Origin of the sequence: Saezia sanguinis (assembly GCF_963921665.1) — a bacterium.
GTDB lineage: Bacteria > Pseudomonadota > Gammaproteobacteria > Burkholderiales > Burkholderiaceae_C > Saezia > Saezia sanguinis.
On record NZ_CAWUGC010000012.1, the window covers coordinates 115,343 to 346,028 of the forward strand.

The window sequence follows — 230,686 nt, forward strand, 5'->3', positions numbered from 1 at the left end:
GCGTCTGGATCACTTTTAACGGTAAAGCCGGGGCCGGTGCCTGCAACTGAATGGCCTGTTTGTCGCGTAGCTCCAGTGCCTGCCGGGCGCTCCATTGCGTACGCCGTTTATAGGCCGGGATCTGATATGAGGCGTGTTGATCGTCTGCTGTTGTATGAGAGCCTATGGATATGCTGTTTTCAGACGGGCGGTTAAAAGCCGTTATTGCGGTTTTGAAATAGATGATATTGCTTGCCATGTCCGATCTCCTGAAAAATCGAATGTGGCAGGATTTGAACAAAAAGCATTTGCATGCGTTTTGCTCGGGTGATGAAATTCAGAACCCGCAGGGTGCTTGCTGAAAAGAGCACGCCTGCCACCTGCCGGTTCTGTCCTGGATTGATCCAGGGAAACTGTTTGACGCCAGTTCTGTTTGAATGCCTCAATGACTGAGCTGGTTGCGGATCAGGCCTACGGCCAGCCCCTCAATGGCAAAGTCGTTGGCCGAGGTGACAATAATCGGCTTGAAATCGGGGTTTTCCGGCAACAGCTCTATGCGCGAGGCTGAGCGGTGAAAACGTTTGACGGTGACGTCTCCATCAATACGCGCAACCACGATTTGCCCCTCATGGGCCTGGGTGCTTCTTTTGACAGCCAGCAGATCACCTTCCATGATGCCGATATCGCGCATACTCATGCCGCGTACTTTCAGCAGGTAATCAGGCTTTTGGCTGAAAAGGTCTTCTTCCACGTAAAATGTATGTTCGATATGCTCTTGTGCCAGTATGGGGCTTCCGGCTGCGACGCGGCCTACCAATGGTAAAGCCAGCTTGCTGGCAGCAGAGCGTAAGGAGTCTAGTGCTGATGAGGAGGGGGAGTCCACTGACTTGAGCCTGATGCCGCGTGATGTGCCGCCAACCAGTTCAATGACGCCTTTGCGGGCCAGTGCCTGCAAATGGTCTTCTGCTGCATTGGGTGATTTAAAGCCAAATGCGGCAGCAATCTCGACCCGTGTCGGAGGTGCGCCGGTGGTGGCAATGGCTTGGCGGATCAGGTCCAGAATTTCCTGTTGCCGTGCGGTAAGTTTGGTGGATGCTGTCATACCCAGTCCTTAATTCATCTGTTTATTTATCCAGTAACTGTATTTTTATACAGATTTTAAAAAAATGCAAAAAATTCTTGTTTTGGCTACAGGGGGATCCATTGCCGGTACGGCAGGGGATCAGGGTGAAACCGTGCGTTACGTCTCGGCACAGCGCGGGGTCGATGAGTTGCTCAGCGGGCTTCCGGTTCCGGCCGGCCTGAAAATGGAAGCCCGCCAGTTGGTGCAGGTGGACAGCAAGGATATGGGTTTTGCCATATGGCGGCAGCTGGCTTTGACCATTGAGCAGGCATTGAAGCAACCTGATGTGAAAGGCGTTGTGATCACACATGGTACCGATACGCTGGAAGAGACAGCGTATTTTCTGCACCACGTGCTGCAGGCGCATAAGCCAGTGGTTCTGACGGCAGCGATGCGGCCAGCGACGGCTTTGGGGGCGGACGGGCCGGTGAATCTGGTGGATGCCATGACGCTCGCCGGGACTGACGGTGCCCATGGGGTGATGTGTGTGATGAACGGACGCATATTTGGTGCCGAGGATATCCGCAAGAGCCATACCTACCGGCTGGATGCGTTTACTGCGGGCGAGGCAGGCGCACTTGGGGCGCTTGAAGCGGGCCAGATCCGTCAATGGCGTGCCTGGCCAGAGGCTACGCGCAGAGCGGTGCAACCTGAAGATCTGTCCGAAGATGAGGGGCAATGGCCCTGGGTTGAGGTTGTTTTAAGTTGTGTCGGGGCGACCGGGGCTGCTGTGGATGCTTTGGTAAAGCAGGGGGTGCGGGGCATTGTGGTTGCCGCCACAGGCAATGGCACCGTGCACCAGGGGCTGTTGCCTTCTTTGAAAAAGGCGCAGCAGCAGGGGGTATTGGTGGTGCGTGCCGCACGCGTTGGAGACGGTGTGATTTTAGGCGATGACCCGGACGGAATTGCCAGGGCGGCCAATGTCTCGCCGGTCAAAGCGCGGGTGCAGTTGATACTGGAGCTGCTGGGCCGGCATTGATATGCTCCGGGTTATAGGGGGTAGGGGTTGCTGATGCAGCGCTAGCAGAAAAAGGCTTGATTGTGAAGTGGAAAATCAGGGTGGTTTTTGGGGTGTACCTTGAGAAATTTTGTTAAGATGTGTTGCAGAAAAATGAGACACCGGCTTTTTTGCGCATTGTGATCATGTGAAAAGAATTTGTTTTGTGTGGGTGCCGTTGGGTATCGAGAAATGATACACCAGCGGAAAATTCAACTATTAGCCTGGTTTTTCATGAAAGAGGTTGCATTCGGAGGGTTCGCATAAAATAGGCAGAACTTTCCGGAGTTGCTTAGAACCTATTGGGTTATAGGTGTTTGTCGTCTGATTCGCTGTAACCATGACTGGTACGCGTTGTATTAACATGGAGGATTCATGTCCCGTCGAATTGCTTGGATTTTATTAGGGTTTGTTTTTGTCCTATTTGCGGGAGTTGCGCGTGCAGAGATGGTCAGTGTGTCTATCAAGGAGGCCAATCTGCGCAGTGGTCCGGGCTCCAACCATCCGGTTCAATGGAAAGTGATTCAAGGTTATCCGCTGGAGGTGGTAAAACGGCAGGGTAACTGGATTCAGGTTCGCGATTTTGAAAAAGATGTTTCGTGGATTTATGCACAGTCGGTGAACAAATCACCTTATGTGATTGTGACCGGTGATACTGTCAACCTCAGAGCCACGCCTGCAACCTCAGCACGTATCGTTGACAAAGTGGAGTATGGCACGGTGATGGAAAGGCTTGGTTTGCAGGGCGGCTGGGTCAAGGTCCGTATTGGCGGTACAACCGGCTGGATTTCTGCCAACTATGTGTGGGGGTGGAAATAAGGGGAACTCAGACCAGCCAGCCTTACAGGCAGGTTGCAATGATTGTTCTAGGTCAAAAAAGAGCCATAACAGGCTCTTTTTTATGGCTGTTGAGTAGCAGAAATGATATGCTCAAGCTGGACAGGAGGACTCATGGGACATGAAAAGAACGAAAAAGCGCCATTTATTGTCAGAGGAAGCAGTCTGGGAGGTTGTGGCTACTTTCACCAACTGTGAAGGACGGGTCACATATGGCTCCGGGCAGTCCGCGATTGAAGCGGATGGCGATACGCTGCTCAATAAAAGCTGGGTGAACGGGCCTTACGGTAAGATTTACAACAATTACCGGTTTAAAAAGGTTTCCGAAAACGTTTATGAATATGAGTCTGACAACGTGTCTTTGGGAATACAGGTCGGGACCTTCCACGTGGTTCATGACTGCATATACTCGAAGTTTAAAATCAAGGACTCGATGTTGAACGGGTTTGAGCTGGTGGTTAGAAGCGGCAGTACCTGCCATGTCAACGGCGCCTTGTATGATGAGGACCGTTTGGTCAATACATGGAGTGGCACGATGAAAAAAATACCATCCGTGCCGGTGATAGAAACGCTGCAGTGATGGCATGTGCGGGCGCCCGGGTGCCCGGGCGGGTGCTGAACACAATGAGCGGCAGCCTTGAAGGACCTGCTGCGTTTTGCCATGTGCGTGATGTTTTTCAACTGGAATAACAATGTCTTTTTCAATCCGTCTGGCCGAACTTGACGATGCCTATCAACTGCCTGCAGTTGAGCGCTCTGCCGGGCAGTTGTTTCGCACTGTTGCCGAACTGGCATGGATTGCCGATGACACGGTGATGTCTGTCCAGGCGCATCAGCAAAGCATTCTCAGGCGAACCTCCTGGGTGGCAGAACTGACTGATGTGACTGGTGGGGCGATTATCGGTTTTATCAGCGCCGAGCTGTTTGATGATGCGCTGCATATCTGGGAGCTCTCGGTGCACGCGGATTACCAGAGGCAGGGAGTCGGGTGCGGCCTGGTTCATGCCGTGCTGGCCTATGCGCGTGAGCAGCAATTGAAGGCCGTGACTTTGACAACGTTTCAAGACGTGCCCTGGAATGCGCCGTGGTATCAGCATTTGGGTTTTTTGATGGTGCCCAAAGGTGAGTGGGGGCCTCGTCTGGAAGGTGTGCTGATGGCTGAGCAGGAACATGGAGTGCCGATTGAAAGGCGGTGCGCCATGCGTTATACGGTTTGATGTTTGAGCAAAGTGCTGTTGTTATTCTGCCGATCAGATGCTTCATATAAAATAAAATGCAAAGCGAAGTTTTCGATTCGGTGTCATAATCATCCAGTTAAACAACATAAACGCTCTGGGATTGGCTGCTGACCATGCTGGCTGTTGTCCTCAGGTGCGGAAGTCCTGATTCTGTCTCACAAGGATAAGGGTAAGGGCACCAATCGTTTTTCGTTAGAGAAATTCCGAAAGGTAAAAAAATGACTCATACACATGCAGACAGCAGTTCTGCGGATCAAGAGGCTGCGGCCTCTCATACAGAAGAGCTCAATGGCTCTGAAATTCTTGTCAGATGTTTACAGGAAGAGGGTGTCCAGCATGTCTGGGGTTATCCTGGCGGCGCTGTGCTGTACATCTACGACGCGCTTTACAAGCAGGACAAAGTTGAGCATTTGCTGGTACGCCATGAACAGGCTGCCGTACATGCGGCAGAAGGCTATGCGCGCTCAACCGGTAATGTCGGGGTGGCGCTGGTTACATCCGGGCCGGGCCTGACCAATGCGGTAACAGGTATTGCCACCGCGTATATGGATTCGATTCCGCTGGTGGTGATCAGCGGGCAGGTTGGAACTGCTCTGATTGGCTCTGATGCATTCCAGGAAAGTGATGCCGTGGGGATCACCCGGCCTATTGTCAAGCACAATATTCTGGTGAACGATGTGAAAGATCTGGCGATCTCCATCAAAAAAGCATTTCACATTGCCCGCACTGGGCGTCCCGGTCCCGTGGTGGTGGATATTCCCAAAGATGTGTCGGCCAAAACCACTAAATTTGCGTATCCGAAAACGCTTGAAATGCGTTCATACAACCCGGTGCGCAAAGGGCACACAGGGCAGATTAAAAAGGCGCTGCAGTTGCTGTTGTCTGCCAAACGGCCCTATATTTATACCGGCGGCGGCGTTATCCTCAGTGATGCCTGTCCGCAATTGCGGGCATTGGTGAATACTTTGGGCTTCCCGGTCACCCATACCCTGATGGGGCTGGGCGCTTACCCGGCCTCAGACCCCAAGTTTTTGGGCATGCTGGGCATGCACGGCACGCTGGAAGCCAACCATGCCATGCAGCACTGTGATGTGCTGCTGGCTGTCGGCGCCCGTTTTGACGACCGGGTGGTGGGCAATATCAAGCACTTTATGCAAAATGACCGCAAGGTGATTCACATTGATATTGACCCGTCTTCAATTTCCAAGCGCATCAAGGTGGACATTCCAATTGTGGGCGATGTGGGTGAAGTGCTGGATGAAATGCTGGCGCTGATGAAAGAGCAGAACTTCAAGGCCGACGCCGCCCAGATTGCACCCTGGTGGAAGCAGATCAACCAGTGGCGGCAAAAAGACTGCCTGGCTTATGACCGCGCCAATGAGGACGTGATCAAGCCACAGAAAGTGATTGAAACACTGTGGAACCTGACGCAGGGGGATGATGTCTATATCACGTCTGACGTTGGGCAGCACCAGATGTGGGCAGCACAGTTCTTCCGTTTTGACGAACCGCGCCGCTGGATCAATTCCGGTGGGCTGGGCACGATGGGTGTCGGGCTGCCCTATGCGCTGGGCGTGAAAAAGGCATTTCCGAATGCTGAAGTATTCTGCATTACCGGTGAAGGCTCTATCCAGATGAATATTCAGGAGCTTTCTACGGCGTTTCAGCATAAACTGCCGGTCAAAATCCTGGCGCTGAACAACCGTTATCTGGGCATGGTGCGCCAGTGGCAGGAGCTGGAATACGGCGGACGCTATTCACATACGTACATGGAGTCGCTGCCTGATTTTGTCAAACTGGCAGAGGCCTATGGCCATGTGGGAATGCGTGTAGACCGTCCGCAGGATGTGGAAGCAGCTATCCAGGAAGCACGCAAGCTCAAAGACAAAGCCGTGTTCATTGACTTCAGAACCGATCCGACAGAAAACGTATTCCCGATGGTGCAGGCCGGCAAGGGGATTACAGAGATGCTGTTGCGCAATATGGAGGGAAAGTGACATGAAACATATTGTTGCAGTATTGCTCGAGAATGAGGCCGGTGCCCTGAGCCGTGTGGTGGGGTTATTTTCTGCACGCGGCTACAACATTGAAAGCCTGACGGTTGCGCCCACTGAAGACGCATCGCTGTCGCGCATGACGATCGTGACGCACGGTTCTGATGAGGTGCTGGAGCAGATTGTCAAGCACCTGAACCGCCTGATCGAGGTGGTGAAGGTGGTGGACCTGACCGAGGGCAGCTACATCGAGCGTGAGCTGATGATTGTCAAAGTGCGCGCGGTCGGCAAAGAGCGCGAGGAAATGAAGCGCATGGCTGATATTTTCCGCGGGCACATTGTGGATGTGACCGATAAAAGCTACACCATTGAACTGACCGGCAATCAGGCCAAGAATGATGCATTCTTGCAGGCGATAGATCGGGCCGCAATTCTGGAAACGGTGCGCACTGGGGCCAGTGGCATCGGGCGCGGGGAACGTATCCTGCGGGTTTAATGAATTTTTGAATGAAAATGACTGATATATTTGAAAGGAGTCAATGTGAAGGTTTATTACGATAAAGATTGTGATTTAAGTTTAATCAAAGGTAAAAGTGTCACAATCGTAGGCTATGGCAGCCAGGGTCATGCACATGCGCAGAATCTGCACGAAAGTGGCGTTAAAGTAACGGTTGGCCTGCGTAAAGGCGGCGCTTCATGGAAAAAAGCTGAGGGCGCAGGCCTGTCGGTGAAAGAAGTTGCCGAGTCTGTTAAGGGCGCAGATGTGGTGATGATTCTGCTGCCTGATGAAAGCATTCCTGAGGTGTATGCCAAAGAGGTGGCTCCCAACATCAAGCAGGGCGCATCGCTCGTGTTTGCGCACGGCTTTGGCGTGCATTATGGCCAGGTACAGCCACGCGAAGATCTGGATGTGTGGATGGTCGCTCCTAAAGCACCCGGCCATACCGTGCGCAGCACCTACAAGGCCGGTGGCGGTGTGCCGCACCTGATTGCGGTTTACCAGGATAAAAGTGGCAAAGCGCGCGATCTGGCGTTGTCCTACGCGATGGCCAATGGTGGCGGCCGTGCCGGCATCATCGAAACCACTTTCCGTGAAGAAACTGAAACCGACCTGTTTGGTGAACAGGCTGTTTTGTGCGGTGGTGCGGTTGAGCTGATCAAAGCAGGTTTTGAAACACTGGTGGAAGCCGGTTATGCACCTGAAATGGCTTATTTTGAGTGCCTGCACGAACTGAAGCTGATTGTCGATCTGATTTATGAAGGCGGTATTGCCAACATGAATTACTCCATTTCCAACAATGCGGAGTATGGCGAGTATGTGACCGGTCCGCGTGTTGTGACCGAGCAGACCAAAAATGCCATGCGCCAGGCCCTGAAAGACATTCAGACCGGTGAATATGCCAAGAGCTTTATTCTGGAAAACAAGGCTGGCGCACCGACGCTGCAAAGCCGTCGACGCTTGACCGCTGAACACCCGATTGAGGTTGTGGGTGGCAAGCTGCGTGCGATGATGCCTTGGATTGCCCAGAACAAGCTGGTGGATAAGAGCCGTAACTGATTTGTTTGTGCACGATAAAAAAGCTGGCTGTTGCCAGCTTTTTTATTGGAAGTTGTCAAAGCTGGTTTTGCAATGATGCTGTCTGTCACGGGAATGAAAACTCATGACGGTATCTGTGTTTTGGCATAAAGCAGCAAAATGGAAATGCTGGGGTATTGCGGCATATACCTGACTTTGACTTGGGTGCCGGCGGGAAACTCCTGTTCATATTGACCGATTCTTTTGGTGCAGTCAATTTGATTACCGTTGGCTGCCGTGAACTGGTATTGCACGTAGTGGTACACAGCATATCGGGTTGCACGGGTTTGATAACCTGTGATCACCGCTTCGCTTTCAGCACCGGTTGCCAACAGGTGTCTGTTTTCTTTTTGTTGAGCCCGAAATGCCAGCATAAACGGGACAGAGTATCCAATGCCTAGTAGCGTAATTCCTGTTAAAAACCAGAGCATTGGTTTTCCCAGAGAAAATACTACGAGATATAGCAGGCTTAATGCAATGAGCCCGGCCAGTATCCAAAATATTTTTTCTGCAGTTTTCATTGTTGGCAGCAAACTATCAAACAAGTGGCAGAACGGGGCACCATAGATAAGTGAATGGCGTCATTTTTTCTGAACCGGGAAAACGATTCTGGTCAGAAACTGTTCTTCGGGAAAGCCCGGGCCGTTGTAGTAATACTCATAAGCGGGCCCGGCAATTGCATAGCCGTTATCCTCAATCCACTGCATCATTTCCTTATACACAGGCTCTACCTGTTGATAAGGGCCCAGATACATGCAAAAGGCAATTTTGCCAGCAGGGATGCTGCCGGCTTGAATGGTTTCATGTGCAGGCAGGACTTTCGCTACAGGAAAGCCGATTTCGACCTGGAGGTTCTGCATGTCCATATTGTGGTAGGCCGCAAAGGGGATATCGGTCATCCAGACATCGTGTTTTTTCAAATAGGCGGCAATGGCGCCATAACTCTGTCCGATAAGCTGCGGCAGGTCTTGTACCCGCGTGGTGGTTTTGATGACAGCCGTGGCTTGTTCGGGCACTTCAATAATGGCAATGTCTGAGATTCTGGGCATATGTCACCATGAGTTCAAAAGGGGTGTGAAAAGCTTTTACTGAATCATGCTGTAATTGACATGTTAAATCAAGGGAAATCTGGTAATACTACGGACATCCCTGACAGGGTTAGCTGTTTAGATGCATAATCAGAAACTTGCATATCAGGTTTGCCTGGTTATAACTTCAACGCCTTATTTTTATTGCTTATGAATTATCCTCATCCTCTGATTGCTAAAGAGGGTTGGCCTTTTATAGCGCTGACCTTTTTTCTGGCTGTTTTTGCTTCCTTTTTTCTGCCTGGCTGGATCGCTTTTTTAGTCTGGGTGCTGCTGGTATTTGTGGTGCAGTTTTTCCGCGACCCACCCAGACCGGTTCCGGTGCAGGAGGAGGCTATCCTGGCGCCTGCCGATGGGCGCATTGTGAAAGTAGAGCAGGTGCTGGATCCGCATACCCAGCGTGATGCGTTATTGATCAGCGTGTTCATGAATGTTTTTAATGTGCACTCCAACCGTGCCTCGGTCAACGGAACCGTGGAAAGCGTGCAGTATTTTCCGGGCTCATTTATCAATGCAGACCTGGATAAGGCATCTACGCAAAATGAGCGCAATGCGGTGGTGATCAAGGCGTCCAATGGTCAGACAGTGACCCAGGTGCAGGTTGCCGGCTTGGTGGCGCGCCGTATTCTGTGTTATGTGAAGCCTGGGGATACGCTGGAAAAAGGCGATCGCTACGGTTTTATTCGCTTTGGTTCACGGGTGGACGTGTACCTGCCGCCGGATGTCACACCTTGTGTGGCTCCTGGTGACAAGGTGTATGCAACCAGTACCATTTTGGCGACTTTTTAATGCTTGATGGATGATGAGACACACTTCAGATCAGGAACAGCCTGCGACCATGAGCCGCCGTGAGCAGTTGAGGAAAAAGGGGATTTATTTATTTCCCAACCTGTTTACGCTGGCGGCTTTGTTTGGTGGTTTTTACGCCATTGTGATGGCGATGAACAGGCAGTACGATTCTGCAGCCGTCGGTATTTTCTGTGCCATGATTCTGGACGGCTTTGATGGCCGTGTCGCCCGCATGACAGGGACTGCCAGCGAATTCGGGGAGCAGTTTGATTCCTTATCTGATATGGTGTCGTTTGGTGCTGCTCCTGCACTGGTGATGTATGAATGGGCCTTGCGCGATTTGGGTAAACTGGGCTGGATTGCTGCATTTGTGTTCTGCGCCTGTGGCGCCTTGCGTCTTGCGCGTTTTAACGCCAATATCGGAGTGGTGGATAAACGGTTTTTCCAGGGACTGCCCAGCCCGGCCGCCGCTGCCATTGTGGCCGGTTTTGTCTGGATGATGACCAACATGGAGTTCAATGGCCGTCAACTGAGCTGGCTGGCGTTTGTGCTGACGCTGTTTGCAGGCCTGACCATGGTGTCTAACATACCGTTTTACAGTTTCAAGGTCATTAATCTGCGCAAATCGGTTCCGTTTATTGTGCTGGTGGTGATTGCGCTGGCACTGGCATTGATTGCCTATAAACCGGCGCATGTGCTTTTCTTTGTATTCATGTGTTATGGCGTATCGGGCTATGTTGTCTATTTTTGGCAACGCTGCCATGGTAAAAAAGTTAGCCTGCTGAAAAAAGATGCAGGCTCTAAACAGAACGAAGACGCTGATTCTGAAAAAAACTTGCACGATTAGCCGATTCTGTGTAATATGAGCGCCATGTATCCAAATTTCTCTATTTCTTTGCTAGCGCTACTACTATGTACCATACGGGTGCAGGGAGTAGCTATGCGCACAAGCTGATTTAGTTGATCTTCCAAAAGCGGCCCGTATGCAACCAGCATCGGGCCGTTTTCTTTGGTGGTGCTGGTTTGTACAAGTTTTAAATTGATTTGTTACGCAAGAAACCAGCACAATGAAACCACATACGTTTAATTGTTTTCAAAGGACACTATCGCACACTTTCGCTCCGGGAAAGTGGGAGGCGTGTCCGATGGTCAATGCGCAACATCATGATGTTTTTTTAACAGATGCGACAGATGAACAGTCTGAAACGCAGTTGGCAGTTCAGTAACCCACTGACATGAATAACTGGAAATAAAAGGAGTTCCATGATGGCTGAGCAATTGATTATTTTTGATACCACCTTGCGCGATGGTGAACAATCTCCCGGCGCCTCCATGACCCGGGAGGAGAAAATGCGCATTGCCCGCCAGCTGGAACGCATGAAGGTGGATGTGATTGAGGCCGGATTTGCCGCTTCTTCCAATGGTGATTTTGAATGCGTGCGTGATATTGCCAATGCCATCAAGGACAGCACGGTATGTTCACTGGCACGCGCGCATGAATATGATATCAACCGTGCCGCCGAGGCGTTAAAAGGGGCGGCTTCTGCCCGTATTCATACGTTCATTGCCACCAGCCCTTTGCACATGGAGAAAAAACTGCGCATGACGCCCGATGAGGTGTTTGAGCAGGCCTGCAAATCGGTTCGCCAGGCGCGCAATCTGGTGGCGGATGTGGAGTTTTCTACCGAAGATGGTTTCCGCTCGGAGGCAGATTTTTTATGCCGGATTATTGAAGCGGTAATTAAGGAAGGGGCCACAACCATCAACGTGCCTGACACGGTGGGTTATGGTATTCCGGAGTTGTATGGCGACTTCATCCGCACGTTGCGTGAGCGGGTGCCGAATTCTGACAAAGCCATCTGGTCGGTGCATTGCCACAATGACCTGGGGATGGCGGTGGCCAACTCACTGGCTGGTGTGAAGGTTGGCGGGGCGCGCCAGGTGGAGTGTACCATCAACGGTTTGGGTGAGCGTGCCGGCAACTGTTCGCTGGAAGAGGTGGTGATGGCGGTGAAAACCCGGCGCGATTATTTTGATTTGGATGTGCGTATTGATACCACGCAGATTGTTCCTGCATCGAAACTGGTGGCACAAACAACCGGCTTTATCGTACAGCCCAACAAGGCGGTGGTGGGTGCCAATGCCTTTGCGCACGCTTCAGGCATTCACCAGGATGGCGTGCTCAAAGCGCGCGATACCTATGAAATCATGCGTGCTGAGGATGTGGGCTGGAGTGCCAACAAACTGGTGCTTGGCAAGTTATCTGGCCGCAGTGCATTCAAGCAGCGTTTGAGCGATTTGGGAATTTTGCCTGATGCGGATGATGAGTTGAACATTGCATTTGCCAAGTTCAAGGAGCTTGCCGATCGCAAGACGGAAATATTTGATGAAGACCTGATTGCGCTGGTCAATGTCAATACAACGGCCGATGCGCAGCCTGCACATTACAAGCTGATCAAGCTTTCCCAGCATTCGGCGATTGGAGAGCAGCCGCACGCGGAGGTTACCATCATTCAGGATGGTGAAGAAAAACGGGCATCTGCCTATGGTAACGGCCCGGTGGATGCCTGCCTGAAGGCGATTGAATCTGTGGTGGGCAGCGGCGCAGAAATGGTGCTGTATTCGGTGAATGCGATTACCGGCAGCACCGAGGCACAAGGTGAGGTGACTGTTCGGCTGCAACATTCTGGTCGCATTGTGAATGGTGTGGGTGCAGATCCGGATATTCTGGTGGCTTCGGCCCAGGCTTATCTGGCGGCGCTGGATAAACTGCATGTGGCGCAGCCTGCGCGTATTCCTGCGCAGGGCGAGTAACGGGGTTAAGAATTGATGGAGGTAGGAAGAATGAACCGGCATGACTTGAATCGATCGTCTTTTGCCGGTTGGAAGAGCATTCAAGGGGCTACGAGCTTACGGGTTGAATGCTGATGCAGCGAGGCTGGCTCACAAGGCGGATAGCGCATCTTCTTCTTCACTGTCCTTTTCAATGGAACTCAGAGGCTGGATAACTTCCAGCCTTTTTATGCCTTCGGCGTTAATGACCAGGCGTGCAAGCTCACTGGTGGTCTGGTTGCCAAAAATCACACGGCGAATCACGTATATATGGTAAATGCGTTCGCCCAGGGTGGTGTGGTCTTCCTCTTCAAGTAACGGCAGCTCTTCAAACACGTTATCAATGTATTTCAGAAAATCCGTGATGTTAAAGCGCGTGATATCAATGATGGAATACTGTGTTTGTTCGAACAGTTGCGGATGGTTGTGCAGCAGCACTTCTTTTTTATACAGCAGTATATCTTCGGCGCGCTGGTCGTTAAGCAGCTTGATCCAGTGCGATTGCTGCCGCATTTTGCGGACATCTTCGGGCAGAAATGCGTCTTTGATAAAGCGGAACGTTTCCTTGCAGATACCTACTGCGGTTTTGTCATCTTTATAGATCAGCAGGCGCCGGTCGGGAATCCATTTCTGGAACATGCGAAACAGTTGTTCCCGCCCGATTTCTTTGATACGGTCCTTGAATATGTACGCGATGACCATTGCCAGAAAGAGGTTGATGCTCAGCGCTCCATAGCGGCCCTGCCAGAAAAAGGCAATAAAGGTGGCAAAGATCATGGACACGGCAGCGGCAAAGCCATAAATGGAGTGCAGCAAAAGGGGCGCACCATTTTTGCGCCTGATGTCCAAGAACAGGTATCGGCTGACGTATTTTTTGATGATACTCCAGCGGTACAGCACCATTTCATTATCGCAGCCAGGCAGCGGAACACTGTCGGGGTAGTGCGCTTTGCGATACAGCATTTCCTGGCGCCAGAGCTCGTGCGATTGTTCATGCGCGGGGACATCGGGCTGTGTGAACATTTCTCTGAGGTAGTAGGTGGTGATGAAAGAAATGTATTCGTCGCAGTATGCAAATGCATTGGAATTCAGTTTTCTTTCGATGGGAGCGGCCAGCCCGCAGAGGGCCCGGTAATCTTCCAGGCTTTTCTCTACGTCTTTCAATATTGCGTCAACGGTTTCAGGCGTTCTTTTCTGGGTGTTTTTACGCACGGTTTTAACCGCCAGGCGCAGTGAGCGTTTATATGTCAGTGCGTAGCGTTTTAATGTGTTTTCGTAGGTGTCTACAGAAAGTTCTGTTTGTTGTTCAAACTGCTGCAGTTGTTCCTTGAGTTCATCGAGCACGCCCTCTTTGGCGCACAGGCTGCGCAGTTTTTTGGTGGGCGGGCGCAGCCGGACATAATTTTTCAGGCTGCGCTGGAATTCACCTGACGTGTAGGTGTAGTTATTGATTTGCAGGGCCGTGGGCAGGAAAAAATAGGTTTCGACCTGATAGCGGACTTCTTTGGCATCACGGGCAAACGACACTTTCTGTTTAACTTCAAACTGCCGTTTGCCATGAACTTTCAAAGACTCCTTGATCATTGCTTTGGTCCTGTTGTTCAAGATGGAGGCGTGAGCCTCCACCTGTCTACCACAGTTGGCTGTGGAAGCCCATGAGTGGCATTACATAGTGGGTCCACAGTATCAGCACAATCCAGATCAGTACCAACTGAATCATCCCGTACTTGAACGAGTCACCGGTCGAGTACTGGTCGGTCAGGTAGCTGATGTTGGCTGGTTTGGAGTTGAAATACAGCACATACACCTGGTTGATCATGAATGCCATGGGCAGACAGAAGCCCACCAGATCCCAGTTGTATTTCTCGGCAATGGCAATGATGATCGGGAACAGGATAATGGTACGTGCCGTTTTGCTTTCGCTGACCAGTGTGGTGATGGCAAACACACCGCTCAATACCGCAAACACGATCAGTTTGCCTGTACCGGCCGGGTCAATGTTCCAATGGTCAAACGCTTTGTGAACATACAAGCCAACGATATCGGTCTGATCCATCATGCCGCCCAGCACATAAGCCCCAAAGCTGAACATCAACATGTGCCACGGAATATCAGCGTCATTCCATTTCATGACACCAATGGCCGGCAGTCTGGAGAAAGAAGGCATCAGTACCGCACAGGCGCCAGCCAGTGCAACCACTTCAGCTCTCAGCCCGGTCCATTTGCCGGTTGACCACAAGGCCAGTACCGTCAGGAAAACGATGCCGGCTTTGATTTCGCTGATTTTGATCGGGCCCAGTTTTTTGTATTCTTCCCACAGGCGTTCCATACCGCCTTCGAGTTTGGGCTTGCGGTCTTCCTTGGAGATCGGGAATATGAGGCGGGTACCTGTCCACCAGGCAATCAGGCATTGCACGACAGCCAGCGGAAACAGGGCAATGAACCAGTCCTGGTAGGTGACCAGTGCACCGGCTTTTTCCAGCATGGCCGCTGCCAGCAGGTTAGCTGCCGACCCGGTCAGGAAGGCACTGGCTGAAACGTTATTGGCCAGCAGGTTCAGCAGCACCATGTTGCGGCCAACGTTGTTGCGTTGCGCGCCGCCGGTGGCACCGTAAATGGCTGAGATGACCATGAACAAAGGCAGCAGCAGGGCTGTTTTGGCGGATGTGGCACTGATGAAGGCACCAAAAATCAGGTTCAGTGCAACAAAACAGAGAAACAACATGGTCAGATGGTTCTTGGTGCGCAGCACCAGCACCAGCGAAATGCGCTTTGCCAGACCCGTTGTGACCAGGGCACTGGCCAAAATAAAGCTGGCAATGTTGAGAATCATCACCGGCTCGCCCATCATGGCAAATGCGGGGCGCATTTTCATGACGCCTGTGATGATGACCACCACCACGACCAGCAGCGATGTGAGGTAATTGGGGATGGCTTCTGTCAACCAAAGGATCAGCGAGGCCACAAAAATGCCCATTGCACTGTAGCAATGAGCAGCAGGGACTTTGGTCTGTGTTTCAAACAGTTCGATGGTTCCGCACCATTGCAACTCAAAAAACAGGAAAGCCAGTATCGCCAGCGGCACACCAATCAGCTTGAGGTTTTGCATGATGGGGCCGGCTTTGATCTCCTTGAACTTTTCAAGTGAGTAGTTGCGCATGTCCAGCGGATCAAATGCAGCTTTGTCTGTGGTTGACATATCCTTTCTCCTTCTTTCCGGTGCGTGATGAGCAACTTGGGTGGTTCACTGCCCATCACACCCAGATAAAACTTTATTTTCCGATGTGACCAACCTGTTACATCCCGACTACCTGCTTGGCAGCTCTCAAATAATTGGTATTGGGTAAACTGGCAATGCCCAGTGCATCGACCACTTTTTTCATACCGTCATAGTTTTCACTCTCACAACAGGCAGACTCTAGCAATGCACCGTTGAACCACACTTTGGCATATTCGCAAATAATGCCATCGGCCATAAATCCGTAACGCATTTTTTCAACGCTTACGGCACACAGGTCCGGGTGGCGACGCGCCATTTCGATGAACTCGGAGAGTTCATAGCTGTCTTTGTCCAGTTTCAGGTCAACTTTCAAATGGCTGAGAATGGTTTGTAATTCCTCCTTTTTCACCGGGAACTGAAATTTGCCCCGTGGTTGAAAGATCTCGTAGCCTTCAGGGGTTTCACCGACTTTGGTTTTAATATCTAGCAGGCCATCGCGCACCTTGACATTGGCTTCGTTGGTTTGGGTGGATAAAAAATAGGTTTCTGCAGGCATAGCACGTGCAGCATGCAAGACGGCTTTGACATCCCACATTTTCTTTTCTACCGCAGAAATAATGTCTTTTCCAAAGACACGAAACTCTGCTCGTGGCACAATCTTGCTGGCGTCTTCAGCAGAGGTGGCGACATTTTTTGCAAACGTATTCATTGCTTTTTACCTCTCTCATTTTTTCCAGGTGGTGTAAGGGTTGGCAACCAGATTGGAGTTGAAGTACCTCGGGTCCGAAGAAATTTCTTGCCCAACCCAGCCTGGTTTGTTGAAAGCCTGGTCTTCACTCTTGAGCTCAACCTCTGCAACGATCAGCCCTTGGTTCACGCCAAAGAATTCGTCCACTTCCCAGGTGATATCGCCGTCCTTGATTTTGTAACGTGATTTTTCGATGATGGGTTTTTCTGCCAGGTTTTCCAGCATGGCAACACAGTCCGCATGTGGAATTTCATATTCGTATTCCATGCGGGTGACGCCTACGGTAATGCCTTTGATGGTCAAAAAGGCTTTATCGTCAATCGTGCGGATGCGAACAGTTCTTTCTTTGGCGCTGTTCAAATATCCCTGGCGATAATGCGTGCCTTTTGCGAGCTTGCGCCATTCATCGCCAATTACCAGAAACTTTCTTTCAATTTCTTTTGCCATATTAATCACCTATTAAATTAATATAATCGTGTTTATCATGAAAATAACTATTTTCATTATGCAAATAATGTTTTTATCATTTAAATGAATTTTGGCATAAAGGGTGTTTGAATGAAAATCAGCATTTGATATTTCAACCATAAGTCAAGCTTATGGGTGAAAAACTAAGCAGAAGAGGGCAGCACAGCATGCCGGAGACAAGGCGGCACTGCCACATGCCATATGAAACTGAAAGAAAATCAACCGGTTATCGGTTGGATGGTGGCGAGCATCTGGTCAATGTCAGGGTCCTTGAGGTGCGAGCCGGAAACTTCCCTGAGCAGCATGAGAAACTGCAGCGCTGCGATCGAGAGTTTTTTGTTGGTCTGGTACGTCAGGTAGTAATCCGCATTGACCTGAAATTTTTCTACTGAAATGGGAATCAGCATGCCGCTGGCAATTTCGTCTGCAACCGCAAGGTGGGGCAAGGCCGTGGCACCAAAACCGTTGGCAACCAGCCGTTTGGCTGCTTCCAGGCTGCTGATGGTGATCAGAGGGATTGGCTGTTGCCGTCCTTCTGCATGTTTTTTGAACCAGTCTTCAATTTTGACCCGGGTACGGGTTCCTTTTTCACGCATCACAACAAATGAATGCAAAAATTCATCAATGGTCAAGGGTCTGTGCAGGTGCAGCAAGGGAGAGTTGGCGCCGACGACGGCTGAATAGGGCTCCCGGTGCAGGAATACCTGCCGGACATGGGTGGTGTTGGAAACACGGCCGGCCAGCCCGATGTCTGCTTCCTGGTTGGAAACCCAGTCGACAACCTGTTGCGAATTTCCCATTTTGATTTTGAAGCTGACCAGCGGAAAGCGCTTGTTAAAGTAACGCAGAATTTTGGTGAGGTAGTACGTACCCATAACGGCTGTGGCGGCAATGGTCAGCGAACCTGTCTGCAAATGGTTCAGATCCTGAAAAACATGGTCTATTTCGTCAAAAAGGCTGAACAGGCGCTGCGTATAGGTGTAGAGAATCTTGCCTTCGCTGGTCAGGGAGATTTTTTTACGGGAACGGTCAAATAACGAGACCCGCAGTGAATTTTCCAGCCCTTGAATCTGCAGGCTGACTGCCGGTTGGGTTAAAAATAAAATATGCGCCGCCTGGGTAAAACTTCCGCTTCTGGCAACATAGTGAAATGTTTTTAAATGCTCCAGATTCATTCGGCTGACTTTATTTTTAAATTCCATAATTAAAACGATGGTTGATTAAAATAAAATAAAACAGCCGCTGCACAGTTGAAGCGCTATTTTTAATGTTTTTATTATTGCCTTAAATGCCAAACAGATCAAATAAAACCGGATGGAGGGTCAGGGGTTGTTCTTTCTGAATGCCGTATACGGATTGATGTTGTAGAGAGGAGTGTGCTTGTCTCCTGGCGGCGGAAATTCTGTATCTGGGATGCTGGTAGCGGTGTGCCAGATGAAATCCCCCGCTTTTTGATTGGCGTAGAGCAAAATCTCTTTTGTTTTCTCCAGCGTTGTTTGTGGATCAATCCATTCGCGTGCGTGTTCAGGCGTTAACACAATGGGCCAATGGTCATCAAGATCCATGCTGTTTTGCAGGCTGGTTGTAATGAGGAAAAGGTTGCAAGAGTTCGGGGCATCAGAGAAGCTGCCGATGCCGGCCAGAAACATGGGTGTCTTTGTTTGCAGGCATATGTAACGGGGATCATTTTTTTTGCAGTTTCCTGTCCATTTAAACCAGCGGTCAGCGGGCAGGGCGCAGCAGTTTGATCGCATCAGATGGCGGCATGGTTTACGTGTGGAGATAGCACTGATGGGTCTTTGAATCGGGCTGTGTATGCCTGGCATCCAGTTTAGCTTCCATTCCCCAGTACGGCTTTCCATGGTGAATCCTTCTAGCAGGCCCTGGAAAAATGACTATGAATCTGTGGTGGGACATTATGCTGTCCAGCGGGCACGTGTATCACCTTAAAAAAGAATCTGAGGTGATGGGTTTGCATTGTCTTCCCGTTGTGCCATTATGTGTACTTATGCTGTTCATCCACATGTACGAGTTTGTATATCATATCGGGAAAAATAAATCCGTTTATTCTGTATGACTGTTTCTAGGGTGAACGCGGTAGCGTACATGACGATATGACAACCAGTAGGGTTTGCAGACAGTGAAAACGACTGATCAGGGCATACGCTGATGCAACTGCCACAACAAGTGTGGCTGTAGCGCTGTGTGATAGACTTTGATTCATGTATACATTTGTTGCCCTTCTTCGCGCCGTCAATGTCGGAGGCACTGGCAAGTTGCCGATGAATGCCTTGCGTAGCATGTGTGAGCAGGCCGGCTTCACGAATGTGCGCACGTATATCCAATCCGGTAATGTTGTGTTCGATACCGCTTTGCCGGCCAGTGCCGCGAAGCTGGAGCTGGAAGCGCGTTTGAAGGACTACTGTGGCAAGCTTGTGGGTGTGGTCTTGCGCGATGGCGAGCAGATGCGTAATATCTTGGCGCGTAATCCATTTCCCTATGCCCCTCCTGCAAAGGTTGCCGTCCTGTTTCTCGATGAAGCACCTGCGCCGGATATTGTCGCAACAGCGAAGGGGCAGGCAGACGAAGAAGTTGTGCTTGGGGCCATGGAGGTTTTCGTTCACTATCCGTCCGGCATGGGGCGATCAAAACTCAGGTTGTCCGCAGCCTCTGCTGGAACAGCGCGCAACTTGAACACGGTGGCAAAGCTCGCAGCGATGCTATCAGGTACAAACTGACCGGGCGTGTTGCGCTTTGTTGTCAGGCCGTGATGATGGCCTGTGGCAGCCACTGGCGGGCCAGCCGCTGTTGCCACCAGGCCAGTGCGGTGCCATTTTCTCCGGTACGCCAGGCCAGGTAGAACGTTTCATCAGCTTTGGGCTCGGTCACGGTCAGTTCGACCAGTTCTTTATTATGCAGCGCCTCGGCAATGCAGGCTCTGGGGATGAAACCGTGCCCAAGCCCGGCTTTTTGCAGTGCAATTTTGTCGGCAAGGCAACTGACGGTGAGTTGAGGCTGTCCATAATACAGGCCTGTTGTGCGCAAAGGCAGGTGCCGTGCACTGTCACCGATCACAATGGCGGTGTGTTGCATGAGCTGGTTTTTATGCAATGGCTGTTTTTCCTGTATCAGAGGGTGGCCTGGAGCAACACAAAAGGCAAACGATAGCGAGCCGACTGGATGCGTTTTATAGCCTCCGCCAGCCGGACCTTCGCCGGCCGCAATCACAAGATCGGCGCGGCGTTGCATTAAGGCTTCCCAGGTGCCGGTTAATACCTCATGCTGAAAATGAAGCCGGGTACGGTGTGAAGATGCATTGAACGCACGAATATCTTCGGTAAAAGCAGCCAGGGGCAGCAGTTCGTCCAGTGTGATGTACAGTTCAATCTCTTCACCTTGCGCCATTTGGTGCAGGCGCGATTCCAGATCGTTGGCGGCTGCCAGCAGGCATCGGCCTTCGTGCAGCAGTTCTTCTCCGACCGGGGTCAATGTGACACGGGGACCGTTGCGCTCAAAAAACTGAATTCCCATTTGTTCTTCCAGCTTGGTGACCGTGTAGGAGATGGTGGAAGGTACCTTATGCAGTATTTCTGCCGCAGCGGTGAATGAGCCGGCGCGGGCAATGGTATCAATGGTGTGAATGGCGTCAAGCGTTAAACGTGGCATTTGGGGCATCCTATTTTCAATATTTTCGATTATAGCAATGCAAAACACTCGCCATAGGGTCTATTGAAAACGTGAATAATAAGCACATATTAGGTTGATGATGCTTTCGGTTGATTTTCGATATTTTGAAACATATTGAATGCAGCGTCACTGAAGCATGATTTTCCCCAACGAAAGGAGTTACCAAAATGCTTGAACTACGTAAAGCCAATGAGCGAGGAGTAGCCAACCTGAGCTGGCTTTACTCGCAGCATACATTTTCATTCTCTAATTATTACGATCCTAAGCAGGTGGGGTTTTCAGACCTGCTGGTGATCAATGATGACAGGGTGAAAGCCGGGAAGGGTTTTGGCACGCATCCGCACCGGGATATGGAGATTTTCTCTTATGTACTGGAAGGTGCTCTTGAGCATCGGGATTCGATGGGAAATGGTTCTGTCATTAATCCGGGCGATGTTCAGATGATGAGCGCTGGCACCGGTATTTTGCACAGTGAAATGAACCCGCAGCAGGACCAGGATGTCCATTTTCTGCAGATCTGGATTGTGCCTGACCGCAAGGGTGTGACGCCGCGGTATCAGCAGGTGCATTTCAGCGATGAGGAAAAGCGTGGCAAACTGCGTTTGATCATTGCGCCTGATGCTGCAAATGGCGCTCTGTCGGTCTACCAGGATATCCGCGTGTATGCCGGGCTGTTTGATGGTGATGAACAGGCAACACTGAACGTGCCTGAAAACCGTTATGTTTATGTGCATGTCGCCCGTGGTGAGCTGGTGTTAAACGGGCAGCACCTCAAAGAAGGTGATGGCGTGCGCATTCGCAACGAACAGCAACTGGCTTTCAGCCACGGCAACAAGGCAGAAGTGCTGGTATTTGATATGCGCCCCAATGAGCTGCCTGATTTTTAATATTGTCTGCTAGGCTTATTGACCCGTTTTACCCCGTCTGCTGATGTATAGCAGGCGGGGTAATTTTTTTGAGTATTTTCTTTGGGCGTAGCAGTCGGTTTTATGTCTGAAGATGAACAATGGTTTTTTTCTTGTCAGCATGTCCTCTTTCATACCCGATGGTAATAGGGACCTGGGCTGCGTCGCCGGCCTGAATCAGAAATGTCACCAAAACCGGCTCTGCCTGAACAAAAAATGGAACAATGGCAATATCCAGGTCGATTAACGCTGTACCGTCTGTATGAATAGGGGTTGGAACATACATCCCGTCACTGGTGATAGAGCCGTGCTCGGCAATGCCGGAAATTGGATGGCCAGCAGAAGCAATGTTACAAATGCGTATCTGTTCTGTGGAGGGGTAAATAATGAGACTGATGTAAGTCCATCCGTTGGCGTATTTGTTTGTATTTCCCTGGTTGATGTAAGGATGGTTTCTGTTTTCGTCACGCTGGTAAAGCCGGAAAACAAGGTAGGCACATATAACGGTGGAGGCAGCAGTTATGGCGGCAAATACCATATTCATTTCTGAGAGCCTTTCTTTATTGTTTATGTTGGTGTTGTCTCAGACGTAATTACATCATGAAAGTAGGGTTAAGCCAAGCCAGAAAGGGAAATTTGGCGGGCAAAATCCTGCCCGGATGCGTTCAATTACAACACTGTTTCGGGTGCTTGTGCGTACAGATAGTGCAGTAGCTGTTTCAGCCGGGTTTTGCTGTTACTGGAATAAGAGAGCAAAGCTTTGAATTGAAGGCTATTCAAAAGTACTGATGCCTTATACTGATGAGGCAGGTTTGCAGGATGGGACTAGCCCGGGTCTGAGGTATTAGAAAAACGCCTTTTATGCTGTAGCTCAGCTAATATTTCAATGGTGTTTCAGCGAATATTGGCGGCAGGGAGTGATGTAGTGCAGATGAGCGGATGCATCACATCCTGTTTGCAGTGAGGAGTAAAAATGATTCATCAAACAGAGTTTGCCATTCACAGCCCTGGCCAGGGGTTCCATCTGGTGACCAGCGAAGTTTTACGGCATCTGCCATCTTTGCCGCAGGCCGGCTTGCTTAATTTATTTATTCAACATACTTCAGCCGCACTGGCGATCAACGAAAATGCAGACCGTGCTGTACGGGCTGATTTGCAGCAGATTTTTAATTATCTTGTACGTGAAAACGAACCTTACTATACACATACGCTGGAAGGTGCGGACGACATGCCCGCACATGCCAAATCAATTCTGGTGGGGGCTTCATTGAATATTCCTGTTACACATGGCCGTCTGAATATGGGGACATGGCAGGGTATTTATCTTTGTGAGTTCAGGCGCCATGCACAGGTGCGTAACCTGGTTGCCACTGTGATCGGTTAAGCCTGCCGGTTTTTGCTCCGCTGTCTGTGCTGTTGATCATTCGGTCAGCGGATTGGGGGAAGTAAGCTCCGGGGGGAAATGGAGCTTATAAATCACAGTTCAGTGATATTTCCTAAATCGTCCTGACTGCCTTCGTTAGAGATGTTCACATAATTCTCAGCGCCATCAGTTGAAATGAGGTAAACGGAGTTCTCGACATCAAAAGAGAAATTCGAGAGGTTCATGGAAATAGTTGCGATGGCCTGTCCATGCAAAATGGCCTTCACAATCTCATCACGTGAAACAATCATGCCGGGCGGAAGACGTATCAGGTGGTTGGCTTTCAAGACGCCGGTCATGTTTGCATTGACCAGACAGTGGATCACTGCGTAGAGGATCTTTTTCTTGTCGGCCTCATACTTGACGGCTGAAATGTAATAGATTGGATCTTTCATAGAGTTTCCTTTTGGGCTAACTTTTCCTTTAAACGGTGATGCTATTTTAGTCCATCTGGGCAAAGATTCATGTTATGGTGACTTTTGTGCGGCGCGTCTTTAGGATGTATTGGTTGAGGATGCGATCAGGGGTTTGGCGGATGAGCCCGTAGATGTATGAATCAGCCGATGGGTTTAAAAATAAACCGCCTGTTGTGGCGGTTTTCATTCAAAGTGGTTGGCGGCTGGATTTAAGCTCCTTGATTTTTGTGATGGCCTTGTGTATGTCGTCAAAGTCAATTTCACCGGAGGATAAAACTTCAAATGGCAGGTCCCACCATTTCAGAGAGAGTAGCTCTCTGATCGTATCATCATTAAAGCGGCGCTTGATCACTTTGGCAGGTACCCCGCCGACGATGGCATAGGCAGGTACATTTTTGGTGACGATGGCATGTGCGCCTATGATGGCGCCATCTCCAATGGAAACGCCGGGTTTGATCATGGCTCTGGCACCGATCCAGACATCGTTGCCGATGGTGCAGCTTAACCGGGTTTTATATTTGTAGATTTTTTTTCTTGCCGAAACGTTGGGTTCGATTTCATCAATGGTGTATTGGAACGGATGGGTTGACATCCACGTGGTCGGATGTGGTATTGGCCCCAACTGAACAGATGATGCAATGGAGCAATATTTTCCAATCGTTGAGTTTGCGCGAATATAAGTTCCCGGGCGTATATAGGTATAGTCTCCGATTCTGACATTTTTCTCAATGCTGCACCCCTCGGAAATGGATACATTTTTGCCAAGGGCTATTCCTTCAATGTTGGAATAAACAATCTTGAGATTTCTGGCCTCCAGCAATTTAATTTCGGCCTGTAATTTCTGGATGGTTTTTAAAAGCACATCATTGGCAATCTCTTTATTGCCGTTTTCTTTATTTTTTGTTGCATTTCTAAGCATGTTGAATGTCTCCTGGTCTGATAGGCTGTGAGCAGTTTGCCGGTAAAAACCTGAGAAGTCCGCTTTGCAGCATTTTCGGGTTGGCGGGGTATTGCCGCGCGATATTAGCATTTCGCCTCAAAAATGGTGGTGCGATCGTGTGGATAGGCCGGATTGCAAAATGGATTGGTTCCGATTGTGAACCGGCAGCTTTGGGCAGCGTCATTACCCGGTAACTGTTACTGCCGCCTTTCTCCTCTTTTATTTACATATTGCGGCATTTTGGGTCATTTGCATGTTGAAAATGTCCTCAGTCGCAGATAAAGGCAATAAAGTTGTGCTCAGTTCCTCTTTTTTGTCTACCCCATTAATTGAAGGTGATGCGTACTGTGGCGTATAAGAGATAGATTTTTCGAGGCAGAAGTTGGTAAGACCAGAATGCTAGTCAGCTACAAAGACGTTTGTCCCTCATTGTTCATCATCCGCATAGTATAGAGAGGTACGTGGGGCGTATGATGAAACTTGCCAAAAATTTGCTGAGCTATCTTGATAGACACAATCTGACTGTTGATTTGAATGGTTCCAGGGTGATCGTGCTTGATCCGGAAGGAAAGGCCATTTGTACAGGAGCAACGGTGCATACAGCCGTCAGGAAGGCGATGTGGCTGTGTGTGTGCCCTTGTCAGGGATCGAAAGCGAAGCAAAAACTATGACCTAAAGCGTAAAGCCTGTATGAGGGCAAGAACGCTGCTTTGCTATGAAAAAGCGTGATAACCACTCAAAGATAAACCGCCATTGAGGCGGTTTTTTATTGGGCAGTCAAAGTCGCTTTGAGCCTGGAGCGGGAATACCGTCCAGAATTAATCATTGTGATGCATTATTTCATTCTCAGGTGGTAATACCAGATTGTGGTTTATCTATTGGCATGCTGTATTTCACCTAACCTGCTTTACTGTTTAGGATAGGCATATAAAAATAACATAGCAGAGGATCGTTATGGGCATTGCAAATGAGCTGCAAAGTTACCTTGACAGAAACAGGTTAACAGTTGAGCTTAACGGCGTTAAATATGAAGTGATAGATAAGGAGAAAAAAGTTATATGCAGAGGTGTTACGTTTCAGACGGCAGTTAGAAAAGCCATCTGGCTGAGCGCGTGTCCTTGCCAGGAGTCTAAACACAATGGTCACGCGCTATGAGGCGGATAGTGTTGAGCGTAACGCCTGTTTGGTAAAAAACAGTCAGTTCTGAAAGGAAAACCGCTTTGAGGGGCGGTTTTCCTGTTGGTATATTCTCTGTTGTGGCTGCAGGCTATTGCAAATATCGCTCTATCATGAGTCCCGCCAGCAAAATAATGTATAGACATATTGCAAATGACAACACATACGCCCATAGCCAGTTGCGCCACAATTGGTAACGCAAGCCCTGTACATCCCAACGCTTTGCTGTGTAATGCAACAGTGCCGAGACCAGCAGTGCCAGTAAAGCTATCGGTAAACTGCCAATCAATGCCACACACACCAGATACGTACCGGAACGGAGTTGGTAATGGTTGGCCCAATCTATCAGATATTGCTGGGTAGCGTAAGAGCCAAACAACCACAGCAGCAATAGCATTGCTGTTATTTGCAATCCCATTTCCAGCAAACGTTGCGACCACGGCTTGACGATTTTTGGCAAGTGCGCGGTTTGCTGCGACATCCATACGGGGACTTTATTGGGGGGAACGTCTTTGGTGTGCCACTGCCAACGCGCTTGTGCGTATTGCAGCACAGGAAACATCAAGGCGATCAAACTGACCAGTATCAGATTCAAGGTCTGCTCAAAGCTCATGTCCGCATGCAGAATCAGCCAAAAGCTCAGCCCCAGTATGCACGCCACAGCCACCATGACCAGCGCCATGGTTTTGCCTAACATCACCCATTCTTGTTTTTTCATTGTGATTGCTTTTGATGATAAGTAAATTTAACGGCATGGCGCACCCAAGAAACTTGATTTTGTGAATCCAGGGGCTGCTTTCTTATTCGATACCTCAACTTGATGTGCTAGAAGCGGAATCTTGCCAAAAACGACAACTCACACAATTTGGCAAGTTTTTTGTGCAGATGCGTGTCTTTTGGGAGTTTTATTTACACCGTGTTAATATGAGCAGAATCAGATGGGTGTATAGATGATGTAACTTGTTGTTTTTACTGGCAGGGGAGGTCGGATTCGAACCGACGAAAACTGGATTCAGAATCCAGCGGCTTAGGCCTCTCGCACCACTCCCCAGCAGAAGAAATCAAGCGTATATTCTAATCAATCTGCCAGATATAAGCAAGTGCCATGGTATCTTTGAGCTGGTAGGATGCTTTGTCTCAGGGATGTGTCTTTTCCGATATCATGCAACCTGTTTGAATGATGGAATGCAAGAATGCCGGTAGATGAAAAATTGCAGCAACGTGCTGCATGGCTGCGTGAGGTGTTGCAGCAGTATGCGCACCAGTACTATGTGCTGGACGAGCCGACAGTGCCGGACGCAGAGTATGACCGTTTGTTTCAGGAGCTTGAAGCGCTGGAACAGGCGCACCCTGATCTGAGAACAGCAGATTCCCCGACGCAAAGGGTTATTGGCAGAGTGCTGGATGGTTTCGCATCGGTGCGGCATCAGGTGCCGATGCTTTCAATTCATACTGAAACGGATACCACTGCTGAGGGCGCGCGTGCCTTTGACCGGCGTGTGCGTAAGGAGTTGGGGCTGTCTGAGACAGACGCTGCAATTGAATACGAGGCCGAACTGAAGTTCGATGGCTTGGCCATGAGCCTGCGTTATGAACAGGGTGTTCTGGTGCAGGCGGCTACCCGTGGGGATGGGGAAATTGGCGAAGATGTGACGCAGAATATCCGTACCATTCGCCAGATTCCGCTGCGTTTGCAGGGCAATGCGCCGGCAGTGCTCGAAGTGCGCGGTGAAGTCTATATGCGCCATGATGCTTTTGAAAAGCTTAATCACATGCAAAGGCAGCAGGGTGCTAAAACGTTCGTGAATCCGCGCAATGCAGCGGCGGGCACGGTACGCCAGCTTGACCCGCAGATTGTGGCTAAGCGCCCGCTGAGTTTTTTTGCTTATGCCTGGGGTGAGATTGCGGGCTGGGCAGATCAGCCGTCCACACATGACGGTATGCTGAAAGCATTTGCGGCATTTGGTTTACCGGTGGACCCGCACAGAACGGTGGTGCAGGGGCCTGAAGGATTGATTGAATTTCATCAGCGTATTGAGCAGCAGCGTGGTGAGTTGCCATTTGATATTGATGGCGTTGTTTACAAGGTGAATTCACTGGCGTTACAGCAGGAACTGGGATTTCTTTCGCGTGAGCCGCGCTGGGCGGTTGCCCACAAATACCCGCCACAGGAGCAGATGACGGTGGTGCGTGCGATTGATGTGCAGGTTGGCCGTACCGGCAAGCTGACGCCTGTTGCCAAGCTGGAGCCGGTGTTCGTTGGGGGCGTTACGGTGACCAACGCAACCATGCACAACGAGGATGAAGTGCAGCGCAAAGATGTGCATGTGGGAGATACCGTGGTAGTGCGCCGTGCCGGGGATGTGATTCCGGAGGTGGTGAGCGTGGTGCTGGCGCGCCGCCCTGCCGGTATGGATATGACGCCATGGAGCCTGGTGCAGCAACTGGGCGGACGCTGCCCGGTATGCGAGAGCGCGATTGTGCGCGAAGAGGACGAGGTGGACTGGCGCTGTTCCGGCGGGCTGTTCTGTTCGGCGCAGCGGCAGCAGGCCATTCTGCATTTTGCCCAGCGCAAGGCGATGAACATTGACGGGCTGGGTGAAAAACTGGTAGACCAGTTGATTGGTATTTCCTCCAGCGAAGAAGCTGACCGTGCCGAGGATGAAGATACGGCGGCACTGACGGCAGGCGGTGAACAGCATGAACTGAATGTTGGAGAAACGCAGGCTTTGGTGCACACACTGCCGGATCTGTATGCGCTGACGCTGGACCAATTGGCCGGGCTGGATCGCATGGGGCAGCGCAGCGCGCAGAATATTCTGGATGCGCTGGAAAAATCAAAGCAGACCACGTTGCCACGGTTTTTGTTTGCACTGGGCATTCGCCATGTGGGGGAAAGTACGGCAAAGGACCTGGCCAAGCATTTTGGCTCGTTGGAGCGGATCATGGCGGCAACGCAGGAGCAACTGCTGGAGGTGGAGGACGTGGGGCCGGTTGTCGCGCAGAGCCTGCATACATTTTTGTCTCAGTCGCATAACCGTGAGGTGATCAGGCAGTTGCGGGCTGCGGGGATTCACTGGCAGGACCAGGACCCGGCAGCCGACCGCCCAAAGCCTTTAGCCGGTATGACGTTTGTGCTGACCGGGACATTACCTACACTCAGCCGTGAAGAAGCCAAGGAAAAGCTGGAAGCAGCCGGAGCTAAGGTCAGTGGCTCTGTCAGCAAAAAAACCAGTTATGTGGTGGCTGGTGCTGAAGCCGGCTCCAAGCTGGCGAAAGCGCAGGAACTGGGGGTTGCTGTGCTGGATGAGGCCGCGTTGCTAGCACTGCTGGAAAGCAACTGAAGTTTTTTTGGCGTTGGTATAGGCTTAAGCACAGAGCAGCCAGTCAATCAACTGACTGGCTGGCAGCGGCCCGGTGTGTCCGGCCTGTTGCCAGCGGTCAGCAGCGTCACCATGTTGCCATACACCGCAGGCTATGTTGTGTTGGAGTGCTTCATCAGGGAATGCGCTCCACCGTCCGGTGAGCCAACCGGCCAGTACATCGCCGGTACCGGCAGTGGCCAGTGCCGCATTGCCGCTGATATTGATCAGCGGTATTTGTCTGGATGTCGCGATGATGCTGCCGGAACCTTTGAGCACACAGATGCAGTCAAAATGCTGTGCAAGTGTTTTTGCTGTTTTTAAGCGGCTGGTTTGTACCTGGTCTACCGTTATGTTCAGCAACCGGGCCGCTTCCAGCGGGTGCGGGGTGATGACTGTCGTCATCTGCATTGGTGCGCGGGCTTTGAGTAACTGCTGCAATGCAGCGTCAGCCGCAATGGCATTGAGCGCATCGGCATCCAGCAACAGGCGGGGACATTTTCGAAGCAGCTCGGGCAGAACGTGTGCAACCTCCTGCCCGGCACCACAGCCACAGGCAATTGTTAATTTGGAGATATCCAGTTGCTGGATGGCGCGAAACATGAGTTCGGGGTGCAAGGTATCCAGCGCGGTGGCTGCGGGTGATTGTGTGAGCAGGCAGACATAGACACGGCCTGCGCCTGCGCCAATGGCTGCACGGGCGGCGAGAATAGCGGCTCCGGTCATGCTGTCAGCTCCCCCGACAACAGCGACATCGCCAAAGCTGCCTTTATGGGTGTTGTGAGCGCGTGGCGGGTGGGGCAGTACACCTGTCCAGAGCCGGGCTGTCGGTGGAAAGGGAGCACTGAGGGCCATGTCAAGTGTGTCCAGCCAGATTTTGCCACTGTAAGCGCGTCCTTCGCCTGTAAACAGGCCGGGCTTGGCGCATAAGAAGGTCAATGTGGTGTCGGCCTGCACGCAGCAGCCGGCAATGGCGCCGGTGTCTGCAATCAGCCCGGAAGGCAGGTCAACCGCCACAACCGGGGCAGGCAGCCGGTTGATGGCATCAATGATCTGTGCCATTTCCGTGCTGACGGGCCGATCCGGTGTGAGCCCTATGCCCAGCAGCCCATCAATAATGAGCTCAATGGCAGGCAGTGTTACTTCTGAACCCAGGGGGTGCAAGGTCAGCCCGGCCTGCTGCGCTGCGGCAACAGCTTCAGCCGTATCTGAACTCATTTGTGAAGGAGAGCCCAGCCAGGTGACGTGCACCTGCTTGCCGGCCTTGTGCAGCCAGCCAGCGGCAACTATCGCATCTCCACCATTGTTGCCTGCTCCTGCAAGCACCCAGATGTTTTGCGCATGGGGATAGCGTGCCATGATCAGCCGGTACAGCGCATGCCCTGCGCGCTGCATCAGCGATGTTTCGCCGGGCTGCACTGCTGCCAGTGCCTGGGTTTCAACATGACGTGTTGTGGCGGTATCTGCCAGCAGAAAGGGATCATCAAGCAGCAGAAAAGGGTCCTCATGGACGGGCAATGAGGGTGCGGGAGGACACAGGCGTTGCATGCTCATATCGTTGTACTTTAATGATTAACTGCACTCTCAAATTTTCTGCCAGGCATCAGGCCAGATCAAAGGCAGTAGTCTCCTGATGGTGAGCCTTCCAGCGCCTTGATCACCAGATCACGCGGCAGGCGGGGTGAAAGCAGTTCAGCAAAAATGTAGGTGAAGCTGCGCAAGTAGGCCCCCCGTTTAAAGGCTACCCGTGCCAGATTGAAACCAAACAGGTCTCCCACAGGCCGCGTGACAAGACCTTCTGAGCCTGCCTGGTCGATGGCCATTTCGGCAATGATGCCAATGCCCATGCCGAGTTTGACATAGGTTTGAATCACGTCAGAGTCAATGGCTTCCAGCACGATATGGGGTTGCAGGTTGCGCTGTGCAAATGCATGGTCGATACGGCTGCGGCCTGTATAGGACGGGTGATAGGTGATCAGTGGGTAGCTGGCCAGGTCTTCCAGGGTAATCCGGCTCTTTTCTGCCAGCGGGTGGTCTTTGGGCACCACCAGAGAGTGCTGCCATTCATAGCAGGGCAGTGTGATCAGTTCTTCGTAAGTGTCCAGCGACTCTGTGGCCATGCCGATTTCTGCTACTTCATCAATGAGCATTTGCGCAACCTGTGCTGGAGAGCCTTGATGCAGGCTGATATGCACCTTGGGATACGCCTGACGCAAGGCAGAGACCGGTCCGGGCAGGATATAACGCGCCTGTGTATGTGTGGTGGCAATCGACAGGGTGCCGCTGTCCTGTTTGGAAAATTCTTCTCCAATGCGGCGCAGGTTGTTGATCTCGCGCATGATGATTTCAACGCTATCGAGCACATGCTGTCCAGGTTCGGTTACGCGCTTGAGGCGTTTGCCATGGCGGGCAAAAATTTCAATGCCCAGTTCATCTTCAAGCTCGATGATGGCTTTGGAAACCCCTGGCTGCGATGTGTGCAGGGCTTTGGCTGCTTCTGTGAGGTTGAGGTTGCGCCGTGCAGCTTCCTGCACAAAACGCAGTTGATGTAGGTTCATATATCAAATTTAATATTAAAATTTGATTCATTATGCATCAATGGAAAAATATTGTGTCTATTGTGGACAACTTGTTAGAGAAAAGGTTGCTTTCAGGCAACGTGACACATTGAATATGGCCTACTGCTTTATGAGGTCTGGCCTATTGCAATGAAATTACCATGAAGCCGCTATTGCAACCCATCCAGATAAGGGATGCCATACTTTAACAATAATTGCATTTGCTGTTCGAGCACAGCCTGGTAATTGTCATCGCTGTATTGAGCAAAGTCTGGCACAGGTTCATGCAAAATCTGATCGAGGGCTTTGGGATCAGTGATGTCTATGGCCTCATCATGCACTGACGCTTGGCTGAAATGTGTTTCTGGGTTGATTCTGTGCAATCGTAACGTGGCTTCCTCGAATTTGCCTGGGTTTGAAATATCTTCTCTGGTAGAGATGAACGGCCGCACTGGCAACTCTGGGAAGCGTTTCTTTCTTGACCACCCCAGCTCAATACAAAACTGGTCGGTATATTTTGAACTGGGCGAAAAAATGATAAAAAGCGCCATGTGTTCTTTGGGCTTCCACCAGGCTTTTTCGGTGTTGAACAGATAATCGTTTTTTTCAGTGTAAGGCGCGTAATCGGGCAGATGGGTATTCATCAGTTCTGACCAGAAAGCCTTTATTTTTTTCTGTGATCCTTTTGCCATTCATTAGACCTTTTTATCTGCATTGCCTGCATCAAAAATAAACGAAGCGCCAGGGTTAACGGTTACGCACCAGCCAGGTAAACGTTGCCAGAGATGCAATCAGGTATATCAAACTGGGCGCACCGGCAGAGATGAAGGGGGGCCAATGGTTCAGTTGTCCCAGGTGGCCGAACATGCTGTTAATGACCACAAAGCTGATACCGATCATGATGCCGCCAAAGACTTTGGTGCTGATGCCACCTGATCTGAAATGCAGGTAGGCAAACGGCAATGCCAGCATGACCATGACCAGGCACGAGAACGGATACAGTATTTTTTGCCACAGCAAAAAGGAAAAAGAGTTCGCATCCTGCGCATTGTCCGTCAGATGGCCAATGTAGCGGTAGAGTGCCCATATCGACATGCCATTATCTTTTTGTGTGGCAATGGACACCACCTCGGATGCCAGGTTGTTTTTCCAGACGATGTTTTGCTCTTGCAGGTCTTCAATATGGGCTTCAGGTGTTCCCGGGTCAACCAGCGTTGAACGGGTGGCGTTTTCTAAAGTCCAGGTGCCATTGTCGTTGATCGTTCCTGTTGGGGCGCTGGTCCAGGTAACCAGTTGATTGTCGCCGTTAAAGGCATACAGGTTGATATTAACCAGCGCATTATCCGAGGTCTGGAAAACGCTGACCGCATACGAATACTGGTCGTCACGGTCTTTCAGCCAGGCTGCCCGCAAGGTTTTGATTGTGCTTTCAAAGTGCCCTTGAGACAGGTAGAACTTTTCCATGAACTGATTGGACAGCCGGTTCACCGCCGGATTGATCACGTCTCCCAGCAAAAAGGTCAGTATGGCACCAGCCAGCCCGACGCCAGCCAGCAGTTTCAGGGCTCTGCTGGGGGACAGGCCGCTGGTTCGCAGGATGGTAAATTCTGAGCTTTGCGCCATGCGTGAAAGCACAAAAATGGTACCAATGAGAACCACAATAGGCATCAGCTCGTATAAATGCCCAGGAACCAGAAAAAGGCTGCGCACGACCACATGGTGGAACTGGTAGCCTTTGCGTCCCATGTCGCCCATGTCCTCAATGAAGTCAAAAAAGAAAAAGAGTGCCAGAAAACCCAGTGCAACCAGTATGATGGCAGAAGCGATTTCTGCATAAAACAGGCGCCGCACTGTATACAGCGGCCCCCAGCCGCCTAACCGTTTTTTGGCTTTGGGCGCTGCTGATGCAGCGTCTTTATCCTTTTGCGCTGCGGAAGTGCTTTTGCCGGATTTTTGCCGCGCACGGCGTACGCTCAACCAGGGAAAGAGTACCCAGCCGTTCTGCCGCTTGAGCATAAAAAACAGGGCAATGGCAAACATGGTTCCATGGATAACCAGCATGACAGGCAGCAGGGAGTATCTGCCGCTGCTGATCCAGCTTTGCCCCAGATTGATCAGGTTGAAGTAAATGACAAATGTCAGCAGGGCATATAGCAGGTTGGTGTTGCGCCCGGTACGCGGGTTAGCGTGTCCCAGCGGAATGGCGATCAAAATCAGATTGATCGTGCCCAGAATCAGGCCCAGGCGCCACGAGAGCTCACCCATGTTGGGCGCTGTTGGGTCCATCAACAGGGTTTCAGTCGAGAGCTCTTTGGCTTTTTGATTCGGGTTGGTGATGGCTTTGCCATCGGTGATGAGCGCGGCATAGGTGTCAAATGTCAGCAGTGTGCGCATCTGGGTGGTGTTGTTGAACTCCAGTTGCTGCCCGTTTGTGAGCACCAGAAACCGGTCGCTGTCACGGGTTTCCACATGCGCAGTCTGAGCCGTGGTGATTGAGCGTTTGTTGTTTTCGATGTCGTTGGTATATAAAAAGACGTTTTTGCCCTGTGGGTATTCAACTTCGTTTTGCGCTTTGCTTTGCTGTTCAATGAAAACAACATGTTTGCCGCTGGTTGAAAGCTGGAACTGGCCCGGTTGAATGCGGCTGATTTCACTGCGTTGCTGAAACTGCAGGCCGATATTGGTGATTTGCGAATTGGTCCATGGCCAGACAAACAGCATCAAAACAACAATGCCCGCCACAATCGGCCAGCTGAACAGCATGATGGGTTTGATCAGGCGTGGCAGTCCTGCCCCTGCGCTTTGCCAGATAATCATTTCACTGTCGCGGTACATTCGCGACAGGACGAATACAATAGTGATAAACAAGGCCAAGGAGAGCAGGAAAGGCATGTATCCGAGCATCACATAACCCAGGACAATCATCACGTCCTGAGGGGATACTGAGCCTTTGGAAGCCATGGAGAGTGTGCGGATAAGCATGACCGTAATCACAATGGTCAGCAGCACGACTAAAGTAGCGGCATAGGTTCTGGCGAGCTCTTTGCGGATTGAGGAATTAAATAGCATCCGTTGATGTTTGTATAGAAAGCAAATTTATGATGAATTTAGACTTTTCAGTCGGTTCGGTTCAACAAGTGAACCAGATAAATACAGAAGCCCTTATTATCCCCATTCCAGACAATGCGCAAAGGCAATATGCCCTTAAAAGCATTTCGGTTGATGTTTATGCCCACATGGAAGCAGCACTCCAAGATGGTGATTTTAAGACAAGCGCCGGATATTGTCTCCTGTTACGTCGGCTGCCGGAACTCAAGGCCCCCAGGCTGTTGCTGGTAGGTGCCGGAGGGGCCAGTCCTAAAGAAATGGGTAAGGCCATAGCCTCAGCGGTGCAGGAGCTGAAAAAGCGTGGTGTGGCAAAAGCGGTTCTGTGCCTGGAGTGTGTGAACAGCGTGGACGCGCAGATGGTGGAAAGAATGGTGCTTGCCGCAGCAGACGCGGCCTATGAGTACCGTTTGACAAAAAGTGTGAAAGAAAAGAAACGCGCATTGACCAGCCTGCAGTTCGTTGGTGCGGATCTGGCTGTGTTAAAACAGGGCGTGTCCCAGGGGGCCTCCATGGCAGAAGGGGTGTTCTGGGCTAAAGAGTGGGGCAACCGCCCGGCTAACCACGCCACACCCACAATGCTGGCACAGGCCGCCCAGAAGCTGGCTAAATCCTCTGCGAAGATTTCAACCCAGGTTATGGGGCCTAAAGAGGTTGAGAAGCTGGGCATGGGTGCTTTGATGGCAGTAGCCCAGGGCTCCGCACAGCCGCTGCGTTTCATTGTGATGAAGTACCAGGGCGCAGCCGCCAGTGCAGCGCCGGTTGTGCTAGTAGGCAAGGGCATTACGTTTGATGCAGGCGGTATTTCATTGAAGCCTGCTGCCGGCATGGACGAAATGAAGTTTGACATGTGCGGCGCTGCCAGCGTATTGGGTGTATTTGCAGCCTTGGCGCAGCTTAAACCTAAACTGAACGTGGTCGGGCTGATTGCCAGTTGTGAAAATCTGCCCGATGGCAAGGCGGTGAAGCCCGGCGATGTGGTGACCAGCATGTCGGGCCAGACCATTGAAATCCTGAATACCGATGCCGAAGGCCGTTTGATTTTGTGTGACGCTTTGACTTTTGCAGAGCGTTTGCAGCCTCAGGCGGTTGTCGACATTGCCACGCTCACCGGTGCTTGCGTGGTTGCGCTGGGGAAAGTCAACAGCGGTTTGTTCAGCAACAATGAACACCTGCAAAATGAACTGTACAGCGCAGGTGTACAGGCAGGAGACCCGTGCTGGCCGCTGCCGATGGATGATGACTATGCCGACGCCCTGAAAAGCAACTTTGCCGATGTGGCCAATGTGGGGGGGCGCGATGGGGGTGCCATTACAGCGGCCATGTTCCTCAAGCGCTTTGCTGCGGCTTATGACTGGGCCCATCTGGATATTGCAGGAACATCCTGGAAGAGTGGTGCTCAGAAGGGAGCAACGGGACGACCGGTGCCGTTGTTAATCCATTTCCTGCTGAACCGCAGTGCACAAGCCGTGCAGCCGGAAGTGAAACCGCGTGCCAAGCGGGCCAAATCCAGATCCGGCAAAACATCTGGGCGTGTATAAAGTCTCTTTTGGTTGGTTTTTACAGGCATTTACATGAAAAATGCACGAATCCGGTGCGTGACACACGGGTGTATGTGCCTGTATGATAAGGGATGTAATGTGCTGGTTTTGAGCGTATGGTGCAGGGATACCGTCTGATATGACAAATGTGGCGTTTCATTTTAATGTGCTGGACAAAGTAGCCTATGCGTGCCGCTTGCTGCGCAAGGCGACCAAGCAGGGTGCCAAAATCACTGTCACAGGCGATGAGCATTTGCTGACGTTGCTGGATGACACTTTATGGACATTTGACCAGCTTGAGTTTTTGCCCCACTGCAGTGCTTCAGCCGCCCCGGCGATGCTGGAGCGTACGACCATTGTATTGACTCCTGATGCGCGTCAGTCGCCTCACGCTGATGTGCTGGTGAATCTGGGGTTTGGCATGCCCGATGGTTTTGAACGTTATCTGCGGCTGATTGAACTGGTTGGTACCGATATGTCTGACCGTACACCGGCCCGCCAGCGCTGGCGGCATTACAGTTCCAGAGGTTATCCTATTCAGACGTATGAGGTTAATGCATGAGTGCGGAACCAGATAGAAAAGCAGGCAAGTTCATCCCGACACTGACGGAAGTGATTTCTTCTCCCAAACAGATGGATCTGACTTTGCAGAAGGAAGAAGATCGTGAGCCCGGGCTGGAGAGCAGTCAATCTGCGCCCGCTCCGGCGATGGCAAAAGAAGAGCGCAAAGAGCCTCTGAGCAGTTTCTGGAGCCCCGGGGGAAGCCCCCGCAAGACCGGCCCCGGGGTGGTCAATGTTTTTCCCGATGCAGCATCGGCTGTGTCTCCGGCCTCTCCGCAGCCCGCAGCGCCAAGCGCTCAGACGCGGCCGGAACCCATGTTGGATGACGAGGCGCTGATGGCGGTGCCGCAGGCACAGAATGTGTTTTCGCCCTTGTCACGCAATCCAGCCGCGGCGCCGGACTCTTTGCGCCCGAGCGATCTGATGCTGGTCGCGCTGTCCGAGCGCATTTCTGCCAAAGCCAAGGCGCGTATTGAGCAGAGCATTGAGCAGCACATTCAGGAGCGGATTTTTCCGTTGCTGGATACATTTGCCGAGCATCTGATTTCGCACATTCAGGATGATCTGCTGAAGATCATGCGGGAGGGTATTGCAGAGGCCACCCGTGAGGAGCTGGAACGGTTGCGGCAGAAGAATTAAAGAGGGAAAGAGGGCACAGGAGGTTCGGTGCCGTTTCCCATCTAACATAAAAAGACATGGCGAATGGATGAAACTGCTTGGAATTATCTGTAGACGTGATAAAATTCCCGGCAGAGATCTGCGCCATGCAGTTTCTTTATTATTCATCTGAAAGGTTTGGATGTTGGAGCATGTAGTAATCAGATAACCGAAACTCGGCAACAGAGTTTTCCGGTTATCGAATGCATATGAATCAGTGGCGAGGCGCCTGGTGGCGTTACGCCTTGTTTGCATACACGATTACTACAGCAGGTTTCCAATATGAACGTATCCAAACTGGAACAACGTACCTTACATGCTTTGGCCAAAGGCGGTCGTATTGTCCATTTCCGTGATGATTCCGGTCGGGTGACAGAAGTCGAATGCTATACCCGTGAGGGCATGATACTGACCGACTGCACACTGGCGGTTTTTAAAAAACTCAGAACCAAGCGGTTAATTCGTTCTCAAGATGGTCATCCTTACCGCATATCGGCTGCCGGCCTGAAAGCTGTCAGGCCTCAGCTTGATAACCAGTAGAGCTGATGTTCCAAAAGGCAGCCACATGGCTGCCTTTTATTTTTTATGCTGGCTTTATACCGATGCTTAAAGCATGGATAAATGCTTAGAGGGGGCGCTGCTGCAATTTAATGTTGCGGGCGGGCCGCGGGGGCAGCAGGAGTCAATAAAACCGCGGTTGCAGTGGTAATGGCACAAGTATAGAATCGGGAACCAGACAGCATACCTGCATGCACGCAGTCAAAAAAATATAAAAGACATGGAGACAATGGGCTGTCCAAAGCTGAAGTACCCACGAGAAACGTTCCGTCAAATTGGAGGACGATGTCTTGAATATTTTCATGGCAGGAGTCGATTACAAAACAGCCAGCCTTTCTGTCAGGGAGAGGTTTTCTTTTTCAGATGAGGCTGTTCAAAAACATGTTCAGCAGATAGCCCGACAAGCAGGTGTGCAGGGGTGTCTGTTGCTTTCAACCTGTAACCGCACCGAGTTGTATCTGTCCTGCGGGGACGACTTTTCGCCGGATGCTGCGGCCATGCTGTGCAGTCTGGTGGATTTGCCGGTGGATGCATACCGCCCTTATTTCACCAGTTGCCAGGGGCATGATGTGCTCATGTATCTGATGCAACTGGCCAGCGGGTTGCAGTCACAGGTCAGAGGTGAAAATCAGATCCTGGGGCAGGTCAAGGCGGCTGTGGTGGTTGCACGCGAAGCCGGCGGCATGGACGCCGTTTTGGAAACGGTGTTTCGCAATGCCATCAGCGCAGGGAAAAGAACACGTACGCTGGTCGCGCTGAACCCGGTGGATGTTTCTGTAGCCCAATGCGCTGTGCAGGCATTGGCAGGCCATGCCGGCACGCTCTCAGGAAAGCAGGCCATTGTGATTGGCAATGGCGAGGTTGGCCGGACCGTGGCCGATATGCTGTTGAAGCAGGGGTGTCAGGTCACCGCGACGTTTCGTTTTCACAGGCAGGCGCAGGCCCATGTTTTGCAGGGTTGCCGGATGATTCCGTTTGAAGAACTTTACAGCGCTGTCAATGATTGCGACATTCTGGTCAGCGCAACCAGCAGCCCGCACTATGTGGTGGAAGCTGAAAAGCTGGCGGCCTGCCAAAGGAGGCCGCGTTATCTGGTGGATCTGGCGGTACCGCGCGATATTGAACCCGAAGCCGTGAATCTGCCTGGGGTTGCCCGGTACTGGAATGTGGATACCTTGCCCAAAGCTGTGGTTGATGCGCAGGACAAGCAAAAGATATCTGCGATCCGCAGTATTCATGAAGAATATCTGGCCCGTTTTCAGCAGTGGTATGTGTATCGCGAGCGGTTGCGGGCTTCTTCATAAGACGTTCCATATGTGTTGGATGTGTTCTGGCTTTCTGACGGTGACGGAAAACCAGGCATGATGATTGATGCTGAAGGAATCATGAATGAATGATGGTTTACTGAAACGCCCCAGGCGGTTGCGCAGCACACCGGCGATGCGCCGGATGGTGCGGGAAACCCGGCTCAGTCCGGACAGCCTGATCTGGCCTTTGTTTGTGAAAGAAGGGCAAGGGATTAAAACGGAAATACCTTCCATGCCGGGGCAGTACCATTACAGTGTGGATCGTTTGGGCGAGGCAGTACAGACGGCGCTGGATGCCGGTGTCGGGCGTGTGCTGCTGTTTGGTTTGCCGCAGGACAAGGACGAGCAGGGCACGGGTGCCTGGGTGGATGATGGCATTGTGCAGCGCGCCATTCGGGAGCTGCGGGCGCACTTTCCTGATGTGATGATTGTGACCGATGTGTGTCTGTGTGAATACACGTCGCATGGACACTGTGGTGTACTGCATGGGGAAACGGTGGATAACGATGAAACGCTGCCCCTGTTGGTACGTACCGCCGTATCGCATGCGCGGGCAGGCGCTGATGTGGTGGCCCCTTCCGACATGATGGATGGGCGTGTTGCAGCTATCCGGCAGGGGCTGGACCAGCAGGGCTTTAGCACAACGCCCATCATGAGCTATGCTGCCAAATATGCATCAGCCTTTTACGGGCCGTTTCGGGAGGCGGCTGATTCTGCGCCGGCCTGTGGCGACCGCAGGGGCTACCAGATGGATATGCACAATCACAAAGAAGCGCTGCAGGAGGCACTGCTGGACACGCAGGAAGGTGCCGATATTCTGATGGTGAAACCCGCGCTTGCCTATCTGGACATCATCAAGGAAGTTGCCGCACACACCCTGCTGCCGGTGGCTGCCTACAGCGTGAGCGGTGAATACGCGATGATCAAGGCCGCAGCAGCGGCAAAACTCATTGATGAATACCAGGTGATGTGCGAGAGCGCTGTCAGCATTTTCCGGGCCGGAGCGGATATCCTGATCACTTACCATGCATTGGAGCTGGCACAGGCCATGCAAAAAGGAGATATTGGCTGATGATGCAAACGACACAGTCACAGCGTTTATATGCGCAGGCCAAGCAGTTGATTCCAGGCGGTGTTAACAGTCCGGTGCGGGCATTTGGCTCTGTTGGGATGGAGCCGCTGTTCATTCGGAAAGCGAATGGCGCCATCATTGAAGATGTGGACGGGAACAGCTATCTTGATTATGTCTGCTCATGGGGGCCGATGATTCTGGGGCATGCGGTGCCTCAGGTTGTTGAGGCGGTTGCACAAGCCGCGCAGAACGGGTTGAGTTTTGGCGCCCCCAATGCGCTGGAAGTGGAAGTGGCGCAGACGGTGGTGGAGATGACCGGCATGGAGATGGTGCGCATGGTCAACTCGGGTACCGAAGCGGTCATGAGTGCACTGCGGCTTGCCAGAGGCGTGACTGGCCGCAATAAAGTCATTAAATTTGAAGGCTGTTACCACGGGCATAGCGACAGCATGCTGGTGAAGGCGGGGTCTGGTGCTTTGACCAGCGGCCAGCCCAGCAGTGCCGGCGTACCGGTGGCGGCCGTGGCTGACACGCTGACCGCTCAGTACAACGATCTGGCCAGCGTTGAGAAGATTTTTGCGCAATATCCTGGCGATGTTGCTGCGCTGATAGTGGAGCCGGTGGCTGCCAACATGGGGGTGGTGCTGCCGCAGGCCGGTTTTTTGCAGGGCTTGCGTTCTTTATGTGACCGCTATGGTGCGTTGCTCATTTTTGATGAGGTGATTACCGGCTTCCGGCTGGCACCAGGCGGGGCACAGGCATACTTTGGGGTCATGGCCGATCTGGTGACATACGGCAAAATCATTGGCGGTGGTTTGCCGGTGGGCGCCTATGGCGGCCGGCGCGATCTCATGGCGCAGGTGGCGCCCAGCGGCAAGGTGTATCAGGCCGGCACACTTTCCGGCAACCCGGTTGCGATGGCGGCCGGGCTGTGCCAGTTGAAATTGCTTCGTGCCGGGGCGGAAAGCATTTACCCTGCAATCGAAAAAACAACTGCCTATCTGGCGCAGGAAATGCGCCGGATCGCGTCCAATGCGGGTGTGGCCGCGCAGGTGAATCAGATCGGCTCATTGTGTTGTGTATTTTTTACCGAACAGCCGGTCACATCGTATGCAGGTGCCGTGTCTGCCGATACCCTGCGTTTTGCGGCTTATTTCAGAGGCATGTTGCAACGTGGAATTTATCTGGCGCCGTCGCAGTTTGAGGCAATGTTCATCAGCACGGCGTTAACGCCTGAAATGGTTGAAAAAACGCTTGTTGCATTTAAGGATACTTTGGCAGAGCTTGCCTGAGTGCGTTGTTTTGTCAGTTTCGATGGTTGTGGTTGTTCCTAATTTTTGTGTCGATGATGAGGCGCTTTCGGATTCGTGCAATTCGCGTACATCGTTGCTGGCTGAGATCCAGTTGCTCGAAACAGAAAAAAGTGAATCAACGCATGTTAAAGACGCAGTTCCTGCATCAGATGACGTAACCATGGCTCTTTGACCGCAGGTTGCTGGCCGAGCAGCGTGATGAGGTGGTTACGGTCTTCACGTGACTGGCCGCGCATAAACAGGGCATAAGCGTAACGCAGTGCGGCAATGTGTTCGTCGCTGTGTGTCGGGTGGGCCAGTTCCTCCTGTCCCCAGTGCGCCGGGCGGTAAGAAGGGGTCAGTTTGTGCTGGGTGCCTCCCAGTTCTGACCAGAAATGCCGGTCAATGGAGATGTTTTTGACGGCATCCGTTTCCAGCAGACTGGCCCATTCAGCATGCTGCTGCCAGCGCCAGGTGTTAGGGCTGTTGTGCGTGCGTAAAGTGATGCCGACAAGGCGTATACGCCGCTGCACGGCATTCCAGTCAAAGCGGATTTCTTTGCACCAGCGATGCAGCAGCATGATCAGGCGTGAAAACGTGTCGCCGGAATCAACCAAATCGACAAATGCCACAGGATAGTCTTGTGTGGCAATCTCTTGCGGGGAGAGTCCCAGACTGTGCAGGTATGCGCGCATGGCAGGAATGGCCTGAGGGTATTCTTTCTGAATGTCTGCTTCAGCCTGATAGCGCATGGAAAAGTGCAGCAGTGTCAGCCGATCTGACCAGCTTGTTTTCAGCAGCAGGCCGCTTAAATAATCGAAAAAGTTTTCCGGTGAGCGCCCAACAAATACCAGATGGCTGTCACCCGCATAGGCGATGATTTTGGCACAGGTCGGCAGCATCTCTTCATGCATTGGCACACAAGCGGGCGCTGTATCCTGAGACAACAGCTTTCCTAACTGTTCCTGGCGTGAAATGTTCCAGCGGAAGGGTTTTTCGTATGTGTGTGTCATGGTTGATGTGGTTGTGGCTTTTGCGCTTTCAAGGGGGCAGCCTGAGTGAAGCGTTAAACGGCTATTTTAAAGGCACATGATGTATCTGCCGTAAATTCTGACTGCGCTGCAAGCAGCAGAAAGGGATGGGTCTGCGGCCAGCGCCAAGGGTAAATTGCCGTAAGCTGTAAAATGGCAGGTGGGTACTGCCAATAGTCAATAGTACAACACAACAAATGCCTCGTTTGCTCTCGTCATCCTCCAATTCTCGTGCGTCCGCTTTATTGCCGCAGCAGTCACAGCAGGCGATTGACCTGTTTTTGGATGCGCTGTGGTTGGAGGATGGTTTATCAGCCAATACACTGGCCGCCTACCGCAGGGATTTGACCTTGTATGCCGATTGGCTGGCCAGTCATCATGCGCAAAAGGTTCTGGATGATACGCAGGAGGCGCATCTGCAGGCGTATGCTGCGGTTCGCCATGCCAATTCAAAAGCGACCAGTGCCAACAGGCGCCTGACGGTATTCAGGCGCTATTTTCATTGGGCAGCCAGAGAGCACCGCATTCAGGTAGACCCAACCTTGCGCCTGTTGCCTGCCAAACAGGCCATGCGGGTGCCCGGCACGCTGACGGAAGCGCAAGTGGAGTCTTTGCTGGACGCGCCCGATGTACAAAGTGAACTGGGGCTGCGTGACCGTACCATGCTGGAGCTGATGTACGCCAGCGGTTTGCGTGTGAGTGAACTGGTCAAGCTCAAGATTTTTGAGGTGGGCCTCAATGAGCATGTTTTGCGCATCACTGGTAAGGGTGACAAGGAGCGCCTGGTACCTTTCGGCCTGGAGGCGGCCACCTGGTTGCAGCGTTATATGCAGGAGGCCAGGCCTGTTTTGCTGAAAGGCCGTGCGTCTGACGCGCTGTTTGTGACCGGGCGCATTGACGGCCTGCAGGGTATGACCAGGCAGATGTTCTGGGTGATTATCCGCAAATATGCGCTTCAGGCAGGCATACGGGAGCATTTGTCTCCACATACCCTGCGTCACGCGTTTGCAACGCATTTGCTGAACCATGGGGCCGATTTACGTGCGGTGCAGATGCTGCTGGGGCATGCCGATATTTCAACCACTCAGATTTATACCCATGTGGCGCGTGAGCGGCTCAAACAATTGCACGCCCGGCACCACCCGCGCGGCTGACTTCCATTCAGGCAAAATCTGGTATATAATCAAAAGCTTCCCTTGCCACACCGGTTTGGCAGTGCGGTCTTATATGGCCAACTGTATACACAGCCAAGACGCTTGCCGGGTGGCTTTTATCCATAAGGAGTTTTACATGCGTCATTATGAAATTGTGCTCCTGATCCACCCGGATCAAAGCGAGCAAGTGCCAGCCATGGTTGAGCGCTATAAAAGCATGATCACCGCTGATGGTGGTCAGATTCACCGTTACGAAGACTGGGGCCGTCGTCAACTGGCCTATCAGATCCAGAAGCTGGCTAAAGCCCATTACATCTGCATGAACATTGAATGTTCACAGCACGTGCTTGATGAGCTGGAACACGCTTTCCGCTTTAACGATGCTGTTTTGCGCCACCTGACCGTGCGCAAGGAAACCGCTGAAACAACACCTTCTTCGATGATGAAGGTTGTGGAGCGCGAAGAAGCACGCAAAAATACCCAGCAGGAATCTGCTGCCAACTGATTTTCTGTAAGAAAGGTCAAGCGGCAGGCGTGAACGCGATTGATACCATCGGCCCAGGTCAGGGCGTCAATCAGTGTCATCTGCAGGCCCGCATTGAAAGTCTGGGATCCGACCGATATACCCCCGCAGGGATACTGGCACTGGATCTGGTTTTGGCCCATCAGTCCAGCCAAATGGAGTTGGGAAGTTCAAGACAGGTGGTACTTTCAATCAAGGCGGTGGCTTTTGGCGAAGTTGCACAGAAGCTGCGTTTGGCAGATATGCAAAGTGTTTATGTGTTTGATGGTTTTTTAGCCTCCCGGGGCCGGACACAACAGGTTATTTTGCATATTTCAGATTTTCAGTCGATTTGATATTGGGAATGCAGGGTAAACGGGTTATGCACATGGTGCAACGCTTATCTTCGCTTAGAGTCAGATTTAACATTCAGGAGTCCATTTGATTATGGCTTTCACACGTAACAACAAATTTAATAAGGACCGCAAGGTCAAACGCAATCAGCAGTCACTGCTGTTCCGCCGTAAACGTTTCTGCCGCTTTACGGTGGCTGGCGTTAAGGAAATTGATTACAAAGACATTGATACGCTGCGTGATTTCATCGGCGAAAACGGAAAAATCACCCCGGCCCGTCTGACCGGCACACGTGCCATTTATCAGCGCCAGCTTAATACGGCGATCAAACGTGCACGTTTCCTGGCACTGATGCCTTATACCGATCTGCACAAGTTCTGAGGAGTACAAGCATGCAAGTTATTTTGCTCGATAAAATTCATCACCTCGGTAACCTGGGTGACATCGTTAAGGTCAAGGACGGCTACGCCCGTAACTACCTGATTCCTCAGGGTCAGGCACGCCGTGCTACGGCTGGTGCGATCAAAGAGTTTGAAGCGCGCCGCGCAGAACTGGAAAAAGCTGCTGCCGAAAGACTGGCCGCTGCCCAGACGCTCAGCGAGAAGATTCATGGTACATCGGTGACCATCAAACAGAAAGCCGGTGTAGACGGCCGCCTGTTTGGCTCTGTGACCAATTATGACATCACTGCCGCCTTGCATGAGCAAGGGTTTGCCGATGTGCATAAATCACAGATCCGTATGCCTAACGGTCCGCTGAAGGCGATTGGTGAGTACGATGTGGTGGTTGCACTGCATGCCGATACCACGTCTGATCTGAAAGTGATCATTGTTGCTGAAACCGATTAATCTGCAACTGGTTCAAATACCAGGCAGGTGATTTCATCTGTTTCACACTGGAAAACCGGCTTTTCGTAAGCCGGTTTTTCTTTTGAGCTGGTGGCGGGTTCATGTTTACCTGTGTTTGACAAGGTTGTTTAAATTGCGTGGGGAAGGGAAAAACCTTCTCAACAATAGGCACCTGTTGCCCTACCGCTTAAATGTCATGGTAAAGTGAGCAATGCATGAGCCCCGGTGTGGGCAATGCATGTGATAATGCATTGTTTTTAAAGGTTTTTTGTTTTTATGTCTGCTGTTTATCCTGAATCAGCCTCACCTTCAATGGATATGGATGTTGCGCAATTGCGTGTGCCGCCGCATTCGATTGAGGCCGAGCAGAGTGTGTTGGGCGGTTTGCTGGTTGAAAATGATGCCTGGGACCGTTGCGGTGACCTGATCAGTGAAAATGATTTTTACCGTTATGAGCACCGGCAGATCTTTTCGGCCATTGCACAGTTGATCAACGCCAGCAAACCGGCTGATGTCATTACCGTTTTTGAGCATTTGCAGAATCTGGGCAAGGCAGAGGAATGCGGCGGACTGCCTTATTTGAATGCGCTGGCGCAAAGCGTGCCCAGTGCGGCCAATATCCGCCGTTATGCAGAGATTGTGCGCGAACGGGCGATTCTGCGCAAGCTGGTGGCTGCCAGTGATGAGATTGCCACCAATGCCATGAGCCCGCAGGGGCGGCCGGTCGCGCAGATTCTGGATGATGCAGAACAGAAGATCTTCGGTATTGGCGAAGAAGGTTCACGCATGAAAGCCGGTTTTCAGTCGATGGACAAGCTGGTGGTGGACCTGCTGGACCGTGTTACTGAAATGGCTGAAAACCCCAATGATGTCACCGGCGTGCACAGCGGGTTTTATGACTATGACCGCATGACCGCTGGCATGCAGCCGGGCGACCTGATTGTGCTGGCGGCACGTCCCTCGATGGGGAAAACGGCGCTGGCGCTCAATATTGCCGAGCATGTTGCGGTAGAGGAGCGGTTGCCGGTTGCGGTGTTTTCGATGGAAATGGGCGCTGCGCAGTTGACGCTGCGTCTGGTCGGTTCGCTGGGGCGTATTGACCAGGGCAATCTGCGCACTGGAAAGCTGCGCAATGATGAATGGGCACGCCTGTCGGAAACGGTAGAGAAAATGCGTGACATTGATATGTTCATTGATGAAACGCCCGGCCTCACACCCAGCGAGCTGCGTGCCAATGCGCGGCGGCTGGCGCGTAAATTTGGTCGGCTGGGGCTGATTGTGGTGGACTATCTGCAACTGATGAGTGGTTCGTCCGGCGGAGGTGATGAAAACCGTGCCACAGAGTTGGGTGAAATTTCCCGTGGCCTGAAATCGCTGGCCAAAGAGCTGCAATGCCCGGTGCTGGCACTGTCGCAGTTGAACCGCAGTGTGGAGCAGCGAACCGACAAGCGACCTATGATGAGCGACTTGCGTGAATCGGGCGCGATTGAGCAGGATGCCGACGTGATCATCTTCATTTACCGTGATGATTATTACCATAAAGAGCAGTCCAAAGACCCCGGCGTGGCGGAAATCATCATTGCCAAGCAGCGTAACGGCCCTACCGGTACCGTGCGTCTGGCGTTCCTGAAACCGCTGACGCGGTTTGAGAACCTGGCGGAAGATGTCTAAGGCTACTGACCAAGCCTGCAAATCGATGATGGATAGGGGCTGAAAGATGAAACTGCTGCGTGTTGGGATGTCTGGTTTTGAAAAACCCGCGTTGCTTGATGAGCAGGGCGCATTGCGGGATCTTTCCGGCGTGATCGGAGATGTTTGCGGGCAGTGGCTGCTGCCTGAGGTGCTGGAACGTTTGCAGGCGCTAAACCCGGAGATGCTGCCGGTATTGCCTGCAGATCAATTGCGCGTTGGCCCGTGTGTAGGACAGGTGGGCAAGCTGATCTGTATTGGCCTGAATTACAGTGACCATGCGGCAGAAACCGGTGCAGCCGCACCTGATGAGCCGGTGATTTTCGGTAAATGGACCAGTGCCATCACCGGGCCTTATGATGAGGTTCACATACCGCGTGGTTCCACCCATACCGACTGGGAGGTCGAACTGGGTGTGGTAATCGGCCAGCCGGGCCGTTATATCGAGGAAGAAAATGCGCTGGCGCATGTGGCTGGTTATTGTGTGGTGAATGATATTTCCGAACGGGAATATCAGATGCGCCGCGGCGACACCTGGGATAAGGGCAAAGGTTGTGATACGTTTGCACCGATTGGGCCATGGCTGGTAACGGCAGACGAGGTGCCTGACCCGCAGCAACTTTCGATCTGGCTGGAGGTGGATGGCAAGCGCTATCAGGACGACACAACAGCCAATATGATTTTTAAGGTGCCTTATCTGATCAGCTACGTCAGCCAGTTCATGAGCCTGCAGCCCGGCGATATCATTGCCACCGGCACGCCGCCCGGGGTGGGGCTGGGGCAGAAACCACCGGTGTTTTTACAGCCGGGGCAGATCATGCGACTTGGCGTCCAGGGGCTGGGCGAACAGCGGTTGACAGTGGTTTCAACGCCGCTGACCGGGGATTAAGTCGCCTCGTCTGCCGAGGTGGCCTGGCGTTTTTGCCTGAGCGTAAACCGTGCCGGCAGCAGCGCCTGCGCCAGTTGCTGAGGTAATGGCCAGGGCTCACGGCACATCATGCTGGCGAGCAGCTCTGCGCATAATGCGCCCGCGCTTAAACCTCGTGAGCCCAGTGCAGTCAATACATACAGCCCGGGTAGCACAGGGATTTCGGTATTCATGACGCGCCGGGCATCCAGCGCTGCCAAGGCGTTCCAGTCGGGTACGGCACCGACCATGGGCATGTGGTCGGCTGAGGTACAGCGTACTTCTACAAAAGCGTTCAGTTGCTGTTGTTCAAACTGGGGCTGCAGCGCATGCGCAGCCTGTGGTGAGAGGTTGCGCAGTTTTTCAAAATTTTCCTGATGGCTTGCGGGCAGTACATCCAGGGTCTGGCAGTCATGCTGGAAGGTGGAGCCCATGCTCCATGACCAGCCGGCATCGGCCCGTAGCGGCAGCAGAAAATGCCCGTTGCCGGTGCGCGCATCGGGTAATGATGCAGGGGCAGCGGCATTTTCCAGTCCCAGCGTAATCTGCCCGCGGTTGGGGGTGATGCGGTCATTTTCTAGCTTGCATAAGGGCAGGCTGCCCATGGCGGCGGCCACGACCACATGGGGAGACTGGGCACAGATCTGCCCATGCTGGTCCCGCAGTTGCCATAAGCCTGTTTGTGTGCGTTCAAGCGCTGTGACGGTGGTATTCCACTGGCACTCAATACCTGACGTGTGGGCCAGTAATGCATTGATGAGCGCCGGCCCTTCGACCCGCATGCCGTGGAGAAAGCGCCGGCACGGCTGGTTTTCATCTGTGGTTGCTGGAGAAAACAGCATTTGCCCGAGATTGCCCCAGCTTTGAGGGATGAGGGCATCTTCAGCGCGTTCAACAATCTGCTCTACCGGCGTGTCGCTCCAATAAGTGGAGGGCAGTTTACAGGCGGTAATGAGGTATTTCATCCATGCCGCACCTGCACGTGTCAGGCGTGAGAGCAGCGCATCATCGGACGAAATATGCGGCAGGCCCAGCCCTATGGGCAGGCCAGAAGCACCTTGCGCCGGTCCGGATGCCTTGTCAATCAGACGCACTTTCCAGCCACGCCGCGCCAGTGACCAGCAGGCGCTGGCACCGGCAATGCCAGCACCTATCACAATGGCTTCGCGCTGCTCGGTTGTAATGCCTGCCTGCGTGCTGGGTTTGCGGCGTGAAATGGCATGTGGTTGGTAACTGCCAAGCAGACATTCTTTTTTGGGTGGCAAACCCGGCCGGCGTTCGGTTTGAAAACCTGCGCTTGCCAGATGGCGGCGCACATGGCCGGCAACGCTCCAGGTGGCAATCCGGGTTCCGGGGTGTGCCAGCCGGGCCAGAGCTTTCATGATCTCCGGGCTCCACAGATCCGGGTTTTTGGCTGGCGAAAAACCATCCAGATAAATGGCATCGGCAGACAGGTATAGCTGTTTGAGCAGTCCCTGTGCGTTGCCGATGGCCAGTGTCAGAATGATCTGGCCTGACTCGCCCTCGTCAAATTCAATGCGATGCAAACCGGGCAAGGGCAGTGGGTATTGCTGTGCCAAACGCTGGCCTAATGCCTGGAGTTCTGGAATATGGGCCACAGACTGGATGATGTCCTGCGGCGAAACCGGATATGCTTCAACCGAGACAAAGTGCAAGCGGCGGCATTGGCCGGGGTTGTTTTTCCAGCACAGCCAGGTGGCCAGAAAATTCAGCCCCAGACCAAAGCCGGTTTCCAGAATGGTCACGACGGGTTTTTGCTGCCATTGTTCAGGCAGCCCACAGCCATTTAAAAAAACGTGCTGCGCCTGCGGCAGAGCACCGCTGACACTGTGGTAGATGTCATCAAACTGTTCTGAGTGGGGATGCCCTTGAGGTGTCCATGTGACAGGGCTGGTGTTTGGAGCGTTCATGGCCATATGGTTCGGTGTAAGCATAGCATAATGCAGGGAAGTTGCCATGCGTTTGTTGATAAAGGTTAAACAGTGATGATCGAAACGGAGAAATTGTGTTTTACCCCTTTTCAGCGGATGATGCAGGCCGGCTTTTCCCCAATCTGTTGTTTATGGCTGTTTCAGGTGATGGGCTATAAGCTGAATAGTCAGACAGGCTATGCATTCAATCTCAGTGGTGCGCAGATCTTCAGGGCATGTGTGGTGATTAAAACTCTGCCAAGGCTTCAAACTGTATGTTTTGCTGTGTGACCGGGTGCACAAAAGCCAGACGCCATGCATGTAGCATCAGGCGCGGATAAGCATAAGCGTATTCGGGCGGGGCATACAGCGTATCGCCCAGAATGGGGTGGCCAATGGCTGCAAGATGTACGCGCAACTGGTGGCTGCGTCCTGTATGCGGCATCAGTTTTAAGGTGCTGAAATGGTGGCCCGGGCTGCGTTGAATGACTTCCCAGCGGGTGAGTGACGGTTTTCCATGCGGGTGGCTGACGATTTGGCGCGGGCGGTTTGGCCAGTCTTTTTGCAGCGGGAGGTTGATTTCTCCCTGATGGTCGGCCGGGCTGCCGGCAACCCTGGCCAGATAGGTTTTTTCAACCTGACGCTCTGCAAATGCCATGCTCAGTTGTCGCTGTACTTCAGCGTTGCGTGCCATCACGACCAGGCCGGATGTGGCCTGATCCAGCCGGTGTACTGTGAGCGTATTTGGAAATATAGCCTGCACAAGGCCGGCCAGATGGGGCTGGCTTTCATCCCGCCCGGGCACGCATAACAACCCGGCAGGTTTGTGAAGGATGAGCAACTGCTCATCGGAATAAATGATCACCGGGGCAGAGGTCATATGCATGGGGGCCGAAGATGACAATGCCCTGAATGGTTGGCACGGATTCAGGGCATGTCTGTTCTGGGCACAATAAGGTAATCAGATTACTTTTTCCAGTTGTCTTTCAGTGATGTGATGCGGTTAAAGACAGGGCCGGAAGCTGAATGCTCAACCCGGTCTGCCACAAAGTAACCATGCCGTTCAAACTGCAACCGTGTATCGGAGTCGACCATGGCTGCTTCAGGCTCAATATAGGCCTGCACAGTTTGCAGGCTGTCGGGGTTCATGCAGCTCAGAAAGTCTTTACCGCCGGCATCCGGATGTTCGTCCAGGAAGAGCCGGTCATACAAGCGCACAGTGGCCTGTACACCATCGGCCTGAGAAACCCAGGTAATGGTGCCTTTGACTTTCACCGCGTCAGCACCTGGTGTGCCGCTGAGTGTATCGGGCACCATGGTGGCCAGTACTTCAATTACACGGCCCTGATCATCCTTGACACAGCCGGTGCATTCGATGATACAGCCGTATTTCAGCCGCACCCGGTTGCCGGGGAACAGACGCCGGTATCCTTTGGGCGGTACTTCCTCAAAATCGGTGCGTTCAATCCACAGTTCGCGTGTCAGCTTGAAGTGGCGTGCACCGGCTTCTGGAGAAGCGGGCAGGCGCGGCGCTTCGCAGGCGACTTCGTGGCTGTCGCTGCCGAACAGTTCGGCCCAGTTGGTCAGTGTCAGTTTGACGGGTTCGAGCACCGCCATGGCGCGCGTGGCCTTGCTTTCCAGGTCGTCGCGCAAGGCGGTTTCCAGCACGCCGTAATCAATCCAGCTGGCGGCTTTGGACACACCGACGCGGTCACAGAACAGGCGGATAGATTCAGGCGTATAGCCGCGTCGGCGCAGGCCTACGAGTGTGGGCATGCGGGGGTCGTCCCAGCCGCTGACGAGTTGGTTTTCTACCAGTTGTTTCAGTTTGCGTTTGCTGGTTACAACATAAGTGAGGTTCAGCCGGGCAAATTCATATTGCCGGGGTTGAGGCTGTGCCAGCAGACCGCCAATGGTACGTCCATCAGGCAGGGTTATGGTTTCACACAGGCGCTGGATGATCCAGTCATAAAACGGGCGCTGGTCTTCAAATTCCAGCGTGCAAAAGCTGTGGGTGATCTGCTCCAGTGCATCTTCCAGCGGGTGGGCAAATGTATACATTGGATAGATGCACCATTTGTCACCGGTACGATGATGCTCGGCATGCTTGATGCGGTAAATGGCCGGATCGCGCATGTTCAGGTTGGGAGAGGCCATATCAATCTTGGCGCGCAGCACGGCAGCGCCATCAGGCAGTTTACCCGATCGCATGTCTTCAAAGCGGGCCAGATTTTCTGCCGGGGTACGGTCACGGTACGGGCTGTTTTTGCCAGGGGTTTTAAAGTCGCCACGGTTGGCGCGCATTTCTTCTGCCGACTGTTCATCTACATAGGCATAACCGGCTTCAATGAGAAAACAGGCGGCACGGTACATGAAGTCGAAATAGTCACTGGCAAAATACAGGTGAGATGTGTTGTGGGCCTGCCAGCCAAAGCCGAGCCATTGCACCAGGTCTTTGATCGACTCGACGTATTCAATATCTTCTTTTTCCGGGTTGGTGTCGTCAAAGCGCAAGTGGCACATGCCCGCATAGTCTTGCGCCATGCCGAAATTCAGACAGATACTTTTGGCATGCCCGACATGCAGGTAGCCGTTAGGCTCCGGCGGAAAGCGGGTACGGATTTTGGCCCAGTCCGGCTCGCCTTGTTGCTGGTGCTGCGCATCTCCGGGTGTGCCGGCAAAACGGCGCGTGGCATAAGTGCCCGCAGTCAGGTCCTGCTCGACAACCTGACGCAGAAAATTGGAGGTTTTGTTTTCTGTGTTTTCCACAGAGGCTGGCTTGAGATGTGTATCACCCATAATCATGATCAAAAAATCAGGGACAATCTTTAATTCTACCTTGTAGGCATGTTGTTGTGTGAATGGCCTGAATGGATATGGTTGAAATCAGGTGCTGCTTGACGATATGTAAATTTATGTAAAAGAGGCTATTTTCTTAAAAATTCCATGTAAAATGATGTGTAAATAGGTTATTGGATTGGAATTAGCCGCTTTGGAAAGGATTTTTGCACTTGCTCACTGGCACGGTAGCGGCAAGGGGGCTGCGATGAAGCAGGGAATTCCTTGGATTGAATCTGATCAGACAGACATAGGCATGCAGTTTGAACAGGGGTAGAAAGATTGTCGTTCTAAGCACCAAAGCAGTGTAGAAGGGGGATAAGGATGAAACTGAAAAAATTAGCAACCCGGGGTGTTGGTGCTGCATTATTTGTAGCGCTGAGTGCTTTTGCTGTGTTGGCCTCAGCTCAGAGCTTTGGTGTGATGCGCGAAAGCGGCAGTTCATCTGGTGTGATGCGCGAAAGTGGCAGTTCAGGTTCATCATCTTCAAGCTATGGCAGTAGTTCCGGCAGCAGTGGCTACCAGAATTATGGAAGATATGATGATTGGTGGCCGCCGGTAAATCCAAACGATTATCCGCCTGCTTATCCAGACTCAGGTAACGGGGGAAATTGGAATAATTCTTCCGGCGGGAGTGGGGGAAGCGGGGGTGGCTCTTCCGGGCGGACGGATTTTAGAGTGTTGCCATCGCCGCATCGCTAATTGGTTGTCAGGCTATTAGTATAGCCTTGGCAAGCCTTGAGAGAGGGAATGTATATGCAGACAGGCAGTTTTTTGAAATGGACGCAAAGCGCTTTTGTGCTGCTGATGCTATGTGCTGCAGGTTCATGGGCTAATGCGCAGAGCTTTGGCGTGATACGAGATGAAAGCTCCAGCTCCAGCAGCAACCGCTCTTCATCTTACGGAAATGTTTATACAGAGAGAAGTTACGGTGGGTCTTCAGGGTCTTTTTATGTGGATTCTGACGGGCGGTTCATGATTCAGGGGGGTACGTATTACCCTGGCTATGGTTATCCGGGGTATGCCAGGCCGCCCGGCTATTATGGGCCAGGTTACCATCATGGAAGGCCACCACACAGGCCGCCGCCGCAGTCGTCACAACCCAGGCCCCGTACAGATTTCAGGGCACTTCCATCCCCTCATGGGCGGTAATTGAATGAAAGCCATATGGCATAGCGTTGAGCCGGATTTTTTGGGTGGCAGGCACGATGCCAAAAGCAGGTTAAGTGGCAGTAAAACTAAAGGAGTCTGATGGTGAAAGGCACTGGTTTGACAAAAAAGCGATGCCTGGTGCTGAGCATCATCTGCTCTGCTGTCTGGCTGGTTGCTCCTGTTTATGCCCAGCATATTGGGACGATACAAGGCTACACAGGCAATGTGCGGTCTTCACCACCTTCTTCATCTTTTTCATCAGGCAGTTCATCGTCCGGGGCGGTCTCCAGCCCGAGCTATGGCAGCAGATACAACGACTGGGATTATGACCGTTGGTATAACTCTGACTGCTGTTATAACTTCTCTTATCCTGATAACAGCTCTAACTCCAAACCATCTCAATCAGACTCACCGCGCTCGGACTACAGGCGGCTGCCTTCTCCTCATAAATGATGCTGAAATGAGCATGGAGTAAAACACTGGCTGAAAATAGTTTTTATTCGCAACGTTCGCCAGGTTCTTCGTGTGCAGATTACAGATTATTGCCTGCATCAAAGCAAAAAAATGAGAAATTGCTCATGAACAAGGTCAAACTATTCTGGATGCCGGGGGGATTATGAAGCTTCGTATCGCTGTGTTTTTATTGGTTTCGATGGTTACCTTTTCTGTACAAGCACTGCAATGTGGTTTAGGTGTAGTTGGTCAGAGCCATCATGACGATCAACCGGGTGTCGGTGAGTGGGCCATGCTTGATGCAGGAGATGGTAATGTCAGAAGTTTTTCTTCTGCAAACAATCGTTCAGTCGATAAGACTCATCGTCTGGATGAGATCGGTGCCAGAAGTCTGATTGATCTTAAGGATAATTCATGGCAGCGCCCCACTTATGGGCCAAACGGAAATTACCGTGGAACACCTTCATCCCCAGTCAGAAGAAGTTTTAACCACCTGCCCTGAGATGTTTTGAGTCGTCATATTAGAAAACAGGTGGAGTTGAGCTGATTGATTTTTACAGACAGCAGAAATGTAAACGGCCTGAGTACTCAGGCCGTTTTAAACATCTATGCGGAGTATTTGCAGGCAGTTCGAATGATTCCTTATTCTTGCGCTTTCAACTGCTTTGAAGGGACGGGTTTATCGGCGCTGATGCGTCCTTGCCCAACTCAACGGTGAACTGGTTCCCGCCGTCATAATTGAACAAAAAGAACTCATCATCTTTCATAAACGGGCTGATATTCTGGGGTTCAAGGGGATAGTTTGTCAGCAAGAATCCTTGCTCAGTCAGCAATTGCGCAGCAGATTTTTGTCCGCTGTTTGCAAGTGCCTGCCCTAATGCAGCAACCAGAAAACCGCCTGTAGTGATTGGGCCGGGGTACAACTGTAAAAATTGAAAAAAGGTAGGGCCGCGTGAGCGGTTGTATGTCACATATTCAGGGCCGAATAAAAGGATTAAAGCCCCCACAACAATGGTTAAAATGCCGATGCCGCTGATGATTGTGCCAAGGGTTGCTGTACCGCTAGAGGGATTTTCTGGAAGGTTGGCAGACAGGTAATCCTGATAGGCCTGATTGAAGCCTGGCACATTGATTTTAGTTGGCAGTGCGCTGGCATCAAATTGAATTGAACGGTTATTATTATCCATGTATGTCAGGGGGTAAATTTGCAGTACGGGCCAGTCTATCGGCAAACATGGTGTGTGACAAGTTTCATGTGCAAAAGCCTGAGATGGATGCTGTCCATCTCAGGCTTAAAGCAGGATTTTAGTGTAGAGCTAAAACTTAATGGCGGAAGTGCCTGACGCCGGTAAACACCATGACCACGCCCTGTTCGTCTGCCGCGTCAATGACTTCCTGATCACGGATGCTGCCACCGGGCTGAATGACACAACTGGCCCCGGCTTTGACGACGACGTCGAGTCCGTCGCGGAACGGGAAGAAGGCGTCACTGGCAACAGCGGAGTTTTGCAGGCTCAATCCGGCATTTTCCGCTTTGATGGATGCAATGCGTGCTGAATCCACGCGGCTCATTTGCCCGGCGCCGACTCCCAATGTCATGCCGTTGGCGCAGAATACAATGGCGTTGGATTTGGTGTATTGGGCTACCTTCCATGCAAACATCATGTCGTGCATTTGCTGGTCTGACGGCTGTGCCTTGGTCACAACCTTTAAGTCGGCTGCTTTTAACTGGTGATGGTCGGCAGACTGCACCAGTATGCCGGAGCTGACACGCTTGAGGTCGTAAGAGTTGCGGCTGCGCTCCCAGTTGGTTTTACCGTCTTGTTGCAGGCCTGATATATCAACCACCAGAACGCGGGCGTTCTTTTTGCTCTCCAGTATTTGCAGCGCTTGCGGGGTATATGAGGGGGCGATCAGCACTTCGACAAACTGTTTGGAAACCCGGTTGGCGGTTTCTTCGTCGACTTCTGTATTGAAGGCGATGATGCCGCCAAATGCAGAGGTGGAGTCGGTCTGAAATGCTTTGCTGTATGCTTCGGCCGCATTGGCTCCCAGAGCCACGCCACACGGATTGGCATGCTTGATGATGACGCAGGCCGGGATATCTCCAAAACTTTTTACACATTCCCATGCAGCATCTGCATCTGCAATGTTATTGTAAGAAAGCTCTTTGCCCTGAAGCTGCTTGGCTGTAACCAGCGAGCCGGGTAAAGGAGACTGGTCACGGTAGAAGGCGGCCTGCTGATGCGGGTTTTCTCCATAACGCAGATCCTGCAGTTTGGTGAAGTTGGTATTAAGCTGCAATGAAAATGGCGCGGAAGTACCATCTGTATTGATGGCAGACAGGTAATTGCTGATGGCTGCGTCGTAATCGGCAATCCGGTTGAAAGCGGCTACAGACAGTGCAAAGCGCGTGGCATCACTTAACGCGCCATTTTGCTGGATTTCTTCCAGTACTTTGGCGTACTGAGCTGCATCGGTGACAACACCCACACCGCGCCAGTTTTTAGCGGCAGAGCGTACCATGGCAGGGCCGCCGATGTCGATGTTTTCAATGGCATCTTCAAGGGTGCAGTCGGGTTTGGCAACGGTGGCTTCAAAAGGATAGAGGTTGACGACCAGCAGGTCAATGGTTTCGATACCGTGCTGCTTGATGGCTTGCATGTGCTCTGTCACTTCACGCCGCGCCAGCAGTCCGCCATGAATCGTGGGGTGCAATGTTTTCACGCGACCATCCAGCATTTCAGGAAAGCCGGTATGTTCGGCTACTTCCGTTACAGCAAGGCCGGACTCCTGCAACAGCTTGGCAGTACCGCCGGTTGACAGCAGTTTGATGCCCAGTTGAGCCAGTTGCGTGGCAAATGCAACAATGCCGGTTTTATCCGAAACAGAGATCAGGGCAGTTTTTACTGCTGGAGCTGTGGTATTCATAAATGTGGATCTCATTCAAAAAGAAGTTGGATTGATTAACTGGTGCTCAAGGAGTTTTTTGCGCAGGGTGTTGCGGTTAATGCCTAACCACTGTGCCGCCAGGGACTGATTTTGCCCGGCATGCTGCATGACGACTTCCAGCAGCGGTTTTTCTGCAGCGTGGATGAACATGTCGTGCAGGGAGTGCGGTTTTTCGCCCTGTAAATCATTGAAGTAGGCTTCAACACTTGCGCGCACACATTTTTCAATATCTTTTTTGCTCATGCGGCTAACCTCGAAATCATGGTTGAATCATGGCCTGTGGAACTCGTGGTGGATGGTTCCGTTGCCTTGTGGGCAGTACTGTCTGGCCATAAAGGATAAGTTTGTGCGAGTCCGGTCAGATAACTTTGTAAGGCACTGACCTGGGCTTGCGTGGATTCCAGCGGGTTTAAAGTCTGGCGGAACGCCTGTCCGCCTGGAAGTCTGTGCACCAGCCAGCCAATGTGCTTGCGGGCACTTCTGACGCCCGTATGTTCACCGTATAAGGCATAGTGTTCATGCAGGTGTTCTGTCATCCATTGGCAGATATCCAGTGTCGCAGGCGCTGGCAGTAAATGCCCTGTTTCCAGAAAATGGCTGATTTCACGGAAAACCCACGGGCGTCCCTGAGCGGCCCGGCCAACCATCAAGGCATCGGCTTTTGTTTTTTCCAGCACAAATCTGGCTTTGGCCGGGCTGTCAATGTCGCCATTGGCCACAACCGGGATGCTGACGGCTGCTTTGATCTGGGCGATGGTGTCGTACTCTGCCTGCCCATGGTAACCCTGTTCGCGTGTGCGGCCGTGCACTGTCAGCATGGCAACACCTGCGTTTTGCGCTGCCAGCGCGATAACCGGCGCATTGCGCACTTGCTGGCACCAGCCGGTGCGCATTTTTAATGTGACGGGAACATGGCGGGGGGCGCATGCTGCAACAACGGCCTCAATGATCTCCAGCGCCAGTTTTTCGTCCTGCATCAGTGCCGAGCCGGCCCATTTCTGGCAGACTTTTTTAGCCGGGCAGCCCATATTGATGTCGATGATTTGTGCGCCGCGGTCCATGTTATAGCGTGCGGCGTCAGCCATCTCGGCCGGGTCGGTTCCGGCGATCTGCACGGCGATTGGGCCGCTTTCGCCGGTATGGTCAGCCCGGCGCGATGTTTTCAGGCTGTTCCAGAGTTCACGTTTGGAGGTGACCATTTCACTGACTGCATATCCTGCGCCCAGTTTTTTGCACAGCGTACGAAAAGGTCTGTCCGTTACGCCAGCCATGGGCGCGACAAACAAATTGTTCTCAAGCGTGATGGAACCAATGTTCATGTACGAAACTGATCAGAGAAGTGGGGCGCGCGGCAAAGCTTTGTGAAAAAGCGTGACGATTCATTAAGGCCTTTATTCTATGCTTTTTAGCCAATCAGGGGCAAAACTTTGAAAATATCAGACTGCAAGCAGTTCATTTCAGAATATGGTGCAATTCAACCCCATGGAAGAGTGGATTTTCAGCCTGCTGCATGCTTTGTCATTACCGGAATATGGGCTGTCAACTGTATTCGTGGTCTGTTTTATTGCAGCAACACTGGTACCGTTGACGCCGACGCCTGCTTTGCTGGGCCTGATCAAACTGAACCCGGAGTTATTCTGGCCGGCGATTCTGGTTGCAACGCTGGGGAACACACTGGGCAGCGTGGTTGGCTGGTGGATGGGGTATGGTGCCAAGAATTTTTACCAGAAAATTAAAAAGGAAGATTCTTACAGCAAGGGTATGATGCTGTTAAAGCGTTTTGGCCCAAAGGCGTGCCTGCTGTCATGGTTTCCGGTGATTGGCGATCCTTTGTGCATCATCGCCGGATGGCTGCATATGCCATTCTGGCGATGTGTGGCTTATATTGCCATTGGCAAATTCGCACGGTTTTTGATCATGGCGGCGCTTTTGATCTGGGTCTGGCCGGGTGCGATTACTTTTGAATAGCAGATGAACGATTCAACATGCCGTGTGAAATGATACAGACGCTTTGCTTGACAGACCGGCCGGTGGTGATTGACACCAACATTTTGCTGGACTGTTTTATCTTTGAGGATGAAGGTACTTTGCACCTGCGCGAATGGCTGTTGCAGGCCCGGCTGCAATGGATTGCCACCCAGGCCATGCAGCAGGAGTTTATCCGTGTGCTGACGTACCCGACATTGCAGGACTGGCTTGCACAGAAGAACCGGCAACAGCAGATGCAGATACAGGAGCTGGGTGATATTTTCAGCCGGTATGCCGCGATTGTGCCGCCGGCACCTGAAACCCGGTTTCGCTGTAAAGACCCGGATGACCAGAAGTTCATTGATCTGGCGCTGGCGCATCAGTCTGTATTACTCAGCAAAGACAAAGCGGTATTGCGCTTGCGCTCCAGACTGCAAAAGGAAGGGGTGATCGTTTCAGCGCAAGGATCAGCGCTACTGGGGCGTGTTAATACGCTTTAGCGTGGGGCTTCAGAAAATCTTACCCGGATTCAGAATATGCAGTGGGTCGAGCGCCTGCTTGATCAGCTTCATGGTTGCCAGTTCCTGTTCAGTACGGCTGGCGCCCAGATAGGCTTTTTTATGCAGGCCAATACCGTGTTCTGCCGAGACACTGCCGCCGAAATCGGCAACTGTCTGGTAAATTAACTGTTCCACCTCTTTATCACTGCCGTCGATATGGGCGCCATCTGTGCTCAGGTGCAGGTTGCTGTCACCCACATGCCCGAAGCGGACTGTGACATGCCCAGGCCAGCGTGCTGCCAGCGCTTTGGTGCAGGCATCTGCAAAAGCGCCAATCTGGGTGATTGGCACGCTGACATCAAAGTTGATCGGGGGGTGCATGCCGGCAAAAAATTCGGCAGTGGCCTCACGAATTTTCCATAAAGCCTGTGCCTGTGTTTGCGATTGTGCAATGGTGGCGTCCTGTATCAGCCCGTTTTCAAATGCGGAGGCTAGCAGTTGTTCCAGACCGGATTGAAGCGATTGTGTATTGTTTCCACTGAGATCAATCAGCGCATAGAATGGGTGGTCTTTTTCAAAAGGGGATTTCAGGTGCTGGTGTGCAAGCGACCAGTGCCAGAAGTCCTGCCACATCAGTTCGAATGCAGCCACCCCTGCCGGGAAGTGTTGTTTGAGTTGAGAAAGCAGGGCCAGTGCCGCGGCATAATCCGGCAGCGCAATCAGCGCGGTAAGCCGGGCCTGGGGGGCCGGGAACAGCCGCAGCAGTACCCGGGTAATGATGCCCAGTGTGCCTTCGGAGCCAATGAAAAAATGTTTCAGATCATAGCCGGTATTGTTTTTGATCATCGGGCGCAGCATGGGCAGTACCGTGCCATCGGCCAGTACGACCTCCAGTCCGAGCACTTGGTCACGCATCATGCCATGTTGCAATACACCGTTGCCGCCTGCGTTGGTGGCAACCGCCCCGCCAATCTGACAACTGCCACGCGCGCCCAGATCGACACCAAACAGCAGGCCATGGGCAGCGGCGGCCTGTTGTACGGCTTCCAATGTTGTGCCTGCCTGTACCAGCATGGTATCTGCTTGGGTATCCAGTGCTTCAATGTGATGCATTCTCTCCATGGAGAGCACAATGCAGTCAGGGCGAATCACTGTGGCGCTGCCGGCCAAACCCGTGCGTCCACCCTGGGCCACTACCGTGATGCGCTGCTGGTGGCAGTATTGCAGGGTTTTCTGCACATCGGCGGTTGAACGGGGGTGTACCAGTGCAGCGGGCTGCTGGCCGGGTATTTCACTCCAGTCGGTACGGTAGTGTGGCGGAATATCTGCTTGCGGGGTGACAAGGTCATCCCCAAGAAAGGTGGTTAGTTTTTCTGCAATGGAAGACATACGTACCGGCAATCAGTCTGGTGAAAACAGTGTATTCAAGGCATAAGGTCTTTTTTCAAAGCGTTTTTACCACAGAATCACCGCTATTATAAAAACTGTATGCGCCAAATGGGCAGGGTGATATATAGGGAAGATACAGTTAGTACAGTAAGGCCGTTCTGACAGCAGGCCGGTGTCATCGTGCGCAGTGTATAACCGCAGGCCACAGCAGCATGCTTTTTAACTCTCAGTGTATGAAGCATCTGCTGTAGCGGTTGGAATGGTTTTTCAGGTGTTGCGGGCAAAGTCGAGCGCGGCTTCGAGCATGGCACGCAGGTGGGGCTGGACCTGACTGGCTTTTTCATTGTGGTAAGCAAAGGGCAATTGCTCTTCCATGTAAATGCACTGGGCCATTTCCAACTGAACCGCGTGTACCTGTTGTGCCGGCTGGCCGTAATGGCGGGTAATATAACCACCTTTGTAGCGACCGTTGAGCACACTGGTGTAGCCTGTGGCCTGCTGTGCAATCTGCTGAATGCGACTTTGCAGTTCGGTTGCACAGCTTTGGCTGCTGTTGGTGCCGATGTTAAAGTCCGGCAGTTTGCCTTCAAAAAAGCGTGGTAAAACCGAGCGGATGGAATGTGCATCCCACAAGACAACAGCAGGAAACTGCTGGCGCATGCGTGCCAGTTCAGCGGCAAGCTGGTCATGGTAAGGCTGCCAGTAATGTATGCGGCGGTGTTCGATTTCTGCCTGATCGGGTTCTTTATCTTGCTGGTAAATGGAGCCGCCTTCAAAAGTCTCCACCGGGCACAAACTGGTGGTGGCCTGCCCCGGATAGAGGCTTTCATCTCCAGGCGGACGGTTCAAGTCAGCAACATAGCGTGAATAGGTGGCCTGTATGATGGAGGCGCCCATGTTTTTGGCAAAAGCGTACAGGCGCTCAATGTGCCAGTCGGTATCGGGCACCTGTTGTGCCTGCGGGGTCATGTTTCGGGCAATTTCCGGTGGCACAAAAGTGCCGACATGTGGCATGGAAATCAGCAGCGGCTGTGTGCCCTGGTGGAAAATGAAAGGTGTGGGCGTATTCATATGGTTCAACTCAGTCGTGGATGTGGCGCAGCAGTTGCGTGCGGGCCTGTATGAATTCTTTCTGCGCTGGCTGATGCAGCAGGTGCTTTTGATCAACGCGCAATATGCCTTGCGTCCAGACGCGCCGGATGGCAGATGTGCGTGAACTGCCAAACACATGGCCAGAAAGGGCCTGATCGGGTGTCAGTTGTGCCAGTGCACGATGCTGGCAGTCCAACTCGACCAAATCAGCATTTTGTCCGACCGCAATCCCTGCGATCGGGCGGCCACTGGCCTGTGCACCACCTTGCACGGCCTGCAGGTACGTATTCTGGGCGACCGACGGGGTGGCTGTACTTGCCGCCACGTTGCGCTGGCGCCGCTGCAGGCGCTGGCTGTATTCCAGCGCAAGCAGTTCGGCTGCGGCATTGACGGTGACATGGCTGTCACTGCCGATACCCCAGCGCCCCTGATGTTGCAGCCATTGCGGCAGGTCGAAAATACCGTCACCCAGGTTGGCTTCTGTGGTTGGGCACAGGCCCGCGATGGCGCCACTGGATGCTGCTTGCTGGTATTCGCTGGCATTCATGTGAGTGGCATGTACCAGACACCAGCGTGCATCGACAGCCATATGGTCCATCAGCCATTCGACTGGTCTTTGCCCGCACCAGGCAATGCAGTCATCAACTTCTTTGGTTTGCTCGGCAATGTGGATATGAATCGGCGCGGTGGCATCCAGTTGGTTCATGCCTTCGATGATGGCATTCAGGCTTTCCGGGGGTACGGCGCGCAAGGAGTGCGGAGCAATGCCGAGCTTGGCATTTTGTGCTTGGCATTGGGGCAACAGCTTGTCCAGCAGCTTCAGCATGGCGTCAGTGGTGTGGATAAAGCGCTTTTGGCCATCCCCGGGCGGTAGCGCGCCAAAACCGCCGGTCTGGTACAGCACCGGCAGCAATGTCATGCCAATGCCGGTACGTTTGGCGGCATTGAGCAGGCATTGGCTGAGTGTGGCACTGTCGGCATAGGGCTGACCATCGGACTGATGGTGTACATAGTGAAATTCGCAGACGGAGGTATAGCCGGCCTCCAGCATTTCGGCGTACAACCAGGTCGCAATGGCTTCCAGTTGCTCTGGCGTGATGTGTGCTGCAAAGCTGTACATCAGGTTGCGCCAGCTCCAGAAGCTGTCCTGCTCGGCGTAGCGGTATTCGGTCAACCCGGCGCTGGCCCGCTGGAATGCATGGGAGTGCAGGTTCGGCATACCCGGCACCAGCAGCTCTGTGGCTGATGACTGGCCGGGCGGCTGTGCCACATGGGTTTGAACCTGGCGGATAAGTCCGGCTTTATCCCATTGAACTAAAACATTGGGTGCCCATCCTGTTGGCAGCAGTGCATGCCGGGCAAAAAGCTGTGTAGTCATTGGCACGGGTACTCCTTGTGTGCATTGACGTGGGGGGGAATGATGGCGTTCATGATGGTTTTTTTTTGTATCTGGACGTGAATCAGCAGCGCTTCCTCGGTTTGCGGGGTGGCTTGCACCTGAATGGCTTCTTCTGCCCACCACAATCCATGTTTGGGCGCAATCTGGGTTGTCAGTTCGGATGCGCGTGCTGTTTGGGTGATTGACCATATGCCCTGTGCATTCAAAAGCAGCCCGTATTCACTGGCGGGCAGGGTGAAAGCATTGCGGATGATGTGGACCTGTGCTGACCAGCCATGCCGCATGGTCATGACATTAAAGTCCTGCGTGGCGCCATCAATGAGCGTGCTGTCCAGTGCCACATCGCCGGAAAACCGGAACGGTTCAAACGGCTGCTTCATGCAGTGGTCAAAACTGCCGTCACGGGCCTGCAGGCGCACACCATTTCCGCTGAGCAGCATGATGGTGCGGTCCAGTCCCGGGTAGGCTGAGAAGGGGCCATCCTTGTCGATATTGGCCACACTGATGCGCCAGTCAAACTGGTTCATGCTGCCGTCAAGCGGCCAGCATACAATTTCCTGCGTCGTTCCGCCGCCATTTTTCCATGGCATCGGCATGCACCGGTCAAGGTCAAAAAAGTGAATAGGCATGATCCGTTGTTTTTCTGGTTGGCGTTATGAGCGGGAAATCACTGCTTGCAGAAATGTCTGTGTGCGCAGTTCTTTCGGGTTGCTGAAAATCTGCTCCGGTGCGCCGGCTTCAACAATGCCACCGCCATCCATGACCACCACTACGTCAGCCACTTCACGGGCAAACCCCATTTCATGGGTAACCACGATCATGGTCATGCCGTCCTGTGCCAGCACTTTCATGACTTGCAGCACCTCGCCGACCAGTTCTGGGTCTAGTGCCGATGTGGGTTCGTCAAACAGCATCACAGTCGGGTTCATCGCCAGCGCACGCGCAATGGCAACACGCTGTTTTTGGCCGCCGGACAGGCTGGCCGGCATGGCATGGGCCTTGTTGGACAAACCGACCTTGCCTAATAGCGACATGGCCTGTTCATGTGCCTGTTCTTTGGACATGTTCCTGAGCATGCGGGGGCCCACGCAGATGTTGCCCAGCACACTCAGATGCGGAAACAGGTTAAACGACTGGAACACCATGCCGACATCTTTGCGCAGCTCATTGAGTTCTCTTTCGGGCAGCATGACGCCATGCTTGACAATGCGCTTGCCGCAAATTTCGATATCGCCTTCTTCGGCCTGCTCCAGTCCGTTGCAGCAGCGCAGAAAGGTGCTTTTCCCGGAGCCGCTGGGGCCGATGACCACGACCACCTGGGTCGGGAGCACATCAAAATCAATGCCTTTGAGCACCACATGATCGCCAAAGCGTTTGCCCAGCTGGCGGATTTTGACGATAGGCGGCGTTGTATTCAGGTCGATATGTTTCATTGCACCATACCTCCGGCGCGTAATTTGGTTTCGAGCTTTCGCAAGGCCAGTGTTGTGATGCTGGTCAGAATCAGATAGATCAGTGCAATGCCCAGGTACACTTCCAGATCGCGGTAGGAGGTGCTGATGATTCGGGCACCTTCATGCATCACATCGTGAATGGTGATCAGGGAGATCAGGGCCGAGTTTTTGATCAGCGCAATGAATTCGTTACCCAATGGTGGAATCATGCGTACAACGGCTTGCGGCAGGATGATTTTGAGCATGGCTTGCGTGTAGGACATGCCCATGGAACGTGCCGCTTCCATTTGGCCTCTGTCAACAGACTGGATGGAGCCGCGCACGATCTCGGAGATGTAAGCGCCGGAATACAGGCCCAGGCCGATAACGCCGCAGAAAAATGCCGGCAGCATGATATCCAGCCGTGGCAGGCCGTAGTACCAGATGAACAACTGCACCAGCAGCGGCGTGCCGCGGATCAGCGTGATGTATGTTGTGCACAGGCTGTAGACGACATAGCGTTTGGGATTGAGTCGGCCAATGCCGACGAGCAGGCCTATGATGCACCCCAGTACAAGCGCACAGGCAGTGATTTCAATGGTGACCAGGGTACCGTGGAGCAGCGCTTCCCATCCCTTGAGGACAGGTGCGAAATTCAGATCGAGACTCATAACAGACGTCCGGAAATCAGACTCCCGTATGGGAGTCTGATGGATTCAACAAAATGGCGGCAAAGAAAGGCTTAGATGATGGTGGTGGGGAACCACTTCTGAACCAGCGCGTTGTATTCGCCGTTGGCTTTCAACTGCTCAATGGCGGCGTCAAACGCTTTGGTCAAATCAGGCAGGTCTTTGCGCACGGCAATGCCGTATTCTTCGGTTGTCAGTTGTTGTTCCAGAATACGTACGCCACCACGGGTGCGCGCATACTGGAATGCAGCGGGTTTGCCGGTAACGGCAGCGTCCGAGCGGCCGATGTCAACCAGGTTGAACATCTGCTGGTTTTTTTCCACTTCAATCAGTTCGGCGCTTGGAATATGTTCGCGCAGCCACTGTACTGATTTGGTGCCCACCTGTACGCTGATACGCTTGCCAGCCAGATCAGCCGGGGTTTTGATGGTGGTATTGTCGGCCCGCACCATGGCAACCAGACCGCCTGCCAGATAGGGCTTGGTGAAGTCGATGACTTCGGCGCGCTCAGGCGTGATGTAAATGGCCGATACGGCAATATCCGCGCGTTTGGAGACCAGGCTGGGAATCAGCCCCTTAAAATCAACATCGGTCCACTCGATGGGGCGGCCTAAAACCTTGCCAATGGCTTCCACCAGTTCAATGTCAAAACCGGTACGCTGGCCGTTTTCAACGAACTCCATGGGCGGGAAGGTGGCATCGGTTACAGCCTTAATCGGTTGTGTGCCCCCCTGGCTGAAAGCCAGTCCGGACAACCCCATGGCAAGCATACCACCCATAACCTGACGACGAGTAACTGACATGATTGAGTCTCCTTTTTGAAAAAAGTCAGTGAATAACAACCACCTACACTAACGATTTTGCAGTTGATAATTAATACGCGCTGCGGTGATCAGCGTCATTTGAACAAAACTGTTTTCCTTGCCTGTAGCCCGTATGGAAGGGGCCATGAGCGTCAGCGTGCCCAGCAGGTAACGGTTACGTGAAAACAATGGAACGCTCACCCCCCATACGCCGGGGTCCACTTCGCTTTCGCTGCAGGCATAACCCTGTGTGCGAATATCTTGCAGCAACTGCTTTCTGGCCAGTTGCTGCGATGCATCGGGAAAATCTGCCTGCAAAATGATGTCTTGCTGCGGCTCCGGCAGGTGTGCCAGCAGGCACTTGGCTGTAGCACCTTCGCGCAACGGCACACTGCGGCCTTTTTCAAAAGAGCAGCGCAAGGAGTGGGAACTCTCAATCATTTCAATACAGACAGCCTGCTGGTGCATGACAATGCTGATGGCCACACTTTCGTGTGACTGGTCAGCCAGTTTCTGCATGTCCTGCTTGGCATATTGTGTCAATAAGGATGCTTCGTCAAACCCCAGCGCCAACTGCAGGCTGACCGGGCCTGGCGCATACAGGTTATTGGATTCAAAAACAAAACCCCAGCGTTTCAGGATGGACAACTGGCGATACAGGGTGCTTTTTGCCAATCCGGTTTTTTTAATCAGATCGGCGGCACTGATCGGTTTGCCTGCCTGCGCCAGTGCCATCAGCACCATCAGTACGCGCTCATGGCTGCTGACCGGGACGGGTGCGTGGTTTTGTGCTTCGGGTTGAGTTGTTGGCATGATGGCGTACTTAAAAAGGGTCAAAATAATCTGTAAGTGGTTAATATAGCTTGAAGCGCTGCATTTTTCATACCATTCAATGAGAATAATTTCTCGCAAAATGGGAATATTTGCTGTTTTATCACATTACAGTACCTATGCAGCAAGCAGGCCTTTCATGTTGAATGGGGCTTGTTTGCAGGTATCAGAATACTGAGTGTGGTAAAACTGTAAATGACAATGATCAAATGCTTGAAAAAGAAACATGAAATGCACCAACTGCGCTCATATGCACTGAATTGGTGCGTTAGAAGGATAGCGATATGCCTCAAAATGTGTTTTAAATTCGCAGCGCTGTACAGAATTTGCGCAGGGCGTGCCAGGGACGTATGATCTCATTTATCATGGCACCGGTTAAACGAATGATTCAGGCCCGGCTTTTTCATGCCCGGGAACATCTGAGGAGACATGTCACATGAGTTTGCGTCGCCGTTCGCTGTTGCTGTCCACGGGGGCACTGGCAATAGCAGGTATTTCTCCGCTGGTACAGGCACAGAGCCCCAGAGGGCTGCGGCTGGGTATCACACTGGAGCCGCCAGGTCTCGACCCGACGGCCAGTGCATCTTCATCCATTGCCGAAATTGCACTGTATAACGTGTATGAAACGCTGACCAAAATCCAGCCGGATGGCAGCGTGACGCCACTGCTGGCAGAGTCCTGGGAGGTTTCTGACGATGTGCGCGCTTTTACGTTCCGCCTCAGGCCTGGCGTGACATTTCATAATGGCGCGGCTTTTGATGCGAAAACGGTTCAGTTTTCCCTGCAGCGTGCCGGGGCCCAGGACAGCACCAATAAAGACCGGCAAATATTTGCCAATATCCAGCAGATTGTGCCCGTAGATGCGCATACGGTACGGCTGGAGCTTAAAAATGCAGATTCCGACCTGCTGTTCAAACTGGGAATGGCCACAGCCATTATGGTGGAGGCCGGCAGTGTGGCCCAGAACCGTACCCAGCCGGTGGGCACCGGGCCTTACCAACTGGAAAGCTGGCGTAAAGGGGCTAGCCTGACACTCAGGAAATGGGCCGGTTACCGGCAGGCCAATCAGATTTCCATTGAGCGTGCCACTTTTCAATTTATCAGCGATGCGGCAGCGCAGGCGGCAGCCTTGCTGGCCGGCGATGTGGATGTATTTGCCCGTGCCGCAGTGGCACGCAGCCTAAGCGCATTCAAGCAGCAGCCGGCACGGTTTCAGGTTCTGGTCAGCAATTCACGTGCTAAAACCATTCTGGCGATCAATAACCGCCAAAAACCGCTGGATGATGCGCGTGTGCGGCGGGCAATCACAGCGGCAATTGACCGCAAGGCCATCATTGAAGCCGCTGCGGACGGTTACGGCGTTCCCATCGGCAGCCACTATGTGCCGGGTATGCCGGGGTATATTGATACCACCGCAACGGTGCCTTATGATGTGGCTGCGGCAAAACAACTGCTGGCGCAGGCTGGCGTGACCACGCCGTTATCCTTGCGCCTGATTTTGCCGCCGGCTCCTTATGCCAGGCAGGGCGGAGAGCTTGTTGCAGCGATGCTGTCACAGGTGGGCATTCAGGCCCGGATTCAGAATGTGGAGTGGGCGCAGTGGCTTTCAGGTGTTTACACCAACCGCGACTATGACTTGTCCATTATTTCGCATGTGGAGCCGCTGGACCTGGATAATTACACCAAGCCCGGTTATTACTGGGGCTACCAGTCAGATGCGTTTAACGCACTGTATACCCAAATACAGCAGACGGTTGACGGGCCTGCGCGCAATCAGCTGCTGGCGCAGGCACAACAGATGCTGGCCGATGATGCGGTGAATGTGTGGCTGTATCAGCCGCAGTGGCTGACGGTGGCAAACTCCCGTATCAGGGGCTTATGGGCTGATATGCCGATTTTTGTGAATGACTTATCATCCATGTCCAGGGCTTCTAGCTGATAGGAAGCGTAGGAAAAAAATCAAGCGTGCAGGAGTGGAGTAACGCATGAATATTTTGTTGACTGGCGGTACGGGGTTGATCGGACGTGCGCTGTGCGAGCACTGGCTGGCACAGAATAAGGTATTGAAGAAACAGAAAAACACAAAGGACCAGCACCAGTTGTGGGTGCTGAGCCGTACGCCGGAAAAGGTGGAAAAACTGTGTGGCAAAGGGGTGGTTGGGCTGCGCAGTGTCAAAGAGCTGGACGCGCAGGATATTCACATTCATGCAGTCATCAATCTGGCTGGGGCGCCGATTGCCGACAAAAGCTGGAGCGAGGCACGCAAAAAAGAGATCACCAAAAGCCGTGTCAGTTTTACGCACCAACTGGTGGGATGGATTGCCAGCCGTTCCAAGCAGCCGCATACGCTGATATCCGGTTCTGCCGTAGGTTATTACGGGGATTGCGGTGACCGGATACTGGATGATTACATCAGCGAGCCGCAACGGGATTTTGCCAGCCAGATGTGCCATCAATGGGAGGTTGAGGCCTTTCAGGCGATATTGTCCGAGGTGAGGGTGGTTTGTCTGCGTACCGGGCTGGTGCTCAGTGATGAAGGCGGTTTTCTGGCACGGTTGCTGCCGTTGTTCCGTGTCGGCCTGGGCGGCCCGCTAGGAACGGGCAAGCAATGGATGCCGTGGATTCATATACAGGATACGGTGCGGATGATTGAATTCTTCCTGAACACGTGGAATACCGCCGGTTCGTTCAATGTTTGTGCTCCCAATCCGGTAACTGGTAAACAGTTCGCTTCAGAGCTGGGCAAAGCACTGCACCGCCCGGCATTGGTGCCCACACCGGTATGGGCCTTGCAAAAAAGGTTTGGCGAAGAATTGACCGCCATGATTCTATCCAGCCAGCGGGCGATTCCCAAAAGGGCGATAGAGGCCGGCTTCCGGTTTACGTTTACCGATCTGGATCAGGCGCTGGATGACCTGTTTGACCGTTAGTTGTTTTTGCTGTCGCAGGTACTGGGGAGAGGCGATACATCCCGGAATGTGCCCCAGGGCCAATATTAAGAGCCAACTGTTTCACGAAAAGGTGCCATATGACATTGCTGGTGATTCCCGATGACTACCAAAAGGCAACCGACGGGCTTGATTTTCTGCATGCGCACAGCGGCTTTACTGTCCGTGCTTTGGGGGACTTATCCCGTGATCCGGCCGCAGACGAGCTTTTGTCTGAAGCACAGGGGCTGATTCTGATCCGTGAACGCACCCGAATTGATCGCCATTTTCTGCAAAAAACACCCCGCTTAAAGCTGATCAGCCAGACCAGTAAAGTGGCGCGTCATATTGATTTGCAGGCCTGCACTGATGCGGGGGTTGCCGTTGTTGAGGGTTTTGGCAGTGCGGTGGCCCCGGCTGAGTTGACATGGCTGCTGATCATGGCGGCCCGCCGTCAACTGGTTGTCGCCGTGAATGCGATGAAGCAAGGCCTTTGGCAGGTGAATATCGGTGAAGCGCTGGCTGGGCAAACTTTAGGCATTTTGGGGTTTGGAAACATCGGCAAACGCATGGCGCATTTTGCGCAGGCGTTTGATATGAAGCCGTTGATTTGGGGAACTGCACGTGCGCAGCAGGAGGCGCGCAGCCTGGGGCTGCGTGTGGCGGAAAACCGGGAGGCGTTTTTTGCCGAGGCGGATATTATCACGGTGCACCAGCGGCTGGTTGCGGAAAATACCGGCAATATCACGCTGGCGGATTTGTCGCTGATGAAATCTTCGGCCTTGTTTGTCAATACCAGCCGGGCTGAGCTGGTTGCGCCGGATGCGCTGGAGCAGGCGTTACGGCAGGGGCGTCCGGGTTTTGCGGCATTGGATGTTTTTATGCGCGAGCCTGTGTATGACAAAAATGCGCCGTTGTTGCAAATGCCCAATGTGCTGTGCACGCCTCATCTGGGGTATGTGGAAAAAGCCGGGTATGAGCTTTATTTCAAAACCGCTTTTGAGAATGCGGTGCGTTTTTTTCAGGGTGATACTTCCGGTGTGTTGAATCCTGAGGCGCTGAAAAAATAAAATTCCCAGGCAGTCTAAGTTACGTGTTTACCGCTGGAGAAAATACCTGCTCCGGCGTAATCCACATCCACGCTCCCGGTTTCAGGTGCGGCGGTAATTCAAAGTGTCCGACGGCAGGGCGGTGCAGTTCTGTAACGCGGTTACCGGCTGCGGCAATCATGCGTTTGACCTGATGGTATTTGCCGGTGGTGATGGTCAGCAGCAGTTGGTGCTCATGCTGTAACTCGCAGGCAGCGGCAGCAATGGGCGCGGGTTCGTCATCGAGCTGCACACCACGGAGCAGTTGCTGGCATATCGTATCGCTGACAGAATGTTTGGTCGTGACCAGGTAGGTTTTGGGCAGATGCCGTTTGCCTGAAATGGCTTTGTGAATAAACTGGCCATCATCTGACAGCAGCAGCAGCCCGGTGGTGTCAGCATCCAGCCGGCCGGCAGCCTGCACACCGCGCCGTCTCAGTGGGGCGGGCAGCAGGGTATAAATGCTGGGATGGTGTGACGGTTTTTGTGAACACTCGTAACCCGCAGGTTTATGCAGCGCAATATAGGCCTGGGCGTGGTACGGCCATGGCTGCTCATCCACATGGAACAGCAGGCCTTCGTGCGGCTCCAGCAGCATTTCAGGGTCGGTGATGGTCTGCTGTTCAAGCGCGACACGTCCCTGTAAACACAGGCCCCGGCATTCGTGGCGGGAGCCAAATCCCTGACTGAAGAGCATGCGCTCTAAAGTCAGGTGCCGTTGAGGTGCGCGCTTGTGTTTGGACACGTACCGTGAAAGTGGGAATCAGGATGCGCTGGCTTGCGGATCGAGTCCGGCGACCACTTCGCTGAAGCCGCCATCCACATAGACGATGTTGGCGGTGATGCCGGCGGCCAGGTCAGACAGCATGAATGCGGCAGAATTGCCGACATCCTCAATGGTGACATTGCGGCGGATCGGTGCAGCAGCAGCGAAGGCGCCCAGCAGCTTGCCGAAATCCTTGATGCCGCTGGCCGCCAGCGTTTTGATCGGGCCGGCTGAAATGCCGTTGACACGTATGCCTTTGGGCCCCAAAGAAGCCGCCAGATAGCGTACCGTGGCTTCCAGAGATGCTTTTGCTACGCCCATGGTGTTGTAGTTGGGCACCACTTTCATCGCACCCAGGTAGCTCAATGTCAGCAAAGCGGCATCGGTGTTCAGGTAAGGCAGCGCGGCCTTGGCCAGTGCCGGAAAGCTGTAGGCTGAAATATCGTGTGCAATGCGGAAGCTTTCGCGCGACAGGCCATCGAGAAAATCACCAGCAATGGCTTCACGCGGTGCAAAGCCGATGGCATGCACAAAGCCGTCGAATTTGGGCCAGGTTTTTGACAGTTCGGCGAAAACGGCGTCAATCTGTTCGTCAGAGGCGACATCACAGGGAAATACCAGTTTGGAGTCGAATTCAGCGGCAAATTCGGTAATGCGGTCTTTGAAGCGGTCGCCAACATAGGTAAATGCCAGTTCTGCGCCTTCACGATGGCATGCCTTGGCAATGCCGTAGGCAATGGAACGGTTAGACAATACGCCTGTGATCAACAGTTTTTTTCCAGCTAAAAAGCCCATTGTGAGTTTTCCTTTATCCTGTTTGTCGGGGAACAGATGCATGGGAGCCATGCAGTTCAATCAAATGATTATAGCGGTTCTCAATCCAATGTTTAGTCAGATTGGCTGTCTACCCTGTATACTTTACGGCTTGAGCAGATCATTAAAATACGGATTTTCATTACGAGGCAGAGGCAAAATTTTGGTGCGCAGCATTGCAAGGTGTTTTTCCGGGTTCTGTGGCGTTGTGGGCGCTGCTGTGTTCCTGCTGTGGCAGCCGGCATGGGCTGCGCATGGCTATGCACAGTGGGGTGATTTGAAATACCCGGCAGGGTTTTCGCATTTTGATTATGTCAACCCGCAGGCGCCCAAAGGCGGTGAGCTGGTTCTGGTGTCCAACCTGCGCGTTTCCACATTCGATAAATACAATCCGTTTTCGCTGAAAGGTACAGCACCGGCCTATATGAGCCAGCTGGTTTTTGAAAGTCTGCTGACCAGTTCGCTGGATGAGCCGGGCAGCGCTTACGGACTGCTGGCCGATGATGTGGAAGTGGCGCCGGATAAAACCTGGGTGCGTTTTCATATCAACCCCCAAGCGCGTTTTTCCAATGGCGACCCGGTGCTGGCGCAGGATGTGATCCATTCGTACAACATGCTGATCAGCAACGATGCCTCTCCTGCTTACCGTACGATGCTGGAGCAGGTGGCAGGGGTGCGCAGTACCGATGAGCGTACTGTTTATTTTGACCTCAAGGAGTTCAACCGTGAACTGCCGATCACGATTGGTTCGCTGCCGGTTTTTTCGCATAAGTGGGGCGAAGGTGTGGCGTTTGGCGATATACGCTTGCAGGAGCCGATTGCCAGTGGCCCCTACAAAATTGGTTCTGTGGTGTACGGCAAAGATATCACTTATGTGCGTGACCCCAACTACTGGGGCTGGGGCCTGAACGTACAGGTCGGGCAGTATAACTTTGACCGCATTACGGTACGCATTTATAAAGACAGCACCGTCAAGCTGGAGGCGTTCAAAGCCGGTGAGTTTGATTTCATGCAGGAGTTTTCTGCCGGCAACTGGGCCAAGCTCTACCATGGCAGGCGCTTTGATTCGGGAGATGTGGTGAAACGCGAATTTGAAAACCGGCTGCCGTATGGTTTTCAGGGCTATATTCTCAATAGCCGCAAGCCGCAGTACAGCGATGTACGGGTACGGCAGGCGCTGAATCTGGCGTACGATTTTGAATGGATGAACCAGGCGCTGTTTTTCGGCAACTATAAGCGGATCAGCAGTTATTTCGGCAACAGCGATTTTGAGGCTAAAGGGATGCCTTCTGCAGATGAACTGGCGCTGTTGCAGTCCTTGCAGGCTGAATATGGCAAAGAGCAGCTTCCTGATGCGGTTCTGTATGAGCCTGCTCCTGTGCAGCCGGTGACTGCGCCACCACCGCATTCGCTGCGGGAGAACCTGAAGCGTGCGCGCGATCTGCTGGCGCAAGCCGGCTGGACCTACCGCGATGGTGCATTGCGCAATGCGCAGGGTGAGCCTTTTGTGATGGAATACCTTGATAGCCAGGAAGGCGGGGGGCGGGTGCATGCCGCATGGGCACGTGCGCTAGAGAAGCTGGGCATTCAGTTTAAGCTGCGTACGGTGGACTTTTCGTTGTACCAGATGCGTCTGGATCAATTCAACTTTGACGTCACCACCATCCGTATGGGGGGCTCCACCGTGCCGGGTAAAGAGCTGTATGAATTGTATGGCAGCAAAGCGGCGGATATGCCGCACAGTGCCAACTGGTGGGGTATCCGCAATCCGGTGATTGATGAACTGATTAACCGCTTGGTTAATGCGCAAGATAAGGCTGAAGCCGTTGCTGCCGGGCGCGCGCTGGATAGAATGCTGCTGCATGGGGCTTACTCGGTATTGCAGTTTTATTCGAGCAATTACCGTGTGGCGTATGATGCGTCCAAACTGGCGCTGCCTGATACCATTCCCGGGTATTATCAGGTTGAGGGCTGGGTCATGGGGACCTGGTGGGCCAAATCCTCAGAGGGCGTGCAGACAGCCGGGCCGGAAAACTGAACGATTGCATAGACCATGTGGCTATATTTTATTAAACGCATTCTGCTGATGATTCCTACGCTGTTTGGCGTGTTGCTGATCACTTTCATCATTACGCAGTTTGTGCCCGGCGGCCCGGTGGAAAACTACCTGCTGGCTGCGCGCGGCGCTGGCGGTGGCAGCGATGGGGCGGGCATGTCGATTGAACGGCTCAGCTCACAGGGTATTGACGAGCAGCGGCTGGAGGAGATTAAGGCGCTGTATGGGTTTGACAAGCCCGCACCTGAACGTTTTGTGCAGATGGTTGGGCAATACCTGCGGTTTGACCTGGGTACCAGTTTTTACCATCACCGCTCGGTTTTGGAACTGATTATCGAAAAACTGCCGGTATCCATTTCACTGGGGTTGTGGACGTTTATGCTGAGTTACCTGGTGGCAGTACCGCTGGGGGTTGCCAAGGCGGTGCGCCATGGCACCCGGTTTGATTTTTTCACCACGCTGATTGTGCTGGCTGGTTATGCAATGCCGGGGTTTGTGCTGGGGCTGGTGTTGCTGGTGCTGTTTGGCGGCGGCGGGTTCTGGCCGCTGTTTCCGCTCAGAGGGCTGACATCGCCCAACTGGGATGAGTTGTCGATGATGAGCAAGGCCGCAGATTATCTGTGGCATATCATTCTGCCGGTGACGGCCATGGTTTCGGGTGGCTTTGCCTCGCTGGCGATGCTGACCAAAAATTCATTTCTGGAAGAGATTCGAAAACAGTATGTGACTACGGCACGCGCCAAAGGGCTGTCGAATAAGAAAGTGTTGTGGAAACATGTGTTCCGCAATGCACTGGTGCCTATTGTGACGGGGTTTCCGGCGGCGTTTGTGACGGCATTTTTTACCGGGGCACTGTTGATTGAAACGCTGTTTTCTCTGGATGGGTTGGGACTGCTGGGGTATGAGTCGGTGCTGCGGCGCGATTTTCCGGTGGTGCTGGGCACGCTGTATCTGTTTACGCTGATTGCGCTGCTGACCAAGTTGATCACAGATTTCTGTTATGTGTGGGTTGACCCGCGCGTGAAGTTTGACCGGTGAGGCATGATGACCGATTCAGTTTCTTCCGTTGATATCCAGAGTGCGGCAGTGCCGCAGAAAAAGGCGCTGCAGTCTCCGGCGCGGCTGTTCTGGCAGCGTTTTCGCTCCAATCGGCTGGGGTTTGCTAGCCTGTGCATTTTGATCATGATGGTGGTGGTGAGCCTGGGGGCGGAAATGATCAGCAACGACCGCCCACTGCTGCTGCGCTATGACGGGCACTGGTATGTGCCGGTATTCCAGGATTTGCCGGAAACGCTGTTTGGCGGCGATTTTGAGTCGCCTGCAGATTATACGGAGCCGCTGGTGATTGAGCAGATCAACCAGCCGGGCAATTTTGCACTGTATCCGCCAAATCATTACGGTTTTAAGACCATCAACTACCAGTTACTGGCGTCTATTCCGGCACCGCCTTCGGCGCAGAATCTGCTGGGAACGGATACCCGCGGGCGGGATATGGTGGCGCAGTTGCTGTACGGGTTTCGGGTATCGATCTTTTTTGGCATTGCCTTGACCATTGTGGGGGTGCTGCTGGGGGTGCTGTTTGGTGCGGTGCAGGGGTACTTTGCCGGTAAGGTGGACTTGATCACGCAGCGCTTTCTGGAAGTGTGGGGCGCCATGCCGGAACTGTTCCTGCTGATTATTTTTTCGGCCATTTTCCAGCCCAGTCTGTTATTGCTTTTGCTGCTGCTGAGTCTGTTTGGCTGGATTGGCCTGTCTGACTATGTGCGGGCCGAGTTTCTGCGCAACCGGCAGTTGGATTATGTGCGGGCTGCGCGGGCATTGGGGTTGTCTCACTGGCAGATTATCAAACGCCATGTGTTGCCTAACAGCCTGACGCCGGTGATTACATTTTTGCCGTTCCGCCTGAGTGCAGCGATTCTGGCACTGACCAGTCTGGATTTTCTGGGGCTGGGCGTGCCGCCCGATACACCCAGCCTAGGTGAGCTGCTGTCTCAGGGGAAAAGCCGGCTGGATGCCTGGTGGATTATTCTGCCGACGTTTGCGGTGCTGTTTACGACCATGCTGCTGCTGACGTTTACCGGCGATGCACTGCGCAATGCGCTGGACCCGCGCTATCTGGTCAAAGGCGGCAAGGGGCGCAAAAAATGAAAGATAAAGAACAGGATATGCAGAATATTTCGTTGCCCAAAGAGGGGCGGCCTTTGCTCAGCGTACGTGATCTGACGGTGCGCTGGGGGGCGCGTGCAGCAGTGGAGCAGGTCTGCCTTGATATTGCTGCTGGCGAAAAAGTGGCGCTGGTCGGAGAGTCAGGGTCGGGCAAAAGTGTGACGGCCATGTCTTTTCTGGGCTTGTTGTCCGGTGCGCAGGTCAGCGGTACTTCTGTGTTCACGTTGAAAAATGGTCAGCAGCTTGACCTGAATCAGGCCACAGAACGCCAGTTGGAGCGGATACGGGGAAAAGAGATCGCGATGATTTTCCAGGAGCCGATGACGGCACTGGACCCTCTGTTTACCGTAGGCGACCAGATTGTGGAGGGGCTGCAACTGCACGAGGGGCTTTCAAGGCAGGTCGCCTGGAAAAGAGCGATTGAGCTGTTGGATCGCACCGGTATTACTGAGCCACAGGAGCGGGCATTTTCCTACCCGCACCAGCTTTCGGGCGGGCAGCGTCAGCGGGCCATGATTGCCATGGCACTGGCATGCGGACCGCGGCTGCTGCTGGCGGATGAACCTACAACCGCGCTGGATGTGACGCTGCGGGTGCAGATCATGGATCTGCTGAACCGTTTGCAGCAGGAAGATGGCATGGCGGTGTTGCTGATTTCGCATGACTTGGGTATTGTGCGCCATTTTGCCGACCGCATGGCGGTGATGGAGAAAGGTGCCATTGTTGAAACCGGCGAAACGCAAAAGGTATTCAGCCAGCCGAAACACCCCTATACGCAGCGCTTGCTGGATAGCCGTCCGCAACGGCTGGTAGGGGATGAGGATGCTCACAGTTCGTCAGGCACAACGCCTGTGGTGCAGGCCGAGCAGGTTAAGGTGTTTTATCCGGGAAACAAACCCGCCAAGGGCAAGGGGCTGGCTCGGCTGGCGTTCTGGCGCAGGCAACCGTTTGAGGCGGTGGATGGCGTGACGCTGTCGCTGGCTCCCGGGCGCACGCTGGGGATTATCGGCGAGTCGGGTTCAGGCAAGTCGACGCTGGCGATGGCGTTGCTGGGGTTGCTGCCGCACGGGCAGGTTCAGGGCGATATTGCCATCAACGGGAAAGCATGGGGCAGCAGCCTGGCACAGGAGCGGCCGATGCGGGCCCATATTCAGGTGGTGTTTCAGGATCCATTTTCTTCCCTGTCGCCACGCATGACGGTGCGTGACATTGTGGCCGAGGGGCTGCTGGTACACCAGCCGCAATGCACGCGTGCGCAGCGGGACGAAAAGGTGGCGCAGGCGCTGGCCGATGTGGGGCTGTCGGCAGACATCATGTCCAGATACCCGCATGAATTTTCGGGCGGGCAAAGGCAGCGTATTGCCATTGCCCGGGCGTTGATTGTGGGGCCGTCAATCCTGGTGCTGGATGAGCCGACCAGCGCACTGGATGTTTCAATTCAGAAACAGGTGCTGGAATTATTGGCGCAGTTGCAGCAGGATAAACAACTGAGTTATATCCTGATCACGCACGATGTGGGAGTGGTGCGGGCGCTGGCACACGAGGTGATCGTGATGAAAAGCGGCAAGATTGTTGAAGCCGGTACGGTTGAGCAGATCATGACAACCCCTGCCATGCCTTACACGCAGGCCCTGATCAGTGCTGCAATGAATGTGGAATGAGCATTGAAATAATGCATGAAACCATCAGCCCGATTCTTGCAGAATTTGTGAGGCGCCAAATGAGCATTTATGGTTGCTTTTTGGCAGCAGCTTCTTGCGAGCTTTTGAGAAGCGTATTATAATAATGCATTCGCTGTAGAAACACCCGAAAGGGGCGGACACGCAACCGCCCCTTTTTTGTTGGCGGGTTTTTTATCGAAACCGGGTGTTGCTTTTTGGCAAAATGCCAAAAGCTGAGGCGAGCGGACAAAGGGAATAAAGGGTACATACTGGATGAGTTGGCAAGCCGAAGTTGAGCAGGCTGTAACAGGCCTGGGATATGAAATGGTTGAGGCAGAGCGCCCGACCGGTGGTTTGCTGCGTGTGTTTATTGAGAATCCGAATGGTGTACCGGCAATTACTGTGGATGACTGCGAGCGCGTGACACGCCAGTTGCAGTATGTGCTGGAAGTGCAGCAGGTGGATTATCAGCGCCTGGAGGTTTCCTCCCCCGGGTTAGACCGTCCTTTGAAAAAAGCGCAGGATTATGAGCGTTTTCTGGGCGAGCGGGCTGAAATAACCTTTAAAACCCCGGTTGTCGTGAATGGTCCGGACGGTAAATCAGCATACAAACAGAAAAAGTTTGCTGGCCGGCTGGAAGCTGCGCCACAGGGGCAGGACGGATGGGTTCTGGTGCTGGAAGCCGAGGAACAGAAAAAAACCGGGAAGGTTGGCGCGCGTAAAAAAGCGGCTGTTGAAGAGCCTGCCATGGCGCTGGGCTTTACGCTGGATGAAGTGCGTGAGGCACGTTTGGTGCCTGTAGTGGATTTCAAGGGTAAAAAAGTTCATGCAACCCCAACGACGCAAGCTGAGAATGCTGAGTCTGCGTTGGATGAACCTGAAGACAAATCATTTAATGACAACGGAGATCGTAACCGATGAACCGCGAGCTGTTAATGCTGGTAGATGCCATATCACGTGAAAAGAATGTGGAGCGTGACATTGTGTTTGGCGCTGTTGAAGCTGCTTTGGCTTCAGCAAGTAAGAAACTGTACGATGGTGATGTTGATATTCGCGTGGCGGTTGACCGGGAAACGGGCGATTACGACACGTTCCGCCGCTGGCTGGTGGTGCCTGACGAGGCTGGTTTACAGCAGCCTGATGCTGAAATCCTGCATTTTGAGGCGGTAGAGCAGTTGCCTGATGTTGAGATTGGCGATTACATTGAAGAGCCGGTGGAGTCTGTCGCAATTGGCCGTATCGGTGCACAGGCTGCCAAGCAGGTGATTCTGCAGAAAATTCGCGATGCAGAACGCGAGCAGTTGCTCAATGAGTTTTTGGCCCGGGGCGAAAAGATTTTTGTCGGCACCGTCAAACGCATGGATAAGGGCGATGCCGTTATTGAGTCTGGCCGCGTGGAAGGGCGTTTGCGCCGCAGTGAAATGATTCCGCGTGAAAATCTGCGCTCCGGTGACCGCGTGCGTGCTTTCATCAAGAGTGTTGATCATACACAGCGCATCCCGATTGAATTGACGCGCAGCGCACCAGAGTTCATGATGGAACTGTTTCATCTGGAAGTGCCTGAAATTGAGCAGGGCTTGCTGGAAATTAAATCCTGTGCGCGTGATCCCGGATCCCGTGCGAAAATAGCCGTGATTGCCCACGATCAGCGCATTGATCCGGTAGGGACCTGTGTTGGTGTGCGTGGATCGCGGGTCAATGCGGTAACCAATGAGCTGGCTGGTGAGCGTGTGGATATTGTGCTGTGGTCAGAGGATCCGGCTCAGTTTGCCATTGGCGCTTTGGCTCCGGCAACGGTTGATTCGATTGTGGTGGACGAAGATCTGCACGCGATGGATGTGGTGGTGAATGAGAGCAATCTGGCGGTGGCGATTGGCCGTGGTGGTCAGAATGTGCGCCTGGCTTCAGATCTGACCGGCTGGCGTATCAACATCATGAGCGCTGAAGAATCGGCCCAGAAGCAGGAACAGGAAACCACCGAGATTCGCGATCTGTTCATGTCCAAGCTGGATGTGGATGAAGAGGTTGCCAATATTCTGATTGCTGAAGGGTTTACTTCTTTGGAAGAGGTTGCCTATGTTCCATTGCAGGAAATGCAGGAGATCGACGCTTTTGATGAAGAAATGATCGAAGAACTGCGCAGCCGTGCCAAGGATGCTTTGCTGACAATGGAAATTGCCCGGGAAGAAACTCTGGACAAAACAGCAAAAGACCTGCGTTCCCTGGAGGGCTTGACCGCTGAGCAGTTGACCAAGCTGACCGATGCGGATATCCGTACGCTGGATGATTTCGCTGATCTGGCAGTGGACGAGTTGATTGAGATTACTGGAATGACTGATGAGGAGCAGGCAAAGCAACTCATCATGAAAGCACGTGAGCACTGGTTCGATGAAGACCAGTAATGTGTATATAAATTAAGCGGCTTGTCAGATATGTGAGTGCACATGAAAGCGAGCTGTGTTGGAAGTGCCAAGGTGATGAACATGCATTGCATGGACCTGGCGGATAGATAAAGGATTTTAAACGCATGGCCGTTACGACTGTTTCACAACTGGCTGCAGAATTCAAACGCAGTACCCAAACGCTGCTGGAGCAACTTGCTGCTGCAGGTGTTGCCAAATCGTCTGCTGACGATGAGGTTACCGAGGCGGACAAGGGGCGTTTGCTGGAGCATTTGCGCAGCGTGCATGGGACACCGACTGAACGTAAAAAGATCACGTTGATGAAAAAGTCAACAACGGAGATCAAGCAGTCTGATGCCAGCGGAAAAGCACGCACGATCCAGGTCGAAGTACGTAAAAAACGGACTTTTGTCAAACGGGATGAAGTGGTTGCCCAGGCACCAGAACAAGCTGCTCCGGTAGCAGATACAGCACTGGCTAAACCTGTGATTGATGAAGCTGAAAAAGCACGCCGTCAGGCTGAAGCTGAGCGGCAGGCGGAGTTATTGCGCCGGCAGCAGGAAGAAGCGGAAGAAAAACGCCGCCAGCGTGAACTGCAGGAACAGCAAGAGCAGGCTTCTGAGGCGCCGGAAACCGTCGAGGCTTCTGCGGCTGAAGTGGTTGCAGAACAGGCGGCAGAGCAGCAGCCTGCTGTGTCGGAAGAGCTGGTGAAGCAGGATGTTGCAGAAGTGCCTGAATCGGCACCGAAGGCGAAAAAGGCCAAAGCGGCAACTAAAAAACCAGCAGCCGAGACAGATTCAGCGGTTGCTGCGCAACCAGCAGATCAGCAGACAGCTCAGCCTGAAGCTGTGCCAGCCGCGCCAGAAGTAGCTGCGGCTGCGACCGATGGCGCAGGCGAAGAGAAACGCCGCAAGGCAGAAGCAGAGGCGCAGGCCATTCGCGATATGATGAATGCACCTCGCAAGGTGCTGGTGGCGAAAAAACCTGTCAAACCTGAAGCCGAGAAAGTGAAAACCGGTAAAGGTAAAACTGCCGATGTGATGCGTAAAGAGGCGGCCACTTCGGGTGAGCGCAATAAATCGATCAAATCTGAAAAGCTGTCGTCGCAGTGGGCTGATGACTCACCTAAAAAAGGTGCCCGCACAGCCACGCCTGCAGCGAACGAATGGAAAGCCAAAGGTGGCCGGGGCGGTCGACGCGATCGGCATCAGGTTGAACAGAAAGCTGCGCCCAAAGAGGTGGAATTTGTTGTTAAAGAGATTCATGTGCCGGAAACCATCAGCGTGGCTGACCTGGCGCATAAAATGTCTGTGAAGGCCTCTGAAGTGATCAAGGCGCTGATGAAAATGGGCCAGATGGTCACCATTAACCAGCAGCTGGATCAGGATACCGCCATGATTGTGGTGGAAGAACTGGGGCATCAGGCAGTGGCGGCTAAGCTGGATGATCCTGAAGCATTCCTGACAGATGATGACGAGCAGGCAGAGCGTGATGCTCAGGCTGAAGCCCGGGCACCTGTTGTGACGGTGATGGGACACGTTGACCATGGTAAAACGTCGCTGCTGGACTACATTCGGCGGGCCAAGGTTGCAGCCGGTGAAGCGGGCGGTATTACACAACACATTGGTGCGTACCATGTGGAAACACCGCGCGGCGTGATTACATTCCTGGATACTCCGGGGCACGAGGCGTTTACCGCCATGCGTGCCCGTGGTGCTCAGGCAACGGATATCGTGATTCTGGTGGTGGCCGCAGATGATGGTGTGATGCCACAGACCAAAGAGGCTATTGCCCACGCCAAGGCAGCGCAGGTGCCTTTGGTGGTTGCGATCAATAAAATTGACAAACCGGGAGCCAACCCTGACCGCGTGAAGCAGGAGCTGATTGCAGAAGGCGTGGTGCCTGAAGAGTACGGCGGTGATTCACCGTTCGTGCCGGTATCGGCCAAGACTGGTCAGGGCATTGATGACCTGCTGGAAAATGTGCTGTTGCAGGCTGAGGTGCTGGAGTTGAAGGCACCAGTCGATGTATCAGCCAAGGGGATTGTGATTGAAGCCCGGTTGGATAAGGGCCGTGGTCCGGTGGCTTCTGTGCTGGTGCAGTCTGGCACCTTGCATAAAGGCGACGTGGTGTTGGCCGGGGCCAGTTTTGGCCGTGTACGCGCAATGCTGGATGAAAATGGCAGGCCGATTCAGGATGCAGGCCCGTCGATCCCGGTTGAAATTCAGGGGTTGACCGATGTGCCACAGGCTGGTGATGAGTTTATGGTATTGGCTGATGAGCGCCGTGCACGTGAAATTGCAACGTTCAGACAGGGCAAGTACCGTGACGTGAAGCTTGCACGCCAGCAGGCCGCCAAGCTGGAAAACATGTTTGAAAATATGGAAAGCGGTGATACCAAGGTATTGTCGCTGATCATCAAGGCAGATGTGCAAGGCTCACAGGAAGCATTGTCGACTTCACTGCAAAAACTCTCGACCGATGAGGTACGGGTGCAGGTTGTTCACGCTGCAGTGGGGGGCATTTCCGAGTCGGATGTGAATCTGGCGATTGCTTCGCAGGCGGTGATCATCGGCTTTAATGTACGGGCGGATGCCAATGCACGTAAATCGGCCGAAACCAACGGTATCCAGATTCGCTACTACAACATCATTTATGATGCTGTGGATGATGTGAAGGCGGCCATGAGCGGTATGCTTTCGCCTGAGGAGAAAGAAGAAGTTATCGGTACTGCCGAGATTCGCAATGTGTTTGTGGCCACAAAGATTGGTACGATTGCCGGTTGTATGGTGACTTCGGGCATGGTGCATCGCAATGCCAAATTCCATTTGCTGCGTGATAACGTGGTGATGTATACCGGAGAGGTTGATTCCATCCGCCGTCATAAAGACGATGTGCGTGAAGTCAATGAAGGCTTTGAATGCGGTATCAAACTGAAGAACTACACAGATATCAAAGAAGGCGATACGCTGGAGTTCTTTGATGTGAAGGAAATTGCCCGTACGCTGTAATGCGGGTATGAAGAGATAAGATGCCTAGAAAATCATCCACACCCCATCGGGCCTATCGGGTCGCTGATCAGATTCAGAGAGATCTCTCTGAAATGATCGCGCGCGAACTGAAGGACCCCCGCATTGGCATGATCACGATCAGCCATGTGGAGGTCACGCCCGATTATGCGCATGCACGTGTTGGTTTTACGGTGCTGGTGGGAGATCCGCAGGTTAATGAAGAGGCATTGAACGAGGCGGCGGGGTTTTTAAGGAATCTGCTGTTTAAACGCCTGCATATTCATACGGTGCCAACTTTGCATTTTTATTTTGACCGCACCACTGAACATGCTGCTGATCTGAATGATCTGATTGCCAAAGCAGTTGCTTCAAGATCAAAGGATGCCGACGAATAATTATGGTCAAGACGGCGTCTCATGCACGGGTTGCAAGGCGCCCCGTGCATGGGGTGTTGTTGCTGGATAAACCGCTCGGGCTTTCAAGTAACCAGGCTTTGCAAAAGGCCAAGTGGCTGTTGTGTGCTGTAAAAGGTGGGCATACCGGAACGCTGGACCCTTTGGCCACAGGTGTGTTGCCGCTGTGTTTTGGTGCAGCAACCAAGTTTGCCCAGGTACAGCTGGATGCTGATAAAAGCTATCGAGCAACGGTGCGGCTTGGTATCAGCACATCCACAGGCGATAGCGAGGGCGAAGTCATTCGGCAAAGTGACGCGCATGTGACTTTGGAGCAGTTGTTGTCGGTATTGCCCCGGTTTCAAGGAAAAATCCGGCAGATTCCCCCGATGCATTCTGCGTTGAAACATGAGGGAAAAGCTTTGTATGAATATGCACGTTCCGGTGTGGAGATTGAGCGTCAGCCGCGTGAGGTGACTATCTACGGGTTGGATGTGACAATGCTGGATCCGCAGACTTTTGAGATGGATGTGCGGTGCAGCAAAGGCACGTATATCCGCACACTGGCAAGCGATATCGGGGATGCACTGGGGTGTGGTGCGCATTTGCTTGCGCTGAGGCGTACAGCCACAGGTGGTTTTTTGCAGGATGAATGCATTACGCTGGATGAGCTGGCAGCCATGGATGAAAAGGCCAGGCTAGCACAACTGAAGACGGCAGATACGTTGTTGGGAGATGCTCCTGAAGTTTTTCTGGATTCAGCGGATGCAGGCCGTTTTCTGACCGGAATGCGCCGTAACACGGACATGGCTGATGCGCCCATGGTCAAGGTGATGGGGCGTCGTCCCGATGCTTTTTTGGGCATGGCCCATGTACGGTCAGGGGAGTTAATCCCGCAGCGGCTGTTGTCGCCGATAGAAATACAACAATCGATTGAGCAAACACAAGTTTTAACAGGTGAGAATTGATGAGTAATCAGAAACAAATTCGTAACATTGCGATTATTGCCCACGTGGACCATGGCAAGACGACCATGGTGGACCAGTTGCTGCGCCAAAGCGGTACCTTCCGCAGCAATGAAAAAGTGGATGAGCGGGTCATGGACAACAATGACCTTGAAAAAGAACGCGGTATTACAATTCTGGCGAAAAACTGCGCAGTTTCATGGGAAGGCACACACATCAACATTGTCGATACGCCCGGACACGCCGATTTTGGCGGTGAAGTGGAGCGTGCGCTGTCGATGGTGGATTCGGTTCTGCTGTTGATTGACGCGGTGGAAGGCCCAATGCCGCAAACACGGTTTGTAACGAAAAAAGCGTTGGCCTTGGGGCTGCACCCGATTGTTGTGGTGAACAAGGTGGACCGGCCAGGCGCGCGCCCGGATTATGTGATCAATGCTGCATTTGATCTGTTTGACAAGCTGGGTGCGACTGAAGAGCAACTGGATTTTCCGGTGGTATATGCTTCAGGTCTGAATGGCTGGGCCACGTTGAATGAAGGTGAGCAGGGAACTGATCTGCGCCCACTGTTTGAAACCATTATCAAGCATGTGAAACCGCATGACGGTGATCCGGATGCCCCGCTGCAATTGCAGATCAGCTCTTTGGATTACTCTTCTTATGTGGGGCGTATTGGTGTGGGGCGCATTAACGCCGGGCGTATCAAACCGTTGCAGGATGTGCTGGTATGGAGCGGTCCGGAAAGCAAACCGTTTAAAGCGCGTGTGAACCAGGTGCTTAAGTTTGAAGGCCTGGAACGCGTGCAGTATAACGAGGCACAGGCAGGAGATATTGTGCTGATCAACGGGATTGACAATATCGGCATTGGCATGACGCTAACTGAGCAGGAAAACGCTAATCCGCTGCCAATGCTGCATGTGGACGAACCTACGCTGACGATGAATTTCTGTGTCAATACGTCTCCGTTGGCTGGGCGTGAGGGTAAATTCGTGACGAGCCGCCAGATTCGTGACCGCCTGGAACGTGAGTTGCAAAGCAATGTGGCATTGCGCGTACGTGATACGGATGAAGATGGTATTTACGAAGTTTCCGGGCGCGGTGAATTGCACCTGACGATCCTGCTTGAAAATATGCGCCGGGAAGGCTATGAGCTGGCGGTTTCCCGCCCTCGCGTTGTGTTTCGTGGGCAGGGGGAAAGCCGTCAGGAGCCTTTTGAGCTGCTGACGGTTGATATTGAAGACAGCCATCAGGGCGGAGTCATGCAGGCGCTTGGCGAACGGCGCGCTGAATTGCTGAATATGGAGTCAGATGGCCAGGGGCGTGTGCGCCTGGAATACCGCATTCCGGCACGTGGTCTGATTGGCTTTCAGAATGAGTTTTTGAATCTGACGCGTGGCACCGGGTTGGTCAGCAATATTTTTGATGCCTATGAGCCTTATGCAGGCGAATTGCCCGGGCGTAAGAATGGTGTGCTGATCAGTCAGGATGATGGCGAAATCGTGACGTATGCGCTGGGCAAGCTGGATGACCGCGGCCGCATGTTTGTCAAACCGGGCGATTCTGTTTACGAAGGTATGATTGTGGGGATTCACAACCGTGATAACGATATTGTTGTGAATCCGGTACGCAGCAAACAGCTGACAAATTTCCGTGTTTCGGGCAAAGAAGATGCGATCAAGGTGACATCTCCCATTGAGCTTTCACTGGAATATGCAGTGGAGTTTATTGAAGATGACGAGCTGGTGGAAATTACGCCTAAATCCATTCGGCTGCGTAAACGCCACTTGAAAGAGCATGAGCGCCGCAAGGCCAATCGGGAATAATGGCGATTGGCTGTACGTAAAATCATTTATGTGATTTATGCAGAGTATTTAATTTGCATCAATGGATGTAAAAATTACTCTGATAAGGGTAATAGCTGTTATAGAATAACTGCAAAAAGCGGGGGCAGGCATAATTTATATGCCTGAAGCCATACGGTCTGAAGGCACATTGGGCAATTATTGGGTAACGACATATGATATTTTTGCTGGCTGGTATCGCCATGTTGATTATGAAAGCGCTGGATGTGAGTTTCATGGTCGATCTGTCCTGGTGGTGGTGTGGAACTCCCTTTGTCATGGCTTTTCTTTATTGGGAGTTTGTGGTTCCTGCTTTTCAGTTGGATGCCAAGAGGGAAGCGCGCGACGAGAGAAAAAGGGTCAAAGCGCGCAGGCAGCAGCAAATGGATGACCTGTGGTCTGATGATGAAAAACCAAAAGGTTTTTTCAGACGCAAAAAGAAGCGCTGAAATAAGAAACGGCATCTGGAATAGATGCCGTTTTTATATGGATGTTTTGAAAATCAATCAAATTTATCCAGTACGGCACCGGTACTTGCACTGGAAGCGCAATGTGCGAATTTGGCTAATACACCACGCTGGTAGCGTGGCGCAGGTGCTTTCCAGAGGCTGCGGCGTTTTGCCAGCACTTCGTCGCTGACGTTGAGCTGCAGCAGCAACTGGTGCGCATCAATGGTAATGGAGTCGCCTTCTTCAATCAGGGCGATATTGCCGCCCACAGCAGCTTCCGGCGCTACGTGGCCGACCACCATGCCCCAGGTGCCGCCGGAAAAACGACCGTCAGTGATCAGGCCGACAGATTCACCAAGTCCCTGTCCGATTAATGCACCTGTAGGTGCCAGCATTTCTGGCATACCGGGGCCGCCTTTGGGACCCAGATAACGCAACACCATCACATCTCCGGCCTTGATCTTGCCATCCATAATGGCTTGCAGGGCAGACTGTTCATCATCAAAGACCCTGGCTGGCCCGGTGATGACCGGATTTTTCAGCCCGGTAATTTTGGCCACAGAACCTTCGGGAGAGAGGTTGCCTTTCAGGATGGCGAGATGGCCTTCCTTGTAGAGCGGGTTGTCAATGGTATGGATGACATCCTGCTCTGCGGAGGGTACATCGGGAACATTGGCCAGATTTTCTGCCACAGTTTTTCCGTTGATGGTGATGCAGTCACCATGCAGCAATCCGGCGTTGAGCAGCAGTTTCATGACCTGCGGAATGCCGCCAGCCCGGTGCAGGTCGATCGCCATGTAGCGGCCGGATGGTTTCAGGTCGCATATCACCGGGATTTTTTTACGCATGCGTTCAAAATCGTCAATGGTCCAGTCAACACCGGCAGCATGTGTGATGGCCAGGAAGTGCAGCACGGCGTTGGTTGAGCCGCCAACTGCCATGATCACGGCAACCGCATTTTCAATGGCTTTTTTGGTGACAATGTCACGCGGTTTAAGGTCGTTTTTAATGGCTTCCAGCAGTACACGGGCCGATTCTGCGGATGAGGTTGATTTTTCGTCATCCGGGTTGGCCATGGTGGACGAATAGGGCAGGCTCATGCCCAGCGCTTCAAAGGCCGAACTCATGGTATTGGCGGTGTACATGCCGCCGCATGAACCGGTACCTGGGATGGCCTTGTGCTCAATGGCGGAAAAATCCTCTTCACTCATTTTGCCGGCACTGTATTGGCCCACGGCTTCAAATACGCTGACGATGTTGAGATCCTGACCTTTATAGTGCCCTGGCTTGATGGTGCCGCCATAAACGTAGATGGCCGGCACATTGGAGCGCAGGATACCCATCATGCCGCCCGGCATGTTTTTGTCGCAACCGCCAATCACCATCACGCCGTCCATCCACTGGCCCTGTACGCAGGTTTCAATACAGTCGGATATCACTTCACGCGATACCAGAGAGTATTTCATGCCTTCCGTGCCCATGGACATGCCGTCAGAAATGGTGGGCACACCAAATGTCTGCGGGTTACCGCCAGCAGCCCTGATCGCATCAACGGCAACATCGGCCAGTTTCTGAAGTCCTGCGTTGCATGGGGTGATGGTGGAGTGCCCATTGGCAATACCGACCATGGGTTTGGCAAAATCTTCGTCCTTGTAGCCCAAACCATAGTACATGGAGCGGTTGGGTGCGCGGGCAGGCCCTTCAGTGATATTTTTTGAGCGGCGGTTAGAACTCATGGCAGTTTTGATCTCAATCGTGGTTGAATAAATGCATTTAAAGAGTGCGAATCTTCTATGATAATGCAGGACTGCCCCGGTTGGCAAAGAAGTACAGATATAAATGACCAGAATTCTGTATCTATTGCTGTTGTTTGCCCTGTTGGTATCAGCAATGGCCGGCAATACGTTATTTAAAGCGGGGGCGCTGTTTTCTTTAACGGGCGGTGACCGAGACCCACCAGGCTTTCAATGGGCTGAGCATGATGTGCTGATGCAGTATCTGGTAATCCATCTTTGGCAGCATGTCCAACCATGCCATATCCAGACGGGCCTGAACAATCAGAGGGCGGAGAGCAGGCTTTTCACCAGCGGGAATGTTTTCCAGTGCGGTTTTAAATTGCGCCAATGCGCGTTCACGCTGAAATTCGATTAAAGCGCTGAAACGGTCACTGTAACCCCACGGCGCTTCATTTTGCCTGATTTCACTGATAGTTACGCCGAATTGTGTGAGTTCATCCTGCGGAATTTCGACACGCCCCAGGCGGGCACGGTAACCCAGGCGGCTGATGCTGTTTTTCAGTGCCATGGCCACGCCTAAAGACTGCATGGCTTCATGGGTAGTGGCCGATGCACCGAGCAAGGCCGCTGTTTGCTGTATCAGGCTGCCCTGAATCTGTGTGGCCTGATGTTTCAGGCTGGGAAAGTCCAGATAGCGTGTCTGCATGCGCATATCCTGTATGCCGTGCAGGAACTGTTGAAAATAAGCCGGTACCAGTTTTTCGAATGGGGTATCGGCCTGTAGCAATTGGGTTGCGGGGTGCGTTGCGTTACGGGCGAACAGGCGTTCTATTTCGGCAAGCCACCAGCCGATTTTGGCCTGTACAACCGTGTTGTCAGAGACCTCATGTACCGTCGTCATCAGACTGTCTGCAATATCGTTGAGCGCAGACACCCAACTGCGTTGGGGTTCCGGCATGAGACCCAGCGCGTACCGCTGTGCAATATCCTGCGGCAAAGCGGATTTTTGAGGCGGAGCGGCAGATGAGAGGGGGTGTTCCTTCATAGGCATGATTTTGACAGTAAGCTCAGGCAGTCAGGGGGCAGAGCATGCAATTGCAGCAAATTGAGTAGGGCAATGCTTGAGAACGGTGATGCCAGGTGTTAAAGCGGGTATAGCGGCAGAATAAGCAGAATAGGAATAGGCAAACATGCAAAATGCAATCAGAGGGAGGATGGTTGTACAGTCTGTAGTGCTTATTGCATACATGCTTTCATAAGATGGGCTGGCACACTATCATCAGTACCTTGCGCTGGAGGTGTTTTGCCCGAAGCTCACAGAATTCAAAATGAACAAGCTGTTAACCATGAATGAATATACCCAGTTGACTACCCTTGAACAATGGCTCGCGTTTTGTGAGCAACTGCATGCCCAGAACATTGAGCTGGGGCTGGAGCGTGTGCAGAAAGTACGCCAGGCACTGGGGCTGGATTTTGAATGCCCGGTTTTTGTGGTGGCGGGCACCAATGGCAAAGGTTCTACCTGCGCCATGCTGGAGTCGATTCTGATGGAGGCCGGCTACAGAGTGGGTGTGTACAACTCGCCCCATCTGATTCATTTTGAAGAGCGTTGTCGCATCAATGGGCAAATGATTCAGGGTGAAAGCTTGATTCCCCACTTCGTGCAGGTGGAGCAGGCGCGCCGTGCTGCCGGGGATATCAGTCTGACTTATTTTGAGTTCACGACGCTGGCTATTTTGCATTACCTCAGTGAGCAGGAACTGGACGCTGCGGTGCTGGAGATTGGCCTGGGTGGTCGGCTGGATGCTGTCAATATCATCGACAATGACTGCGCCATCATCACCAGCATTGATATTGACCACACCGAGTTTTTAGGACCCGACCGCGAGAGCATCGGATTTGAAAAGGCCGGGATCATGCGTGCGCACAAACCGGTGATTGTCAGTGATCCGATGCCGCCGGACAGTGTGCTGGCACATGCGCGTGAAACGCAAGCCGATTTATGGCGGTTTGGGCAGGATTTTAATTATGTTGGTAATGCGCAACAGTGGAGCTGGTCCGGTCGCGGTCGCCGCTATAACGGTCTGGCGTACCCGGCGTTGCGTGGCGCCAACCAGTTGCTGAATGCTTCCGGTGTGCTGGCGGCATTGACGGCGCTCAGGGAGAGTCTGCCCGTATCGGCTCAGGATGTGCGAATGGGGCTGGCGCAGGTGACATTGCCGGGGCGTTTCGAGATTGTGCCCGGGCAACCGGTTGTGGTGCTTGATGTGGCGCACAACCCGCATGCCGTTGCTGTGCTGGCTGAAAACCTGGATCAGATGGGGTTTTACCCGCAAACGCATGCGGTTTTTGGCGCCATGCACGATAAGGATCTGCGCGGGGTGATGCTGCGCATGCAGCCATTGGTGGACCACTGGTATTTTACCGATCTGCCCACGGCACGGGCCGTATCTGCAACGGCTTTGGAAGCACTGTGGCATGCTCTGCCACCCCTGAAAGGTAAGGATGTCAGCGTACAGTGTTGCGCCGATCCGCATACCGCTTTGCTGCAGGCGCTGGAAAAGGCTGATCCTGCTGATAGAATTGTTGTGTTTGGATCGTTTTATACTGTGGGTGGGGTACTGGAGCACGGAATTCCACGCAATCCCGTACAGCGGTAAAATACTTGCTGCATATTCAACCTTCTGCAAGGGAACCTGACAGTGCCAGTGCTCAAGCAACCACCTTCAGCGCAAACCATAGAACAGATACGGATCAGGGCGCGTCGCCGTGTGATCGGGGCCATCATTTTGGTGGTGTTGGCTGTGGCTATTCTGCCATGGATATTTAACTCGCAGCCACGCCCAACGGTTGTGGATGTGCCGATCGAAGTTGCCGGCCAGTCGGTGCTTGAGGGGGAGCAGGTTTCCTCAGCGTCTCCCCAGATGGTGTCGCCTCCAGTCATGCAACCCTTAGACGGGGGAGTGGTTGATAGTGCATCTGCCCCTGTTGCCATAACAGCGCCGGAAACCGTTGCTCCTGTGACTTCGGGCAGTATCATGGCGGATCCGACGCAGCCAATGGATTCGGCGGCCAGTACAGACCAGCACCAGGAAGCTCAAGGGGGAACGGATTTAACGCTGAGTGATGGCTATGCCACCCGGCCCGCCAACCGTCCGACACTGTCTTCCAAAGTACCTGCGGATGCGGTTGTTGCCAGTGCCTCTCAGAGTGGTAGTACGGCAGCACCTTCAGCCGATGCGGCCAGAGCGGCAAACATTTTAGGCGACCCGGCCATAGCTGTGACCGGTCGCACACCATCGGCACCTGCCACGTCTTCCAGCACATCTTCGGCATCATCTGCCTCCACAACGCTCAAACCCAATGATCTTTCCCGCAGTTTTGTGGTGCAGGTCGGGGCCTATGCTGACGAAGCCAAAGTCAGTGAGGTTCGGGCACGCCTGACGATGGCGGGCTATACCTCTTTTGCGCAGGAAGTGCAAACAGATGCCGGCAAACGTATTCGTGTACGCGTAGGGCCTTTCAACGGGCGGGCGGCTGCGGATGCGGTGGCCGAAAAAATACGGGCCATGGGCCTGCCTGCCGCTGTACTTTCAATGTGAGCAGAGCACCAGTCAATGTGTGATTTTCATTTTTTGAGGGCATGATCTAGCATGGGTGGATTGGATCTGCTGATTATCGCGGTGGTGCTTGTTTCTGTGCTGATTGGCTGTATGCGTGGCTTCATGTACGAGGCCGCCATGTTGTTTGGCTGGGTATTGGCTTTTTTTGTCGCACGCTGGCTGGCGCCAGACCTGTCGGCGTTGCTGGTCAAGGCCATTGCGAACGAAAACTGGCGCATGGGTATTTCTTTTGTTTTGGTGTTTATTGCCGTATTGTTTACCAATGGCATTTTGGCATTTGCGCTCAAGGCATTGTTTTCCAAACCTGCATTGCGCCCGATGGACCGCTGCCTGGGCGGGGTGTTTGGGATAGTGCGCGCAGGGCTCGTGATGCTGGTGATGACGCTGGTGGTACATATTCTGCATTTGCAGGAGGAGGAGTGGTGGACCCAGTCACGTTCAGCGCCCTGGCTCAATGAGGCGATGGAAGTGTCCAAGCCGTTTTTGCGCTCGGTCCTGAATCTGGATGAAGCCGAGCCTTCTTCGATCACACTGCCAGTGCTGCCGGACGCGGAGCCGGTCTGACAGGCGGCAGCAATTTTTTGGTTTTTCTTTTATTTTGGAATCTGAATTATGTGTGGAATTTGTGGTGTTGTTTCCAATCAGCCTGTCAATCAGTTAATTTATGATTCGTTGCTGCTGTTACAGCACCGGGGGCAGGATGCTGCGGGCATTGTGACCGGGCTGGGGCAGAAAATTTTCATGCATAAGGCCAAAGGCATGGTGCGTGATGTGTTTCGCACGCGAAACATGCGTGCGCTGCCTGGCAATTACGGTATCGGGCATGTGCGCTATCCCACAGCCGGCAATGCGCACAGCGAAGAGGAGTCGCAGCCGTTTTATGTGAATGCGCCTTTTGGCATTGTGCTGGCACATAATGGCAACCTGACCAATGTGGACGAATTAAAGCGCCAGTTGTTCAACCTGGATCACCGCCACATCAATACCGAAAGCGATACCGAGGTTTTGCTCAATGTGTTAGCGCATGAGCTGGAGGTGGCTACACGCGGCCTGACGTTGAAGCCTTCCGAAATTTTTTCTGCTGTGCGTGGCACCATGAAGCGCCTGCGTGGCGCTTATGCGGTGGTGGCGTTGATTGCAGGTTATGGCTTGCTGGCGTTTCGCGACCCGAATGGCATCCGGCCGTTATGCTATGGTGTGAATGATCAGGGCGAAGTGATTGTCGCCAGCGAATCGGTTGCAGTGGAGGGAACCGGCCATCAACTGGTACGTGACATTGCTCCGGGAGAAGCTGTTTTTGTAGAGCTGGATGGTACGATGCACACCGAGCAGTGCACGATGTCATCCAAATTGCATCCCTGCATTTTTGAATATGTATATCTGGCGCGTCCGGATTCCGTCATTGACGGTATTTCAGTCTATCAGGCCCGTGTCAACATGGGCGATACGCTGGCGCAGCGGGTCATCTCGACAGTGGCTCCCACAGAGATTGATGTGGTGATTCCGGTGCCGGAATCCAGCCGTCCGAGCGCGATGCAGGTTGCTTATCGCATTGGCAAACCTTATCGTGACGGGTTTGTGAAAAACCGTTACGTCGGGCGTACATTCATCATGCCGGGGCAGGGTGAGCGGCGCAGGTCTGTACGCCAGAAACTCAATGCCATGAAGCAGGAGTTTATGGGGCGTAATGTGCTGCTGGTGGACGATTCGATTGTGCGTGGAACCACCAGCCGCGAGATCGTGCAGATGGCCCGTGAAGCCGGTGCCAGCAAGGTGTACCTGGCTTCTGCCGCACCTCCGGTACGTTATCCGAATGTGTATGGCATTGATATGCCCACGCGCGGTGAGCTGGTTGCTTCAGGCCGCACTGTGCAGGAGATCCAGGATTACATTGGTTGCGATGCGCTGATTTATCAGGATGTTGATGCAATGAAGCGTGTCATCGGAGAGTTGAATCCGAAAGTGAAGGGTTTTGAGGCTTCATGTTTTGATGGTCAATACATTACAGGCGATATCAACGAGACCACATTTGCACAGCTTGAGAAAGCCCGCCAGGGCAAGCATGAGGATGAGATAGAAGAGGGCTCACGCAGCCGCTTGTCTTTGCAAGGAACGCAGGACTGATTGAATATTTATCTGAAAGAAAACAGGAAAAGATTGTGAATTCAGCATCAAAGTCATGGAAACAGGCAACGCTGGCAGTACGGGAAGCGGTTGAAAAAAGTGCATATGGCGAAAACTCTGAAGCCTTGTATCTGACCAGCAGCTTTGTCCAGCCTGACTCGGCCACCACAGCCAGGCGTTTTTTGGGCGAAGAAGCCGGTTATACCTATTCACGTTACAGCAACCCGACAGTTGCCAGTATGGAAAAACGCCTGGCAGCGCTGGAGGGCACTGAGGCCGCCATTGGTACAGGCAGCGGCATGGGCGCTATTCTGATGCTGTGCATGGGGCTGCTCAAGGCGGGTGACCACGTGGTATGTTCGCGCAGCGTGTTTGGCTCTACGCTCAAGCTGATCGGCTCTGAATTTGGCAAGTTTGGCGTTGAGTCCACTTTTGTATCACAAACTAATCTGGATGAATGGAAGCAGGCTATCAGGCCTAATACCAAACTGCTGTTTGCTGAAACGCCATCCAACCCGTTGACTGAGGTTTGCGATATTGCTGCACTGGCGCATCTGGCGCATCAGCATGGTGCCTTGCTGACAGTGGATAACACTTTCTGTACGCCTGTTTTGCAGCAGCCGGTCAAACTGGGGGCCGATATTGTGATGCATTCCGGCACCAAGTATCTGGACGGGCAGGGGCGTGTGGTAGCCGGTGCATTGTGCTGTTCGCAGGAGCTGGTAGATACCGTATTTGAACCCGTATTGCGGTGCGCAGGCATGGCGATTTCACCTTTTAATGCCTGGGTGGTGCTCAAAGGGCTGGAGACGCTTTCCGTTCGCATGAAAGCGCAAAGCGCACAGGCGCTTGAAATGGCGCGCTGGCTGGAAGCGCACCCGAAAATTGAACGGGTTTATTATCCGGGGCTGCCTTCGCATCCGCAGCATCAGCTTGCCATGCAGCAGCAAAACGGTATTGGTGGTGCTGTAGTCAGCTTTGTGGTGAAGGGAACAACACTTGAGCAACAGCGCGATAATGCCTGGATGGTTGCCGACCATACCGAGCTGTGCTCCATTACTGCTAATGTGGGGGATGTGAAAACCATCATTACCCACCCGGCCAGTACATCGCATGGCCGCCTGAGTGAAGAGCAGCGCCAGGCGGCTGGTATTGTTCAGGGGCTGCTGCGCCTGGCGGTCGGGCTGGAGGATGTGGAAGACATCAAGGCCGATCTGGCCCGCGGGCTGGCACACGTGGTTTAGTGGTTTAAGCCACAAAAGGCAATTGATAATAACGGTGGCTTTTGGGTTTGCCGGATAAGTTATTTGATGATAATTAACAAAGTAGACATATGAGTATTGTACGCACACGTTTTGCACCTTCTCCTACCGGTTTTATCCATTTGGGGAACATCCGTTCCGCGTTGTATCCATGGGCTTTTGCCAAAGCAAATAACGGCGTATTTGTCCTTCGCATTGAGGATACCGATTTGGAGCGTTCATCGCAGGAGGCAGTCGATGTCATTCTGCAAAGTATGGATTGGCTGGGGATGCAACCCGATGAAGGGCCGTTCTACCAGATGCAGCGCATGGACCGCTACAAGGAAGTGCTGGCGCAAATGCGGGAAAAAGGGCTGGTCTACCCCTGTTACATGAGCCAGGAAGAATTGAATGCTTTGCGTGAGCGTCAGATGGCGGCCAAACAAAAGCCGCGTTATGACGGCACCTGGCGGCCTGAGCCGGGTAAAACGTTGCCACCGGTTCCGGCCGATGTGAAACCTGTGTGGCGCTTTAAAAACCCGCTGAGTGGCACAGTTGTGTGGGAGGATAAGGTCAAGGGCCGTATTGAGATTTCCAACGAAGAGCTTGATGACCTGGTGATTGCCCGCACGGATATGACGCCCACCTACAACTTCTGTGTGGTGGTGGACGATATTGATATGGGCATTACCCATGTGATCCGGGGTGATGACCACGTCAACAATACGCCGCGCCAGATCAATATTTTTCACGCGCTGGGCAAAGAGCCGCCGGTGTTTGCGCACCTGCCGACTGTGCTCAATGAAAATGGTGAAAAAATGAGTAAACGCAACGGTGCCAAACCGGTCATCCAGTACCGCGAAGAAGGCTTCCTGGCCGATGCGGTGGTGAACTACTTGGCCCGTTTAGGCTGGAGCCATGGCAATGATGAAATTTTCACGCGTGAGCAGTTGATTGAATGGTTTGATCTGGACCATCTGGGCAAAAGTGCCGGGCATTACGATGAAACCAAGCTGCGCTGGGTGAATGCGCAGCATATGAAAATGACCGATGACGCTGTGCTTGCGGAGCTGGTGAATGAACACCTGAGCAAACAGGGCGTTCAGGGGGACGAGCGCTTAGGCAAAATTTGTGCGTTGTTCAAAACCCGTTGTGAAACAACAGTTGATCTGGCCAAGTGCGCGTTGCCGTATTATCAGGAGCCTGCTATAGACGCCACGCTGCTTGGTGAATACGTGACGGATGCCTTGAAACCGGCTATCGCGGATCTGGCGGATGCGCTGGAAGCTGCTGCGTGGGAGAAAGAAGCCATTTTTGAAGCATTTAAGCAGACGATGAAAAAACACGGTCTGAAAATGCCTCAGATTGGCGCGCCGGCACGGGCGCTGGTACTGGGGCAACCCAACTCGCCATCGATTGATGAAGTTTTTGCACTGATGGGTAAAGAAGTAGTATTAGGGCGCTTGCGTAAGGTATAAATTTTTGCCATAATCACACTCTTGATTGATTGGCCGGTTTTGCAAAAGAAGGTCGGCCAAGCATTGATCAAACGGGGGTATAGCTCAGCTGGGAGAGCGCTTGCATGGCATGCAAGAGGTCAGCGGTTCGATCCCGCTTACCTCCACCAAGTTTGTTAAAAGGCCTGTTTTATTTTTAACAGGGCTTTTTCTAGGTCCCCATCGTCTAGAGGCCTAGGACACCGCCCTTTCACGGCGATAACCGGGGTTCGACTCCCCGTGGGGACGCCACCATATGATGGTGGCAAGGCTGCTTAAGCAGCATGGCATACAGGGTAACTGGAGCGGTAGCTCAGTTGGTTAGAGTATCGGCCTGTCACGCCGAGGGTCGCGGGTTCGAGCCCCGTCCGCTCCGCCAGTTATAGCCCCAAGCAATTTAATTGTTTGGGGCTTTGTTCTGTCTGAAAACTGCATTGATGCGTTTTGATGAAATAGACGGATCTCTCATCTGCGCCAAATTGACAGGGCTATTGTCACAATAACAGCGTTGGAAATTGGATGCCTGCGTTTTGTGGCGCAGTTTTTTCAAATATGGTGTGCAGCCTGGATATAAAAAGCTGGTAATCGGCTTGATTTTTCAGCAACAGTTTCAGATTGCGCTGAATCGTGAGTAAATTGGTTCTGGCGTTGTAAGCTTCAGAAAATATCAGCCAGATGGATTCAGGCAAGTCAGGCGTTTGGCTGCGCAGTTTTTGATCCCACGGCTCTTGTGATGCAAGAAAACCTTCTTTAATGCTCAGAAGGTCGTCGGTCCAGTCTTGGCTGTCATACTCGTAAGCGGCATCCAGCAGCAATGCATCCTGCGCCGGGTAGGCAAAGGCGTTGCGGTATGTACTGTCAAACCTCAGACGGGTCATTAATTCAATGACATGGTTGGCATTGTATTGTTCCTCCTTAGGAGAGGCAATTTGCCTGCACAGTGCCTGAATCGCTTTCCATATGTCATCTGACAGGCCAGAGAGTCTGCTTTGAAACAGTTGCCATGACTTTAATGCGGTAGCTTCATCGAAGCTGATGAGCCAGTACATGGTTTCTCCGTACATGGCATAGTCAACGCTTTGCCTTGCCGCATTTTGTATGCTATCGGTTTCTTTTTGCTCCCAATCCATTGGGATAAACGTTTTCCAATACGTCAGAAAGAATTCGCTGGACATAAACCGCAAGGGATAATATGTCTGGTCGTTTTTCGCCATCAAGGCAACAAAATCAGGTTTCATGGTGAAGGTCACTCAACTGATGAGCCTACATGCTACATCATTTGTTTTAAGCAAAAAGGATTTTGGCTTGCTTATCTGCCAGCAATGACCTGCCATCAAATTAAGTTCAGGCCAGAAAACGGGGCTGAGGGTTGTACAAAGGGTAATCTAAGAGCGCGGCTGTGCAGGGATATAGCTCTGCTTTGTCATGTCTGATGGCATACCTGTGGTATTTCTGTCGAATGTCTGGCCGGTCTCTGAACAAAACACAGGTGATTTACGTCTGTTCAGCATCTGTTTTTGCGAACGCTGTCACAATAAGAGGCTGTGATTTCATCGCCTGTAAAAGGGGATGATTTTTTTAAGACCAGAATTCATCTTGTATGTCGCGGCTTGAGCTTATTCATATCAGCAAACAGTATCCGGCGGTTAAGGCCAATGATGATGTTTGCCTGAGAGTTGCGCCGGGTGAAATTCATGCCATTCTGGGCGAAAATGGTGCCGGCAAGTCAACGCTGATGAAAATTATCTATGGTGTGGTGCAGCCCGATGCCGGTGAAATGTTCTGGAATGGGCAGCCGGTGACGGTCACATCACCCGCTCAGGCCCGGACACTGGGCATCAGCATGGTGTTTCAGCATTTTTCTTTGTTTGATACGCTGACCACGGCGGAAAATGTCTGGCTGGGGCTGGATAAGAAAATGCGCCTGCCGCAGGTGATTGAGCGGATTCATTCTGTATCGCAAAATTATGGTTTGCAGATTGACCCCTTGCGCCCTGTGCACACGCTTTCCGTGGGAGAGCGGCAGCGGGTGGAGATTGTGCGTGCGCTGCTGACCAACCCCAGGTTGTTGATTCTGGATGAACCTACATCGGTGCTGACGCCGCAGGCAGTCCAAAGTCTGTTTGACACGCTGAGACAACTTTCCGAGGAGGGTTGTTCCATTCTGTATATCAGCCATAAACTGCATGAAATTCGTGAATTGTGTACGGCCTGTACCGTGATGCGAGCCGGTAAGGTGACCGGGCAGGTTGACCCGCGGCAGGAGACCAATGCGTCATTGAGCAAGATGATGATTGGCGATGAGCCACCGCGTTTGGAGCGGCACCGGCATCAGGCCGGAGATATTCGCCTGAAGGTGCGTTCTTTGTCGGCATCGGCGCCAGACCAGTTTGGCACTGCTTTGCGTGATATTCAACTGGATGTGCACAGCGGGGAGATTGTCGGCATTGCCGGTGTATCGGGCAACGGGCAGCAGGAACTGCTCAGGCTGCTTTCGGGGGAGGATATCAGAACCCCTGCTGATCAGGGCGGTTCTATCTGTCTGGATGAGGTGAATATTTCCCGGTTTTCGGCCCGTAAACGGCGCGCACTGGGGCTGCATTTTGTGCCGGAAGAGCGGTTGGGGCGTGGTGCTGTGCCCATGCATACACTGGCGCAGAATTTGTTGCTGACGCGTACAGAGGCCGTTGCCAGAAACACGGGGCTGATTCACAAAAGCCAGCTCAGGCAGCAGGCGGCGCAGGTGATTGCTGACTTTAATGTCAAAGCAGGTGGCCCTGCGGCCTTGGCTAAAAGCCTTTCGGGTGGCAATCTGCAAAAGTACATCATGGGGCGCGAAATCAGTGCGCAACCCGGGGTGTTGATTGTGTCGCAACCGACCTGGGGTGTGGATGTGGGCGCCTCGGCACAGATCCGCGGCGCGCTGCTGGCGTTGCGCGATGCGGGTTGTGCCGTGCTGGTGGTGTCTGAGGAGCTGGACGAGCTGTTTGAAATTTGTGACCGTCTGTATGTAATGGCGGGCGGCCGGCTTTCTCCGAGTTTGCCGACTGAGCAAGCCAGCGTGGAGCAGGTCGGCGTCTGGATGAGCGGCCTGTGGCCCGGTCACGGGGAGGCGGTGCAGGAGAATGATCATGCTGCGCCTTGAAGCCAGAGACAAGCCTTCACGCTGGATGGTCTGGTGCTCTCCGGTGCTGGCCATCGCCATCACATTTGCTATTGTGGCGTTGCTGTTCATGCTGATGGGCAAGGATGTGGGGCGCGGGCTGGAGGTGTTTTTGCTGGAGCCTTTTAAAGGCCAGCGTGCGCTGACGGAACTGGCATTGAAAGCCACACCGCTGATTTTGTGTTCGCTGGGGCTGGCGTTGTGTTTCCGTGCCAATATTTTTAATATTGGTGCTGAGGGGCAGTTCCTCTGGGGGGCGATTGCCGGTGGCGGGCTGGCGTTGTGGTTCACCAGTAACCAGGTCAGCGTGCACCCCTGGCTGTTTTTACCGCTGGGGATGGTGGCCGGTGCGTTGGGCGGTATGTTCTGGGCGGCGATTGTGGCGTTGCTTAAAGATAAATTCAATGCCAATGAGATTCTGGTCAGCCTGATGCTGGTGTATGTGGCCAATCTGTTTTTGAGCTATCTGGTGTTTGGCCCATGGAAGGACCCGCAGGGTTTTAATTTCCCGCAGACGATGATGTTCGCCAGAGAAACGGCGGTACCGCGCCTGATTCCTGGTATGCGTTTGCACTGGGGTTTTGTGGTGTCGTTGCTGATTGCGCTGCTGATGTGGGTTTTCATGTTCCGTACCTTCAAAGGATATCAACTGCAGGTGGGCGGACTGGCACCGGACGCTGCGCGTTATGCCGGTTTTTCGGCGCGTTTCAGCCTGTGGTGTTCTCTGCTGGTTTCGGGTGCGCTGGCAGGCATGGCTGGTTCTTTTGAAGTGCTTGGCCCGACCGGACAGCTCACGGCGCATGTGGCGGTAGGCTATGGCTTTACGGCCATCATTGTGGCGTTTGTGGCGCGCTTGCATCCTATTGGCTGTGTGTTGGGAAGTTTCCTGCTGTCGGTCATGCTGATTGGCGGGCAACTGGCGCAAACGCGTATTGGCGTACCGGCTTCTTTTGCGCAGGTGTTACAGGGGGTGTTGCTGTTTTCGTTGCTGGCGTGCGATACGTTTATTCTTTACCGGTTGCGCTGGGGGAGATACGCTGCAAAAGCCGCCCGGGTGGAGGCTGCCCATGGCTGAGTTGGTTTTATTGCTGGCTTCTATGCTGGCCGCAGGTACACCACTGGCAATTGCCGGGCTGGGGCTGCTGATCAATGAAAAGGTCGGGGTGCTGAACCTGGGGGCCGAGGGCATTATGCTGGTTGGGGCTGTGGCCGGGTTTGCCGGTGCATTCTGGAGCGGCAATGCCTGGGCCGGGCTGGCTGCCGGTGCGCTGGCGGGCGCTGTGCTGACGGCATTTTTTGCCATTCTGGTAATTTTCCTGATGACCAATCAATACGCTACAGGTTTGGCGGTGGCTTTGTTCGGCACTGGTTTCTCGGCTTTTGTGGGCACCGGGTTTGTCAAGGAGAAGCTGGATGTGGTGATGTCGTCTGCTGTGCCCTGGCTGGCGGATGCGCCGGTGGTTGGGCCGCTTTTTAAGCTGCATCCGATGGTTTATCTGACGGTGTTGCTGACCTTGGCGATTGGCTGGCTGTTTTACCGTACCCGTACCGGATTGATCTTGCGTGCAGTGGGTGAGTCGCCGGAGTCGGCGCATGCGCTGGGTTATCCGGTACGTACCATCCGCACGCTGGCCGTTGTGGCCGGCGGCGCACTGTGCGGGCTGGCCGGGGCTTATATTTCGATCATTTATGCTTCTTTATGGAATGAAGGCATGATTGCCGGCAAGGGCTGGATTGCATTGGCGCTGACGTCTTTTGCCACCTGGCGGCCAACGCGTATCCTGATGGGTGCCTATCTGTTTGGGGGGGTAACCATGTTGCAGTTGTACCTGCAGACCAAAGGGGTGCAGATTCCCAGCCAATTTATGAGCATGTTGCCGTACCTGGCGACCATTGTGGTTCTGGTGCTGATTTCCCGCCGGCCCGAATGGATTCGTGTCAACATGCCTGCGTCTTTAGGCAAACCGTTTTACCCTGGAGGGTAATTCTCATTTTTTAATCTGAATGGAGTCAATAGTCATGACCGATATGAAAAAACGTGCGTTCATCAAACTGGCCACATTTTCAGCCGTGGCCGGTGCTGCCGGTATGCTGGTGGGGTGTGGAGATTCTGACAAGCCGGCTGCATCCGGCTCTGGCGCCGCATCGGCTTCTAATCCGCAACCGACTCCGGCACCTGGCAATGAACCACTGAAGGTCGGCTTTGTGTATATTGGCCCGGTGGGTGATGGTGGCTGGACGTATTCGCACGATCTGGGGCGCAAGCATATTGTGGATGTGTTTGGCGATAGGATCAGCACAACGTATGTTGAAAGCGTGCCGGAAGGCCCGGATGCAGAACGTGTGATCCGTGACCTGGTAGACCAGAAATGCAAGCTGATTTATGCAACGTCATTCGGTTATATGGAGCCGATGGTGCGGGTGGCGGCGGATCACCCTGAGGTTTATTTTGAACATTGCACCGGTTATAAAACATCGGCCAATATGCGCGTATACGACCATCGCCTGTATGAGACAGCGTATCAGGCCGGTGTGGTGGCGGCTTACATGACCAAAACCAAGGTGCTGGGGTTTGTCGGCACGTTCCCGATTCCTGAAGTGCTGCGCAACATCAATGCATTCACACTGGGGGCACGCAGTGTTGATCCGGAAATTCAGGTCAAGGTGGTGTGGGTGAACAGTTGGTACGATCCATCTAAGGAGGGCGAAGCTGCCAACGCGCTGTTCAATGGCGGTGCGGATATTCTGCTGCAAAATACCGATTCGTCTGCAGTTCTGCAGGCCGCAGCCAAGGCCGGGCGTTTTGGCTTTGGCTGGGACAGTGACATGACCAGTTACGCGCCGGAAGCGCATCTGGGATCCTGTGCATTGAACTGGGGTGTGTATTATGAAAAATCGGTCAATGATGTGTTGAACAACACCTGGCAGAGCGGCAGTTTCCGCTGGGGTGCCAAAGAAGGCCTGGTGCAGTTTGTCAGTGTATCTGACAAGGTTGGTGAAGAAGCCAGGCAACGCCTGCAGCAGGTGCAGGGCGGCTTGAAAGACGGTTCCTACAGCGTGTTCAAAGGCCCGATTGTTGATAACACTGGAACAGAACGTTTGCCGGCCGGGCAGATTGCCGACGATGAGTGGAACAGCAAGGTCGACTTTTTGGTGCAGGGTGTGGAAGGTAAGGTACCCTCAGCCAGTTGATTTCTGACGATGCAGGGTACAGGTGGCGGACAAGTATCTGTACCCAACTGAATTGAAGCATGGACGAAGAGAGCAGGTTTCTCTGATGCCATGCTTTTTTCATAGGACGTTAGCGCCTGCACAGCCAATAAGGCGGTGCACCTCAGTTGTTATTGCACCTTCCTTTCACATTTGCATCACGTGCCATTGAATGTGTCCTGCCTTTGGTCTAATCATGGTTCGGTTGTGAACGGTCGGTTTTTTGTGAGGCAAAGGCGTTATGTCTTTTGCTGTCGGGTTGGTGTTTATGGCGGCAGAAACAGGACAGGCAAAGCACCAGTATTGCGAGGATTGAACTGTAAGTGATAACCGGCCAGGCAGTAGAGCCTGGCAGAAGTGTGATGACAAGCGTTCCCACCCCGCCCAGCACCAGACCGCCCAAACAGAAATAGACCGCGGTAACGGTTCCGGCGATATGATCGAAACCCCGGAGTGCCCCGTTGGGGGCAACTGAGACGGCAGTGGCTATACCGGCACCGATCACCCACATGGGGGCTATGAAGCCAAATGTGGATTCAGGAGCGAGCACCTCTCCAAGTGCCAGCAGTAATGCTCCGGCGATCAGGCCACACATTCCCGCTCGCAAGGTGTTCAGATTTCCCCAGTGAGAAATCATCTTCCCCGTAAATCGTGACGTTGCCATCATCGCTATGGCGACGGTTGCAAATAACAAACTGAAATTCAGTTGAGACACACCTTGCCGTTTCATCATGAGCCATGGCGCCGTAGAGAAAAAAACAAAAAAACTGCCCATGCCTGCGCTGTAGCAGAGCGTGTATAAGCAGAAGTTCAGATTTTTCACAGGAAGCAGCAGTTGTGTCCATTGCAGTCCGGCGACCTGTTGCCGCTGGGTTTCAGGCCAGAGTCGCCAGGCGATGATCACAATGGTGAGCATTGCGGCTCCCAGCGTACCAAATATCGCGCGCCAGCCCAGCCAACTGTCAACCAGCGTCCCTAACAGCGGGCCTGCCGCGGGCACTATCGCCAGCATGGATGCCAGCAAGCCATAGATGATGTTGCTTTCGTTACGACCTGAATAGATATCGCGCACAGTCGCGAAAGTGGCAACGAGGCATGCTGAGGCACCACAGGCCTGGATAACCCGCAAGCTCAGAAACACCGCTGGAGACGAAGTTGTCGCCAGACCGAATGACGCTATCGCATAGCAGATTCCACCACCCAATAACACAGGGCGACGGCCGAGCCGGTCTGACAAAGGGCCGAATAGAAGCTGACCGGCTCCCAGCAGAATCAGGTATAGCGTCAGGGTGAGCTGAATCGTACCGGCACTGGCACCGAGTGCATCGGTCATGAGCGGCACCACGGGCAGGTACATGTCCATACCCAGCGATGCCAGCAAATCAAACGGGGATAACAATAACAAAGTGGCAGCAAGAGAATACTGCCAGGAATTTTCTTTTGAGCACATAAAACCATCTCCTTAAATCAAGGATCTGGCGGCGCTCTCATAGAGCAGGTGAGTTTTGAAAACGCCGCAACAACCGAAAAACGTGGTTGATGCGGCTTATTTGTCTGCTTTTTTGGCTGTGCTCATGTTCAGGTTATTTTGCGGATGGATTTGTATCGTAACCGCTTTTGATGTGAAGCGGTATGCAAATTTTAGCCTTTGACATAATTATATTTTTATATATAATATAAATAAACATAATGTATTTTGATGGAGTGTTGATGTCAAAAGCTGAAACAAATTTATCCGTTTTATCCGACAGTACTAACCGCACTGACGTGTCTAAAGAAATGCGTGCCCACGCACAAGAGGCGTGCGCCTTGCTGAAAACGCTGGCCAATGAAGACCGGCTGATGCTGCTTTGCCAGTTGGTTGCCGGCACTTACCATGTGGGCGAGCTGGAAGCGCTGCTGGGAATCCGGCAGCCTACGTTATCGCAACAGCTGGGCATATTGCGTAAAGAAGGGCTGGTGCAGACGGAGCGCAAAGGGAAGTTCATGTATTACAGCATTGCCGAAGGTCATGCATTGCGTGTGATGCAGACCTTGTGGGAAATTTTCTGTGCCAAAACGGAATGATTCAGGCAAAAAATATTCCACGGACCTGTGTTGTTGTGTGATTTTAAAAAAGGTGTAGAAGCACCTATCAGTTTAAATAAAAGGATGATTTATGAGTAGGAATGTGTGCGGAATTGATCGCATCTGGCGTATTGTTTTAGGGGGGCTGCTGGTTGTGTTGACGCTGACTGGCGTTATCGGCTGGTGGGGCTGGATTGGGGTTGTGCCGATTGTGACGGGCAGCATTGGCTGGTGTCCTTTTTATATGCCTTTCCGCTTCAGTACCTGTAAAGGCCGAAGAGGCTGAGGCGTTTTGAATATTGAAAGCAGTGGTTCAATAAGCAAGGAATTAACATGGATAATTATTTTCAGAATCTGACACGGGATATCAATAAAAATCTGGAAGCTTTTCGCAAGGGCCAGCCTGATGTCATGAAAGGGTTTGGCGCGCTGGCACAGGCTGCGACAGCCGATGGCGCACTGGATGCGAAAACCAAGGAGCTGATTGCCCTGGCCTTAGGAGTGGGGGCGCGCTGCGATGGCTGTCTGGGCTTTCACAGCAAGGCACTGGTAAAGCTGGGAGCCACGATGGAAGAGGTTCAGGAAACATTGGCAATGGCGGTGTACATGGGCGGAGGGCCGTCCCTGATGTATGCGAGCAATGCGCTGGCGGCGTTCAAGGAGTTTTCTGCCTTGCAGCAGGCTAAATAACGGTTGATTTTTGACTGTGGCTTCATCAGCATGGCATTGCGTTTCAACATATCGTTGTGCCTGAAAATTGCGGATAGCAGAGTTTTCAAGAAGCCGGCGGGCCCACACTGCAGCTTGATAATGCAGAGGGGGGCCTTTTGTGTTTTCAGGTAATATACAATGATTTGGTTGGCTGACTTTAAAGTGGATATTTCATGAGCACTGATCTTGCACCTGTGTCGCAGGCGGTTAAAAACTTCGGTTTAATCCTCATTGGCGATGAGCTGCTTTCAGGGCGGCGCGCTGACAAGCATTTTCCGAAAGTGATTGAGTTATTGGCCGAAAGGGGGCTTCAGCTAAGCTGGATGCACTGTGTCGGGGATGAGTCGCAGCGTATCATCGAAGAGCTTCGATGGGCTTTTGAGAGTGGCGATATTGTGTTCAGTTGCGGCGGTATCGGGGCGACGCCGGATGACCATACCCGCCAATGCGCAGCACAGGCGCTGGGTGTGCCGCTGCGCCTGCATCCGGATGCCAAGCCTTTGATTCTGGAGCGTGCGCGTGAAATGGCACAGGAGCGGGGTTATGCATTCGATGAAAATGCGCCTGATACATTGCAGCGGCTGAACATGGGGGTGTTTCCTGAAGGGGCAAGCATTATTCCCAACCCTTATAACAAGATTCCCGGTTTCAGCGTACGCGATGTGCATTTCATGCCGGGGTTTCCTGTCATGGCCTGGCCGATGATTGAATGGGTACTGGATCATTATTATGCAGGCCAGTTGCAGCCCATAGCGCATGCGGAACGTTCCATCATTGTCTACGGTATGGGCGAGGCTACGCTGACGCCACTGATGGTGCATCTGGAAAATGTATTTCCCGGTGTCAAGATATTCAGCCTGCCCAGTGTCAACCATCCGGTGCATGGTGCGCACATTGAATTGGGCGTTAAAGGTGCGCCGGAACTAGTGAACCAGGCTTTTATGACGATGTTGTCTGAATTGAAGGCCTTACCTGTGCGGTTAGGCCCTGAATTGGTTCAAAAGCACAATACAGGTGCGTAAAATCAATATTGCACCAATATGGTGCGAAAATGTGCTGCAAGTAGATGTCTTTCGTTATGCTTTGGCCTGAATGCCCCGTGTGACATTACCGACAAAAGGGATAATGCCATGGTGGCATGGTTTCTGCTTTGCTTAAAGGTATTGATAGCGTGATGGACACGCAATATTTTATTTTTCCAGTCAAGGAGAGGTTGAAATGGCCAAGACAGTCGCAGACGTGATGAAGCTCATCAAAGAAAATGAGGTTAAATTTGTAGACTTTCGCTTTGCGGATACACGGGGCAAGGAGCAGCACGTCAGCGTGCCGATTTCGCACTTTGACGAGGATAAGTTCGTATCGGGCCATGCTTTTGACGGTTCGTCCATTGCGGGCTGGAAAGGCATTGAAGCATCAGACATGCTGCTGATGCCCGACCCTAATACCGCCAATATTGATCCCTTTTACGAAGAAACCACATTGTTCATGTCGTGTGATGTGCACGAGCCGGGCGATGGCAAGGCTTATGACCGCGACCCGCGCTCACTGGCACGGCGCGCAGAGGCTTATCTGAAAGCGTCCGGCTTTGGCGATACGGCATTTTTCGGACCGGAACCTGAATATTTTATTTTTGACAATGTGCGCTGGGGTGCGGACATGTCTGGCGCATTCTTCAAGATTGAAGAGTATGAAGCGCCCTGGAATACCGGTGCACAGTTTGACGGCGGCAACAAAGGACACCGTCCAACCGTGAAGGGCGGGTATTTCCCGGTTGCGCCAGTGGATACCACGCAGGATTTGCGTGCTGAAATCTCGCTGATTCTAGAGTCCTTGGGTATTCCGGTTGAGGTGTTCCACCATGAAGTGGCTGGTGCTGGGCAGAATGAACACGGCACCAAGTTCTCCACCCTGGTAGAACGTGCCGACTGGACCATTTTGCAGAAGTATGTGACTTTCAATGTGGCTGCTGCCTATGGCAAAACAGCGACGTTCATGCCTAAGCCTCTGGTTGGCGATAACGGCTCAGGTATGCATGTGCACCAGTCGATCTGGAAAGATGGCAAGAATCTGTTTGCCGGCAACGGTTATGCAGGCTTGTCTGATACCGCGTTGTACTACATTGGCGGTGTGATCAAGCATGCACGTGCACTGAACGCCATTACCAACCCGACCACCAATTCGTACAAGCGTCTGGTGCCTGGGTTTGAGGCCCCGGTTAAACTGGCCTACAGCGCACGTAACCGTTCGGCGGCGATCCGTATTCCTTATGTGGCCAGCGAAAAAGGCCGCCGTGTAGAGGTTCGCTTCCCGGATCCGATGGCTAACCCCTATCTGGCATTCTCTGCGTTGCTGATGGCCGGTCTGGATGGCATTGAGAACAAGATCCATCCCGGAGAGGCTGCAACCAAAGATTTGTACCACCTGCCGCCGGAAGAGGATGCCAAGATCCCGACAGTGTGCCACAGCCTGGATGAAGCCTTGGGCTATCTGGACAAGGACCGTGCTTTCCTGACCAAGGGTGGTGTGTTTACAGATACCATGCTGGATGCCTTCATTGAGCTCAAGATGGGTGAAGTTACACGCATGCGCATGGCAACGCATCCGGTTGAGTTTGACATGTATTACTCGCTGTGATGATGAACAAGCGTTTATGCTGCTGATGAAATGCAGCACGAAAGCAGCCCTTCAGGGGCTGCTTTTTTTATATATGGCACAAGGCGGGCACGGGATAAAACACCACGAAACGGCATATCGTATTAGAATGAAACATTGATATTGTCTCTGAAATGGGGTGATCAGTTATGCGTAAGATTTTCTGTTACCTGGTGTTATCCAGTGCCTTGATGATGGCTTCACATAGCTGGGCCCAGCAAACCTGGCGCTGCCCGGGCAATGTCTATACCAACGATTCAACGGAAGCCCAAAAAATCGGGGATTGTAAGCCGCTGAACAGCGATACGGTGACGGTGATTCCCGGACCGGAGCCTTCCCAGACCCAGAATGGGAGTTCCAATGCTGATGCGGATGCGGAACGCCAGCAGAATGCAGGTCAAGAAGATGCACTGAAGAGCCAGATGCGCGCAGCGCTGGAAGCGCAACTGGAGCAGAAAAGGCAAGAGCTGGATAAGCTGCAGGCGGAGTATAACAATGGTGAGCCTCAGCGTATGGGGCCAGAATTCCGCAATTATCAGCTTTATCTGAACCGGGTCGAGCGTTTAAAGAATGAGATCACCCAAAAACAGCAGGAAATGCAGCAGATTCAGGAGCAGTTGTCCACGCTCTGATTGAGGGGGCGCTTTTAGAAAAAGCGCCATTGGGCACAGCAACGAGAATGCGGGAAGTGTGCACATTTTGGCACCGATTTATCCCTGTGGTTTTGATGAATCAGCTTACAATGAAAGTCTATTGTTGACATAACATCTTTTCCGACATGAAAAAAGTTTTTATTTTGGGCGTTATTTGCCTTGCTATTCAAGCCGGTTCTGTCAGTTGGGCGCAAAGCAGGGCTTGGCGCTGCCCCGGAAACTATTACACCAACAGTTCTGAGGAGGCGCGCAAGATTGGCGGCTGCACCCAGTTGGACGATAGCAAGATTACCATCATCAATCAGGGTGGCAGCAGCGGTGGCGCCAGCAGGCCGTCCACCGGGGGTGGCTCTACCGGGACTTCTTCTGGTGGTGCATTGCGGGTGGATTCATCAAGCAACACGTCAACAACTCCAGCACCCAGGCTGGTGACGCCGGGCGAGCAGCAAAGCCGTGATGGTGATGCACGCCGGCTGCTGGAACTGGAGTTGAGTAACAAACAAAATGAGCTGGCGATGCTGCAGCGTGAATATAACGATGGCAAGCCAGAGCGTTTGCTCAGCGAGGCGCAGGATGATACGCAATACCAGAACCGGGTGGAGCGTTTGAGCAGAGAGATTGAGAGCAAGGTGGCAGATATCAATGCCATTCAAAATGAGCTGAATCGCCTGAGATAATTTAAATCAATTGACGCGGCTGCAAAATGCAGATGGTTTGGTAGCCGCGATTTTCGCAGCACTATGCCACCACCTTACGACTGTTTCGATTTGCTGGCAACGATGGTGATGGTCATTCAACCGGATGGCAACGTGCTGCATGTCAATGCCGCATTTGAAGATGCCTACGGGCTTTCGGCCCGTGTTATGCCGCAGCTTAACGTGACTGATTTGCTGCACGATACGACTTTGCAGCAGGTGTTGCAGGCGGTGGCACAAAACAAGGTCAGCAGCAGCCAGTTTGAAGATGAGTTGAAACGGCCTTTGGGGCAGTCAAACCTTCCGGTTCAGGTGATCATCGGACATTCGGGGCATGAAAACGAGCTGGTTGTGGAGATGCTGGCCATTGAGCAGCAGACCCGTTTGGAGCGTGAGGCCAGGCTGCTGGAGCAGTCTCAAGTTAATAAAGAGCTGATCCGCAATCTGGCGCATGAAATTAAAAATCCGCTTGGCGGTATCCGTGGTGCAGCCCAGTTGCTGCAAATGGAGATGAATTCGCGTGAATTGATCGAATATACGCGGGTGATTATTCACGAGGCTGACCGTTTGCAGGCACTGGTTGATCGCTTGCTGGAGCCGCACCGTAAAGCCCAGGTGCTGGAGGCGGTAAATGTCCATGAGGTTTGCGAGCGGGTTTGTGCGCTGATTCTGGCTGAGTTTCCGAACGGGCTGAAAATTGTGCGCGATTATGACATTTCAATTCCTGAATTGCAGGCGGATAAGTCGCAGTTGATTCAGGCGGTGCTGAATATTGCCCACAATGCGGCACAGGCATTGTCTGAGAAAATAGAGGCAGGTGATGCGGTCATGGAATTCCGCACCCGTGTGGCGCGCCAGGTGACTTATGACAAGCGTCGCCATAAGCTGGCATTAGAATTGCATATCATTGATAACGGTCCAGGCATTCCAGACGACATCCGCGACCGGATCTTCTATCCACTTGTTTCCGGTAGGGATGGCGGATCTGGTTTAGGATTGACACTGGCGCAGACATTTATTCAGCAGCACCAAGGCTTTATTGAATGTCATAGCGTTCCTGGACAGACTGACTTTACGATTTATATTCCGTTATCAACCTGAAATAGAGTTTGTGCTTTGAAGCTGCAGAGGTGCCGTGGATTGTGACCGGCAGCCTGTTATCAGCGGCAACAGGCGCAGCTTCTCAGGGCATGTGAGATACGCCATGAAACCGATCTGGATAGTTGACGACGACCAATCAATCCGCTTTGTGCTGGAGAAGGCGCTGGCGCGGGAGAGTTTTCCTACCCGCAGCTTTGTCAATATCCGGGATGCGTTGCAGGCGCTGGAAGCCGCAGCAGCGCCCGAGATACCGCAGGTGCTGGTGAGCGATATCCGGATGCCGGGCGGATCGGGGATTGATCTGCTATCGACGATTAAAAAACGCTATCCTGAAATTCCGGTCATTATCATGACAGCATATTCTGACCTGGACAGCGCGGTTGCCGCTTTTCAGGGCGGCGCGTTTGAGTATCTTTCCAAACCGTTTGACCTGATGACCGTGGTGGAGCTGATACGCCGGGCCATGAATGAAAATCAGGAAACCGCAGCCAAGGATGGTGAAAACAACGCTGAGCCTGGAACGGAAATCATCGGGCAGGCGCCAGCCATGCAGGATGTGTTTCGTGCCATTGGCCGTTTGAGTCAAAGCCATGTCACGGTGCTGATTACCGGGGAGTCGGGGGCAGGCAAGGAGCTGGTGGCACAGGCGCTGCATAAACACAGCCCAAGAGCGAACGGGCCTTTTATCGCCATTAACACGGCAGCCATTCCGAAAGATTTGCTCGAAAGTGAGTTGTTCGGACATGAGCGGGGTGCGTTTACCGGTGCGCAAAACCTGCATCGGGGGCGCTTTGAGCAGGCTGAGGGCGGTACTTTGTTTCTGGACGAAATCGGGGATATGCCATTTGATTTGCAGACCCGTTTATTGCGTGTGCTGTCTGATGGTAATTTTTACCGTGTGGGTGGTCATATTGCCATCAAGGCCAATGTGCGTGTCATTGCGGCAACGCACCAGAATCTGGAGGACCGGGTTAAACAGGGATTGTTCCGGGAGGATTTGTTTCACCGTCTGAACGTGATCCGTCTGCGTCTGCCCAGCCTGAGTGAACGGCGTGAAGATATTCCGCTGCTGGCCAAACATTTTCTAAAGAACAGTGTGAAGCAGCTGGGTGGGGAGGTTAAAAAAATATCGGATGATGCGCTGCAGGTGTTATCCCGCTTTTCCTATCCCGGTAACGTCCGTCAGTTGGAGAATATCTGTCATTGGCTGACCGTCATGGCGCCTGCGCAGGTGATTCAGGTGGGGGATCTGCCTGCTGAGGTGCTGCAGGAGGTGCTGGGCGAGGCAGCGCCTGTGTCTTCTTCTTCCATTGTCAATGGCAAAGCGGGGTTTTCGCATATTTCGCATGTGGATGAAAATCATACGTCTGAACCGGTTGCCGGCTTGGCTCCACCTGTCAGGGAAAAGCCGGGGTATGATCAGCACATGTTACGGCCCGATTTGCACCAAAATGGTGCGATGTGGGAATCCTTGTTGGAGGCAGAGATTTTGAAAATGCTGGCAGCCGGAACGCCCAATGTGTGGGATGAGCTCACCAAGCGTGTTGAGACCTGTCTGATTAATTCTGCGCTCCACGTGACGCGTGGCCGGCGGATTGAAGCTGCCCAAAAACTGGGGATTGGCCGCAATACCATCACACGCAAAATCCAGGATTTGCATCTGGATGATTGAAAGTGCTGCCGGCGCCAATACGACCAGCGCAGTTTGAATTGTCAGTATGATCAGCGGTTGAGGTTTTTCAGTGCTTCAACTTCCCAGCCGCGCATGGCCATGACAATGGTGTAACCCTTACGGTCCCGCTCTGGCAGTTTATGATCGGCCTGATGCTGCTGGGCAAAGTCACGTGCCACTTTCCGCAGCCGCTCCAGCAGGGCCGGGGCCGCTGTCGGGCTGATGCTGCCAAACACAAGCGTGATGAGTTCGTCTTCCCGGGCGAAGTTACCTGAAAAATAATCCAGCAGGGCATGGTCGCGGAAAAAGTTCATCACCGGGCCGTTAGGCTGCCAGCGAAATGTTTTGCCCAGTTTGAGCCGGTAGCGGTTTTGCGGCCTGAGTTCAATGATGCCAAGGCGGTCCAGTTGGGCAAAATATTTGACGCATTCGGGTTCGGAAATCCGGTAGCGTGACACGATCTGCTCAAACGTCCATTGACTCAAAACGCAAATGGCTGCTACCAGCAGTTTTTTGTCTGAGACCACTGCTTTTTCCTGCTCCGGCGTCAACTGGGAGAGTTCCGGCTGGGCTTCGGCAATGCGCCGGGCCAGATCGGCGAAATCAACCTGCAAGACCTTGCAGATGTCATCAATGCGCGATAGTGTCATGTCTCCTTTGCTGAACATGCGTTTGACGCTGGATTCTGCCATTCCGAGCATTTGGGCCAGTTGCGCATAGGTGACCTGAGCGGATTTGAGCTCCTGTTTCAGTGCCGTGATCAGTTCGTGCGTGGTACTCATGGGTATTATTTGCTGATACTAAAAGTAGCATTTTCTGCTATTTTGAAGAAAAAGGAATACTCAATTAATCCTATAGGATAAAACTGGCGTCATTCTTCATTTTATTTGACGCATTTTTACCATGAATACCAAATCAGTTTCCCATCAGCCAGTTGCATCTTCTCTGAATTTTACGGCCAGAGAGTGGGGTCTACTGCTGCTTGCCGGTGTTTTGTGTGTGCTTGCTGTTGCAGGCCCGCATATCACGCAATATGAGCATTATCATGCATTTGCCGATCAGCGGACCATGTTGGGTATTCCATGTGCGCTGGATGTTTTGTCTAACGTGCCATTTGCTTTGATGGGGCTGATCGGTTTGGTGGTATTGCGGCGGTCTGTGCTGGGGTATGAAGCCTCTGTATTCAAGAATATGAGCAGCCTGTTTTTTTACGGCCTGATCATAACCAGTGTATGTTCTTCCGCTTATCATTTACATGCGGAAAATCATTCTTTGTGGTTGGATCGCATGGGGATGTCGGTTGCTTTTGCTGGCATTTTAGGTATGGCGGTATGTAACCGCGTCAGCGAGCGCGCAGCCCAAGTGACGGCTTATACTGTTTTGATTGCAGCGCCCATGTGTTTATGGAACTGGCAGGCAACCGGCAACCTGCTGCCATGGAGCGTTTTACAGGGAGGCGGTATGCTGATCGTTCTGACGCTGGCATGTCTGGCACCTGTCGATGGACAGCAGCGTATGCCTTTGGTTGCCGTGATTGTGTGGTATGCCGTCGCCAAATTACTGGAGCTTGGTGACGCGCAGGTTTATGCCTGGAGTGGTGAGCTGGTTTCGGGGCACAGTCTCAAGCACGTTGCAGCAGCAATGGCTGCCTGGCCGGTAATTGCGATGTTTTGCCGGATGAAGGCCGTATGCAAAGCATCAGCGGGCTTGTCTTGACCTTAATAACGACTTAATAACGACGTCGAAGAACCAGGCGGTCATGCGTGCGGTTCATGTCAAAGCGGTTGAGAAAGGAGTTCCCCAGCAGAATATAGGGCATGGGGACTTCCGATATGGTGGCTTCGACGTCAAAGACTTCAACATCCTGAATACGCACCGAATTGAGCCGGACCTGATAGCCACGCACCATGCCATTGGCGGTGCTCATGGCAACCGGTCTACCGCCTTCCAGGCTGATGCCTAGCCGGTTGGCCTCGTCACTGCCCATGGCAATACTGGTTGCGCCGGTGTCCAGCATGAAGTTGGTCTGTTTGCTGTTGATGTAGCCTGTTGTATAGTAATGTCCGCCACGGCCGGCCGTGAGCACAATTTCCTGTACTGTAGGGATGCTGCCTCCTGAAGAGGATTCCAGGTGGATGGGGGTTTGCCCAATGCGCAAGGTCAGCCGCCGTGTACCGTTGTTGTCAGCCGTGGGTACCTGAAAAGTAGCCTGGTTGCCCTGCATGGACAGAAGCTTGATGCCTTGGTATTCCTGCCCGACAGCCATGGTGCGGGGCGCTTCATTGTTGATTACCACCAGTGCTTTTCCACCCAATGAGCCTGCCAGTGCTATTGACGGGCCTGATTGTGCAGCGGCACGTGCCTGGTTTGCGCTTTGTGCGTAGCTGTTTGGCGGTGCCAAGAGTATGGCGCTGATGAGCACCAAAGAGGCTGATAGCAGTGTGATTTTGAGCATACGATGATGAAGGCAGATCAAACTGAAATATGTGTTGTGATGTTTCATTATAGATGAGCCTAATAAATGTCATTTGAACAATTGAGTCACAAGCGCCGGCGCAAAATCAAGCGTTCACGCGTGCGCTGTATGTCAAAATGGTTCAGAAACGAGTTGCCTAACAGAAGGTAAGGTTTGTCGACATATCCTTCACTGACATTTGCTGTGACATCCAAAATTTCCACCCCCTGGATGATGACTGAACGCAACTGCACGTTGTAAGCGCTGATGACGCCATTGGCTGTGCTCATTTGGACAGGGCGCCCACTTTTATAGTCAATCCCAAGCCGTTCGGCATCTGCATATCCCATGGAAATATAGGACGCGCCGGTGTCCACCATGAAATTAAATTGTCTGTCATTGATATAGCCAGTTGTGAAATAATGTCCGCCCCGGCCTGCAGGTAGGATAATTTCCTGTACCACAGGGGTTGCGCCGCCTTGCGACGATGCGAGATGAATGGGTGTTTGCCCAATGCGCAATGTGACCTGTCGGGTGCCCTGATCTGAGGTGGGGACCAAAAAGGTGGCACGCTCGCCCTGTAGGGATAAAAGTTTGATGCCCTGGTATTCCTGGCCGACAGCCATGGTCCGGGGCGCTTCATTGTTGATCACCACCAGCGCTTTTCCACCCAAAGAGCCTGCCAGGGCAATTGAAGCGGCCAGTGTGGTGCGGAGCGGCTGGTCAGTGGTTTGTGCGTTGCTGTATGCAGGTATCAGAGGGATTGACCCGATCATGACGAAAGAGGCTGTCAGTACCATGGTTTTGAGCATATGGTGATAATGCGCAATTGGACTGACATATTTTTTTTGTAAGGCAGTCTGGTTCGTCATAAAGTCAAATGAGTTGCTGAATGATGAATGGCGGTTGACGAAAAGCCGGGCAGAATTGCCATTAGATGTTCAGTTCTTATTTTAATGTAATCAGGGGCGAAAAATCATCGCATGTATATGTTATTCATCGGCTTTTAAAAAATCAGTGGTTGGATACTTTTCGGCAGATAAGCAAATTGAACTCCAGATGCTAGATTTTAGTTGAGATATGTGGGGCAACAGCTTGTGTTATATAAGGCAAACAGCGAAAAAAGTGTATTCCCTTTAAAATCAGCCCTGTCAATGATGTGTTGAGTGAAATCGGGTGGATTCACCGTATCCTGCTGTTGTTGTTAAGCAAGATGATGTACTTGGGGTATTGCTGAAAAAACCGTTAAGATTGAACAAATTGCTGCGGCCAGGGTCATTGCTGGTATCTGGCCGTTCATAAATGGTTTTCTGGCTATGGAGGAATAAAAGTCGTGTATCGCCGTCAATTTTTTGCCTGGTCTGCTGCGGCCACAACCGGGGTGCTGGCATCCTGGCCTACACAAGCTCAACTGAATGTGGATGTAACAGGAGTGGGGCTGACTGAAATTCCCGTGATGATTGTTCCCTTTAGAGGCGAGCAGTTGCTGGATGTGGCTGTTTCAGCGGTTGTCCGCTCCGATCTGAAACGCTCCGGCATGTTTCACATGATGTCTGTGGATGTGACCATGGACGAAAACACCCAGGTCAATTATTCTGAATGGAAGCAACTGGGTGCGGATGCCTTGGTGGGTGGCAGTGTCAGCCAGTTGGCTGATGGGCGCTACGAAATTCGGGTGCGCTTGTGGGATATTGCCACGGGCCGTGAACTGGCTTATCAGGTATACACTGTGGCAGGTGCCGATCTGCGTTTGGCGGCGCACCATATTGCAGACCTGATTTTTGAAAAGCTGACCGGGCACAAGGGCGCTTTCGCTTCCCGGATTGCTTATGTTACCCAGAGTGGTTCGCGCTACAGCCTGCTGATTGCCGATTCGGACGGGGAACGCGCCAAAGTGGCGTTGAACAGCAATGAGGCGATTATTTCTCCTGCTTGGTCGCCTGATGGCACGCAGTTGGCGTATGTGTCATTTGAACTGCAAAAACCGGTGATTTATGTGCACAACCTGTCTACAGGCCAGCGTCAGGCAGTTGCCAATTTCAAGGGTTCCAACAGCGCACCGGCCTGGTCTCCCCAGGGTGGACAACTGGCGGCTGTGTTGACTTTGTCCGGCCTGTCGCAGATTTATCTGCTGAGCAGTGGCGGAGGTACGCCCAAGCGGCTGACCAATTCTTATGGAATTGATACACAGCCCAAGTTTTCTCCGGATGGTAAATATATTTATTTTGTCAGTGACCGTGGCGGTAGCCCGCAGATTTACCGCATGCCGGCAGCCGGAGGCAGTGCAGAGCGCGTGACATTCAAGACCAGTTACAGCGTGGACCCGGCTTTGAGCCCGGATGGGAAGTGGCTGGCTTACATCAGCCGTGAAAGTGGCGGTTTCCGCCTGCAGTTAATGAGCCTGCAGACCGGTGCGACCCAGAATTTGACCGATACGGCGGGAGACTCCAACCCGAGTTTTGCGCCTAATTCGCTGATGATCATGTATGCAACCCGCATTGGGGGCAGGGATGCGCTGATGACGACCACATTGGATGGCCGGGTGAAGACCCGCTTGTCCAGCAACAATGCCAATGTGAAGGAACCGGTCTGGGGACCTTATCTGCGCTGAGTGTTTGATTTTGTTGGGAGTTTCAATCCGGATATGGGGTGTTTGTTGCCTGTATCCGGACGTTGTGTGAGTAGAGATATATCTATATTTAATTTTTATTTTCAGGAGTTTCAAAATGTCCAAAAAACTATGGTTTTCTGCAATTGCCACTGCGGTGGCTTTGGTCGGGTGTGGTGGCGGTGTTGATCTGAATCAGTATTCGGATGACGGCATCAACGGCAGTTCGGGCAATTCAGGGGTAACCACGGTCGATACGGGCAGTGTCGGCTCACATGCCGGCCCCAGTTCAGAAGTGTCGCGCGTTGTTTATTTTGATTATGACAGCTATGTGGTGCAGGATGGTTACCGCTCTGTGATTACTGCCAATGCGCAGTACCTGCGTGCCAATCCGGCTGCCAGAGTTGTTCTGGAGGGTAATACCGACGAACGTGGCAGCACCGAGTACAATCTGGCACTGGGCCAAAAGCGTGCAGAAGCTGTACGTCAGGCGCTGTTGTTACTGGGCGTTTCTGAAATGCAGATGGAAGCCGTCAGCTATGGTAAAGAACGTCCGGCAGTGATGGGATCCGGTGAAGAAGCATGGTCGAAAAACCGGCGCGTTGACTTCTCCTATCGCTGATCATCAGATATAAGGAAGGATGAACGCCGTGCACACCACTTTTTCTTTACGTTTACGGATCTGTCTGGTACTGGCCTTGATGCTGGGGCCTTTGGGTGCTGCACAGGCATTCAGCGATGACGAGGCCCGTAAGGCCATTCTGGAGTTGCGTCAGCGCATGGATACCCAGCGTGCAACATCGGAAAACCAGGCCAACAGTATTCTTGCGCTTTCCAGCCAGATACAGGAATTGCGCAGTGAGATTGCTGTATTGCGTGGACGTATTGAAGAACTGGAGCGCTCGGCGCGCACGCAGTCAGAACAGACCCAGCCGCGCGATGTGGCTGTGGATGGTAAATCGTTTACTGCACAGCCGCAGGAAATCAGCGATTATGAAGCCGGTATGGAAAAACTGCGGCAGGCTGATTATGCCGGTGCAGTCACGCTGTTCCAAAGCTTTATTCTGCGCTGGCCCAAGAGCGGTTATCTGGACTCGGTGAATTTCTGGCTGGGCAATGCGCAATATGGCACCAAGCAGTATGCCGATGCGGTGAAGTCGTTTACCGCACTGGTGGATGCGTCTCCTAACCATGTCCGCACACCTGATGCGCTGCTGGCCATTGCCAACTGCCAGGTTGAGCTGAAAAACACCCGTGCGGCACGTGCGGCACTGGAGCGTTTGGTGCAGAGTTATCCTCAGACCGAGGCGGCGAACGAAGCCAGAAAACGGCTGGCGCAAATCCGTTGATGTTTTGCCCTGATGTGCATGCACCTGTTGTATGGTGCATGCCTGACATTTAAATTGACCAAAGCTGTGGATCAAGAGCGACGTTTTGGCGGACTCTCTCGCCTTTATTCAACCGAAGGGGCTGCCCGTATCCGCGCGGCACACGTTGCAGTGGTCGGTGTGGGCGGGGTAGGCTCCTGGGCGGCAGAAGCGCTGGTGCGAAGTGGCATTGGCGCCATTACGCTGATTGATTTTGATCAGGTGGCCGAGTCTAATATCAATCGCCAGATTCATGCATTGGATGCGACTGTGGGCATGGCCAAGGTACATGCCTTGCAGCAACGCTTTGCACAGATTAATCCGGATTGTGTTATCCATGCGGTGGAAGAGTTTGTTGAACCGGCTTCTGCTTCTGATGACAACAGCAACTGGCCGGTGATTTTACCGGCTCCTGTGGATGCCATTATCGATGCCTGTGATCAGGTCAGAGCCAAAGCATTGCTGGCGTCGTGGGCTGCGCAGCACAGGCTGCACTTTATCAGCGTGGGTGCGGCAGGCGGAAAAGAATTGGCACAGTTTGTCGAAGTGGGTGATCTGGCCGATGTGACACATGATCCGCTGCTGGCACAGATGCGTTACCGTTTGCGCAGAGAATATGGCTTTGCGCGTAAAGGCCGGATGAAGGTCTGCTGCGTATTCTCACGTGAAAATGTGAAGCAGCCTGATGCAGCCTGCCAGACAGAGAGCGGTGCTGTGGATGGTTCGCTGAACTGCCATGGTTATGGCTCCGTGGTGGCGGTAACCGCAACCTTTGGTATGGTGGCTGCTGGTCAGATTCTGCATGATCTGGCACATGGGCACTGAAGCCCCATTTTTGAATAAACGCGTATAAGGTTTTAGCCTGCCAGCGAAATGCGTTGTAGCTTCTGGCCTGCCTGCCAGCGCAATACTTGGGCACGTGGGTTGGTTTCGTTATCCAAATCCCAGTCGGTCAGCACAATACGCTGTTTCCCATCGGGTAGTGAGTGATCTGCCGGACGATGTGTATGGCCATGAATCATTAAAGAGGTTTGTGCCGTATCAAGCCAGCGTTTGACTTCATCGGTGTTCACATCCATGATGCTTGGGCGGTTGCTTTTTTTAGTGGCTTCGCTTTTGTGGCGTATTTTTTGGGCAGCAGCCATTCTGGTTTTCAATGGCAGCAGCAGCGCCACACGCTGGAAAATACGGTTGTGTACGACGCGGCGGTATTTCTGGTAGTTCACATCGTCAATGCACAATAGGTCCCCATGTGTCAGGATAGCGTTTTGCCCCTGCCAGCGCAGCAGGGTGGGGTCTGCAAGTTTTTGCATATGTGCCAGGCTGGCAGCATAGCTACTGAGCGCAAAATCCCGGTTGCCATGCATGAAATAAATGTGCCTGCCATGTGCTGCTTGGGCAATGACAGTCATGCACTGGCGCTCAAAATCGCCTGACGGGTAGGGTGCTTTCAGTATGTCGTCACCGACCCAGGTTTCAAACAGGTCACCCAGCATGAAAATGGCATCTGCCGGGCTGTCCTGCATGTAATGCCGCCAGGCCGCAAAGGTATGCGGATGGCTGGCATCCAGGTGCATGTCTGCAATGAAATCCAGCGTCTGGTATGACGCTGGGAGTTCAAGCTGGCGAAAAGACAGATGCTTTGACACTGTGGGGGGAAATGTGTAAAGAATCAGCCACCGATGACGGTTGCTTTTTCAATCACAACATCTTCTACCGGCACATCTTGGTGAAAGCCATGGTTGCCAGTGCGTACGCCTTTGATGGCATCAACCACATCGGTGCCGGAAATGACTTTGCCAAAGACCGCATAGCCCCAGCCTTGTGCGGTTGGGCTGGTGTGGTTGAGGAAGTCATTGTCAGCCACGTTGATGAAAAACTGGGCTGATGCGGAGTGCGGGTCAGAGGTACGTGCCATAGCAATGGTGTATTTGTCATTTTTCAGGCCGTTTTGAGCTTCATTCTGAATGGGCTTCTGTGTGTTCTTTTCTTTCATGCCTGCACCAAAGCCGCCGCCCTGGATCATGAAGCCATTGATGACCCGGTGAAAAACCGTACCATCATAATGGCCGGACTTCACATAACTCAGAAAGTTTTCAGTGGTTACTGGTGCTTTTTCAGCATTTAGTTCCAGACGAATGGTGCCCTTATTGGTTTGAAGTTCGACTTGCGGGTTGCTCATACTCATGATCCTTGTTTCAATGAATAAATGGGTAAATGGAAAATTTTACTCTTGAGTTACTGTGGCTTTTTCAATGACCACGGCTGTAACCGGCACATTCTGGTGCGGGCCGACTGACTGGGTTTGCACAGCGCGGATTTTGTCAGCCACGTCCATACCTGATACCACGCGACCAAAAACGGCGTAGCCATAGCCATCAGGATTGGGCGCATCCAGATTGGGGTTGTCTTTGACATTGATGAAAAACTGGGCCGTTGCTGAGTTTGGATTGGAGGTACGGGCCATTGCGACGGTACCACGAGTATTGCGCAGCTGAGGCGAGGTTTCCAGTTGAATCGGGGAGCGGGTCGGTTTGGGTCGCATGTCAGGGGTCATGCCGCCGCCCTGGATCATAAAATTGCTGATGACCCGGTGAAAAACGGTGCCATCATAAAAGCCTTCGCGCACGTATTGCAGAAAATTGGCTGCTGTGACAGGGGCATTTTGTGTGTCAATTTCAAGCACGATATTGCCCAGACTTGTTTTCAGGGTTACCTGCGGTAATGACTGGGCATAAGCGGCCGTTGTCAGTGTTGTTGCGCAAACGGCACCCAGGGTGCCCATGACCAGCATCTGGCGGCGAGTTGTCATATGGAGTTCCTTGCTTGGTTCAAACGGAAGGCAATCTGTATAAACTGGATAAAGAGAAGCTGAATTCGCAGAAATATGAGCATATTCTCAGTGAGCCGTTTATACTAATACACCTTTCTGATGAGAAAGCATTGTAGTGGCTTGCATGTAAAGGTGCATGGTTTTTCCGAATTGCCATACCCGGCTTACCTTATGCAGCACCCGATTCGCAATGCAACCAATGTATCGTTTCTTAAAGAGTTGAATGCTTTGGGCAGATGTTTGAGATAACTGTCTACAAATTAATTCAGTAAAAATACAGATATTCATTTCATGGCGCTCCATATTTTTAATACCATGGGACGGCAGTTGGAGCCGTTTACACCACAAGATGATAATCATGTTCGCATGTATGTCTGCGGGATGACGGTTTACGATCTGTGTCATCTTGGGCATGCACGTGTCATGGTGGTGTTTGATATCATTCAGCGCTGGCTGAAAGCGTGTGGCTACCAGGTGACTTATGTACGCAATATCACGGATATTGATGACAAGATCATCAAACGTGCGCTGGAAAATGGCGAGTCTATCAGATCATTGACGGACCGCATGATTGCGGCATTGCATGAAGACGCAGACCGGCTTTTCATTGAACGCCCGACACATGAGCCGCGTGCAACAGAGTATGTGCCGCAAATGCTGGATATCATCGAACGCCTGCAGGCAAAAGGGCTGGCATACCAGGCGGATGGGGGAGATATGGATTATTCCGTCCGCAAATTTCCCGCATACGGCAAATTGTCTGGTAAATCCATTGATGAGTTGCGTGCCGGCGAAAGGGTTGCAGTGCTGGACGGCAAGCAGGACCCGCTGGATTTTGTGTTGTGGAAAAGTGCCAAAGCCAATGAACCGGATGAGGCCAAGTGGCCGTCGGCTTACGGGCTGGGCCGGCCGGGCTGGCACATTGAGTGCTCGGCGATGAGCCACGCACTGCTTGGCGAGTCGTTTGATATCCATGGCGGCGGGGCTGATTTGCAGTTCCCACACCATGAAAATGAAATAGCCCAAAGTGAAGGCGCATTTGGCAAAACCATGGCACGGTTTTGGATTCACAACGGGTTTGTGCGTGTCGACAATGAAAAAATGAGCAAATCACTGGGTAATTTTTTTACCATTCGTGAAGTGCTTGAACGTTATGACCCGGAAACTGTACGGTTCTTTATCATTCGCGCGCATTACCGCAGTCCATTAAATTACAGCGATACACATCTGGACGATGCGCATGCAGCGTTGCTGCGTTTATATACCGCGCTGGATCTGGTGAGCCCTGAAGGTGTGCAGCCCGATATGCAGCACCCGCTGGCTGAGCGCTTTGCTGCCGCCATGAATGATGACTTTAATACCCCGGAGGCGATTGCCGTGCTGTTTGAGCTGGCTGCCGAGGTGAACCGCAGCCAGTCACGTGAGCTGGCCGCATTGCTGCGGCAACTGGGTGGTATATTGGGCTTGCTGCAGCGTCAACCACAGGATTTTATGCATGCTGGCAGTACCGCAGAAGACGAGGCCTGGATCAATACAATGATTGAAGAACGTGCTGCAGCTAAAAAAGCGAAGGATTTTGCCCGTGCGGATGCCATACGCGCAGAGCTGGCTGACAAAGGTATTGAACTTAAGGACAGTGCTGCCGGAACAACCTGGCAGAAAAAGAGCTGAGCCCCGGAACCTGTGATGACCCCTGTAAAAAAGAAAACGCATCAGGTTATCTTACCCGACTATTGGGTTGAGGCCTGTGCACATCTGTCCAAACGGGATCGTATCATGCGCCGTTTGATTGCACAGTACCCTGAAGGGTGTCTGGAGTCCAGAGGCAATGCATTTGTCACGCTGGCGCGTTCGATCGTTGGGCAGCAAATTTCGGTCAAGGCAGCTCAATCTGTCTGGGACAGGTTCGTGCAGTTGATCCCGATGGATCAGTGGCGTTTGAAGCCGGAAAGCGTGTTATCCTTATCGGTTGAGCAGATGCGTTCAGCAGGACTGTCTACCCGTAAAGTAGAATACATACGTGATTTGGCGGCCCATTTTGCCGACGGTAAAATCCGCCCTGCAGAATGGCAGCAGATGGACGATGAGGCCATTATTGCCGAGTTGGTTGCTGTGCGCGGCATTGGTCGCTGGACGGCTGAGATGTTTCTGATATTTCACATGTTCAGGCCCGATGTGTTTCCACTGGATGATGTCGGTTTAATTAAAGGAATCAGTCAAGTTTATTTTTCGGGAGAGCCCGTCTCCAGAGCCGAAGCCAGAGAGCTTGGCGAGGCCTGGACCCCTTATAGGACAGTGGCGACCTGGTATATCTGGCGCAGTCTGGATCCACTACCGGTAGCTTATTAAACGGACCGACCACAAAGTGCGCTAAAATGCCATGTGCGTTGAGGAGAAGCAGCGTTGAGTAACAAAAGAAATTTTCTCGATTTTGAGCAGCCCATTGCAGAGCTCGAAAGCAAAATAGAAGAATTGCGGCATGTGCAAAACGAATCGGCCGTTGATATTTCTGAAGAAATACGACGGTTAACGAAAAAAAGCCAGCAATTAACCAAAGACATTTATGCCAAACTGACGCCCTGGCAGATCAACAAAGTTGCCCGCCATCCTGACCGTCCGTACACGATGGACTATGTCCGTGCCATGTTCACTGATTTTCAGGAGCTGCATGGCGACCGCCATTACGCCGATGACCAGTCTATTGTGGGCGGTTTGGCCCGCTTTAATGGGTATGCGTGTATGGTGATCGGGCATCAAAAAGGCCGCGATACCAAAGAGCGCACCAAACGTAATTTTGGTATGAGTAAGCCTGAAGGGTATCGTAAAGCGCTTCGCTTGATGAAGACTGCAGAAAAATTCGGCCTGCCTGTATTCACCTTTGTTGATACGCCTGGGGCTTATCCGGGAATTGGCGCAGAGGAAAGAGGGCAGAGTGAAGCGATCGGGCGCAATATTTATGAAATGGCCCAGCTTGAAGTGCCCATCATCACAACCATTATTGGCGAAGGCGGGTCTGGCGGCGCTTTGGCTATCAGCGTATGTGATCAACTGCTGATGTTACAGTATTCTGTCTATTCCGTTATTTCACCAGAAGGTTGTGCTTCCATTCTGTGGAAGACGGCAGACAATGCACCGCAGGCGGCTGAAGCCCTGGGCATTACCGCCGCACGGCTGAAGCCTTTGGGCATTGTCGATAAAATCGTTCATGAACCTTCTGGCGGTGCGCATCGCGATTCACAGGCAATGGCAGAGGCATTGAAGCAGGAGTTGGCGGAGGCTTTGCGCCAACTTCAAGACCTGAAGGTTGAGGACTTGCTGGCCAAACGGTATGAACGCCTGATGAGTTATGGGCGTTTCAAGGATGCCGGTAAAAAATAATCCGCTATTTGCCGCCATTCCGGCAGGACCAGCCGATACAGCGCTGTCCTGCTTTTTGACTGAAAATAAAAAACAATTTTCTGATGTTGGCAGCATTGCTGTTGCCTACAGCGGCGGAGCAGATTCAACGGCGCTATTGCTGGCTGCTGCGCGACACTGGCCTGACAAAGTGATTGCTCTGCATGTGCACCATGGGTTGCAGGATGCTGCAGATGCGTTTTGGCAGCATTGCCAGCAGCAATGCGAGGCGTGGCATATTCCGTTATTTGAACAACATGTGGATGCGCGTCATTTGCCTGGTGAAAGCCCCGAAGATGCGGCACGTGTTCACCGCTATTGTGCGCTGGCCGATATGGCACATCAGCAACATGTGGACTGTGTTCTGCTGGCTCAACATGCAGATGACCAGGTGGAAACGCTGATACTGGCGCTGTCGCGTGGTGCCGGGTTGCCCGGACTTGCCTGTATGCCGGCGGTATTCGAGCGGCATGGTGTGTGTTTTGCCCGCCCTTTATTGTCTGTGGGAGGTGAGGCTTTACGCAACTGGCTCAGTGAGCAAAACATTATCTGGACGGAAGACCCTACCAACCAGGACAGGCGCTATATCCGCAACCGCATTCGGCTCGATGTGCTTCCTGCCATAGCAAAGGCATTTCCGGAATACCGGCAAACGTTTGCACGCAGTGCCACCCATGCGGCGCATGCACAAGCCCTTTTAAGTGAACTGGCAGAACAGGATTTGCAGATGACAGGCAATCCGCCCGACATCAAAGCTTTACAAAACCTTCCAACTGCGAGACAGGCTAATGCGCTGCGCTATTGGCTGAAACTATTTCACCATACAGCAGCCAGCACCAGGCAGCTTGAGGAACTGCTCAGGCAAATTGCTGCTTGCCAAACGCGCGGGCACAGCATTCATCTCAAGATCGGCCATGGTGTGGTTGTACGGAATAACGCTGTTTTGCAATACCGGCCGCAATGAGAAGGCTCGCTCAGCCCGGTTGTTGTAAGTATCCTGCATTGTTCTAGTGTTTTAACCTGTCTTGTGTAAATAAATGTTTACACGTGCTTGAGGCCTATTAAAATAAACTGTTCTGCGCTCATGTTTTGAGTGCATGTGGTCTCAATATTGTAGGTTTATCGACAATGGCTTTAATTGTTCATAAATATGGCGGAACCTCCATGGGTTCGGTTGAACGCATCAGCAATGTTGCCAAACGCGTAGCCAAATGGGCGCGTGCAGGGCACAAAATGGTGGTGGTTCCATCGGCCATGAGTGGAGAAACCAACCGTCTGCTGGGGTTGGCCAATGAGCTAACGCCAGAAGTTCCCAATGAGCGTGTCTTGCGCGAGATGGATGCTATTGCGGCAACAGGCGAGCAGGTGTCTGTGGGATTGTTATCGCTTGCATTGCAAGCGGAGGGCATGGATGCAGTCAGCTATGCCGGCTGGCAGGTGCCTGTTTATACGGATAACGCCTATACCAAAGCACGTATTCTCAGTATTGATGGCACCAAGGTATTGAAAGACCTGGATGCAGGGCGTGTGGTCATCATCACGGGTTTTCAGGGGATAGATCCCCAAGGCAATGTCACCACGCTGGGGCGGGGGGGCTCTGATACATCTGCCGTTGCTGTGGCTGCAGCGCTTAAAGCCGATGAGTGCCTGATTTTTACCGATGTGGATGGTATTTATACAACGGATCCGCGCATTGTTCCCGAAGCCAGGCGCTTGAATAGCATCAGCTTTGAAGAAATACTGGAAATGGCGAGCCTGGGTTCCAAGGTATTGCAGATTCGCTCTGTGGAATTTGCCGGCAAATACCATGTACCTACGCGCGTTCTCTCCAGCTTTACGCCTTGGGACATTGACATCAACGAAGAAGCCAACTCAGGCACCTTGATTACTTTTGAGGAAGATGAAAATATGATGGAACAAGCAGTCATTTCCGGAATTGCTTTCAGCCGCAATGAAGCCAAAGTTTCTGTGCTGGGCGTGCCTGACAAGCCCGGTATTGCGTACCAGATTCTGGGTGCGGTGGCTGCGGCCAATATTGAGGTGGATGTCATTATCCAGAATACCTCCAAGGAAGGGTTTACCGATTTCAGCTTTACCGTGCAGCGCGGTGATTATGCCCACACAATGGAAGTGCTGAAAGATCAGGTTGTGCCTCACTTGGGCCAAGGTGTATCTTTGGAGGGGGATACTAAAATCTGTAAAGTATCCATCGTTGGTATCGGCATGCGCAGCCATGTGGGGGTTGCCAGTGATATGTTCCGCGCCTTGAGCGAAGAAGGTATCAATATTCAGATGATTTCTACCAGCGAAATTAAAACCTCTGTGGTGCTTGACGAAAAGTACATGGAACTGGCTGTCCGAGCTCTGCATAAGGCCTTTAACTTGGAAGAAGTCAAAAAATAGGGCATAATAGCCAATCTTTACGGAGACGTGGCCGAGAGGTTGAAGGTACTCCCCTGCTAAGGGAGCATGTGGTGATGAGCTGCATCGAGGGTTCGAATCCCTCCGTCTCCGCCAAAATATGAGCCTAGTTAATTAATTTAACTAGGCTTTTTTATTTTGAAATGTATATGCCCATATTTATACCCATGATTAAGCTTTGGATTTGATGAGCATGTGAAGAAAGTCATTAACTGCGAAGACCTCATCCTGGATATTTGGTGATTAGAACGTCGAATTTTTCTGTTCTAATCCTAATCGCACTCTGGTGGATAAAAAATTCCGCCAGGGGATGGATACGGAGGCGGGATTAAAGATGAATCACGTATTAAGCATAGGAGCTGAGCAAAGCGTAGTAAAGTAACTTAGTACGCGGGCGGATACCCGGGTTTAATGTATTAAACCCGGAGTCTGATGATTAATGAACAACAGGTTGCCCGTTCACATTATCTGCCGTAACGAGTTTATCGGGCGTAGCGGTCAGCGTATCAATGCTGCTTTGTTGTAAGCCTGTAGGATCAGCATCCTCAGATGTGACGCTCTGATCAGGTTGTATCAGGCTTTCTTGCTTCTGAATATAAGGCTTGTACACGCCTGTGAGGCTGTTAAGGAAGGCTACAATGTCGTCAATATCCTTGTTGGGCAGGCTGCGACCTACCTGATGGCGTAACATCAATTGGACAGCTTCGTGTAGTGTGGTGACATCACCGCGGTGGAAGTAAGGCCCTGTGATGGCGACGTTTCTAAGCCCAGGGACTTTCTGGCGTAGCCGGTCTCTTTGTTCTTCGGTGACATTCATTCTGCCAATATCAGCAGCGGTGACTTCTCCAAAATTGAAATCTTCTTTCAGGCCAAGTGGCTCAAAGGAACGACCTCCCATAATGATGCCGCCATGGCATGTGGCGCATTTGTTCGCAACGAAGAGTTCGTAGCCGCGCTTTTCTTGTGCGGTCAGGGCATTTTCATCGCCACGTAACCATTGGTCAAAAGGAGCATCTGGAGTAAGCAATGTTTTCTCGAACTCTGCAATCGCATCGGTAATGGTTGCCCCGGTAAAGCCTTCAGGATAAACGGCTTGGAAATCTCTTGTCAGCACGGGGTCAAGCGAGAGCTTGCTGATGATTTCATCCCAGGATTTTGATGCCATCTCAATCGGATTCAAAGGCGGGCCGCCTGCCTGTTCCTGCAGTGTTGCGGCTCTGCCATCCCAGAACTGTTCAATATTGAATACGGAGTTAAATACCGTAGGCGCATTGATCGGGCCAACGGCTCCGCCAACACCAATAGATGTTTGCCGCCCATCTACACCTCCTGCATTGAGCGCATGACAGTGCGCACAGGAAATGGTACTGTCTCCTGAAAGACGCGGGTCGTGGTAAAGCCTGAATCCCAAAGCGACTTTGGATTCATCTACCGGCAGGTGTCTGGGAATAGGCTGAACAGGCTCGTTACGGCGCTCGGGTGCCATATCATTGCTGGCATAGTATTCAGCCCGTTGTTTAGCAATCCAATTGAGAATCGTTACACGTTCCTGTTCACTGAGGTGACCGGCCCAGTGAAGCGCAATGTAGCGGGTGGGGGGCATTGTGCCATTGACCATTGTCCACTCGATTTTATTGAGGTCACTTTGGGAAACGGGTTGATCGTTGAGCAATGCCTCATAAACCTGTTGCAGGCTGAATGAGGAATACCCCAGTTTTACGTCATAGCTCATCAATTGGCTGGCGATTGGCCAGGATGAGTAAAATGGCAGTTCCGTAGATGGAACATGACAATAATCACATCCTTTTTGCGCAAACAAGGTCAGGATTTCTTTATTTGACTCAGGAGCTAAAGCCAGTTCTGGCATATTGACACTTCTTTGTTTGTCATATTGCCAAGCGTAAAGTGATAGTGCCAGATAGCCAATCACAAATACGACTGCGCATACTGCCACAATAGAGATTACTTTTTTCATGAGTCTTTTCTCCATAAAGTATACAGGTATATTCTCGATATACTTTTTGTGCCCTAAATGAGGGTTAAATCATTGCCCACAGTAATTGAACTGCTGGTCACAGCTCGCATACTGAAATCAGGGTGGTTGGAAGATGAGCCATTTACTGTCACAGGACCTGACATAAATTGCAGCTGCGCGCCATTGGATGCTCCAATGATGTTGATGGTATTAGGTAAAAGATCGTAGTTGTTTGCAGCACTGGCGCGGTACATGCCTAAAGCAATTTCTGGTACGGGTGCTTGCGTTGTTGAAACGCCTGAAATGAAAAAAAGAAGTGCCCCGGGAATCAAAGTTCGATTTATTGTCATCATCGTTTGTTGTCTCCATTTATTGTTTTAATACAAACTGCGGATCTTGTTACGTTAATTGCATCAGCATTTTTTTGTAGTTCTCATTTGATGAGCTTGTAGGTGATTGTTGAAGCCTATTCTCCAGTTGCAGAGATTGAAATGTGTACCGGGTATACCCTGTTGACGTTCCAGGGCGAAGCGGATATTTTCTAGGCGCTCTTATTGAACGCGAACGCATATAGGACAGGTCCAGAGCAAGTAGCTATAAGGATACTATGGTCAACGCATGAATAGCAGTGGAGATGCGTCTGTTGTTGTCAATGCCTGATTGGAGATCAATTAACCATGAGAGCACCAATGATTTGAACGCAAGGGGGTGAAAACGGAGAGTGCATAACTAGATGTATGCCAATCTGGCCTTAGAAAAAACAGCGATCAAAAGCGTTCCATCCCAAAAGAAGGAACAGCATTGTGGCAAAACGATAAGTGGCAGGCACTTTTCACCAGCAGTTTTTCTATGTAGCCGTGTCCAGTGTCTTTGGCGATGTTGGCTAGATGTCGGCATGGCTGAATGTATGGATGTCGAATGTGTCGCTGTTTAAGGGGGTCTTGATACTCAAGCGGAGGATCCCTCTATCAGTGCATTACTGGTATGGAAAGCAGTTTTGCTTACTTTACATCCCCCATATGCGATTTATGTAGATGGCAGATGATTTTGGGTACAGGAGTTTATAGCAATGGAGATCATCTAAAATTAGCGAGTCAGAGATCAGATCTGTACTAACTGTTGTGGAACTGAGTCAATAGGTCCTATAGCATTTCAGGACGGAATTGCGAACTCAAGTCAATTGTTTTACCTGACACCATGAACAATCCATCACCTTTGTAGTGTAGTGTTTGAGGAGCAGTTTGGGTAGCGCTAACATGCGCTTTTACGACTTCGAATACAAAAAAATTTCTTCGTTTGACCAATGTTTTATCAAACAGTTTGCATTCAAAGCTGGCATATGCTTCACGAATTAATGGCGCCTTTACCTTCTGTGCAGTATCAGCTGTGAGTTTGAATATCTTGAATTTATCAATCTCTGCTCCTGTACTATTTCCAATACCAACTACCTTTTCTGCCATATCTGCCGTTGGTATGTTGATGACACATTCGCCACTACTTCGAATCAAGTAATGACTGTAATTGCCTTCTGAAATCATGCAGCCAATCAGAGAAGGGGTAAACTCCATTACGCAATGCCAGCCCAAAGTCATGATATTCATTTGACCTTGCCAATAGGATGAGACTAAAACAACAGGACCTGGCTCAAGGTAGCGGCGTACTAAATGTACTGGGAAATCCTCTTTTATCTGCTGCTTACGCATAATAGTCTCCTAAATAAATATCTGCATACAGAAATATCAGACTTTAATGTTCTTTCAGCTTCAGTATTTGAGTATGGTGCAAAAGTGTACTACCTGTGATGATTGTTAATCTCTGAGACCTTGCTCAAAGTTGAACTTCGTTTCCTTTATGTGCCAAAGCATGCTCAATGGATTTCTCTTGGGCAGCGTGTTACCTCACCAACCCAATTAAAAGAAGCCAATATGTTGTGATCAAGCACGCTATATGAATTCTGAATAATGTTACATATTTGTATCTCAAACTTCAAACTGGTGTAGCGGCGATACCTATGCATTGCACTTCACACAACTGCAAGTTACATATCTAAGCGTAGCTGGCCCTTCATAGCCAAATGCTTTAGCGCTTTCCAGCGCCGTTTAGGTATGCATATTTGTGCGTGCTTGTCAGATAGCATTTACTCAAACATTGAGTCAGAAGGCATAAAAAGACTAGATGCAAGCCTGTGAGCGATTTTATGAAGGTTCACATAAAAATGTCATCCCCATTTACGCTATGGCCACCTTTGGGAAAAGGTGGTTTTTTATTGGAGGAATGATGAGTGATAACACAGATGTGATGCAGTTGTTTGTGGTGATGACGACTTCGATTTTTGGGCCTTCGGTTGCGATGGTCATCGGTCCTTATCTGTTGATTATGTTTGCGGCTGCAACCGGGGCAGCATGGTCGCTGGGCAGGCGTACAACCGAGAGCAAGAGCAGCAGTATTTTTTATTTTGTGCGGGTGGTTTTTACGGCGATTTTGTTGACGACAGTGATTGCCAAGCTGACGGCCGGTTTTATGCCAGAGCTGGAAGTGGATTTTCTGATTGCACCAGTGGCATTGATTATTGGTTTGATTGGAGATGACTGGTATCAGGTAATCGACTGGATGCTAAATGCCGGAAAAAAAATCGCCAATCGCATTTTTAACAAAAAAATGGGAGAGTAATCAGATGTCTCATACTTATTATGCATTGGCCTTTCTGATTCTGATATTTGGGTTGGCAGTGATTTTTATTTCCATCGTCAAACTGAATTGCTGTTGTTGCAAGCGCTCGAGATTGATCTATACCTTGGTGTTGGTGGCCGCCATGGTGGCAGTGTTCCAGCCTTATTTTGTCAAGAGTATGCCTGGCATTGCCGATCTGGCTCTCATGCTGAGCGTACTGGGCTTGTTGTGGCATGGGCATACCAATGCTTGAGTCGTAACTGGAGAGGCAGGGCCACTGCTTCCTACAGATGATGGTTTAGTTCAAATGGTGTAGCAGAGGTGTGTGATGAAAATGATACGAGTAAAGCCTAGAAATATATGGAGCAAGTTGCTTAAGGCAGGTATATTGCTGTTGGTGGTGATTTGCTTTTTGTTGGAAAGCATAGTTGCTGTATTGGGGAGATGATGAATAAATCTGGCATGCGTATAGACACGATGACGCTATGCGCTGTAACTGCCATGATGTGTAATGGACATCAGACCTTGCTCTGATGCGTTTTTCCTGGTTTGAATACTGCTTGCCTGTCTGGAAGACAGTGTGTTTCTCTGTTCCCAAAATATATAAAAGAAGGACAAATGGCAATGCAGGCGTTCACATAACTTGAATTTGTATTTTTACACTTTGCACAACTGGCTGATAAGTGCGGTGTGCAACTTGGCACATGTGTTAGTCGGGATCAATGGGCAGTGTGTGCATGAGGGGAATCGTTGGTGCTATCGCATGAATGGATGGAAAGCAAAATGAATATGTATCAAAAATGGGGTGTAAACAAGTGTGGACCGTGGTTGCTTTGGGCGCTTGCGGTTTTGTTATGGTTAATTCCTGCGGGGCAGCAGGTCTGGGCTCAAAACAGCGCGGTTTGCGCAGAAGTGAAGATTGTTATTGAGCAGAAGCTTTCCCTGGAGCGCCAGGCTTTTGATGCCAAGATGGTGATCCGCAACGGGTTGACTGATTCTGCCATTGAAAATGTTGAGGTACAGCTTTTGTTCATGGATGCCAATGAAGAATTGGTTGTGGGCACACAGGACCCTAATGCAACAGCGGCTCAGTTTTTTTACAGGGTGGATTCTTTGGAAGGCATTAATGCGATAGATGGCACAGAATCCATTGCTGCTGATTCTTCTGCAGAGATGCACTGGCTAATTATTCCTTCTGCAGGCACGGCAACCGGTTCCGGTACTTTGTATTATGTGGGCGCGAAGGTGACGTATACGCTGAATGGTGTAGTGACAACGGTTGAAGTCGCGCCGGACTTTATTGTGGTGAAACCGATGCCTATGCTGGTGCTGGATTATTTTTTGCCGGACGATGTGTATGCCGATGATCCTTTTACGGAAGAGGTAGAGCCGCAGATACCATTTACGCTGGGTGTGAGAATTCAGAATACGGGGGAAGGTGTTTCTTCCAAGACGACGATTGAGTCGGCACAACCCAAGATTGTGGAAAACCGTTTGAACCTGCTGATTGGTTTTGAGATTTTAGGCGGGTATGTTTCGGACCAGTTGGCCGGGAAAAGTCTGTTGCTTGATTTTGGTGATATTGCCGCAGGGGCAGCCAAGGTGGGGCGCTGGAATATGGTGACCACATTGATGGGCCGGTTTGTTGAGTTCGACGCCAGCTTTACGCATGACGATAGCCTGGGCGGAGATTTGACATCGTTGATTGACAGTGTGCATACGCATACGCTGGTGCATGATGTGCTGGTGGATTTGCCGGGACGCGATGGTATTCGCGATTTTCTGGCAAGAGACGTTGATGTGCTGCGGGTGTATGAGTCGGACAATGTGGATACGCTGGTCAGTGACCAGTCGTCAACTTCTCAGTTGAGTGTTTCCGGGGCACAAGCACAATTGACATTTTCTGCTGCGCCGGGGTTTGTTTATGCGAAGGTGGGTGACCCGTTTCACGGTGAAGCCGATGGAATTTCTGTAACCCGTTCTGATGGCAAAGTGCTGGCACCGGAAAACGCCTGGCTTTCTCAAACGCGTAACAGTGATTTGACCTGGTCTTATTTTTTGAATGTGTTTGACGTAAATTCAACAGGTATTTATTCAATTGCTTTTGTCAGAGGGGATTATTCGACTCTCAGCGGTCATGTTTACCAGCTTGTGAGCGGACAAAATCAGCCTTTGCCAGTAGCGCCTGTTACTTTGCACGGGCTCACGGACAGTAGCGACGATGTATCTTTAACCGCTCATACCAACCAGGCAGGAGAATTCTGTTTCACGCGTTTACAGCCAGGAACATATTCACTGGAGGCGGGTTCAGTCAGCGGTCTTGAAGATGTAGCAGCTTACGCAGGAAGTGCTGGCGGGCAGGTGCAAACAGGACTGATTACCCAGATTGCATTAGGGCGCCAGGTTGATGCCACAGGGTATGACTTTGTCAAGCAGACGACTGTACTGCCAACGCAGGCTTCTTTGTCGGGGGTGGTGTATGCGGACATGAACGGCAATGGTGTGCAGGACGCTGGCGAGTCCGGCATCATGAATGTGGCGGTGATATTGAGTGAACAAAATATTCAGGGCGGCTCTGTTCCAATGACAGTTCAGACGAATGAGCTCGGTTTTTATCAGTTTACTGGATTGGCTGCGGGGACTTATATCTTACAGGTATCCGATGTCGATGGTATGGAAGACATTCGGGCCCAGGCAGGAACCTCCGGTGGTACGTCTCAACCAGGGAAAGTAACGGATATTACATTGTTTTCTGGAGACGGTGCAACAGGCTATAACTTTATGAAGCAGGCTTTTGGAACGACTTCGTTATCTGGTCAGGCTGTGTGTAACACGGGGTGTGATGTTGAAGGTATCAAAGTGGTATTAACAACCTATATTGGCGGTAGGTACTGGGAGAAATTTACCTATACCGATGCTGAGGGTAACTTTGTTTTCCACAATATCAAAGGAAACGTTTACTACACATTAACCTTATTACATAAAGAAGGGCTGTTTCTCTCTACCAGTAAAGTTGGTAATGCAGGAGGAAATGCTATTCCTATCTTAGGAGGGACTTTCTTTAATGTATGGCCTAAAGAAGGACAACCTGCTGAAGGATATACCATTACTTATCGTGAGGTTCCCGGGACAGGCTCAATATCGGGCAAACTTTTCCATGACCTCAATGGAAATGGTGTTCAGGATGAAGGGGAACCAGGTTTAGCTGGGCGAAGAGCCACAATTGGTGCAACTGGTATTGCAGTGACCCATACCGATGAATCAGGAAACTTCATTTTTAGCGGCTTGCCTGCTGGCACGTATGAACTAGCTATTGATTTTGATGAACGGTTTGATGGTGTCATTACTCCTGGTTCAGTCGGAGGCATGAACGTTGCCCCAAATCTGTATGTGACCGGAATTGTTCTGGCAAACGGGACTCACGCAAGAGATTACCTATTTGCAAGCAATACAGACCCGAAAGGCAGTTCTTTGTCCGGTATTGTCTATGAAGATGAAAATGGGAATGGTGTCTTTGATGAAGCTGAAAACGGTATCGAAGGTGTTCCTGTCAGATTAAGAAATTCTAGAATCCGTGCAGGCATGACTCTGGAGGATAGCATTGTCTATACCGATGCCAATGGACGCTTTACCTTCTACGAATTGAATAATAATCTTTTCCAACCCCACAGCTACAGCTTAGATGTTGGGGACATAGAGGGTATGGTCGATGGCAGTGCGACTATTGGAGATGCTGGCGGCACAGCAAACCCATCTGGTGGTATTGCAAATATTAGATTCGGGACGCAGATGCAGGCACAAGGCTACTTCTTTGCAAAACGTTCACAGTAATAATACCTGCCAATGAGTTAATAGAAAGCGAGCAAAAACATGGAAGCTAATGAGCATATTCACTAAAAAAGCATAGCTTTTAAGTCTCAGTTAATTAATTTCAAAAAGGAACGATTATGAAAAGTGGGAAACCTATCCCATGGAGAAGTATTGCCGGGCAAGGGAGTGCGCAGGAACTGGCACCAGATTATGAAGTTCCACGATGCTCCAACCCTGGCGGCAGCAACAATTCCGTGACGGTAGCTGTGCCGGCAAACTGAGGAGCATCAAATGAATCACATGCAACTTGTTTTGCTGGTCAGTCTGCTGGCCGGGGTGTTCAGTGTTTACGGGAGGGCTGATGAGGTGGCCGGCTGCCTTGAGAGCAGCCAGCCATCCCAGGCTGAGCAGCACCGGTGGCCGCGGATTGAACACAAGCAACCGTTACATGCCGAATGCTGGCTTGGCTGGAATGAGCTGATGCAACCGGTATATCAGCAGGATGGGGTGTTATGGCTGGATGTACGGCCCTCACCGGATTGGCAGGCATCCCCTTTAAATAATGTCATGCAGGTCGGTCTTCATGAAATTGAGGACAGGTCGTTCTTACGTGGTCGTTCTTTGCTGCTTGTTGGAACGGGTACTGATCAGTTGATGCTGGATACGGCCTGCATGCAGTTAAGGCAGGCAGGGTTTGATGTGCATGCGCTGAATGGCGGAGTTTGGGCATTGCCCAAGCATCTGTCAGGGCAGGGAAATGGTGTAGGCAATGTACGACAAATAGAAACGGATCAGTTTTTGGCTGGCAGTCAGACAGTTCCCTGGCATGTTGTGACTTTAGGGCTGAGTGAGCAGGATATTGCGTATTTGCCTGAGCCACCATGGATGCAGTTTGGCTTGGATGATGTTGCAGCAGCACAAGCTGCGATAACCACATTGCTTGGCCAGGGAGGTATTTCTGCACCGGAAAACTCGTATCCGGTTCAGGTGGTGTTGATTGCGCCGGATGATGGATCGTTAAGGGTATTACAGGCTTTACTGCACCATGCTGCTGCTGATGGGCGGGTTGTTTGGTTGCAAGGAGGCTTTCAGGCGTATGAGGCTTATATCAATGAGCAAAACCGCATGAAAGCGTATGCCGGAGCGGTGTTGAGGCGGCCATGCGGTGCAGTTTGATGGTGGTATGGATTTTGGTCAGAGTTGATGGGTGATGGAGGATAGAGTGATGGGTATTGATAATTTTCAGAAAGCTGGGGCCGGGGGCCTGCTGTTAATGCAGATATGGCACATGTGGCAAATGGCATGTCGGCGGTTGTTTGAACTGAATTTGCAGAAACTGGTTTGTTTTCTGGTTACAGCCACGGCGCTGCTGATGCCATGGAGCAAAAGCTGGGCTCAAACAGGAGATGAGTGGGATTGGGCTTATGAGCCGCAAGAGGTGGAGTTGGGGTTTGACTTTGAGTTTTACGGGCAGTCTTTTAATAAGGTGTATATCACAGAAAACGGAACGATCCAGTTTTCAAACCCGCAGGCGATCAAGACACCAACATGCCTGCCTGCCAGTCAGAATAATGCTTTGTATGTGTTTTGGGATGATTTCAGGGCTGATTATGAAAATGGGGGATATTTTTCACCTTTGATGTATGAGGTGCAAGGAGAGGCACCTAACCGCAGGTTCATTGCGGAGTGGGCTTATGGCAGGTTTGTGGGCTCAACAGAGGTGACGGGCATTATTCATGCAATTCTGTATGAAGGAAGTAATCAGATTCAGTTGCAATATCGTGACTTGAGCGGCGATCGCAGCCAGGCAAGCCAGGCAACCATCGGTATCCAGGGGCCCGCAGGTCAGTATGAACAGATCGGGTGTGCGCAGCTGGGTGCAATTCGCGATGGGCAGGCAATTTTGTTCACTCCTGATGTTCAGGGTGCATCTTATGCAGTCAACCTTCAGGCCGAATATGAAGATATTTTGTACATCAATCCAGATCCGATCCGGCTGTATTACACATCGAATTTTTATATCAACAAGTCAGAGAATATGGTGTTTGGATGGGATCTTTATCCTTCCGATGCCTTTAATCTGATTGTCTGGGATGCAGATGACAATGTGTTGCTGAATAAGGTTTTGCATGCTTCCAGCGATGAGGGATCTGTTGGGGAAAATCAATTTTATTGCGGTGGCTACTTTTGCAGTTACAACTTGCCGGCCGGACTGGAGCTCGTGCATAACCAGTCGTATCATGCACAGTTACGGGGCAGTCTCAATGGCGGGGTATCGTGGCATGTATTTTCAGAAATGACAACGGCTGTGACTGCTGACCTTGTAGCACCCTCCGTTGAGTTGAAGTCTTTAGAGATTGTGGATGCTACTTCTATAAAGATTATCTACTCAGCAACAGATGACGGGACTGGCATGCAACATGTGGCGATGCAGGTTGCAACGGATGCTGACTTTACTGATATTGTTTATGAGTACCAAGGTTTTGCCTCCGATGAAGGCGATGATTTGTCTGCATGGATGAATTATGCTTATCGCGAGCCTGTGGCATATATCAGAATTGCAGGTGTTGATTATGCAGGCAATGTTTCAGCATACACAACACCTATCAGGCTGGAAACAGGGGCTGCTGTCATTAATTATCCAACGGATGATTTGATTGTCAGCCACCAAGCAATGACTGTGACAGGAACAGCCAATCCACAAGATGCTCTTGCACTGTACGTTAACGGAGCTATCAGGGGGGGGACATTTACAGCCAATGCACAAGGAGAGTTCAGTACCACTTTCAACCATAATGCTGAAGGAGAGTACCGTGTTTATGTACGCTCTACGCATCAGGATTCAACGATAACCTACAGTGCACAAAAAGTTTACCGATATCAGCAAACAACACCAGAGATTGCTCTGGTTAAACCCACTGAAGGCCAGACAATTACAGATGGCATTCTTGAAATTGAGGCACAGGCCAGCGACATGGCAGGTGTTTCATATGTAGGATTTTATCTGGATGAAGAAAGTATTGGGAGCGCCTCTGAGGAGCCTTATGCCATTACATATAGCCGATCCTCGGTTGCCAATGGGCCTCATGCATTGAGTGCTGTTGTGATGAATGTGAATGGAAATATCAATCGTGATGCCCGTTCAATAGAGTTCATGGTACCTCCACAGATTTTTGAGCCGTTTTATTCGGAGGTTATCCGTCCTGAAGTTTCTGTACAGGGAACGGCCCGTCTGCCTGCTGCTGCACAGGTACAGTTGTATTTGAATGATGAGGCGGTTGGTACCCCCATCGTGACGCAGAGCAATGGTACTTTCAGCACAACCCTGGTCCTGCCTGAGGAGAGTGAATATACGCTGAGCGCGGATGCAACGTATGAGTTTGGCACTACACCCAAGAGTACACCTCGTGCATTCGGACTGCATTTCACAACGCCTGTAGTGCATTGGATACGACCGGCAACCAATGCCACGCTGACCGAAGCAACACTGCTAGAAGTGCGTGTGTCTGACCAGGTGGATGTGACACAAATTGAATTGTTTATAGACGATCAGCTTTTGACGACATGGACGCAGCAGTCTGAAACCGATTATTACACCTATTTGTGGGATATTGCAGGCTTGGACAATGGCCGGCATGAACTCAAAGTGCGTGCAACCAACGAATATGGCAAGGTAGCAGAGCTAACAAGCTCGGTGGTGGTACAGGCGTTTGTGCCACAGATTACCGCCCCGGTAAATGGTGCTTTAACAAACCAGGCTCAAATTACTGTTGAAGGGCTGGCATATCAGGGTGTTGCTGTGCAGGTGTATGCCAACGGTATTGCGCAAGGTGAGCGTGTGGTTGCTAATGCACAGGGGCATTTCAGCGTGCCTGTGGTCTTGCCCGCTGAAGGAAACTACAGCATTACTGCTGATGCGCAAACACCCAATGGCACCAGCGATTTGAGTGTGCCTGTAGCGGTGCGGTTTGCACTGCCGGTGCCACGTGCCGCGTTTGTAACGCCCGCGAATAATGCCGTTTTGTCGGCATCCACCATGATTGAAGTTAGCGCTGCTGATGTACTGGGCATTGACCGCGTCGAGTTTTATGTCGACGAGCATTTGCTGGGCACGGTGACACAGGCACCTTATGCGTATGCATGGCCTGTGGAGCTGGATGACAATGGTACGCACACACTGATGGCACGCGTATATAACACCAGTGGCAAGCAGGTAAGCGTGGTGCGCCAGATACAGGTGGATGTACCCGAGCCTGTGCCACCCGTACCACCTACGCCTTACACCGGTGTGGTGCAGTCGGTAACGCCGGCGGTTTCTTATGGCGATGTGCCGGTGGAGATTGCAGGGCACGCGGTTAACCGTTCCAGTGGCCAGTCTGCAGCGCATACACCTTTGAAGCTGGTGCTTACAGTGAAAGGGTTTGAGCGCCAGATTAACGTGGTGACTGATGTACAGGGGAATTTTACTTACCAGTTTGTACCGCAAGAGTCCGATGCAGGTGTTTATGGTGTAACGGCCGTGCATCCTGATGAGAGTGGTGTTAATTCGCAGGGCAGTTTTGATATTCGCCGTGTTCGCTTTGCATATAGTGGTTATAGTCTGACGGCTGCACGCAACTATGCCTCGCAGGTCAATGTGCGCGCAACAGTGTCTTCGGATACCACGGGCTTGCGCTGGGTAATTCGCGCGGAAGATCAGCCGAGTGGCAGTCTGCCAAACGGTATTCGCATTGACACGGGCAGCGGTATTGACATTGCTGCTGGCGGGGCTGCAGATGTTGGCTTTACTTTTACAGCAGACGATAGCGCAGGTGAGAGTGGTACGGTGATTCTGGCTGCCTTGGCCGATGATTCAGGCACACGTGTGCGTGCCCGCCTGCAATTGAATTACCGCCTGATTGCTGCTGCATCAGGCCTATATCCTGAGCAAACTTACATTGAAACGGGGGTACAGCAGGATAGCAGCGTTACCGAGCAACTTGTTATTGGCAACCGCGGTCTGGTGAGTGCGACCAATGTGCAGGTGGCTTTAGTGGACGAGCAGGGCAATCCGGCGCCGCAGTGGCTGTTTGTTGCCGGCTCAACAGCACTGGGCGATGTGGCTGTAGGCGAATATGCTACCGTGGAAATTGTGGCACAGCCTGACGCCACCATAACCGATGGCATGTACCGCTTTAATTTGCTGATCAGCTCCGATAACGATGCCGGCGGCACAGTGCCGGTTGCCGTAGCTGTTGTGCAAAGCGGGCAGGGTGGTATACGTTTTCAGGTGGAGGATATTTATACCGGCACTTTGGGTGAAGGCGGTCAGCCGGTTGCAGGCGTAGGCGGAGTGAGGATCAAGCTGCAAAACGAAGTGGTTCTCTCCGAGCAGTATACGCTGGTAACCGATGATACTGGCATGGCGCTTATTGAAGAGCTGCCGCCAGGTGTTTACACCTACCGTGCCAGTGTGGCCAACCATATGGACGTTAGCGGACGCCTGCGTATACGCCCGGGTGTCACGGGCAGCCAGTACATCTTTATGGACTACCAGTTGGTGAGTATCGAGTTCAGTGTGACTGAGACCACTATTCAGGATATATACGATGTCATACTCGAAGCCACTTTCAATACCCAGGTGCCCGCACCGGTCGTGTTGCTGGAACCATTGTCCATCAATATTGCCGGTATGCAGGCAGGTGAGGTACGCACGGGCGAGCTGACGCTGACCAACTATGGTTTGATAGAAGCACAGGAGGTGAACTTTCAGCCGGCGCAGTCTGATGCGCAGTTTCGGTACGAGTTCTTTGCCGACATTCCCGATACGTTGCCGCCTAAAACACGCATTGTGATTCCTTACCGGGTAACAGCGCTGGGTGGCAGTGTGCAGGGACGTTCTGCGGCTGTTCAAGCGCAGGGAACTACGACCTTGGGTCTTCAGAGCTTTGCGGCTGCCAGCACGGCTGAAGCAGCAAGCGCTGCCGATTGCACCTCATATACGTATCCCTTTTATGTGGACTATCAGTATGAGTGCATTAACGGGCAATGGGTCAAAAGCGGAAACGGCGGCTACTTCATTTACCTGCAAGGGCAAAGCTGCAAGCCCACTTCTGTGAACTGGAGCACCTCTGGCTCTGGCGGTGGTGGGGGCGGCTGGATCAATGGTGGCTGGAGCGGCGCTACCGCCACTCCCATGGCTCCGGCATGTACGCCCAATGCACAGCAGGGTGTTTGTACCCCAGGCGGCGGCTCATTGCCTCCAGGGCTTGGCGGCAGTGGCAGCAGTATGGGTGGTGCAGGCAGCTTGGGCACGCCGCGCTGATAAAAAAGAGCTAATAAAGGTTGATAAGGGTACAGGCGAGCGGTACGACCTGTCCCTATGCCAACCCTTATATCAGCCCGGCAGCTTGCAAGCTACCAGACAGTAACAGACAGTGAATGGAACGTGGCAGATCAAGAGTGAGGATTATCCGAATGAAACAGATTGCAAAACAGATGATGAATCAAAAATTCAACAAACAGACTCCAGCCTGCTTGGGCAGGGGCAGAAAAGCTGTTCCGCACCGGCTTAAAAAAGTAGTGCGTACCCTGGCCGCAGGGCTGGTAATGAGTGCGGCGCTGGTGGGCGCAGGTACAGCACAGGCACAGTTTGCACGCAGCGACTTTACCGCAACCGTCAAGCTGCCCAATGCCGAGTACATCGAAAGCACGGTAGACATGCGAGTGAAAGTGCTGGGCGGTGAAGTGGCGCTGGAGCGCACCTGGCGCAACAGCCGCTGGTATTTAAACTCCAGCTGGGCCAACCTGCGCTTTATTGCCGACCCGCTGGGCAGCGGTGTGCAGACCATTGACCGCGCCGGCACCCTGTATACCCGCAGCGGCACGACCGATGTGTACGCATTCAGCGACATGCAGGCTTATATCAGCAAAACAGATACCGGCTGGCGCTGGTATGACCGTGACGGCAACTGGATTACCTATGACAGCGCTGGCCGTATGACGGGCTATGGCGACCGCAATGGTGTGCAGGTGAGTTTTGAGCTGGACGGTGAGGGCCGCCGCGTAGGCGTAAAAGACCACCATGGCCAGACCATTTACACATTAACCTATGATGCCAATGAACGCCTTGTGCAGGCACAGGATGCCAATGGCCGTACCGTACTCTACACTTGGCAGGGTGACAGGCTGTTGGCCGTAACCGATGTGCTGGGCCATGATTGGCACTATGGCTACGACGGCAATGGCCAGCTCAACCAGCGTACCGAGCCTGATGGCGGCGTAATCCGCATCGGTTATGCGAGCAGTGTGCCTGCGGCTGACACGGCTATGGTCAGTGGTAAAAATGCAGCCGGTTTGCAGCAAAGCGCTGTGGCAAGCACTGGCACACAAACGCAAGGTGAGCAGATTGCACGTGTAGGCACCTATACAGATAAAACCGGTGCAGTGACGCTGTGGAACACTGACTATAACCGTGTGGTACGTGAATACGCCATTACCATGGAAGACCCGCTGGGAGTGCAGACCACGTCGCGCTATAACATCGAAGGCAAGCTCATTTCACGCAGTGTGAATGGTGAGCTTCAGGTCACCATGGAGCGCGATGGTGACTACCAGACCAAAACCATAGACGCGCGCGGGCTGACCACCACCGTGCAGTACAACCGGGCCAACAACCCGCTTAAAATCATTCGGCCTGATGGTGCGGTGGAAACCTTTGAATACGACGACAACCTGAACAAACCCACGCGCTACACCGACGCACTGGGGCAGGTTACCACCTTTGCTTATGACAGCAACGGCAACCTGCTGCAAAGTGTGGAGGCCGCAGGTACGCCCGAGCAGCGTACCGGCGCCTGGGTGTATGACAGCTACGGCCAGCCCACACAGTTTACGCTGAGGCAGGGGGATGACGCCATTGAATTGTATTTGGCCTATGACCAAAACGGCAACGTCAGCACGCTAACAGACGGCAAAGGCTATGACTACCGTTTTGGCTACAATACGCTGGGGCAGCTTATTAGCGCCACTAACCCGCTTAACCACAGTTGGACGTATACCTACAACGCTGCGGGGCATCCGCTAAGCAGCACAGACCCGCTGGGGCATACCATACGCTACGAAACGGATGCGCTTGGACGCGTTACCCAGGCTACAGATGCACTGGGTAACACCAGTAGCTACACTTACGCGTTTAATGCTACCGGCACCACCATTACCCAGACCAACGCGCTGGGCCAAAGCGTGAGCTACCAATATGATATAACAGGCAAGTTGGTGAGTACGACGCTGCCTTCCGGTCTGACCAGCCGGGTTGCTTATGACAACCAGGGCCGCTTGCACCGCATGACTGATGCGGCAGGCAATGAAACAGCCATTGAATACGGCGCAACTGGCAGCGGGCTGGACGGCATGGTGGTGGGGGCCGTATACCCCACTTACCGCGAAACCTACAAATACAATGCATTAGGTCTGCCCACACAGGTCAGCCAGGTACTGGGCACAGAACCCGGTACAGGCAGCAATGTCACCGTACTTACCTACCATACCGGTTATGATGCCATGGGGCAGACGGTGAGTATGACAGATGCCATGGGCCGTACCGCACAAACCGAATATGATGCTTTGGGCAACCCGATTACATACACAGATGTATTGGGCGGACAGACCCTGCAGGCCTGGAACCTGACGGGGCAGGTGACCCGGGTGACAGATGCCAACGGCAACACACACCAGTTTGAGTACGACGCTAACGGCAACCTGACCCAGGAAACCACCCCCATGGGGCAGGCTACCCGCTATAGCTACGATGCGGCCAACCAGCTTACCCAGGTGGTGGATGCGGCAGGCAATACCGCTGGATATGCTTATGATGCTGCAGGCAGAATGATGCAGGTGAGTTACACTGCGCCTGGCGAAACACAGCCGCAGCAGACCATCAGCTACCAGTACAACGAAGCAGACCAGTTGATCGAAGTGGTTCAAAGCGGCAGCACAAATAGCCACCATGTATATGCCCGTGACGAACTGGGGCGCATCACACAGGAGCAAATCACTTATGGGCAAGGCAGCGATGCTTTCACCCTGGCGTTGGGCTATAGCTACACAGCAGATGGTGAGCTGCAAAGCCTTACTTACCCGGATGGTAGCGTACAAAGCTACGCCTATCAAAACGGGCAGTTGCAGACCGTCACCTTGCCTAACGGGCAGGCCATTAACTGGAGTGGCTACCAGTGGCAGTTGTCTACACAAATGAACGTCCCCGGTACTGAGCAGACCCTGAGCTACGACCCGCTGCAAAGAATGCAGGGCATAGACATCATAACCGGCCAGAATACACTGATGAGCCGTGCTTATACCTATGATGCTGCGGGCAACATCATACAAAGACAAACAGAAGAAGGGGACTTTACTTATGGTTATGATTTACTCGACCGGCTCACCCAGGCGGTGCCACCGCAAAACCTTCAAAATGAATTACCGGTAGAAAGCTATGCATACGATGCAGTCCACAACCGTATCGGCAGCAGTCAGCAAGCCGGAACGTGGACGTATAACGCTAACAACCAGTTAACACAGTATGGCAGTGGGTCGGCACAGGTTAGCTACACCTATACAGAAACAGGACACATCGCCACAACAACCCAGGCCGGGCAGACCACCGTATACCACTACGACGCCAGCGACAGACTGGCAAGCATCAGCAAAAACGGTGTGGAAATAGCCAGCTACCAGTATGACCCGTTTGGCAGGAGAATCAGCAAAACCGTCAATGGACAGACAACATACTATTTGTATACAGACGAAGGACTGATTGCAGAGATTGATGATCAGGGCAATATGGTTGTGGCTTATGGCTGGCAGCCTGACAGTATGTACGGAATAGCGCCGCTGTGGCAGGCCAACCTCAGCAGCAACAACCTGCGAGGAGCAGAGTTCTACTATCTGCACACCGACCACCTGGGTACGGTGCAGATGGCGACCAATGGAAATGGCGAAATTAACTGGAAAGCTCAAAGCGAAGTATTTGGGGAAACCATTCCAAATCCACAAAACCAGATCACAATGAACCTGCGGTTCCCGGGGCAGTATTATGACCGGGAAACAGGCACACATTACAACTATTTCAGGGATTACAGCCCGCAAACGGGTAGATACATTCAGAGGGATCCGATTGGGCTCAATGCTGGTATCAATGTTTATGGGTATGTTTCTGGTAAGCCAATTATCGATTTTGACGTTTATGGATTACAGAGAGGTCCTATAATCAGACTACCTGTTAGGGGAGCAACAAGTACCACTACTTCGTCTCAATCAAGATCTGTTGTTTCAGTAAGCCAATATCAACTGAGTCTAAATATGTCTGCTACAACATTAATTCAGCAGATAAGAGAATATAGGCCTAACTTTACATATCATTTTGTGTCGACTCCTAATGGTGGATACTCGCTTCGTAACGTGCAGCAATTGCAACAAATACTTGCGACAACAAGGGCTCAGACAACAAGCCCTCCGGATTTTATTGTTTCTTCTGGTAACGGCGTATGCTATCCAGTACCTCAAGGTAGTGTTGTTGTTCCTACGCTGAACCATAATGGCACAATTACAGGGGCAGGTTTTACTAATGGATCTGGGGGGGGTATTGGTTTACATCCTAGCGTAACCCAATTTAGAATAATGAATCCAAATGCAACTTATCCTAGTGGATATGGTGTGTATATGAATAATTTCAATCAAGGTGTGAACCCTCGTACCGGGGAAACGCTTTCAAGACAAGATCCCATGAGGCACATAGATTTTGGAAAATGAATATGAAAAATGATAGTGTGTTTAAAGATCTCGAAACAGAAAAATTGAATTCTGTTAATTTTGTGCAAGACTATTTCCAGTTAGTTATTGGTACATATATTTTATCAATATTCTCTAAAATAACATTGCATACTCAAGATGGGGATGTTGTATGTGGACAAAATAATTTTAGGGATACATTATGTAAAACGATTGGAAAAACTGTTTTGGAGTGTTCTGAAGATAAAAAAGGATTAATAATCAAGTTTTCAGGAAACATTTCATTTGAAATATCTTTTTTAGAAAAAGATACTGATATACCTGAGTTTTTAGAAATGATGGATAAAAATGGATTTATTATAACAGTCTAATTTTTCATGAGATTTTATAGTGTAATAATATTGTATTTCATCGTAGAATAAGGTCAAATATATAATTTCAATTTATTAGCTGTTTCACCTATAATTTTACGAGCAATATACTACAAAGACAAATATATGAAGGTGGCTACAGTTACAGTTATGCCTGACTGTACCACCGCAATCTCTTCAAAATGAGTTATCAATAGATATGATGCAGTCCACAACTGCATCCGTAGCAGCCAGCAACCTGGCGCATGGGAATATAACGCCAACAACCAGTTAACGCAATACGGCAGTGGCTCGGCACAGGTTAGCTACACCTATATAGAAACAGGGCACATCGCTACAGCAACCCAGGCCGGGCAGACCACCGTATACCACTACGATGCCAGCGACAGACTGGTGAGCATCAGCAAAAACGGTGTGGAGATAGCCAGCTACCAATATGACCCGTTTGGCAGGAGAATCAGCAAAACCGTCAATGGGCAGACAACATACTATTTGTATACAGACGAAGGGCTGATTGCGGAGATTGATGATCAAGGTAATATGCTTGTGGCTTATGGCTGGCAGCCAGGCAGCATGTACGGTACAGCACCGCTGTGGCAGGTTAACCTCAGTAGCAACAATCTGCAAACGGCGGAGTTCCATTACTTGCATACTGACCATTTGGGAACGGTGCAAATGGCGACCAATGGAAATGGCGAAATTACATGGAAAGCTCAAAGTGAAGCATTTGGCAGAACACTTCTAAATGAGCAAAATCAGATCACAATGAACCTGAGGTTCCCGGGGCAATATTTTGACCAGGAGACAGGCATACACTATAACTATTTCAGGGATTACAGCCCGCAAATAGGCCGGTATATTCAGAGGGATCCTATTGGACTTAATGCAGGCGTGAATGTTTATTCTTACGTTTTAAATACACCTTTGAAATTTTATGATCCTGAAGGTAAACTTAATCCCGCAGCAGTAGTTGGGTGGGGTATTTCGGGGATATCTGGAGGCTATGCAGGTTATGTTGCAGGGCAAATGAATAATTCTGTAAACAGTAGCGTTGTTCCGACATATCCAGGTTTAGTTGCGTTGCCACGTGATAGAGAAGAAGCACAAAGATGGCAAGATAGAGAATATGCGCAGGGATGTCGAGATAGGACGGGAGCACTTGTCAATAGAAATACGTTGAGAGAAGCAAATAGAGTAACAGATATTGCTAGAGTAGTAGAAGGACAAATGGAAGCAATAGAAGATCAGAGAAGATATCATGATGAGTGCGATCAAAAAAATCCGTATCAACCAAAGACATGCGAGTGGGCTGTATTCAATTTAGCAAAGGCTGAAGCATGTTTTGAAGCTAGAAAGAGTTGAGTGGATAAATGGGTTGATTTCGATATTAGAAGAAAGGGGCATTTAAATTATCTTGAACAATTAAGGAGACAGATAAATAATGCCAGCAATCAAGTTCAGCAATTATGTAAATAAAGTTAATTATATTATGGAAAATGATTTGATTTTTAATCTAATTTATAATGAAGATATTTCTGGAATTGAATTATGGAGTAAATCAAATAATATAAATATTTATTCAGAAGATTATTTTGAAAGGACTCCTCTAATTTATGCAGTTAACATGGAAAAAAGTTTAATTGTTGAGTGGCTTTTGGAGCATGGAGCTGATATGTATTCAAGAAATATATTTGACGATACAGCTTTTCATTTAGCAGCAAAGAAGGGTTTAATTTTTATAGTGAAAAAATTTTGTAGATTTGGTTATGAAATAGATACTCTTGGCCAGGATGATATGACAGGGCTTAATTATGCAATTCAATGGGATCATGATGAGGTAGCTGCATATTTAATTGGTCAGGGTGCTTCATTAAGTATCCCAGATTCAGTATTTAAATTAAATGCAAAGGATAGGATAATTAAAAAAAATAAAATTTTTTTATTAGATTTTAAAAAATAAAAATGATGAAATACTAAATTTAAAGGAGATATTGCCAAGGAGGAGGCTAAAGTGGATTTTCAAGTTGGATACCGTGTAAAAGTGCTTATTCTTCCAGAATGGTTGTTACAGGATTTACCGTTGAATGAACAAAAGGAACTGAGATCAGTTTAGTTTTAAATTTAAGAATAAATGATAGGCTCTATGTTTTAAACATAGAGCTATTTTTAATGTAGATTTACTAAAAATTTTATTGATTGAAGGAAATTAAATATGCGTTTTTTTATATTGATTTTTTTATTTTTATGTTCTATTTGTAATGCAGAAAACAGTGGTGATTATTATTATAATCGTATTTCTAGAGATGGTAATTTTATTATAATTTCTCCTAAAACTAACGGATTTGGCGTAAAAGATTTTATTTCTGATGCTGAATTTTGTAATGCCGATAGTAATTTTCATTGTTTTTCATCTGGGGTTATGAAATTTGCTGTGCCACAGGGAAATATAGAGGTTAAAGAATGGGAATATAATGGGGAATTATATAAAATAGTTAACTATTACCATATAAATCATGGTTATGATTTATGGGTTATTGAAAAAACAACAAATTATAAAATGTGGTTTGTTTGGTCATCTTATTATGGATTAACGATGCTAGGTGAAGGAGATGCCGATAATCAGATTGGAGGTGTTTATGTATTAGATGGTTTTTGTGGATTTGGTGCAAGTGGTGTTTGCGAATTTAATTAATAAATTGAAAAAATTTATGTTAATTAAAGCATATGAGAGTTAATATAAAATTGCAGTTTCACTAAAAATTAATTTGATAGATGTTTATGTAAAAAGAAGGTTTGATATTTAGGAGCCAGCTAAGAAAATCATTTCTAAAAGAGTACAATCCGCTTTATTATTTTTGTTATCGGATTTTTTGAGGTGCTTTCCATTTTTTGCTAATCATAATAATTTGTACACTACTTTATTTCTTGCTTTAAATTTATTTAAATTGAAAAATTATTGAAATAAAAATAGATAAAAATTAATAAGCAATGTCATTTTAAGATTAACGTGCTGTGTTGATTACTGTGAGAGGCAAATTGACGGCACGTTATTTTCAATCTAGATAAACAATAAAATTAGTTATATCATACAGGCGACGGCAGACCGTTACCTTGCCTAACGGGCAGGCCATTAACTGGAGTGGCTACCAGTGGCAGTTGCCCACACAGACCAGCACACCTGGTACTCAGCAGACATCAAGTTACGACCCGCTGCAAAGAATGCAGAACATAGACATCCAAGCCGGTCAGAATACACTGATGAGCCGTGGTTATACCTATGATGGGGTAGGCTACATCATACAAAGACAAACAGAAGAAGGTGAGTTTACTTATGGTTATGATTTACTTGACCGGCTCACCCAGGCTGTACCACCGCAAACCCTTCAAAATGAATTACCGGTAGAAAGCTATGCATACGATGCAGTACACAACCGCATCGGCAGCAGTCAGCAAGCTGGGGCATGGGCGTATAACGCCAACAACCAGTTAACACAATACGGCAGCGGGTCGGCACAGGTCAACTACACCTATACAGAAACAGGGCATATTGCCACAGCAACCCAGGCTGGACAAACCACCATATACCACTACGACGCTAGCGACAGGCTGGTGAGTATCAGCAAAAACGGTGTGGAGATAGCCAACTACCAGTATGACCCGTTTGGCAGGAGAATCAGCAAAACCGTCAATGGGCAGGCTATCTACTACCTGTATACAGATGAAGGGCTGATTGCCGAAACAGATGCACAGGTGAACATTCAAACAGCCTACGGCTGGCAACCCGACAGCATGTACGGCACAGCACCGCTATGGCAGGCTAATACAAACAGCAGTAACCTGCAAGGAGCGGAGTTCCATTACCTGCATACTGATCACCTGGGTATGGTGCAGATGGTAACCGATGGAAATGGAGAGATTACCAGGAAAGCTCAGAGTGAAGTGTTTGGAAAAACTATTTCAAATGCACAGAACCAGATCACAATGAATCTGAAGTGCCTGAGACAGCACTATAGTGATGAGTTGATGAAGGAAAGGCAGGGGGATAAATTGTTGTTCTGGTTTTGGAACAAAGTACGATGAAAATCTAAACTCAAAGTGGTTCAGCGCTATTTATAAGAAAACATGAACTATCGGGCGTGAACGAGTGGATTCAAAGGCGTTGCTTACATATCTATCTGCGATTGGGTACAGGCGCTGCCATTGCCCAGTGTTTACCTAAATAAACAAAAAACCATACTTGACAAGTTTGCTGCTTCTGTTATTATTTCAACAATAGTTGAAATATAAGAATGTTAAAAATGAATACGATTGAAGCTGCAAAATACTTTGAATGTATCTCTTCGCCTGTGCGACTGAGTGTTTTCATCCTGTTGATCCGTCACGGATCGGAAGGGCTGGTTGCCGGTGAAATTGCCAGTACATTAGACATTCCGGCTTCTAATCTGTCGTTTCACCTTAAAGCCCTGACACACTGCCAACTGATCTCGGTTGAACAGGAGGGCCGCTTTTTACGGTACAGGGCAAATTTACCTTTGATGAAGGAGTTGGCAGGCTTTCTGACTGAACAATGCTGCATCGACCAGAGCAGCAAAAATACTTCTTGCAAAAAGGGTAAAAAGTAATGCGACATATCCTTTTTTTATGTACAGGCAATTCATGCCGCTCAATTCTGGCAGAGGCAGTTTTTAACCACATGGCACCGCAAAACTGGAGGGCGCTCAGTGCAGGCAGTTATCCTGCAGGTTATGTACACCCAAGTACCATTGCTGTACTGCAACGGCATCACATTGATATAAAAGGCTTAAGCAGCAAATCATGGGATGAATTGGAAACGCCTCCGGACATTGTCATTACGGTTTGCGCTTCTGCTGCGGGAGAAACCTGTCCGGCTTTTCTAGGTAAAGCTCTTAGGGGACATTGGGGGTTGAATGATCCGGCGAAAGCAACAGGCAGCGAAGAAGAGGTTATCGCTGTGTTTGAAGAGACTTTCAGCCAGCTTGATCAAGGAATCACTTTTTTCCTGCAACATCCTATTAACGAACTGTCAGATGAAGAATTGCAGCATCTGATAGGTATTACGGGGCAGCGTTTTTTTAAACTTTAAAATTTCAATAGTTAAAGGAGTAATGAAATGATAAAAGTCCAGGTATTTGACCCTGCCTTGTGTTGCAGTACAGGCGTTTGCGGTACCGAAGTCGATCCGGCGCTGGTGAATTTTGCCGCTAACGTGGATTGGGCTAAAAAGCAGGGGCTGACCATTGAACGCTTCAACCTTTCGCAACAGCCAATGGCTTTTGCCCAGAATGAACTGGTGAAGAAGTTTCTTGAAAGGTCAGGTGCTGATTCATTGCCTTTAATTCTCATTGATGGTGAAGTGGCACTGGCCGGGCGTTACCCGTCACGAAAAGAACTGGCGCAGTGGGCAAAAATTGAATTCTCTGAACCTGAAACAGCGAAAAGCTGTTGCGGAGGTAAAAGATCAGGCTGCTGCTAATTTGGTTGGAGGCGGTTTAACGCCAGCAACGCTCAAAAACTAACGTATTAAATCAAGGTGCTTACGATGAAATTCCTGGCGCATATCTCTCCTTTTGTTTTTTTTACCGGAAAAGGCGGTGTCGGTAAAACCTCTCTGGCCTGTGCCACAGCAATTGAGTTTGCCAACCAGGGTAAACGCACATTGTTGGTCAGCACCGACCCCGCTTCCAATGTCGGGCAGGTGTTTGAACAATCCATTGGCCCGGTTATTCGGCCCATTGATGCGGTTGCCAACCTTTCCGCGATTGAGCTTGATCCTCAAGCGGCGGCTGAGCAATACAGAAAACGCATTGTCGATCCTGTCAAAGGTATTCTGCCTGATGATGTGGTCGCTGGTATCGAGGAACAGCTTTCAGGCGCCTGTACAACCGAAATTGCGGCTTTCGACGAATTCACCGGTTTGCTGACCAATCAGGAATTATTAGCGCAATTTGACCATATTGTTTTTGACACGGCTCCTACAGGCCATACCATTCGTATGCTGCAATTGCCGGGCGCATGGAGTGAATTCATTTCGCAAAACCCGGAAGGCAGTTCCTGCCTGGGGCCGTTGGCCGGGCTGGAAAAGCAAAAAGAACAATACCAGAATGCTGTCAATGCCTTGGCCGATGGCAAACAAACCCGGCTGGTACTGGTTGCCAGAGCACAGAAAAGCGCTTTGCTTGAAGTCGCCCGCACCTATGAAGAACTGGCTGCACTCGGCATACATAACCAGTATCTGGTGATCAATGGTGTGCTGGATGAACAGGATGTTGCCGATGATGCGCTGGCTCAGGCTATTTATAGCCGTGAGCAGGTTGCCATTAAATCGATGCCCGACCAGCTTAAACAGCTTCCGACAGACCGGTTGCCGCTGAAGCCTTTTAATCTGGTTGGTGTGGAAGCGTTGAGCCATTTGTTTGACAGCACAACAACGTTACAGACAAAAGCCAATCCGGAAGGTGCCTCCATGCCTGATGTACCTACACTGGCACAGCTTCTTAAAGCACTGGAAACCCAGCCACACGGGCTGGTTATGCTGATGGGCAAGGGCGGCGTCGGCAAAACCACCTTGGCTGCTGCTATTGCTGTCCATCTCGCGCAGAGAGGGTTGGATGTTCATTTATCCACCTCCGATCCGGCGGCACATCTGGCCAATACCCTTGACCGGCAATTACCGAACCTGACAGTCAGCCGTATTGACCCCAAAGAGGAAACCGAGCGTTATCGCCAGCATGTTCTGGAAACCACTGGCAAGAACATGAGCGAGCAGGATCGGCTGGTGCTGGAAGAGGATTTGAGGTCTCCTTGTACCGAGGAAATCGCGGTGTTTCAGGCGTTCTCCCGCATCATCCGCGAAGCGGGCAGGAAAATCGTCGTCATGGATACCGCCCCTACAGGGCACACCTTGCTGCTGCTGGATGCAACAGGCGCTTATCACCGTGAAGTCTCCCGGCAGATGGCGAAAAGCCAGACACACTTCACAACCCCGATGATGCGTCTGCAAGACCCGGATTACACCAAAGTCATCATCACAACGCTGGCTGAAACCACGCCGGTTCTGGAAGCTGCCCATTTGCAGGACGACCTGCGGCGCGCTGGCATTGAGCCATGGGCATGGGTGATCAACAACAGCGTGGCGGCGGCGCATACACAATCGCCTTTATTACAGTTGCGGGCACAAAGTGAACTGCCGCAAATACGAAAAGTTATTTCCGAATGCGCCCGGCGTTTTGCAGTGGTTCCATTGCAGGCACAGGAACCCGTTGGCGTAGAAGCACTGGCCCGATTAGCCAATGCATAAAGCAAAGTATGAGCTGAAAAACAGCCTTTGCATGAAGGTAAAATAACCATGAGTTGCCCTACAAACACACCCGCCAAACGGCTTTCATTTCTGGACAGATACCTGACGCTGTGGATTTTTGCAGCCATGGCGCTGGGCATTATGTTGGGAACGGTTTTTACCTCGTTGCCTGAAAAGCTCAATTCACTTTCTGTGGGCTCCACCAACATCCCGATTGCGATTGGCCTGATTCTCATGATGTACCCGCCGTTAGCCAAGGTACGCTATGAGGAGCTGCCCAGGGTGTTTGCTGACAAAAAGATTCTGACCCTTTCGCTGATACAGAACTGGATCATTGGGCCGGCACTGATGTTTATGTTGGCGGTGATTTTTTTAAGAGACTATCCCGAATACATGACCGGTGTTATCCTGATCGGGCTGGCCCGCTGTATTGCGATGGTGCTGGTGTGGAACCAGTTGGCTGATGGTGACAACCAGTATGTTGCAGCACTGGTTGCCTTTAACTCTATTTTTCAGATTCTTTTTTTTAGCGTCTTTGCGTGGTTCTACCTGTCTTATCTGCCGCCCTTATTCGGGCTGGCAGGAAGTGTCATCAATATCAGCTTTGGCACGGTGGCCGAAGCGGTTCTTATTTATCTGGGCATCCCCTTTGTGGCAGGTTTCTTGACCCGTTTCTTTTTGCGTAAAGCCAAGGGCGATGAGTGGTACCAAAACCGCTTTCTGCCCAAAATCAGCCCGATCACGCTCATTGCCTTGTTATTTACGATTGTGGCAATGTTCAGCCTGAAGGGTAATGAGGTGGTGAGGTTACCGTTGGATGCCTTGCGCATTGCTGTGCCACTGGTGATTTACTTCGTCATCATGTTTGCACTGAGTTTTTTGATGGGCAGAATGGCTAAGGAAAACTATCCCAAAACCACTGCGATGGCTTTTACCGCTGCCAGCAATAATTTTGAACTGGCAATTGCTGTAGCCATTGTGGCATTCGGGCTGGCATCTCCAGTTGCTTTTGCTGCGGTGATTGGTCCGCTGGTGGAAGTGCCTGTATTAATCCTGTTGGTGAACGTGGCTTTATGGATCAGGGAAAATATTTTTAACCTGACTAAACAAAAAGGCTGAACCGTAAGTTATGGGTTCATTCTTTTATACTGAAAAATTAACTATCCGGTTTTTGCGGATACAGTACAAAGCCGCGCGTAAATGTTACATGATAATCTGAATGATCTCATTGCCTTTATGGTTGTTGCGCAAGAGCGTAGTTTTACGCGCGCAGCAGCCAAAATGGGCGTATCGCCTTCTGCGCTAAGCCATACGATGCGTAATCTGGAAGAGCGTATGAAGCTGCGGCTGCTTACGCGGACCACTCGCAGTGTATCGGCAACCGAAGCTGGCGAATATGTATTGGAAAATATCCAGCCATTGATTGAAGAGATGCAAAACAGGCTCGCGGTTCTGAGCGAGTTTAAAAATGTACCATCCGGCACGATTCGAATCAATGCGGCCGAGCATGCAGTGAATACCATTCTGCTGCCAAAGCTGACCAAGTTTTTGCCTCAGTATCCTGACATCAGGGTGGAGGTTGCAATCAATTATGGCCTCATTGATATCGTAGAACAAAAATTTGATGCCGGGGTTCGTCTTGGAGAGAATCTGGACAATGACATGATTGCGGTGCGCATCGGCCCCGATATGCGTATGGCTGTGGTGGCAACGCCTGCATACTTTCAACAATATGCCCAGCCTGAAATCCCGCAGGATTTGGCCCGGCACAACTGCATTAACCTGCGCTTGCCCCGATACGATAACCTGTATGCCTGGGAGTTTGAAAAAGAAGGGCGCCAACTGAAAGTGCAGGTTCAAGGGCAGCTTATTTTTAACCAGACCAGCCAGCGCCTTGATGCTGCATTGGCAGGTGCGGGCATTGCTTATGTGCCGGAAGACCTGGTGCTTGGTCATATCAAACATGGCAGGCTGGTTCGTGTGCTTGAAGATTGGTGCGAGCCGTTTACCGGCTACCATCTGTATTATCCCAATCGCAGGCAGCCTTCTAAAGCTTTCAGCCTGTTGCTCGATGCATTGAGGTATGCGCCTGGAAAAGAGGGCTGAACTGCTGATGTTCAGGAGCGGAAATGCTCAATAAAATGAAGGCTTGTCCCAGTCTGTATCCGGTTCGCTAACACCAACGCTGGCACGGATGAACCGGTCGCTATCATCTTGAATGATGTCAACAATCAGTTGAGCAACAGCCTGCCTGGTGACTTGCGCGCCGACAAAAGGCTCCCCTTTGAAGGTAAGCATATACCTGTCGTTGTCATTCTGGTTGTATAACCAGGTCAGACGCAGCAGGGTGTAGGCCAACGAAGATTGTTCTAAGACTGAGGCAGATTCTTTTTGCTTTTGAATGCCACGTTTGCCAACCATTTTTTCATTCCATTGCCCAAATGCGCCTGGTACCTCATCATGAATACCCAGAATGGATGCGGCAATAACTCTTTTGACTCCGCTGCGCTCCATGGCACTTGCAATGGCTGAGGTGGCTGTTTTATCGCCCATGTCGTTGATATAAACCAGGTCAACGCCCTGCATGGCTTTGATCAGTGCTTCTGTGTCATGAAAGTCACCGTCCACCAGCTTTTCTCTGGCCGGGGCCAATACTTTCAGCCTGCGGTGCGCGTTGCGGGCATATAACACCAGGTAGGCGTCTGTTTGCTTGAGCAGCTTTGCTTCCAGCAGTCTGGCAACCTGGCCTGCTGCGCCAAGTATCAGAATATTCATATGCATGGTCTTTATCGATACTGGTTAGAGGGTAGGGAGAAGCAGCGCTTCACGCTTGCCGGTATCTGCCGGCATGCCGTGGCTGCTTTTCCATTGCATTAATGCATTACAGATTTTCACCGAAGAACTGAGTCAGTTTGGTTACGGCCTGGTCAACATATTCTGGTACCCAATAGGTTTCAATATGGGTGGCATTCGGGATGAGGAACAGTTCCTTGTTCTGTGTGCCTGTTGCGCCGTTAAATGCTTTTTCGGTCATGTACAGTGAATCGGCTTTGCTGCCAGCCATCATCAACAAGGGCTGGTTGATCAGATCCATGTGGCTTGTGGCATCAAAGCGCATCAATTCCAGCAGGCTGCTCATGGTGTACCTGAAGGTTGAGTTGGGGTGCGCATGCGTTTTGCCGTAGTATTCAAACCCCTGGCGGTACAGGTCATACGGCAGCGCGGCGATTTGCGCATCCGTCAGTTGTGCATCGCCTGTATAGATGGTTTCTCCACCGGCAGCTTCCTGTGCTCTGGCTTCGGTCGCCTGTGCCAAGCGTTCCTGTATGGTGGAGAGTTGCGAATCCATATAGCCGTTGCGTCTGACCAGGCCTGAATCAAACATGCTTAATGTGGCTACCGACTGGAAGCGCTTGTCTGTCTGAGCTGCTTTCAAGGCATAACCACCACCACCGCAAATACCAAGCAAGCCAAGGCGGCCGGTATCGACGCCTGGGTAATGCGTGATATAGTCTGCCATGGCATGTATATCCTCAATCCGGTTGGCAGGTTTATCTACATTGCGTGGCTCGCCTCCACTGGTGCCCTGATAAGCAGCATCCGCCGTAATGGTGATATATCCACGCTCTGCCAACTGCTGGGCATACAACCCGGCGACCTGTTCTTTCACGCCACCATTCGGGTGTGCAATGACGATTGCAGGGTACTGCTGGCTTGGGTCATAGTGTGCCGGCGTGTAAACATTGGCAGCAATAGTCAATCCATTCAGCCGATAAGTTACAGGGTGAATGTTGACCTGGCCGGCTATATTTTGGGTAATTGCCCCTTCGTAGGCCAATGTGAACGGGTTTTGCCTGTAGTCAGCGGCCATAGCGCCACTTGCCAATACCGTTGTTATCAAGGCTGCTAGACAGGTTTTTTTGATCATTCTTCATTCCTTTCATTCGGAGACGCATCAACACATTGCCCGCTGATGCTGTTATTCGGTTTTACTTACGTATTGAATTTCATTTCCTTTTTAATCCAGGCCTTTTTCACGCAGCCATTTGGAGAGCAGGTCGGCTATTTCAACATTATTCAAATCGGAGAACGGAAAATGTGTATTGCCTGTGATACCTATCTCCGGTAGATGCACGACAGTGGCATCACCCCCATGTCGGTTAATGGTGTCAGCCCACAGCCTTGCCATCGCCAGCCGTGTGCGCCATTGGTCCTGGCCAGGCACGTTGGATGGCTGATCTGGAATGTAGTCTCCGTAATAAATGACAATGGGAATCCGGGTCAACTTCATAAAGTCGGATAGCGGGATGCCAATAGCTTCCAGCGTATCAGCAGAACTGGTCATGGGTGGCGGAACTTCTCCGAGAGGAAAGACAAAATTGCTTCCAGGTTCATATGCAACCACAGCGCGGACATTGGAGTTCTTGATGGCGGTATACCATCCCGGCCCACCGCCTTGAGAATGGGTCACCAGAATTCCCGGGCCGGCTTTGTCAAACAGTGCTGACAGGGCATCGGAGATGACATCAAGGTCAAAAGGGCCGGTGTTTGGGGTCATCTGGCGAAAATACTGGTTCAGGCTTTCAGCATCCTGCGGAAACTGCACACCGGGAAAATAATCTGGCCATGTGCCTACTCTGAAGTTGCCATACCAGTACTGGTCATCAGGTGTAGCCTGTACTGTCAATGTTTGTGTGCTGCGCCCTGCATTGCCTCTGCGGGGTTGGTCAACCAGATAAACACCAAAACCACGCCTGAGGAAAATATTTTGAAACCCTTCCCGGCCATCGGGTGTGCTTTCCCACGTTTTGGAGAACTGCCCGGCACCATGCAGAAAGATCAGGGGGTATGGACGTGCATCCACAGGCAACTGGTAAAAAACATAGGCATGGTCTCCATGCAGCGTTTGTCCGGCAGGTGATGGTTGAAGCGGATTATATGTGCCCGGGTTTTGTATCATGGTTCCGCCAACGGCAAAACTGCCTTGCGCTTGTATTATGAGCGGGGCGGCATGAAGGCTTTGTGCGTGAACACTGACTGTTGCCAACAGGGCGGTTGACAACAGCAGAGAAAGGAGTGATTTTGGAGCATGGTATTTCATCAGATGTTTTTCCTCTCAGGTGTTTAACAGCTTGTTACACAGAGGTTTGCAGTAAAGAGTCAGTTAATATTTTGAATGTAACAAATAAGGGCATGCCTGATTAGTGGCCTGAATGCGAATGGACTCGTGAAAATAATTCATCAGTGACAGCGTGTACTGTGAAAATTTGAAACACAATTAAAAGCATGCATCATTGACGCAATATCACTGGAGTCACCATGTTTTTATTTGACAATACAATAAATTGACTTAAGCCAGAGGAGAGAAAAATGTTTGAGTTGACGCGTCAGGTAGCCCTGGTGACAGGAGGCGCTAACGGTATTGGTAAAGGAATTGCAGAGGTTCTTGCACAAGCAGGGGCTCAGGTGGTGATCGCAGATATTGACCAGGTTAATGGACAGAAAGCAGCCAAAGAGCTTAATGGGGTGTTTCTGAAAATGGATGTCACTGACCACGACAATGTGCAGTCCGTGATGAATGAAGTGGAAAAACAGTTTGGGCGTTTGGATATTTTGTGTTCCAACACAGGCATTTTTCCACAGGCCATGCTTGAAAACATGACAGAGGCCGACTGGGATCAAATGCATACCATCAATTTGAAGGGCATGTTTTTTGTGGTTCAGGCAGGGTTGAAGCTGATGAAAAAACAAAAATACGGCAGGGTGATCATCACGTCTTCCATTACCGGACCGGTTACCGGTTTTCCCGGCTGGAGCCATTATGGCGCCACGAAGGCCGGGCAGCTCGGGTTTATGCGCTCTGTTGCATTGGAATACGCTCGCCACGGGATCACGGTCAATGCGGTTCAGCCAGGCAATATTCTGACCGAAGGTTTAAAGGCGCAGGGCGAAACCTATCTGAACCAGCAGCGGGCGATTATTCCGACGCATACTTTAGGCGAGCCAAAAGATATTGGCTATGCCGTATGTTTTCTGGCCTCCAGGGAGGCGAGCTTTGTCACCGGGCAGACAATCATCATCGACGGCGGGCAGATTCTGCCCGAATCGCCTGAGGCTTTGCTGTAATCGTCATCCTGTGCACTGAATTCTGATGCACCTCCTGCAGGGGGTGTATAGGAGGTAAGGGCAGTGGGTAGTACAGTACGTATGAGTATGCGATCTGTGACGCATATGTGGGGCTGCTGTTGCATAAACCTGACGGGTTGAAATATCTCAATTTGCCCCTAATTTCAGTATCAATGTGCACTTTTCATTTACCCGGATGGCCTGTTTTCCAGTTTCGTTTTGTGCCATATTAAAAAGTATATAAATTACTTAATTGTTTTGTCATTTTGAAACAGGAGTGGCAGAATACCCCAAAAACTGTGAAATATTTCACGATTTATATCAAGACAAACAAAGAGTCAGACAGATAAAATTGGACGCCTAAACAATACCCACACTATAAATCAACTGATTGTTTAGTCTTTTCTTGCTTTGTGTTGTTTCGAAGAGCCCAAGTAGAGAATCATCAAAATAGTTTTTCATTTCCGCCCATATTTTGGGGCCGGGTAGTCAAAATTTTCATTCAGCGCACACATTGTGAGGACCAGTCATATGAAAAGCGATCAGCGGGCATCTTCTATCCGTCGCCGTCGTAATCGTGGTTTTAATTACCCGATGAAATCTTTATGTAAAGAGATTAAAAATGCATTGCCGTTGCTTGCACTGGTTGTGGCAATACCTGCATATGCACAAATCGATGTACCCAGCGGAGATTTGGGCAGCATTTTAAATGGTGGCAGCTACAACCTGCGTTTGACTGGTGATGTAACCTGGAGCAGCACCAACCCCTTTTATGTCAATAATGCGACCAAAACAAACATTGTCATTGACGGCAATGGGCAGACAATTGATATCTCTGGCGCTGGCAATCTTTTTATAGGCAATACAACTGGCACTTCAACGCCTTTTTCTCTGGCAATTACAAATGCCATCATCACCCAAACGGCTTTGAGCACTGCGCGCAGCGCTATGTTCTGGATATCTGTCAGCGGTGTGACCGGTAACCTGAATCTGGAAGGTACGACTTTTCAAAATATCAGGCCCACAGGCAATGGCGGTGTAGGTGATTATGGTCCGATTATCAATCTGCGATCTGGCAACTCGACCTGGAATGTTGATGGTGGAACGGCTGGTGTGACATTTCAAGGTAACAAGGGCAATGCGGATCAGCCGGGTGTTGTGGGTGTTTATGCAGGCTCAGTGAATTTCAATGGCAAGGTCACGTTTGATTCTAACTGGACCGGGAACTATGGTGGCGCTGTATCGGTGTATGAGGCAGCCAATAGCACAATGACGTTCAATGGCCAGACGCTGTTTAAGAATAACCGCGCAGCAACTTTTGGCGGTGCCGTTGACCTGTGGAGTGGTTATTCAACGCTGATATTTAACGGCATCACCACATTTGATGGTAATTATGTTTATGGACAAGGGGCCTTAAATTTTGATTTCCCCTGGAGTATCAACGATCAGCATGCCGCAGGCGGCGCGATCCATATGGGCTATCTTGCCGGGACGGGTGGAGGCATCACATTCAATGATAGTGTTGTGTTCAACAATAATTTTATTGTCAACACTAAGTCCGGTGCCACAATTAGCGATGCATTGGGTGGTGCAGTTTCGCTAAATGCCAAAGGCGGTTCGGGCAGTAGCTATACCTACAACCTGAGTCTGAAAGGGCCTTCCACTTTTACGGACAATTACGTTTATTCTAGCAGTGGCCATGGATATGGCGGCGCTATTTATACCGATTCCAGTGGCACAGTTTTTGTAGGTGGTGGTAGCAGCTTCACCAATAACGTAGCAAGCACAGCCGGTGGGGCTATTTATGTGCGGCGCGGAACTATCAGCTTGTCAGCAGACAGGGGTAATATTACTTTTCAGGGCAATCGCCAGGGAGCAACTTTTTCATCCTACAGCAAAACGCTGGAATCGGGCAGTTCTTATACGTTTTACCAGCCAAATGCTGGCACAGGTACGCCCAATGCGATTTACTGGACCAATAATCAGACAGCATCACATGCCCTGAACCTGGATGCTGCTGCCGGTAATGCCATCAACTTTTATGATCCTTTGCTGGCGGATTCCGGTGTGACATTAACCGTGACTAAAACCGGAGATGGTGAAGTTGCGTTCTATGGCGACAATGGTGCGTCCACCAATTACAACTCGCTCTCTTCATCAACGACCAATACCACGGTCAATGGCGGCACTTTTACAGTGGGTAACAGCGCTGCATATGGCAATGCGGCTGCAGGCACGTTTACGCTCAGCTCTGGTGCTACGCTTAAAGGCAGTAACAATGGTACATTGAGAGCGGCAGCAATCCGGCTGAATAATGGCAGTGGTTTAACTGTCAGCGGTGGCACTTTGGCGCTGGATTCAGCTTCCATTGCGTTGGGCAGTGCAGCCAATGGCATCATTAACCTCACAGGCTATGGTACGCTGAATGCCTCATCGAATCTGAATGCAGCTTACAGCGGTACATCTGTTGCGGCCAATATCGGCACGGATGGCAGTTCCAATCCATACACGCTGACACTGAATGCGGCTTTTTCGGGGGCAACCAATATCACCAAAACCGGTGATGGGATTCTGGAGTTGTCTGTAGCCCAGTCATATACCGGGGGAACTTATGTCAACGCGGGTACCGTGCTGGTCAACAATGCCGGCACACTGGGCAGCGGTGTTGTCAATATTGCCTCAGCGGGGACGGTGAACATTGCCAGCCCCAGCAGCGGCAACTACACATTTGGCAATGTATTGACTGGTGCGGGTCTGTTACAGGTCGGGCTGGCGAATACAGGCAATACATTTGATTTTGGTGCATCCACAGGTCCCGCTTTTGCGGGAACGGCTGAGCTGGGTAACAGCAGTTTCAGTCTTGCCGGTAATAATACGGTGGCACTGACAAACGCCACGCTGAAACTCGATAGCGGTAATACAACCATAGTGGGCAGTGGAACCCAGGCGATTGGCAACCTGAATATCAATGGCGGCACATTGCGTTTCAGCAATATGCCCACAGGTGTTATCAGCACAGGTGTTTTGAGCCTGAACTCAGGTATCATTCAGGCCGATAACGATATCTCCGGTGTTTTGGCAGAGCCATTGCTGCATCAGGATGAAGGCTCCAGCCAGCAACTCATCGCTGCATCTTCGGTAGCGGGTCAGGCCGCTAACCTGAGCCTGCAGGATACGTCAGGCGTGGCGTACAGTACGGCAACCTCCAACATTGTCCAGGATTCGGGAGCGGTGGTTGCCATAGGGACATATACAACAAGTTTGACTTCTGACAGTGCCGGGCTGTATCTCAACCATGTGCTGACCAGGCTGGATCTGCAACCAGGGCAAAGATTATCGCTTGATTCCGCAGCAGCCGGCATTGAAGACATGAAGGCACAGATTACGGGTAGCGGTAGTCTGTGGCTCAGTACCGTAGATACGATTATTCTCAACAACGCCACCAATGATTACACAGGCACAACAGAGGCTGCCGAAGGGCTCATCATACTGGGCAGCGACAACGCACTGGGACAGACCAGTCTGCTCAATATCAGCAATGCTTTTGGCCCGACCACTGTTGATGTCAACGGCAAAACCCAGACGGTAGGTGGACTAAGTGGCGTAGGTAATCTGGATATCAACGCAGGCAACCTGAGCATCAGCAATGGCGGCACATTCAGCGGTATCATCTCAGGCACCAGCGGCCAGTTGAACCTTACCGGCGGCACATTGACGCTCACGGGTGCCAACAGCTACACCGGCAACACCAGTGTAGCTTCGGGCAGCACCATGGCCATTGGCGATGGTGGCAGCACAGGCAGCTACGCCGGCAACATTGTCAACAATGGCAGCGTCAATTTCAGCCGCAGCGACAGTACGACTTATGCAGGCGTGATCATCGGCAATGGCAACATGAGCCAAAGCGGCGGTGGCACGCTGACCCTGACCGGCAACAACACTTACACAGGCGGCACCACAGTGGCAGCGGGCAGCACCTTGCAACTGGGCAATGGTGGCACCAGTGGCATGGTGGCAGGCGACATCACAGACAACGGCAGTGTTGTATTCAACCGCAGTGATGCGCTGACCTACGCAGGTGTGATCAGCGGCTCTGGCAGCATGAGCCAGAACGGCACTGGCACGCTGATATTGACAGCTGACCATACTTATACGGGCGGTACCACCGTGGCAGCCGGCAGCACTTTGCAGCTAGGTAATGGCGGTACTACGGGCAGTGTTACAGGCAATATTACAGACAATGGCACACTGATTTTTAACCGCAGTGACAATCAAACATACGCAGACGTAATCAGTGGCAGCGGCAATCTGATCAAACAAGGCAGTAATACGCTGACATTGACCGGTGCCAATGCCTATGCCGGCACAACAGATGTGGATGCCGGCACGCTGGTGGTCAGTGGTAGCGGAACAATAGGTGCCGGTGCGGTAGACATTGCCTCAGGGGCCACATTGCAAATTGCAACGCCAGCCAGCGGCAGCTACACTTTTGGCAACGTACTCACCGGCAGCGGTTTGCTGCAGGCTGGTTTAACCGATGCTGCCGATTCATTTGATTTTGGTGCATCCACAGGTTCTGCTTTTACAGGAACGGTTGAACTGGGTAACAGCACTTTCAGCCTTGCCGGTAATAACACAAGCGCACTGACAAATGCGACGCTGAAAATCAATGCTGGCAATACGACGACAGTAGGCAGCGGCACACAGACGGTGGGCAACCTGCATATCAATGGCGGTATTTTGAGTTTTGCTAATCTGCTCAGCGGCACCATTGCGACCAATGCGCTGACATTGAGCAGCGGTGAAATCCGCATTGACCCGACCGATGTGGTCGATCTCACAGGGTCGTTACTGGTGCAGGATGAGGGGGTTAACAACCGCCTGATCAGCGCCAGCAGTGTCACAGGATCAGCAGGGAGCTTTTCGCTGAACAATTTGGCAGGTGCAGCACTGAGCAGTGGGCAGGTTGCTATTGTTCAGGCTTCTGACACCGTGGCACAGGGCACATATGGCTATTCACTGAATACAGGCAACTCAGATGGCCTGTATGTGAATTATCGTTTGAGCCAGGTCGACATATTGTCGGGCAAAACACTGACTTTATCTGGTGATGCTGCAACACCCACAGGAGCCGCAGACCTGACCGCACAAATCACCGGCAGCGGTAATCTGCTGGTTAATGCGACCAACAGCATTACGCTGAATAATGTCACCAACAACTACACCGGCAGCACGACAGTCAGTGGTGGCACACTGGTGCTGGGCAGCAATAACGCGCTGGGGCAGACCAGCCTGCTGAGCATCGATGCCGGTGCAGCAGCCAACATCAATGGCCAGAGCCAGACCGTTGGCAGCCTTGGCGGTGCAGGTGGGCTGAACGTCAATGCAGGCAATCTGAGCATCAGTAATGGCGGCACATTCAACGGTATTATCTCGGGCACCAGCGGCCAGTTGAACCTCACCGGCGGTACACTGACGCTCACGGGGGCTAATACCTACACCGGCAACACCAGTGTAGCTTCGAGCAGTACCATGACCATCGGTAATGGTGGCACCACAGGCAGCTATGCAGGCAATATTGCCAACAGTGGCAGCGTCAACTTCAGCCGCAGCAACAGTACGACCTATGCGGGTGTGATCAGCGGCAGTGGCAACATGAGCCAAAGCGGTGGCGGTACGTTGATCCTGACCGGCAACAACACCTATACAGGCGGTACCACCGTGGCAGCCGGCAGTACCTTGCAACTGGGCAATGGTGGAACCAGTGGCAGCGTTACAGGCAACATCACAGACAATGGCAGCGTTGTGTTCAACCGCAGTGATGCGCTGACCTATGCAGGTGTAATCAGTGGTTCCGGCAATCTGGTCAAACAAAACAGCAATACTTTGACACTCAGTAGTGCCAACAGCTACAGCGGCGGTACAACGGTGAGTGGGGGAACGCTGGTTCTGACAAATGCAAATGCGGCAGGCACCGGCACAGTGGCGCTGAGCGCGAATACGCTGATGGATCTGGACTTTAATGGCTCTTTTGCCAATGCGGTTACCGGCAACTCCAATACAACCGCCAGCATTCAGAATGGGAACACTGTAACGCTCACGGGTACAAATACCGGGTTCAGCGGTTTATGGGAAATTGACGGCACCGCCAATGTAGGGGCCGCAGACAATCTGGGAAGCGGCAGCGTTGCCTTGGCAGGTACATTGAATGTTGTGCCAGTCAGCGGTACTTATACATTTGCCAACGCATTGAACGGTGACGGGTTGTTGAATGTCAGCATGGGCAGTGCTACCGATGCCTTTAATTTTGCGGCTTCAGCCGGAAATGCATTTACCGGCACCGTAGCGCTGAACAACAGCGTATTTGCGCTTGCAGGAGATAATACAGCGGCGCTGACAAATGCAACTTTAAGGCTGAATAGCGGCAATGTGACAACCGTTGGCGCCGGGGCTCAGAACATCGGCAACCTGGAGTTCAATGGCGGCAGCCTGGCTTTTGGTGGTGCGTTGCCACCCGGTACCGCAGCTACAGGCATTGTCAATACAACGGACCTGACGCTGACAAGCGGCCAGGTGCGGGTAACGTTGCCGACGACCGGCATTCCTAACCCGTCATCTCCTGGTTTGAATCTGCTGGCGCAGGATGACGCCAATATCATGGCACAACTGGTGGCAGCCAGTGGTGCGATCAGTGGCAATATCAGCAATATCGTGTTGGCAGATGCCAATGGTAATCCGATAAATTCTGCACAGGTACTGGCCATTACAGAAGGTGGCACCGCGGTTGCCAATGCCAGCTATGATTTTCGGCTGACTACTGGCACCGGCAATGACGGTATTTATTTCAACTACGGATTGACACAACTGGATCTGCTTTCCGGCCAGACATTGCATCTGGCTGCAGATAGCGGCGCATCAGGCAATGCAGCAACCATGTCGGCCAAGCTGACCGGGGTTGGCAATCTGGACGTGGATGCTTCTGCCGCAAGTGGACAGGCTGTGACACTGGCCAATGCCGGCAACGATTACACCGGCAGCACGGCAGTGAGTGGTGGCACACTGGTGCTGGGCAGCAATAACGCGCTGGGGCAGACCAGCCTGCTGAGCATCAATGCCGGTGCCGCAGCCAACATCAATGGCCAGAGCCAGACCGTTGGCAGCCTTGGCGGTGCAGGTGGGCTGAACGTCAATGCAGGCAACCTGAGTATCAGCAATGGCGGCACATTCAGTGGCATCATCTCAGGCACCAGTGGCCAGTTGAACCTTACCGGCGGCACACTGACGCTCACGGGTGCCAATACCTACACTGGCAACACCAGTGTAGCTTCAGGCAGCACGATGTCCATCGGCAATGGTGGCACCACAGGCAGCTACGCAGGCAACATTGCCAACAGCGGCAGTGTCAACTTCAGCCGCAGCAACAATACGACCTACGCGGGTGTGATCAGCGGCAGTGGCAGCATGAGCCAAGGCGGTGGCGGTACGCTGGTTCTGACCGGCAACAACACCTATACAGGCGGTACCACCGTGGCAGCAGGCAGCACCTTGCAACTGGGTAATGGTGGCACCACAGGCAGCGTTACAGGCGACATCACAGACAACGGCAGTGTTGTATTCAACCGCAGTGATGCGCTGACCTACGCAGGTGTGATCAGCGGCTCCGGCAGCATGAGCCAGAACGGCGCTGGCACACTGATACTGACAGGTAACCATACCTATGCGGGTGGCACCACAGTGGCAGCCGGCAGCACTTTGCAGCTAGGCAATGGCGGCACCACAGGCAGCGTTACAGGCAACATCACAGACAATGGCACACTGATTTTTAACCGCAGTGATGCATCCACTTTTGGCGGTGTGATCAGCGGCAGTGGGCAGTTGCAGCATGATGGCAGCGGCACCACGACATTGACGGCTGTCAATATCTATACCGGAGCAACCACGGTAAATGGCGGAACGTTGCGTCTGACCGGGGGCGGCGCCATTGGCGGGGGCAATGTGGTGCTGGGCTCGGCAGGTACCTTGTTGATTGATGCGCCTGCAAGTGGCAATTACAGCTTTGCCAATGCGCTCAGCGGCAGCGGTAATCTGGTGGCAGCATTGGGTGCAAATACCAATACATTTGATTTTGCCTCCACTGTGGGCAATGCTTTTTCCGGCACATTCAAGCTGAATCAGGGCTCAATGGCGCTGGCAGGAGATAACCTGACCGCGCTGAGCAATGCAACGCTCGAACTCGGGGCCAATGGCCTTGCTTCTCTGAATGCCAACAACAGCATCGGCAATCTGACATTCAATGGCGGTCAGTTGGATGTTGCTATGGTCAATGCCAACACGGCATATGTGCTGACCGTCGATCATCTGGAAGTGGATGTTCCGGGAGGGGCAACTATTCCCGGCACTGTGAACCTGGACGTAGCCTCATTGCCTGGAGGAATTGCTCCAACTGGCAATCTGCTGCAGCAAGACGAGGTCAGTACCAATACGGGCATCAAAATCGTGGCCTCCAATACAGTGAGTTCGGTAGGCAAGCAATTGACCTTGTTGCTTGATGGCGTCGCTCCTACAGATACCACCCTCACCATTCATGACGGTTTTGGAAATAACGATGTGAGCGCCACCTATGGTTACATGGCGGTGACAACACAGTCCAACACACCTGGAGAAACAGGCCTGTATGCTGGTTATGTGCTCAAGGAGCTTCAGAGCAACAGCAATGTTGTGCTGGATTCTACAGGCGCAGCCAATGAATCGATGGGTGCCAAACTTACCGGTACAGGTAATTTTGAATACCGAGCCAACAGCGACAGCATCACACTGCTCAATTCTGCCAATGACTATACAGGCCAGACCACAGTCAGCAGTGGCACCTTGATTCTGGGCGATAACCATACACTGGGCAATACCAGTGCGGTCAATCTTGCCAATGGTGCTGCCCTGAACGTGAATGGCGCAACACAAAGCGTTGGTGCTTTGAACGGCAGTGCAGGTTCTGTGCTGAACCTCAACGGTGGGGACCTGACCATTACCAATGGAGGTACCAGCGCCGGAACCCTGGCAGGTAGCGGCCAACTGACCTTATCCGGCGGGACCCTGACAGTTCAGAACGCCAATACAGGCCTGACAGCCTCAACCACCATTGACAGCGGAGCAACGGCTGTGTTGCACCATGCAGCAGGTCTGGGCAGTGGTGCCATGGCGCTGGACGGTACACTCGCGTTCGACAACGCCAGCGGTACTTTTGCCAGCAGTACCAGTGGTGCCGGTGTGATGCAGTTGAACAATAGCAGTCATGTCAGCCTGGCTGGTGACAACAGCGGCTATAACGGCAATGTCAACATCACAGCCGGCAGCAGCCTGACCGGCAGTTCTGCTGAAAACCTGGGGAGCAGCACCATCGGTAATGATGGGCAGTTGATTCTTGCAGGCAATGGCGACTGGACTTTCAGCAATGCCATGAGCGGTAGCGGGGAAGTGGTCAAACAGGGCAGCGGCATGGTGCGCATTGGCTCCGATTATGGTCATACAGGCGGCACAACGGTCCAGGCCGGGACGCTGGCGCTGGAAAACAGCAGCGCAGCGTTGTCAGGTGGCGGTGCGGTCAATATCGCCAGCGGCTCGACACTGGGTGGATACGGCAACATTTACGGTACCGTAACCAACCAGGGCAATCTGGCTGCAGGGGACGCCATCAATGCCCTGACCGGCGGGGCTGGCGAACTGATGGTGCATGGCGACCTGATCAACCATGGTGCGGTCGTTCTGGCCGGGCGTACAGTCGGTAACAGGTTGACCGTGACCGGTAATTACAGCGCAGCCAGCGACCTGGTGATCAACAGTGCGCTGGGAGATGACTCCTCCCCAACCGACAAACTGGTGGTGCAGGGCAACACCAGCGGCCATACTTCGGTAACTGTCTATAACGTGGGCGGTGTCGGGGCTCAGACAAGCAATGGCATTCAAATCGTTGAAGTTGGTGGCGCCTCCAATGGTACCTTTGCGTTGAGCGGGCGTGTGGTTGCCGGTGCCTATGATTATTACCTGCATCAAGGCAGTGTAAACAATCCGAATGACGGCAACTGGTATCTGCGCACACCGGATCCTTATGTGCCGACACCAACGCCAACGCCTGTCATTCCTATCCGTCCCGAGGTGGGTGCCTATATGGCCAACCAGGATGCAGCGCTAGACATGTTCATGCACGGTATGCATGACCGTTTTGGCGACAGCCAGTTCATTGCCGGTAATGTAACCGACAAGTCCGTCCCCAGCTTCTGGGCCCGTACGAGCGGTTACTACATGGATAGCCGGGCGGCAGGGCAGATTGACCAGAACCGCTGGGGCAGTGCGCTTCAGATGGGGGGTGATCTGGCGCGCGGCACTTCCGAGCAGGGCAACTGGCGTGTGGGTGTGATGGCCGGCTATGGTTCAGCCAAGAGCAGAAACCAGACCGATGGCCAGACACCGATGGCACGCAGCGATGTCAACGGCTATAGCGTAGGCATATATGGCACCTGGTTTGCCGATGGAGAAACCGGCAGCGAAGGGCCTTACCTGGATACCTGGGCACAGTATGGCTGGTATGACAACAAAGTGCACGGCGATGAGCTGGCGCAGGAAAGCTATCACAGCCGCACCATGGCAGGCTCGGTTGAAGGAGGCTGGACCTTCAAGGTGCATGAAGACGATACGACCCGCATTTTTGTACAGCCGCAGGCACAGTTGACTTATGCACACTATAAAGGTACTGATGTATATGAAAACAACGGTACCCTGGTGCAAAGCCGTAACAACAGTGGCCTGATCAGCCGCCTGGGGGTTCGTGTATTCGGTTCGCAGCAAAGCGGGCATGACCAACAGTGGCAGCCGTTTGTTGAAGCCAACTGGATCTATAACGATGTTGGCGCAGGCGTTGCCATGAACGGGCAGGGCTTTGATACCAGCATGCCCAGGAGCCGGTTTGAACTGAAAACCGGTGTCGAGGTACGGATCAATGACCGCTGGAATGTATGGGGCCATATTGGTGCCCAGCAGGGGCACGAAGGCTATATGCGCCTTGAAGGCTTGGCGGGGGTCAAGTATTCGTGGTAAGTGGTGTTCGGATTCGGATATCTCATCAAAAAAGGCGACCTGAAAAGGCCGCTTTTTTTATCCATAACCTAGAACAAAGTGTGTTTGCATTCACACATGCAGTTTATTGTTATAGTTGAAAACATTGACTGATAATGATTCTCATTTATAATTGCGTATTCTGTTTTATTATTCGCTGTTCCTGTGCAATGGGTGCATCAGATTCCATAAGCAGCAAATAGGGTTACGCTTTAATTGAATGTCTTTAACTGCACGCAACGCTGCCATTGTGATTTTTGTCGCCTTATGCCATGCCGGATTTCTTTGGATGCTGGCTGCGGCAAGGTCTAACATAGAACCACCCAAAATCATATCCGTTGCTTTGCTGGGATCACTGGTTGCCCCGCCAGCAGCAGCCCAGACACCTGCGGCATCCAGTCCGGAACCAGCAGCCCCGCCCGCACCTCCACCACCTGTGCCGCAACCTGTGGAGCCGCAGCGCCAAAGGCCTGTGCAGCCAACGCCGCCGCCTCCAAAACCGACACCCAGTCCAACGCCCAGGCCGGTGGAGCAGCCTGTAACACCACCTCCGCAGCCAGTACAGGAACCTGCTCCGGCTGTCAGTGAGACAACATCGGCCGTTGCTGAGTCTGCTGCTGCCAGTACACAAACTGCTGCCAGCAATAACTCTTCGGAAACCGGTTCGTCAGCCGGAGGTGCCGCACGCGGCGACCCATCGGGTGCTGAAAACGCAGTGACAGAGCCATCGTCCAGCGCATCGTATCTCAATAATCCAAAACCGCCTTATCCACAGGCATCACGGCGCATGATGGAAGAGGGCACCGTGATTCTTCGCGTGCTGGTCAGTGCGCAGGGCAAAGCCAACCGTGTGGAGATCAAGGTTTCCAGCGGATTTGCCAGGCTGGATCAGTCGGCCCGGCAAACCGTACAGAACTGGCGGTTTGTACCGGCCAAGCGGGGCAATACGCCTATTGATATGTGGTATGACGTCCCGGTCAATTTTTCACTTCGCAATCCATAAAAACAGGAATTACGCTCATGAATGAATCTTTTGGTTTGGCTGGCTTATGGCAGCAGGGTGATTGGGTGACACGCAGTGTTGCCGTCTTCTTATTGCTGATGTCCATTGCAACCTGGGTGGTGATCGTCATCAAGCTGATGAACTTATGGCAGCTTAAAAAGCAGGCCAAGGCTGCGGAAGCGTTCTGGCACGGCAGTGATTTTGATTCCGCCTTGCCGAGTCTGGGGAAAAACAACTGCTCTCCCTGGCGCATGCTGGCAGTCGAAGGACGCGAAGCGGTGCGCCATCACCAGAACAGCAAGCAGCAGCTGCATGACAGCCTGGACATCTCAGACTGGGTGACGCGTATTTTGCGCAATGCTCTGGATACGCTGTCCGCACGCATGAGTTCCGGGCTGGCAATTCTGGCGTCTATCGGCTCTACGGCACCATTTGTCGGCCTGTTTGGAACCGTCTGGGGCATTTACCATGCGCTGATCAGTCTGAGCAGCGGCGGGCCAGCCACCATTGATAAGGTTGCAGCGCCAATTGGTGAAGCATTGATCATGACAGCGTTTGGTCTGGCGGTGGCGATTCCTGCGGTATTGGGGTACAACGCACTGGTGCGCGCCAATAAAACTGTCAGCAGGCAGTTGCATCGTTTTGCCAATGACCTGCATGCGTATCTGATTACCGGCACACGCATGGCGTCCGCTGAGGAAATGGACAAGGTGATTCAGCTTAAAAGGGCTCAGAAAAAAGGCTGAAATGTGAGCATGAGCGTAACGAATAAAGGAACCTGATATGGCTTTTGGCACACTCGATGAGCAGGATGATGATGCCGTCATGAATGAAATCAACATGACGCCGCTGGTGGATGTTATGCTGGTTTTGCTGATTGTTTTTATCATCACAGCGCCCGTGATGCACCACGCTTTTCAGTTAAATCTGCCGCAGGAATCAAGCCAGCAGCAGGATATCAAGCCCGATACCATCCAGGTGGCCGTGCATGCAGATGGTAGTTACCAGTTGGATGAGGAGAAAGTGACTGTGGAGGAACTGGCGGCCCGCCTTGCTGTGGCGGCACAGCTTGATCCGCAGCCCGAACTGCATATCAGTGCAGATAAGGACGCACGCTACGAGTTTGTCGTGCATGTGATGGGAGTAGCCCAACAGGCTTCGCTGACCAAAATCGGGTTCGTCACCAATCCGGCTCCATAATCCGGAGGGAGATTCCAATGCAAAATGCGCATGAAAGCAATACCGCCAATACTCCGACAATGGATGTGGCATCCCTGATCGACAAGCAGCGGATTTCGCCTGTGCAGATCCTGATCATGCTGATCTGTTTTGGCATCATGGCAGTGGATGGGTTTGATACCTTTATCATCAGTTACATTGCATCGGCACTGAAAGATGAATGGGGTATTGCCTCAGAACAACTGGCGCCGCTCCTGAGTGCCGGGCTTGCCGGGCTGATGGTGGGCGCATTTGTTTTTGGGCCGCTGGCAGACCGTTTCGGGCGTAAAAAAGTGCTGGTATGTAGCATGGCTTTTTTTGGCGTCACCACGGTATTGTCCGCGCTGTCAGGCAGTCTGACCGAATTGACCGTTTTGCGTTTTCTGACCGGGCTTGGCTTGGGTGGTGCCATGCCGGCCGCATTGGCGCTGACCTCGGAGTATTGTCCGAACCGGCGCCGCTCGTTCATGGTGATGGTGATGTTTTGCGGCTTTACATTGGGGTCGTCGCTGGGCGGGCTGGCATCGGCATACCTGATTGACATGTTCGACTGGCGCGCTGTGCTGTGGCTTGGCGGTGGCCTGCCATTAATTCTGCTGCCGGTGACGATCTGGCTGTTGCCGGAGTCGGCCCGGTATCTGGCCATGAAGCAGCAAAAACCGGAACTGGTCAAACGCATCATGCAGCGCATTGCTCCGCAGGAAGACCTGTCCAAGGTGCATTTTGTTGTTTTTGAAAACAGCAAGGACATGCCTGCCCGCGCTTTGTTCCGTCCGGCATTGCTGAATGGCACCTTGCTGTTGTGGCTGGGGTTTTTCATGAGCCTGCTGGCGATGTTTTTGCTGGCTAACTGGCTGCCGACCCTGCTCAAAATCATGGGCCTGTCACAGAAAACAGCCTCTCTGGTTTCCATGATGTTCACTGCGGGCGGCACGACGGGGGCGATTATCCTGGGGTTGCTGATGGACAGAATCTCGCAGTCCAAGGTTTTATGTGTGAGTTTTACCCTGGCTGGCGGATTCATTGCTTTACTGGGCAATTTGCCTGCGGTACCGTGGCTGTTGGCGTTGGTGGTTTTCTTCGCCGGCATCTGCTTGAGCGGTTCCCAGGTGGGCATTAATGCGCTGGCGGCTTCTTACTACCCGACGGACTGCCGTGCCACCGGCGTGAGCTGGGCCAACAGTGTAGGGCGGCTGGGATCGGTACTGGGGTCGATGGCCGGCGGGCTGATGATGTCCATGCATCTTTCCAATCCGGTAGTGTTTCTGCTGACAGGTATTCCTGCGGTGATTACAGGGCTTGCCATGTTTACCTTCACGATTTTTCACCAGCAGCGGAACTATAAGGATGCTAGCGCGGTTTCTGTGATGACCTGATTGTCATGAGCGGTCAGAGCTCATGATGGTCTACTTGGTCTATTGTCCAGCCTGAACTTTTGAGGCTGGTTTCATCACATGAATACAGCAAAAAATACCTGCCTGTTTTAAAACCTCCGCTGGCGTATGGTTCATCACCACGAAGGCATGTGTGCTTGAAAAATAGCAGATAATATGAGAATGAGAATTGTTATCATAATTGTTTTATGATGACTTGAATGCATTTGTGCTGTTATCCGGTTGCATGGCGACATCAATCTACCAGGCAGTGTAAAGACATGCGTTTGCGGCAGTCAAATGCTGCATCAAGTGATGTGAAGCGGCCCAAATGCATAAAGCATCATTGCCCTGGTAAGAAATTTTGGAAGTAAAGGATAAGACACCAGGGCGTGTTAACACAAAATATAGGAGAGCGAAAGCATGTTCAGGCAGATGACCAGCAAGGCAAACCGAGTGCCGTGTAGTGCATCTACACAAACGAGGGCTAACACCGCTGGGCGCTGCTTGGGCGTCTTTCCCTTCGGGCTGCCATCAGGCATAGCGTATGCTTTGTCGCACCCCGCAATCAATAGCACCGCTATTCATTTTGGTTGCTTCGCGCATCCATCTATGCCTGATGAGCAGCGCACTTCCTATATTTAGTGTTAACACGCTCTAACATGATGACCACAACAAGCATGCAGCAAGCATTGACCCAGCCCCCGCTGAAAGCGCATTACCGCCGCGTGATCGGCAGGCAGTCGGTTGGATTGTGCCTGCTGGTTGTTCTGATTGCTTTGTCTTTATTGTTGGATGTGGTTTTAGGCTCTTCGCGCATGGAACTGGATCAACTGCTTGCGGCGTTATTCATGCGCACAGGCGACGCCGGCAATATGGCAGAGTTTATTGTGTGGCAGATCCGTTTACCCGAAGCGCTGATGGCTGTGGCTGTGGGCTTAAGCCTGGGGCTAGCAGGTGCGGAGATGCAGACCATTTTAAATAACCCGCTGGCAAGCCCGTTTACGCTGGGTGTTTCTTCAGCCGCAGCTTTTGGCGCTGCACTGGCAATGATTTTGCAGGTCAGCATTCCAGGCGTGCCTTCGCATTGGGTGGTATCCGCCAATGCATTTATTTTTGCTCTGGGTTCGGCCATGTTGCTGGATCTGGTAGCCCGCTGGGGCGGCATGAATACGTCAGGGATTGTGTTGTTTGGCATTGCGCTGGTATTTACATTCAATGCGCTGGTGTCTTTGATGCAGTACGTAGCGAGTGCAGACGCATTGCAGGCGCTGGTTTTCTGGACCATGGGCAGCCTGACCGGGCTGTCTGACGATGCCTGGATGAAGCTGGGCATTTTGTTTGTGGCATTTGCCATGATCCAGCCCTGGTCGCTTATGAATGCATGGCGCATGACTGCGATGCGGCTGGGGGAAGACCGGGCCAGCAGCTTTGGTGTCAATGTAAAGCGGTTGCGTCTGGGATCCTTGTTGCGCATCAGTATTCTGTCTGCGCTGGCGGTGGCGTTTGTCGGCACCATCAGTTTTATCGGGCTAGTGGCACCACACATTGCGCGCCGCCTGTTTGGTGAAGATCACCGCTTTTATCTGCCGGCATCGGCATTGATCGGGGCGCTGATTCTGTCGCTGGCATCTATTGCGTCGAAAAACCTGGTGTCCGGGGCGATTGTGCCGGTAGGTATTGTCACGGCACTGGTCGGGGTGCCTTTCTTCCTGCTGATTGTGCTGCGCCAAAGAGGTTTATCATGACGCAGTCAACCAGTCACAATGTACAGTCAGTGCCGGAAACAGCATCAGCAAAGGTGCTGAGCGGGCTGGAGTTGGGTGCTCTGGATATAGGCTACCGGCACAAAAAGATTTTTGAACAGTTCTCAACGCAGGCGCCTGTCAGGCACAACCAGGTAACCGCGCTGCTGGGGCCGAATGGCTGTGGCAAGTCCACCTTGATGAAAGCATTGGCCGGGCTGGTGCATATGCATGGCAGTGTACGGCTGGACGGGCACGAGATAGCGCACATTTCTTTTGCCGAGCGGGCCCGCAAAATTGTGTACATGCCGCAGACCCTGCCGCCTGCCGTGCACCTGCGTGTATTTGAAACCGTGTTGGTGGCTGCCAATGCGAGTGCACTTGGCTCAGGCAGTCAGACACAACAGGCGGTGCTGGATGATGTGTATGCTTTGCTGGAACAGTTGGGGATAACTCACCTGGCGATGCATTATCTGGACCAGCTTTCCGGCGGGCAAAAACAGATGGTGGCATTGGCACAGGCGTTGATCCGCAACCCGCAGGTGTTGCTGCTGGATGAGCCATTGTCTGCGCTGGATCTGAATTTTCAGGTGCATGTCATGCAGTTGATACGCCAGGTGACGCAGCAGCGGCAGATGGTGACGCTGGTGGTGCTTCATGATATCAACATTGCATTACGCGATACCGATGTGGTGCTGCTGTTAAAACCGGGGCAGCTTTATGCACAGGGCTTGCCGCAAGAGGTCATCACCGACAAGGCTTTGGCCGAAGTGTATGGCGTATCGGCACGGGTGGAGGTCTGTTCCATGGGCAGGCCGCAGGTATTTGTTGATGGTCTGGTATCTCATGCCATCTGAGGTCGATTTGAGAGAAAGCAGGGCAGGTTTTGTGAAAAGAGTTGTTCAGATTGTGATGCTGGTATGTGCATTTGCCGGATTCAACCTTAGCTACGCGGGCCAGTCAGATGCCCAGAATACTGCTGCACAACCGATTGTGATTACCGATATTGCAGGCCGCACAGTGACATTGCCAAAACCGGCCTCGCGTGTGGTGCTGACCCAGGCCCGGTATTTTCCGGTGCTGGGCATGATTCATCCTGATCCGGTCAGTATTCTGGCCGGCTGGTCGGATGAGTTTAAAAATTCTTATGCAGAGGAGTACGCCGAGTACCAGAGGCGTTTTCCGGCTATTGAGCGTATTCCTGTAGTCGGGCAGCACACTGCAGCCAGTTTTTCAGTGGAAAGGGCGCTGGCGGTAAAGCCTGATGTGGTGATCATGACCGCGGCGTTTGCGGGTATCCGGCCCAATACAGGCAATGCCGCTGCCAGCAGCTCTCCTTTGATTCGCAGGTTTGAGGCCGCCGGTGTGCCGGTGGTGGTGGTTGATTTTTTCATAGACCCGCTGAACAACACGGTTCCCAGTATGCGTATCCTGGGGCAGGTGTTGGGCTACCCGGAAAGGGCGCAGGCGTTTATCAGCTACTACGAAGCACATATGCAGCGCATTGCGCAGGGGGTTGCGACACTGAAGCACCGGCCCGACGTGCTGGTGCATGCCCATGCAGGGGCAACCGGGTGCTGTAATTCTCCCGGAGTGGGTACTTTCAATGAGATGATCCAGTATGCCGGCGGGCATAACATTGGGGAGGATGTGCTTCAGACACCTACTGGCCAGCTCGGGCTGGAATACATTATCCGCCGTAACCCCGCAGTGTACGTGGCAACGGGCACCGGAAGCAACCGCCTGAAAGGATTGGTGGTAGGGGCTGACGTTGCGTTGGCTGATGCGCAGCAGAGTTTGCGCCGGGTCGTGCAGCAGTCGCGCTTGCAGCCGATTATGGCGGTTCAGAGCGCTAATGCACATGGCATTTGGCATGGGTTTAATGATTCGCCGCTGAATGTGGTGTTTATTGAGGCTTTGGCCACCTGGATCAATCCGGATGCATTCAGTGACGTTTCAGCCCAAAAGACACTGGATGAAATCAGTGAGCGTTTTCTGCTGGTGCCGATGCACGGCACTTATCTGATTGACTGGGAAAAGCCGTGACAGCCCTTGCGTTCAGGAAAGTTGCAGAAGGGCATACCGGCATGGGGTTTGATGCCATTGAAGAATGCCTGCTGTTTTCTGCCGATGGTTTGCGGCGTTACCGGGTGCAGGTTGGTATCCCAGCTGGCATAGCGCCTGAGGCCGGTTTTCCGGTGTTGTTCATGCTGGATGGCAATGCGGTTTTTGAGCGTTTGCGCCATTCTGAACAGCAGCCTGCTGGCCCGGTATTGGTCGTGGGGATCGGGTACGACACAGAGGTTACTTTTGTTGCCGATGGTCGTGCTTTTGACTATACGCCCCCTATTGCCAATATGGCCGACCTGCGCGACCCGCGGGTACCGACGCGCAAAGCAGGCGGGGCGGATGCGTTCATCCGGTTGCTGTCTGATACCATCATGCCTGCCGTTTTTAAACGCTATCATGTTCGCCAGAACGCAACAGCTCTTTATGGGCACTCCTATGGTGCCTTGTGCGTTCTGCATACTCTGTTTACGCATACCGAACTGTTTCAGCACTGGATTGCGGTTAGCCCCTCTTTGTGGTGGCATGACCGCCATATCGAAAAAGAAACGGCTGCTTATGTGGCTCAGGCACAGCATCTGCCTGCATCGGTCACCCTGATGGCAGGAACCGATGAACAACTGCGCCAGCAACCCATTGGTGTTTGCGGTATCACTGAGGCCAACAGACCCGCTGGCATTCCCACATTGCCCTGGGTAGAGTCTTTGGCAGATCAGCTGGCGGCTGTGTCTGAACTGGATGTGACGTTTTTAACCCTGCCCGGAGCAGATCACCGGGGGGCGTTGCACATGTCGATTTTCAAGGCCATGGAAGTCGTATCTTCGCGGTTTAATGCGGGTTGATTGCAGCAGGCTTTGGGATGCTGTTGTCAATGTCCAAAAGACATCCTACAAATCGTAGGGGTTTATCTCAAATATATAGACGATGCATTTAAAATGCAAATGATTATTATTATCGTTTATAGAACAACTAACCACGTCTATTTCTGCATGACAGGCAGCGGGCTTGCGCATTAGCAGGTTCGCTTGCTGGAATAAATCTGTAGTACTACCCCAATATGCAGGCACAGCAGGTTAGCCAAATGAATGGCGTGAACAATCGAGTGACAGAATTTTCACATGATTTGTGCTCTGAACAGACACATCAAAACAAAAAAGTGGATGTATGGCTTTGCCGTACAGATGCTTTTTCAATGGTGGAAGATCTGCTGCCGTTCTTGAGCACGCCAGAGCAGATGTGGGCGCAAGCGCTCCGGCGGCAATCTGCACAACTGTCTTATGTTGTTGCGCATGCATTGCTGCGCTATCTGCTCAGCCATGTCTGGGGTTGTCAGCTGCCGGAAGCTTTTGAGCAGGGGCTTTATGGCAAGCCGTCCATCAAAGGAGTGCCTCTGCATTTCAGTTTGTCTCATACCGACGGGCTGGTTGCTGTTGCGATAGGCCATGTGCCAGTGGGGGTGGATGTGGAGTCACGCCTGGTTGATAACCCTCTGACTCTGGCGCAAGCGTGTTTTGCTGAACCGGAGTTGCTGGCGCTCAGGCAGGCAGATGACCCGGCACAGATGTTCCGGCATTACTGGTGCATGAAAGAAGCTGTTGTCAAAGCCACTGGTGCGGGCATGAGCCAGCCATTGAACGCATTTTCTGTATCTTCTGATGCAGCCTCGGAAAATGCATGGTGCTCAGTGCAACTGCTTTCAGGTCAGCATGTCAACGTCAGGCCTGTGGCAGTTCCGGCCATGTGGAATGCTGCAGTGGCCGTTATGCAGGCGAGTTCAGAACCGTTGGACAGCGTGACTTTCAGGACACACTGGATTGAAGGCAAAGCGCTTGCTGATGATTTGAAATGCGATGCCACGTTAACGCACAACATATAGATAGCATCACAAAAGCAAAGGTGAAAACAATATGATTCCAGCAGAACAGAAATGGCCTGCAGAGTTTGTAGAAAAGTACCGGGCCAAAGGCTACTGGCGGGGTGAAACGTTCGGGCAGATTCTGCGCGACAGGGCTCAGCAGTATGGCGACAAGGTTGCTGTGATAGACGAATATGGCCAGCAGTTAACGTATGCGCAACTGGATGAACAGGCTGATGCGCTGGCACGGGGTTTTCTGGAGATGGGTCTGAAAAAAGGGGACCGGGTTGTGGTGCATATGCCGAACAAGGCACAGTTCTTCCCGATCATCTTTGCGTTGTTCCGTGCCGGTATGTTGCCGGTATATGCGCTGGCAGCACACCGCATTACAGAGGTGGAGCATTTTGCGAAAACCGCACAGGCCTGTGCCTATGTGATTGCAGACCAGGTTGACCAGTTTGATTACCGGCAACTGGCTGCTGAGCTGCAGCAAAAAGTGCCCGAGGTGCAGAAAGTGATTGTGGTGGGCCATGCCGGGCCGGAATTTACATCGTACGATCAGGTGATGGCTTTGGGCAGGGCGTCAAAGCGCCAGCCGCAGGAGCCGCACCCGCAGGAGGTGGCTTTTTTGCAGATTTCCGGTGGCAGCACCGGGCTTTCCAAACTGATTCCGCGCACGCATGATGATTACATTTACACCCTGCGTGAAAGCAATCGCATTTGCAATGTCACGCAGGACAGTGTTTTCCTGGTGGTGATACCTGTTTCACACAACTATTCAATGAGTTCTCCGGGTAGTCTGGGCGCGTTGTATGCCGGGGCCAAAGTGGTGCTGGCAGCCTCTCCCAGCCCGGAACGGGCATTTGCGCTGATTGAGCGCGAAAAGGTGACCATTACCGCGCTGGTGCCGCCGCTGCTGCTGGTGTGGCTGCAGGCTGCAGCGCATAATCAGCATGATATTTCCAGCCTGGAAGTGGTGCTGGTTGGCGGAGCCAAGCTGACGGCAGAAGTGGCCAAACGGGTACGCCCGGTGCTGAACACGCAGTTGCAACAGGTGTTTGGCATGGCTGAGGGGCTGGTGAACTATACGCGGCTGGATGATCCTGACGAGGTGGTGATTCATACGCAGGGCCGGCCAATCAGCCCGGATGATGAGATTCTGCTGCTGGACGACCAGGGCAATCCGGTTCCGCAAGGCGAGCCAGGTTACCTGTATACACGCGGGCCGTATACCATTCGTGCCTATCACAATAATCCGTCAGCCAATGCACGCTCGTTTACCGATGATGGTTATTACATCACGGGTGACGTGGCCGTGATGACGCCTGAAGGCAACCTGGAAGTACGTGGCCGCGCCAATGACCACATCAACCGGGCCGGGGAAAAAATATCGGCCGAAGAGATTGAAGACCATCTGCTGGCGCATCCGCAGGTGTTTGATGCGGCGGTTGTATCAATACCTGATGAATACCTGGGCGAGCGTTCCTGTGCGTTCATTATTCCCAATGGCAAAAAGCCGCGTGCCGTGGAAATCAAACAGTGGATTCGCTCGCGTGGGCTGGCCGATTTTAAAGTGCCGGACCAGGTTGTGTTTGTAGAGCACTTTATTGAAACGGCAGTTGGCAAAACCAGCCGCAAGGAATTGCGCGCCGCGCTGCGTGAGCAGTTGCAGGCGCAGGAGCAGTCTGCTGCCAAAGTCTGAGTGCGCAGAATGTGCTGAGCGTGAATTATGAGTAGAAAGAGTAAACAATGACAACAACCCCATCACCCATACTGACCCTGGAGCGTATGCGGGAGGATATTGCCAAGGTTTTGCATGAGGATACCTCTGAAATTCGGGACGATGACAACCTGATTGATCTGGGGCTGGACTCCATCAGGGCGATGACGTTGCTGACACGCTGGCGCGAGGCGGGTGCGCATATTGATTTTGCCGATATGGCGCAGCGCCCTGAGCTGGGGTACTGGTGGCGGTTGGTGAGAGATGGGTTGCCGCAAAATTGAATGACAGGATCGAATGATAAAAGGGCTGATGGGCAGGATGCGCAAAATTTCTGACAATATGGGATCGGCTCCCGGACACAATGCTGTCAACGGCTCTGCTGGTACGACAGCTCACATCGGCGCCAGGCAGATGATGCGGCTGACGCAGGCGCAGGAAGGCTTGTGGTACGGTCAGAGCCTTGACCCGCAAAATCCGATATACAACACCGGGGAGTATATTGAGATTCGCGGACCGCTGGATGTGGCGCGGTTTACGGCGGCCGTTAATCAGGTCATGACGGAAGCAGATGCTGTGGCGTTGCAGGTACAGGATTCACCCCAAGGGCCGGTGCAATGGATCAATGAAAAACAGCGTCCGCAATTACAGTGGATTGATTTGCGCGGTGAAGTTGATCCTGCGGCAACGGCAAAAGCGCGCATGGATGCAGATATGAATACGCCGCTGGATCTGGCGCGTGATGCGCTGACAGCGCAGCGTCTGTACCAACTGGCAGATGACCATTTCTACTGGTATGAGCGTATTCATCACCTGCTGACCGATGCGTGGGGGCAGTCGCTGATCAACACCCATGTTGCCGCCTTGTACCGGGGCGATGTCGACCGTCAGCCGCTGACGCCTTATGATGTCTGGCTGAGTGACGATGCCGCTTATCGCGATTCTGCAAAAGAGAAGGACGATGCCGATTACTGGCGCCAGGTGTTTGAACAAACGCCCATGGTGGCTGACCTGACATTCGGGCATGGCGAGGTTGCCATTACGGCAGATACAGCCATTCGCATTCAGGACGCCATGCCAGATGCATTTGAGCAGCATCTGGCCCAGTTGTGTGAGCGGGATAATCTGGCCTGGCCCGATGTTCTGACGGCACTCGCGGCGGCGTATATCTGCCGCCATACGGCCAACAGTGAAACGGTTATTGGTGTACCGCACATGGGGCGCATGGGGCAGGCCTGCGCACGCATACCGGCTACGGTCATGAATGTGTTGCCTTTGCGTGTGGTGGTTCAGGAAAAAAAGCCACTGACAGCGTTTTTGCTGGATGTGACCAGGCAGTTGCGCCAGGTACGCCGCCATGGGCGTTACCGCAGCGAACAGTTGCGTCGCGATCTGGGGCTGCTGGGTGGGCATAAACGTTTATATGGTCCATCGGTCAATATTCTGCCGTTTGATTGTGCGCAACTTGACCTGCCTGGGCTTCAAACCATTCGCCATACACTGGGTAATGGGCCGGTAGAGGATCTGACCATTACTTTCCGTGCCGATGCGCTGGGGCGCGGCATCCGGATTGAGCTGGATGCAAACCCACAGCGCTACAGCCAGATGGATGTGCGCACGCATATGCAGCGTTTGATGCATTTTTTAAATGCAGCGCTTAATGTGCAAACACTGGCACAGGTGCCTATACTGACGCCGGTGGAAGCAAAGCACTGGGTTTGCACCTGCAACAACACAGCGCATGATGTGCCACAGACCACGCTGGTGCATCTGATGGCACAGCGTTGGGAGCAAACACCCCAGGCGGTGGCGCTGTCGTATGAAGGCACACAACTGACCTATGCGCAACTGGAGGCCATAACCCGACAACTGGCGCAGCGCATGCGCCAGGCAGGGGTAGGGCCGGGCGATCTGGTTGCTGTGGCAATTCCGCGTTCGCTTGAACTGGTGCTGGCGTTGGTTGCTGTATTGCGTGCCGGTGCAGCCTATCTGCCGCTGGATGTTGAATACCCGGCCGAACGTATTGCAACCATAGTACACGCGGCAAGTCCCCGGCTGGCGTTAAGCCATGCGTCAACCTGGGATATTGTTCCGGATGACCTGCCTGTCTGGCCGCTGAGCTGGCCGTTTGATGCCGCAGATTATGCATGTTCTGCAAATACGGCAGATATCGCAAATATCGCAGCTGGCCAGATAGACGCAACACAGCCGCACGATGCCGCGTATGTGATTTATACCTCAGGCTCTACCGGAACGCCTAAAGGGGTGGTCATTGAGCATGATGCCATTGTCAACCGGTTGCTGTGGATGCAGCAGCATTACGGCATTGGTGCCGATGAGCGCATTTTGCAGAAGACACCTGCAACGTTTGATGTCTCGGTATGGGAGTTTTTCCTACCGCTGATTTCTGGCGCGACACTGGTTATTGCACCACCGCTGGCGCATAAAGACCCGCAGCAACTGGCACGCCTGATGCAGGAAGGGCAGATTACCGCCCTGCATTTTGTGCCGTCTATGCTTTCCATATTTCTGGCGCAGCTTCAAATGCTTTCGCCACAAAGCCAGCCTGATTTCAGCAGGCTGCGCCGGGTTTTCTGCAGCGGGGAGGCTTTGCCGGCAGAACTGCGTGACCGTTTTCATGCCACGCTCGGCGGCCCTGACGGGGCGCAACTGCATAACCTGTACGGCCCCACCGAAGCAGCGGTTGATGTGTCTTACTGGGATGCGTCTTTTCATGACCATTCCCCGGTGGTTCCAATTGGTTTTCCGGTCTGGAATACACAGCTTTATGTGCTGGATAAATACCTGCGTCCGGTTCCGCCGGATGTGGTGGGGCATCTGTATCTGGGTGGGCGGCAGTTGGCACGTGGCTACCTGGGGCGCGACGATCTGACGCAGGAGCGGTTCATAGCCAATCCGTTTATACCTTCAGAGCGTATGTATGCGACTGGTGACCTGGCGCGCTGGCGCGAAGATGGTGCGGTGATCTTTTTAGGACGCTCTGATTTTCAGATCAAAATCCGCGGACAGCGGGTGGAACTGGAAGAGATTGAAACGCAGCTTGGCAGGGTGGATGGTGTCAGCCAGGTGGCGGTCATTGTCCGCGAGGATCAGCCGGGAGATCAGCGCATTGTGGCGTATGTGGCCTGCCGCAAGGGTGCTGCATTGAGTGAGGATGTATTGCGCCAGACGACACTGGCACACCTGCCTGACTATATGGTACCGAGCGCTTTTGTCATATTACCGGAGCTACCTGTTACGGCTAACGGCAAGCTCGACAGAAATGCCCTGCCGGCACCGGTATGGGCGCAGCATGGCGGAAAAACGCCTGTCAAGGGAACCGAACAGACTGTGGCAGCGCTGTTTGCGGAGATTCTGGGGTTGCACGAGCCGGTGTATGCCGATGATGATTTTTTTGTATTGGGTGGGCACTCGTTGTTGGCTGCGCAGTTGATGCTCAATATCCGTTCCCGCTGGGGGCATGCCATTGGCCTGGGGGCGTTGTTTGAGCATCCGACGGTGGCACAGTTGGCATCTTATCTTGATGAGTTGAATCAGCAGCAACGCAGCGCGGGGCAGGAAGGTTTTGGAGAGGTACTGTATCTGCACAAGGTGCCCAATGAGTCCAATGGGCAGGCACAACGCCGGGCACTGTTCTGCATTCATCCTGCGGGTGGCCTTGGCTGGTGTTATGGCACGCTGGCACGCCAGATCAACCCGGAAAGAAACGTCATTGGCCTGCAGTCTCCTGCATTGGATATGAAAAAAACATTTCCGGGCACACTGACCGAAATGGCCCGGCGCTATGTGGATACCATGATCAACCTGCAGCCGCAAGGGCCATACCATCTGCTGGGTTGGTCGGTGGGCGGCATCATTGCGCAGGCCATGGCCGCAGAGCTGCAAAGCCGGGGCTTGCCGGTGGGCGTGGTGGCGATGCTGGATGCCTACCCGAGTGATTGCTGGCGCAGTGAGGAGGAGATGCCTGAAGATGCAGCCCTGAAAGCATTGCTGCATATTGCCGGGCATGACCCCAGGCAGATGAGCGGTGTGCAGATGACGCGCGAATCTGTGGTTGGATTTCTGCGCCGCAGCGGGCATCCGTTGGGGTATTTGAGCGACGCGATGCTGGAAGGCATTATCCGCGTGGTTGATGGTAACAACCGGCTGGTGAGAGGACACCAGCACCGGCGTTACGACGGCACCGTGCTGCATTTTCGCGCGGCACTGGATCATCAGGGCAAAAACCTCTATCCCAAACACTGGGCACCTTATGTCGGCACGCTGGATGTACACGACGTGCCTGCGCTGCACGGGCATCTGGTTGCGCCTGAGAGCGTGGAGATTATTGCGCCGGTCTTGAATAAGGCCTTGTTGAAAATGGATGAATTGAAAGAATGAAAGCGTAAAAAAACCATTGCAGTTTAGCCGCCGCCATAACTGCCCAAAGCGACCATGGTCTGGTCGTTAACATGCCCGATTGTGTGCGATAGACGTACCGAGAACGGCAATTGATTTGTAGACACTCAAAGGAAGTTTATGGAAATGATGAATCAAGCAGGCTGGGTGCGTAAAGCCGCCGCTGCCTTCGTATTGCTGGGGGCAGCATCGTTGGCACAGGCAGACAATGCTTTCACCCAACCCGATGGCGCATTTACAGGCAATGTGCGTTTGAGCCAGCAACAGCCGGTTTATGCAGGAACTCAGGCTGCTGTTGCAGGCAGTAACTTCAAACCGGGGCAGCAGATTACGCTGGAGCGCGGCCGCACCGTTTTAAATGCACAGCCATATGTGGCAGATGCAGAGGGTAAATTCAGCGGGAATATTGCCATTCCGCAGAATGCCGTTGTGGGCATGCAGCCTGTTGTGGTGAAAGTGTCCGGCCCCGATGCAGCACTGGTATTCAACCTGAAGGTGTCACCGCAGGTTGCTCTCTCGGGGCAGAACCTGTTTGAAATTGAGAAGACACAACCGGCCAGCGGACTGTACCAGTCTGCTTACAGTGAAGCCAACAAGGCCTTGTTTGTCACTGCATCGGTGGGGCGTCCCCCGGTGCGCGATGCGCATATACTGCGCCTCAACCCGCAAACTTTGGCTGTAGAAGCTTCTGTTGTGCCTGATGAGGCGGATGAGCGCTCGGGACTTTATGCCGTTTATGGCGTTGCAGTGGACGATAAGCACGGCACCGTCTGGGTTACCAACACACGCCAGGGTACAGTCACTGTTTACAGCCAGAAAGACCTCTCGCTGATCAAACGCTTTGAAAACGGCTCTATTCCGGCTGGTCGTGACGTTGTCATTGATGCCGCAAATAACAAGGCTTATATTTCTTCGCCTGGCAGCGGCAATATTTATGTGGCCGATACCGATAAGCTGGAGCTGATTGGTGAAATTGCAGTTTCCTCCAAAGTGCCGCGAGGCTCGTTCAAGCCCATGAGCCTGTCGCTGGATGCTGCTGCACACAAGCTCTATACCGTGAGCATGGGCACTGCCGAAGCAGCCGTTATCAACACGACAACAGGCACTGTGGAGCAGGTGTATGCAATACCCGGCCTGGCTGGGGGTGCAGGTGTCAGCATCAATAGCAAGGACAACCTGCTTTTGGTGACCGGACAGAACAGCGATGGCGTGTTCATTGTCGATACCCAAACAGGCAATGTGTTGCACCAGGTTGCAACCGGCGCCGGTGCGCTGAATGTAGCTTACAACCCGCATGATGGCCTGGCTTACGTAGCCAACCGCGGTGCAGGCACTGTAACTGCTGTGGACAGCAAGGGACAGGTTGTTGCCAACCTGGATATTGGCCCGAATGTCAACCACATCAGCGTGGATAAACGAGGCAACCTTTATGTTGCCAACAAAGCGCAAGGGGAGAATAACCCGCGCAATGACCAACTGACCCGCCTTACGCCGGTGAAATAATGTTAGATAGATCATCAACCTGCCCAATGAGGGGTTGATGATGTTTCTTTGCATCACGGCAGTTGTATGATAAAAGCCGTGCCATGCCAAAAAGCATGGTGCGGTTTTGTTTGTGTGATGTCCGTGGTTTTGAAAATCTCTGCACCAAGCAAACGGGATATCGGGTTTAAGGTACACTATGGCTGTATATATAAACAGTATTTGAGTGTATATATTGCCTGCTGCAACCGTTGCCCCCTTTTATTATCTGCATAATTTCCAGCGTGTTCTGGCATGGCTGGAACAACGCTACAGCGACCTGTTGAATGCGCATGAACTGGCGTTTATTCGTCAATTTGAAAAGCTTCCCCAGTCTTCGCAGGCGCTGCTGGTGCGCATGGTCATGCGCAAAGGCTGTTATTTCCGGCTGAGCAAACTGCACTATGAAGAAATAGGCTCCACGCAAACAGCGGTTGCGCCTTTGCTGTCAGCAGGCTGGGTAACAGATACCCCGATGCTGGAAATAGAACAACTGTTTGTGCTGTTGAGCAAACAGGAGCTGCAGCAGTTTTTTCCTGAGCAAATTGGGCATGTACCGCGCAAGGCGGATATGCTGGCGATACTGAAAGCCGAGTTTACCCAGGCACGTGATCTGGCCGACTGGCTTCCCGGTTTTTCAGAGCCTGTCTATGCACTGCAATGCATGGATATCTGTGACCGCTTGCGCCTGATGTATTTTGGCAATCTGCATCAGGACTGGTCCGAATTTATATTGGCAGACCTGGGCATTTATCAGTATGAGCAGGTACCGTTTTCACCGGATTCTCGTGCATTTCAGCAGTGTGCAGAGGTAGATGCTTATTTGCATCTGCAGGCATGCAGAGAGCGGTTTGAAGCCGGCGATGCATTTGAGCAGGTGCTCGGTGAGGTGCCTGCACAACCTTACAGCAACCCGTGGTTGGAAGCGCGACGCGGTAAGCTGCTGTTTCAGATGGCGCACTCTTGCGAGTCTGAGCAGGACTTTTCTCAGGCGCTGCAGCTTTATCGCCAGTCCAGCCACCCGCAGGCACGCTACAGGGGTATTCGGGTGCTTGAACGCAGCCGAAATTTTGCTGAAGCCTGTACGCTGGCTGAGCAGGCCATGCAGCAGCCTATCAGCGAGACAGAGCAGCAAAGCCTGCAGCGGATGCTGCCGCGTTTGCAGCGCAGGCTGAATCTACCGGTTACTGCATCCCCCAAAAAAGCGCATGCGGCAGACCGGATAGATCTGACATTGCCGCAGCCCGAGCCGTATTATGGCGTTGAGCTTGCTGTCTGTGACGATCTTTCGCAGCACACGGACACGTATTATGTGGAAAATGGTCTGGTCAATTCATTATTTGGCCTGCTGTGCTGGGATGCTGTTTTTGCCGCTGTACCGGGCGCTTTTTTTCATCCGTTTCAAACCGGCCCGGCCGATTTGTTTGATGCAGACTTTTTGCCGCGGCGTTCGGCGCTGTTTGCCGGTTGTCTGGATCAATTGAAAACGGGCGCATATAAATCCTCTATCTGGCATGCGTTTGAACAGAAACAGGGGCTGCAGTCTCCTTTTGTTTATTGGGATCTGTTGAGCGAAAAGCTGTTGCAGCAGGCATTGAGCTGCTTGCCTGCGGATCATCTGCATGCATGGTTTTACCGCATGCTGCATGATATGAAAAATAACCGGGCCGGGTGGCCCGACCTGATTCAGTTCTGGCCGCAGGAGCAGCGCTACCGGATGGTTGAAGTCAAAGGGCCGGGGGACCACCTGCAGGATAATCAGTTGCGCTGGCTGTCTTTTTTTCAGCAGCATGGCATGCCTGCAGCGGTGTGTTATGTACGGTGGCAAGAGCATGACTGAAACTCCGCCACCGCTGCCACAGCCTTACCGCGTTGCGGTACGCGCCTTGTGCGAATTTACCGCTAAAACCGGGGATCTTGACCTGCGCTTTACACCGTCACCCACAGCGCAGGAGGGCATTGCCGGGCATGCGCTGGTCGCGTCGCGCCGCTCGGCAACATACCAGAAAGAAGTGCCGCTGTCAGGAAGCCACCGTAATCTGACCGTTCATGGTCGGGCTGACGGGTTTGATCCGCAACAGCAGCGCCTGGAGGAATTTAAAACATACCGTGGTGATCTGCAACGGCAACCATCGAATCACCGTGATTTGCATTGGGCGCAATTGAAAATATATGGCTGGCTGTTGTGCCAGCAGCTAAAGCTGGACAGTATCCAACTGGCCCTGGTTTATCTGGATATCGGCAGCCAGAAAGAAACGGTGTTTGAACAACACTGCCAGGCCGCAGAGTTGCAGTTGTTTTTTAAGCAACAGTGTGAGCAGTTCCTGAGCTGGGCGCAGCAGGAGATGGCACACCGGCATGCACGGGATAAAACTTTGCAGGCGCTGGTTTTTCCTTACCAGGGCTTTCGCACAGGGCAGCGGCAACTGGCCGAGGCTACTTACCGGGCGGCTTGTTCGGGGAGCTGTTTAATGCTTCAGGCACCTACTGGTATTGGGAAAACCATCGGCACCTTATTTCCTTTGCTGAAAGCCATACCGGGGCAGGCACTGGACCGAGTGTTTTTTCTGACAGCAAAAACGCCCGGACGGGCTTTAGCATTGGGCGCACTTCAAACGCTTGGGTCAGACGGGTTGCGGCACAACCTGCGCATTTTGGAAATGGTGGCACGGGATAAAGCATGTGAACACCCTGACAAAGCCTGCCATGGGGAATCCTGTCCGCTGGCGCAGGGGTTTTATGACCGTTTATCTGTTGCACGGGATGAGGCTGTCAAAAACGGCTGGATGGACCAAAATAGCATACGTACCGTGGCCCGAAATCATCAGATATGTCCGTACTACCTGAGTCAGGAACTGGCACGCTGGAGTGATGTGGTGGTTGCTGATTACAATTATTATTTTGATGTATCGGCCTTGTTGTTCAGTCTGGCGCAAAGCAGCCAATGGCAGGTTGCCATCCTGGTTGACGAAGCGCATAACCTGATAGAGCGTGGCCGGAAAATGTATTCGGCAACACTGGACCAGGCAGATTTTCAGAATGTACGCAAAACAGCGCCTGTAACGGTCAAAAGAAGCCTGGATCAATTGAACCGCACGTGGAACAAGCTGAGCCAGGCGCAGCCTGATGCTTATCAGGCTTATGATCAGTTGCCTGAGCCATTTTTGGCTGCCTTGCAAAAAACCGTATCGAAAATCGGCGATGATCTGGTCGAGCATCCGGAAGGCCTATCAGGAGATTTGCAGCGCTTTTATTTTGACGCACTGCATTTTATGCGCATGGCCGAAATGTATGGTGAGCATTCGCTGTTTGATATCAGCAAACAGTCGGTATACCGGGGAAGCCTGCGCAACCATGCCAGCCTGTGTCTGCGTAATATACAGCCTGGCGCTTTTCTGTCAGAGCGGTTTGCCGCAAGCCATTCCAGTATCCTTTTTTCGGCAACGTTGACGCCGCAAAAGTTTTACCAGGACCTGCTGGGGCTGCCTGACAAGGTGCGCTGGCTGGAAATTGATTCTCCTTTCGACGCCAGCCAACTGACCGTGCATCTGGTGGATCAAATATCCACCCGCTACCAGCACCGGGCGGCTTCACAACAGCCGATTGTGGACATACTGGCCCGGCAGTTCTACCAGCAGCCAGGTAACTATCTGATGTTTTGCAGCAGCTTTGATTATCTGCAGCAGATTGATACCTTGCTGCAACAATGCCACCCTGACATTCCGCGCTGGAGCCAGACCCGGCGTATGGATGAGGCTGAGCGGCAGACATTCATTGACCGCTTTGCAGCAGGCGGGCAGGGCATTGGTTTTGCCGTACTGGGTGGCGCGTTTGGAGAGGGCATTGATTTGCCGGGGCAGCGGCTGATTGGTGCGTTCATTGCCACACTGGGTTTACCGCAGTTAAATCCTGTGAATGAGCAGATAAAACGCCGGCTTGATGAACTGTTTGATCACAGGGGATATGACTATGCTTATCTGTACCCCGGTATTCAAAAGGTGATACAGGCCGCAGGGCGGGTCATCCGCACACCACAGGATCGTGGCGTTGTCTATCTGATTGACGACCGTTTTGCTTCAAACCAGGTTAAAAAACTTCTGCCTTCATGGTGGCACATCCCATAAAACCGGATAAAATAAAAAGATTGCTGCTTGTGACAGGCAGCAATGCAATTTGAATGCCGTGGTGACCTGTTTGGTCAGGTAGCATTGTGATGGGTGTTATGCCGCCTGTTTCAGCATGGCGACTTTTTCGCATTCCTGCGCACATTGTTCACATGCCCTCATGCAGTGCCGATAATAAGCATGGGTATTATGTTTTGCACACTCCTGAGCGCACTGCTGGCAGGCTTTAATGCACATTTCGCATAATCTTTGGGCATGTGTGCTTTGATGCAGCATCAGGGAAACGGCAGTTTTGCACATGTCTGCGCATTGGCGTTCGAGCTGGATGCTGGCAGCCATTTCTTTGGCATCTTTACTTTGCAGGCTGGTTGTTAAGCAGGCTTCGCAGGCGATAAAGCATTCAATGCATGATTTGATGCAATCTTTGTATGGGTTCATCATTTTCAGAGGCTCCTTTGGCGCATCAGATAATTGGATGTGTTAACACGCACTGGTACTTACTTTGTGCAATTTGAATTTATGCTATAAATTAATACATCTGAGGCACAGCGTAAATGCGGGAATTCTCTTACATGTTTCTACCTATATGAGCATTCATAGTTGAGTCTGACGGCAGAAGGTATTGAATTAAGGGTTTACCCGTTCAATAACCCTTCTGTCGGAATGTATAAGGGGCTTCATTTTTTGCAACTTTATGGGTTGGGCACAGTCTAAAATTTTTTATTGTCATTTTTTTGATGATAAAACGGTGCTGATGTTTACGGACCAGAATATGCTTTTGTACTGGGGGCCAGCATGTATCGCGGTGAACGTTTTAATGCGTACAGTCATTTAATCGGGGCTATTTTGTCACTGGCAGGCATGGTCTGGCTGATCGTCTATTCCAGCCTGCATAACGACGCCTGGAAAATTGTCAGTGCGGCCATTTATGGCACCACCATGGTGCTGGTGTATACCACATCCACGATTTACCACAGCGTACGCGGGCGGGCCAAAGCCATATTCCAACGGTTGGACCACTGTGCCATATACCTGTTGATTGCCGGCAGCTATACGCCTTTTACGCTGGTGACGCTGCGCGGACCATGGGGCTGGTCATTGTTCGGAGTTTCATGGGGACTGGCCGTCATTGGCATTATTCAGGAGGTCTGGATCGGCAAGCGCACACAGTTGTTTTCCATGATCATTTATGTGGTGATGGGCTGGCTGGCCCTGGTTGCCATCAAACCGCTGATGGCACTGCTTTCAACTGCCGGGCTGGTATGGCTGGCTGCCGGCGGGGTGGTTTATACGCTGGGTATCATCTTTTTTCTGCTGGATGAAAAGGTCAGACATTTTCATGGCGTGTGGCACCTGTTTGTGCTGGGCGGTAGCATTTGCCAGTTTGTCAGCATACTGCTTTATGTGAATTGAGCAGCGATATGCTTTAATAAAAAAGCCGCATTTAGCGGCTTTTTTAATGGCTGAGGCGTTTTTATAACCAGGTTTTACGGTCGCGGCCGATAGCATCGGCTGCCTTCATGGCATTGAACACGGTTTCAGGTGTAACGGTGCCGGCTTCATTGTGAATGGTTTCACCAGTAGCCGTTGCCGCCTGGGCGGCCTTCATCAGATCGGCATCGCTGACTTTATCCAGGCCAATTTCCGCCAGAGTGGTGGGCAGGCCCACAGATTCGCAGAACGCGAACACCGTATCAATCACATCGGGTGCCTTATCTGTCAGCACCAGAGAGGTTAATGTACCAAATGCGACTTTTTCGCCATGCCAGTAGGCATGTGTGGCTTCAAGAACCGTAAGGCCGTTGTGTATGGCATGCGCTGCGGCAAGGCCAGCACTTTCAAACCCCAGGCCGGAAAGCAGCGTATTGGCTTCAATCACGCGTTCCAGCGCAGCAGAGGTGATCTGTGCTTCGCACGCGACTTTGGCCTGCGGGCCATATTCCAGCAGCGTTTCAAAGCACATTCTTGCCAGCCCCAGTGCTGTGGCAGACCCCAGTCTGCCGGTCATGTTGCTTGCATGCGTTACGCTGCAGGATTGTGCTTCAAACCAGGTAGCCAATGCATCTCCCATGCCGGACACCAGAAAGCGCGCCGGCGCTTTGGCGATGATGGCACTGTCAACCAGCACCAGATTGGGGTTCTGCGGCAATACCAGATAACGGCTGAATTCTCCTGACTTGGTGTATATGACAGACAGGGCGCTGCAGGGCGCATCTGTTGAAGCCAGCGTAGGAATGATGGCAACCGGAACATTTAGCTTGTGTGCAACAGCTTTGGCGGTATCAAGCGCTTTTCCACCGCCAATGCCGGCAACCACATCAATGCCCTGGGTGGCAGACAGGCGATCGATTTCCTCGTCGCAGCATTCGCCTTCAAACACTTCAATATGGCATTGCAGCTTGCCGCCAAGCCCTTTTTCAATATCCTGCTTGAGTGCTTTCGCGGCAAACGGGTCTTCCAGCAGCAGTGCTTTTTTACCCAGGCGGGCGAGTTCCTCACCCAGCAGTTGAATGGCATTGGGACCCTGGACGTAACGTCCGGGGAAAATGGTTGTGGTGATCATGACGTGTTTCCTTCAGTTTATTATTTAAAACGATGCGAATTCATCCGCAATCGGAAAACACTATGGCATCAAACAAACGGCATGGGTTTGACCAGACACAAACTCCACGGATTCACCCCGAACGGGTATCCGATAATGAGAAATTGTGCCGTTTATCGAAAGTAATTGGCAGCGGATGGATTACAACGTTTTCTTCTGTTGCAGCAAAGGCCGTATGAGCAGAACCGCCAGCGCGATGAGGCAGAAAACGGCACCGGCATGGAAAGTGACCGATGCATCAAACTGCATCCACAGGAAACCGGCCAGCGCACTGGCCGGCAGCATGGCAAGGCCGCAAATCAGGTTAAAAAAGCCGAAAGCCGTGCCTCTGAGGTCTGCCGGTGCTGTATTGGCAACCATGGTAGCCAGCAGGCCTTGTGTCATTCCCATATGGACACCCCACAAGGCAATTCCGGCCATCGTCACAGCCCAGTGGCTGCTGCTGGCCAGCACAACATCGGCAAGAATCAGTACCAGCAGCCCTCCGGCCAGCAGGTGCTGGTGGTTGACGCGGTCTGACAATTTACCAAACGGATAGGCAGAGGCGCAAAAAACCATATTCATCACGACCATGACCAGCGGTATAAGTGCCAGTGCCATGCCGCTTTGCTGGGCCCGCAGTACCAGAAATGCCTCACTGAAGCGCGCGAGCGTGAATACGGCACCAATCACAACCACCCACCAGTAGGCGTGGCTCAGCTTTTTCAGGTTGGCCCATTTGAGCGGATTGGTTCTTTTTTCTTTAGGGATCGGCGTTGCCGGCTCTTTCAGCCCGAAAATCAGCAGGGCAACGGCAATGAAGGCCGGAATGACGGCTATCCAGAATACTGCGCGGAAATCACTGGCAAATAAAAGCATCAGCGCCATGGCAAGCAGGGGGCCGAGAAATGCGCCTGCGGTATCCAGTGTCTGGCGCAGCCCGAAGGCTGCCCCCCGTATTTCTGGCGTGACGGCATCTGCGACCAGCGCATCGCGCGGAGCGCCTCTGATACCTTTGCCCAAGCGGTCCAGCAGCCGGGCCGTGGTGACCATGCCGATGCCCGAAGCCATGGCAAAAAGCGGCTTGGTTAACGCTGCCAGCCCATAGCCGAAAACAGCCAGCCCTTTGCGTTTGCCCAGGTAGTCACTCAAAGCTCCGGAGAAAATTTTGACGATCAAAGCCGTGGCTTCAGCCAGCCCTTCAATGATACCAACTGTCAGGGCGCTGGTTCCGAGCACTGTCACCATAAAAAGCGGCATCAGGCTATGGATCATTTCAGATGAAATATCCATCAGCATGCTGACAAATCCCAGTATCCAGACCGTTGCCGGAATTTTGCTAGATGTACTCGTCTGAGGTGCTGTGGGCATGGCAGAAGAAAACTAGATTTTAGACAGGGAGGGCTGTGCAGCGTCTGTTGAAACAATCGGCTCCAGATGCGTGGAGACGTTGGCTCCGCCGAGCAGCTGGCTGATTTTAGCCTCAATCTCATCCAGCAGATCGTGTGACTTGCCCACCTGCCAGTCAGCCGGAACCAGAATATTGACTAAAACAAACCGCTGGCTGCCCGAAACCCGGGTTTTCAGGTGGGTATACAACACATGGCGCGGTGCATAGGTTTGTAACAGTTGTTCAATTTTTTGAATTTCCGCTTCAGACAGGGAACGGTCCATCAAGCCATTGACAGATTCTTTCATCAGCTTATAGCCTTCAGACAGAATATGAAATGCCACGCCAATGGCAAGCAGGGCATCCAGCCACAGCCAGCCGGTCAAAAGCACCGCAATCAGTCCGATCACAATACCTGCCGTTGTCCACACGTCAGTCATCAGATGGCGTCCATCTGCTCTCAGCGCAATGGAATTCAGGCGCTTGCCGGCGCGTATCAAAACCTGTGCAACGGCAAAATTCAATGCGGTACTGACCACAGAGAAAATCAAACCGATATTCAGCGCTTCTAAAGGCGCCGGTTGAAAAAGCCGTGGAATGGCTGTGTACAGAATCAGCCCGGCAGCGATAAAGATCATGGCGCCTTCCAGCCCACTGGCAAAGTATTCGGCTTTGCTGTGCCCGAAAGGGTGCTGCTCATCAGGCGGCGTATAGGCAATGCGCAGCATGACCAAGGCAAAGAGTGCGCTGAACAGGTTGACGAAAGACTCCATCGCATCAGAAAGCAAACCGACAGAGCCGCTGATACGCCACGCAATCATTTTAAGCGTGATCGTCACGAGTGCCGCAACGATAGACAGCCAGATATAGCGTTTAACCTGTTGGGCGCCAGCCGCCGTGTTTTGCCCTGACTGGTTTTCTGCAATGTGATCGACTGCACTCATTTCAGAACTCTAAAACCACTGGGGCATGATCACTGGGGCGCTCGTTTTTACGCGGCTGTTTGTCAATGCTGCACACGCAGACAGTGCTCTTCAAGGCATCGCTGACCAGAATGTGGTCAATGCGCAGCCCCTGGTTTTTGCGAAATGCCAGGTTGCGGTAATCCCACCAGCTCCAGCTTTTAGGTGGCTGTTCAAACAGGCGGAATGCGTCATGAAGCCCCAGCGCGATCAGGTTCTGAAAGTGTGTGCGCTCTTGCGGCGTGCACAGAATCTGGTCTTTCCAGGCAACCGGGTCATAAACATCATCATCGGTTGGCGCAATGTTGAAGTCGCCAGCCAGAATCAGTTTGGGATGGTTTTCCAGATGCTCTTTGACCCAGCGCTCCAGTGCTTGAAGCCATGACATTTTGTATTCAAACTTATCGGTGCCAGGGGCTTGGCCGTTGGGGAAGTAGGCACCAATCATGCGCACATCGCCTGCTGTTGCGGCAATGATACGTGCCTGGTGGTCGTCAAAGCCGGGGATGTTATGAGAAATATCGGTGACGGCTTCGCGCGAAATAATGGCCACGCCGTTATACGTTTTCTGGCCAAAGCAGGCCGATTGGTATCCAACTTGGGCAAAGGCATCGTGCGGAAATTTGTCGTCAGTGAGCTTGGTTTCCTGCAGTACCAGCGTATCAGTGCCGGTATCGGCCAGCCACTGCAAAACCTGCGGCAGGCGGACAGAAAGAGAGTTCACATTCCAAGTGGCGAATTTCATAAAAGCAATCAAAGAAGAGTAAGGTTAGCAACCAATGATTATGCTACAGAAAATAAAATAACCCGTTTTGCGTGGGACGTTGCTGTGCCAGCGGTGGGTGTGTTCGTATTGAGAACTTTTACCAATGGCACAGAAAGCGGTCCGCCCTTAACTGCTGAGATTTAAGCAGGAATATAAAATACTTTCAGAGGCACTAGACGCTTTGTTTCTGTATCTGTGTTGGAATAGTACTCTAATAAAGTGCGGGCTAAATTGTCTAGCGTCCATAAGACTAACGGTATTTTGGCGCGATCAGCTTCGTAATATGCATCTTTTGTGAAGCCCCCGGTACTAACGTATAGACCTCTATCGTCGTTGTGGCGCCCTCCTAGGAAACTGCGGATATCTTGACTTCCCATTCTGCCATTGCGATGTTTGACCTCGACAATAATGCGCGGTGACTGAAAACCAAATCCATCAGGAGAGGCAAGAATATCTTTTCCTCGGTCAGCACCTTCTGGTGAAATTTGTGTTTTGTAGCCCATGGCTCGTAAGATGCCTGCAACCAACTCTTGCATTTCATACCATTCCAACTCATTAATCATATCCTTAATGCGTTCAAGAGCGATACTTTCAATACCTGCAAGAGGATCTTCCTCCGGAGTGTCTGAGGGAATGTCTATTTTAGTCGTTGTATCAGTCAGTGTTCCATCAGCTATTGAAAGCAGTTCATTTTGAGCCGTTAAAGAAACCTGAAAAATAGTAAGTACTGAGCCAAGATGATATCTTGTTGACTCATTTAAACTGTCACGTTTAACTTCTTGCGACCTCCACTTCACCTTTCGCTGCAGAGGCATGCCTTTGTCTGAATGCTCAGCACTGTAGTAACACTCGCTGATAATTTCTCCGATCATATAAGTTCGAGCTGACGGAGAGTATGTCACGACTTTGTCACCGATTTTTAGCTCGTGGATAAAACGCCATATTTGAGATGTAGAAGCTGATATGGAACCCTTTTTCATATTAGGATACGCTTCTTTGTACAAAGCAAATAGCGCTTCATATGTCTTGCTTTGCAACGCTTTTTCTGCGACTTCTATCCATCCAATTGCAGCAATACCAAGCTCTTTGAAATCATCGTAAAGAGTACCAGATTCGCATCGTACCATCCACATTGCACTCATATGTCTATCTCTCTTATCTTTTGCTTTTATTCCCACTCAATCGTTGCCGGTGGTTTGCTGCTGACATCGTAAGTTACGCGGTTGATGCCGCTTACTTCGTTGATGATGCGGCCTGAAACTTTTTTGAGCAAGTCATAGGGCAGTGGCGCCCAGTCGGCGGTCATGAAGTCGCTGGTTTGTACGGCGCGCAGTGCCACCACGTATTCATAGGTACGGCCATCGCCCATCACGCCCACACTTTTGACCGGCAGGAATACGGTGAATGCCTGACTGGTAAGGTCATACCAGTTTTTACCACTGGCCGGGTCTTTGAAGTTACGCAGTTCTTCAATAAATATGGCATCGGCCTGGCGCAGCAGGTCGGCATATTCTTTCTTGACTTCGCCCAAGATACGTACCCCAAGCCCCGGGCCGGGAAAGGGGTGGCGGTAAACCATTTCAGGTGGCAGCCCCAGTGCAATGCCGAGTTCACGCACTTCATCTTTGAACAGGTCTCTGAGCGGCTCCAGCAGTTTAAGCCCCAGTTGCTCGGGCAGGCCGCCTACATTGTGGTGGCTTTTGATGGTGACAGCCTTCTTACTTTTGGCTCCGCCGGATTCGATCACATCCGGGTAAATGGTGCCTTGTGCCAGGAATGTGGCACCTTTGCTGCCAGCATGTGCCTGTTTGAGTTTGCTGGCTTCTGCCTTGAATACTTCAACAAATTCGCGCCCGATGATTTTGCGTTTTTTTTCAGGGTCTGTGACACCTTTGAGGTGATTTAAAAACTGTTCACTGGCATCCACATGCACAACTTTGGCGTGCAACTTGCCTTTAAACATATCCATGACCATGGCACCTTCATTCAGGCGCAACAGGCCATGGTCGACAAACACGCAGGTCAGTTGATCACCAATGGCACGATGGATTAAAGCGGCTGCAACAGATGAGTCAACACCACCGGATAGGCCGAGAATGACTTCTTCGTTGCCCACCTGCTCTTTGATTTTGGCAACGGCTTCGCTGATGTAGTCGCCCATCACCCAGTCGGGGCTGGCCTTGCAGATGTCCAGCGCAAAGCGTTCCAGAATCGCTTTGCCTTGTTTGGTGTGTGTTACTTCGGGGTGGAACTGTACGCCGTAAAAATGGCGTGTATCGTCTGCCATGCCGGCAATCGGGCAGGTTGGGGTGCTGGCCATCAGTTTAAAACCGGGGGGCAGGGTGACCACTTTGTCACCGTGGCTCATCCACACGTCAAGCAGCCCATGGCCTTGTTCGTTGGTGCTGTCCTGAATGTTTTCAAGCAACTGTGTGTGACCATGTGCGCGGATCTGTGCAAATCCGAATTCGCGCTTATGTCCGCCTTCAACCTGGCCGCCAAGCTGATAAGCCATGGCTTGCATACCATAGCAGATGCCCAGCACAGGGACGCCCAGTTCAAAAACACTTTGCGGTGCTTTGTCGGTGCTTTCTTCATATATGCTGGCATGGCTGCCGGAAAGGATGATGCCTTTCAACTGTCCGTCGCTGGCGTATTGTTTGATCCATTCGTTACTGACATCGCAGGGATGTACTTCGCAATACACGTGGGCCTCACGGATGCGGCGTGCAATCAGTTGTGTGACCTGAGAACCAAAATCAAGGATGAGAATTTTCTGATGCATGGAGAATAGCTTTTCAATGACGCAAAGGGTTTTGTAAAACAGGTTCGAAAGGTGAATGTCAAAGCAATATAAAAAACCACTGCCTGCAAAGCACAAACAGTGGCATTATACGGCCGTGCCGCAGATACGCTGTGATCAGACCAGCAACATCACCAAGCGTACATGGCAACACGGCGGCATTCAGCCAGCCTAGGCTGACTGGTTGTAGTTGGGCGCTTCCTTGGTGATCTGCACGTCGTGCACATGGCTTTCGCGGATACCGGCGGAAGTGATCTGAACAAACTCAGCCTTATTGCCCATTTCTTCAATGGACTTGCAGCCACAATATCCCATGGATGCACGCAAACCACCAGCCATCTGATAAACGATCTGGACCACAGACCCTTTGTAGGGTACGCGGCCTTCGATGCCTTCGGGCACCAGTTTATCGGCGTCCGGGCTGTTGGCGCTGGATTCCTGGAAGTAGCGGTCTGCGCTGCCGGCCTTCATGGCACCAATGGAACCCATGCCGCGGTAGCTCTTGTAGCTGCGGCCCTGGAACAGTACCACTTCGCCGGGGGCTTCTTCAGTACCTGCAAAGATACCGCCCATCATGACGGTAGAGGCACCAGCCGCAATGGCCTTGGCAATATCGCCTGAGTAGCGCACGCCACCGTCTGCAACCAATGGCACGCCAGTGCCTTGCAGGGCTTTGGCCACGTTGGAGATGGCGGTGATTTGCGGTACGCCAACTCCGGCAACCACACGGGTGGTACAGATGGAGCCAGGACCAATCCCGACTTTGACACCATCGGCACCAGCATCAACCAGTGCCAAAGCGGCGTCACCTGTGGCGATGTTGCCGCCAATGACCTGTACCTGGGGATAGTTCTTTTTTACCCATTTGACACGGTCCAGCACGCCTTTGCTGTGCCCGTGTGCGGTATCAACCACCAGCACGTCCACACCGGCAGTAACCAGCGCTTCCACACGTTCTTCAGTGCCGGCGGCTACACCAACGGCAGCCCCCACACGCAGCTTGCCATGGCTATCGCGGGCAGCTTGCGGGAATGAGGTCTGTTTGGTGATGTCTTTTACGGTAATGACGCCTTTAAGTTCAAATTTGTCATTTACGACCAGCAGCCGCTCGAGCCGGTGCTTGTTGAGCATGGCCTTGGCGTCTTGCAGCGAGGTGCCTTCCGGGACGGTAATGAGCTTTTCCCTGGGGGTCATAATCTGGCTGACGGGCAGGTCATAGCGGTTTTCGAACCGCAGGTCACGCCCGGTGACAATGCCGACCACTTTGCCGTTTTCGCAGACGGGAAAACCGGATATATTGGTTTCGTCAGACAGCTCCATCACTTGCCGCACTGTATGCTGTGGCGTAATGGTGACAGGGTCGGTCAGAACACCTGACTCATAACGTTTGACTTTGGCAACCTCTCTGGCCTGTTCCTGGGCTGTGAGGTTTTTATGGATAATCCCGATGCCGCCTTCCTGTGCCATGGCAATGGCCAGACGGGCTTCAGTGACCGTGTCCATGGCTGCAGAAACCAGTGGCAGGTTCAGTTGAATTTGGCGGGTGAGCTGGGTGGTGAGGACCGTGTCTTTGGGAAGAACTTCAGAATATGCTGGTACCAACAATACATCATCGAAGGTAAGCGCTAAACCTTGGAGGCGCATGTAACTAGCTCCTGTGCAAAATAAGATTATAGCGAAAAATTGTATTATTTTGTACTGTCTGTGATTATCTGTCGAGCACCTGGGAATGTCATTGGGGCTTGGGGTATAAGCGTTTTCGCTCTAAAACAAGACATAATGGTATATTCTCTCTAAAATGGCGTCATTGGTGAACAAGATAAAACAGGGGGCTTTTGATATGTTCAGTAGCAGTAAATCACGCACAAACCACCGCGTATGGGCTTCGCTTATTGGTGCTGTGGCGCTGTCGTTCAGTGCTGCAACATTTGCGCAGTGGAAATGGATTGATTCCAATGGTGTCACACAATATACCGATGCGCCACCACCGGCGTCTACTCCGGCCCAGAATATCCTGACCAGGCCTTCCAACGCTCCGAAGCCTTTGCCTGCTGCAACCACGCCACAGCCTGCTCAACCGGAAGTGGATGATCAAACGCGCCGTCTGGAAGAGCGTTTGCAGGAGCAAGAGCGCCAGAACGCTGAGCGCCAGGCTCTCATTGATCAGGCCAATGCCGCTGAGAAAGCTCGTGCCTGTGCTGCTGCCCGCCAATCGCTTGATACATTGTCCACTGGCATGCGCATCCGCGAGACCAATGAAAAGGGCGAATATGTGTATCTGGATGAAGCTCAGATTGCCGCCAAGCGCCAGGATGCCCAGAACAGGGTCAATGAATACTGCAATTAAGGGCATTACATTCATTGCATAATTAAATTCCTCTTGGAAACTGCAAAGGACTGCTCATGATAGATGTATACACCTGGCCTACGCCAAATGGACACAAGATTCATATCATGTTGGAAGAGTGTGGGTTGCCCTACAAGGTGCTCCCGGTAGATATCCGTAAAGATGAGCAGTTCAAACCGGATTTTTTGGCAATCAGCCCCAACAATAAAATTCCGGCCATTGTGGATCAGGATGGCCCGGATGGAAAGCCCATATCGGTGTTTGAATCGGGCGCCATTCTGATTTATCTGGCAGAAAAAACCGGCAAGTTCCTGCCGAAAGATGTTCGTGGACGTACTTCCGTGCTGGAATGGCTGATGTTTCAGATGGCCAGTGTCGGCCCGATGCTTGGGCAGGCTCACCATTTTCGGGTTTTTGCGCCGGAAAAAGTACCCTATGCCATCGAGCGTTACACGCAGGAGGCCAAGCGGCTTTATCGTGTCATGGATAAACGCCTGATGACATGCGCTTATATGGCCGGGGCGCAATACTCCATTGCCGATATTGCCATCTTTCCTTGGCTGCGCTCATGGGAAAAGCAGGGCGTTGACTGGAGCAAGTACCCGTATGTGAAAAACTGGTATGACACGATTGGCGCCCGCCCGGCAGTACAACGCGGTGTTCAGGTGCTTGCCAATTTGTAATTTTTGTTGCAGATGCCCCTGGTTTTTGGCTGAATACGGGTTTGATGCGTTTGTGAAAGCCCATGGATTTTCATATGAAATGACAACATCATGGCTGGCTCCGCTGTAATACCACCTTTGTATGCAGTCAGCAGCGGACTGCGGCCAATGACGTTTCCGCCTGTGGAACGGGCCTGGCCCCATGATTCTCCGGCCCCAGGGTTATTGGCCTGGGGTGGGGACTTAAGCCTGGAGCGCCTGAAGCTGGCATATGCGGAAGGCATTTTCCCCTGGTTTTCTGCAGAGGATCCGATTCTCTGGTGGTCTCCTGATCCGCGCATGGTGCTGTATCCAGGGCAATTCAAGCTTTCCCGCTCGCTGCGCAAAACATTGAGACGATTTTTGCATACAGAGGGATGTGAAATCCGCATGAACACTGCATTTCGCAAAGTGATGACGGCATGTGCAAGCGTTGAACGTCCGGGGCAGGATGGTACCTGGATTGTGCCCGATATCATTGATGCTTATACCCGTTTTCATGAGCATGGATATGCGCACAGTTTCGAAACCTGGATAAATGGCACATTGGCCGGCGGGCTCTACGGTGTGGCGCTGGGGGGGATGTTTTATGGAGAATCAATGTTTGCACACCAGACGGATGCTTCCAAACTGGCGTTATGCGGCCTGATTGCTTACGCCCGCTTCCATGGGATCAGACTGATTGACTGCCAGCAAAAAACGGCGCATTTGGCCTCTTTGGGGGGTGGGAGTATACCCAGGGCACAGTTTGTACAGGAGATGAAACAGGCACAGCAGCAACCCTGTGCGCCATGGGGTTCTGGTGTGTGCGATGGCGCAATCTGGCATACACTGTTGCCATGAGTTTTGCGCAAGAGCCACACCTGTTTCGGCTGCAGTTTTATACAACGGCGCCTTATCCGTGCAGTTATCTGGACAAGCAGATCGCCTGTTCCCAGGTGGCGGTTCCGGCACACCTGGTCAATACACCGGTCTATTCCCGGCTGATCCGGCAGGGGTTCAGACGCAGCGGTATGTTTGTTTACCGCCCACATTGCGAAAACTGTCAGGCATGTGTGTCATTGCGTATCCCTGTCACGCATTTTTGTCCCAGCCGCAGCCAGAGACGTACAATGCAAAAGCTTGGGCACCTGCAGGTCCGGACGCTGAATTTGCATTATTCCGAGGAACATTACAACCTGTACCAGCGTTACCAGCAAAAGCGCCATCCCGGTGGCGGAATGGATGAAGACAGTTGCGAGCAGTATCAGCAGTTTTTATTGCGCAGCCCTGTATCAAGCTACCTGATTGAATACAGGGAGCCGGCCGGGGATTCTGCCCAGTCTGGCATATTGCGCATGGTGTCCATCATTGATGTGCTGGACGATGGGTTGTCTGCGGTATATACGTTTTACGATCCTGATCAGCCGCAGGCGGGTTACGGCACTTATGGCGTTTTGTGGCAGATAGAGTATGCCAAGCGGTTGTCGCTCTCGCATGTGTATCTTGGGTATTGGATTCACGGCAGCCCCAAAATGGCATATAAAGTGAATTTTGAACCGTTTGAAGCCCTGAGTCTACAGGGCTGGCAGCGTTTTTGCCGTGAAACGCCCGGTAACAGTCAGGCAGAAGGTGTACATCGGTAGGTCACGGTACAATGCATACTGTCTGTGTTTGAAGTTCAAATTGTGACGGCTGATTTTTCCACTGCTCCTTCCAAGATTCTGGTTATCCGCTCATCAGCCATTGGTGATATCGTATTCGCCTCGCCATTTGCTGCTGCGTTGCGGCGTACCTATCCGCAGGCGCACATTGCCTGGCTGGTGGAGCCAGGGATCGATGAACTGCTGCGCGCCAACCCTCATATTGATGAATTGATTCTGTGGCCTAAAAAAGAGTGGCAGACCTTATGGAAGCAACGTCGCTATGGTACGTTGTTTAAAACGGTCCGTGCATTTGGCAAAATGCTGAAATCACACCGGTTCAACTGGGTGATTGATTTGCAGAGCCTGCTCAAAAGCGGTGTGCTGGCGTGGATGACCAGAGCACCGCGCCGCATTGGCCTGGGCTCCATTGAAGGCAGCCAGTACCTGATGACGGAAGTGATTCCTAAAGGCGGGGATATTGAGCGCATCAGTTCCGAATATCTGTATGCCGCCCAGCAACTGGGGCTGGATACAAAAGACTTTATTCCTGAACTTTATTTACCGCAGGCTGCGCAACAGCGTGCGCAGGAGCTGTTGCATGCATATGGGCTGGAACCAGGTAAATATGCGGTCATGGCACCTTTCACGACGCGTCCTCAAAAGCATTGGTTTGAAGATGCCTGGCAGGAGTTGATTATGCTGTTGAAACAGCAGCATGGTATTACATCCGTGATATTAGGAGGCCCGGATAACCAGGAGGCTGCGGAGCGCCTGATCAGTCAGACACCAGGCACTATCAGCCTGGCCGGAAAAACCAGCATCACAGAAACTGCCGCGCTGGTACAGTCGGCAGGCCTGCTGGTGGGGGTGGATACCGGCGTAACGCATATGGCCATTGCTTTTAATACACCGGCAGTGATTCTGTTTGGTTCCACACGCCCTTACCGCAACACCTGCCGCGACAATGCGCACGTCATCTGGCTGGGGCTGTCATGCTCTCCCTGTAAACGCAGGCCTACATGCAATGGCGCCTACACCTGCATGCGGGATATTTCTGCTGAAATGGTGCTGTGGGAAGTTGAACAGGTTATCCGTCATACACCGTTATGGAATGAACATGAAAATTCTCCACGTTGAAGCAGGGCGTTTTTTATACGGCGGCGCTAGGCAGGTGCTCTACATCATGGAAGGGCTTCAGCAGTTGGGTATCAGCAATGTACTGGCATGTCCGCCAGGCTCTGATATAGCGCAGGCGGCGCGACATGTGGCGCAAGTGCATGAGATTTCGATGAAGGGTGATGTGGATATTGGTTTGGTTCGGCGTTTAAAAAACGTGATCAGGCAAACGCATCCGGATTTAGTGCATTTGCACAGCCGCCGAGGTGCTGATCTGTGGGGAGGCGTTGCGGCACTCAAAATGCAGGTACCCAGTGTGTTATCCCGCCGGGTGGACAACCCTGAAAACGCGTGGTGGGCGCAGTGTAAATACCGGCTTTATGACCATGTGATTGCTATTTCGGAAGGCATACGGCAGGTGCTGCTTTCTGAGGGTATAGAAGCTGAGCATGTCACCTGCGTACGTAGCGCAGTTGATGCTGCACCTTACCTGCATGCAGTGGAGCGGGATGCTTTTGCCAAAGAGTTCGACATTCCACAGGATTCATTGGTGATTGGCGTGGTAGCGCAGTTGATTGAACGCAAGGGACACCGCTATCTGCTTGAAGCCATGCCTGCCATTTTGGCGCGTTTTCCAAATGTTCAGGTGCTGTTTTTTGGCAAAGGGCCGCTTCATGATGAGTTGTTGCAGTTAATTGAGCAGCAGGGGTTGACTGCACAGGTGCACCTGGCGGGTTTTCGAACCGATTTGCCGCAGTGGCTGGGAGGGCTGGACTTGCTGGTGCATCCGGCAGATATGGAAGGCCTGGGTGTTTCCCTGTTGCAGGCCGCCGCCGCCGCGGTACCGGTGATTGCCAGCGCAGCAGGAGGGTTGCCGGAAGCCGTCGCCGACAAGAAAACCGGTATTTTAATACCTCCGGGAGATATTCCTGCATTGACTGCGGCTATTATTGAATTACTTGCCAACCCGGCGCTCAGGCATCAATACGGGCAGGCCGGCCGGGCCAGGGTATTGGCCGAGTTTTCAGTCAGTGCCATGGTTCAGGGAAATTTGAATGTTTACCGACAGATCCTGAACCGTGGCTGAGCAGTCATGGTGTGAAAAGTGAAAGTACGCCCAAAATTGTTTAATCGGCGGGATTTTCCTGCGGCTCGTCTTCTGCTTGCTGTGGAGCAGGAGCTGTCCGTTCGTAAATAACGAAGCGGTATTTCAGTCCGTTGGCTGACTTGAGTTCGTCAGAAGAAGAGGTCTCCTGCCATTGATCCGGTGCGAGTTCAGGCGCGTAAGCGTCACCTTCGTACGTTTCGTCAATTTCTGTCACAAACACGCGGCTTGCCAAGGGTAGCGACAGTTCATAAATCTGTGCGCCCCCTATGACCCAGACGTCATGCGCTTCGGGCACCAGTGTCAGCGCATCTTCAATGCTGGCAGCGCGCAATGCGCCCTCAGCTTCCCATTGTTCATAACGTGTCACGATGATATTGGTGCGGCCAGGTAAAGGACGGAATTTTGCCGGTAGAGATTCCCAGGTTTTGCGCCCCATGATGACAGGCGCTCCTGTGGTGCATTCTCTGAAATGAGCCATATCCTCCGGGAGGTGCCAGGGCAGGGCGTTGTCACGTCCGATGACGCCATTGCGTGAACAGGCATAAATGAGGTTGATGCGTGGTTCAGACATGGAGGTATTCCTTTCAATGGGCAACACAGTGTATTTTCAAGGGATTATCTGTGTTGCATATCAGGCGATGCTATTGTGCGAATCAATCGTTGAGGGAGTTATGTACATAGCCAGTCCCTTTTGCAAATTTTCACATACATACACATAGCCCGAAGCGCCAATGCCAATTCAGTGTACAAAAAAATGACAGGTCAGAATTGCTGACAGCGGATGTTCATTCTATCTGATTCAATGGGCTTCTTCTTGTCTTGGAACGGTTTGCGTGTCCGGTCAGAGATAAAAAGTTAAACTTTATTTGAATTCAATAACTTAAAGCCTGAAATCATTGCTGCACTGCCCATACTTTTCTGCGCTGCTTACCGTAGCAAAATGAAGGTTATTGACCGATGGGCACATGCTCGCAGGTTTGAAAACTGCGACAAAAAGTTTATTTGACGGCGGGCAAACAAAAAGCCTGCGAATGCAGGCTTAAAGTGAAACGAAAAACCAGCTCCTGTGTTTGGAAGCTGGTAGGCGCGATTGGATTCGAACCAACGACCCCCACCATGTCAAGGTGATGCTCTAACCAACTGAGCTACGCGCCTATATTTCCGTAAAGAAAAGCATTATATGCGATATTTTTTCTTTCGTGCAAGTGTCTTTCGCGATGCGACGGGCAAATTCTCTTTAATGCGCGCGAGTTCTTTACGCCAGCGCTGATGTGGTCAAAGCCTAGCGCCGGTTGGCAGACCTGACCCCGGATACCGCTGAAACCTGGTTGAGCGCGCGTTTCAAACGCTCTGTATCAGCCACTTCAACGGTGAATGTCATCCATGCGCTGTCACCGTGCAGGCGATGCCGCAGCGACTGGGTGTTCACACCAATGACGTTGATGTGCTCTTTACTGAGCACCTCCGATATATCGCGCAGCAAACCTTGCCGGTCAACTGCCCAGACTTCAATATCCACTGGATACACAGGTAAATGCCCATTTTCTGAGGCCTGCGGCGCTTCCCATTGAACTTCAATCACGCGTTCAGGTTCCCGTTGTTCGAGCTCTTTGATGTTGGTGCAGTCAGACCGGTGTATCGAGACGCCTTTTCCACGGGTCACATACCCCACAATGGCGTCAGGCGGGGCCGGCTTGCAGCATTTGGCCAATTGGGTCAGCAGGGAATCCATCCCGACGACCAGAACGCCCCCTTTATGAGAGGATGCCGGCTGGGGTTTGCGCGAAGCGGATAACAGGGCTTCCTGCGGTGATTCCTGTACTGCAGGTTTAAAAATCTGCTCAATATTGCGCAGTGAATACTCATCTTTGCCAATGACTTCAAACAGGCTGTCGGCATTTTTAAAACCGAGTTTGGCGGCCAGATCGTCCAGCTTGAGTGCAGTTTTTCCTTCGCGTTGCAGCAGTTTTTCAACCTGCTCGCGGCCACGGGCAATGGTTTGCTGAGTTACCTGGGCATTAAACCAGGCACGCACTTTGGCTTTGGCGCGCGGGCTGGCCAGATAATGCTCATCCGAGTTAAGCCAGTCGCGTGAGGGGCCGCCTTCCTTTGCCGATACAATTTCAACCGTCTGCCCGTTTTGCAACGGTGTATCCAGCGGTACCATCATGCCATCGACCTTGGCACCCCGGCATTTGTGCCCCAGGTCGGTGTGTACTGCATAGGCAAAGTCCAGCGGTGTTGACCCTTGGGGCAATTCAATGAATGTTGCCATGGGGGTGAGCACATAGATGCGGTCATCAAAAAGGGATGCACCTTCTTCAGTCGCATGGTGGGACAAATCTCTTTCCCAGGCCAGCAACTGGCGCAGCATGGCAATGCGCGCATCATAGTCCGAGTTGGCCACCACACCCGAATAACCCTTGGAGCCAGCCTCCTTGTAAGCCCAATGGGCTGCAACGCCATTTTCAGCGCGGTCGTGCATATCCTGGGTACGGATTTGAATTTCAAGGCATTTGCCACGCCCGGCTTCTGAAGTATCTTTGACCACAGTGTGCAATGACTGATAGCCGTTCACTTTGGGCTTGGCGATGTAGTCGTCAAATTCGGAAGGAATCTGCTCAAAATGGGCATTGATCCAGGCCAGTACGGTATAACAATCCTGGACGGACGGCACAATGATTCTGAATGCCCGCAGATCATAGACCTGGTCAAAATCCAGCGATTTTCCATGCATCTTTTTCCAGATGCTGTAAATATGCTTGGGACGTCCGGTGACTTTGGCGTCGATTCCCAGTTCCTTCAAACTGTCAATCAGATATTTTTCAACATGGGTGATGTAGTTTTCCCGCTCAATGCGGGGCTCATCCAGCAGTTTGGCAATTTGCTGGTATGTCTCAGGCTGAATGAAGCGGAAAGCCAGGTCCTCCAGCTCCCATTTGATTTGCCAGATGCCCAGCCGGCTGGCCAGCGGGGCAAACACATTCAGTGTTTCTTCGGCCATGCTCTTGGGCAGCTCAACGCGATGAGTGGCGCAGTAGCGCATTGTCTGCAGGCGTGAAGCCAGCCGCAGCATAACACCACGCAGGTCTCGCGAAAAAGCCAGCAGCATTTTGCGTGCGCGCTCGGTCTGCGCCATGGCGTCATTGTCATTCACAACGGCGTTCTGACGTGCCGAATGCTGAACCTGAATCAGGCGGTGTGTGTCAATGACCAGGTTGGCCATTGAAGAACCGAAAGCTTTTTCAATCACCTCTTTCGGGCGTTGAATATGCTCTATGGCATATACCAGGTAAGCGGCGGTTTGCAGCGACTCGCTGCCGTCCAGTTCTTTGAGTATCTGCACCACGGCATCGGCATGGGCCAGCGTATCTTCACCGGTCGACAGGGCAAACCCGTTGATCAGCGGCTCGACAAAGGCACGTGCGCGTGCGACATCGGGCCTGTCAACGGCATCTGCAAGTGTTTCACGTACATTTTCACCATCTTTCAGTTGAATGAGAGAGACAGCATCACTCGAAATGGTATTTGTCTTCATTTGTCTTGTATATCAACCTACTCACAGATTATGTAGATTTCTTTTAGCCTGACTATATCCCATAACCACTTATGGTGACTTGTTTGCTATCAAAGTTTTTAAAAGGAGCATGGTTCAACAGGTTTGTGCATAGCAAAAATATGCTTATGATTTCAAACGATAAAACATTTTTTACCTTTTCCAACAGCCTTGCACAGGAATCACCATGCATTGCAAAACGCATTTTGCCAAAATGGTGATTTCTGCATCCAAACCAATGTTGCATGAAAGGGTTTCCAGGTGTTATGGAACAGGAGCAATTTCTGTTTCACAGGAAATAAGGCATTTACCTGCCGCGCATGAACAGGTTATCCAATTCGCGCACGCTGATCTGGCGCCACGTCGGGCGGCCATGGTTGCATTGATCAGAACGTTCGGTTTCCTCCATTTGCCGCAGCAGGGCATTCATTTCTTCCAGAGTCAATTGCCGGTTGGCCCTGACGGAGCCATGGCAAGCCATGGTTGAGAGCACATCATTATGAAGCTGTTCCATGACATGTGTTGTATCGTGCTGTACCAGTTCGGCCAGTACGCTGCGTGCCAGCTCAACCGGGTCAGAAACTTTGAGTACGGCGGGAACACTGCGGATGGCCAGGACTTTTTCAGACAAAACAGAGATCTCAAGCCCCAGTGTTTGCAGTGTGGCATGGTGCATTTCAACTGCGGCTATTTCCAGGGCAGTCGCGGAAAATGTCGCAGGAATCAACAAGGGCTGCGATTCGATCAGGCGTGAAGCCAGTTGCATTTTCAGCTTCTCATAGGTAATACGCTCGTGTGCTGCGTGCATATCAACAATGACCAGGCCCTCATCATTTTCGGCCAGTATATAAATACCTGCCAGTTGAGCCAGCGCTTTGCCTAAAGGCCATACCTGGGGAGAAGCGGGCGCCGCAAAAGTGTCCTGCGGATTTTCTGAAAAGGCGCTTTTCGGTGCCATAGGTGCCGTTTCAGCAGGGGCCTGCCATAGCGCTTTCATCTCTTCTACACGCAGCGGGTTCCCCAGACCCAGCCCGCCTTGCCTGGGAGGTGTATGCAGAGCAGGCCAGGAACCTGATGGTTTGGGCGATGGATGTTGCGGGGCTGGGTAAGCAGTCCCTGGTACCGTGGTTTTTTCGGCACTCAGCGTGGCAGGCGCATCATGACGGTGCTCGGCCAATGCATTTTGCAGCGTTTTCACAATGGCTTGGTGCACGCTGCCTGAATCACGGAAACGGACTTCAATTTTGGTCGGGTGCACGTTCACATCGACCAGCGCCGGATCAATTTCAATGAACAGGACGTAAACCGGTTGTTTATGTCCATGCAGCACATCGGCATAGGCGGTACGCACCGCGTGTGAAATCAGCTTGTCGCGCACATACCGGCCATTGACATAACAGAACTGCATGTCTGCCCGTGTACGCGCTGCATCCGGTAAGCCAATGCGGCCGCTGATGCGCATCGGGCCGATGGTTTCTCCTGCATCATCACTATGGCCAATGCTTCGGCTGCCGGAAATAAACTCTTCTCCCAGTACATCGCGGATACGCTGTTGCTGGGCATCGGCAAAAAGCTGGCCTGGTGTGGCCCGCCATTGCTGTGCCAGTTTACCGTTATGCCATACAGTAAAACTCACGTCAGGCCTGGCCAGCGCATGGCGCCGTACAGCTTCAATGCAGTGCGCCAGCTCTGTCGTTTCACTTTTTAAAAATTTACGCCGCGCCGGGGTGTTGAAAAACACTTCATGAACTTCAATGCTTGTACCAGTGGAGCGCGCAGCCGGAGATAGTTCGCCAGAACGGGCATCAAGCCGCATGGCGTGGTCTTGCAGTTCCGGGCGGCTGGTGATGGTCACCGATGCCACGGATGCAATCGCTGCCAGTGCCTCACCCCGAAATCCCATGGTATTGACGTGCTCAAGGTCATTCAGGCTGCGAATTTTACTGGTTGCATGGCGCTGCAATGCCAGCGGAAGCTCGCTGGCGATGATTCCGATACCATCATCTTCCAGCACAATCTGCCGGATACCTCCAGCAGTCAGGCGCAAAGTGATCTGGCTCGCGCCTGCATCCAGTGCATTGTCAATCAACTCACGTACCACGGAAGCAGGGCGTTCCACAACTTCGCCAGCAGCAATCTGGCTGATCAGTTCATCTGGAAGTTCCTGAATGAGTAAACGTTGAGCAGTAGTCATGGACGGATGAATTTATGAGAAAAATGTGTATTATCAATATGTTGCGGTTCTGTGACAGCACACTAAATGATGCAAGCGAGCGATTTTGGCAAATATATCGGCACCGTTGACATTATAAGTTTTTGAGAAAAGGGTGTTGTTTCAAGGCGTATCTGGGTTGAATTCGGGTTGATAAAACAGCCGCTTGGCAGGCATTGCAGGGTATAAATTGCAATGCTGCCTGAAGTGCACCGTGAATAGCATGCTTGGGTTAAAATACCTGCTTGTGTTTCAAATTACTGACCAGCCTGCCTGTTGAGAAAAGGTATCAAACAAATAATAAACGGCAAATAGACGGCAGCGCATCTTTGACAAAACTATTTTTATTTAAGACACCAAGTGCGATTTACTGATTTTGATTTTAAACGTTTTTTAAAGGCAGTTGCCCCGCACCAGATCGGGTTGTGGGCAGCATTTGCATGTTCCATTGTTTCTGCGGCGATTGAAACCAGTATCCCGGCCTTGCTGCGGCCCTTACTGGATAACGCAGTGCCCAGCGAGGGCGATCTGGTCACCCGCTTAGCGTGGTGGGTGGTGCCGCTGGTGATTGTGGCGCTGTTTTCTTTGCGCGCGTTCACCAACTACACATCCACGTATGTGATGACCTGGTCCATTTCGCGCATTGTGCTGGACATTCGCAATGCGCTTTTCAGACGTATTGTGTATGCCGACCCGAAGGTGTTTGAAGAGCAGCCGGCCAGTAAACTGATTAATACGGTATCGCTTGAAACGCAGAACGCTGTTGGCGCTCTGGTAGGTTCGGTACAGACGTTTGTCAAGGAAGGGCTGACGTTGCTGGGGCTGCTGTGTTACCTATTCTGGTCCAACTGGAAGCTGACGCTGATTGTTTTCATTGTGCTGCCTGCGGTTGCGGTTGCCGTGAAGTTTACCCGTAAAAAACTGGATCAGATTGTGCTTTCATCCCAAAAAGGGATGGATGACATGACGTATACGGTAGAGGAAAATGTGCTGGCCTATCGGATTGTGCGGCTTTACGGCGTTCAGGATAACCAGAGTGAACGTTTTTTGGCAGACAATAAATACCTGCGCCGGATGTTGATGAAAATGACCTCGGTCGGCAGTCTGCTGACGCCGGTAACCCAGGTCATTGCATCAATTGCCATTGCGATTATCGTAACCATTGCATTGGCTCAGACCAGTGGCGGGCAGTTGTCTTTGGGCGGGTTTGCTGCCTATATTGCCACCATGCTGTTGACGGTACCCAGGGCCAAGGCACTCAGCGACGTCTACCCGGGTATTCAGCGCGGTATCATGGCAATGAACCGTATTTACAAATTGCTGGATGAGCCACTGGAAAAAGATGATGGAACGTACACCGCAGAGCGTACGCCCGGTGCCATCGAGTTCCGCTATCTGACCAAACAATATCCATCTTCTGACCGTCCTGCGCTGGATCGGGTCTCTTTTTCCGTTGCTGCCGGTGAAACTGTGGCGCTGGTCGGGCATTCCGGCTCTGGGAAAACGACACTTGTTAACATGTTGCCGCGTTTTATTGAACCAACTTCCGGTGATATCCTGCTGGACGGCGTACCTTTGCCTGAATGGAAACTGGCTTCGCTGAGAAACCAGATGGCCATGGTGAGCCAGGATGTTGTGCTGTTTAACAACAGCATTGCCGCTAATATCGCTTTGGGGGTGGAAGAAAAAGACATCGACCGTGAACGCGTGCGTAAAGCATTATCGATGGCGCACTTGCTGAAGTTTGTTGAATCTCTGCCCAATGGCATGGATACCGTGACCGGGCATAACGGATATACACTCTCAGGCGGCCAGCGCCAGCGCCTTGCCATTGCACGTGCGCTTTATCGCGATGCGCCTATTCTGATTCTGGATGAAGCCACTTCTGCACTGGACGCTGAGTCTGAACGGCTGGTGCAACTGGCGCTAGACTCGCTGACACATGAACGTACCACGCTGATCGTGGCACACCGGCTTTCAACCATTCGCAATGCCAACCGCATTGTGGTACTGGATGAGGGCAAGGTCATTGAGATTGGCTCTTATCAGGAGTTGATGGAGCGTGATGGGGCATTTGCCCGCCTGGTTGAAGCCCAATCGGCCATGCAAAATAATACGGACCCTGGGGCTGCCCCTGCTGAAGTGGTGCTGTAACCCAGCGCTTAGAACGGCGTTAGGCTTTTGTGCGCAGGCTACTGGGTGTTACTGGGTATCAGAATGTTTGATGGGAACCGGTGTTTTTCTCAGAACCGCGCTGGCAATGGCAACCATGACACAGCCAGCGGCAATGATGTCTGCAACATGGGGTGTTTCGTTGACCAGCAAAGCAGCCGAAAACGTGCCCACCAGCGGAACAGCCATAATTGAAAATGCACTGGCAGATGGTGGCAGCGAGCTGGCCAGGTTAAACCAGATCAATTGTGCGGCACCAAAGTTGATGAACATGCTGTAAAACAGGGCTGCCCACATCGGGATGCTGAAATGCCAGGATGGTGCGGGTTCCAGCATGGATGCAATCACCCAGAAAATGACAGAACCAATGCCCAACATCCAGACAGTAGTGGCCTGAATCGGAATCTGGGGTTTGATGCGCCCGAACAGCAGCGTGCCTACAGCCCAGCAGACCGCCCCCAGTTGCATCCAGAAAATACCGATAGGTCGCCCAGTCATGTGTGTTAGTTCGTTGTAGGACAGCAATCCTACAGCAGCGCTGGCTGCAACAATGCTGATCCATATACGGGCATTCAGGCGCTGCCCCATCAGCAAGGCGCCCAGCAGTGCCGTCCAGATCGGCATGGTAAAGCCTAAAATAGCGGCCCGACCAGATGCGAGCTCTCCCACCCCCAGGATGGAAAACATGTGCCAGCCAACCACATTGGGCAGCGCCAGCCAGACAATTTTAAAAAAATCCTGCCAGGTGATTTTTAAAGAAATGTGCTGAAACTGGAGCCATAACAGCAGAAACAGGCATCCGCCCGTCATGGTCAGTGCCCGGAAATGCAACGGCGTCAGTTCGCGCAAAGAGAACTTCATGACCGGCCAGTTGACCCCCCACATCAAGGTCAGCAAAATCAGCAGGATGATCTGGCGACGGGTCAGCAACATATCAGCAGGCGTTTGAAGACAAAGCCGTCAGGCTTTTTGGTTAAACAGCAACCGGGGCTTTGATTGCCGGATGGCACTGGTAATCCAGCACTTCAAAATCCTCAAATTCGTAGTCGAAAATGGAATCCGGGCGGCGCTTGATATGCAGTGTCGGGTAAGGGTAGGGTGTGCGTGCCAGTTGTGTCTGAACCTGTTCAAAGTGGTTGTTATAAAGATGACAATCACCACCGGTCCAGATAAAGTCACCAACATCCAGATCGCATTGCTGGGCCAGCATATGGGTGAGCAGTGCATAGCTGGCAATGTTGAACGGAACACCCAGGAAAATATCGGCACTGCGCTGATACAACTGGCAACTGAGCTGCCCGTTGGCCACGTAAAACTGGAACATCGCATGGCAAGGCATTAAAGCCATTTTCGAGAGTTCACTGACGTTCCAGGCGCTGACCAGAATCCGGCGTGAATCCGGGTTGGTTTTGATCTGCTTCACCACTTCGGCGATCTGGTCAATATGGCCCCCATCCGGCGTTGGCCAACTGCGCCACTGTACTCCATATACAGGGCCCAGGTCGCCGTCCGGGCGTGCCCATTCATTCCAGATGGTTACGCCACGCTCTTGCAGCCAGCGGGCATTGGAGTCGCCACGCAAAAACCACAGCAATTCATAAATAATGGATTTCAGGTGCACTTTTTTGGTCGTAACCAGAGGAAAGCCTTCTTTGAGGTTGAACCGCATCTGGTGGGCAAAAATGCTGCGTGTGCCTGTTCCGGTACGATCCTGCTTGGATACGCCATTTTCAAATACATGGCGCATAAAATCTTCATATTGGGAACGAACGGGACGCTGCTGATTCATGGCGGATTCCAAAGTAAACAATCTGAAAACACAAAGTGGTAATCATAACGTGATATGCATAGGCATGCACGAATGTGGTCGGCCATTTCAGGTGCTTATTTGATGATAGACAAAGGGCCAGCCGATCAGGAACGGGCTGATGGCGGATTTTGTACCAGATAGGCTTTGATGGCCCGCATCATGGCTTGTGCCAGTTGCTTTTGATAGGCTGCGCTACGCAAAAGCTTCTCTTCTTCCGGGTTGGAGATAAATGCCGTTTCCACCAATATGCTTGGGATATCCGGGGCCTTAAGCACGGCAAACCCGGCTTGTTCAACGGTGTTTTTATGCATATGGGCAAAACTGGATAGCTCTTTAACGACCAGTTTACCGAGTTTCAGGCTGTCTTTGATCTGTGCTGCCGTACTCATGGACAGCAGAATGCCTGCCGTCTGCCTGTCCCGGGCTCTAACCCCCACACCGCCAATCAGGTCAGACTGGTTTTGTGTGTTGGCCAGCCAACTGGCTGTTGTACTCGAAGCGCCACGCTCGCTGAGCGCAAATACAGATGCGCCTTTGGCACTGCGGTTCGTGAACGCATCGGCATGAATGGATATGAACAGATCGGCCTTGACACTGCGCGCTTTTTGCACGCGCTCTGCCAGAGGAACAAAAAAATCGGAGTCCCGTGTCATAAAGGCACGCATATCGGCCTGCGCATTGATCTGGTCACGCAGCAGCTTGCCAATGGACAGAACCACATCCTTTTCCCGCGTACCGGATGGCCCGACGGCACCAGGATCTTCTCCACCATGCCCAGGGTCCAGCGCAATGATGTATAAGCGGCCAGAGCGAACGGGCGCTGTCGTTGTTGCCGATGGTTGAGAGGCAGGTGGCGCTGCTTCACCAGGAATTTTAGAAGGCGTGGGGCGGCGATTCGATGCCGTGGTGGAGGGCACCGGGGTATCAGAAGCGGTTGCTGCGGGTGCCGGCAGGCTGGAAGAGCCTGGATTTTGCTGCTGCGCCAGCCAGTCGCCTAAAATATCAGCCTCAGAGTGGTTGCCTTGATTCAATGCACTTGTGCGTTCAGAGGAAATCTCGCTGATCAGTTGATTCAGCGGGTCTGGTGCGTCTACAGGGGTAAAGTCAAAAACCAGCCGGTCTTTGTATTCGGCAAATGGATTGAGGGTGAATACATTTGGGGAAATGCGCTGCTTCAGGTCAAAAACAATGCGAACCACATCCGGCTGATACTGGCCTACCCGAATGGCGCTGACATAAGGATCAGACTCCTGCACCAGGGCAGAGAGTTCCTTGACCTGCTCATTGAGCTGCATGCCTTCAATGTCGACCACGAACCGCTCCGGGTCCGACAGCATATGGTGCTTGGTGGTCAACGGCACATCGGATTCGATGGTGACGCGGGTATAGTCATTGGAAGGCCACATCCGCACGGCCAACAGGCTCGCGCCCCGGGCCAGGTGGGGCAAACCCAGCAGCAAGGCCAAAGAACCGGTTTGTACAAGAAGTGTGCGGCGTTTCATCGTAAATTATTGTCTATGTATTTCTGGTTTGTTGCAGATTTTGCATCCAGTTTTGCAGGATGGACTGCCCCAAAGCTGTCATTGTATGCAGTTGTACCAGGCGTTGCTGTTGCAGCGGGTCTGATGTGATGAACAGTTTCAAATCAGGAGTAGGCAATAAGCCTTCTGCCTGCTCAGGCCACTCCACCAGCTTCAGCCCCTGGGTTGCAAAAATATCACGAAAACCTGCATCTTCCCATTCCAGAGGGTCATTGAACCGGTAAAAATCAAAATGCCATACAGGAAAAGCTGCTGTTTCATAAGACTCTGCAATGGCATAAGTCGGGCTTTTGATGTGTCCTGTAACTCCCAGAGCCTGCAGCAGGTAGCGTACAAAGGTGGTTTTTCCAGCCCCCAGTCCCCCATGCAGTTCAATCAGTGCCTGACCAATAGATGCGACTTGTGCCAAAGCCTGGGCTGCATGCTGAGTCGCCTGCTGGTTGGCCCATGTCATCTGGACAGGAGGAGCGGAAAAAGTAGGTGCATTCACAAAACTGGCCTTAAATGATGTTTGATGAAGGGCGCTTCTTTCAAACAACATCGTCACTCTTAACTTTAATAATATCTCTTAACTGATTGTTTAATATGAGTATATTATACTATTTTAATAAAATATGCAGCGCTTCAGCCAGGCAGGCAGCGATTCATATCCATCAGGAGTGTGGTTTTGTTGCATTTCTGCCAGTGCGCCGAGCATGTGGAGGGTGAGGGGAATATTATATTTTGCGGATGATTTTTTTGAACTCATCCACATTTTCAAAGCTGTGGTACACCGAAGCAAAACGCACATAGGCCACTTTGTCGAGCTTGGCGAGCTCATTCATCACATATTCGCCAATCGTTCCGCTGGGCACTTCTTTCAGGCCGCTGGTCAGTAGCTGCTGTTCAACGTGGCGGATTGCCTGATCCACCTGTTCTGCGCTGACAGGGCGTTTTCTTAAGGCCAAAGTGAAGGAGGAATGCAGTTTTTCTGGGTTGAACTCGACCCGGTTGCCATTTTTTTTGACCACCATCGGCATGCTGACTTCTGCATGCTCATAAGTGGTAAAGCGCTGATCACATTTGGTACAGCGCCGTCTGCGCCGCACCGCTGCGCCATCATCTGAAACACGTGTTTCGACAACTTGTGTATCCGGGTTATGGCAGAACGGGCAGCGCATAGGGTTTCCAGATGAAAAATCAGTTTCGGTAAACCGGGAAACGTTTGGTCAATTCAACCACCTGTTCCCGAACTTTGGCAATATTGGCTTCGTCATGCGGATTGTCCAGCACATCGGCCACCAGGTTGGCAACCTGCACCGCCTCTGCTGAACCAAATCCCCGTGTGGTCATTGCCGGGCTGCCTAAACGGATACCGCTTGTGACAAAAGGTTTTTCCGGGTCGTTGGGGATTGCATTTTTGTTGCAGGTGATATGGGCCTGTTCCAGAATACGCTCGGCATCCTTGCCGGTAATCTTTTTGGCCCTCAGGTCCACCAGCATCACATGGCTTTCTGTACGGCCCGAAACAATGCGCAGGCCACGTTTGACCAGAGTTTCAGCCATCAGGGCAGCGTTTTGAACAACCTGTTGCTGGTAAGCCTTGAATTCCGGTTGTGCGGCTTCTTTGAAGGCGACGGCTTTACCGGCAATCACATGCATCAGCGGGCCACCCTGGAGGCCGGGGAATATGGCACTGTTAATGGCCTTGGCATGTTCTTCTTTACACAGAATCACACCACCACGGGGGCCGCGCAGGCTTTTATGGGTGGTGGTGGTGACAAAGTCGGCATGCGGTACCGGGTTAGGGTATACGCCAGCGGCAATCAGGCCGGCATAGTGCGCCATGTCCACCATGAAATAAGCGCCTACGGCTTTAGCTACTTTGGCAAAGCGTTCAAAATCAATCCGCAGCGCGAATGCAGAAGCGCCGGCAATGATCAGCTTGGGTTTATGCTGATGCGCCAGTTTTTCCATGGTTTCGTAATCAATGTCTTCCTGGGCATTCAGGCCGTAGCTGACAACATTGAACCATTTGCCGCTCATATTCAGCGCCATACCATGGGTCAGGTGGCCGCCTTCAGCCAGGCTCATCCCCATGATGGTGTCGCCGGGCTTGAGCATGGCGAAAAACACGCCCTGATTGGCTTGTGAGCCTGAGTTGGGCTGGACATTCGCATGATCGGCACCAAAAAGTGCCTTGACACGGTCGATTGCCAGTTGTTCCACAATATCAACGTATTCACAGCCGCCGTAATAACGTTTGCCGGGATAGCCTTCGGCATATTTGTTGGTGAGCTGTGTGCCTTGAGCCTGCATGACAGCAGGTGAGGTGTAGTTTTCCGAGGCGATCAGTTCAATATGGTCTTCCTGGCGCTTGTTTTCTTTTTCAATGGCACTCCAGATTTCGGGATCGACTTGGGCAATGGTCTTTGAGCGGTCAAACATGAATGATTCTCCGTTTTCATTAACATGAAGAGCCTGTCACCCATGCTCGGCGTGAGCACAGACCAATCTCTTGTGTTTTCATCGACAGGGGAAAGTCAGAAAACAGCAGGGATTTGATAGACAGGCTGCCCAGGCGAACGGCATAAAACAATGCGCTTCCCGATGGTTCACCACCTCGACCGATATGCTGCAGTTTAATGCGTTTTGTCTGAGCACATCAATCTATCGCCAGTTGCGCAATCCGCATTCTAGCGCGTTTATGTGCGTGTGCGTGCAGACTTTTGACAAATTCCTTCAAAATGGAAAGCCTGAACACACTCTGTGCAAATGCAAAGAGGTGAACAGGCTTGAAGGTTTTTATCGAAGAGAAGAAAGATCGCTCGGTTGCGCGGAAACCTGGCGCAGGGAAGCTTGCTGGATACCCGGCGTTGCCGTATTGATGTTCTGCGCAGCCATCAGAATGCGGTCAAGATCAGGCGTTGTGCTGCCAAACATCACGCGGCGGATACGGTCACGTTCTGCCAGTACCTTGGAAGCGTAGCCATAGTCATCAGGCCCTACGGCACCTACGTATTGTTTGAGGCCACCTTCCAAAGACCCGGCGCGTTGAATATGTTCCTGCAATACCAGTACGCCAACCCGCAGGTTGGTGACAGGGTCGTAAGCCATCATGCTACCACCTGTGCGCTCAAACTTTTCTGAGTGAACGCTGGTCATGACCTGCATCAGGCCCGATGCGCCCACAGAGCTCTGTGCATAGGGGTTAAAACGTGACTCGATGGCAATAATGGCTAGCAGCAGTGTGGGATCAATGCCGGTGCGCTCGCCAATATTCCATGATTCGTGCACCAGGCGGGCGACCAGTTCAGGAGCAACGCGGTAGCGGTTGGCAATCCAGTTCGCCACTTTCAGTTGCTGTACAGAAAGCTCCTGAGGGTCCAGAACGGCCATATGCGAATTGGCCTGGACCGGGTGCTTGCTGGCCCCGACAGGAATGATATTCGCATCCTCACTGTAGCTTTCAAGATCGAAGGGGGCTGCGACAAAGCTTGCACTTTCACTGGAACCTATTCCGGCCCATTGCAGCAGCTTTTGCCCTGTGCTGTTGCGCATGGATGCACTGCTGGCCAGAATGGCCATAAATACAATCGCGCTTAATCCAATACCCATCAATCCATGTTTAATCATTTTGAATGACATGGCGGATTTGTGGGGAGATGGACATCTCTTTGTAGTGGATGTCATCAGTCATTAACCCTTTCTTTGATGTATCCGGCAAAACAGCCTGTTTACTTCATGCGGCGGTCTTGCCATACTGCATACATGTATTTATAGAGATGATTGACTGCGTAAATTTCAGTGAACAGTCAAGGCTTGTCCATATATATTCAAGCCAAAGTTCGAAGTCTCCTATAAACTCCTTTGTTAAAAGGGAGCTTCTTTCTTGCCATTTAGTTCCCCTGTTAGCGGAACCAAGCAACTAAAACGCATCAATCCGCAGCTTCAAAGAACTGTTGGAAATATACTTTTCGAATTTTAAAATTTATTTATGCAAGGTCAACAATATAAAAACGGTTTGTTATAACTAATAGATATGAAATACCATGATTTACGTGACTTCATCAACCAGTTAGCATCGCAAAAAGAACTGGTTTTTATCCCTGAAAACGTTTCACCGGTCTATGAAATGACCGCTGTGTGCGAAAAGCTGATACGCCGGCAGGGTCCGGCTGTCGTTTTTCAACAACCGACAGGCCATGCCATCCCGGTTCTCGGGAATCTGTTTGGAACCACCGGGCGAGTGGCTGCAGCCATGGGAGCCAATGATCTTTCTGACTTAAGGGAAATTGGGCGCACACTGGCTTCGTTAAAAGAGCCGGAGCCGCCGCGCGGGCTCAAAGACGCAGGCAAGCTGTGGCAACTGGCCAAAGCGGTATGGCATATGAAACCCGGAATTGATAAGCACCCGGTATGCCAGGAAGTGATTTTTGATGGCCCAGATGTCGATCTGAACCGGTTACCCATTCAATGGTGCTGGCCTGGCGATGTGGCGCCGCTCCTGACGTGGGGGCTGGTGGTGACCCGTGGCCCGCAGAATGTTGCCAAGCCACGTTCGCGCCAGAACCTGGGCGTTTACCGGCAGCAGTTACTGGGGCGCAACCGGCTCATCATGCGCTGGCTGGCACATCGGGGCGGGGCGCTGGATTTCCGCGAGTTTGCTCTGGCCAATCCCGGGCAGCCATTCCCGATTGCGGTGGCGTTGGGTGCCGATCCGGCGAGTATTCTGGGCGCTGTCACGCCAGTTCCAGACGCGCTGAGTGAATACCAGTTTGCCGGGCTTTTGCGCGGCAGCCAGACAACGTTGGCCAATTGCAGTGTGGGAGAAGGTAACAGCCGGCTTCAGGTGCCGGCATCTTCTGAAATGGTACTTGAGGGCCATATTCCGATAGCAGAAAAAGGCTACGAAGGGCAGACTGAAAACGGCGTCAGGCTCAAAGAGATCAATGGCTACCTGCATGCGCTGGAAGGACCTTACGGCGACCATACCGGCTATTACAACGAGCAGGACTGGTTTCCGGTGTTTGAGGTGAGCCGCCTGACACACCGCAAGGACCCGATTTACCATTCCACCTATACCGGCAAACCCATTGATGAACCTGCCGTTCTGGGGGTTGCGCTCAACGAAGTGTTTGTTCCCATTCTGCAAAAACAGTTTCCTGAAATTACCGACTTTTATCTGCCGCCGGAAGGATGCAGCTACCGACTGGCGATTGTCAGCATTCGCAAAAGCTACCCCGGGCATGCCAAACGCATCATGATGGGGTTGTGGAGCTTTTTGCGACAGTTCATGTACACCAAATTCATCATCGTGGTGGATGAGGATGTGGATATTCGCGACTGGAAAGAAGTGGTCTGGGCCATGACCACGCGCATGGATCCAGTCAGGGATACCACACTGGTTGACCACACCCCGATTGATTATCTGGACTTTGCCTCTCCGGTCAGCGGACTGGGTGGCAAGATGGGCATGGATGCAACCAACAAGTGGCCGGGTGAAACGCAGCGTGAATGGGGCAAACCGATTGCGATGCAGGCTGAAGCAGAGGAAAAGGCCGCCAGGCTGCTGCAATCTCTGGGGTTGCTGTGAAAAAGTACGGGCTTTTATATATATGCAAATGGTGTGTGATTACATCAATATAACGGCAAGGTATCGGACAGGGAACGCAACATGTGCATCCGGTATGGATAAAATGACGGCAGTATCTGGTAGCAGACATATTTTTACTCAGCGAGGACAAAGAAATATGGGACAGGTGAATGTCGTCAATCATCCTTTGGTACAACACAAACTAACGCTGATGCGCAGCGAAGAGACTACAACCGATAACTTCCGTCGCTTGGTCAGAGAAATTGCTGCCATGCTGACTTATGAGGCAACCCGGCATCTGCCTGTAGAGCACATTTCAGTAAAAACACCGGTGGCAACCTGCCAATCCGCAGTGATTTCCGGGAAAAAACTCTGCCTGGTTTCGATTTTGCGTGCCGGTAACGGCATGATCGACGGCATGATCGACCTGCTGCCCGGCGCCCGGGTGGGGCATATCGGCCTATACCGCGACCCGGATACGCTGGAGCCGGTTGAATATTACTTTAAAGTGCCTGATGACATTGCCGAGCGGGAAGTGCTGGTGGTTGACCCCATGCTGGCGACGGGGAACTCTGCTGTGGCTGCCATTGCCCGCCTGAAAAAAGAGGGGGTCAGCAGCATCCATCTGGTCTGTATATTAGGAGCGCCTGAAGGTGTCAAGAATATGACCGATGCGCATCCGGATGTACCCATTACATTGGCCGCGATTGACCAGGGGTTGAATGATCATGGTTACATTGTGCCCGGACTGGGCGATGCGGGTGACCGCATTTTTGGCACCAAATGATGATGTGGTCATTCTGATTTTAAATGCACACAAACAAACAATAACAGACTCAAACAGGTCTGAGTCTGAGACGCTGGCGGGACGGACAGCCAGTATCTCTACATCACAACCCTAACAGCAATGTGAGAGCAGATGGATATTTTATTTGTCGCAGACCCGATTGATACCTTTAAAACCTATAAAGACTCCACGTTTGCAATGATGCGTGAGGCGGCTGGTAGGGGGCATGCCATCTATGCCTGCGTTCCTTCGCAGATGTCGTGGATTCAGGGTGGGCAGGTTAGAGCGCAGTGCCTGAAACTGGAGCTGACCGGACGCGTTGGAACCGCAGAGCAGGAACTGCATGACTGGTACAACGTACTGTCATCACAAACGATGACGCTGTCTGCGTTTGATGCCATCGTCATGCGCAAAGACCCGCCGTTTGACAGCGAGTATTTCTATGCCACACACCTGCTGGAACAAGCACAGCGTGAAGGCACCCGGGTATTTAACCAGCCTGCAGCGCTGAGGAATCATCCGGAAAAAATGGCACTGATGGAATTTCCCCAGTATGCACCGCCGACCTTGATTTCGCGTGATCCGGTACAGATCAGAGGATTTCATGCGGCTTATAACGATATCATCTTAAAACCGCTGGACGGCATGGGGGGGGCGGGTATTTTCCGTATCAGAGAAGATGGTATGAATTTAGGCAGTGCGATTGAAGCACTGAACCGCTTCGGGCAGCAGACCATCATGGTGCAGCAGTACCAGCCAGCCATTGCACAGGGTGACAAACGGATATTGATTATCGACGGTGAGCCCGCCCCTTATGTCCTGGCACGCATTCCGCAGGGCAGTGAAGTGCGGGGCAATCTGGCCGCAGGCGGCAGGGGGGTGGCACAGCCATTGTCAGACGCCAACCGGGCTGTAGCCAAAGCCATCGGGGAAAAGCTGGCGCCACGTGGTTTACTGCTGATTGGTCTGGATATGATTGGCGACCATGTCACGGAAATCAATGTAACCAGCCCGACCTGTTTTCAGGAAATTGAGCAGCAAACCGGTTTTAATGTGGCTGGTATGTTTGTGGATGCCGTTGAGCGGCATGTCCTGTAGATTGCTTTTTGTCCAATAAAAACGGCATCTTTATAGATGCCGTTTTTTTAGAAACTCAATGTATCAGCTCTTTTTCTGAGCATTGATAATGGCCATCGCGGAGCCGATCAGGCCGGAAATTTCGCTGACGCTGTTAGGCACAATCAGGGTGTTATTCTCCTGGGCCAGTTTGCTGTAAGCATCCACCGCGCGTTCAGCCACTTTCAACTGAACAGCCTGTTCACCGCCTGGGTGCTGGATCGCTGTAGCGATACGTTCAATGGCTGTTGCAGTAGCTTCTGCCACCGCCAGAATGGCCTGTGCTTCACCTTGTGCCTGGTTAATGGCAGCCTGTTTTTCACCTTCAGACTTGGCAATGAACGCGGCACGCTGACCATTGGCAATATTGACCTGCTCCTGCTGGCGACCTTCAGAAGCTGCGATCAGCGCGCGTTTTTCACGCTCAGCAGTAATCTGTGCCTGCATCGCGTGCAGAATGACTTGAGGCGGTGTCAAATCCTTGATTTCATAACGCAGCACTTTTACCCCCCAGGTCAGGGCGCTTTCATCAATGGCGCTGACGACGCTGTGGTTGATGACATCACGCTCTTCAAAGGTACGGTCGAGTTCGAGTTTACCGATGACAGAACGCAAGGTGGTTTGTGCCAGTTGGGTAATAGCGACAATATAATTGCTTGAGCCGTAGCTGGCGTTGTAAGGATCGGTAACCTGAAAGTACAGAATGCCGTCAACCTGCAATTGGGTGTTATCACGGGTGATACACACCTGGCTGGGCACGTCCAGCGGGATTTCTTTCAGGGAATGGCGGTATGCCACCCGTTCAATGAATGGAACCACGAATTTCAATCCGGGGGTCAGGGTGCGGTCATACTTGCCCAAACGTTCAACCACCCAGGCATTTTGCTGGGGCACAATTTTGAACGTCATGGCGACAAAAATGACGGCAATGATACAGACCGCGATTACAAAGTAAAAAGAAAGCGAGAGCATTTCCATAGTGTTTGACCCTGATAAATGGTTTGTTATGTAGAAGAACCGGCTGAAAACGAAATTATCTTACTTATATATTACATGCATGTTTATTTTTTGGCATCCAACTGCAATTGAGAGCCTTTAATGGCGCTGATCGTGCAGCGACCTGTCTGCGGCTCTCCTTCTCCAATCCAGAGGGCAGACCATTCTGCACCGCGATAACGTACCTTGGTGGTCTGATCGGGGTTCCAGTGAACCACTTCCACCGTTTCTCCAATGTCGATCAACGCATTTTTATTTTCGAAATAAATTTTAGAGCGCGGATTTTTATAGCGCTTGAAATGCCACAGTCCGGTGGCAACAGCAGCAGTCAGCGCCGCGCACACAATCTGCCAGTTGAAATTCAGGCCAATCAGATAAGCAACTGCACCTACAATCGTGCCCAGCGCGAGCATCAGCAGGTAAAAGGTTCCTGTGACCAACTCCAGGCCGATTAAAACCGCTGCAGCAATACCCCACCAGTATGCAGGATTCATAGTGTATTCCTTATATATTCAAGAAGTTGCCAAATTTCTAGCAGTCGATGTTTTCGGTTCACATATCATACATGTTTAATGTATACATGTAAACAATTTTGTCTAAGGAAGCCGTTAAAATAACGTGACTGCCTAGTGTATGCATTTCCAGCCAATAAATCCAATTTTTTGTACACGCGCAAGGATATTGTCCTACACTATCAAACTCGCGCATGGGTGATGGTTGATTTTCTCCACCATCATTCTTTTTGTATGTACTTTCGAAATTTTGCCGAATCATGAAATTCCGCTTTCCCATTGTCATCATTGATGAAGATTACCGCTCCGAAAATACATCCGGCCTGGGTATCCGCGCATTGGCGCAAGCCATTGAGCAGGAGGGCATGGAAGTGCTGGGGGTAACCAGTTATGGCGATCTGAGCCAGTTTGCTCAGCAGCAAAGCCGCGCTTCGGCATTTATTCTGTCGATTGATGATGAAGAGGTGGCGCCGGCGGACAACGGCGAAGATGAGGCCGATGCCATTACCAATCTGCGTACCTTCATCAACGAGATTCGCAAAAAGAACGAAGACATACCTATTTACCTGTATGGCGAAACGCGCACGTCCAGGCATGTCCCTAACGACATTCTGCGAGAGTTGCATGGCTTTATCCATATGTTTGAGGATACGCCGGAGTTTGTTGCACGGCACATCATCCGTGAAGCCAAAAGTTATAT

196 protein-coding genes, 5 tRNA genes, 1 pseudogene and 1 riboswitch (2 of these 203 cut by a window edge) are annotated in these 230,686 nt (G+C 51.9%); of the genes and pseudogenes, 128 read left to right on the plus strand and 74 right to left on the minus strand.

All coding sequences use genetic code 11. The features are described 5' to 3' along the window. A protein-coding gene (locus AACY98_RS07300; protein ID WP_339803456.1) for a hypothetical protein crosses the window boundary here: on the minus strand, positions 1-238 show its 5' portion. It extends 104 nt beyond the left edge of the window; 238 of the gene's 342 nt are visible here — the first part of the coding sequence; it begins with the start codon at positions 236-238; the stop codon falls past the left edge of the window. A gap of 183 nt (positions 239-421) precedes the next feature. Next, on the minus strand, positions 422-1,081 hold the full coding sequence (lexA, locus tag AACY98_RS07305) for a transcriptional repressor LexA (RefSeq protein ID WP_339803458.1): 660 nt from the start codon (positions 1,079-1,081) through the stop codon (positions 422-424). A gap of 64 nt (positions 1,082-1,145) precedes the next feature. Between lexA and AACY98_RS07310 the strand changes: the two genes are divergently transcribed. The 7 genes from AACY98_RS07310 (at position 1,146) to ilvC (ending at position 7,726) form a co-directional block, all read left to right on the plus strand. After that, entirely contained in the window at positions 1,146-2,081 is a 936-nt protein-coding gene (locus AACY98_RS07310) for an asparaginase (RefSeq protein ID WP_339803461.1), read from the plus strand. A gap of 393 nt (positions 2,082-2,474) precedes the next feature. Next, positions 2,475-2,918 (plus strand): SH3 domain-containing protein, encoded by a 444-nt coding sequence (locus AACY98_RS07315; protein ID WP_126977187.1) that lies wholly within the window; start codon positions 2,475-2,477, stop codon positions 2,916-2,918. A 139-nt stretch (positions 2,919-3,057) separates the two neighbouring features. Continuing rightward, the gene (locus tag AACY98_RS07320) at positions 3,058-3,516 is read left to right on the plus strand and encodes a hypothetical protein (RefSeq protein WP_126977189.1); all 459 of its coding nucleotides are present in this window, start codon (positions 3,058-3,060) and stop codon (positions 3,514-3,516) included. Between the two features lie 112 nt (positions 3,517-3,628). Beyond that, complete coding sequence (locus tag AACY98_RS07325; RefSeq protein WP_339803464.1) at positions 3,629-4,153, plus strand: GNAT family N-acetyltransferase; 525 nt, start codon at positions 3,629-3,631, stop codon at positions 4,151-4,153. 239 nt (positions 4,154-4,392) lie between these two features. Beyond that, positions 4,393-6,171, plus strand: coding sequence for an acetolactate synthase 3 catalytic subunit (locus tag AACY98_RS07330; protein ID WP_339803468.1), 1,779 nt, complete (start codon positions 4,393-4,395; stop codon positions 6,169-6,171). A gap of 1 nt (position 6,172) precedes the next feature. Next, entirely contained in the window at positions 6,173-6,664 is a 492-nt protein-coding gene (ilvN, locus tag AACY98_RS07335; protein WP_126977195.1) for an acetolactate synthase small subunit, read from the plus strand. A gap of 45 nt (positions 6,665-6,709) precedes the next feature. Continuing rightward, entirely contained in the window at positions 6,710-7,726 is a 1,017-nt protein-coding gene (ilvC, locus tag AACY98_RS07340) for a ketol-acid reductoisomerase (protein WP_126977197.1), read from the plus strand. A 101-nt stretch (positions 7,727-7,827) separates the two neighbouring features. Here ilvC and AACY98_RS07345 read toward each other — a convergent pair whose 3' ends face one another. Together AACY98_RS07345 and AACY98_RS07350 are read right to left on the minus strand one after the other, a co-directional pair. Next, positions 7,828-8,265, minus strand: a complete 438-nt coding sequence (locus AACY98_RS07345) for a DUF3592 domain-containing protein (RefSeq protein ID WP_339803473.1) — start codon at positions 8,263-8,265, stop codon at positions 7,828-7,830. A gap of 60 nt (positions 8,266-8,325) precedes the next feature. Continuing rightward, entirely contained in the window at positions 8,326-8,793 is a 468-nt protein-coding gene (locus AACY98_RS07350) for a GyrI-like domain-containing protein (protein ID WP_339803476.1), read from the minus strand. A 189-nt stretch (positions 8,794-8,982) separates the two neighbouring features. Here AACY98_RS07350 and AACY98_RS07355 point away from each other — a divergent pair, with 189 nt between their 5' ends. The 3 genes from AACY98_RS07355 (at position 8,983) to AACY98_RS07365 (ending at position 12,435) form a co-directional block, all read left to right on the plus strand. After that, a complete protein-coding gene (locus AACY98_RS07355; RefSeq protein ID WP_339803479.1) occupies positions 8,983-9,621 on the plus strand; it encodes a phosphatidylserine decarboxylase in 639 nt (212 codons plus the stop codon). 10 nt (positions 9,622-9,631) lie between these two features. Next, complete coding sequence (pssA, locus tag AACY98_RS07360) at positions 9,632-10,468, plus strand: CDP-diacylglycerol--serine O-phosphatidyltransferase (RefSeq protein WP_204250792.1); 837 nt, start codon at positions 9,632-9,634, stop codon at positions 10,466-10,468. A gap of 419 nt (positions 10,469-10,887) precedes the next feature. Beyond that, positions 10,888-12,435, plus strand: coding sequence for a 2-isopropylmalate synthase (locus AACY98_RS07365; RefSeq protein WP_339803957.1), 1,548 nt, complete (start codon positions 10,888-10,890; stop codon positions 12,433-12,435). Between the two features lie 129 nt (positions 12,436-12,564). Here the strand turns inward: AACY98_RS07365 and AACY98_RS07370 are convergent, their stop codons facing one another. The 6 genes from AACY98_RS07370 to AACY98_RS07395 form a co-directional block, all read right to left on the minus strand. Beyond that, the gene (locus AACY98_RS07370; RefSeq protein WP_339803482.1) at positions 12,565-14,037 is read right to left on the minus strand and encodes a hypothetical protein; all 1,473 of its coding nucleotides are present in this window, start codon (positions 14,035-14,037) and stop codon (positions 12,565-12,567) included. 46 nt (positions 14,038-14,083) lie between these two features. Then, complete coding sequence (locus AACY98_RS07375) at positions 14,084-15,652, minus strand: SLC13 family permease (protein ID WP_339803485.1); 1,569 nt, start codon at positions 15,650-15,652, stop codon at positions 14,084-14,086. A gap of 97 nt (positions 15,653-15,749) precedes the next feature. Beyond that, on the minus strand, positions 15,750-16,382 hold the full coding sequence (locus AACY98_RS07380) for a hypothetical protein (protein WP_339803488.1): 633 nt from the start codon (positions 16,380-16,382) through the stop codon (positions 15,750-15,752). A gap of 15 nt (positions 16,383-16,397) precedes the next feature. Then, positions 16,398-16,868: a CYTH domain-containing protein gene (locus AACY98_RS07385; RefSeq protein ID WP_339803491.1), complete on the minus strand. Its 471-nt coding sequence runs from the start codon at positions 16,866-16,868 to the stop codon at positions 16,398-16,400. Between the two features lie 239 nt (positions 16,869-17,107). Then, entirely contained in the window at positions 17,108-18,091 is a 984-nt protein-coding gene (locus AACY98_RS07390) for a LysR family transcriptional regulator (RefSeq protein WP_339803494.1), read from the minus strand. Positions 18,092-18,211: 120 nt separating this feature from the next. Continuing rightward, the gene (locus tag AACY98_RS07395) at positions 18,212-18,751 is read right to left on the minus strand and encodes an SOS response-associated peptidase family protein (RefSeq protein ID WP_339803496.1); all 540 of its coding nucleotides are present in this window, start codon (positions 18,749-18,751) and stop codon (positions 18,212-18,214) included. A gap of 360 nt (positions 18,752-19,111) precedes the next feature. Here AACY98_RS07395 and AACY98_RS07400 point away from each other — a divergent pair, with 360 nt between their 5' ends. Then, positions 19,112-19,627 carry a DUF1697 domain-containing protein gene (locus tag AACY98_RS07400; protein ID WP_339803498.1) on the plus strand — a complete coding sequence of 172 codons (516 nt, stop codon included), beginning with the start codon at positions 19,112-19,114 and terminating at the stop codon, positions 19,625-19,627. A 22-nt stretch (positions 19,628-19,649) separates the two neighbouring features. Here the strand turns inward: AACY98_RS07400 and AACY98_RS07405 are convergent, their stop codons facing one another. Beyond that, on the minus strand, positions 19,650-20,555 hold the full coding sequence (locus AACY98_RS07405) for a LysR family transcriptional regulator (RefSeq protein ID WP_339803501.1): 906 nt from the start codon (positions 20,553-20,555) through the stop codon (positions 19,650-19,652). A 188-nt stretch (positions 20,556-20,743) separates the two neighbouring features. On the opposite strand from AACY98_RS07405, the gene AACY98_RS07410 reads away from it, so the two are divergent. Beyond that, a complete protein-coding gene (locus AACY98_RS07410) occupies positions 20,744-21,463 on the plus strand; it encodes a pirin family protein (RefSeq protein ID WP_339803504.1) in 720 nt (239 codons plus the stop codon). A gap of 100 nt (positions 21,464-21,563) precedes the next feature. Here the strand turns inward: AACY98_RS07410 and AACY98_RS07415 are convergent, their stop codons facing one another. After that, entirely contained in the window at positions 21,564-22,025 is a 462-nt protein-coding gene (locus AACY98_RS07415) for a hypothetical protein (RefSeq protein WP_126977223.1), read from the minus strand. Positions 22,026-22,454: 429 nt separating this feature from the next. Between AACY98_RS07415 and AACY98_RS07420 the strand changes: the two genes are divergently transcribed. Then, positions 22,455-22,865, plus strand: a complete 411-nt coding sequence (locus AACY98_RS07420; protein WP_339803507.1) for a secondary thiamine-phosphate synthase enzyme YjbQ — start codon at positions 22,455-22,457, stop codon at positions 22,863-22,865. Positions 22,866-22,957: 92 nt separating this feature from the next. Here AACY98_RS07420 and AACY98_RS07425 read toward each other — a convergent pair whose 3' ends face one another. The 3 genes from AACY98_RS07425 to AACY98_RS15035 all read right to left on the minus strand — a co-directional run bounded on the left by AACY98_RS07425 (position 22,958) and on the right by AACY98_RS15035 (position 24,331). Next, entirely contained in the window at positions 22,958-23,299 is a 342-nt protein-coding gene (locus tag AACY98_RS07425) for a hypothetical protein (RefSeq protein WP_339803510.1), read from the minus strand. A 208-nt stretch (positions 23,300-23,507) separates the two neighbouring features. After that, on the minus strand, positions 23,508-24,239 hold the full coding sequence (locus tag AACY98_RS07430; RefSeq protein ID WP_339803513.1) for a CatB-related O-acetyltransferase: 732 nt from the start codon (positions 24,237-24,239) through the stop codon (positions 23,508-23,510). Next, the gene (locus tag AACY98_RS15035; RefSeq protein ID WP_369126754.1) at positions 24,173-24,331 is read right to left on the minus strand and encodes a FaeA/PapI family transcriptional regulator; all 159 of its coding nucleotides are present in this window, start codon (positions 24,329-24,331) and stop codon (positions 24,173-24,175) included. The genes AACY98_RS07430 and AACY98_RS15035 overlap by 67 nt, the downstream gene beginning before the upstream one ends. 399 nt (positions 24,332-24,730) lie before the next feature. Between AACY98_RS15035 and AACY98_RS07435 the strand changes: the two genes are divergently transcribed. Continuing rightward, entirely contained in the window at positions 24,731-24,931 is a 201-nt protein-coding gene (locus AACY98_RS07435) for a hypothetical protein (protein ID WP_126977231.1), read from the plus strand. A 596-nt stretch (positions 24,932-25,527) separates the two neighbouring features. On the opposite strand, the gene AACY98_RS07440 is transcribed toward AACY98_RS07435, so the two are convergent. Beyond that, complete coding sequence (locus AACY98_RS07440; protein WP_339803515.1) at positions 25,528-26,154, minus strand: hypothetical protein; 627 nt, start codon at positions 26,152-26,154, stop codon at positions 25,528-25,530. Positions 26,155-26,629: 475 nt separating this feature from the next. On the opposite strand from AACY98_RS07440, the gene ligA reads away from it, so the two are divergent. Beyond that, positions 26,630-28,780 carry an NAD-dependent DNA ligase LigA gene (gene ligA, locus AACY98_RS07445; RefSeq protein WP_339803518.1) on the plus strand — a complete coding sequence of 717 codons (2,151 nt, stop codon included), beginning with the start codon at positions 26,630-26,632 and terminating at the stop codon, positions 28,778-28,780. Positions 28,781-28,804: 24 nt separating this feature from the next. Here ligA and AACY98_RS07450 read toward each other — a convergent pair whose 3' ends face one another. From AACY98_RS07450 to lptF, 4 genes are all read right to left on the minus strand, one after another. Then, a complete protein-coding gene (locus tag AACY98_RS07450) occupies positions 28,805-30,352 on the minus strand; it encodes an NAD(P)H-hydrate dehydratase (protein WP_339803521.1) in 1,548 nt (515 codons plus the stop codon). A 59-nt stretch (positions 30,353-30,411) separates the two neighbouring features. Beyond that, positions 30,412-31,356: a CysB family HTH-type transcriptional regulator gene (locus AACY98_RS07455; RefSeq protein WP_339803524.1), complete on the minus strand. Its 945-nt coding sequence runs from the start codon at positions 31,354-31,356 to the stop codon at positions 30,412-30,414. 170 nt (positions 31,357-31,526) lie between these two features. Further along, entirely contained in the window at positions 31,527-32,048 is a 522-nt protein-coding gene (locus tag AACY98_RS07460) for a hypothetical protein (RefSeq protein ID WP_339803527.1), read from the minus strand. A 55-nt stretch (positions 32,049-32,103) separates the two neighbouring features. After that, the gene (gene lptF, locus AACY98_RS07465; RefSeq protein ID WP_339803531.1) at positions 32,104-34,425 is read right to left on the minus strand and encodes an LPS export ABC transporter permease LptF; all 2,322 of its coding nucleotides are present in this window, start codon (positions 34,423-34,425) and stop codon (positions 32,104-32,106) included. 32 nt (positions 34,426-34,457) lie between these two features. On the opposite strand from lptF, the gene AACY98_RS07470 reads away from it, so the two are divergent. From AACY98_RS07470 to hemL, 7 genes are all read left to right on the plus strand, one after another. Beyond that, complete coding sequence (locus tag AACY98_RS07470) at positions 34,458-36,002, plus strand: leucyl aminopeptidase (RefSeq protein ID WP_423817552.1); 1,545 nt, start codon at positions 34,458-34,460, stop codon at positions 36,000-36,002. 139 nt (positions 36,003-36,141) lie between these two features. Then, the gene (locus AACY98_RS07475) at positions 36,142-36,564 is read left to right on the plus strand and encodes a DNA polymerase III subunit chi (protein WP_339803536.1); all 423 of its coding nucleotides are present in this window, start codon (positions 36,142-36,144) and stop codon (positions 36,562-36,564) included. Continuing rightward, positions 36,561-37,202: a hypothetical protein gene (locus AACY98_RS07480; RefSeq protein ID WP_339803540.1), complete on the plus strand. Its 642-nt coding sequence runs from the start codon at positions 36,561-36,563 to the stop codon at positions 37,200-37,202. The genes AACY98_RS07475 and AACY98_RS07480 overlap by 4 nt, the downstream gene beginning before the upstream one ends. Positions 37,203-37,502: 300 nt before the next feature. Continuing rightward, complete coding sequence (locus AACY98_RS07485) at positions 37,503-37,760, plus strand: YjhX family toxin (RefSeq protein ID WP_126977247.1); 258 nt, start codon at positions 37,503-37,505, stop codon at positions 37,758-37,760. Positions 37,761-38,080: 320 nt separating this feature from the next. Continuing rightward, the gene (gene hemA / locus AACY98_RS07490) at positions 38,081-39,082 is read left to right on the plus strand and encodes a glutamyl-tRNA reductase (RefSeq protein ID WP_339803543.1); all 1,002 of its coding nucleotides are present in this window, start codon (positions 38,081-38,083) and stop codon (positions 39,080-39,082) included. A gap of 85 nt (positions 39,083-39,167) precedes the next feature. Then, the gene (gene hemB, locus AACY98_RS07495) at positions 39,168-40,157 is read left to right on the plus strand and encodes a porphobilinogen synthase (protein WP_339803546.1); all 990 of its coding nucleotides are present in this window, start codon (positions 39,168-39,170) and stop codon (positions 40,155-40,157) included. After that, positions 40,157-41,449, plus strand: coding sequence for a glutamate-1-semialdehyde 2,1-aminomutase (gene hemL, locus AACY98_RS07500; protein ID WP_339803548.1), 1,293 nt, complete (start codon positions 40,157-40,159; stop codon positions 41,447-41,449). The genes hemB and hemL overlap by 1 nt, the downstream gene beginning before the upstream one ends. Before the next feature lie 146 nt (positions 41,450-41,595). Here hemL and AACY98_RS07505 read toward each other — a convergent pair whose 3' ends face one another. Beyond that, on the minus strand, positions 41,596-42,462 hold the full coding sequence (locus AACY98_RS07505; RefSeq protein WP_339803551.1) for a hypothetical protein: 867 nt from the start codon (positions 42,460-42,462) through the stop codon (positions 41,596-41,598). Between the two features lie 215 nt (positions 42,463-42,677). Between AACY98_RS07505 and xerD the strand changes: the two genes are divergently transcribed. The 7 genes from xerD (at position 42,678) to AACY98_RS07540 (ending at position 47,916) form a co-directional block, all read left to right on the plus strand. Then, complete coding sequence (xerD, locus tag AACY98_RS07510) at positions 42,678-43,634, plus strand: site-specific tyrosine recombinase XerD (RefSeq protein WP_339803554.1); 957 nt, start codon at positions 42,678-42,680, stop codon at positions 43,632-43,634. 136 nt (positions 43,635-43,770) lie between these two features. Beyond that, positions 43,771-44,139 (plus strand): 30S ribosomal protein S6, encoded by a 369-nt coding sequence (gene rpsF / locus AACY98_RS07515; protein WP_126977257.1) that lies wholly within the window; start codon positions 43,771-43,773, stop codon positions 44,137-44,139. Between the two features lie 29 nt (positions 44,140-44,168). Continuing rightward, complete coding sequence (priB, locus tag AACY98_RS07520; protein WP_339803557.1) at positions 44,169-44,492, plus strand: primosomal replication protein N; 324 nt, start codon at positions 44,169-44,171, stop codon at positions 44,490-44,492. Between the two features lie 91 nt (positions 44,493-44,583). After that, positions 44,584-44,871 (plus strand): 30S ribosomal protein S18, encoded by a 288-nt coding sequence (gene rpsR, locus AACY98_RS07525; protein ID WP_126977259.1) that lies wholly within the window; start codon positions 44,584-44,586, stop codon positions 44,869-44,871. A gap of 11 nt (positions 44,872-44,882) precedes the next feature. Then, entirely contained in the window at positions 44,883-45,338 is a 456-nt protein-coding gene (gene rplI, locus AACY98_RS07530) for a 50S ribosomal protein L9 (RefSeq protein ID WP_339803560.1), read from the plus strand. Positions 45,339-45,614: 276 nt separating this feature from the next. Further along, positions 45,615-47,009, plus strand: a complete 1,395-nt coding sequence (dnaB, locus tag AACY98_RS07535) for a replicative DNA helicase (protein ID WP_126977263.1) — start codon at positions 45,615-45,617, stop codon at positions 47,007-47,009. Positions 47,010-47,055: 46 nt separating this feature from the next. Beyond that, positions 47,056-47,916 carry a fumarylacetoacetate hydrolase family protein gene (locus AACY98_RS07540; protein WP_339803565.1) on the plus strand — a complete coding sequence of 287 codons (861 nt, stop codon included), beginning with the start codon at positions 47,056-47,058 and terminating at the stop codon, positions 47,914-47,916. On the opposite strand, the gene mnmC is transcribed toward AACY98_RS07540, so the two are convergent. The 3 genes from mnmC to AACY98_RS07555 form a co-directional block, all read right to left on the minus strand. Continuing rightward, a complete protein-coding gene (gene mnmC, locus AACY98_RS07545; protein WP_339803568.1) occupies positions 47,913-49,865 on the minus strand; it encodes an FAD-dependent 5-carboxymethylaminomethyl-2-thiouridine(34) oxidoreductase MnmC in 1,953 nt (650 codons plus the stop codon). The genes AACY98_RS07540 and mnmC overlap by 4 nt on opposite strands. 247 nt (positions 49,866-50,112) lie before the next feature. Further along, a complete protein-coding gene (locus AACY98_RS07550) occupies positions 50,113-50,751 on the minus strand; it encodes an RluA family pseudouridine synthase (RefSeq protein ID WP_339803571.1) in 639 nt (212 codons plus the stop codon). A gap of 80 nt (positions 50,752-50,831) precedes the next feature. Continuing rightward, on the minus strand, positions 50,832-52,664 hold the full coding sequence (locus AACY98_RS07555) for a glutamine--tRNA ligase/YqeY domain fusion protein (protein WP_339803574.1): 1,833 nt from the start codon (positions 52,662-52,664) through the stop codon (positions 50,832-50,834). A gap of 363 nt (positions 52,665-53,027) precedes the next feature. Here AACY98_RS07555 and AACY98_RS07560 point away from each other — a divergent pair, with 363 nt between their 5' ends. The 3 genes from AACY98_RS07560 (at position 53,028) to AACY98_RS07570 (ending at position 54,810) form a co-directional block, all read left to right on the plus strand. Then, the gene (locus AACY98_RS07560; protein ID WP_339803576.1) at positions 53,028-53,405 is read left to right on the plus strand and encodes a hypothetical protein; all 378 of its coding nucleotides are present in this window, start codon (positions 53,028-53,030) and stop codon (positions 53,403-53,405) included. Between the two features lie 567 nt (positions 53,406-53,972). Then, positions 53,973-54,308: a hypothetical protein gene (locus AACY98_RS07565; protein WP_339803579.1), complete on the plus strand. Its 336-nt coding sequence runs from the start codon at positions 53,973-53,975 to the stop codon at positions 54,306-54,308. Between the two features lie 163 nt (positions 54,309-54,471). Further along, positions 54,472-54,810 (plus strand): hypothetical protein, encoded by a 339-nt coding sequence (locus tag AACY98_RS07570; RefSeq protein WP_339803582.1) that lies wholly within the window; start codon positions 54,472-54,474, stop codon positions 54,808-54,810. A gap of 154 nt (positions 54,811-54,964) precedes the next feature. Here the strand turns inward: AACY98_RS07570 and AACY98_RS07575 are convergent, their stop codons facing one another. The 4 genes from AACY98_RS07575 to dusB all read right to left on the minus strand — a co-directional run bounded on the left by AACY98_RS07575 (position 54,965) and on the right by dusB (position 58,579). Continuing rightward, positions 54,965-55,495 (minus strand): hypothetical protein, encoded by a 531-nt coding sequence (locus tag AACY98_RS07575; RefSeq protein WP_339803584.1) that lies wholly within the window; start codon positions 55,493-55,495, stop codon positions 54,965-54,967. A 136-nt stretch (positions 55,496-55,631) separates the two neighbouring features. Then, positions 55,632-57,239 carry a bifunctional phosphoribosylaminoimidazolecarboxamide formyltransferase/IMP cyclohydrolase gene (gene purH / locus AACY98_RS07580; protein ID WP_339803587.1) on the minus strand — a complete coding sequence of 536 codons (1,608 nt, stop codon included), beginning with the start codon at positions 57,237-57,239 and terminating at the stop codon, positions 55,632-55,634. Positions 57,240-57,254: 15 nt separating this feature from the next. Beyond that, the gene (locus AACY98_RS07585) at positions 57,255-57,503 is read right to left on the minus strand and encodes a helix-turn-helix domain-containing protein (protein WP_126977277.1); all 249 of its coding nucleotides are present in this window, start codon (positions 57,501-57,503) and stop codon (positions 57,255-57,257) included. Beyond that, positions 57,500-58,579 (minus strand): tRNA dihydrouridine synthase DusB, encoded by a 1,080-nt coding sequence (gene dusB, locus AACY98_RS07590; protein ID WP_339803590.1) that lies wholly within the window; start codon positions 58,577-58,579, stop codon positions 57,500-57,502. The genes AACY98_RS07585 and dusB overlap by 4 nt, the downstream gene beginning before the upstream one ends. A gap of 163 nt (positions 58,580-58,742) precedes the next feature. Here dusB and AACY98_RS07595 point away from each other — a divergent pair, with 163 nt between their 5' ends. Together AACY98_RS07595 and AACY98_RS07600 are read left to right on the plus strand one after the other, a co-directional pair. Continuing rightward, the gene (locus AACY98_RS07595; protein WP_126977281.1) at positions 58,743-59,228 is read left to right on the plus strand and encodes a YqaA family protein; all 486 of its coding nucleotides are present in this window, start codon (positions 58,743-58,745) and stop codon (positions 59,226-59,228) included. 29 nt (positions 59,229-59,257) lie between these two features. After that, a complete protein-coding gene (locus tag AACY98_RS07600; RefSeq protein WP_339803593.1) occupies positions 59,258-59,728 on the plus strand; it encodes a putative toxin-antitoxin system toxin component, PIN family in 471 nt (156 codons plus the stop codon). A 9-nt stretch (positions 59,729-59,737) separates the two neighbouring features. Here the strand turns inward: AACY98_RS07600 and AACY98_RS07605 are convergent, their stop codons facing one another. The 8 genes from AACY98_RS07605 to AACY98_RS07640 all read right to left on the minus strand — a co-directional run bounded on the left by AACY98_RS07605 (position 59,738) and on the right by AACY98_RS07640 (position 67,346). Next, positions 59,738-61,117 (minus strand): FAD-binding oxidoreductase, encoded by a 1,380-nt coding sequence (locus AACY98_RS07605; protein WP_339803596.1) that lies wholly within the window; start codon positions 61,115-61,117, stop codon positions 59,738-59,740. 267 nt (positions 61,118-61,384) lie between these two features. Next, positions 61,385-62,188, minus strand: a complete 804-nt coding sequence (gene hutG, locus AACY98_RS07610; RefSeq protein WP_339803599.1) for an N-formylglutamate deformylase — start codon at positions 62,186-62,188, stop codon at positions 61,385-61,387. A 10-nt stretch (positions 62,189-62,198) separates the two neighbouring features. After that, positions 62,199-63,587, minus strand: a complete 1,389-nt coding sequence (locus AACY98_RS07615; protein WP_339803601.1) for a formimidoylglutamate deiminase — start codon at positions 63,585-63,587, stop codon at positions 62,199-62,201. Continuing rightward, a complete protein-coding gene (locus tag AACY98_RS07620) occupies positions 63,584-64,237 on the minus strand; it encodes a HutD/Ves family protein (protein WP_339803603.1) in 654 nt (217 codons plus the stop codon). Before AACY98_RS07620 ends, AACY98_RS07615 begins: the two co-directional genes overlap by 4 nt. A 24-nt stretch (positions 64,238-64,261) precedes the next feature. Then, positions 64,262-65,041 carry an amino acid ABC transporter ATP-binding protein gene (locus tag AACY98_RS07625; protein WP_126977293.1) on the minus strand — a complete coding sequence of 260 codons (780 nt, stop codon included), beginning with the start codon at positions 65,039-65,041 and terminating at the stop codon, positions 64,262-64,264. Beyond that, on the minus strand, positions 65,038-65,712 hold the full coding sequence (locus AACY98_RS07630) for an amino acid ABC transporter permease (RefSeq protein WP_126977295.1): 675 nt from the start codon (positions 65,710-65,712) through the stop codon (positions 65,038-65,040). Before AACY98_RS07630 ends, AACY98_RS07625 begins: the two co-directional genes overlap by 4 nt. 71 nt (positions 65,713-65,783) lie before the next feature. Beyond that, positions 65,784-66,533, minus strand: a complete 750-nt coding sequence (locus AACY98_RS07635) for a transporter substrate-binding domain-containing protein (RefSeq protein WP_126977297.1) — start codon at positions 66,531-66,533, stop codon at positions 65,784-65,786. Between the two features lie 48 nt (positions 66,534-66,581). Beyond that, on the minus strand, positions 66,582-67,346 hold the full coding sequence (locus AACY98_RS07640; RefSeq protein ID WP_126977299.1) for an IclR family transcriptional regulator: 765 nt from the start codon (positions 67,344-67,346) through the stop codon (positions 66,582-66,584). Between the two features lie 454 nt (positions 67,347-67,800). Here AACY98_RS07640 and AACY98_RS07645 point away from each other — a divergent pair, with 454 nt between their 5' ends. The 3 genes from AACY98_RS07645 (at position 67,801) to AACY98_RS07655 (ending at position 71,361) form a co-directional block, all read left to right on the plus strand. After that, on the plus strand, positions 67,801-69,303 hold the full coding sequence (locus tag AACY98_RS07645; RefSeq protein ID WP_339803606.1) for an ABC transporter substrate-binding protein: 1,503 nt from the start codon (positions 67,801-67,803) through the stop codon (positions 69,301-69,303). A 46-nt stretch (positions 69,304-69,349) separates the two neighbouring features. Further along, positions 69,350-70,294 carry a TIGR01777 family oxidoreductase gene (locus AACY98_RS07650; RefSeq protein WP_126977302.1) on the plus strand — a complete coding sequence of 315 codons (945 nt, stop codon included), beginning with the start codon at positions 69,350-69,352 and terminating at the stop codon, positions 70,292-70,294. 98 nt (positions 70,295-70,392) lie between these two features. Next, complete coding sequence (locus AACY98_RS07655) at positions 70,393-71,361, plus strand: D-2-hydroxyacid dehydrogenase family protein (RefSeq protein WP_339803611.1); 969 nt, start codon at positions 70,393-70,395, stop codon at positions 71,359-71,361. Positions 71,362-71,380: 19 nt separating this feature from the next. Here the strand turns inward: AACY98_RS07655 and AACY98_RS07660 are convergent, their stop codons facing one another. Both AACY98_RS07660 and fabI read right to left on the minus strand, forming a co-directional pair. Further along, positions 71,381-72,091: a 16S rRNA pseudouridine(516) synthase gene (locus AACY98_RS07660; protein ID WP_339803960.1), complete on the minus strand. Its 711-nt coding sequence runs from the start codon at positions 72,089-72,091 to the stop codon at positions 71,381-71,383. A gap of 51 nt (positions 72,092-72,142) precedes the next feature. Further along, complete coding sequence (gene fabI, locus AACY98_RS07665; protein WP_339803962.1) at positions 72,143-72,940, minus strand: enoyl-ACP reductase FabI; 798 nt, start codon at positions 72,938-72,940, stop codon at positions 72,143-72,145. A gap of 184 nt (positions 72,941-73,124) precedes the next feature. Between fabI and AACY98_RS07670 the strand changes: the two genes are divergently transcribed. The 11 genes from AACY98_RS07670 to AACY98_RS07720 all read left to right on the plus strand — a co-directional run bounded on the left by AACY98_RS07670 (position 73,125) and on the right by AACY98_RS07720 (position 87,898). Then, a complete protein-coding gene (locus AACY98_RS07670; RefSeq protein WP_339803614.1) occupies positions 73,125-74,996 on the plus strand; it encodes an extracellular solute-binding protein in 1,872 nt (623 codons plus the stop codon). A 15-nt stretch (positions 74,997-75,011) separates the two neighbouring features. After that, positions 75,012-76,052: an ABC transporter permease subunit gene (locus AACY98_RS07675; RefSeq protein ID WP_339803618.1), complete on the plus strand. Its 1,041-nt coding sequence runs from the start codon at positions 75,012-75,014 to the stop codon at positions 76,050-76,052. 6 nt (positions 76,053-76,058) lie between these two features. Continuing rightward, on the plus strand, positions 76,059-77,162 hold the full coding sequence (locus AACY98_RS07680; protein ID WP_339803965.1) for an ABC transporter permease: 1,104 nt from the start codon (positions 76,059-76,061) through the stop codon (positions 77,160-77,162). Then, positions 77,159-78,841, plus strand: coding sequence for an ABC transporter ATP-binding protein (locus AACY98_RS07685; protein ID WP_339803621.1), 1,683 nt, complete (start codon positions 77,159-77,161; stop codon positions 78,839-78,841). Before AACY98_RS07680 ends, AACY98_RS07685 begins: the two co-directional genes overlap by 4 nt. Positions 78,842-79,114: 273 nt before the next feature. Then, positions 79,115-79,762 carry a ribosome maturation factor RimP gene (gene rimP, locus AACY98_RS07690; RefSeq protein ID WP_339803624.1) on the plus strand — a complete coding sequence of 216 codons (648 nt, stop codon included), beginning with the start codon at positions 79,115-79,117 and terminating at the stop codon, positions 79,760-79,762. After that, on the plus strand, positions 79,759-81,243 hold the full coding sequence (gene nusA, locus AACY98_RS07695; protein ID WP_339803627.1) for a transcription termination factor NusA: 1,485 nt from the start codon (positions 79,759-79,761) through the stop codon (positions 81,241-81,243). The genes rimP and nusA overlap by 4 nt, the downstream gene beginning before the upstream one ends. Before the next feature lie 125 nt (positions 81,244-81,368). Beyond that, entirely contained in the window at positions 81,369-84,254 is a 2,886-nt protein-coding gene (gene infB / locus AACY98_RS07700; protein WP_339803629.1) for a translation initiation factor IF-2, read from the plus strand. Positions 84,255-84,274: 20 nt separating this feature from the next. Further along, entirely contained in the window at positions 84,275-84,649 is a 375-nt protein-coding gene (gene rbfA / locus AACY98_RS07705) for a 30S ribosome-binding factor RbfA (RefSeq protein ID WP_126977321.1), read from the plus strand. A gap of 2 nt (positions 84,650-84,651) precedes the next feature. Beyond that, positions 84,652-85,614, plus strand: coding sequence for a tRNA pseudouridine(55) synthase TruB (gene truB, locus AACY98_RS07710; RefSeq protein WP_339803632.1), 963 nt, complete (start codon positions 84,652-84,654; stop codon positions 85,612-85,614). Beyond that, a complete protein-coding gene (typA, locus tag AACY98_RS07715) occupies positions 85,614-87,431 on the plus strand; it encodes a translational GTPase TypA (RefSeq protein WP_126977325.1) in 1,818 nt (605 codons plus the stop codon). Before truB ends, typA begins: the two co-directional genes overlap by 1 nt. A gap of 194 nt (positions 87,432-87,625) precedes the next feature. Next, positions 87,626-87,898 (plus strand): TIGR04438 family Trp-rich protein, encoded by a 273-nt coding sequence (locus AACY98_RS07720; protein ID WP_126977327.1) that lies wholly within the window; start codon positions 87,626-87,628, stop codon positions 87,896-87,898. Positions 87,899-87,951: 53 nt separating this feature from the next. On the opposite strand, the gene ilvD is transcribed toward AACY98_RS07720, so the two are convergent. Beyond that, complete coding sequence (gene ilvD / locus AACY98_RS07725) at positions 87,952-89,634, minus strand: dihydroxy-acid dehydratase (RefSeq protein ID WP_339803637.1); 1,683 nt, start codon at positions 89,632-89,634, stop codon at positions 87,952-87,954. Positions 89,635-89,830: 196 nt separating this feature from the next. Then, entirely contained in the window at positions 89,831-90,679 is an 849-nt protein-coding gene (locus AACY98_RS07730; RefSeq protein WP_339803640.1) for a squalene/phytoene synthase family protein, read from the minus strand. 283 nt (positions 90,680-90,962) lie between these two features. On the opposite strand from AACY98_RS07730, the gene folC reads away from it, so the two are divergent. From folC to AACY98_RS07775, 9 genes are all read left to right on the plus strand, one after another. Continuing rightward, positions 90,963-92,294 carry a bifunctional tetrahydrofolate synthase/dihydrofolate synthase gene (folC, locus tag AACY98_RS07735; protein WP_239441932.1) on the plus strand — a complete coding sequence of 444 codons (1,332 nt, stop codon included), beginning with the start codon at positions 90,963-90,965 and terminating at the stop codon, positions 92,292-92,294. A 48-nt stretch (positions 92,295-92,342) separates the two neighbouring features. Continuing rightward, complete coding sequence (locus AACY98_RS07740; protein ID WP_339803644.1) at positions 92,343-93,236, plus strand: SPOR domain-containing protein; 894 nt, start codon at positions 92,343-92,345, stop codon at positions 93,234-93,236. 51 nt (positions 93,237-93,287) lie between these two features. Continuing rightward, complete coding sequence (locus tag AACY98_RS07745; protein ID WP_339803646.1) at positions 93,288-93,821, plus strand: CvpA family protein; 534 nt, start codon at positions 93,288-93,290, stop codon at positions 93,819-93,821. A 48-nt stretch (positions 93,822-93,869) separates the two neighbouring features. Further along, on the plus strand, positions 93,870-95,381 hold the full coding sequence (purF, locus tag AACY98_RS07750) for an amidophosphoribosyltransferase (RefSeq protein ID WP_339803649.1): 1,512 nt from the start codon (positions 93,870-93,872) through the stop codon (positions 95,379-95,381). A 35-nt stretch (positions 95,382-95,416) separates the two neighbouring features. Continuing rightward, positions 95,417-96,625: an O-succinylhomoserine sulfhydrylase gene (locus tag AACY98_RS07755; protein WP_239441933.1), complete on the plus strand. Its 1,209-nt coding sequence runs from the start codon at positions 95,417-95,419 to the stop codon at positions 96,623-96,625. Between the two features lie 89 nt (positions 96,626-96,714). Then, on the plus strand, positions 96,715-98,100 hold the full coding sequence (gene gltX / locus AACY98_RS07760) for a glutamate--tRNA ligase (protein ID WP_339803652.1): 1,386 nt from the start codon (positions 96,715-96,717) through the stop codon (positions 98,098-98,100). Between the two features lie 73 nt (positions 98,101-98,173). Then, positions 98,174-98,249: transfer RNA gene (locus AACY98_RS07765), tRNA-Ala, on the plus strand. 45 nt (positions 98,250-98,294) lie between these two features. Then, positions 98,295-98,370 (plus strand) — tRNA-Glu (locus AACY98_RS07770). A 50-nt stretch (positions 98,371-98,420) separates the two neighbouring features. Further along, positions 98,421-98,497, plus strand: a tRNA-Asp gene (locus tag AACY98_RS07775). 115 nt (positions 98,498-98,612) lie between these two features. Here AACY98_RS07775 and AACY98_RS07780 read toward each other — a convergent pair. Next, positions 98,613-99,356, minus strand: a complete 744-nt coding sequence (locus tag AACY98_RS07780) for a hypothetical protein (protein ID WP_339803655.1) — start codon at positions 99,354-99,356, stop codon at positions 98,613-98,615. A gap of 362 nt (positions 99,357-99,718) precedes the next feature. On the opposite strand from AACY98_RS07780, the gene AACY98_RS07785 reads away from it, so the two are divergent. Genes AACY98_RS07785 through AACY98_RS07800 form a run of 4 tightly spaced genes read left to right on the plus strand, consistent with a single transcriptional unit; the run spans position 99,719 to position 104,473 of the window. Continuing rightward, positions 99,719-101,263, plus strand: coding sequence for an ABC transporter ATP-binding protein (locus AACY98_RS07785; RefSeq protein ID WP_339803659.1), 1,545 nt, complete (start codon positions 99,719-99,721; stop codon positions 101,261-101,263). Beyond that, complete coding sequence (locus AACY98_RS07790) at positions 101,250-102,356, plus strand: ABC transporter permease (protein WP_339803662.1); 1,107 nt, start codon at positions 101,250-101,252, stop codon at positions 102,354-102,356. The genes AACY98_RS07785 and AACY98_RS07790 overlap by 14 nt, the downstream gene beginning before the upstream one ends. Beyond that, on the plus strand, positions 102,349-103,266 hold the full coding sequence (locus tag AACY98_RS07795; protein WP_339803664.1) for an ABC transporter permease: 918 nt from the start codon (positions 102,349-102,351) through the stop codon (positions 103,264-103,266). Before AACY98_RS07790 ends, AACY98_RS07795 begins: the two co-directional genes overlap by 8 nt. 34 nt (positions 103,267-103,300) lie before the next feature. Then, positions 103,301-104,473 carry a BMP family ABC transporter substrate-binding protein gene (locus tag AACY98_RS07800; protein ID WP_339803667.1) on the plus strand — a complete coding sequence of 391 codons (1,173 nt, stop codon included), beginning with the start codon at positions 103,301-103,303 and terminating at the stop codon, positions 104,471-104,473. Between the two features lie 208 nt (positions 104,474-104,681). Here AACY98_RS07800 and cml read toward each other — a convergent pair whose 3' ends face one another. Then, positions 104,682-105,941 carry a CmlA/FloR family chloramphenicol efflux MFS transporter gene (cml, locus tag AACY98_RS07805; RefSeq protein WP_339803670.1) on the minus strand — a complete coding sequence of 420 codons (1,260 nt, stop codon included), beginning with the start codon at positions 105,939-105,941 and terminating at the stop codon, positions 104,682-104,684. A 329-nt stretch (positions 105,942-106,270) separates the two neighbouring features. Between cml and AACY98_RS07810 the strand changes: the two genes are divergently transcribed. The 9 genes from AACY98_RS07810 to ntrC all read left to right on the plus strand — a co-directional run bounded on the left by AACY98_RS07810 (position 106,271) and on the right by ntrC (position 114,042). After that, a complete protein-coding gene (locus tag AACY98_RS07810; protein WP_239442013.1) occupies positions 106,271-106,558 on the plus strand; it encodes an ArsR/SmtB family transcription factor in 288 nt (95 codons plus the stop codon). A 91-nt stretch (positions 106,559-106,649) separates the two neighbouring features. Then, positions 106,650-106,844: a YgaP family membrane protein gene (locus AACY98_RS07815; protein WP_339803673.1), complete on the plus strand. Its 195-nt coding sequence runs from the start codon at positions 106,650-106,652 to the stop codon at positions 106,842-106,844. A 47-nt stretch (positions 106,845-106,891) separates the two neighbouring features. Continuing rightward, positions 106,892-107,248, plus strand: a complete 357-nt coding sequence (locus tag AACY98_RS07820; RefSeq protein WP_126977492.1) for a carboxymuconolactone decarboxylase family protein — start codon at positions 106,892-106,894, stop codon at positions 107,246-107,248. Positions 107,249-107,442: 194 nt separating this feature from the next. After that, positions 107,443-108,291: a competence/damage-inducible protein A gene (locus AACY98_RS07825; protein WP_339803678.1), complete on the plus strand. Its 849-nt coding sequence runs from the start codon at positions 107,443-107,445 to the stop codon at positions 108,289-108,291. A gap of 196 nt (positions 108,292-108,487) precedes the next feature. Continuing rightward, positions 108,488-109,903: a type I glutamate--ammonia ligase gene (gene glnA / locus AACY98_RS07830; RefSeq protein WP_126977496.1), complete on the plus strand. Its 1,416-nt coding sequence runs from the start codon at positions 108,488-108,490 to the stop codon at positions 109,901-109,903. Between the two features lie 167 nt (positions 109,904-110,070). Continuing rightward, entirely contained in the window at positions 110,071-110,553 is a 483-nt protein-coding gene (locus AACY98_RS07835) for a hypothetical protein (protein WP_339803686.1), read from the plus strand. A gap of 146 nt (positions 110,554-110,699) precedes the next feature. Then, entirely contained in the window at positions 110,700-111,251 is a 552-nt protein-coding gene (locus AACY98_RS07840) for a hypothetical protein (protein WP_339803687.1), read from the plus strand. A 63-nt stretch (positions 111,252-111,314) separates the two neighbouring features. Next, complete coding sequence (gene glnL / locus AACY98_RS07845; RefSeq protein WP_126977502.1) at positions 111,315-112,370, plus strand: nitrogen regulation protein NR(II); 1,056 nt, start codon at positions 111,315-111,317, stop codon at positions 112,368-112,370. A gap of 103 nt (positions 112,371-112,473) precedes the next feature. After that, a complete protein-coding gene (gene ntrC / locus AACY98_RS07850; RefSeq protein ID WP_339803692.1) occupies positions 112,474-114,042 on the plus strand; it encodes a nitrogen regulation protein NR(I) in 1,569 nt (522 codons plus the stop codon). Between the two features lie 50 nt (positions 114,043-114,092). Here the strand turns inward: ntrC and AACY98_RS07855 are convergent, their stop codons facing one another. Then, positions 114,093-114,824 (minus strand): helix-turn-helix domain-containing protein, encoded by a 732-nt coding sequence (locus tag AACY98_RS07855; RefSeq protein WP_339803695.1) that lies wholly within the window; start codon positions 114,822-114,824, stop codon positions 114,093-114,095. A 121-nt stretch (positions 114,825-114,945) separates the two neighbouring features. Between AACY98_RS07855 and AACY98_RS07860 the strand changes: the two genes are divergently transcribed. Next, on the plus strand, positions 114,946-115,758 hold the full coding sequence (locus tag AACY98_RS07860; RefSeq protein ID WP_339803698.1) for a hypothetical protein: 813 nt from the start codon (positions 114,946-114,948) through the stop codon (positions 115,756-115,758). A 13-nt stretch (positions 115,759-115,771) separates the two neighbouring features. Here AACY98_RS07860 and AACY98_RS07865 read toward each other — a convergent pair whose 3' ends face one another. After that, entirely contained in the window at positions 115,772-116,497 is a 726-nt protein-coding gene (locus AACY98_RS07865) for a retropepsin-like aspartic protease family protein (protein ID WP_339803701.1), read from the minus strand. Between the two features lie 86 nt (positions 116,498-116,583). Further along, entirely contained in the window at positions 116,584-117,369 is a 786-nt protein-coding gene (locus tag AACY98_RS07870; protein ID WP_339803703.1) for a retropepsin-like aspartic protease family protein, read from the minus strand. 461 nt (positions 117,370-117,830) lie between these two features. Here AACY98_RS07870 and tolB point away from each other — a divergent pair, with 461 nt between their 5' ends. The 4 genes from tolB to AACY98_RS07890 all read left to right on the plus strand — a co-directional run bounded on the left by tolB (position 117,831) and on the right by AACY98_RS07890 (position 121,297). Further along, positions 117,831-119,108, plus strand: a complete 1,278-nt coding sequence (gene tolB / locus AACY98_RS07875; protein WP_339803705.1) for a Tol-Pal system beta propeller repeat protein TolB — start codon at positions 117,831-117,833, stop codon at positions 119,106-119,108. 115 nt (positions 119,109-119,223) lie between these two features. After that, positions 119,224-119,727: a peptidoglycan-associated lipoprotein Pal gene (pal, locus tag AACY98_RS07880; RefSeq protein ID WP_339803707.1), complete on the plus strand. Its 504-nt coding sequence runs from the start codon at positions 119,224-119,226 to the stop codon at positions 119,725-119,727. Positions 119,728-119,755: 28 nt separating this feature from the next. After that, positions 119,756-120,454 carry a tol-pal system protein YbgF gene (gene ybgF / locus AACY98_RS07885; RefSeq protein ID WP_339803710.1) on the plus strand — a complete coding sequence of 233 codons (699 nt, stop codon included), beginning with the start codon at positions 119,756-119,758 and terminating at the stop codon, positions 120,452-120,454. 18 nt (positions 120,455-120,472) lie between these two features. Continuing rightward, complete coding sequence (locus AACY98_RS07890; RefSeq protein WP_339803713.1) at positions 120,473-121,297, plus strand: tRNA threonylcarbamoyladenosine dehydratase; 825 nt, start codon at positions 120,473-120,475, stop codon at positions 121,295-121,297. Between the two features lie 32 nt (positions 121,298-121,329). Here AACY98_RS07890 and AACY98_RS07895 read toward each other — a convergent pair whose 3' ends face one another. From AACY98_RS07895 to AACY98_RS07905, 3 genes are read right to left on the minus strand one after another with little or no spacing between them, the layout of a single operon-like run. After that, positions 121,330-122,121, minus strand: coding sequence for a UDP-2,3-diacylglucosamine diphosphatase (locus AACY98_RS07895; RefSeq protein WP_339803716.1), 792 nt, complete (start codon positions 122,119-122,121; stop codon positions 121,330-121,332). A gap of 23 nt (positions 122,122-122,144) precedes the next feature. Further along, on the minus strand, positions 122,145-122,654 hold the full coding sequence (locus AACY98_RS07900; protein ID WP_339803719.1) for a peptidylprolyl isomerase: 510 nt from the start codon (positions 122,652-122,654) through the stop codon (positions 122,145-122,147). A 45-nt stretch (positions 122,655-122,699) separates the two neighbouring features. Then, positions 122,700-123,284 (minus strand): peptidylprolyl isomerase, encoded by a 585-nt coding sequence (locus AACY98_RS07905; RefSeq protein ID WP_423817547.1) that lies wholly within the window; start codon positions 123,282-123,284, stop codon positions 122,700-122,702. Positions 123,285-123,596: 312 nt separating this feature from the next. Here AACY98_RS07905 and cysS point away from each other — a divergent pair, with 312 nt between their 5' ends. The 6 genes from cysS (at position 123,597) to AACY98_RS07935 (ending at position 129,218) form a co-directional block, all read left to right on the plus strand. Next, the gene (cysS, locus tag AACY98_RS07910) at positions 123,597-124,976 is read left to right on the plus strand and encodes a cysteine--tRNA ligase (protein WP_339803722.1); all 1,380 of its coding nucleotides are present in this window, start codon (positions 123,597-123,599) and stop codon (positions 124,974-124,976) included. A 15-nt stretch (positions 124,977-124,991) separates the two neighbouring features. Next, a complete protein-coding gene (locus tag AACY98_RS07915; RefSeq protein ID WP_339803725.1) occupies positions 124,992-125,654 on the plus strand; it encodes a DNA-3-methyladenine glycosylase family protein in 663 nt (220 codons plus the stop codon). Between the two features lie 54 nt (positions 125,655-125,708). Beyond that, the gene (locus AACY98_RS07920) at positions 125,709-126,683 is read left to right on the plus strand and encodes an acetyl-CoA carboxylase carboxyltransferase subunit alpha (RefSeq protein ID WP_339803727.1); all 975 of its coding nucleotides are present in this window, start codon (positions 125,709-125,711) and stop codon (positions 126,681-126,683) included. Continuing rightward, entirely contained in the window at positions 126,667-127,665 is a 999-nt protein-coding gene (gene tilS, locus AACY98_RS07925; RefSeq protein WP_339803730.1) for a tRNA lysidine(34) synthetase TilS, read from the plus strand. Before AACY98_RS07920 ends, tilS begins: the two co-directional genes overlap by 17 nt. Before the next feature lie 164 nt (positions 127,666-127,829). Further along, complete coding sequence (locus AACY98_RS07930; protein WP_126977534.1) at positions 127,830-129,104, plus strand: aspartate kinase; 1,275 nt, start codon at positions 127,830-127,832, stop codon at positions 129,102-129,104. Between the two features lie 21 nt (positions 129,105-129,125). Beyond that, positions 129,126-129,218, plus strand: a tRNA-Ser gene (locus tag AACY98_RS07935). Between the two features lie 340 nt (positions 129,219-129,558). On the opposite strand, the gene AACY98_RS07940 is transcribed toward AACY98_RS07935, so the two are convergent. From AACY98_RS07940 to AACY98_RS07950, 3 genes are all read right to left on the minus strand, one after another. Further along, the gene (locus tag AACY98_RS07940) at positions 129,559-131,052 is read right to left on the minus strand and encodes a cytochrome c peroxidase (protein WP_339803732.1); all 1,494 of its coding nucleotides are present in this window, start codon (positions 131,050-131,052) and stop codon (positions 129,559-129,561) included. Between the two features lie 98 nt (positions 131,053-131,150). Further along, on the minus strand, positions 131,151-131,450 hold the full coding sequence (locus tag AACY98_RS07945) for a hypothetical protein (RefSeq protein WP_339803735.1): 300 nt from the start codon (positions 131,448-131,450) through the stop codon (positions 131,151-131,153). A 789-nt stretch (positions 131,451-132,239) separates the two neighbouring features. Beyond that, on the minus strand, positions 132,240-132,800 hold the full coding sequence (locus AACY98_RS07950; protein WP_339803738.1) for a flavin reductase family protein: 561 nt from the start codon (positions 132,798-132,800) through the stop codon (positions 132,240-132,242). Between the two features lie 574 nt (positions 132,801-133,374). Here AACY98_RS07950 and AACY98_RS07955 point away from each other — a divergent pair. The 18 genes from AACY98_RS07955 to AACY98_RS08040 all read left to right on the plus strand — a co-directional run bounded on the left by AACY98_RS07955 (position 133,375) and on the right by AACY98_RS08040 (position 158,139). Beyond that, the gene (locus AACY98_RS07955) at positions 133,375-133,767 is read left to right on the plus strand and encodes a hypothetical protein (protein ID WP_339803741.1); all 393 of its coding nucleotides are present in this window, start codon (positions 133,375-133,377) and stop codon (positions 133,765-133,767) included. A gap of 4 nt (positions 133,768-133,771) precedes the next feature. After that, positions 133,772-134,020, plus strand: coding sequence for a hypothetical protein (locus AACY98_RS07960; RefSeq protein WP_339803743.1), 249 nt, complete (start codon positions 133,772-133,774; stop codon positions 134,018-134,020). Between the two features lie 530 nt (positions 134,021-134,550). After that, positions 134,551-137,598, plus strand: coding sequence for an SdrD B-like domain-containing protein (locus AACY98_RS07965; RefSeq protein WP_339803745.1), 3,048 nt, complete (start codon positions 134,551-134,553; stop codon positions 137,596-137,598). Positions 137,599-137,714: 116 nt separating this feature from the next. Then, positions 137,715-137,858, plus strand: a complete 144-nt coding sequence (locus AACY98_RS07970; protein WP_339803747.1) for a hypothetical protein — start codon at positions 137,715-137,717, stop codon at positions 137,856-137,858. Positions 137,859-137,868: 10 nt separating this feature from the next. Beyond that, a complete protein-coding gene (locus AACY98_RS07975) occupies positions 137,869-138,753 on the plus strand; it encodes a hypothetical protein (RefSeq protein WP_339803750.1) in 885 nt (294 codons plus the stop codon). A 49-nt stretch (positions 138,754-138,802) separates the two neighbouring features. Then, positions 138,803-143,881, plus strand: a complete 5,079-nt coding sequence (locus AACY98_RS07980; RefSeq protein WP_339803753.1) for an Ig-like domain-containing protein — start codon at positions 138,803-138,805, stop codon at positions 143,879-143,881. 152 nt (positions 143,882-144,033) lie between these two features. Next, positions 144,034-148,365, plus strand: coding sequence for an RHS repeat-associated core domain-containing protein (locus tag AACY98_RS07985; protein WP_339803755.1), 4,332 nt, complete (start codon positions 144,034-144,036; stop codon positions 148,363-148,365). A 2-nt stretch (positions 148,366-148,367) separates the two neighbouring features. Next, complete coding sequence (locus AACY98_RS07990; RefSeq protein WP_339803758.1) at positions 148,368-148,715, plus strand: hypothetical protein; 348 nt, start codon at positions 148,368-148,370, stop codon at positions 148,713-148,715. A gap of 393 nt (positions 148,716-149,108) precedes the next feature. Continuing rightward, complete coding sequence (locus tag AACY98_RS07995; RefSeq protein WP_423817549.1) at positions 149,109-150,077, plus strand: RHS repeat domain-containing protein; 969 nt, start codon at positions 149,109-149,111, stop codon at positions 150,075-150,077. A gap of 79 nt (positions 150,078-150,156) precedes the next feature. After that, the gene (locus AACY98_RS08000) at positions 150,157-150,675 is read left to right on the plus strand and encodes an ankyrin repeat domain-containing protein (RefSeq protein ID WP_339803761.1); all 519 of its coding nucleotides are present in this window, start codon (positions 150,157-150,159) and stop codon (positions 150,673-150,675) included. A gap of 252 nt (positions 150,676-150,927) precedes the next feature. Further along, a complete protein-coding gene (locus AACY98_RS08005) occupies positions 150,928-151,407 on the plus strand; it encodes a hypothetical protein (protein WP_339803763.1) in 480 nt (159 codons plus the stop codon). A gap of 419 nt (positions 151,408-151,826) precedes the next feature. After that, entirely contained in the window at positions 151,827-152,795 is a 969-nt protein-coding gene (locus AACY98_RS08010; RefSeq protein WP_339803765.1) for an RHS repeat domain-containing protein, read from the plus strand. Positions 152,796-153,013: 218 nt separating this feature from the next. Further along, positions 153,014-153,337 carry an ArsR/SmtB family transcription factor gene (locus AACY98_RS08015; RefSeq protein ID WP_339803768.1) on the plus strand — a complete coding sequence of 108 codons (324 nt, stop codon included), beginning with the start codon at positions 153,014-153,016 and terminating at the stop codon, positions 153,335-153,337. Further along, on the plus strand, positions 153,337-153,819 hold the full coding sequence (locus AACY98_RS08020; RefSeq protein ID WP_339803771.1) for an arsenate reductase ArsC: 483 nt from the start codon (positions 153,337-153,339) through the stop codon (positions 153,817-153,819). Before AACY98_RS08015 ends, AACY98_RS08020 begins: the two co-directional genes overlap by 1 nt. A 27-nt stretch (positions 153,820-153,846) precedes the next feature. Further along, positions 153,847-154,209 (plus strand): arsenite efflux transporter metallochaperone ArsD, encoded by a 363-nt coding sequence (arsD, locus tag AACY98_RS08025; RefSeq protein WP_339803774.1) that lies wholly within the window; start codon positions 153,847-153,849, stop codon positions 154,207-154,209. Positions 154,210-154,275: 66 nt separating this feature from the next. Beyond that, positions 154,276-156,033, plus strand: coding sequence for an arsenical pump-driving ATPase (gene arsA / locus AACY98_RS08030; RefSeq protein WP_339803777.1), 1,758 nt, complete (start codon positions 154,276-154,278; stop codon positions 156,031-156,033). Positions 156,034-156,081: 48 nt separating this feature from the next. After that, entirely contained in the window at positions 156,082-157,152 is a 1,071-nt protein-coding gene (gene arsB, locus AACY98_RS08035) for an ACR3 family arsenite efflux transporter (RefSeq protein ID WP_339803779.1), read from the plus strand. Between the two features lie 81 nt (positions 157,153-157,233). Continuing rightward, positions 157,234-158,139 (plus strand): LysR family transcriptional regulator, encoded by a 906-nt coding sequence (locus AACY98_RS08040; protein WP_339803781.1) that lies wholly within the window; start codon positions 157,234-157,236, stop codon positions 158,137-158,139. 27 nt (positions 158,140-158,166) lie between these two features. Here the strand turns inward: AACY98_RS08040 and AACY98_RS08045 are convergent, their stop codons facing one another. The 3 genes from AACY98_RS08045 to AACY98_RS08055 all read right to left on the minus strand — a co-directional run bounded on the left by AACY98_RS08045 (position 158,167) and on the right by AACY98_RS08055 (position 160,993). After that, positions 158,167-158,808 carry an NAD(P)H-binding protein gene (locus AACY98_RS08045; protein WP_339803783.1) on the minus strand — a complete coding sequence of 214 codons (642 nt, stop codon included), beginning with the start codon at positions 158,806-158,808 and terminating at the stop codon, positions 158,167-158,169. Positions 158,809-158,914: 106 nt separating this feature from the next. Further along, positions 158,915-159,961, minus strand: coding sequence for an alpha/beta hydrolase (locus AACY98_RS08050; protein ID WP_339803785.1), 1,047 nt, complete (start codon positions 159,959-159,961; stop codon positions 158,915-158,917). A 90-nt stretch (positions 159,962-160,051) separates the two neighbouring features. Next, on the minus strand, positions 160,052-160,993 hold the full coding sequence (locus AACY98_RS08055; RefSeq protein ID WP_339803787.1) for an alpha/beta hydrolase: 942 nt from the start codon (positions 160,991-160,993) through the stop codon (positions 160,052-160,054). A gap of 410 nt (positions 160,994-161,403) precedes the next feature. Between AACY98_RS08055 and fabG the strand changes: the two genes are divergently transcribed. From fabG to trhA, 18 genes are all read left to right on the plus strand, one after another. Continuing rightward, positions 161,404-162,159, plus strand: a complete 756-nt coding sequence (fabG, locus tag AACY98_RS08060) for a 3-oxoacyl-ACP reductase FabG (protein WP_339803789.1) — start codon at positions 161,404-161,406, stop codon at positions 162,157-162,159. A 531-nt stretch (positions 162,160-162,690) separates the two neighbouring features. Continuing rightward, a complete protein-coding gene (locus tag AACY98_RS08065; RefSeq protein WP_339803793.1) occupies positions 162,691-173,247 on the plus strand; it encodes an autotransporter outer membrane beta-barrel domain-containing protein in 10,557 nt (3,518 codons plus the stop codon). Positions 173,248-173,485: 238 nt separating this feature from the next. Further along, entirely contained in the window at positions 173,486-174,268 is a 783-nt protein-coding gene (locus tag AACY98_RS08070) for an energy transducer TonB (RefSeq protein ID WP_339803795.1), read from the plus strand. 17 nt (positions 174,269-174,285) lie between these two features. Next, a complete protein-coding gene (locus AACY98_RS08075) occupies positions 174,286-175,014 on the plus strand; it encodes a MotA/TolQ/ExbB proton channel family protein (RefSeq protein WP_126977590.1) in 729 nt (242 codons plus the stop codon). 37 nt (positions 175,015-175,051) lie between these two features. Beyond that, on the plus strand, positions 175,052-175,468 hold the full coding sequence (locus AACY98_RS08080; RefSeq protein ID WP_339803798.1) for an ExbD/TolR family protein: 417 nt from the start codon (positions 175,052-175,054) through the stop codon (positions 175,466-175,468). Between the two features lie 17 nt (positions 175,469-175,485). Then, positions 175,486-176,862: an MFS transporter gene (locus tag AACY98_RS08085; protein ID WP_339803801.1), complete on the plus strand. Its 1,377-nt coding sequence runs from the start codon at positions 175,486-175,488 to the stop codon at positions 176,860-176,862. Between the two features lie 659 nt (positions 176,863-177,521). Next, the gene (locus AACY98_RS08090; RefSeq protein ID WP_339803803.1) at positions 177,522-178,607 is read left to right on the plus strand and encodes a FecCD family ABC transporter permease; all 1,086 of its coding nucleotides are present in this window, start codon (positions 177,522-177,524) and stop codon (positions 178,605-178,607) included. Beyond that, entirely contained in the window at positions 178,604-179,461 is an 858-nt protein-coding gene (locus AACY98_RS08095; protein WP_339803806.1) for an ABC transporter ATP-binding protein, read from the plus strand. The genes AACY98_RS08090 and AACY98_RS08095 overlap by 4 nt, the downstream gene beginning before the upstream one ends. Positions 179,462-179,492: 31 nt before the next feature. Further along, positions 179,493-180,650: an ABC transporter substrate-binding protein gene (locus AACY98_RS08100; protein WP_339803809.1), complete on the plus strand. Its 1,158-nt coding sequence runs from the start codon at positions 179,493-179,495 to the stop codon at positions 180,648-180,650. Beyond that, positions 180,647-181,513 carry an alpha/beta hydrolase gene (locus tag AACY98_RS08105; RefSeq protein WP_339803812.1) on the plus strand — a complete coding sequence of 289 codons (867 nt, stop codon included), beginning with the start codon at positions 180,647-180,649 and terminating at the stop codon, positions 181,511-181,513. The genes AACY98_RS08100 and AACY98_RS08105 overlap by 4 nt, the downstream gene beginning before the upstream one ends. Positions 181,514-181,752: 239 nt before the next feature. Beyond that, positions 181,753-182,547, plus strand: coding sequence for a 4'-phosphopantetheinyl transferase family protein (locus AACY98_RS08110; protein ID WP_339803815.1), 795 nt, complete (start codon positions 181,753-181,755; stop codon positions 182,545-182,547). A gap of 31 nt (positions 182,548-182,578) precedes the next feature. Continuing rightward, positions 182,579-184,228, plus strand: a complete 1,650-nt coding sequence (locus tag AACY98_RS08115; RefSeq protein WP_339803818.1) for a (2,3-dihydroxybenzoyl)adenylate synthase — start codon at positions 182,579-182,581, stop codon at positions 184,226-184,228. Between the two features lie 47 nt (positions 184,229-184,275). After that, entirely contained in the window at positions 184,276-184,530 is a 255-nt protein-coding gene (locus AACY98_RS08120; protein ID WP_339803821.1) for a phosphopantetheine-binding protein, read from the plus strand. Positions 184,531-184,567: 37 nt separating this feature from the next. Continuing rightward, positions 184,568-188,647, plus strand: coding sequence for an amino acid adenylation domain-containing protein (locus AACY98_RS08125; protein ID WP_339803823.1), 4,080 nt, complete (start codon positions 184,568-184,570; stop codon positions 188,645-188,647). 144 nt (positions 188,648-188,791) lie between these two features. Continuing rightward, positions 188,792-190,168, plus strand: coding sequence for a YncE family protein (locus AACY98_RS08130; RefSeq protein WP_339803826.1), 1,377 nt, complete (start codon positions 188,792-188,794; stop codon positions 190,166-190,168). A gap of 205 nt (positions 190,169-190,373) precedes the next feature. Continuing rightward, entirely contained in the window at positions 190,374-192,026 is a 1,653-nt protein-coding gene (locus AACY98_RS08135) for a VRR-NUC domain-containing protein (protein WP_339803829.1), read from the plus strand. Beyond that, positions 192,019-194,310, plus strand: coding sequence for an ATP-dependent DNA helicase (locus tag AACY98_RS08140; protein ID WP_339803832.1), 2,292 nt, complete (start codon positions 192,019-192,021; stop codon positions 194,308-194,310). The genes AACY98_RS08135 and AACY98_RS08140 overlap by 8 nt, the downstream gene beginning before the upstream one ends. A 795-nt stretch (positions 194,311-195,105) precedes the next feature. Next, positions 195,106-195,723: a PAQR family membrane homeostasis protein TrhA gene (gene trhA, locus AACY98_RS08145; protein ID WP_339803835.1), complete on the plus strand. Its 618-nt coding sequence runs from the start codon at positions 195,106-195,108 to the stop codon at positions 195,721-195,723. Positions 195,724-195,784: 61 nt separating this feature from the next. On the opposite strand, the gene AACY98_RS08150 is transcribed toward trhA, so the two are convergent. From AACY98_RS08150 to guaB, 7 genes are all read right to left on the minus strand, one after another. Then, a complete protein-coding gene (locus tag AACY98_RS08150; protein ID WP_339803838.1) occupies positions 195,785-196,873 on the minus strand; it encodes a glycerol dehydrogenase in 1,089 nt (362 codons plus the stop codon). A gap of 180 nt (positions 196,874-197,053) precedes the next feature. Then, positions 197,054-198,262 carry an MFS transporter gene (locus tag AACY98_RS08155; RefSeq protein ID WP_339803841.1) on the minus strand — a complete coding sequence of 403 codons (1,209 nt, stop codon included), beginning with the start codon at positions 198,260-198,262 and terminating at the stop codon, positions 197,054-197,056. Between the two features lie 12 nt (positions 198,263-198,274). Next, entirely contained in the window at positions 198,275-199,225 is a 951-nt protein-coding gene (locus AACY98_RS08160; RefSeq protein WP_126977618.1) for a cation diffusion facilitator family transporter, read from the minus strand. Between the two features lies 1 nt (position 199,226). After that, positions 199,227-199,988, minus strand: a complete 762-nt coding sequence (gene xth, locus AACY98_RS08165; protein ID WP_339803845.1) for an exodeoxyribonuclease III — start codon at positions 199,986-199,988, stop codon at positions 199,227-199,229. Between the two features lie 161 nt (positions 199,989-200,149). Further along, positions 200,150-201,151, minus strand: a complete 1,002-nt coding sequence (locus tag AACY98_RS08170) for a restriction endonuclease (protein ID WP_339803848.1) — start codon at positions 201,149-201,151, stop codon at positions 200,150-200,152. A 26-nt stretch (positions 201,152-201,177) separates the two neighbouring features. Then, positions 201,178-202,794, minus strand: a complete 1,617-nt coding sequence (gene guaA / locus AACY98_RS08175) for a glutamine-hydrolyzing GMP synthase (RefSeq protein ID WP_339803851.1) — start codon at positions 202,792-202,794, stop codon at positions 201,178-201,180. Between the two features lie 189 nt (positions 202,795-202,983). Continuing rightward, positions 202,984-204,456: an IMP dehydrogenase gene (guaB, locus tag AACY98_RS08180; protein ID WP_126977626.1), complete on the minus strand. Its 1,473-nt coding sequence runs from the start codon at positions 204,454-204,456 to the stop codon at positions 202,984-202,986. Positions 204,457-204,622: 166 nt separating this feature from the next. Between guaB and AACY98_RS08185 the strand changes: the two genes are divergently transcribed. The 6 genes and pseudogenes from AACY98_RS08185 to AACY98_RS08210 all read left to right on the plus strand — a co-directional run bounded on the left by AACY98_RS08185 (position 204,623) and on the right by AACY98_RS08210 (position 209,688). Further along, a complete protein-coding gene (locus AACY98_RS08185; protein ID WP_339803854.1) occupies positions 204,623-205,159 on the plus strand; it encodes a DUF4124 domain-containing protein in 537 nt (178 codons plus the stop codon). Between the two features lie 56 nt (positions 205,160-205,215). Beyond that, positions 205,216-205,833 (plus strand): annotated as a pseudogene (locus tag AACY98_RS08190) (glutathione S-transferase N-terminal domain-containing protein); the annotation flags it as partial. A 99-nt stretch (positions 205,834-205,932) separates the two neighbouring features. Further along, positions 205,933-206,703, plus strand: coding sequence for a leucyl/phenylalanyl-tRNA--protein transferase (gene aat, locus AACY98_RS08195; RefSeq protein WP_339803857.1), 771 nt, complete (start codon positions 205,933-205,935; stop codon positions 206,701-206,703). After that, a complete protein-coding gene (locus AACY98_RS08200) occupies positions 206,700-207,485 on the plus strand; it encodes an arginyltransferase (RefSeq protein ID WP_339803860.1) in 786 nt (261 codons plus the stop codon). Before aat ends, AACY98_RS08200 begins: the two co-directional genes overlap by 4 nt. A gap of 24 nt (positions 207,486-207,509) precedes the next feature. Then, a complete protein-coding gene (locus tag AACY98_RS08205) occupies positions 207,510-208,622 on the plus strand; it encodes a glycosyltransferase family 9 protein (RefSeq protein ID WP_339803862.1) in 1,113 nt (370 codons plus the stop codon). Continuing rightward, positions 208,603-209,688, plus strand: a complete 1,086-nt coding sequence (locus tag AACY98_RS08210) for a glycosyltransferase family 4 protein (RefSeq protein ID WP_339803865.1) — start codon at positions 208,603-208,605, stop codon at positions 209,686-209,688. The genes AACY98_RS08205 and AACY98_RS08210 overlap by 20 nt, the downstream gene beginning before the upstream one ends. Before the next feature lie 40 nt (positions 209,689-209,728). On the opposite strand, the gene AACY98_RS08215 is transcribed toward AACY98_RS08210, so the two are convergent. The 4 genes from AACY98_RS08215 to mutL form a co-directional block, all read right to left on the minus strand. Further along, positions 209,729-210,280, minus strand: a complete 552-nt coding sequence (locus AACY98_RS08215) for a dihydrofolate reductase (protein ID WP_339803868.1) — start codon at positions 210,278-210,280, stop codon at positions 209,729-209,731. 507 nt (positions 210,281-210,787) lie between these two features. Further along, a tRNA-Val gene (locus tag AACY98_RS08220) sits at positions 210,788-210,864 on the minus strand. Positions 210,865-210,991: 127 nt separating this feature from the next. After that, positions 210,992-213,247, minus strand: coding sequence for a RelA/SpoT family protein (locus AACY98_RS08225; protein ID WP_339803871.1), 2,256 nt, complete (start codon positions 213,245-213,247; stop codon positions 210,992-210,994). A gap of 325 nt (positions 213,248-213,572) precedes the next feature. Further along, positions 213,573-215,459, minus strand: coding sequence for a DNA mismatch repair endonuclease MutL (mutL, locus tag AACY98_RS08230; RefSeq protein ID WP_339803874.1), 1,887 nt, complete (start codon positions 215,457-215,459; stop codon positions 213,573-213,575). 378 nt (positions 215,460-215,837) lie between these two features. Between mutL and msbA the strand changes: the two genes are divergently transcribed. Beyond that, on the plus strand, positions 215,838-217,631 hold the full coding sequence (msbA, locus tag AACY98_RS08235; protein WP_339803877.1) for a lipid A export permease/ATP-binding protein MsbA: 1,794 nt from the start codon (positions 215,838-215,840) through the stop codon (positions 217,629-217,631). Between the two features lie 48 nt (positions 217,632-217,679). Here msbA and AACY98_RS08240 read toward each other — a convergent pair whose 3' ends face one another. From AACY98_RS08240 to AACY98_RS08270, 7 genes are all read right to left on the minus strand, one after another. After that, on the minus strand, positions 217,680-218,582 hold the full coding sequence (locus tag AACY98_RS08240; protein WP_339803880.1) for a DMT family transporter: 903 nt from the start codon (positions 218,580-218,582) through the stop codon (positions 217,680-217,682). Positions 218,583-218,622: 40 nt separating this feature from the next. Continuing rightward, positions 218,623-219,438, minus strand: a complete 816-nt coding sequence (locus AACY98_RS08245) for a thymidylate synthase (RefSeq protein WP_339803883.1) — start codon at positions 219,436-219,438, stop codon at positions 218,623-218,625. A 125-nt stretch (positions 219,439-219,563) separates the two neighbouring features. Continuing rightward, positions 219,564-220,961, minus strand: coding sequence for an N-acetylmuramoyl-L-alanine amidase (locus tag AACY98_RS08250; protein ID WP_339803886.1), 1,398 nt, complete (start codon positions 220,959-220,961; stop codon positions 219,564-219,566). 13 nt (positions 220,962-220,974) lie between these two features. Continuing rightward, positions 220,975-221,490, minus strand: coding sequence for a tRNA (adenosine(37)-N6)-threonylcarbamoyltransferase complex ATPase subunit type 1 TsaE (gene tsaE / locus AACY98_RS08255; RefSeq protein ID WP_423817550.1), 516 nt, complete (start codon positions 221,488-221,490; stop codon positions 220,975-220,977). Between the two features lie 226 nt (positions 221,491-221,716). Further along, entirely contained in the window at positions 221,717-222,160 is a 444-nt protein-coding gene (nrdR, locus tag AACY98_RS08260) for a transcriptional regulator NrdR (RefSeq protein WP_126977650.1), read from the minus strand. Positions 222,161-222,179: 19 nt separating this feature from the next. Then, on the minus strand, positions 222,180-223,427 hold the full coding sequence (glyA, locus tag AACY98_RS08265) for a serine hydroxymethyltransferase (protein WP_126977652.1): 1,248 nt from the start codon (positions 223,425-223,427) through the stop codon (positions 222,180-222,182). A gap of 120 nt (positions 223,428-223,547) precedes the next feature. Next, a riboswitch (ZMP/ZTP riboswitch) is annotated at positions 223,548-223,673 on the minus strand. A gap of 111 nt (positions 223,674-223,784) precedes the next feature. After that, positions 223,785-224,597, minus strand: a complete 813-nt coding sequence (locus AACY98_RS08270; protein ID WP_339803891.1) for a transglycosylase SLT domain-containing protein — start codon at positions 224,595-224,597, stop codon at positions 223,785-223,787. 424 nt (positions 224,598-225,021) lie between these two features. Here AACY98_RS08270 and AACY98_RS08275 point away from each other — a divergent pair, with 424 nt between their 5' ends. The 3 genes from AACY98_RS08275 to gshB all read left to right on the plus strand — a co-directional run bounded on the left by AACY98_RS08275 (position 225,022) and on the right by gshB (position 228,460). Continuing rightward, positions 225,022-226,575: a UbiD family decarboxylase gene (locus tag AACY98_RS08275; RefSeq protein WP_339803894.1), complete on the plus strand. Its 1,554-nt coding sequence runs from the start codon at positions 225,022-225,024 to the stop codon at positions 226,573-226,575. A 157-nt stretch (positions 226,576-226,732) separates the two neighbouring features. Then, entirely contained in the window at positions 226,733-227,362 is a 630-nt protein-coding gene (upp, locus tag AACY98_RS08280; protein ID WP_126977658.1) for a uracil phosphoribosyltransferase, read from the plus strand. A 132-nt stretch (positions 227,363-227,494) separates the two neighbouring features. Next, on the plus strand, positions 227,495-228,460 hold the full coding sequence (gshB, locus tag AACY98_RS08285; RefSeq protein ID WP_339803896.1) for a glutathione synthase: 966 nt from the start codon (positions 227,495-227,497) through the stop codon (positions 228,458-228,460). 63 nt (positions 228,461-228,523) lie between these two features. Here the strand turns inward: gshB and AACY98_RS08290 are convergent, their stop codons facing one another. Both AACY98_RS08290 and AACY98_RS08295 read right to left on the minus strand, forming a co-directional pair. Further along, positions 228,524-229,456, minus strand: a complete 933-nt coding sequence (locus tag AACY98_RS08290) for an SPFH domain-containing protein (RefSeq protein WP_339803899.1) — start codon at positions 229,454-229,456, stop codon at positions 228,524-228,526. Between the two features lie 83 nt (positions 229,457-229,539). Further along, a complete protein-coding gene (locus AACY98_RS08295) occupies positions 229,540-229,968 on the minus strand; it encodes an NfeD family protein (protein WP_339803902.1) in 429 nt (142 codons plus the stop codon). Positions 229,969-230,246: 278 nt separating this feature from the next. Here AACY98_RS08295 and AACY98_RS08300 point away from each other — a divergent pair, with 278 nt between their 5' ends. After that, on the plus strand, positions 230,247-230,686 hold the beginning of the coding sequence (locus AACY98_RS08300; RefSeq protein WP_339803905.1) for an arginine/lysine/ornithine decarboxylase. 1,837 nt of this gene lie beyond the right edge of the window; the window shows 440 of its 2,277 coding nt (coding positions 1-440); it begins with the start codon at positions 230,247-230,249; its stop codon lies beyond the right edge, outside the window.

Excerpts from the sequence above, each read along its gene's own strand:
- lexA (WP_339803458.1), bottom strand. The coding sequence starts at position 1,081 with ATGACAGCATCCACCAAACTTACCGCACGGCAACAGGAAATTCTGGAC.
- AACY98_RS07310 (WP_339803461.1), top strand. The coding sequence starts at position 1,146 with ATGCAAAAAATTCTTGTTTTGGCTACAGGGGGATCCATTGCCGGTACG.
- AACY98_RS07315 (WP_126977187.1), top strand. The coding sequence starts at position 2,475 with ATGTCCCGTCGAATTGCTTGGATTTTATTAGGGTTTGTTTTTGTCCTA.
- AACY98_RS07320 (WP_126977189.1), top strand. The coding sequence starts at position 3,058 with ATGAAAAGAACGAAAAAGCGCCATTTATTGTCAGAGGAAGCAGTCTGG.
- AACY98_RS07325 (WP_339803464.1), top strand. The coding sequence starts at position 3,629 with ATGTCTTTTTCAATCCGTCTGGCCGAACTTGACGATGCCTATCAACTG.
- AACY98_RS07330 (WP_339803468.1), top strand. The coding sequence starts at position 4,393 with ATGACTCATACACATGCAGACAGCAGTTCTGCGGATCAAGAGGCTGCG.
- ilvN (WP_126977195.1), top strand. The coding sequence starts at position 6,173 with ATGAAACATATTGTTGCAGTATTGCTCGAGAATGAGGCCGGTGCCCTG.
- AACY98_RS07345 (WP_339803473.1), bottom strand. The coding sequence starts at position 8,265 with ATGAAAACTGCAGAAAAAATATTTTGGATACTGGCCGGGCTCATTGCA.
- AACY98_RS07350 (WP_339803476.1), bottom strand. The coding sequence starts at position 8,793 with ATGCCCAGAATCTCAGACATTGCCATTATTGAAGTGCCCGAACAAGCC.
- AACY98_RS07355 (WP_339803479.1), top strand. The coding sequence starts at position 8,983 with ATGAATTATCCTCATCCTCTGATTGCTAAAGAGGGTTGGCCTTTTATA.
- pssA (WP_204250792.1), top strand. The coding sequence starts at position 9,632 with ATGATGAGACACACTTCAGATCAGGAACAGCCTGCGACCATGAGCCGC.
- AACY98_RS07365 (WP_339803957.1), top strand. The coding sequence starts at position 10,888 with ATGGCTGAGCAATTGATTATTTTTGATACCACCTTGCGCGATGGTGAA.
- AACY98_RS07370 (WP_339803482.1), bottom strand. The coding sequence starts at position 14,037 with ATGATCAAGGAGTCTTTGAAAGTTCATGGCAAACGGCAGTTTGAAGTT.
- AACY98_RS07375 (WP_339803485.1), bottom strand. The coding sequence starts at position 15,652 with ATGTCAACCACAGACAAAGCTGCATTTGATCCGCTGGACATGCGCAAC.
- AACY98_RS07380 (WP_339803488.1), bottom strand. The coding sequence starts at position 16,382 with ATGAATACGTTTGCAAAAAATGTCGCCACCTCTGCTGAAGACGCCAGC.
- AACY98_RS07385 (WP_339803491.1), bottom strand. The coding sequence starts at position 16,868 with ATGGCAAAAGAAATTGAAAGAAAGTTTCTGGTAATTGGCGATGAATGG.
- AACY98_RS07390 (WP_339803494.1), bottom strand. The coding sequence starts at position 18,091 with ATGGAATTTAAAAATAAAGTCAGCCGAATGAATCTGGAGCATTTAAAA.
- AACY98_RS07395 (WP_339803496.1), bottom strand. The coding sequence starts at position 18,751 with ATGGAAAGCCGTACTGGGGAATGGAAGCTAAACTGGATGCCAGGCATA.
- AACY98_RS07400 (WP_339803498.1), top strand. The coding sequence starts at position 19,112 with ATGTATACATTTGTTGCCCTTCTTCGCGCCGTCAATGTCGGAGGCACT.
- AACY98_RS07405 (WP_339803501.1), bottom strand. The coding sequence starts at position 20,555 with ATGCCACGTTTAACGCTTGACGCCATTCACACCATTGATACCATTGCC.
- AACY98_RS07410 (WP_339803504.1), top strand. The coding sequence starts at position 20,744 with ATGCTTGAACTACGTAAAGCCAATGAGCGAGGAGTAGCCAACCTGAGC.
- AACY98_RS07415 (WP_126977223.1), bottom strand. The coding sequence starts at position 22,025 with ATGAATATGGTATTTGCCGCCATAACTGCTGCCTCCACCGTTATATGT.
- AACY98_RS07420 (WP_339803507.1), top strand. The coding sequence starts at position 22,455 with ATGATTCATCAAACAGAGTTTGCCATTCACAGCCCTGGCCAGGGGTTC.
- AACY98_RS07425 (WP_339803510.1), bottom strand. The coding sequence starts at position 23,299 with ATGAAAGATCCAATCTATTACATTTCAGCCGTCAAGTATGAGGCCGAC.
- AACY98_RS07430 (WP_339803513.1), bottom strand. The coding sequence starts at position 24,239 with ATGCTTAGAAATGCAACAAAAAATAAAGAAAACGGCAATAAAGAGATT.
- AACY98_RS07435 (WP_126977231.1), top strand. The coding sequence starts at position 24,731 with ATGATGAAACTTGCCAAAAATTTGCTGAGCTATCTTGATAGACACAAT.
- AACY98_RS07440 (WP_339803515.1), bottom strand. The coding sequence starts at position 26,154 with ATGAAAAAACAAGAATGGGTGATGTTAGGCAAAACCATGGCGCTGGTC.
- ligA (WP_339803518.1), top strand. The coding sequence starts at position 26,630 with ATGCCGGTAGATGAAAAATTGCAGCAACGTGCTGCATGGCTGCGTGAG.
- AACY98_RS07450 (WP_339803521.1), bottom strand. The coding sequence starts at position 30,352 with ATGAGCATGCAACGCCTGTGTCCTCCCGCACCCTCATTGCCCGTCCAT.
- AACY98_RS07455 (WP_339803524.1), bottom strand. The coding sequence starts at position 31,356 with ATGAACCTACATCAACTGCGTTTTGTGCAGGAAGCTGCACGGCGCAAC.
- AACY98_RS07460 (WP_339803527.1), bottom strand. The coding sequence starts at position 32,048 with ATGGCAAAAGGATCACAGAAAAAAATAAAGGCTTTCTGGTCAGAACTG.
- lptF (WP_339803531.1), bottom strand. The coding sequence starts at position 34,425 with ATGCTATTTAATTCCTCAATCCGCAAAGAGCTCGCCAGAACCTATGCC.
- AACY98_RS07470 (WP_423817552.1), top strand. The coding sequence starts at position 34,458 with ATGAATTTAGACTTTTCAGTCGGTTCGGTTCAACAAGTGAACCAGATA.
- AACY98_RS07475 (WP_339803536.1), top strand. The coding sequence starts at position 36,142 with ATGACAAATGTGGCGTTTCATTTTAATGTGCTGGACAAAGTAGCCTAT.
- AACY98_RS07480 (WP_339803540.1), top strand. The coding sequence starts at position 36,561 with ATGAGTGCGGAACCAGATAGAAAAGCAGGCAAGTTCATCCCGACACTG.
- AACY98_RS07485 (WP_126977247.1), top strand. The coding sequence starts at position 37,503 with ATGAACGTATCCAAACTGGAACAACGTACCTTACATGCTTTGGCCAAA.
- hemA (WP_339803543.1), top strand. The coding sequence starts at position 38,081 with ATGGCAGGAGTCGATTACAAAACAGCCAGCCTTTCTGTCAGGGAGAGG.
- hemB (WP_339803546.1), top strand. The coding sequence starts at position 39,168 with ATGAATGATGGTTTACTGAAACGCCCCAGGCGGTTGCGCAGCACACCG.
- hemL (WP_339803548.1), top strand. The coding sequence starts at position 40,157 with ATGATGCAAACGACACAGTCACAGCGTTTATATGCGCAGGCCAAGCAG.
- AACY98_RS07505 (WP_339803551.1), bottom strand. The coding sequence starts at position 42,462 with ATGACACACACATACGAAAAACCCTTCCGCTGGAACATTTCACGCCAG.
- xerD (WP_339803554.1), top strand. The coding sequence starts at position 42,678 with ATGCCTCGTTTGCTCTCGTCATCCTCCAATTCTCGTGCGTCCGCTTTA.
- rpsF (WP_126977257.1), top strand. The coding sequence starts at position 43,771 with ATGCGTCATTATGAAATTGTGCTCCTGATCCACCCGGATCAAAGCGAG.
- rpsR (WP_126977259.1), top strand. The coding sequence starts at position 44,584 with ATGGCTTTCACACGTAACAACAAATTTAATAAGGACCGCAAGGTCAAA.
- rplI (WP_339803560.1), top strand. The coding sequence starts at position 44,883 with ATGCAAGTTATTTTGCTCGATAAAATTCATCACCTCGGTAACCTGGGT.
- dnaB (WP_126977263.1), top strand. The coding sequence starts at position 45,615 with ATGTCTGCTGTTTATCCTGAATCAGCCTCACCTTCAATGGATATGGAT.
- AACY98_RS07540 (WP_339803565.1), top strand. The coding sequence starts at position 47,056 with ATGAAACTGCTGCGTGTTGGGATGTCTGGTTTTGAAAAACCCGCGTTG.
- mnmC (WP_339803568.1), bottom strand. The coding sequence starts at position 49,865 with ATGAACGCTCCAAACACCAGCCCTGTCACATGGACACCTCAAGGGCAT.
- AACY98_RS07550 (WP_339803571.1), bottom strand. The coding sequence starts at position 50,751 with ATGCATATGACCTCTGCCCCGGTGATCATTTATTCCGATGAGCAGTTG.
- AACY98_RS07555 (WP_339803574.1), bottom strand. The coding sequence starts at position 52,664 with ATGGGTGATACACATCTCAAGCCAGCCTCTGTGGAAAACACAGAAAAC.
- AACY98_RS07560 (WP_339803576.1), top strand. The coding sequence starts at position 53,028 with ATGAAACTGAAAAAATTAGCAACCCGGGGTGTTGGTGCTGCATTATTT.
- AACY98_RS07570 (WP_339803582.1), top strand. The coding sequence starts at position 54,472 with ATGAAGCTTCGTATCGCTGTGTTTTTATTGGTTTCGATGGTTACCTTT.
- AACY98_RS07575 (WP_339803584.1), bottom strand. The coding sequence starts at position 55,495 with ATGGATAATAATAACCGTTCAATTCAATTTGATGCCAGCGCACTGCCA.
- purH (WP_339803587.1), bottom strand. The coding sequence starts at position 57,239 with ATGAATACCACAGCTCCAGCAGTAAAAACTGCCCTGATCTCTGTTTCG.
- AACY98_RS07585 (WP_126977277.1), bottom strand. The coding sequence starts at position 57,503 with ATGAGCAAAAAAGATATTGAAAAATGTGTGCGCGCAAGTGTTGAAGCC.
- dusB (WP_339803590.1), bottom strand. The coding sequence starts at position 58,579 with ATGAACATTGGTTCCATCACGCTTGAGAACAATTTGTTTGTCGCGCCC.
- AACY98_RS07595 (WP_126977281.1), top strand. The coding sequence starts at position 58,743 with ATGGAAGAGTGGATTTTCAGCCTGCTGCATGCTTTGTCATTACCGGAA.
- AACY98_RS07600 (WP_339803593.1), top strand. The coding sequence starts at position 59,258 with ATGATACAGACGCTTTGCTTGACAGACCGGCCGGTGGTGATTGACACC.
- AACY98_RS07605 (WP_339803596.1), bottom strand. The coding sequence starts at position 61,117 with ATGTCTTCCATTGCAGAAAAACTAACCACCTTTCTTGGGGATGACCTT.
- hutG (WP_339803599.1), bottom strand. The coding sequence starts at position 62,188 with ATGAATACGCCCACACCTTTCATTTTCCACCAGGGCACACAGCCGCTG.
- AACY98_RS07615 (WP_339803601.1), bottom strand. The coding sequence starts at position 63,587 with ATGACTACACAGCTTTTTGCCCGGCATGCACTGCTGCCAACAGGATGG.
- AACY98_RS07620 (WP_339803603.1), bottom strand. The coding sequence starts at position 64,237 with ATGCCTATTCACTTTTTTGACCTTGACCGGTGCATGCCGATGCCATGG.
- AACY98_RS07625 (WP_126977293.1), bottom strand. The coding sequence starts at position 65,041 with ATGAAACATATCGACCTGAATACAACGCCGCCTATCGTCAAAATCCGC.
- AACY98_RS07630 (WP_126977295.1), bottom strand. The coding sequence starts at position 65,712 with ATGAGTCTCGATCTGAATTTCGCACCTGTCCTCAAGGGATGGGAAGCG.
- AACY98_RS07635 (WP_126977297.1), bottom strand. The coding sequence starts at position 66,533 with ATGTCAGTTACTCGTCGTCAGGTTATGGGTGGTATGCTTGCCATGGGG.
- AACY98_RS07640 (WP_126977299.1), bottom strand. The coding sequence starts at position 67,346 with ATGCCAACAACTCAACCCGAAGCACAAAACCACGCACCCGTCCCGGTC.
- AACY98_RS07645 (WP_339803606.1), top strand. The coding sequence starts at position 67,801 with ATGAGTTTGCGTCGCCGTTCGCTGTTGCTGTCCACGGGGGCACTGGCA.
- AACY98_RS07650 (WP_126977302.1), top strand. The coding sequence starts at position 69,350 with ATGAATATTTTGTTGACTGGCGGTACGGGGTTGATCGGACGTGCGCTG.
- AACY98_RS07655 (WP_339803611.1), top strand. The coding sequence starts at position 70,393 with ATGACATTGCTGGTGATTCCCGATGACTACCAAAAGGCAACCGACGGG.
- fabI (WP_339803962.1), bottom strand. The coding sequence starts at position 72,940 with ATGGGCTTTTTAGCTGGAAAAAAACTGTTGATCACAGGCGTATTGTCT.
- AACY98_RS07675 (WP_339803618.1), top strand. The coding sequence starts at position 75,012 with ATGTGGCTATATTTTATTAAACGCATTCTGCTGATGATTCCTACGCTG.
- AACY98_RS07680 (WP_339803965.1), top strand. The coding sequence starts at position 76,059 with ATGACCGATTCAGTTTCTTCCGTTGATATCCAGAGTGCGGCAGTGCCG.
- AACY98_RS07685 (WP_339803621.1), top strand. The coding sequence starts at position 77,159 with ATGAAAGATAAAGAACAGGATATGCAGAATATTTCGTTGCCCAAAGAG.
- rimP (WP_339803624.1), top strand. The coding sequence starts at position 79,115 with ATGAGTTGGCAAGCCGAAGTTGAGCAGGCTGTAACAGGCCTGGGATAT.
- nusA (WP_339803627.1), top strand. The coding sequence starts at position 79,759 with ATGAACCGCGAGCTGTTAATGCTGGTAGATGCCATATCACGTGAAAAG.
- infB (WP_339803629.1), top strand. The coding sequence starts at position 81,369 with ATGGCCGTTACGACTGTTTCACAACTGGCTGCAGAATTCAAACGCAGT.
- rbfA (WP_126977321.1), top strand. The coding sequence starts at position 84,275 with ATGCCTAGAAAATCATCCACACCCCATCGGGCCTATCGGGTCGCTGAT.
- truB (WP_339803632.1), top strand. The coding sequence starts at position 84,652 with ATGGTCAAGACGGCGTCTCATGCACGGGTTGCAAGGCGCCCCGTGCAT.
- typA (WP_126977325.1), top strand. The coding sequence starts at position 85,614 with ATGAGTAATCAGAAACAAATTCGTAACATTGCGATTATTGCCCACGTG.
- AACY98_RS07720 (WP_126977327.1), top strand. The coding sequence starts at position 87,626 with ATGATATTTTTGCTGGCTGGTATCGCCATGTTGATTATGAAAGCGCTG.
- ilvD (WP_339803637.1), bottom strand. The coding sequence starts at position 89,634 with ATGAGTTCTAACCGCCGCTCAAAAAATATCACTGAAGGGCCTGCCCGC.
- AACY98_RS07730 (WP_339803640.1), bottom strand. The coding sequence starts at position 90,679 with ATGAAGGAACACCCCCTCTCATCTGCCGCTCCGCCTCAAAAATCCGCT.
- folC (WP_239441932.1), top strand. The coding sequence starts at position 90,963 with ATGAACAAGCTGTTAACCATGAATGAATATACCCAGTTGACTACCCTT.
- AACY98_RS07745 (WP_339803646.1), top strand. The coding sequence starts at position 93,288 with ATGGGTGGATTGGATCTGCTGATTATCGCGGTGGTGCTTGTTTCTGTG.
- purF (WP_339803649.1), top strand. The coding sequence starts at position 93,870 with ATGTGTGGAATTTGTGGTGTTGTTTCCAATCAGCCTGTCAATCAGTTA.
- gltX (WP_339803652.1), top strand. The coding sequence starts at position 96,715 with ATGAGTATTGTACGCACACGTTTTGCACCTTCTCCTACCGGTTTTATC.
- AACY98_RS07780 (WP_339803655.1), bottom strand. The coding sequence starts at position 99,356 with ATGAAACCTGATTTTGTTGCCTTGATGGCGAAAAACGACCAGACATAT.
- AACY98_RS07785 (WP_339803659.1), top strand. The coding sequence starts at position 99,719 with ATGTCGCGGCTTGAGCTTATTCATATCAGCAAACAGTATCCGGCGGTT.
- AACY98_RS07790 (WP_339803662.1), top strand. The coding sequence starts at position 101,250 with ATGCTGCGCCTTGAAGCCAGAGACAAGCCTTCACGCTGGATGGTCTGG.
- AACY98_RS07795 (WP_339803664.1), top strand. The coding sequence starts at position 102,349 with ATGGCTGAGTTGGTTTTATTGCTGGCTTCTATGCTGGCCGCAGGTACA.
- AACY98_RS07800 (WP_339803667.1), top strand. The coding sequence starts at position 103,301 with ATGACCGATATGAAAAAACGTGCGTTCATCAAACTGGCCACATTTTCA.
- cml (WP_339803670.1), bottom strand. The coding sequence starts at position 105,941 with ATGTGCTCAAAAGAAAATTCCTGGCAGTATTCTCTTGCTGCCACTTTG.
- AACY98_RS07810 (WP_239442013.1), top strand. The coding sequence starts at position 106,271 with ATGCGTGCCCACGCACAAGAGGCGTGCGCCTTGCTGAAAACGCTGGCC.
- AACY98_RS07815 (WP_339803673.1), top strand. The coding sequence starts at position 106,650 with ATGAGTAGGAATGTGTGCGGAATTGATCGCATCTGGCGTATTGTTTTA.
- AACY98_RS07820 (WP_126977492.1), top strand. The coding sequence starts at position 106,892 with ATGGATAATTATTTTCAGAATCTGACACGGGATATCAATAAAAATCTG.
- AACY98_RS07825 (WP_339803678.1), top strand. The coding sequence starts at position 107,443 with ATGAGCACTGATCTTGCACCTGTGTCGCAGGCGGTTAAAAACTTCGGT.
- glnA (WP_126977496.1), top strand. The coding sequence starts at position 108,488 with ATGGCCAAGACAGTCGCAGACGTGATGAAGCTCATCAAAGAAAATGAG.
- AACY98_RS07835 (WP_339803686.1), top strand. The coding sequence starts at position 110,071 with ATGCGTAAGATTTTCTGTTACCTGGTGTTATCCAGTGCCTTGATGATG.
- AACY98_RS07840 (WP_339803687.1), top strand. The coding sequence starts at position 110,700 with ATGAAAAAAGTTTTTATTTTGGGCGTTATTTGCCTTGCTATTCAAGCC.
- glnL (WP_126977502.1), top strand. The coding sequence starts at position 111,315 with ATGCCACCACCTTACGACTGTTTCGATTTGCTGGCAACGATGGTGATG.
- ntrC (WP_339803692.1), top strand. The coding sequence starts at position 112,474 with ATGAAACCGATCTGGATAGTTGACGACGACCAATCAATCCGCTTTGTG.
- AACY98_RS07855 (WP_339803695.1), bottom strand. The coding sequence starts at position 114,824 with ATGAGTACCACGCACGAACTGATCACGGCACTGAAACAGGAGCTCAAA.
- AACY98_RS07860 (WP_339803698.1), top strand. The coding sequence starts at position 114,946 with ATGAATACCAAATCAGTTTCCCATCAGCCAGTTGCATCTTCTCTGAAT.
- AACY98_RS07865 (WP_339803701.1), bottom strand. The coding sequence starts at position 116,497 with ATGCTCAAAATCACACTGCTATCAGCCTCTTTGGTGCTCATCAGCGCC.
- AACY98_RS07870 (WP_339803703.1), bottom strand. The coding sequence starts at position 117,369 with ATGACGAACCAGACTGCCTTACAAAAAAAATATGTCAGTCCAATTGCG.
- pal (WP_339803707.1), top strand. The coding sequence starts at position 119,224 with ATGTCCAAAAAACTATGGTTTTCTGCAATTGCCACTGCGGTGGCTTTG.
- AACY98_RS07890 (WP_339803713.1), top strand. The coding sequence starts at position 120,473 with ATGCACCTGTTGTATGGTGCATGCCTGACATTTAAATTGACCAAAGCT.
- AACY98_RS07900 (WP_339803719.1), bottom strand. The coding sequence starts at position 122,654 with ATGAGCAACCCGCAAGTCGAACTTCAAACCAATAAGGGCACCATTCGT.
- AACY98_RS07905 (WP_423817547.1), bottom strand. The coding sequence starts at position 123,284 with ATGACAACTCGCCGCCAGATGCTGGTCATGGGCACCCTGGGTGCCGTT.
- cysS (WP_339803722.1), top strand. The coding sequence starts at position 123,597 with ATGGCGCTCCATATTTTTAATACCATGGGACGGCAGTTGGAGCCGTTT.
- AACY98_RS07915 (WP_339803725.1), top strand. The coding sequence starts at position 124,992 with ATGACCCCTGTAAAAAAGAAAACGCATCAGGTTATCTTACCCGACTAT.
- tilS (WP_339803730.1), top strand. The coding sequence starts at position 126,667 with ATGCCGGTAAAAAATAATCCGCTATTTGCCGCCATTCCGGCAGGACCA.
- AACY98_RS07930 (WP_126977534.1), top strand. The coding sequence starts at position 127,830 with ATGGCTTTAATTGTTCATAAATATGGCGGAACCTCCATGGGTTCGGTT.
- AACY98_RS07945 (WP_339803735.1), bottom strand. The coding sequence starts at position 131,450 with ATGATGACAATAAATCGAACTTTGATTCCCGGGGCACTTCTTTTTTTC.
- AACY98_RS07950 (WP_339803738.1), bottom strand. The coding sequence starts at position 132,800 with ATGCGTAAGCAGCAGATAAAAGAGGATTTCCCAGTACATTTAGTACGC.
- AACY98_RS07955 (WP_339803741.1), top strand. The coding sequence starts at position 133,375 with ATGAGTGATAACACAGATGTGATGCAGTTGTTTGTGGTGATGACGACT.
- AACY98_RS07960 (WP_339803743.1), top strand. The coding sequence starts at position 133,772 with ATGTCTCATACTTATTATGCATTGGCCTTTCTGATTCTGATATTTGGG.
- AACY98_RS07965 (WP_339803745.1), top strand. The coding sequence starts at position 134,551 with ATGAATATGTATCAAAAATGGGGTGTAAACAAGTGTGGACCGTGGTTG.
- AACY98_RS07970 (WP_339803747.1), top strand. The coding sequence starts at position 137,715 with ATGAAAAGTGGGAAACCTATCCCATGGAGAAGTATTGCCGGGCAAGGG.
- AACY98_RS07975 (WP_339803750.1), top strand. The coding sequence starts at position 137,869 with ATGAATCACATGCAACTTGTTTTGCTGGTCAGTCTGCTGGCCGGGGTG.
- AACY98_RS07980 (WP_339803753.1), top strand. The coding sequence starts at position 138,803 with ATGGGTATTGATAATTTTCAGAAAGCTGGGGCCGGGGGCCTGCTGTTA.
- AACY98_RS07985 (WP_339803755.1), top strand. The coding sequence starts at position 144,034 with ATGAAACAGATTGCAAAACAGATGATGAATCAAAAATTCAACAAACAG.
- AACY98_RS07990 (WP_339803758.1), top strand. The coding sequence starts at position 148,368 with ATGAAAAATGATAGTGTGTTTAAAGATCTCGAAACAGAAAAATTGAAT.
- AACY98_RS08000 (WP_339803761.1), top strand. The coding sequence starts at position 150,157 with ATGCCAGCAATCAAGTTCAGCAATTATGTAAATAAAGTTAATTATATT.
- AACY98_RS08005 (WP_339803763.1), top strand. The coding sequence starts at position 150,928 with ATGCGTTTTTTTATATTGATTTTTTTATTTTTATGTTCTATTTGTAAT.
- AACY98_RS08015 (WP_339803768.1), top strand. The coding sequence starts at position 153,014 with ATGAATACGATTGAAGCTGCAAAATACTTTGAATGTATCTCTTCGCCT.
- AACY98_RS08020 (WP_339803771.1), top strand. The coding sequence starts at position 153,337 with ATGCGACATATCCTTTTTTTATGTACAGGCAATTCATGCCGCTCAATT.
- arsD (WP_339803774.1), top strand. The coding sequence starts at position 153,847 with ATGATAAAAGTCCAGGTATTTGACCCTGCCTTGTGTTGCAGTACAGGC.
- arsA (WP_339803777.1), top strand. The coding sequence starts at position 154,276 with ATGAAATTCCTGGCGCATATCTCTCCTTTTGTTTTTTTTACCGGAAAA.
- arsB (WP_339803779.1), top strand. The coding sequence starts at position 156,082 with ATGAGTTGCCCTACAAACACACCCGCCAAACGGCTTTCATTTCTGGAC.
- AACY98_RS08040 (WP_339803781.1), top strand. The coding sequence starts at position 157,234 with ATGTTACATGATAATCTGAATGATCTCATTGCCTTTATGGTTGTTGCG.
- AACY98_RS08045 (WP_339803783.1), bottom strand. The coding sequence starts at position 158,808 with ATGAATATTCTGATACTTGGCGCAGCAGGCCAGGTTGCCAGACTGCTG.
- AACY98_RS08050 (WP_339803785.1), bottom strand. The coding sequence starts at position 159,961 with ATGATCAAAAAAACCTGTCTAGCAGCCTTGATAACAACGGTATTGGCA.
- AACY98_RS08055 (WP_339803787.1), bottom strand. The coding sequence starts at position 160,993 with ATGATACAAAACCCGGGCACATATAATCCGCTTCAACCATCACCTGCC.
- fabG (WP_339803789.1), top strand. The coding sequence starts at position 161,404 with ATGTTTGAGTTGACGCGTCAGGTAGCCCTGGTGACAGGAGGCGCTAAC.
- AACY98_RS08065 (WP_339803793.1), top strand. The coding sequence starts at position 162,691 with ATGAAAAGCGATCAGCGGGCATCTTCTATCCGTCGCCGTCGTAATCGT.
- AACY98_RS08070 (WP_339803795.1), top strand. The coding sequence starts at position 173,486 with ATGTCTTTAACTGCACGCAACGCTGCCATTGTGATTTTTGTCGCCTTA.
- AACY98_RS08075 (WP_126977590.1), top strand. The coding sequence starts at position 174,286 with ATGAATGAATCTTTTGGTTTGGCTGGCTTATGGCAGCAGGGTGATTGG.
- AACY98_RS08080 (WP_339803798.1), top strand. The coding sequence starts at position 175,052 with ATGGCTTTTGGCACACTCGATGAGCAGGATGATGATGCCGTCATGAAT.
- AACY98_RS08085 (WP_339803801.1), top strand. The coding sequence starts at position 175,486 with ATGCAAAATGCGCATGAAAGCAATACCGCCAATACTCCGACAATGGAT.
- AACY98_RS08090 (WP_339803803.1), top strand. The coding sequence starts at position 177,522 with ATGATGACCACAACAAGCATGCAGCAAGCATTGACCCAGCCCCCGCTG.
- AACY98_RS08095 (WP_339803806.1), top strand. The coding sequence starts at position 178,604 with ATGACGCAGTCAACCAGTCACAATGTACAGTCAGTGCCGGAAACAGCA.
- AACY98_RS08110 (WP_339803815.1), top strand. The coding sequence starts at position 181,753 with ATGAATGGCGTGAACAATCGAGTGACAGAATTTTCACATGATTTGTGC.
- AACY98_RS08115 (WP_339803818.1), top strand. The coding sequence starts at position 182,579 with ATGATTCCAGCAGAACAGAAATGGCCTGCAGAGTTTGTAGAAAAGTAC.
- AACY98_RS08120 (WP_339803821.1), top strand. The coding sequence starts at position 184,276 with ATGACAACAACCCCATCACCCATACTGACCCTGGAGCGTATGCGGGAG.
- AACY98_RS08125 (WP_339803823.1), top strand. The coding sequence starts at position 184,568 with ATGCGCAAAATTTCTGACAATATGGGATCGGCTCCCGGACACAATGCT.
- AACY98_RS08130 (WP_339803826.1), top strand. The coding sequence starts at position 188,792 with ATGATGAATCAAGCAGGCTGGGTGCGTAAAGCCGCCGCTGCCTTCGTA.
- AACY98_RS08140 (WP_339803832.1), top strand. The coding sequence starts at position 192,019 with ATGACTGAAACTCCGCCACCGCTGCCACAGCCTTACCGCGTTGCGGTA.
- trhA (WP_339803835.1), top strand. The coding sequence starts at position 195,106 with ATGTATCGCGGTGAACGTTTTAATGCGTACAGTCATTTAATCGGGGCT.
- AACY98_RS08150 (WP_339803838.1), bottom strand. The coding sequence starts at position 196,873 with ATGATCACCACAACCATTTTCCCCGGACGTTACGTCCAGGGTCCCAAT.
- AACY98_RS08155 (WP_339803841.1), bottom strand. The coding sequence starts at position 198,262 with ATGCCCACAGCACCTCAGACGAGTACATCTAGCAAAATTCCGGCAACG.
- AACY98_RS08160 (WP_126977618.1), bottom strand. The coding sequence starts at position 199,225 with ATGAGTGCAGTCGATCACATTGCAGAAAACCAGTCAGGGCAAAACACG.
- xth (WP_339803845.1), bottom strand. The coding sequence starts at position 199,988 with ATGAAATTCGCCACTTGGAATGTGAACTCTCTTTCTGTCCGCCTGCCG.
- AACY98_RS08170 (WP_339803848.1), bottom strand. The coding sequence starts at position 201,151 with ATGAGTGCAATGTGGATGGTACGATGCGAATCTGGTACTCTTTACGAT.
- guaA (WP_339803851.1), bottom strand. The coding sequence starts at position 202,794 with ATGCATCAGAAAATTCTCATCCTTGATTTTGGTTCTCAGGTCACACAA.
- guaB (WP_126977626.1), bottom strand. The coding sequence starts at position 204,456 with ATGCGCCTCCAAGGTTTAGCGCTTACCTTCGATGATGTATTGTTGGTA.
- aat (WP_339803857.1), top strand. The coding sequence starts at position 205,933 with ATGGCTGGCTCCGCTGTAATACCACCTTTGTATGCAGTCAGCAGCGGA.
- AACY98_RS08200 (WP_339803860.1), top strand. The coding sequence starts at position 206,700 with ATGAGTTTTGCGCAAGAGCCACACCTGTTTCGGCTGCAGTTTTATACA.
- AACY98_RS08210 (WP_339803865.1), top strand. The coding sequence starts at position 208,603 with ATGAAAATTCTCCACGTTGAAGCAGGGCGTTTTTTATACGGCGGCGCT.
- AACY98_RS08215 (WP_339803868.1), bottom strand. The coding sequence starts at position 210,280 with ATGTCTGAACCACGCATCAACCTCATTTATGCCTGTTCACGCAATGGC.
- AACY98_RS08225 (WP_339803871.1), bottom strand. The coding sequence starts at position 213,247 with ATGAAGACAAATACCATTTCGAGTGATGCTGTCTCTCTCATTCAACTG.
- mutL (WP_339803874.1), bottom strand. The coding sequence starts at position 215,459 with ATGACTACTGCTCAACGTTTACTCATTCAGGAACTTCCAGATGAACTG.
- AACY98_RS08240 (WP_339803880.1), bottom strand. The coding sequence starts at position 218,582 with ATGTTGCTGACCCGTCGCCAGATCATCCTGCTGATTTTGCTGACCTTG.
- AACY98_RS08245 (WP_339803883.1), bottom strand. The coding sequence starts at position 219,438 with ATGAATCAGCAGCGTCCCGTTCGTTCCCAATATGAAGATTTTATGCGC.
- AACY98_RS08250 (WP_339803886.1), bottom strand. The coding sequence starts at position 220,961 with ATGAAACGCCGCACACTTCTTGTACAAACCGGTTCTTTGGCCTTGCTG.
- nrdR (WP_126977650.1), bottom strand. The coding sequence starts at position 222,160 with ATGCGCTGCCCGTTCTGCCATAACCCGGATACACAAGTTGTCGAAACA.
- glyA (WP_126977652.1), bottom strand. The coding sequence starts at position 223,427 with ATGTTTGACCGCTCAAAGACCATTGCCCAAGTCGATCCCGAAATCTGG.
- AACY98_RS08270 (WP_339803891.1), bottom strand. The coding sequence starts at position 224,597 with ATGGGTATTGGATTAAGCGCGATTGTATTTATGGCCATTCTGGCCAGC.
- AACY98_RS08275 (WP_339803894.1), top strand. The coding sequence starts at position 225,022 with ATGAAATACCATGATTTACGTGACTTCATCAACCAGTTAGCATCGCAA.
- upp (WP_126977658.1), top strand. The coding sequence starts at position 226,733 with ATGGGACAGGTGAATGTCGTCAATCATCCTTTGGTACAACACAAACTA.
- gshB (WP_339803896.1), top strand. The coding sequence starts at position 227,495 with ATGGATATTTTATTTGTCGCAGACCCGATTGATACCTTTAAAACCTAT.
- AACY98_RS08290 (WP_339803899.1), bottom strand. The coding sequence starts at position 229,456 with ATGGAAATGCTCTCGCTTTCTTTTTACTTTGTAATCGCGGTCTGTATC.
- AACY98_RS08295 (WP_339803902.1), bottom strand. The coding sequence starts at position 229,968 with ATGAATCCTGCATACTGGTGGGGTATTGCTGCAGCGGTTTTAATCGGC.